Origin of the sequence: Zunongwangia mangrovi (assembly GCF_900112105.1) — a bacterium.
In the GTDB taxonomy this organism is placed as follows: Bacteria; Bacteroidota; Bacteroidia; order Flavobacteriales; family Flavobacteriaceae; genus Zunongwangia; species Zunongwangia mangrovi.
Genome location: NZ_FOKV01000001.1, coordinates 1 through 230,686, shown reverse-complemented (window position 1 = coordinate 230,686; position 230,686 = coordinate 1). Strand labels below are relative to the sequence as shown.

Genomic DNA, 230,686 nt, shown 5'->3' with positions numbered 1-230,686 from the left:
TTCCCATAATCCCAACGATCTAATGCGATTATATAATGCTTGTAAACGAGAAGGGGCAGATGTTGCTATAGGCTCTAGATATGTAACAGGTGTGAATGTAATCAACTGGCCAATGAATCGTGTTCTAATGTCGTGGTTGGCCTCAAAGTATGTGCAATTTATAACAGGAATGGATATCCACGATACCACGGCTGGTTATGTGTGTTATAAAAAGGAAGTGTTAGAACGTATAAAACTGGATAAAATTCAGTTTGTAGGTTATGCGTTTCAAATAGAGATGAAGTTTAAAGCGCATCTTTTAGGGTTTAAGATAACCGAAGTGCCGGTTATTTTTACAGATAGAACCAGAGGAACTTCAAAAATGAGCGGATCAATAATTTATGAAGCTGTTTTTGGAGTAATTAAGATGAAAGTAAAAAGTCTGTTTAACAGAATAAAATAGTGATGAAGAAAGTCCTGATTAAAAACGCCAAGATCGTAAATGAAGGTAAAATTACTGAAGGTGATGTTTTTATTGAAGATGGAATTATAAAAGAGATAGCCGAGACTATTAGTGCGAAATCTCCAGATGTTCAGATTTTTGATGCTGAAGGTAGCCATTTATTACCGGGAGTAATAGATGATCAGGTACATTTTAGAGAGCCGGGCTTAACGCATAAAGAGGATATCGAGAGAGGAAGTAAAGCGGCAGTTGCCGGCGGTATAACTTCGTTTATCGAGATGCCTAACACGATCCCTCAAACTACAACAATAGAAGAGTTAGATAAGAAATTCGCCACTGCGGCAGAAAAATCTTATGCTAACTACTCTTTTATGTTTGGTGGAACCAACGATAACCTGGAAGAAGTATTAAAAGTAGATCCTAAAAAAACGGCTGCATTAAAGTTATTTTTAGGCTCTTCAACCGGGAACATGCTGGTAGACGATCAAAAAGTATTAGAAGAGATCTTTTCTAAATCACCTTTGTTGATCGCGGTGCATTGTGAGGACGAAACTACTATTCAAAATAATCTTAAAGAATGTGTAGAGCGTTATGGTGATGATATTCCAATAGAGCTTCATCCAAAAATAAGAAGTGAAGAAGCTTGTTATAAATCCTCTTCAAATGCTGTGAAATTAGCGAAGAAAACTGGTGCAAGATTGCATGTTTTTCATGTATCTACGGCAAAAGAATTAGAACTTTTCAGTAATAAAAAGTCATTAAAAGATAAAAAGATTACTGCCGAAGTTTGTATTCACCATCTTTGGTTTAATGATACCGATTATCAGAAAAAAGGAACGTTTATAAAGTGGAATCCTGCGGTTAAAACTGAAAAAGATCAGGAAGCTCTTATGAAAGCTTTAAATGATGATCGTTTAGATGTTGTAGCAACAGATCATGCACCACATACCAAGCAGGAGAAACAAAATCCATATACAAAAGCGCCAAGTGGAGGCCCATTAGTGCAACATGCATTACCGGCCATGTTACAGTTCTACCATCAGGAAAAAATCTCTTTAGAGAAGATCGTAGAAAAGATGTGTCATAATCCTGCAATATTGTTCGATATTAAAGATCGAGGATATATTCGTGAGGGCTATAAAGCAGATCTAGTACTTGTAGATCTAAACGCACCATGGCAGGTAAAATCTGATAACATCCTATATAAATGTGGATGGTCTCCTTTCGAAGGTGTGACCTTTAAATCCAGGATTACACATACGTTTGTAAATGGTCATTTGGTGTATAAAAACTTTAAACACCAGCCATTTACCAATGTGGCACAGCAATTAGAGTTCGACAGATAATGAAATTGTTTAAATACAGCATTATTTTTATAGTTTTTATTGGGCTTGCCTGCCAGGATGTAGATCATATGAGCAAGCCTAAAAATCTTATTCCAGAAGATAAGATGGTAAATGTACTTACCGAAATGGCTTTGGTCAACGCGGCCAGAAACTATAACAAAGTGATGTTGGAGCAAACCGGTATTAAGCCAGACCAATATATCTATGATAAGTTTGGCATCGATAGCACACAATTTGAAAAAAGTAATGCTTATTATACCGAAAATTATGATGATTACGAGCGAGTTTTTGATAAGGTTAAAGACTCGCTCCAATCGTTAAAAACTTACATAGACGAAGTGGTAGCGGAAGAAAAGCGCGTCGAAGATTCTATTAAAAAGGCAAAAAGAGAGAAAAATCGCCCGGAATTTAAAAAGCAAGTCGATTCTACTGAAGTTGATAGTACAGTTATAGATTCTATTTCTATTGAAGGTGAAAAAATCCTGGATAGTTTAAAGCAAAATGAAGCGAGCAATGGAATCTCTTCAAAGCGAGAATTAGATCCTAGTGGTTTCTTTTTTTTCTAGATCTTGCACAAAATAATTCCCTGTTTCCTTAATTACTTCTTTTATAGGAGTAAACTTGAAATGCAATTTATCTTTAACCTTTGAGTTGTCGTAAGTCGATTTCTGGAAAATTCCGTTAATGTCACTCTTTGTAATGCTACGATCATAGCCAAAAAATGAGGCGAATTTTTGTACAAACCAACCAATAGAGATCATCCATTTCTTTAAAGGTTTTTGAGGTTTTGGTTTGTTTATACTTTCCGCAGTAAAATCTAATACTTGCTTAAAGCTTAGATTTTCAGCAACCAGAATAAATCCTTCATTATAAATTTCAGAAGACATAAGCTGTAGCATCGCTTTTACAACATCTTTTACGCCAACAAAGCCAGTTCCTTTTGGAAAATGATAGTTTAATCCTTTGTGGATACGAGTAAATAGCTGTCCACTTCCTTTATTCCAAAAACCAGGGCCGATTATCACTCCGGGATTTACAATAATTACTTTTATACCTTCCTGTGAGGCGCGCCAAACTTCAATTTCAGCACCATATTTAGAGATGGCATAATCGCTATTATTTCCTTCGGGATTCCAATTGGTCGTTTCAGTAGTTGGTTCAGGTTTTATGATTGGTTTACCTAAACTTGCAATGCTGCTTACATAGCAAAGTTTCTCGATCTTATTGTCGATACATAGATTTACAATATTAGCGGTTCCTTCAATATTAATTTTTCGAAGCGCTTTTTCGTCTTTTGGATTAAAAGAAACCAAAGCGGCACAGTGGTAAACTTGGGTAATATCTTTAAAAGCTTCGGTGAGTTGAGGAACATCGGTAATTTCAGCAATTACCCATTCGATTCGTTTAAAAAGACGTTCGGCTTCATCCTTAGAGTGATAATACGAGAAAACCTCTAGTGATTTATGTAGATCACTTTCTGGTCGATAGATCGCTTTAATCTTATTTCTTTGTTCTACCAGTTTTAAAAGCAAATGAGCGCCTACTAAACCGGTACCGCCTGTAACTAAAATCATGTGGTAAATATAGCTAAAGCACTTAGGAAAAATAAGAGTAAATGGTATCTTTACAGCTGTTTTAAGAACAAATTGTTAATTATGAACAAAAATTTTGTTGAAGAGCTTACCTGGCGTGGGATGATTCACGATGTGATGCCAGGAACAGAGGAACATCTAAACGAAGAAATGCGAGCTGCGTATGTTGGGATCGATCCAACGGCAGATTCTTTACATATTGGTCACCTGGTGGGAGTAATGATGCTTCGCCATTTCCAGTTAGCAGGACACAAGCCTTATGCATTGGTAGGTGGTGCAACAGGTATGATTGGTGATCCTTCTGGGAAATCTGCAGAACGTAATCTGTTAGATGAAGCTACTTTAAGACATAACGAAAACTCTTTAAAAGAACAGCTTTCAAGATTTTTAAATTTTGAAGGAGCTGAAGAAAATACTGCTGTTCTTGTAAATAACTACGACTGGATGAAAGATTTTTCTTTCCTTGGTTTTATTCGTGATGTAGGGAAACATATTAGTGTGAACTATATGATGGCTAAAGATTCAGTTAAAAAGCGTTTGTCTTCAGATGCTTCAGAAGGAATGTCTTTTACTGAATTTACTTACCAGTTAGTACAAGGTTATGATTTTCTTCATTTATTTAGAGAGCATAAATGTACGCTGCAAATGGGAGGTAGTGACCAGTGGGGAAATATTACTACCGGAACCGAGATGATTCGTAGAATTGGTGATGGTAAAGGTTACGCACTTACCTGCCCACTAATAACGAAAGCAGACGGAACAAAATTTGGTAAGACCGAAGGTGGAAATATTTGGTTAGATGCTAATAGAACTTCACCTTATAAATTCTACCAGTACTGGTTAAATACCAGTGATGCAGATGCTGAAAAGTATATCAAGATCTTTACATTTTTAGGTAAAGAAGAAATAACAGAATTGGTTGCGAAACATCAGGAAGCTCCACATTTAAGAGAGCTTCAGAAGGTATTAGCTAAAGAAGTTACCGTAATGGTGCATTCTGAAGAAGATTACAACAACGCTGTAAAAGCCTCTGAAGTTTTATTCGGAAAAAGTACTGCTGATGATTTAAAATCTTTAAATGAAGCTACATTTTTAGATGTTTTTGAAGGTGTGCCGCAAGCTGAGGTTTCTAGAGCAGATGTTGAAGCCGGTTTAGATATGATCGGTGCTTTAGCAGCTAAAACCGACTTTTTAAAATCTAATGGTGAGGCCAGAAGAGCCTTAAAGGAAAATTCGGTTTCTGTAAATAAAGAAAAAGTAAAAGAAGATTACACAATTACGGTTAATGATCTTATTAACGATAAGTATGTGATCTTAAACAAGGGAAAAAAGAATACTTATATTTTAGTAGTTGCTTAAGTCCATTATTCAAATTTAGATTGCCACAGTTATATATTAAAAATCCCCTCCTGATCGCTCAAGAGGGGATTCAACTAACTAACCAATCTAATATGAAAAAATTTCACTTAGCCACAGAATAAACTTTTGACTTCTTATATTCTGCGGAAAATTAGTCGGTTAATTTACAGATTACTTACAGCTTTTGGTTAAAAATAACACTCGTTTAAAGAATGACTGAAATTATAGCACCATAAGGTTACAACCGCGAATATCGCTGTTGTCGAATCTTCCTAGAATTTCTATAGAATCGTCTTTATTAATCTTGCCAAGATCCTGAGTGGCAATAAATGAACAGGAGTTAATATTGGCCAGGTCGATCACATTGATTCCGCCAGTTTTTCCTTTTTTTACTGAAGAAAAAGCGTCTTCAGGATCTCTAATTAGGATCTTCATCCAGGGCGGGCAATCAAATACACCATTTCCTTTAGAGTAAGCCTGAGAGAGCAGTTCGGTCATTCCATATTCACTATGAATTTCTGAAACTCCGAAGCCCTTAGAAAGAATGCTATGTAGCTCTTCTCTTATCATTTCTTTACGGCGACCTTTCATCCCGCCGGTTTCCATGATTATGGTATTTTTTAGCTGAAATTGGTGGTTTTCGATAAGGTCTAAAAGCGCGAAGGAGACACCGATCAAGAGTACCTTTTTTCCGCTTTTATCGAGTTTTAATAAGGTTTCTTTCAGTTCATCAAGATTGTTTAAATAGAAACCACTTTCTTTTTGATTACTTTTTTGAATAAGATGCTCTACCATATAAATTAAAGAAGAACCTTCGCGTTCTAAATAGGATGGAAGTAGTGCTAAAATGCATAGGTCTTTAGCTGGGCCATAAAATTGCTCAAAAGCTTTGTTGAAACTATCCTCGTAAATGCCCAAATTGGTTACAAAATGCTTGCTTGTAGTGCTTCCGGTGGTTCCACTACTGGTAAAAGTGATTTCGGCAGGCTTATCCTCTTTATCTTCAGCAATAATCTGATGAGTCTTAAAAAATTCGATTGGTAGAAATGGAATATCGCCGAACTGAGATACATTTTCTGGAGTTTTCTTCAGTAGTTGGCAAAAGCGATGATAAACTTTATTATGCTGAAATTGATATTGAAAGATTTCGAGACTAATTTTTAGAAAATCAGCTTCAGATCGAATATCAAAAATTTTGCTTTGCTGCATTGTCTGCAATGTTTACTCTATAATCGAGATTGTACGCTTCTAGGTTTAGCTCGAAGCAAAATAATTTTCTAAAAAACACCTTATGGTTTTGCAAAAGGTATTTTGCGCAAAGTTAAAAAGAATAAAATCTTCAGAAATAATTAATGAGAATAATACCGAATATCGTCTTTATAATGATCGACGTGGGCCGAAGCCTCTCCTCTTCATTTAACGACAAGCTTACGAGTAGCGATTTCGTTTTGCTCTTTGATTTTTACGATGTAAATACCGGCAACAAGTGAAGAAATATCGAGTTCTTTGCCACGAAGTTTTGTTTTCTTGATGGCTTTACCAAGAACATTGTAAATTTCTATCTCTTTTTCGAGATTTTTGGTACTAGTAATGTAGATTTTATCTCCAGAAACTGGATTTGGATAAAGACTAAGACCTTCTATAGTTTCAGTAGTTGTTTTCTTTGCAACACGCGAATCAGCATCCTGAGCAGTTGCAGGCGCAGCTACCAGTAAAAATAATCCCAAAAAAAGACTGTAGAGATAATTTTGTTTCATGCTTTCTTAGTCGGTTATTGCAAACTTACAATAAAAATTCAAAAATCATACCCAATATTTGCTTAATTCGATAAAATGTATTTGGGTTATTTTTAACAAGTTAGCAAAAAAAAGGCTGCACGTGGCAGCCTTTTAAAGTCTTGTGAATTATGGGATTAATTTACCCAACTAAAGTCTTCTACGTTAACTGTAGCTTCAGCTTCGTAAGTGTTAGTTGGATCAGATACTACTCCGTCGATCTCGATATTCGCGAAATCACCTTCTTCTGGATCTGCTAATTCGATACTAGTGTCGTAACCAGTTAATGATAAACCTGTAATGATTGCACCAGAAACAGATTTAAATTGAAGTGCAGTACCTCCGTTTTCAGAAATAGCAGTAAAGTTTACGATCGATGGTTGAGTTGCATTTCCATCAGCTTCAAGCGCTGTAGAGAAATCACTTCTTGTGTGAAGCACGTAAGTATTGGTTAAAGTACCACTCCATCCTTCTGTCCAATCGATAGCATCATCCTGTAAATCCTGAACATATACATTAGTTACGCTTACAGCACCACCAAAGAATTCGATTCCGTCATCTTCTCCGTTAAGAAGCGCTACGTTTTCGATCGTTGTTCCAGATCCAACAGCGTAAAGTGTTAATCCGTTGTATTGAGAATCTGCATTGATCTGTGCACCAGAGTTTTCAATAATTAAATATTGAATAGAACCCGAGTTATCCTCGTTGTTAGTACCACCATAGATAAGGCCACCAACTTCTGCAGTTGCATCAGATCCTGCTGTAGTTTCAGCGTCACCTAAAAGTAATAATCCTCCCCATGTACCAGGCTCAGATGGAGCCATTCTTACAGGAGCTTCAGCAGTTCCCTGAATATCGATCATAGCACCTTTTTGAATCACGATATAAACATCTGTTCCTGTTGCAGTGTTGATTGTAGTTCCTGCAGGAATAGTTAAAGTTGCTCCAGATTCCACGCTAAATACACCATCTAAATAGTAAGTTGTTTCAGCATCTAAAGTCATATCCTCATCGATAGAACCAGAAAGAGATTGTGGCTCAGAAAGTGCATCGTTAATCCAAGAGAAAATAGAAAGGTCTATTTGATTTGGATTAGAATAAGTGTTGTTAGGATTAGAATCCTGTCCTTCGATCTGGATATTAGCGAAATCGCCTTCTTCTGGATCTGCTAATTCTACACTTGTGTCGTATCCACTAAGAGATAAACCAGTAATGTTAGCACCAGAAACAGATTTGAACTGTAATGCAGTACCACCAGTTTCAGAAACAGCAGTGAAATTAGTAATGTTTGGCTGAGTTTCGTTTCCATCAGCTTCAAGAGCTGTAGAAAAATCGCCTCTTGTGTGAAGAACGTAAGTGTTGGTTAAAGTACCACTCCATCCTTCAGTCCAGTCGATAGCGTCATCCTGTAGATCTTCAACATAAATGTTAGTAGCATTTACAGCACCACCAAAGAATTCGATTCCGTCGTCTTCACCGTTAAGGATCGCAACATTTTCGATCGTTGTTCCAGAACCTACAGCATACAGTGTTAATCCATTATACTGAGAATCTGCATTGATCTGTGCACCAGAATTTTCGATGATTAGATATTCGATAGATCCAGAACTGTCGTTGTTGTTAGTACCACCATAGATAAGACCACCAACTTCTGCAGTTGCATCAGATCCTGCAGTTGTTTCAGCTTCCCCTAAAAGTAAAAGTCCGCCCCATGTTCCTGCGGTCGATGGCGCCATTCTTACTGGAGAAGATGCAGTTCCCTGAATGTCGATCATAGCACCTTGCTGAACTACGATATAAACATCTGTCCCAATAGCTGTGTTAATTGTTGTTCCTGCAGGAATGGTTAAGGTCGCTCCAGGTTCTACGCTTAATACGCCAGTAAGGTTGTAATCTATCGAAGCATCTAAAGTCATATCGTTGTCAATAGATCCAACTAATTCTGAATCTACGGGATCTGGATCTACACCAGTTCCGCCGCCAAGATCATCGTCACTACAGCTGGTAAAAGCCAGAAGCAGTACGCCTAATAAAAATGATAAGTTTTGAGTTGATTTTCTCATAGTGTTTAAATTCAAATTTAAGTTTATAGTTTGTTATTGGTTTAGAAAGTAAAACTAACCCCAAGATTTAGTGTTACCCCAAGGTTATAAGAGTTTACGGTTTCAGTTCTTTCTTCGTTATTTACAGGTCTTATATTTTGAGTTCTCTCGATATCTGGATTTAATAGGTTTTTACCTGTAAATCTTAAGACCCAGTTGTCGCTTAGCTGCTGAGTTAAAACAGCGTTCATTGAAACGAATCCTTTCTCTATAATTTCGTCACTGTAAAAGTTTTGGTAGTCTCTTGCATTCGTTGAAGATCCAAGGGAGAAAATCTTATCTGAAGCATAGTTAGCAGAAAGGTTTGCAGATAGTTTCTTTTCCCAATCTGTAGTATAGTTTAATGCTGCATTAAAGATCCAATCTGATGCTCCCTGAAGTTCACTGGTAGTTTTATCACTATACTTAAAAGTTCGTACCAAATCTCCATCTTCATTATATACATCTCTTAGATCTTGCTCGTGCCACATTCTAGTAACATTTACATTGAAATCTAGCTCACCACTCTTTTCCAGATCAAAAACATTGATATCGGCATCGAATTCTACTCCATAAACTTCAGCTTTATCAGAAGTGTTGAAGTAAGAAAATACTCCAGATGATCCTGTTGTAAGTGCTTTTTGAATAGGGTCTTCAATTTGTTTGTAAAAACCAGTTACCGATAAAAGCTCTGAAGATGATGGGAAAAATTCGTATTTAAGGTCGAAGTTGTAAGCAGTACTTGCTTCAAGATCTACGTTACCTCTGGTAGCCTGTCCTCTTGGGTTTACATATTCAAAAGGAGAGATTTCCTTGAATTCTGGTAAAGTAATGGTTTTACTTGCCGCAATTCTAATATTACTATTGTCATTAACCGCATAACGAACATTCAAAGAAGGGTAGATATTATCGTAGGCCTTTGATGAAGTTCCTCTGTTAGGATTAATGTTTTTAACATCATAATCAACCTCTAATTCATCACGCTGGTATCTTGCTCCAACATTAATGTTGAATTTATCGATCGAATAGTTTGCAGTAACATATCCAGCAGCAGAAGTTAGATCTGCTTTGTAGCGGTCATATTCGAATGCGTCAACATCATCCCCGGTAACTCTTAGTCGCGAGTTACGAATGTTATCTGCATTTAAAACTTCACCAAGATTATCTATAGATTGAGCAGTTAGTGGATTGTTAGGATTATTTTCATCTAAACCAATAAATACTGAAGCAAAATCACGTTGCTTGTTTCTAAAATTACCTCCAACATTAATGGTTAACGATGTGGTGTCTTCTTTTTCAAAGATCTTTAGTTCGTCGTTTAATCTTGCATTGATCTCTTGATCTTCTAATTGCTGGTTTGTTTTACGTTGCTGTAATCCACCAGTTCTACCAAGTATAACGCCGTCTTCTCTAAAGTTAACTTCGTTTCTAATTCTGTTTGGTTCATCTGCATTTACCAGGTTAGCACCAACACCCCAGGTGAATTCGTTCTTTTCAGAAAGTTTGTGCTCACCAAAGATCTGGTTTACCCATAATTGCGTGTTCTTGATGTTTTGATCTCTTATAAATTGTGAGTAACCTTCGTTAGGGTTAGTTTCATCCTGTGTAAAACCTTCTCCATTTCTACCTGCTTCATAAACGATATCACTAGTTTTATCTATAAAAAGACTAAGTGCTCTAACATTATTGTTATCGTTAAACTCGTAACCCAGGTCTACTAATGCAGTCGTGTTATAGGTTTGCTGGTACGTAGTAGCATCTGTAAACTCGTTTTCTCTATTGTTTTGTAAGAATTCTTTGAAAACACCGGTTTGGTATTGAAACTCTCTAGATTGTGATCCAGAGAATAAAACTTTAAATTTTTCGCCAAATTTTTTCCCAGCGTTTAATTGATATCTATAATTAATAGGAAGATCTGTGGTTTGAGTGTTCCAGCTTTGATTCGCTACAGCCTCCTGAGTAGACATGCTTCTGGTGTAGAAACCAAAATCAACATCGTTCATATTAGGAGAGCTTTTGAAGTTATCAAATACTCCGTCTTTCAATACATTGGTGTTTACTCCTGCACGTATTCCTGCGCTAAATTCTTCAGTTCCGGTAAGTGCTCTGGAGCTAATGTCTACATTACCCGAAGCCTGATCTGCTGAGTATCGTGGAGAGTAGGTTTTGCTAATCCCAATGCTCTGAACAATTCTGGTAGGGAAAAGTTCAAGATCGATATTTTTTCTTTCAATATCATCTGATGGAATAGGGAGACCATTCATTGTAGTGTATAAGTATCTATCTCCTAGTCCACGAACGTAAATGTCTCCTGAAGCCTGACTGCTGGTTACCCCAGATATTTTTGTGGTGGCCGTAGCAGCATCAGATACACCTAGTTTAGCTAATTCCTGCGATCCAATGCTTTCTTTGATATCTATGGCACCTTTTTGTTCTAATAATAAAGCAACTTCACTATCTCTTCTTGAAACAGTAGTAATTACAACTTCTTCTAATGCAGCTGCACTAGAACCAAGATCGGTATTGATTTCGGTAACTTTACCAGCAACTACCTGTACATTTGGTATTTCTAAAGTTTCATATCCAATAAAACTAAATACCACGGTATATGTTCCCGGTTCAAGTTTGTCTAGAACATAGAGACCATCGTAATCTGATGTTGTTCCTTTTGAAGTTCCTTTAATTGTTACGTTGGCAAATGGTAATGCTTCACCATTCATTTCGCGATCCGTAAGTTTCCCCGCGATAGAGCCTGTTGTTTCTTGTGCATTTACTATAGTAGTAAGTAAAAATGCAATTAGTACTAAAAATTTGTTCATCCCTTTGTTTGATTCTTGAGTGCAAATTAAAGGGCGATATGTAAAGCTTGTGTTAACGACAAATTAACGCTTTGTCATTTTAGTGTTATGTAAAGGTTACTAAATAAATGCTTAAATTGTAGGTTGAAATTAATAATTACATTTACCGCGTATTTGTTAAAATCTATACTGAAATGAAGAAAAAAGACATCCGCATCCTTCTAGTAGATGACGAGCCAGATATCTTAGAGATCGTTGGGTACAACCTGTCTGCAGAAGGTTATCAGGTAATCACAGCCGATAATGGCGCAGATGCGGTAAAAGTAGCTAAAAAGAAAAATCCGCATTTAATAATTCTTGATGTAATGATGCCTGGAATGGATGGGATAGAGGCTTGTGAACAAATGCGTAAAATACCAGACTTAGACGAAACCATTATCACCTTTCTAACTGCTCGTGGCGAAGACTATTCTCAAATGGCAGGTTTTGATGCCGGTGCAGACGATTATATTACAAAACCTATAAAACCAAAAGTTTTAATTAGTAAAGTAAAAGCTTTATTAAGAAGGTTTAGAGATGAAGAAACAGCCTCTAATATTGTAAAAGTAGGAGAGATTGTTATTAATAGAGACGAATACAAAGTAGTAAAGAATAAAGAGGAGATGATTTTGCCTCGTAAAGAATTTGAACTACTTTCACTATTAGCTTCAAAACCAGGTAAAGTCTTTAAAAGAGAAGATATTCTGGATAAAGTTTGGGGTAACGAAGTTGTTGTTGGAGGACGTACCATAGATGTACATATACGTAAATTAAGAGAAAAAATTGGTGACGACAGCTTTAAAACCGTAAAAGGAGTTGGTTATAAGTTTGTAGTTTAATGGCGAAAAAATTTAAGAAGTCCTACACATTTGCAATAAAGACCTCTTTATATCTTACCTTATTTTTAAGCGGTCTATGGACTGCTTTTTCTTATTTTTCAGGGAACTTTCATTGGTGGGCGCTACTGGGGTTTGCCGTGGTTTGCTATACTTTTTCCTTTTTTACAACGCAGTATCGGGTAGAGAATTTTATCTACAAAAGGATTAAGAAGATATACGACGATGTATCTTTATTAGATTCTTCTACGCTTAGTCCTAACCAGGTAACTACAGATATGGCGACACTTACTAAAGAGGTAGAAAAGTTTGCTGAGAATAAAAAGCTGGAGATCGAAACCCTTAAAGTTAGAGAGAATTACCGTAAAGAATTTATGGGAAATGTCTCTCACGAGTTAAAAACACCACTTTTTACAGTTCAGGGGTATATTCTTACTTTACTTGATGGTGCTATGAAGGATAAGACCGTTCGTAAAAAGTATTTGCAGCGCGCCAGTAAAGGGGTAGAAAGACTTATTTATATCGTAAAAGATCTTGATATGATCACCAAATTAGAAACAGGTGATCTGCATCTTTATATTGAAGATTTTGATATCGTGGAACTGATCCAAAATTCTTTTGATCTGCTAGAAATGAAGGCAGCGAAAAAGAATATAACGCTGACCTTCGATATGGAATACCAGGAAGCAATCTGGGTAAGAGCCGATCAGGAAAGGATTCAGCAGGTAATTACCAATTTGGTGGTGAACTCCATTAAATACGGTAAAGAAGGTGGAACAACCGAAATAAGTATCGAAAATCTTATCAAAAATAAAGTCATTGTTAGGGTGACCGATAATGGTGAAGGAATCGCTAAAGATAATATTCCACGTTTATTCGAACGTTTTTATCGCGTAGATAAAAGTGGATCGCGTAAAGAAGGCGGCTCTGGTTTAGGTTTGTCTATCGTTAAACATATAATTGAAGCACATACCGAAAAGATCTATGTAGAAAGTGTTTTTGGAGTAGGAAGTGAATTTTCATTCACGCTCGAAAAGAGCAAAGAGATCCCGGAAAGAGTGCTCGAACCTGAAATTGCTGAAGCCTGAGAATTCATCTAAATTCTTCAATTTTTCTAAAGAAAATTCTTCCTGTGTACAAAATGGAGCAATGCCGAGTTTCTCACAGCGCTCGGCAAGATATTCTTGTTCAAATTGCCCGGGAGTGGGTAAAAAAAATGCTTTCGCTTCAATTTTGCTAAGATCCATAATCGTAGTGTAACCCGAGCGGGCAATTACATAGTTGCAACTATTTAAGGCTTGCTGTAAAACCGCACCATAAAGATGGTTTCTAATGTTGATATTGGGGTTTTTCAGGCTAATTTCTTCCGAAGAAAAAACACCTCTAATAAATAGAATCTTAGATTCAGTATGCTTAAAAACCTGAAGTAATTTAAGCTCTAAAAATGTGCGTTGAGGTTCTGGACCAGATAAAATGATTAGATAATCATAGACTTTTGGCCAGGAACGCTTCTCAATTCGGCTTAAAGGTCCAATATATTTTATTGCTGAAGTCGTTTCTTTTAAATGACCAAGTATGCCGCTTAGGTTTTTGCTTCCCGGTAGATCAGGAATCCAACATTCATTAAATTTCTGAATAAATTTTTGCTGAATTTTACTGCTGAAGTAGGTTGTATTTCCTGAAAGTACATTTAATTGATGCGTGATAAAGACGCTTTTTATCTTCTTATTTCTCACGCCCCAACGATTATCTGAAATGATACCCGAAATTTGATAATCCTGGATAATTTTTTTGGTAATTTTCTTTTCGGTTTTAATGACGCCTAATATTCTGGGGCTGTCAAAAAGTAATTTCCATTTTAGATTCGAAGGATCTTCAGTGTATTTAATATTATAGGAAGGAAGCTCAATACAAATAATATGTGGGAATTCTTTTTTCAGCAATCGCAAAGCATCACCATCTGATGCTAAAATAGGCTCATAATCGGTTTTTAGAAGAGCTTTAATGATAGGGATACATCGAGTCGCATGACCCAAACCCCAATTTAAAACCGCAACCAAAATTCGCTTTTTTTGCATTTTACAAATATAGATTTGTTGAAAATTGAAAAGCTTTTTAGGTATTAAAAAAACATCACGAAAGTTTTAAATATCAATTTCAGGATTCTAAAAGCTTGTCTTTGAAGCCTGAAATTATACATTTGTAGTCCCAACTTTGCTAAAAACCGAAATAATATTATATAAATTTGCTGAAAATCAAATTTCGTCTGTGGGAAGTAAGAATAAATTAAAACGTTTTAAAGAAAACGAGACATTTTCAAATGTCATTCAGCCAACTAGAGAAGAGCTTACGGGAGCTCAATTTCAGTATAAAGGAAAATGGAATACCAAATTTTTTAAGAACGATCAACCAATAGTTTTAGAATTGGGTTGTGGTAAAGGCGAGTATAGCGTTGGTCTTGCGCAGGCATTTCCAGAAAAGAATTTTATAGGAATCGACATAAAAGGAGCGCGGTTTTGGCGAGGAGCGAAAACAGCGGTTGAAGAAGAAATGGATAATGTTGGTTTTCTAAGAACACAGATCGAACTTATCGATTATGCTTTCGCTGAAAATGAAGTAAGTGAAATTTGGATCACTTTCCCAGATCCTCAGATAAAATATAAAAGAACCAAACATCGTTTAACGAATACCGAATTTTTACAGAAGTATAAAAAGATATTGAAGCAAGATGGTGTTGTAAATCTAAAAACCGATAGTGAATTTATGCATGGTTATACTTTAGGTTTATTGCATGGCGAGGGTCACGAAGTGCTTTATGCTAATCACCACGTGTATAAAAACGAAGGTGCGCCGAAAGAAGTAACTGGGATACAAACTTTCTACGAAAAGCAGTATCTTGAAAAAGGAAAACCAATTACGTATATTAAATTCAGAATAAAATAACAGGTTTTTGGAAGAAGCAAAAATTTTTCTAATCGTTTATTTTGCGGCACTTTTTGGAGTTTTGCCGCCAGGCTTAGTGAACATGACCGTTGCTAAAACCTGTATTGAACGTGGTAAGAAAAATGGAATGTTGGTGGCGATAGGGGCTTCTGTCGTGATCTTGCTTCAGGCTTTTATTGCGGTTTTACTGGCCAAATACATTTTTGATCATCCATTTGTGCAGCGCGTAATGTTAAGAGCGGCTTTGGTGATATTCAGTATTTTAGGAGTGTATTTTTTTATTCAGGCGAAAAAGAAAAAAGGGATTCCTTCTCATTCCAAGAAAAAACATAATAGCAGTTTGTACAAAGGGATGCTAATCGCAGCATTAAATATTTTTCCTATTCCCTATTTTTGTGCGATTGCCGGTGGATTTAATGTAGGTGTTGGCGTTAGTTATAATTGGTTTAAAATTATTGCTTTTGCCAGTGCTGCCGCTTTAGGTAGTTTTACCAGCCTTTATCTTTACGTGCTTTCCTTTATTAAAATTGAAAAGAAAGCAGAGAAATTCGCTAAATATTCCAATTATTTTATGGCTGGCTTAATGGCCATTCTCGTCGTGATCACCATAATTAGGATTTATAATTCATGAGTGCAGTAGATAAATCTGGTTTTTTTGAAAGAGTTTATGATGTCGCTGCGCAAATTCCTGAAGGTCGTGTAACTTCCTATGGAGCTATTGCAAAATATCTTGGAGCGGCTAAAAGTGCGCGCATGGTCGGTTGGGCGATGAGTGCTTCTAAACACAGAGATGATGTTCCTGCGCACCGAGTAGTAAATCGAAACGGAATTCTTACCGGTAAAAGTCATTTTGGAGGTTCTAATGCCATGCAGCAATTATTGGAAGCTGAAGGTGTAGCGGTAAAAGAGCTAAAAATCCTTAATTTTGAGTCGATATTTTGGGATCCCATGATCGAGTTGGATGCTTAGTTTTAAGAAAAATCTTTCTGTAAGGTTTTAGAATTTTGGTATACTAAATTCATAGCATTTTCAATTCAGAAAAACTGAATTACTTGTGTTTATGATATAATAGATCAATTCTTTATAAATGCTTCGTGTTCTTAGCATTTCAAAGTATATTTGCGTTTAGAATCGATCTAATTAGAAGATATTCTGATTAAAAATTTTTATGAAATTAGATAGGAAAGAAATAATCAAAGCATTAGAAACTATTAGTGTTGCCGGTGAAGGCAAAAACATGATAGAAGGTGGTGCTTTGCAAAACGTTATGACCTTTGGTGACGAGGTTGTTGTAGATTTAGTATTAAGCTCGCCAGCACTTCACATAAAAAAGAGAGCTGAAGTAGATGTGATGAAAGCAATTCATGAGCACGTTTATGAAAAAGCTAAAATAAAAGTAAATATAAAGGTGGAAGCACCGGCAGCCGAGAAAAAAGCTCCGGAAATTAAGGGAAAACCAATTCCTGGGATTAAAAATGTAATAGCGGTTGCATCAGGAAAAGGTGGTGTAGGAAAGTCTACCGTTACTGCGAATTTAGCAGTTACCTTATCCAAAATGGGCTTTAAAGTAGGTGTTTTAGATGCAGATATTTACGGGCCTTCTGTCCCAATTATGTTTGATGTGGCTGCAGAACGACCATTATCTGTAAATGTCGATGGGAAATCTAAAATGAAACCTGTAGAAAATTACGGAGTAAAAATTCTTTCTATCGGATTTTTTACCAAACCAAACCAGGCGGTGATCTGGAGAGGACCAATGGCTGCGAAAGCATTAAACCAAATGATCTTTGATGCAGCCTGGGGAGAACTAGATTTTCTTTTAGTAGATCTACCACCTGGAACAGGAGATATTCATCTTTCTATCATGCAGTCTTTGCCAATTACAGGATCAGTTGTGGTAAGTACACCGCAAAACGTTGCCTTGGCAGATGCTAAAAAAGGTGTAGCAATGTTCCAGCAGGAAAGCATAAACGTACCAGTACTGGGTATTGTTGAAAATATGGCGTACTTTACCCCACAAGAGTTGCCGAATAATAAATATTATATTTTTGGAGAGCAGGGAGCTAAGAACCTGTCTGAAGATTTACAAGTGCCATTTTTAGGAGAAATTCCTTTGGTGCAAAGTCTTAGAGAATCTGGTGATATTGGTCGTCCTGCAGCGCTTCAGGAAGAAACTCCTTTAGAGGAATCTTTCAAAGAGATCACTAGAAATATGGTACAGGAAACGGTAAACAGAAACAAAAGCTTACCTCCAACCGAGGCGATTAAGATCACCACGATGGCTGGATGTAGTGCGGTTAAAACTAAGTAAATGACAAGCGAAGAAGTAAAACTTAATGTAGAAAAGGCATTAGCCGAAATTCGTCCTTTTTTAGAAAGTGATGGGGGCGATATCTCTTTGGTTGCGATTGAAGACGACCGTTTGGTAAAAGTACAATTAGAAGGTGCTTGTGTGGGTTGCTCTGTAAATCAAATGACGTTAAAGTCTGGGGTAGAGATGACGATAAAAAAGTATGTTCCGCAGATAGAAGAAGTAATTAATATTCAGAAGTAAATAATCTCAATCGATTAGAAAAATCTTCAAATTATTACAAATAGCATGATTAAAACAGATATGATAATTGTTGGTGCAGGACCAACAGGACTTTTTACTGTTTTTGAGGCAGGATTACTAAAATTGAAATGTCACCTTATCGATGCTTTGCCGCAACCTGGTGGGCAATGTTCAGAAATATATCCTAAAAAACCGATTTATGATATTCCTGGATTTCCAGAGGTTCTTGCAGGAGATCTTGTGACTAATCTTATGGAACAAATCAAATCCTTTGAACCAGGATTTACCTTAGGAGAGCGCGCTGAGACTATCGATAAGCAAGAGGATGGAAGTTTTATAGTAACCACTAATAAAGGTACTAAGCATCATGCACCGGTTGTTGTAATTGCTGGAGGTTTGGGAAGTTTTGAGCCAAGAAAACCGCCAATTCCAACAATTACAGATTTTGAAGATAAGGGTGTTGCTTACATAATAAAGGAGCCAGAAGTTTACCGCGATAAGAAAGTGGTTATTGCTGGCGGTGGAGATTCTGCATTAGATTGGGCGATCTATCTGGCCGATGTTGCTTCAGAAGTTTCTTTGGTGCACCGTAGAAAAGAGTTTAGAGGCGCTTTAGATTCCGTAGAAAAAGTAGAAGAACTATCTAAAATCGGAAAAATAAAACTTATTACTAATGCAGAGGTTGTTGATCTTAAGGGAGAAGACAATCTTGATGCTGTAGTAATTAGACATAAGGATACCGCTTTGGGCGAAGAGATTAAAGAAACCGATTATTTTATTCCACTGTTTGGTTTGTCGCCAAAACTTGGGCCAATAGGTGATTGGGGACTAGAAATAGAAAAGAATGCAATAAAGGTGGATAATACGTACGATTATCAAACCAATATTCCCGGAGTTTATGCTATTGGAGATGTAAATACATATCCTGGTAAATTAAAGCTTATTCTTTGTGGTTTTCATGAAGCAGCAATTATGTGCCAAAGTGCTTATCAGCGTATTTTTCCAGATAAGAAATATGTGATGAAATATACCACTGTTAGTGGCGTAAATGGTTTCGACGGAAGTAGAAAAGAAGCCAAAAAAGAAGTAGTTAAGAGTATAAATTAAAAGTAGAAGCTTAAGGCTTCAAAATATTGAAACATGTCTGATATAAAAATTACCATCATCGACAGAGAAGGTGAAGCACATACTGTAGATGCTCCTACAGATATGAATATGAATTTAATGGAAGTAGTTCGTTCTTACGAATTGGCGCCAGAAGGTACCATTGGTATTTGTGGCGGTATGGCCATGTGTGCCTCTTGCCAGTGTTATGTGCTTAATTTAGAGCATATGTTACCAGAGCAAAGTTTTGAGGAGGAAGATATGTTAGATCAGGCGTTTTTTGTTGAAGATAATAGTCGTTTAAGTTGCCAGATCCCTATAACTGAAGATCTGGATGGGTTGGAGGTAAAATTAGCTCCAGAGTCAACTTAAGATTTCGACTTATATTAAAACAGAAAATACCCGATTTCGGGTATTTTTTTTGTTTAAAAGTAATTCTATTTTTAAACAAACTTAGAATATGAAAGCTCTCTCTAAAATTTCAAAATTAGTTTGTTTTATTTCTGTCCTTTTTTTTGGTCTTAATGTCTCTGCTCAATCGATAGGAGATTTTGATGAAAAAGTAAGACCACTAAGAATCGGTGTGAAAATAGGATTTCCAAATATAGCAGGGGGGAATGTTGAATATGTTACTCCTCTTTTTAATAATCGCTTAGCAGCCAATGTTGAATACTCTAATATTAATTTTGGCTTTTTATCTGAATTTTTAAGTGATGATGTCGAAGAGGATAACGATAGCCAGGATCCAGATGTGAAATTCAGCTATTTTGAAGGTGGATTGAATTACTATCTTTTTAAGCCAGGTAAAGGACTTTATATTGGTGCGAGCTATAGTAGTTTTAATTTCGATGCTACCATTTATGATTATCAGCCAGAAATGTATGGCGATGTTCAATCATACGAAGGGACGGCGAATATAGATTTTAAACACGATTCCTTTAATCTTAAGCTAGGGGCTAAATTCGGAGGTCTATTTTATTTTAGACCTGAAATTGGTTACGCTTTTAGTTCTTATCCAGAATATTTAGAATACGAGTTTACTTATGAAGGCGAAACCAGAACAGAGTCAGAAAGTTTTGATGAGCTTTTTGCCGCAGACGAATCTCCGCAAAAGTTATTATTCGATGGACTGATCTTTAATATTGGATTCGGATTTTCATTTTAGGACTTTTTCCTGCTGAATTTCTTTTTCAATACCATCCCATAGTTCGATTCGGGCATCGAGTGCTTGTTTTGCAATTTCCTCTACCTCATCCCATTTGGTTCTGTCATTTCCGCAAAGATGTTCGATCATTTCAAAAGCCATTGGGCCGTGCTCATCGTCATCGAGTTCTATGTGGCGATCAAAATAATATTTGAATAGTTTTAAATCTTCTTCAGGAAAGTTCTTCTGAATTTTACTAATGATAGAAGTGAACATTCCCGGAATTAAGCCTTCTCTTCCAAAAGTGAAAGCTGAAGCAATTTTATGTGGTTTCCCTTCAGAAATAGTTTCAAAAGTAAATTTTACGAACTGCTTAATGCTCCATGGAAGATCACTAGCCGCAATGATTAGGTAAATATCGGTACCGTGAATCACCTGGTCTAGAAATTTATTGATTTTGGTCGTATTTGCACCTGCTTTTTCCATCGCATCAATATACATTTCATAATGACTTTGGTGTTTTCCGTAGAAATTAACATCGGTTTCTTCAGCAAGAACGATCTCGTTGATCAAATATCTAGTCTCAGGATTTCCAACAGGAAACCAGGGATTAGTAGTTTTGGTAAGATTTTGTTGCAAAGCTTTAAGTAAAGACATAAAGTCCCATACCGCAAAAACATGATGTTCCATAAAGATCTGTAATTCTTTAGGTGAAGTGATCTTTGAGTATAGCGAGTGGTTTAGTAAAGTTTCTACCTGAGGTTTTAAAACTTTATTGATGTCTTTAATCATAGCTTCAATTAAATTTGCAGCAAAAATAGTAGCTAGCCTAGGGATTTTAAAATAATAACAGTCTTTTTAAATAATGTTGGGAACAAAATTCGGGATTTCTGGCTAAATTGAAAGGTATTATGATTAGATTTACTCATTTTCATATCATTATTTTTTATTCTGAAAAGTCTAAAGATTTTCTCAGGGTAGAGGGTGTGGTTCCTAAAAAAGATGTGAAGCTTAAAAAGAAATGCTGCGAAAAATATAAAAAAGGTAAACGTTGTAAACGCTGCCCTTGTTTCGATCTACTATGACGATTTAATATCTTAAAAATACATGCCGATTTTATACAATTTCGACACTAATTTTTAGAATGCCGAATGGCCTGTAATATCTAATCCGGTAATAAGAAGATGAATGTCATGGGTGCCTTCGTAGGTAACTACGCTTTCTAAATTCATCATATGGCGCATAATGCTATATTCTCCTGTAATTCCCATAGCACCTAATATTTGTCGTGACTCACGAGCTATTTTTAAGGCCATATCTACATTATTTCGTTTAGCCATGGATATTTGTGCTGAAGTTGCTTTTCCTTCGTTTTTGAGTGTTCCCAGGCGCCAGGCTAATAATTGCGCTTTTGTGATTTCGGTAATCATTTCAGATAATTTTTTCTGCTGAAGTTGTTTTACGGCAATTGGTTTACCAAACTGTATTCTTTCTTTGGCATATCGTAAGGCTGTATCATAACAATCCATTGCTGCGCCAATGACTCCCCAGGCTATCCCGTATCGAGCTGAGTCAAGACAGCCTAACGGAGCACCTAATCCGTTTTTGTTTGGTAAAAGGTTCTTTTTGGGAATCTTTACATCGTTAAAGATCAATTCACCGGTCGCGCTAGCTCTAAGAGACCATTTATTATGCGTTTCTGGCGTAGAGAAACCTTCCATCCCGCGCTCGACTATCAATCCGTGTATGCGGCCTTCTTCGTTTTTGGCCCACACGATAGCAATATCTGCAAAAGGAGCGTTAGAGATCCATAGTTTAGCACCATTAAGTAAATAGTGATCTCCTTTATCTTTAAAATTGGTTAGCATTCCGCCAGGGTTCGAACCAAAATCAGGTTCGGTTAGTCCAAAGCATCCAATCATTTCGCCGGAAGCTAATTTTGGGAGGAGTTTTTTCTTCTGCTCTTCAGATCCATAGGCGAAAATGGGGTACATTACCAACGAAGACTGAACAGACGCGGTAGATCGTATACCACTATCGCCTCTTTCTATTTCCTGCATCATTAAGCCGTAGGAAATTTGGTCGAGACCTGCACCGCCATAATCAGCAGGAATGTAAGGACCAAAAGCCCCAATTTCAGCTAAGCCATTTAGGAGGTCTTTTGGAAATTCTGCTTTTTGTGCAGCATCTTCGATAATTGGGCTTAATTCCTTTTTTACCCAGGATCTCGTGGCTTCACGAACCATTTTATGCTCTTCATTTAATAAGTCGTCAATATTGTAATAATCTGGTGCGGTAAAAAGATCTGGTTTCATTTGTAACGTTTAGTTTTAATGATACCGCCAGAAGGTATAATGTCCCGAGGCTTGCCTCCAAATTAAAAATTTGTTTCCAGCGAATGCCTCTTGGATTTGCCCTCTTGGTAGTTTACTAAATGTAACCAAGTTTTTACTAGGAACCAATAGAAATTACATTTTCAGATAAAAAGGCGATACTAGTTTTATGTATGCTTCAGTATATTGATGTCTTTTATGTTCAATCACTAACTCATCGGTAATAGTTTCGGTTGATTTTGATATTAGGGAAATAAGACATCTTTTTATTTCTGAATCTGGAGTGCCTTTTACGTAAGTGATCTTTTCAGGAAATAGACTAAAATCTTTTGCGATGTGAAGAAATCTTTCTTCCTGGTTCTTCGGAATAATGACGGCTAACTTTCCATTTTCAGAAAGAAGGTAAGTAGAACCTTCTAGTAAAAGTTCGAAAGGTAAGGCATCCTGAAATCTTGCAATATCTCGTTCTTCTGAAGTAGTTTTATAATCTGAGCTATAGAATGGAGGATTGGATATAATTAGATCATACTTTTCTTCGTCCTGCATTTCTTCTACAAACTCACCAAATTCTGCATGATAACAAAATAGGCGATCGCCCCAGTCACTACGCTCAAAATTTTCAACAGCTTGCTCGTAAGCATTTTCATCGATTTCGAGAGCATCGATCAACTCTGCTGAATATCGTTGTGCCATCATTAAAGCGATTACACCTGTGCCGGTTCCTACATCTAAAATGCTTTGGGTGGAATTAGGTGCGGTTGCCCAGGCGCCAAGTAGTACACCATCGGTACCGATTTTCATAGCGCATCGATCCTGATAAACTTGAAATTGTTTAAATTTAAATGGTTTTGTAGACATGATCTGAAAATAAAAAAACCGCTTCAATCGAAGCGGTTTTTATCAATATATTTTTCCGAAGAAATTATTCTCCTAAAGCAACTCTTTCAAAAGCAACTACAGTAAGATCTGAATCTACAGATTTTACGTATTGTGCAACAGATTGCTTGCTATCTTTAATAAAAGCCTGGTTTACTAAAGTGTTATCTTTAAAGTAACGCTTAATTTTACCTTTAGCGATGTTGTCTAACATTTCTTCTGGCTTACCTTCAGCTCTTAATTGATCTTTAGCGATCTCGATCTCTTTTTCTATAGTTGATTGATCGATACCTTCTTCGTTTAGTGCAACTGGATTCATTGCGGCAGCTTGCATAGAAACATCTTTAGCAGCTTCTTCAGCGCCTTCTACATTTTTAGAAAGACCAGTTAAAACAGCGATTTTGTTACCAGCGTGAATGTAAGATCCTACGAAAGGAGCTTCTAAGGTTTTGAAAGATCCAATCTCGATCTTTTCTCCAATAACTCCAGTTTGCTCAGTTAATTTATCCTGTACAGAGATACCATTGTAATCTGCAGCTAAAAGTTCTTCTTTTGAGGAAGAGTTAAGAGCTAGTTCTGCAAAATCGTTCGCTAATTTTACGAAATCATCGTTCTTAGCTACGAAATCTGTTTCACAGTTTAATGAAATAACAGCACCTTTAGTATTATCTGCATTTACTTTAGCGATAGCAGCACCTTCAGAAGATTCTCTATCAGCTCTTTTAGCAGCTACTTTTTGTCCTTTCTTACGAAGAACTTCGATTGCTTTGTCAAAATCACCATCAACTTCAACAAGAGCTTTCTTACAGTCCATCATTCCTGCTCCTGTCGCTTTTCTCAATTTATTTACTTCAGCGGCGGTTATCTTTGCCATAGTTGTTTTAGTTTTTAATGAATAAGTCGCTTAGTTAATTTGTAAAGAAAAAAACTAAACGACTCATGTAATTTACCAAAATGTTATTTTTTATTCCTCTTCGTTAGAAGAGGTAGCTTTCTTTAAAGTTTCCTGCTTAGATTCTAACTTAACATCTTTTTTAGCCTCTTTCATGGCTTTTTGATCTGATGGATCTTGAGATGGAACTTCTCCTTCAGCTTTTGGCATTTTTGGAGCTGGTTTTTCACCTTTAGATTCTTTCTCAGCTTTTTTGGAATCTTTGTTAGATTTTCTGTCAGATAAACCATCTACGATAGCATCTGAAACATAAGATACTACTTTATCAATAGATTTAGAAGCATCATCATTAGCAGGAATTACATAATCCACTTCACGAGGATCTGAATTCGTGTCTACCATAGCAAAAATTGGAATGTTTAATTTTTGAGCTTCTTTAATTGCGATGTGTTCACGAGTGATGTCTACAACAAATAATGCAGCTGGAAGTCTGGTCATATCTGCAATAGAACCTAAGTTTTTGTCTAACTTAGCTCTTAAACGATCTACTTGAAGACGTTCTTTTTTAGAAAGCGTGTTAAAAGTACCGTCTTTTTTCATTCTATCGATAGAAGCCATTTTCTTAATAGCTTTACGAATAGTAACGAAGTTTGTAAGCATACCACCTGGCCATCTTTCAGTGATGTAAGGCATATTCGCTTTTTCAGCTTGCTCAGCTACGATTTCTTTTGCTTGTTTTTTGGTAGCAACGAAAAGTATTTTTCTGCCGCTAGCTGCTATTTTCTTAAGGGCTTCACCAGCCTCTTCCATTTTAGCAGCACTTTTATATAGGTTGATGATGTGAATACCATTACGCTCCATATAAATGTAAGGAGCCATGTTTGGATTCCATCTTCTTGTAAGGTGTCCAAAGTGTACACCTGCATCAAGTAATTCTTTAACTTCTACTTTGTTTGCCATTTTTGTAATAGTTTACTTTCTGTTGAGATAGCAACAACCAGGTGGCTACTTATGAAGTATGGCCCTAATCGTTTAGATGCTAAACTAACTCTCGACATTTGTGATCGAGATAACAACAAAATTTTTAATTTAAATGAACTTAATTGGGAAAATGCCCAATACATATTAACGTTTAGAGAACTGGAATTTCTTACGAGCTTTCTTCTGACCGAATTTCTTACGCTCAACCATTCTTGGATCTCTTGTAAGTAATCCTTCTGGCTTAAGCGTAGATTTGTTCTCTTCGTTAAGCTCTACCATTGCTCTAGATAAAGCAAGACGGATAGCTTCTGCCTGTCCTGTGATTCCTCCACCATATACGTTGATTTTTACATCAAAAGTTCCAGCGTTTTCAGTAAGATTGAATGGCTGGTTTACTTTGTACTGTAAAGTACTTGTAGTAAAGTAATCTTTAAGATCTTTTTTGTTTACAGTGATGTTTCCTTTTCCTTCTGAAACATAAACACGTGCAACAGCCGTTTTTCTACGACCAATTTTGTGAATAACTTCCATTACTTAAGATCGTTTAAGTTAATAGTTTTAGGTTTTTGAGCTTCCTGATCATGTTCTGATCCTGCATAAACCTTTAAATTGCGGAAAAGTGCTGATCCTAGTTTGTTTTTAGGAAGCATTCCTTTTACTGCTTTTTCAACAAGACGCTCTGGCGCTTTTGTAAATAATTCTGAAGCAGTTAGACTTCTTTGTCCACCTGGATAGCCTGTATGACGAATGTATTCTTTCGCATCCCATTTCTTTCCAGTTAAGTTGATTTTTTCTGCATTGATAACAATTACGTTGTCTCCACAATCAACGTGTGGGGTGAAATCTGGCTTGTACTTACCTCTAAGGATTTTTGCAACCTTAGAAGATAGGCGGCCTAAAGTCTGTCCTTCAGCATCTACAAGTACCCATTCTTTGGTTACTGTCGCCTTGTTGGCTGATACTGTTTTGTAGCTTAATGTGTCCACACTAAATAAATTTACTTAATAATTAAACATTCCATTCCTGATCCCAAAGTCGTAGCAGGGGAAATTCAGGGGTGCAAATGTACAATTATAAATTTATATAGCAAATAGCATTTTCATTTAAAATTATAAGGAAATATTTTGATTGTCAAAGATATATGAGTTATTCAGAAATCGCTAATCGCAAAACAATTTATTAGAACATCGATTAAGCTATCGATCTTGTGCTGAAGTCAATTTTTGAAAGTTTATTATCGATAAAATGTCGGTTTTTTATGTTTAAGAGTGTTAAAAAAGTTAAAAAAACCTTAATTTTAATTTGAGTGTTTAAATTTGCACGAGAAAAATACATTTGATTAGCTAATCAAATAATATAATTTTTAGTGTTAGTCTGGAAACCTCGTTTGCAATGTAGGGTAAAGCAAACGGGGTTTTCTTTTTTCAAATTATCTTAATGTGCCTCTAACCAATCCTGGCCAATACCTAAATCAACATCTAGTGGAACTTCTAGTTGGTATGCATTTTCCATTTCAGATTTGATAAGTTCTTTTACCTTTTCTAATTCTGGTTTGTAAACATCAAAAACCAATTCATCATGAACCTGAAGAAGCATTTTGGTTTGTAGTTTTTCTCCTTCCAGTTTTTTGTGAATATTGATCATTGCGATCTTAATGATGTCTGCAGCACTTCCCTGTATTGGTGCATTTACGGCATTACGTTCAGCGGCACCTCTAACTACGGCATTCTGAGAATTGATGTCTTTCAAATATCTTCTTCTGCCTAAAATAGTCGATACATATCCATTTTCTCTGGCATAAGCCACTTGATCTGCGATGTAATTGCTAAGTTTTGGGTAGGTTTTATAATAAGTATCGATTAGTTCTTTAGATTCAGCTCTACTTAAACTAGTTTGATTACTAAGTCCAAAAGCCGAAACCCCATAAATGATCCCGAAATTCACTGTTTTCGCATTACTACGTTGTTCTCTTGTTACTTCTTCAATAGGAACATTAAAAACCTGTGATGCTGTTGAGGCGTGAATATCTTCACCATCTTTAAAGGCTTTGATCATTGTTTCTTCCTCACTAAGAGCAGCAATAATTCGTAATTCTATCTGAGAATAATCGGCAGCTAACAAAACATAATCTTCGTTTCTTGGTACAAAAGCCTTTCGTACCTGTCTTCCGCGTTCTGTTCTTATTGGTATATTTTGCAGGTTAGGATTGTTGGAGCTTAATCGCCCTGTCGCAGCAATAGTTTGCACATAATCTGTATGAACTCTCCCGGTTTTTTCAACCTGTCCAGGTAAAGCATCAACGTAAGTATTCTGTAATTTTACTAGTCCGCGATAATCTAAAACATGCTGAACGATATCATGTTCTGGCGCTAAATAAGAGAGAACATCCTCACTGGTAGAATACTGTCCTGTTTTGGTCTTTTTTGGTTTCTTTACTAAAGCTAATTTTTCAAAAAGAATAATTCCCAGTTGTTTTGGGGAGCTAATTTTAAATTCCTCACCGGCAGTTTCATAAATCTTAGCTTCTAATTCTTTAATATCGCGATCTAAAGCTTCAGAAAGTGATTTAAGAAAATCCAGATCAAGGTTAATTCCTTCGATCTCCATATCGGCTAAAACTTCAACCAGCGGCATTTCAATTTCGTTAAAAAGCTTACGTGTTTTTGCTTCGTCAAGCTCTTTCTCGAAAAATTCTTTAAGCTGAAAAGTAATATCGGCATCTTCCGCAGCATATTCGGTTTGTTCGGCCAAAGGAACATCGCGCATGCTTTTTTGATTTTTGCCTTTTTTACCTATTAATTCTGAAATAGGTTGCGGAGTATAGTTAAGGTAAGTTTCAGCTAAAACATCCATATTATGGCGCATATCTGGATTGATCAAATAATGTGCGATCATTGTATCGAAAGTTGGTCCTTCGACCTGGATGCCGTATTTATCTAAAACCTTAATGTCATATTTTAGGTTCTGCCCAATTTTTTCAATTTCTTGAGATTCAAAAAATGGTCTTAGTAACTCGATAAGTTGTTGTGCCTTTTCTTTGTCCTCTTCAAACGGAAGATAATAGCCTTTGCCGGATTCCCACGAAAATGCAATACCTACAAGTTCTGCTTCAAGCGGATTCAAACTGGTTGTTTCAGTATCAAAACAAACCGACTTTTGTTTCATTATTTTCTGAAGAAACAAACGTAAGCCTAAACCAGTATCGACTTTTTGATAGACATGCGGTGTGTCATTTAAGGTTTTTCGGCTATTAGTGCTTTCAATTTTTTCTGAAGTGTCACCGCCGCCAAATAACGAAAATTGACCTGCACCAGCAGTTTGCGCATTTTTCTTTGCCGAAGGTGAATTGGTTACCTGTGTTTGATTACTTTCTTCTTCGCCGCTAAATAATTTTATAAATTGCTCCTTTAAACGTCTAAATTCGAGTTCGTCGAAAAGTTCCTGTACTTTTTCTGAATCGGGCATCGAAAGCTCGTAATCTTCAGCATGGAATTTCACATCACAATCGATAATAATTCGGGCTAATTTTTTTGAAAGAATTCCCTGTTCGGCATTCGCTTCTACCTTTTCTTTCATTTTTCCTTTTAGCTGATCTGTGTTTGCTAAAAGTTCTTCCATAGAGCCAAATTGCTTCAGGAATTTTTTTGCTGTTTTTTCTCCAACTCCGGGTAAACCAGGAATATTATCTACAGCATCTCCCATCATTCCTAAAAAGTCGATCACCTGCTCTGGGCGCTCTACTTCAAATTTTTTCTGAACTTCAGGAATTCCCCAAATTTCAATTCCGTTACCCATTCTCGCAGGGCGATACATAAAAATATTTTCAGAAACTAGTTGCGCAAAATCCTTATCTGGCGTAACCATATATACCTGGTAATTTTCTTTTTCAGCCTGTTTTGCGAGAGTTCCAATAATATCGTCGGCTTCACAACCCGGCAGTTCCACAACCGGAATATGCATAGCTTTTAAAATGCTTTGAATATATGGGATTCCCTGCATTATCGGCTCTGGAGTAGCATCTCTATTCGCTTTGTAATCTGAAAACATTTCAGTTCTTACCTGGCTACCTTCTTTATCAAAACAAACCGCCAAATGATCTGGCTTTTCTCTACGGATAACATCAAATAGGGAATTCATAAAACCCATGATCGCTGAAGTATCAAAACCTTTAGAATTAATTCTTGGGTTTTTTATAAAAGCGTAATATCCACGGAAGATCAATGCATAAGCATCTACTAAAAACAGTCTTTTTTGAGCGGCCATATTTATTGGATGATTTGTCTGTATCTTTCCAAAACTACGAAGATAATGTTATACAAAAAGAAAAACCGCCCATAAAAATGAACGGTTTTTATATAGAATATTGATCTTAATTGATTTAAATTTCCACCTGTCTTTTTCGGTTTATAAAGCCATAAAAGAAAATGTAAGCGTAAGCAAGCATTACTAAAACAAAGGCTACGCTAAACCCAAATCTATCGGTTAAAAATCCAAAAGAAGGAGGTAGAACAGCTCCACCAACGATCATTGTACATAAAATACCAGATCCTTGTGGTTTATCGTCTCCCAGGCCATCTAAAGCTAAACTGAAGATTGTTGGGAACATGATAGAGTTAAATAATCCAACCGCAATGATCGTCCACATTGCGATCACACCAACAGAAAGATTGGAAATATTAACCATAATAATGGCGAATGCAGCAAAAGCACATAAAACAACTGCCGGGTTGAAGATTTTGGTTAAATAAGAACCTATAAATCTACCAATCATAGCACCTGTCCAGTAAAATGTTACAAATACACCAACTATGGCCATGCTACTTGCATTCTCTAAGCCAGTATCTAAGATCCATTGGGCGATATTGCGTAAATATGGTGTTGTTTTTATTATTTCTGAAAGTTCTAAAGTTAGGAAGTAGTTTACCATGTAACTTCCTAATGCAACTTCAGCACCAACGTAAAAGAACAATCCAATCGCTCCTAACATCAGGTTCTTGTTTTTAAGAACCCTTCCGTAGTCATTCGAAGCTGCTGTGTCGCCAACCTTTGGAAGATTTACAAATGCGAAAACCAAAGCTATTACTGCGATAAAAATTGCAATACCTACGAAAGGTTTTTGTACCGCACCGGCTTCAGCAATATAATAAGCTTTTTGTTGCGCTTCGCTTAATGCATCGATTTCTGCAGTGGTCATTACCTTATCTTTCAGAATAAATAAAGCACCTATTGCAGGAGCGATAGCAGTTCCTAATGAATTAAATGCTTGTGAAAGATTAAGTCTACTCGAAGCAGATCGCTCTGGTCCTAATATAGTAACATATGGATTTGCTGCAACCTGAAGAATAGTGATCCCGCCTGCTAATACAAAATAGCCTAACATAAAGATCCAAAACACTCTATATGATGCCGCTGGCCAGAATAATAAACAGCCAGCTGCCATGGTACTAAGTCCTAAGATTATACCTTTTTTGTATCCAATTTTGGATAGAATATATCCTGCCGGGATCGATAGTAAAAAGAATGCCCCAAAAAAGGCAAACTGAACCATTCCTGCCTGAAAATAACTAAGTGTAAATACTTCCTTTAATCGTGGAATAAGTGAATCTACAAGTACCGTAATAAATCCCCATAAAAAAAACAGAATTGTTAAAAATAGAAATGCGGTGCGGTAAGATTTATTCGTATTGTTTTCTGTGTTCATAAATATTAGACCTGTTTACTACAGGTAACTTTTACATTTTACATTTTCGTTTTCGCTGTCTTGGTATTTTGCATACGAGAATCCGTCGTGAATACTGTATCCGCCAACTTCTCCATCTTTATTGATGGCGATAAAACAAGCTTGAAAGTCATTGTGATTATCGTTCTTCTTTACGATCCTTTCGATAGCTTCTTTACAGGCTTCCTGCGGAGATCTACCGTTTCGCATAAGTTCTACCACTAAAAAGCTGCCAACACTTTTCATGATGGCTTCTCCCATTCCGGTTGCTGCTGCACCTCCAACTTCGTTATCCACATATAATCCAGATCCTATAATTGGCGAATCACCAACACGGCCATTCATTTTATAGGCAAGGCCAGATGTTGTGCAAGCTCCTGCGATATCCCCATCCTTATCGATACAAAGCATACCTATGGTATCGTGATTTTCGATATTGATAATTGGTTTGTATTCTTTTTCTTTAAGCCATTCTTTCCAGGCTTTTTCAGAATCTTCAGTTAGTAGATTTTGTTTTTTGAAGCCATTCTGAATAGCAAATTGTAAAGCACCTTCACCGGCAAGCATTACGTGTGGTGTGTCCTCCATTACTTTCCTTGCTACAGAAACAGGGTGCTCGATGTTTTTAAGGTAAACTACAGAACCTGCGTTTCCGTTAGGAGACATAATACAGGCGTCTAAAGTTACATTTCCATCACGATCTGGTGCGCCACCATTTCCAACGGTGGTATTTTTTAAGTTTGCTTCTTCGACCATTACCCCTTGTTCAACCGCATCTAGGGCAGAAGTTCCTTTGTCTAAAAGACTTCCTGCTTTTTTTGTGGCTTCATGAAAATTCCAGGTAGCAATGGCTATGGGAAGAGTAGATTTTTTCGTGTTTGAATTTGGCGAAAAATCCTGAGCAAAAATAGAAGGTGTGGTTCCTAGTACAGCCCCTGTTATTCCTGCTTTTTTTATAAAGTTTCTACGTTTCATACTGCGTAGCTATAAGGTTTTAGCTGAGAAATTTGTCGGAAAGGTAGACTTTACAGCGTAAACTCGCAATTTTATGCTTGTTAATTTTAGGATCTTTTAATGTTGAAGCTAGTGTTTATAGGCATTATTACGTTAAATTACTTTTAAAAATATCGATTAAAGATTTGATTAAAAGTACCTTCGCTAAATAAAATACTTTTCTATGCGTTGGCTGCTGTTTATCGCCTTCTATTTACTTATCGATATTTACGCTTATCAAGCTCTAAGAAGTCTTAATAGATCCTGGTGGGTTGGTGCGTTATATTTTCTGGTAACGCTATTGGTAATTGGGAATTTTGTTTACCAGTGGCAGAGTGCAGGTGGCGGATTTTTTAGTGCGATTGGCTTTGCTTTCGGTATTGTTTTGGCCTTTTTATTGGCTAAGCTTGTTCTTGTCATTTTTATGTTTGGGGAAGATATCGTTCGCTTTTTTGTAGGAATTTCTAAAGCAATTGGGGGTTCTGGGTATAAAGCGCCGGGAAGGCGAAAGTTTGTGAGTCAGATTGCGCTTGGTTTAGCGGCAATTCCTTTTATTTCGGTTTTATATGGGATGTTTAAAGGAAAATATGATTTTAGAGTTTTAAATTACACGCTGTATTTTGATGATCTGCCTGATGCATTTGATGGTTATCGAATCGCGCAAATTAGCGATGTGCATAGCGGAAGTTTCGATAATCACGAAAAAGTAGCTTATGGGGTAAATCTTCTAAAAGATCAGGATACCGATGTGATCTTTTTTACCGGGGATCTTGTAAATAATAAGGCTACGGAAATGCAGGAATGGAAATCCCTTTTTAGTACGGTAAAAGCTAAAGATGGAGTCTTTTCTATATTAGGAAATCACGATTATGGTGATTATGTAAATTGGGAAAGTTCTGAAGATAAAAAGCAAAACCTTGACGATCTAAAAGCTACACATGCTGAAATGGGTTGGGATCTCTTACTTAATGAACATCGCTATCTTGAAAAAAATGGTGAAAAAATCGCCATTGTCGGTGTTGAAAACTGGGGAGGTGGTCACTTTAAAAAAGCAGGTGATCTTGATCTTGCCGGTAAAAATGTAGATGATAAAGACTTTAAGATCCTTCTAAGTCATGATCCTTCACATTGGCAGGAAAAAGTAAAGCAGAACAATAAATTTTATCATTTAACGCTTAGTGGACATACACACGGTATGCAATTTGGAATAGAAATTCCGGGTTTCCTAAAGTGGAGTCCGGCGAAATACCGTTATAAAAACTGGGCAGGGATTTATAAAGAAAATAACAGATATATAAACGTAAATAGAGGTTTTGGATATTTGGCTTTTCCTGGAAGAGTAGGGATTTGGCCAGAAATTAGTGTAATAGAATTGCGAAAGGGGACTGCGCCAGCTTAGTGACAATTTATTGCTATATTTGATTGTAAGCCTTTTGGTTTGCAATAACATGCATTTTTAATCACGAATTTTAATAGATCTGATTTTAATTTTTTAAAAGAGCAATTGAAATCAAAAAACCTCGAATATCGAGTAAAGTTCAATTTTATGTCAAAATTTGGAGAATTAGTAGGTTTAAATGTACCGGTGCTTATCGATTTTTATACCGAATGGAATGAAGCTTCAGTAAAAATGCATCCGGTATTAAGGGATGTAGCTTCGGCTATTGGTGATAAAGCAAAAGTGATAAAGATCGATGTCGATAAGAACACGCAATTAGCAGAAGCCTTACGTGTAAAAGGTTTACCAACACTTATGATCTATAAAAAGGGAGAAATGTTGTGGCGTAAAAGCGGAGAGCAAAATGCTGAATCGATCATTGCGATTTTAGAACAATATTCTTAGAATAACGACTCAAATTTCCATCCTTTTTCGGTGTATTCTTCTAATAATTTAGGGAGAACGTACTTTAAGTTCTTTTCAGCTTTAAGGCTATCATGAAAAACAATAATGCTACCCGATCTTATTAGGTTTCGGGTGTTTTTTAAGCATTCTTCAGCATCATAGTTTTTGTCGTAATCCCCCGTAATTACATCCCACATTACAATTTTATACCCAAGATTAGCGATTTTAGCCGCTTGTTTATTTTTGATCTTTCCGTAGGGAGGTCTAAATAATTTTTCTTCGGAAGTTAATTTTTGCTGAAGCTGAGATTCGATGATTTCTTCCGCTTTTTTGAAATTTTCAATATAATCTGAAGTTTTAGTTTTCCAACCATCCAAATGATTGAAGGTATGGTTTCCAAAAGCATGACCTTTAGCTTTTATTTGCTCAAAAACTTCAGGATGTTTTCTCACATTATCGCCAATACAAAAGAAAGTGGCTTTGGCCGAGTGTTTTTCAAGTAGACCTAAAACCCAGGGTGTTATTTCAGGGATTGGTCCATCGTCAAAAGTTAAAAAAAGGGTTTTTTCCGCAGTAATTCTTGAAAGTCTTTTTGGATAAAGCTTTTTTAGAATCCAAGGATATTTAAGGATAAGTCGATTCATAAAAATAAGGTCTTAAAATATCGAATTTCGATATTTTAAGACCAGATTATTTATTGTGCAGCATCGAGTGTAAGAGAATCCTGTGCAGCTTGTCCCTGGTTAAGTTCCTGCTCTAATTGCTGTTGTCGCAATTGTTCTTCAGGAGAAACTTCAGGTTCAATTCCTTCTTCTTCAGAATAGAAATGCTGGAATTTTTTCAGGTAATTATTAAACTCGTCTGCTTTTTCTTTAACGATCTCTTCGTCCTGGTTTCTAACCAGGATATCTACAATACCGCGGTAACGTTCAACATCAGTAAAGATCTCTTCAGCATAACGGCGTTGTCTCTGGAAATCCCAACCGCTATACCAATCCAGGTTCTGCTGGTATTTTTCGGCTACTTTATTCCATAGTTCTCGTGCTTTTTCATCTTCGCCAACTTTATAGTAACCATCAATAAATGGTTCTAGAAGTGTGTAATATCCATAATGATCTGTTGGCATGTTTTCCATTCCAAGATCGAGGATCTCCTTGGCGCGTTCAGTATCATTTTCATTTAAAAGATTTTCTACCAATCGAGCAAGATTACTTCTATAAGTTATCGAATTTTTACGAGTTTCTGGATCGTGATAGATCTCTGGGTCACCCATATTGCCCCAATCCCAATTCTTTACGATATTGTACATTTTATCGGTATTCACCCTTCCCATATCGAATGGGTTTCTTGGGTTAACCGGTGTTTTTATGGGGACTAGTTTATATGCTACACCTTCTAATTGCAGGTAATCTTTCATCCATAAATAATCATCATCGCCGTAGCTACCGCCGGTAAAATAAATTGGGCGCTCCCAGTTATTGTTAGCGATAATGTCCAGCATTAATAATCGGTTTTTATAGATAAGATTAGAGCCAATTTCTATATCGATATGATCTACAATTTGATCTGCTTCGCTAGGATCTACAATTCCGTTATCTAAAATGGTTTGTTTGTCTACCGGAATTCTAACGTGTTTCGAAGGATAGGTATTGAAAGTTTCATCTTCAGAATATTCTAATTTTGTTCTTGGATCGTCACTTTCAATATAATTCATCCATTGTTTGATATTTAAGGTATCCTGTGTAATTGCTCGGCCTACGACAATATCATTTTTACCGGTGTAAAAATCATGATCTAATTGCGAAGGTATAGGATCACTGTCAAATGCCTTCCGTTTCATCTGGTCGATATACCAATCTGTTGCAAATAAACTGGTGTTTACAATACGAACATCCATACGGTAGCGCTCGATTTGTTGCGCATACCATAACGCAAAGGTATCGTTGTCACCAATGGTGAATATGATTCCGTTTTCGTCGACAGAGTCCAGATACATCTTCGCCATCGCTAAAGCTGAATATTTATCTGAACGGTCATGATCGTCCCAGTTTTCTGCCGCCATAATTCCCGGAACAATTAGGGATGCTACAATAACGATTGGTGCTGCTAGTTTTGGAGATATATAGCCTTTTAGTTTGTCATAAATGGCATACACTCCAAATCCTATCCACATCGCGAATACATAAAAAGAACCTACTAGAGCGTAGTCTCTTTCACGTGGTTCAAAAGGTCTTTCGTTTAGGTAAATTTTTAGGGCTATTCCTGTAAAAAGGAAGAACACTAAAAGTACCCAAAAGTTCTTTTTGTCTCGGTTTAGATGAAAAAAGAAGCCAATAAATCCTAAGATGAATGGTAAGAAATAATACGTGTTTCTAGCGGGATTGTTCTTTACATCGTCTGGTAAATTATCTTGTGGACCAAGATGCCATTCGTCTATTGGTTTGATACCGCTTAACCAGTTACCATGAAGATCTGTATATTTTCCCTGAATATCATCCTGGCGACCAACAAAATTCCACATAAAATAACGCCAGTACATATAACCGATCTGATATTCTAATAGATAGGAGAAGTTGGCTGAAGAAGATGGTTTTTCAACATCAATATATTCGCTAAACTGCTGAAGGAATTTATGGTAATCTGCATTATCGAGCTCGCCGGCAGAGTAGCGTTGTTTAAATTGAGAGATGGCTTGCATCAGGCGTTCTTCGCCTTGATATTCTTGCTTAACAGTAAATTGAAGCGGTCCCGTAAGATCCATATAATTAGAAGCATGCTCTGTGCTCCACATTCTTGGTAAGAAAGTTTTGTGAGCATCATCTAAATTTTGCTTTGTATTTTTCCAGTCGTTTACAATTACATATTTACCAAGTTCTTCGTCTTTCTCGTACTTTGGTTTTTTATCGTTATAAGGATTTTCTTCATCTAGCCCAGAATACATTTCAGACCACTGTGGCCCAAAGAATAGATGTGTTTCACCATATTGTTCCCGGTTATAATACGCTAATAATTCTCTTGCGTTATCAGGACTATTCTCATTAATTACCGTAGGTGCATTAGATCGAATAGGGAGCATGATCCAACACGAGAAACCAATTAGTATGAAAAGTATGCAGTGTAATAAGGTGTTAACTTCAGTTTTCTTGTTTTTGATACTCCAATTAATTCCGAGGTAAAAAATAGCGATAACTGCCAAAAATGCAACGATGGTTCCCGTATTAAAAGGCATCCCTAACGAGTTAGTGAAGAAAACCTCTGAAGCCGAGAAGAATGTAAGTGTATAAGGTAGTAGTAGTTTGAAGATAAATAATAATACGGCTACCACTACAATATTAGCAACGATAAAATTTTTAATAGTAACTTTTGGATAGTTTTTGAAGAAATAAAGGAAACCAATCGCCGGAATGGTAAGTAATCCCATAAAGTGAATCCCGAAGGTAAGTCCTGTAACAAGTGAGATTAATATAAGCCATTTGTTTCCACGGGCTTCGAACATATCGCGCTCCCAAAGCAATCCAAGATAGAACATAATGGACATTAGACAGGCCGCTGCAGCGTAAACTTCGGCTTCTACAGCACTAAACCAAAAACTATCTGTAAAGGTAAAGGCTAAAGATCCAACAGCTGCACTTCCTAAAACAGCAAGTTTGCCTGAAAAACTTAGACTTTCAGCCGGGCCAGAAACCCTTCTTATTAAAAGTGATATCGACCAAAACATAAATAAAATAGCAAATGCACTGGCAAGACCAGACATAAAGTTTACCATTAAAGCGATGTTGGAATTATCTGGGGCAAAAGTTGAAAAGAATGCACCCAGCATTTGATAAAGAGGAGCTCCCGGTGGATGTCCTACTTCTAAATTAGAGGATGTTGCAATATATTCTCCTGCATCCCAAAAACTAGCAGTAGGTTCTAAGGTCGAACTATAAGTAAAAAGCGCAACGGCAAAAATCACCCAACCGATGATGATGTTCCACTTTTTAAAGTTGAATTCTGTCATTTGTTATATTCTTGAATCTTGTGTGGCGAATTTAATAATAAAAATATTGAACGCCTTAATAACGCTAATGTAAACTATTTTATTTTTTAGGATTGAAGGTGTTGGTGGTTGGGTTTTTCTTGTTTATATAATTGGATAAGATTATATAAAATTTACTGGAGTTTTGTAAATTGTTGGTATATTGAAGTTTATTGAAAATCGATAATTGTTTCAAGGAATTTATTTGATTCGGAATTAAATTTTTTCAAAAAAATATTTGCGGGAATGAAACTTTGTTTTAAATTTGCATCCGCATTACAGCAATGGCCTATGGTGTAACTGGCAACACGTCTGGTTTTGGTCCAGAAGAGTCTAGGTTCGAGCCCTAGTAGGCCAACAAAAAAAGCCCTCAAATTTTTTGAGGGCTTTTTTGTTTTAATCAGGGATTGGTTTCTTTATCTTTGATTTTTTGAAATACTCACTGTAACCTGAAATTTCATGTCTGTAGAGGCAATTATCACATTATGTGTTATAGTTTGTGCAATTATACTTTTTGCAACAGAACTTTTATCTATTGACCTAGTAGCCTTATCGGTTATGTTGGTTTTAGTTTTAACTGGAGTCATAACACCTCAGGAGGGCGTGAGTGGTTTTAGTAATAAAGCGACAATGACTGTTGCCTTTATGTTCGTTTTAAGTGCGGCTTTGTTAAAAACCGGCGCTTTGCAGGTGGTGGCCCATCGCTTGTCTTCTATATTTAGGAATAGATTTAGTATGGGTATTGTCTTAATGATGATTCTTATTGCAGGTATTTCTGCTTTTGTAAACAATACACCAGTTGTTGCAGTTTTTATTCCGGTGGTTATCCAGATCGCTCATTCTTCGGGTCAAAGTCCGTCAAAAATGCTTATTCCTTTATCATTTGCATCAATATTTGGTGGCACCTGTACATTAATAGGAACTTCAACTAATATTCTGGTAAGTAGTATTGCTGAAGATGAAGCTGGTTTCTCGATTTCAATGTTCGATATGACGCCGCTTGGTTTGATCTTTATGGTTGTAGGAACTCTATACATGATCTTATTTGGTGTGAAGATCTTGCCGGATAGAAAAAGTAGTAAAGATTTGAAAGCTAAGTTTCAAATGAGTGGGTACTTAACTGAAATTGAGTTATTGGAAGATTCAGGCTCTATAGGTAAAAAAATCATGGATTCTGGTTTGGTTAAGGAATTGGAGATGGACGTTATCGAGATAAGAAGGGGAGATCAAAAATTTACATTACCTCCAGGTGATTTTATTCTGAAAAGATCTGATATTCTTAAGGTGAGATGTGATGTAGAAAAGATAAAGTCATTAAAAGATAGAGCGAAAATTGTTGTTGGAACTTCTATAAAGATAGGGGATGATGATCTTAAAGGAATAAATTCAACCATCGTCGAATTAGTGTTAACTGCAAATTCAGAAATTGAGGGGAAGACATTGAAATCAATGGATTTTCGAAGAAGATATAGAGCGGTACCTTTAGCGATTCGACATAGGGAAGAAGTAAGACACGATCATCTTTATGACGTGAAATTGAAGGCTGGAGATGTTGTTCTGGCTGAAGTAAAAAGTCATTACGTGAAAGAATTAAGAAAGAAAGGAAGTTCTCAAAATGCACCTTTTATCGTTTTGTCTGAAGATATGATTACAGATTTTGATAAGAGGAAATTTTATACTGTAATAAGTGTAATCCTTGGGGTAGTTTTGTTGGCGACCTTTAATATTTTGGATGTTATGGTAGGTGCAATTACCGGAGTTACTTTACTAGTACTTTTCAAAACAATATCAATGAAAGAAATGTACCAGGCCATTAACTGGAAAATTATATTTCTATTAGCTGGAGCTTTGAGTATGGGTACTGCAATGAGCAATACAGGTTTGGATCTTACTATTGCCAACGCCCTGGTGAATACATTAGGTTCTTGGGGTCCAATAGCTATCGTATCTGGACTGTATTTGGTAACTTCAATGTTAACTGAAATTATGTCGAATAATGCAGCGGCAGCCTTGCTGACTCCTATTGCGATTGCTACAGCAGTCAATTTAGGTCTTAGTCCTATGCCTTTTTTAATGGCAATTATGTTTGCAGCTTCAGCTAGTTTCATGACCCCGGTTGGTTATCAAACTAATACTATGGTTTATAGCGCTGGACAGTACAAATTTTTTGATTTTATAAAAGTAGGAACCCTTTTAAATATTCTTTTCTGGATTATTGCTACTTTAATGATTCCTTTGCTGTACGGGTTTTAAATCTGAATCAGGTTATTCATAAAGCTAATCAAAGAAAAGATTGAATTCAATTTCTATTTCATCTTTTACTTTAATTAAACCAAATATCTTTTTAGGTGGTTCCAGCTTAAAGTCCTCAATGTTTAAGTGAATAACACCCTTGTAGTTAGATTCGGCTGTGTCTACTTCCACCGGAACTACGTATTCTTTTTCAATCCCAGCAATTTCAATATTTAATGTTATTAAAGCCGATTTTTGATTCAGGAACTTTAATTTTTCAAGATTCAGGTTAATATATGGGAATTCTTCAGCTTTGATCAATGCTTCAAAATCCCTGTTTATAGGTCGGCTTCCACAGTCAAAAGCTTTCGAGTTTAGTTTTAAACTTGTGCTATTAAAAACCAAAACCTTATTATTTGTTTTTTGAAAACTTACATTTAGGCTTTTTGGAAGTTCTTCAGGATCAAAAATACAGTTGAAGCTATTTATGTTGGTATCTCCGCTTATTCTTAGTTCAGATTCAGAAGAAATCTTTAGAGTTTTATGCTCTAAGCTCTGAGAAAAGCAATTACTGCTAATTAATACGAATAAAACTGCTATTAAGGTTTTCATTGAGAAAGGGGATTAATGAAACAATAATAAATAAGAAGGAGAGCGAAAATTCGCTCTCCTAATGTAAAAGGAATTTATCTAAAAGCTAATTACGGCTTCAAACATTACACCATCAAACTGTCCTTCGTTATAGATGCTTGTAGTAGCAAAATCGTCATATTGTTGATTTACATATTCTAATTTTGCTAAAATGTTTTTAGTTAAAAACCATCCAGCACCAAGGTTAAGTCTGCTAATGCTAGCGTCATATCCATCTTGAGTTTCGCCTTCGGCTACATTGTATCTACCACCTACGTAGAAGTTTTCATTATTTCCGAAGCGATATAGGAGCTCACCTGCATATTGATTCCAGGTTCTTTCTTCTGCCTCACCTGTAGCTCTACCACTGGAGTTTTCGAATACCCCGAAGAACTCTAATCCTTTATATTTGATAAATGGGTTGATCATAAACGCTGTAAGTTCATTTCTAAATCCTGGATCCCATCTACCAGATCTAAAATTGCTGCTAGAAGATGCATCTGGGTTTTCCATTACTAAGTAGTATCTAGCTCCTGCACGGTCACCAGCATATAAATATGTTCTGGCAGATTTGTTGGTAGTGTATAAAGATCCAGTTAATCTAAACCTTAAATCTTCAGATAAATAATTATCATATCCTACTTTAGCAACAAATGAAGGGTCTGTAGTTTCTGGATTGTCAACAGATTGATTTAATTTACCATTTGTTACACCAACCATTGCTAACCAGCCATTGTTTCTATAATATACTTCACCACCAACTTCTGTAGTAAAGGCATCCATAATGTAGTTTCCAACAAATGGGTTGTAAAGTGCCTGGGCGTTATCACTTCTTCTAAAGTGAGTGTCACCATAGTTATTTTCGAAGTGACCAATTTTTATAGTAAGATGTTTCATTAGGTCTTCCATAAAACCCTCTTGAATAAATTCTAATTTATCAATTAAAAAGTATCCACCTTTTACGTAAGGTTCTGGGTGGTGTCTGGAAGATAAATAGGTTCTTAAGTGCATTCTAACACCATCGTAAAGAGCTACGTCTAAGTCTAAGTTTGCTGTAGCCAAGTTAAAATTGTCACCTATTTCAAGCAATTCCAGATTTCCAGAGTTTTCGTGATCTATCGCCTGAAATTGTAAGGCAAACGATCCACCAACTCTAACTTTTAGTCCGTCGAATGTAGAAACTGTATCTTTTGGAGATTCGAAAACATTTATTCCATTTTTATCTGGCTCGCGATAGTTATCTAGACTACGATTTTTTTGAGCTTCCATAGTTATTCCTAAGAATAGGAAAGAAGCAATAGCGGAGATTTTAAATATAGTTCTCATATTAGTAAAATTATGTTGTTGATTATTGGTTTACTTGAAATTTAAAGTTTACGGTAACTTCTTCACCGGTTTTAATAGTTCCCATTAGCGCTGTTGGAGGTTCAACACCAAAATTGGTCATGTTTATGGTATGTTTTCCTGAAATTTCTACACCCTGACTTACTTTTTTTGTGCTTACAGGAATTGATACTGTTTTTGTTTTGCCGTTAATGGTAAGTTTTCCTGTTATTTTACTAGCGCTTACTTCAGAAGAAGTAAATTTTACAGTTGGATAATCATCTTCATTAAGGGCTTTGTAAGCATTTTTGTCCATCCCGCCTTTACCACTTTCTAGTGATTTTACAGGAATTTCAACTGAAATCTTTGAAACATTTCCGCTGTTGGTTTCTACGTTTGCAACAGCTTTTTCAGAGGTCATTTCCCAATCATGAATGTTTGAGGTTCCTTCAACAAGAATTTCAGTTTTAATTGGTTTTAAATTTTGACTGTTTACTGATGCTCCTACAAAAAGGAAAATTAAAAGAGCGAATACTGAATAATAGTTAAGGGATTTTGTTTTCATGGCTTTATTGATTTTGTTTGAGACAAATTTCCTTCAATAAGCCAGCTTAAATTATGACTATTATCATATTTCGTAAAAAAGCATTTGAAATTTTGTGAACTTATCAACTATAGCGTTATAGTTGAATTGCGAATCGATTATATCGATAAAAATTTACTTTTAATCCACTTGTTTAAGTAAAATCGTGTTAAAACATTTATATTTATACCTTCAAAATTCACATAAGCTAATATTGTTTAAGAAAACTCCCCCTAATACGTTTTTTTAAATTACTTGCCCCAAATTAGTTTTGAGCTTTTAAACTAAATTTATTGGTATGTCTTGGTATGTAATTTATACAAAACCAAAATCAGAAATTAAAACAGCACGGAGGCTGGAAAAAATAGGGGTTAATGTTTTTTGTCCTGTTCAAAATGAAATAAGGCAATGGAGTGATCGTAAGAAGAAGTTTACTGTTCCATTGTTTACATCTTACCTGTTTGTACAATTAGAAGAAAAAGATCGAGCTAAAGTTTTTGATGTTCCTGGGGTAAATAATTATTTATTCTGGCTTGGGAAACCTGCGATTGTTCGTGATACTGAAATAAAGCTGATAAGAAATTGGCTAGAGGACGATTTAATAGATGAGGTGAAGGTATCTAATTTAAAACCAGGGGATCGTCTTAAAATTAAAAATGGAGCTTTCAAAGATAGAGAAGCAACTATTCAGGAAATAGGAAAAAGAAAATGCAAGCTAATTTTGTCTAATTTGGGAATTTTGCTTGAGGCAAAAATTAGCGAAGTATGCATGTCTTAAGTTTTTGTTAATTGTTAAAAATAACCTATTGCTTATTAGATTATCAATAATAAAGTTAATAGCTTTTTGAAATTAAGATAATAGTAACAAAAGCTTAAATTTTATCTTGGCTAAATTAACATTTATTTATAGGTTAGTGGTCTATAATTGAATAGATTTGGCGTTCGATTTTATGAAAATAAGTGAAAAATGAGATGAAGATCTAGGTTGTTTTATATAAAATAACATGATCTTTTTTCTTTTTTATAAAGCTGAAAATTAGCACTTGGGAGATTTTATGTGTGACTCCTGCGGCGGAGCCGTGAAAAATTTTATCTTTAAGCAAACTAACTAATCAAAATATGAGTGCAACTTATCATGTAATTCTTACGGGAGGTGTTGGTAGCCGTTTATGGCCACTTTCCAGAAAATCACGACCTAAGCAATATTTAGAGATTTTTAAGAATGATTCACTATTTGAATTAGCAGTAAAACGAAATCAAAAGTTTTCAGATGGTTTAATAGTGGTTGGTAATAAGGATAATAGAAGTTTGTCTATAAATAGTTTAGAAAAACTTCAAATAGAGAAATATTACGAGATTGTAGAAGCTACACCTAGAAATACAGCACCTGCAATAGCGTTTTCAGCATTTCAGGTTAATCCAGATGATATTTTGGTTGTTACGCCGGCAGATCATATTATTAAAGCAGATGAAAATTATGATAAAGCGGTTTCAAAAGCTGTTAAACTAGCTGAAGAGGGTAATATTGTAACTTTTGGAGTTAAACCAACAAGACCAGAGACTGGTTATGGTTATATTGAAAGCGAAGGTCAATCTGTGTTATCCTTCCGTGAAAAGCCAAATTTAGAAACTGCAAAGGAGTTTTTACATCGAGGTAATTTTCTATGGAATAGTGGTATGTTTTGCTTTAAGGCTGGTGTTTTTCTTTCTGAATTAGAAAAATATGAGCCAAAAGTATATAAAAGCTCTAAAGAAGCTTTTGAAAAATCACAGGAAGGCAAGCTTGATGAGGCTTTATCTATGGAGATTCCGTCGATTAGTGTCGATTATGCGGTAATGGAGCGAAGTGAGCTCATTAAAGTAGTTAATGCTGAATTTGAGTGGAGTGATATGGGAAGCTTTGAAGCCGTTTATGACTATTTTGTAGAGTCTGGATATCCAACGGATGCCGATGGAAATATGGTGATAGGTAGTGATAAGTTTACTGCTTTTGTTGGTATGAAGAATAGCATATTGGTAAATACCAAAGATGCTATCTTAATTTTAGCTAAAGAGGCTTCTCAGGATGTTAAGGGGGTTTATCAACAATTGGTCGATGAGAAATCGGAACTTATTCAATAATGAAAAATAACCTATGAATGGGTAATGTTATTCCTCATAAATATGAAATAACCTCAGCTAAAAGAGCTTTGTTGAAAAAGCAAAAACCGCTTGTTGTTTGGTTTAGTGGCCTTTCAGGTTCCGGGAAGTCTACATTAGCAAATTGGCTGGAAAAGAAACTGTTTGCTGAAGGATTTCATACTTATATACTTGATGGGGATAATATTCGTTTAGGTCTTAATAAGGATCTTGGTTTTGATCAGGATTCGAGAAATGAAAATATTAGAAGAATAGCCGAAGTTTGTAAACTTTTTCTAGATAGCGGATTGATAGTAATCGCCGCCTTTATAACTCCTAAGGAGAAAGATAGAAGAATTATTGAGTCTATTTTAGGAAATCACTATTTAGAAGTTTTTGTAGATACTCCGTTAGAAGTTTGTGAGAAGAGGGACGTGAAAGGATTGTATAAAAAAGCAAGAAATGGTGAAATTTCAAATTTCACCGGAATATCATGCGATTTTGAAATTCCTTTGAATCCCGATTTGCATATTAAAACCGAATCCGAAGAAGCTGAAGAAAGCATTGGTAGAATATTTCAGTATATTCACGGCCGAATAAATGAAAATTGAAAAATGAAAAAGTATTATCTGAATTATTTAGATGAACTTGAATCAGAAGCAATATATGTATTGCGAGAAGTTTGGGCACAGTTTGAAAATCCTGTGATCCTTTTTTCCGGAGGAAAAGATTCTATATTAGTTACTCACTTGGCTAAAAAAGCTTTTTATCCAAGTAAAATCCCATTCTCTTTATTACACGTAGATACGGGGCATAATTTCCCCGAAACAATTGCTTTTAGAGATGATTTGGTTGAAAAACTTGGAGTTAAACTTTTAGTGGGTTCTGTGCAAGAATCTATTGATGAAGGTCGCGTTCAGGAAGAAAAAGGAAAGAATGCAACAAGAAATGCTCTGCAAATCACTACGCTTTTAGATGCGATTGAGGATAACAAAATTGATTGCGCCATTGGTGGAGGTCGTAGAGATGAAGAAAAAGCTCGTGCAAAAGAACGTTTTTTCTCACATCGAGATGACTTTGGGCAGTGGGATCCTAAGAATCAACGCCCTGAATTGTGGAATCTTTTAAATGGAAAGTATTTTGAAGGGGAACATTTTAGAGCATTCCCTATCAGTAACTGGACTGAAATGGATGTTTGGAATTATATAAAAAGGGAGAATATTCAAATTCCATCCCTTTATTTCGCTCATCAAAGAGAAGTGGTGTGGAGAAATAATTCCTGGATTCCGGTTTCAGATTTTCTGAAATTAGAAGAAAACGAAGAGGTTTTTTCAAAGAAAATCAGATTTAGAACCTTGGGTGATATTACAATCACTGGAGGAATAGAGTCTGATGCTGATACTTTAGAAAAAATCGCAGAGGAAGTTTCAACTATGCGCAAAACAGAGCGCGGAGATCGATCAGACGATAAGCGATCTGAAACGGCAATGGAAGATAGAAAAAAACAAGGTTATTTTTAATAAAATAGGTCGAAGACCTTAAGATATAAGTTACAATGGAAATTAGTAATAATCAGTTATTACGATTTACAACTGCGGGTAGTGTAGATGATGGCAAGAGTACTTTAATAGGTAGATTGTTATATGATTCTAAGTCGATTTTTGAAGATCAGTTGGAGTCAGTTACTGCAACAAGTTCTAAAAAGGGGCATGAGGGTGTTGATTTAGCACTTTTTACAGATGGCCTAAAGGATGAAAGAGAACAGGGGATTACGATTGATGTTGCGTATAGATATTTTACCACTCCAAAAAGAAAATTTATTATTGCAGATACTCCTGGTCATATTCAGTATACCAGAAATATGGTAACAGGAGCTTCAACAGCTAATGCAGCAGTAATTCTTATAGATGCCAGAAATGGCGTAATCGAGCAAACTAAAAGACATTCTTTTATTGCCTCCCTCTTAAATATTCCGCATTTAGTAGTCTGTGTGAATAAAATGGACTTAGTTGATTATTCAGAAGAAGTTTTTAATAAAATTACGAGTCAGTTTGAAGAATTCAGCAGTAAATTATTGATGAAGGATGTGCGATTTATTCCAATTAGCGCTTTAGAAGGTGATAATGTGGTAAATAAATCAGAGAACATGAGTTGGTATGCTGGCGGAACATTGCTTAATGTTTTAGAAACATTACATATTAGTAGTGATATCAATAAAATTGATGCCAGATTCCCAGTTCAAACAGTATTAAGACCGCAGTCTGAAGAATTTAGAGATTATAGAGGTTATGCCGGTAGAATTGCTAGTGGAATTTACAGAAAAGGAGATGAGGTAGCTGTTTTGCCTTCAGGTTTTACTTCAAAAATTAAGTCAATTAATACCGGTGAGATCGAAGTTGAAGAAGCTTTCGCTCCAATGTCTGTTGCTCTTACATTAGAAGATGATATAGATATTAGTCGAGGAGATATGATTGTTAAAAAGAACAATCAGCCAGAACCTTCACAAGAGTTTGATGTGATGTTGTGTTGGTTAAATAATGATGCTGCCAAGCCACGTGCTAAATATGTGATTCAGCATACCTCTAATGAGGAGCGAGCAATGATTAAATCTGTGGTTTATAAGGTGGATATCAATTCCTATGAACGTGAGGAAGGTGATGATAGCTTAAAAATGAATGATATCGCTCGGGTTAAAATTCGTACTACAAGAAGATTAATGATCGATTCTTATCGCGATAATAGAAATACCGGAAGCATTATTCTAATTGATGAAGGTACTAATGAGACTGTAGCAGCAGGAATGATTGTTTAATTTGGAAAATCAGTATTTAGAGATAGCTATAAAGGCAACTTTTAAGGCAGCAAAGGAAGTAATGTCTATTTATCGTGATGGGAGTTTTGACGTAGAGATGAAATCAGATAATTCACCGCTGACGAGAGCTGATAAAGCTGCACATCTAATTATAAAAAAGGAGCTTGAAAAAACAGGAATTCCAATCCTTTCTGAAGAAGGGAAACATCTGCCTTATGAAGAAAGAAAGCATTGGAATAAACTTTGGATTGTAGATCCAATTGATGGTACTAAAGAGTTTATCAAGAAGACGGGGGAGTTTACCATTAATATTGCCATTGTAGAGAATCAAAAACCTGTGATGGGAATTGTTTATGCGCCGGCTTTAAAGCTTATTTATTGGGGATCACGGGCCGGATCGTATAAGCTGAGTGAGATTTCGAATTTTGCAGATTTTGAAAGTAATTTAGAAGAAAAACAAAGATTGCCTTTACAGGATCAGAAAGAAGCCTTTGTAATTGCCGCAAGTAAATCACATTTAACCGAAGCTACAAAGAGATTTATTGATCGAAAGCGTGACAATTTCTCGAAGGTAGAAGTTATTTCAAAGGGTAGCTCGTTAAAGATTTGTATGGTAGCAGAAGGAACAGTTGATTGTTACCCGAGGTTTGGAACCACTATGGAATGGGATACTGCGGCAGGGCATGCAATCTGTCGTAACGCAGACGCTCAGATTGTGGACCAAAACCAAAATCCATTAATATATAATAAAATAGATCTTAGGAATACGGAGTTCCTTTGCAAAAATTAATATAGTAACTAACTAAAAGTAATAAAAATGAAAGTTAAGAATATCTGCTGTATTGGAGCTGGTTATGTTGGAGGACCAACTATGTCAGTTATCGCTCAAAAATGCCCGGAAATAAATGTTACCGTAGTAGATCTTAATGAAAAAAGAATTGCTGCCTGGAATGATGAAGATGTCGATAATATTCCTATTTACGAACCAGGTTTATCTGCGGTTGTTGCCGACGCAAGAGGGCGTAATCTTTTCTTTTCTACCGATGTGGATGAGGCGATAGATAAGGCGGATATGATTTTTATTTCTGTTAATACCCCGACTAAAACCTATGGTATAGGTAAAGGTATGGCGGCTGATTTAAAGTGGATTGAATTATGTGCCCGTCAGATAGCCAGAGTGGCTACTTCAGATAAGATAGTTGTGGAAAAATCCACCTTACCCGTAAGAACGGCTCAGGCTTTAAAGAATATCCTTGATAATACAGGTAACGGAGTTAACTTTCAAATCCTTTCAAATCCGGAGTTTTTAGCTGAAGGTACTGCAGTAGATGATTTGTTAAAACCGGATAGAGTATTAATTGGTGGTGATCTGGATACCGAAAAAGGTAAAGATGCGATGCAAGCTTTGGTCGATATTTATGCACATTGGGTGCCTCAGGCAAATATACTTACAACAAATGTTTGGTCATCTGAGTTGTCAAAGTTAACAGCGAATGCCTTTTTAGCTCAACGTGTTTCGAGTATTAATGCAATGTCAGAACTTTGTGAGGTAACGGGTGCAGATGTTAACGAAGTAGCTAAAGCCGTGGGTATGGACTCTAGAATTGGTCCTAAGTTTTTAAAGGCTTCCGTGGGTTTTGGAGGATCATGCTTTCAAAAAGATATTTTGAACTTGGTGTATATCGCTAAAAGTTTTGGTTTAAATGAAGTGGCTGATTATTGGGAGCAGGTGATATTAATGAATGATCACCAAAAAAGAAGATTTGCGGCTAATATCGTAAAAACACTTTATAACACCGTTTCAGGAAAAAAAATATCGATGCTGGGTTGGGCATTCAAAAAGGATACTAATGATACCCGGGAAGCGGCTTCTATTTATGTTGCTGACTATTTATTAAATGAACAGGCAGAAATTGTTGTATACGATCCAAAGGTTACTGAAGAACAAATTTATGCAGATTTAGATTATTTAGGATCGAGACCTGATGAAGAAAACAGAAAATTGGTTAAAGTTGTAAATACGTCTAAAGAAGCATGTAACGAGGCGCATGCAATTGCTGTGATGACTGAATGGGATGAGTTTGTAGAGATTGATTGGCAAACTGTATACGAAAATATGTTGAAACCTGCATTTTTGTTTGATGGGCGTAAACTCTTAGATAAACATAAAATGAAAGATTTAGGTTTTAAATTTTATGCAATAGGAAACTAATCGAATTTAAATTCGAGTAGAATAATTACAATTAATAATTAAGATATGGATAATAATTCTAAAATATATTTAGCCGGACACCGAGGTATGGTTGGTAGTGCTATATGGAGGGCTTTAGAAAATAAAGGTTATACGAATTTAGTTGGTAAAACGAGTGCTGAATTGGATCTTAGAAACCAAGCCGAAGTAAATGCTTTTGTTTCTAAAGAAAAACCAGATGTAATTATCGATGCTGCTGCTCGAGTAGGAGGGATTTTAGCTAATAATGATCACCCCTATACTTTTTTAATGGAGAATTTGCGAATCCAAAATAATTTGATAGAGGCAGCTCATCAATTAGAAGTGAAAAAATTTATCTTTCTAGGGAGTTCTTGCATCTATCCAAAATTTGCCCCGCAACCATTAAAAGAGTCATATTTGCTTACTGGGCCATTAGAGCCTACTAATGAATGGTATGCTATCGCCAAAATAACTGGAGTTAAGACATGTCAGGCAATAAGGAAGCAATTTGGAAAAGATTTTGTGAGTTTAATGCCAACTAATTTATATGGTACTCATGATAACTTCGATCTTAAAACCTCTCATGTTTTACCAGCGATGATTCGTAAATTTCATGAGGCTAAAGAAAATAATAATAGCACTGTGGAATTGTGGGGTAGTGGTTCGCCAATGCGTGAGTTTTTATTTGTAGACGATATGGCGGCAAGTGTTGTATTTGGTTTAGAAAATGTACTTCCAGATCATTTGTATAACGTAGGTACAGGTGTAGATATTACAATAAAGGAGTTAGCTGAGATAATTCAGCAAAAGATTGGGCATACAGGTGATATTGCCTGGGATAGCTCTAAGCCTGATGGTACACCTCGTAAATTAATGGATGTTTCTAAAATGCATGATCTTGGATGGAAACATAAAGTCGATTTGGAAGAAGGAATTGAAAAAACATACAACTGGTTTCTTGAAAATATCGAAAACTTTAAGGAGGTAAAATTATAACGATTTAACAATCTAAACTAATACTTAAAATTTTAATTATGAAAGTCGCACTAATCACTGGTATTACAGGTCAAGATGGATCATATTTAGCTGAATTATTATTAGAAAAGGGCTATATGGTTCATGGGATAAAAAGAAGAGCTTCCTTATTTAATACTGATCGAATAGATCATCTATATCAGGATCCACACGATCCCAATCAACGCTTAAAGTTACATTATGGGGATTTAACGGATTCCATGAACCTAACTCGGATTATTCAAGAAACTCAACCTGATGAGATCTATAATTTAGGAGCGATGTCTCATGTTAAGGTATCTTTCGATTCCCCGGAATATGTAGGAAATGTTGATGGATTAGGAACACTAAGAATTTTGGAAGCGGTACGTTTATTAGGGCTAGAGAAGAAAACCAGGATTTATCAGGCTTCTACTTCTGAACTTTACGGCGGTTTACCGGAAAATAAGAATGCAAATGGATTCTACGACGAAACCTGCCCTTTTTATCCGAGATCTCCTTATGGTGTAGCTAAGATCTATGGCTTCTGGATCACAAAGAATTATCGCGAAGCCTACAATATGTATGCTTGTAATGGTATTCTATTTAATCATGAATCGCCTCGACGAGGGGAAACTTTTGTAACTAGAAAGATCACACGCGCTGTAGCTAAAATCGCTCTTGGATTACAAGATAAAATATATTTAGGAAATCTGGAGGCGCAACGAGATTGGGGACACGCAAAAGACTATGTTCGTATGATGTGGATGATTCTACAAGCTGAAAAGGCTGAAGATTGGGTAATAGCTACAGGAGTAACTACAACGGTAAGAGAATTTGTGCGTATGGCTTTTGAGGAGGTAGGTATAGAATTAGAATTTAAAGGTGAAGGGGTAGATGAAAAAGCTTATGTAGTGGCTTGTAAAGGTGATTATAAGGTAGAAACTGGTAAAGAAGTATTATCAGTAGATCCATCATATTTCCGTCCGACTGAAGTTGATTTGTTATTAGGAGATCCGTCAAAGGCTAAGGAAAAGTTAGGTTGGGTGCCTGAATTTGATCTAAAAGGATTAGTAAAAGATATGATGAAAGGTGATGTGAAGTTGATGAAAAGAGATGTAGATTTGTTAAAGGCTGGGCATAAGATTTTAAAGCAGGTTGAGTAATTAACTTTGTTCCTATTTGTCTTTGTTAAACTTAAGGGTATCTAATTAAAATGATTATTATTATAAAATGTATTTTGTACCCATTGATCAATTTTTTCTAGATCGAATAACTTATATACCAGATAGTTCTAAATGAATATGAAAATAACTAAAAATTTACTGATCAAAATAGAACATGTCTACAGCGAATAGGGTTATTAAAAACACGGGTTTTTTATATGCTAAGATGGGGATAACAATGTTTATCTCTTTGTATACAACAAGGTTAGTTTTAAATGCTTTAGGAACATCTGATTATGGAATATATAGTGTTGTGGGTGGAGCTGTTGCAATGTTAGGTTTCTTAAACGCTGCGATGGCCAGTGCTACTCAGCGATTTATGTCTTTTTATGAAGGTAAAGGTGATAGGATTCTTCAAAAAAAAATTTTTAATGTAAGTATTGTATTACATTTTGGAATTGGAATATTTTTAGCTTTAATATTGTTATTAGCTGGTTATTTCTTTTTTAACGGTATATTGAATATCCCAGATAATAGAATATATGCAGCTAAATTTGTTTACGGGAGTCTCATAGTTAGTACTGTATTTACAGTTATGAGTGTACCTTATCAGGCTTTGTTAAATGCACATGAGAATATGTTTTATTTTTCCATAGTTGGTGTTCTGGAATCTATTTTAAAGTTACTCGTAGCCTTATTTGTGGTTTATACAGCAATGGATAAGTTAAAGATGTATGGTGTTCTAATGGCTCTAATTCCATTAGTAATTCTTACAATTATGAGAGTTTACTGTCACAAACATTATTCAGAGTGCGTTGTATCACCCAAACGTTTTTGGGATAAATCCCTTCTAAAAGAAATGACTGGGTTTGCCGGATGGAATTTTTTAGGCTCCACGATTTCAATCGTTGCCCAATATGGTCAGGGTATAGTTCTTAATATGTTTTTTGGTACTAGAATTAATGCAGCACAGGGTGTAGCAAATCAAGTTAATGGCCAAGTTAGCGTTTTTGCTGCAACTATGCTAAAAGCATTAAATCCTGTTATTGTTAAGAATGAGGGAGCTGGGAAGAGAAGAAGTATGTTGAGAACAGCTATGGTTGGTTCTAAATTTTCATTTTTTCTTTTAGCCCTTTTTGCAATTCCTATCTGTATAGAAATGCCATATATATTGAAGTTATGGATTAAAAACGTACCGGAGTACACTGTTATTTTTTGTCGTCTTTTATTAATTATAAGTTTGATAGATCAGTTATTTATAACATTACCATCAGCAATCTCTGCCACAGGTAAAATTAGAAATTATCAACTATCTGTATCAGTTTTACTAACGTTACCAATAGTTTTGGGGTGTATTCTTTTTACTATGGGTTACCCTCCTTATACCTTATATGTATTGTTCATTACTCAAAGGTTAATAAGAGGTTTTGGTGTTGTTCTGCATTTTGCAAAGAAAATTGTTGGTCTATCTAAAAGTTTATTCCTGAAGCAGGTTGTAGTTCGATGTCTGTTGTCCACGATGGTGTCATTAAGTATCGGTATTTTAATTATAGAGCTGTTAGAAGAAGGTTTGTTTAGATTAATTATAACCTTAGTTGTTACCTTTATTGTAGGTATATTGAGTTCATATTATATTGGTCTAGCAAGTGATGAAAGGGGTCAAGTTATGCTATTGTATGGGCAGGCAAAAGTGAAAATAGGAGAAATGTTAAAAAGGAGTTAGAGAGGTATGATAAATATAAAAGATGCTCTAATTTATAGGATTAGACCTATATTATTTAAAAAGATTAATAAAAAAGTAAAGAATAATTTTCAGAGTGATAACAAATCGGTAGAATATTTTGATGTAAAAGAAACAACTAATATAAAAAGTGTAGAGGATTTTTTTGAGTTCAAGGATAATTCTTGGAGTCAAATTAAATACATTGAAAATCATATGCTTAACGATTTAACACCTTTCAAAGTGAAGGATGTGAGTTATGAGAATGATAATGTATGTGATAATTCGAAAGTGGAATTTTTATCTGATGGAATTATTAAATGTTTCCATGAAGGTGTTAGGAATGAATGGGTATTACTAAAATACCGAAATAAATTACAAAAGCCCTATATTTTTGAGTTTGATGCTAAGATTAATACTGTAAATTCTGAATTTCAGATAGCTTTTAATTTCGATAATTTAGGCAAGAGGTATAGGTTTAATTTTAGGCATAACGAAAAATTATCTTTTGAGGTAGTTTATAAGGGTTTTTTTCATAATCATATATGCTCTCAATTTTTAAAGGTAGATTTGGGTGTTTATAATAATTTCAAAATAATTGTTTGTAATAACTATTACCAGTATATCGTCAATGACAATGTTATATTATCTGTCAAGGAGAAGGAAAAACTTTTTAACGCTTCTGGGTTAGCATTAATTCTGTGGGATAATGATGGTAATTTATTAGATGTTAGTTATAAAAACATGAAAATTTTAGAAATCTAACAGGGAATAAGCTATTTTGATAAATAGATAGAAATAACGGACTAATTTGAAAGTATATTTGATACATGACTTTGATTTTAGTAAAATTCTCAATTTTTGCTGCAATGTACTGCTATGTCTTCTTTTATTTATTTCCGGCCGAAAAGGAAAAAATAGGATTGTATTAGGAGACTCTTGTTAAATTTCAAAAGAAATTCATTGATGTGTTTTTATGGAGTTGAATGCTGTATTTGATCAATGACAAAGTTTTTTTGAAATGTTTTTTATATAAGCAGTGTTTAGCAAACGTATCTGATAAAATTGTTAACCAAAACCAATCCAACTTTTATCTTTATCATATAAATTAAAAATACTATAAAATACAAATATTGATCTGTCTTACCATTGATCGTAATATATAGAAGGAATAGGAACTGTTATTTGGGTTCATAACTTTGAGAGCTGGTGCTATTGTATTTGGTTTGGTCAAGTTGGAATATTTTGAATCAAGATTGACTTTAATAAGTTACTTCAGATCATGATATAAGTGATTTTTGCAATATTTATAAAAATAAAACGGGAATGAGAATAGGTATAATGACAACCCAAGACGCTTTAAATAATGGAGCGATGTTGCAAGCATTTGCTTTACAAACATTTTTAGAAAATTTAGGGCATCAGGTTGAGTTTATTAATTTTGAAAGAGAGCGAACTAGAACTTGGCGTTCTTTTGTTTCAAAAAGCCCAAAATTAATGAAACAAAAATTAATTAATGCACTAAACGAAAGCCGCTATAGAAAGCAAGGGAACTTTGGAGCTTTTTTAAAGAGGGGTGAGAAGGTTTATAAGAGCCTTAAAGCACTACAACAAGATCCGCCAGATTACGATATTTATATTGCTGGGAGTGACCAAATTTGGAACGTAAGTTCTAGAAATACGATTAATCGGCCATTTTATCTTGATTTCGGAGGGGACCATGTCAAAAAAATTGGCTACGCGGCAAGCATGGGGCAATGTAATGTGCCTGAGTTTATGAATGATGAAATTCATTCTTTGTTAAAGAATTTTTATGCAATCAGTTTAAGAGAAACAATTGCCGTGAATTTTATTCAATCTTTATTTAAAGAGACAAAACAAATATATCATACACCAGATCCTACGTTTCTACTTTCCGTAAATGATTATAAAAGATTTATACCAGATAGTAACATCCAAAAGGAATATATTGCTTCCTATATATTGGTGCCTAATGAATTTCCTAAGGAATTGAGGGAAGCCTGTAGATTTATTGGAAACCAAAAACGAATGGAGATATTAAATTTAAGAAATCCGGATACTTGCATTTGGTTAAAAGGAGCAACAGATATAATTGTTGCTCCTGAAAAGTGGTTGGAATATTTTTATTATGCTAATTTTACTATTTGTTGTTCTTTCCACGCTGTCGTATTTTCATTAATATTTAATAAACATTTCGTCGTTTTAACACCTTATAAAAATGAGAGGATAGTGTCTTTACTAGACAGGGTAGGACTTGGAGATAGAATAGTTTATAAATTTGATAAAGAACAAATTTATAAATTATTGAACCAAAATATTAATTGGAAAGAGACAAATAAACAATTAAGCGAATTTCAAAGTGTAGGAGTTAATTTTCTTAAAGAACATATATGAGTATGATATCAGTTGTTATTCCGTTATATAATAAAGCACATACAATATTAAAAACTATTCAAACGGTTTTAGATCAAACTTTAACAGAATTCGAATTGATAGTTGTTAATGATGGATCAACTGATGAAGGGGTCGAAGTGATTGAAAAAAATATTAATGACCCCCGAATTAAAATAATAAATCAGGATAATAAAGGGGTTAGTGTTGCCCGCAATACAGGTGTTAGGAGTGCAAAAAATAAATATATTGCTTTTTTAGATGGTGACGATGAGTGGCTGCCAACTTATCTGGAAACGATGGCAGATGCGATCAAGAAATTTCCAAATGCTGGTATGTTTTGTTGTGCAGGTTTAATTAGGAATTCGACAGGTATACATGATAGAATAGCCACAGACTATAGAGATAAAATAGTTCAAATTAGTTTTTTTCAAAACCCTCATGTATTTCTTCATACGAGTGCTACAATTGTAAGTAAAATTGAGTTTGATAAATTGGGAGGATTTCCTGTAGGAATGAAAAGAAATCAAGATTATGCTCTTTTTTTTCAATTAGCACTTACTTCAAAGGTAATCTATTGTGGAACTCCACTAAGTATATATGTAGGTGACGTTGCAGGTCAAGCCACCCAAACTAAAATTAAAGAGGTGATAAAGCATGTAGTTGGTAGATATAATTTAGTACACGCTAGATGGCTAAAAACAGGAGGGCTAAATGTTGATTATCCAACTTTTCTGAGGTATGAAGTTAGGCATTTTTATCTTTCTTTTTTAAAAAAGAAAGATTATTCATCCATAAAGTACTTTAATAATAATCTAAATATAGAAATAAAGAAATGCTTTACTCCATTTGAATTTAATTTATATAGAAATACGAGAATATTGTCATATATTTTCATCTATCTTACTAAAGTTAGATGGCGTTTGAGAGGATACCCGAGATTAGGGAAATAAAAATTTTGATATGAATACAACAAAAAAAATTCTGCTTAAATCATTACGTCGTTTGTATATTAAAATCACTCGTAATTCTGAACGAATTTCAGAAAAGAAAATTTATATTAAAAGTTCTGAAAATCTTATTTATGATAGATTGCTTGCTGATGAACCTTGTATGATAGCTAGGTTTGGTTCTACAGAATTAACATGCTTAATAAATTATGTAGGGGTGAAGTCGGGAAGTAAAAATTATATAAAATTTATTAGAGGGGAAGAAAATAAATGGTGGTGGGATTATAATATTATTGATCAGATGTACGAATGGAGTGGCTTTTTTCCTCCAACTTTAAATAATATTGAAAGATTTTGTGAGATGATGATCGATGATATGCAGGAGGTAGATATTTTAGGTTCGTGGTTAGATGGAGAGAATTATTTTGATGGGTATTTAAATTGTTACAAAACACATTTACGTAATTTAGAGCCTTTTTGGTTAGATTTACCATGGACAAAGGCTTTAGAAAATAAAAGAGTTTTAGTAATTCATCCCTTTTCAGAAACAATACTTGCGCAATACGAGAAAAGAAAAAATATATTTGAAAATTCAAATATATTGCCCGAATTTAAATCTCTCGATGTTATAAAAGCTGTCCAAACTTTAGGTCAAACTAGTTCGGAATATGATGATTGGTTTGATGCTTTAAATGGGATGAAGAAGCAAATTGATAAAACTGATTTTGATATTTGTTTAATAGGAGCCGGGGCTTATGGTTTTCCATTAGCAGCACATGTGAAGAGAATTGGTAAAAAAGCTATTCATTTGGGAGGAGCTTTGCAATTGATTTTTGGGATTAGAGGGAAAAGATGGGAAGATGCAAATTATGGAGTGAAAGAATGGGGAATATCTAACGGTGAATATTCAGAATTAATGAATAAATACTGGGTACGACCACTTGATAAAGAAAAACCTAAGACTGCAGGTAACGTTGAGGATTCATGTTATTGGTAAATTATGAAATATTTAAAAAGACTATTGTATTTTCCTTTAGGAGCATTGAAAGCGTTTTTATTTTCTAGTAATTTGTTTGCACGGGATATTGTAAATCGTAAAAAATTTAAAACGGCAATTTTAGAAAAAAACATTTCATTAACACCAGATTGCGAGATTGATATGCATTCGCATATATACTCCAACACAATAATTAATCATAGCAAAATTGGAAAATATACCTATATTGGAAGAAATTCACTTATCCAAAATGCAGAAATAGGTAACTTTTGCTCAATTTCACATGAGGTGAATATAGGTTTGGGATGTCATCCTACTAATTTATTTTCTACATCTCCAGTTTTTTATAAACGTAAAAATACTTTAAATATTGAAGTGGTAGAGAAAAATATGGATTTTATGGAGTATAAGAAAATTAAAATCGGACATGATGTCTGGCTTGGAACAAGGGTTATTTTGATGGATGGAGTTACAATAGGTACTGGAGCTGTAGTTGCTGCTGGAGCTGTAGTTACTAAAGATGTGCCGCCCTATGCTATAGTAGGTGGTGTTCCTGCCAAAATATTAAAATTCAGATTTGATGAAAATAAAAGAAATAATCTATTAAAGAGTGAGTGGTGGAATGAGTCTCCGTGGGATATTGTTAATATGAAGAATTGGAAATGAGAACTAAAGCTTATTACTACACAACTAGAATTTTACCTTTTTTTATTTTATTAATAACATTATCCTCAGTAAATCAATGGTCTAGACTACCAATAGGGAATACCTCGTTTTGGTGGATTATCTACGGCGTGATCTTGGTTCTCTTTTTTAAAACAAAATCTTATCTATTAAATTCTATCACTTCTAGTTTGTGGCCTATATCTTTTTTCTTGATTATTGTATTATTTTCATTTATTCATGGTCTTATAAAATCGGAATATTATTGGGATTGGAAACTGTTAATAAGTAATTTGATGGTATTTTTAATGCCAATATCAGTGTATGCATTTGGTTCACCATTGATACTGAATAGAACGATAAAATATTGGAAAAATTACGCATTACCTTTATTTCCAATTTTTCTAATATTCATTTTACCTGAGGCTTACGGGAGATATTTAATGCCTATTAGTTTTTTATTATTATTTTTCCCAATTTTACCTAAAAAGTGGAAAGTTATTGGTGTTCTGTCAATAGTATTAATAACATTTCTAAGCAGTGGTGCTCGAAGCAACGTAATTAAATTTATAATTCCATTTGGATTAAGTTTTTTATATTATTTCAGAAAAAATTTCACTAAAAAAATATTTTATTATATTACCATAATATTTTTTCTATTGCCTTTTGCTTTTTTGTATCTCGCTGTTAACAATACCTTTAATGTATTTAAATTTAACGAGTATTTAGATACTAAGAATGATAATGAGAAACTTTTGGTAGATACTAGAACTTTTCTGTACGAAGAGGTCATTAGTTCTGCGATAAATAATGATTATTGGCTTTTTGGAAGATCTATGGCTCGAGGTTTTGATAGTAATTTCTTCGATTGGTTGGAAGCTTATAAGCAATATCGGTTAGAAACTGATAGGGATGAACGCCAAAGCTCCGAAGTTTCTATATTAAACATTTTTAATTATTTTGGAGTAATAGGAGTTATATCATATTTTATTATTTTTTTTAAAGCAGCCTACACTTCAATATATTCATCAAATAATATTTTTTCTAAAATTCTTGGAGTGTATGTCGCATTTAGGTGGTTTTATAGTTGGATAGAGGACTTTAGCCGCTTTGATTTAAACTTTCTAGTGTTATGGATTGCTGTTGGTGTATGCTTTTCTGAAACTTTTCGAAAAATGAGTGATAAAGACTTTACTAGTTGGATTCGAAGCCTTTTTAGTAAAAATGCTTTTATTAATTTAACTTAATAACCTTAAATGGAAATAAAATTACTTTTTAAATTAATTTTTAAAAGCCTTAGAAAAGTCTCTCAGATTCTTGTTAGAGGTTATGATAAGTTGATGTGTTATATTATTTTTACAGGAAATGGTGCCTCTTTTGGTAAATTTAAATCAACTGGGTTTCCTTATATGATGATTGCCCGTACAGGAAATTTTACAGTAGATGAGAATTTTTCTATGCATAATAGGATTGATGGGAATCCTATAGGGGTTTATGAAAAATGTACCTTTTTTGTTGGTAATAAGGCTAAGATAAATATTGGTAAATCTGTGGGCATATCGCAAGCTGCTATCATTTGTCACGAACTTATACATATAGGTGACAATGTGAAAATTGGTGGAGGAGTCAAAATTTATGATTCAGACTTTCATAGTGTAGATCCAATTGTGAGAAATTCTGAATTAGACTTAGTACGTAAGAAAAATGCTCCGGTTTATATTGATGATAATGTATTTATTGGTGCGCAGAGTATTATTTTAAAGGGAGTGAAAATAGGTAAGAATAGTATTATTGGTGCAGGTTCCGTTGTAACTAAGTCTATTCCCTCTAATCAAATTTGGGCTGGTAATCCAGCACGGTTTATAAAAAATATTTCATGATAATAGCAGTACTTCTTACTGTCTTTAACCGAAAGGAGCAAACATTAAGCTGTTTAAAGCGGCTTTTTGATCAGGATATTTCTCAATCTTTTGAAATTAGTGTATTTATGGTTGATGATGGTAGTGCTGATGGAACCTCTGATGCTGTTAAAGATAGGTTTCCTAAGGTCAATGTTATTAAGGGGAGTGGAGATTTATTTTGGAATAGAGGGATGCATTTGGCTTGGACTACAGCTTTAAAAAAGCAGGAGTTTGATTATTATCTCTGGTTGAATGATGATACTTATTTGAAAAGAGATGCTCTGAAAAAATTATTAAATACTTCTTATGATTTTAAGAATGAATCAATTATTGTAGGTACTACTAGCGCTCTTAACAATCATAATCTGGTTACATATGGCGGTCGTTCTAGGAAAAAGGGTTTGTTGATTCCAAAGGAATCTCCAGAAGAATGTGATTATTTTAATGGGAATATCGTTTTGATACCGTCTTATGTTTATAAAATTGTCGGTCTTAATGATCCAATCTTTAGGCATGCTTTGGGAGATTTTGATTATGGTTTACGGGCGAAAGCTAAAGGTGTGAAAATTTATATTGCCTCAGAAATATTAGGTAGATGTGATCTACATACTGAATTAGCTACTTGGTGTAATCCTAAAAAGTCCTTCCTGAAGCGCTGGAAAGCTTTTCGTTCACCGTTAGGAAATAATCCTGAGGAATTTTATAAATTTGAAAAAAGACATAAAGGTCTAGGAATAGCGCTATTCCATTATTTAACGAATCATATAAGACTTGTAGCTCCTAAATTATGGAACTAAAATTTAATTTCTGTGATTAAAAAAACAAAGGCGTTAATTTTTTTTCAATATCTACCACCTTGGCGTATAGATGTTTTTAATGAGATGAGTGTATATTATGATCTAACTATTGCTTTTACTGATTCTGAAAGGGAGGGTTTTAAGTATAATAGAGATGAACTTTTAAATCTATTAGAACCTGAAATAAATACTGTTTTTTTGACCAAAGGTTTTAGAATTGGTAAAAGACCTATAAGATTTGGTATTCTGGGTTTAATTAATTCAGTAAAGCCAAAAATTATTTTTTCTCATGAATACGCTCCTACTAGTATAATTCTTGCATTTTATAAAAGGTTTTTTAAATATAAGTATGTCATTACGACTTCCGATAATATTGCTATAGCTCAATCAGTAAAAGGTTTAAAGGCTCAATCTAGAAAATATGTGCTGAAGAATGCTGATGCCTTGGTTGTTTATAGTAATAGGGTAATGAACTGGTATAGAAACGTATTTCCTAATTTGAGGGTGGAAGTATGTCCAAATATTCAAAATCCTGAAAGTCTTTTAGGATACAGAAGCTTGTTTCCTGAAATTATAAATAAGTATGAGGAAGATTTTCATCTTAATAGTAAAAAAATTATTCTTTATTCCGGGCGTTTGGAACATGTTAAAGGATTGGATTTGTTGATTTCTGCATTTGCAGAATCTAACAATAGGGATCATATATTAGTTTTGGTAGGAGAAGGAAGTAAAAAGAATGAGTTGTTGGAGCAATCTAAATCTTTAGGCATTTATGATAGAGTGGTGTTTGCAGGTTTTTGTTCAGGAGCTAAATTGTATGCATGGTATGATATAGCAAACTTTTATATCTTGCCAAGTAGATTTGAACCATTTGGTGCAGTGGTTAATGAGGCTTTAATTTTTGGTTGCCCAGTTTTGGCAAGTAAGCATATTGGAGCAATTGATTTTATATCAGACAAAAATGGTAAAATTTTTGAGCCTCTAGATAAAGAAAAGTTTGTTAATGAGCTTAACAATTTTTATTCCATAGATCATATTAGGCAAAATCACAGGCCTAATTTAATGCCGGTATCTTTTAAGCAATATGTAGAAGTTTTTAACGATTTTTTATAGTATATAGGTTTTTATGAATTTTCAGTATAGTAATATGCCGGTAGGATCAAGTAAGTTAAAATTTGTATTGAATCATTTTCTTAACGTTTTTCGTTCCTGGTATGTATTTAGCTTTAAATTTCCTTTTGTTAAATATAATGGATTTGTAAGGGTAATGAAAGATGTTAGATTTGCCAAGGGACGTAAAATAATTTTGGGGGATAAGGTGCAAATTGGCAAAGGATCTAGAGTAGCAACAGATTTAACTATTGGAAATCATGTGCTTATAGCGGGTGATGTTTCTTTTGTTGGTAGAAATGATCATACATTCGCAAAACCAGGCATAAGTATGTGGGATTCGCCAAGGGGTAAAGATGAAATAACTTATGTTGGCGATGATGTGTGGGTTGGGAATGGAGCAATAATTTTAGCAGGGGTTACTATTTCTTCTGGATCTATAATCGCAGCAGGTAGTTTAGTAAATAAAAGTGTACCGCCTTGTGAAATTTGGGGTGGAGTTCCTGCAAGGAAAATTAGGGATAGGTTTGATTCTCCCAAACAAAAAATTGAACATTTGGAATATCTTCATAGACTGAAGACTAATTAATTCAAGAATGAAAAAAATAGGTATTATTACCATATCGAGAACTAATAATTATGGTGCTGAATTGCAAGCCTATGCGCTTCAGAGAAAATTAAGGGACCTAGGTTATGATGCAGAGCTTATTGATTATTTATATTATAAACATAAAGATCATAAACCAACGGGTTTATCCCAGCCACTTATTAAACAAGATACAAAAAGTAAATTTAAAAACTTTTTAATGTACCGGGTGATTTCTCCTTTAATCGAAGGGAGTTCTGTGTTTTCTGCTGCTATCGAAAATAGAAAAAAAAATTTTTATAGATTTCATGCAAATGGTAAAACTAGATATTCTAAAGATCAGTATAGGAGTTATGAGGAACTTTATAAAATGAGCTTTGAATATGATATTTATATGGTAGGTAGTGACCAGGTTTGGAATCCTGGAACCGGGACGTCATTATCACCGTATTTTCTCGATTTCGCTCCGAAGAATAAGCTAAAGGTAACTTATGCTTCCAGTTTTGGCGTTTCACAAATCCCTGAGAGTTTACATGCTAAATATCGCGATTTTTTTAATAATCTTGATTTTATAGGTGTGCGGGAAAAGCAAGGAGTTGCTCTAGTCGAGCAGCTATCTGGGAAACAAGCAAAGCAGGTTTTAGACCCTACTTTATTGCTCTCTAAAGATGATTGGAGTCGGGTTATTAATGAGGATAACAAGAATAGCTTGCCAAAAGGAGATTATATTCTTGTTTATAAGTTACATGAATCTGATGAATTAGTGCAAAAAGCTTATGAGTTAAAGCGAAAGTTTAATTGCGAAATATATAATCTTTGTAAGAGAGCTTATGCAAATAAAAAAATAGAAGGCATATACAATATTGAGGATGGAGGACCGTCTGAATTTATAGCCTTATTTCAAAACGCTAAATTTGTTTTAACAACTTCTTTTCACGGCACTGCTTTTTCTGTCAATTTCAATATTCCATTTTTTGCAGTTTTGAGACCGAATAAAGCAAATAATTCGAGAATTACGAACTTTTTAGAAATGCTGCATTTATCAGATCGTATTGTTTGGGAAGGTGGAGAAAATGATAATTGGGAGTTATCTGAAAATATAAATTTCAGTGAACCTAATCGACTCTTAAATGAATTCAGAAATGATTCAATGGAATATTTACAGCGTATTTTGAATGCTGAATAAAAATAAATTATGAAAGAATTACTCTTTAAAATTTTTCCAGACAGTTTTATTAGATTTATTTTCAATAAAACTTTGAGAGCATATACTATTTATCAGTCTTATAATTACGATAGAAAGCGTTACAAAAAATATTCTGATTCATTTTTAATGAAAAAGCAGAATGAATTGATAGGTAATATTATTAAACATTACCATGTATTTGAAAAAGGATTAACAATGCCAAATACCCGCTTAGGTTTTGGTCAACCTAAGTTAATTGTCTTAATTAATGAATGTTTAAGGTATATTGATTTGTTTGGGGCTAATGAACCTCAGTTAAAACATGCTGTTGCTGTAATAAAAGAGTATGAAAATTTTCATGCTGAGAATAACTTTGCATTAGAAGATAATACTCTTGAAAATTTAAAGAAAATTAATACTTTGAATATCGAGGGACCAGTTTCTAAGCAGCTTGTACAAAGTAGTGAGGGATATTTTAAAAATGTAATGGCTCCGTTTGATGAATTTTCTTTTTCAAGGCATAGTTTGCGTAATTTTAAGGATTTGGAAATTCCTATGAGTAGTATTACAGAGGCATTGGAGATAGCAAAAAAAACACCATCTGCGTGTAATAGACAAGCTTGGAGGACGTATATATTTACTGATAAGGCGCTGATACAGGAAATTTTAAAAATACAAGGAGGGAACAGGGGGTTTGGTCATCTTGCTGATAAATTAATTATTGTGACATCTGAGTTGGGGGTTTTTGGTCATTCTTTTGAAAGAAATCAGGCTTTCATTGATGGAGGAATGTATCTAATGAATCTTTTATATGCGCTACATTTTAAAAAAATAGGAACATGTCCTTTAAACTGTAGTAATACTCCTGAAAAAGATAAAATACTTCAAAAGTTATGTAGTGTTCCTCAATCAGAGGTGTTTATCTGTATGATTGCGTGTGGTTTTCCTCCAGATGAATTTAAACTGGCTACATCACCAAGATATGATATTAATTTTACCAATAAAATTATTGGTTAGAGTTTTTGAATTCTATAAAAATGCTTAAAATTCTTATTAATGCTTATGCTTGTTCCCCACATACAGGAAGCGAGCCGGGAATGGGATGGAATTGGTGTGCCAATTTAGCTAGATACTGTGAGGTTCATATAATTACCGAAGGAGAATTTAGAGGGTATATAGAAGAAGCTCTAAAAACTTTGCCGCAGGCATCTAATATGTATTTTTATTATAATCCGGTTTCTGATGAAATCCGAAATATGTGCTGGAATCAAGGAGATTGGCGCTTTTACGGGCATTATAAAAAGTGGCAATATCAAACTTATAAATTAGCGGTTGAAATTGTAAAAGAACATAATATTGATATTCTCCATCAACTTAATATGATTGGTTTTCGGGAACCCGGGTATTTATGGAAAATAAAATATATTCCTTTAATTTGGGGTCCCATAGGTGGTTTAAAGCAATTTCCGGTAAACTATTTAAAAGAGGCGGGTCTTAAATTTCAGCTTTTTAATAGGCTTAAAAACTTTCTTAATATTTGTCAACTTAGATTTGATAGCAGGGTTAATAAAGCTTTAAGGGGAGCAGATGTCCTTATAAGCTCTATTCCCGATTCTTATAAAGCTCTAAAAACTTATAAAGGCAAGGACTCGTTAATTATTCCCGAAACCGGAAGTTATCCTTCAGACATTAAAATTTCTACAGGCAGATTCTTTTCAAAAAAATTAAATATTTTATGGGTAGGTAAATTTGATTTCCGTAAACAATTACCTTTAGCATTAAAAAGTATAGCTCAAATAAATAACCCTAATATTATTTTACATGTTGTTGGAAGTGGTACGAAACAGCAGGAAGCTAGTGCAAAACTTATTGTAGATACTTTGGGTATAAAAAATCAGGTTGTTTTTTATGGAAATTGTCCCAATGCAATTGTTTTGAAAAAAATGAAACAAATGCAACTTTTTTTCTTTACCAGTGTGAGTGAAGATACTTCTACGGTTGTGATGGAAGCAATTTCAAATCAATTACCAGTTCTTTGTTTTGATACATGTGGTTTTGGAGCTGTAATTAATGATAGAATCGGGGTTAAAATTAAACTTACCTCACCAGAAAAATCTGTGTTGGATTTTTCTTCACATATAGATTATTTATCGGAAAATAGACATGTATTAAAAAAAATGTCTATCAATTGTATTGAGCTTCAGAAAGAATTATCTTGGGATAATAAAGCAAGAAAAGTAATTGAGCTATATAGGAGAACTTTAAATAAAAGGTTGGATTAGTTTGAATTGGAGTAAATTCAAAAATTTAGAAGATAATTTTTAATGAAGAAGAGACTTATAAGTATTGATATATCTATTAAGGCATATCAGGATTTTATTAAAGATTTAACAACCCTTGCACTGAACAAAAAATCAACCTATACTTGTGTAGCCAATGTTCATATGTTGGTTGAAGCGTATAAAAGCAAGGATTTTGCTGAAGTGGTAAATAACGCAGATATGGTTACCCCAGATGGAATGCCATTGGCTAAGGGATTAAAACAAATTTATGGCATAGAACAGGATCGTGTTGCAGGTATGGATTTATTGCCAGATTTGCTAAAAGAAGCTGAAAGTAATGGAATAAAGGTTGTGTTTTATGGAGGCACCCAGTTAACTCTCGATAAAACTAAAGAGTTTTGTGACCAATATTATCCTAATTTAGATATTGTAGGCTTAATAAGCCCACCTTTTAGAGAATTAAGTGAGGAAGAAGAAAAGGATTACACGGACTTGATAAACAAAAGTGGGGCAGGTTTTGTGTTTGTTGCTTTAGGTTGTCCTAAGCAGGAAAAGTGGATGGCTAATATGAAGGGGAGAATTAACGCCTGTATGATTGGTATTGGAGGGGCGCTTCCGGTAATGGTAGGCCTGCAGAATCGGGCTCCGGTCTGGATGCAAAAAACTTCTACAGAATGGTTATATAGACTATCTCAGGAACCAAAACGTTTATTTAAACGTTATGCCTATACTAATACTTTGTTTGTCTATTTGATGCTAAAGGAAAAATTAAAGAGATAGTATTAATTATATTAACATTAAACTCATATTTATTAAGTAGTTTAGCACTTTAGTTATAGAAAAATATGAAGAGGTCTTCTTTAGTCATACCTGTTTCAATTGTTATTCATCTTATTATTATCAACTTCACGTTGTTTACGTTAAGCTTTGAAACATATAACAATATTTCGGCTATTGTGTACTATAATCTTAGTTGGTTACTCATTACTTTTGCTATAGATTATTACCCAACGAAAAGAAATGAACGTTTTTTTACTAATTTTGATAAGGTGCTTAGCTTGTTTCTTATATTCTCTCTGGCTTATTTTACTAATTTTAGTTTTCGAAATCTTGTTATTTCCCCTATATATCAGTTAAAAGTATTAATTGTCATTTTCTCAACGATTATTATTTATCGTTATATTTTTTATTATTTAAGAGATATTTATAGGGTTGAAGGAGGTAATTTCGTTAGCGTGGTAGTTATTGGAAGAGACAGGAAGTTGAAAAAGATTCGTCAGATTTTCGATCAGCCGGAGTTAGGGTATCGGTACAGGGGATATTTTGATGATCATCCTTCAAAAAGTATTACTTATTTAGGTAAAATAGATAATGCTTTTAATTTTATTCGTAGTCATACAGTAGATGAAGTGTATTGTATGGTATCTCGTTTATCTTCAGATCAGATGAACGAGCTTATTGCTTTTTGTGATAATAATCTGATTAAAATTAAAATGGTTCCTGATAATAAAGAAATCTATACCAGGGCAATGGATGTAGAGCTCTTTGGAAATGTTCCAATTCTTAATCTCAGGAAATTACCACTGGATACCGATGTGGCACGTTACACTAAGCGTAGTTTTGATGTGGTTTTTTCATCTTTGGTGATAATTTTTGTACTATCTTGGCTCGTGCCAATTATAGGAATTATAATAAAATTAGAGTCACGTGGTCCTGTGTTTTTTAAGCAAAGGCGTCATGGAGTAAATAAAAAGTCATTTTTCTGTTATAAGTTTCGATCTATGGCAGTAAATAGAGAGGCTGATACAAAAATGATGACTAAGAATGATGTTCGCCTTACTAAAATCGGAAAATTTATTCGGAAAACGAGTATAGATGAATTACCACAATTTATTAATGTTTTATTGGGAGATATGAGTGTGGTGGGTCCTAGACCTCATATGGAAGCACATACTCGTGAGTATGAGAATTCAGTTGATAAATATTTGGTGAGGCATTTTGCCAAACCTGGTATCACTGGCTTGGCACAAATTAAAGGTTACCGGGGAGAAGTGGTAGTTAAATCGGATATTATTAATCGTACAAGATTGGATATATTTTATGTTGAAAAATGGTCTTTACTTTTAGATATTAAAATTATTGTTAGAACCGTTTTAAATGCTATAGGAGGAGAAGAAAAAGCTTATTGATAATATTTAAAATTTAAAAATAATTTTTTAAGTTTTTATAAAAAATTATTTTTAGTCTAAAATCTAATTGATGTTGAAATCCAAATTTTTCGTTTGTATATTTTGTTTAACGTTATTGTCATCCTGCGTGTCTCGAGAAGAGATGGTGTATTTTCAGAATTTAGATCAGATCGGAAGAGGTACTGATCATTTAACTTATAATAATTTGGAGATTAAGCCAAATGATCAATTGGCTATTACCGTTTCCGCCGATGAAATCGAAGCTGCAATGCCTTTTAATTTACCATATGTAGGTAATAGTTTAGGAGGGCAACCAGGAGAAGTTAGAATTGGAGGTACACCTTCTCTACAAAAGTATCTCGTAAATTCCCAAGGTGAAATACAATTTCCTATTCTTGGATCTGTCAAAGTTGTGGGTTTGAACCGAAAGGAGTTGTCATCTTTACTGGAAACTAAAATTTCAGACTACATTAAAAATCCTATTGTTAATATTCAAATTTCAAATTTCCAAATTACTGTTTTAGGAGAAGTTGGTCGTCCTGGAACCTTTACAATTAATGATGAATATATAAGTTTGCCTAAGGCTTTAGGACTTGCGGGAGATTTAACCATTTATGGTAAACGTAAAAATGTTCTCGTAGTTAGAGAATCTATTGATGGTACCAAAGAGCATGCGTATTTAGACTTAACTGATGCAGGTATTGTAAATTCACCGTTTTATTACTTGCAACAGAATGACGTTATATATGTAGAGCCTAATGGTCCACAAATTCAGTCTGCAAGTTATAATCGAAATGCTTCGGTTTATATTTCAATAGCTTCTGTATTAATATCTTTAGCTGTAGTGTTAACTCGATAATCTAAATATGAATAGTGAATATCAAATTTCTGAGGAAGAATTTAATTTAAGGGAAGAAATATATAAGTATTTAAAGTATTGGCCATGGTTTATTGTTTCCGTGTTTATTACGTTGCTTACTGCATTTGTATTTTTAAAATTTTCAAATTCCGTATATAGAAGTAGTGCTACTATTATTATTAAAGATGAAGATACTAAATCTCCAGGGTCTGGAATATCTTCTTTTGCCGATTTGGGATTTATTGATGGTTTGCAAACAAGTAGTATTGAAAATGAAATAGGTTTATTGGAATCTAAAAGGATGTTGACCAAAACCATAGAGTCTTTAGATCTAAATATTGAATATTACGCAAAAAATCTTTTCGTAGCTAGAGAAATATACGATAATGTTCCTTTTAGGGTAAGTATTTTACAATTAAACAAAGTCAAATTATATGACTTTGTAAGAAATGAACGTAATAATTTTATTATTGACTTCAAGAACGAGAACGGCGTAAATATAACTAATGCAAAATCTGGTGAAAAGTTCAAGCTTAAATATGGTGAGCCAGGTAATATAGGTTTTGCCGATATTGTCTTGAGGGAAAATAAAGATTTCTTAATAAACGGGAATAATGAAATTGAATATAGTTTTGTAATTAACCCAATTTCATCTATAGTTTCCCGTTATAGTAGCCGTTTGGAAGTCATGCTAGTAGACGATAATTCTACTTTAATTGAAATTAGTCTAAAAGATGAAGTTCCAAACAAAGCAGAAGATATAATAGATCAATTAATAATAGAATACAATAAAGAAGCTATTATTGATAAGAATTTGGTTGCATCCAATACAGCAGAATTTATTGATGAGAGGTTAAAAATTATCAATTTCGAATTGGATTCCGTAGAGAGCGATAAGGAGGCTTTTAAAGAGAATCGTAAGCTTACAGATATCCAAGCAGAGTCAGAGTTGTTTCTAGAAAATGCAAGCGAATATAAAAAGAAGCGCCAAGAAGTTCTGACTCAAGTGCAATTGGTAAATGCAATGTTAAATTATCTTGAGGACGGATCTAATTCAGATCTTTTACCTGCAAATCTTGGACTAGAAGGTGATGGTGTGAACAAACAAGTAACAAATTATAATCAATTGGTTTTAGAGCGTAATCGTATTTTAGAAGCCTCCACTTTAAAAAATCCAACTATTCTAAAATTGGATCAGCAAATTGATCAAATGCGGTCTGTTATTGTTAAAAGTTTGAATCGTTTAAGTGCAAACTTGGATATTTCAATGAAAGAATTAGATAATGAAGCAAAAATTATACAGTCCCGAATTTCCTCTGTTCCTTCAATAGAACGTCAATATCGAGGTATAGATAGACAGCAGCAAATAAAGGAGGCTTTATATCTATTTTTATTACAGAAAAGGGAGGAAAATTCTCTTTCCCTAGCAGTAACTGCTCCAAAGGCTAAAATTGTAGACCATGCTTATACATCAGGTCAAATAGCACCTAGATCTAAAGTAATATTATTTGGAGGTTTATTAGTAGGTTTAATAATTCCTTTTGGAATCATCTATGGTAAGAATATTCTTAACAACAAAATTAAGAATCGTGATGAGTTAGAAAAGAAAGCAAAACAGATTTCAATTGTAGGTGAAATTCCTAAAATAGATAAAAAGCAAAGCCATTTAATTACAGAGGCTGATCGTTCTGTTTTGGCAGAATCCTTTAGAATTGCAATTACCAATATGCAATATTTGTTGATAAATAAAACTGATAAGCAGAAAGGAATTAAGATGTTGGTGACTTCGACCGTAAAAGGTGAAGGAAAAACTTTTACATCCATAAATTTAGCTTTAACCTTGGCAAATATGGGGAAAAAGGTAATTGTGGTTGGGGCAGATTTACGTAATCCGCAGTTGCAGAGATATGATGTAGGTTCTAGAAAACAATTGGGAGTTAGTGATTATCTAATTAATGAAGATTTAAAGTTAAATGAGCTTATAGAGCAAACAAAATATAATAAGAATTTAGATTTTTTAACGTCAGGTAGTATACCACCAAACCCTTCTGAATTATTGAGGCATCGTCGCCTTGGTGAAATGCTTAACATGTTGGAAGAGCAGTACGATTATATAATCCTTGATACCGCCCCATGTATGTTAGTAGCTGATACTTTTTTAATAAGCCAATATGCAGATCTAACGCTTTACGTTGTAAGAGCTTCTTATACTGAAAAAGCTTTGCTGCAATTCCCTATTGACTCCAAAAAAGCTGGGAAACTACATGATGTTAGCTTCGTATTGAACGACGTCGATTTTGCTAATTTTGGATATGGTAATAAATATGGTTATGCCTATGGGGCTGATAAGAAAAGCTTTTGGGAAAAGTTTAGAGAACGTTTTTAAAGCTTAGCGGGTATAGTTAAAGAGGTGTTTTTGAGCTTATTTAAAATATTATGTCAATTGGAGGAAATTTTAAAGCGTTATAGTAAATTATTCTTATTTGGATGTTTTTATTTAATAGCTATAGCTTCTTATGCACAGTTCCAACTAGATATTGAATCTGAGGCATTTTTTAACGGAGATGATGCCTTGCCATTTTGGTTGCATTCCAATAATTATGGAAGAGTTGGTAGGCAAACTAATGCTAACGCTGTAATTGCGCCATCTTACGATTTGTATCTTAATGAAAAATCAAAATTCACTTTTAAATCAGCATTTTCTTATCGAGATAAATTTAATGAAGTTGGTGAAGCCAGCGATATTTTTATAGATGAATTTTATGCTAAATTTGCCTCACAATATATTGATGTAACAATAGGAGTAAAACATGGTGAAAAAGAATATTACGGACTTGCATCTTCAAATCAAAATGTGCTTTGGTCGGGTAACGCTCGTTCTTTACCCGGATTAGAAATTAAAACAGCTAAGCCTTTATATCTTTTTTTTAATAAACGTTTGGGTTTTGAAGCTTTGTTTAGTGAATATATCTTAAATGATGATAGAGCTACTTTGGATACACATGTACATCATAAGTATTTAGCTTTATCTTATAAAATAAATACAACTTCAACTGTAAAATTGGGAGTTAGACACGTGGCTCAATATGGCGGTAATCCGTCTGATCCCAGGTTTCAGAATCAATCGATCGGATTCTCAGAATATATAAGAATGTTTTTTGGAAGAGCTGGTAGTGAAAATTCGCTAGCTACAGATCAGGCAAATGCAATAGGTAATCATATAGGTAGTTACGAACTTGTTTACAATAAGCAGATTGGAGAAGGAGAAATAGAACTATTTTATAATAGTATTTTCGAGGACGGTTCGGGTAGCGCTATGAGAAATTTTCCGGATGGTCGATATGGAGTTTTTTACGATTCTGGAGAGTCAGATAAGGTTATAAATTCTTTTGTATATGAATTCGTTTACACAAAAAATCAAAGTCAAACAGCTCCGCATCTTTGGGATAATTATTTTAATAGCGGTGTCTATAGTAGCGGCTGGACTTATCAACAAAATGTAATTGGTATTCCTTTTATTACCAGTACATATTTAACTGATTATGGGGGAGATTTTATAAGCGTTGGGAATAATAGATTAATAGCTCATCATTTTGGGATGCAGGGAAAATTATATTTACCATTTGAATTGAAGTTGAGTTATAGAAGAAATTATGGTTTTAATCAAAATATAGCCTATTTGAGATATCGTCACTACGATTCTGATGATGAACGATCCCTATTTAAAGTTTCTCCAGAGGTTGTTTCAACTTATCTTAAAGTTGGAGTTTTAAAAAGTTTTATTGATCTCGATTTATCATGTGCAGTAGATTTTTCGAAAGATAACAGTAATTTCGCAGCAGGTCTTTCAGTCTCCAAATCTTTCTTCTAAACATCTACAACACTAACCCCGTTTATTAGCCTGTTTTTACTATCCATTACGGCGTTATTTACAAATAACGTAGGTCCAATACTTTTCTTACCAAAATCATCATGAACGTGCCCAAAAAAATGAAGTTTGGGTTTGATATCAACTATTTTCTTTAGCAACTCCTCGCAGCCAATATTTTTATAAGTTTTACTTTCATCTAATATTCCGTAAGGAGGAGTATGAGTAATAAGGATATCTGTATTTTGCGGAATAAGATTCCATTTCTTTCTAATCGATCTTCCTCTTTCGAGATTAAATGCCCAATTCCCATTTCCTGGTGTGAATGGACTACCCCAAATTCTAAAATTTTCTAATGTAATTCCGCTGTCAGACAAATAATGAATATTGTCTGGAATAATATCGTCTAAGTTGGTGGAATATTTTTCTAGATGGAAATCATGATTTCCTGCAATTAAGATTTTATGTTTATGAGGTAGTTTAGAAAACCATTGTAAAAAATCTACAATTTCGGGTTTTGTTCCGCCTTCCGAAATATCTCCGCAGTGGATTAGAATATTGCCATCTGGAATTTCCAGATCCTGGTGCTTATTGTGAGTGTCTGAAATTGAAATTATACGCATATAATTATTCGCCGTCAACCGTTCCGTCTTCCTGTTCCTGTGAGATGTAGTCTTTATCTACCGGTAAAAATTTATTGGTGATTTTAGTAAGCGCAAACGCGATGATAACAGCGGTAAATGCAAAGAAAATGAACTTAACCAATAAACTGTCACTCATAGCAAAACTGTAAAATGCCAAAAATATTTCAGCAATTATAAACAGAATCTTTATGGATAATTTAAGGATCATTGGTTATTTAGTTGATTGTTGCAAATATAGTTTGTAATCTCTTAATTTTTGTCACAATTTATCAGGTTTGACGAAAATTTAACGTAGCTTACTTTTTCATCATAAAACTTTTAGTTAAATATTCTTAATCCTGTAATGGGCTTTAGTTAAAGGTTGTACATTTCAACTAAACCCCTGTATTTTGAAAAGAAAAACTAAAGTTGTTATTTCCATTTTTGCTGTTCTAATCCTGTTCTTTGTAATAGGATTGTTTCTGAACTCTTTTGTCGAGAAAAAAGCAGTCAACTTACTTGAAAAGCAGTTACCCGAATTGCAATTTGAAGATCTCCAAGTTCAGGTTTTTAAAAATGCTGCTGAATTAACCAAAATCGACCTAACTAGAGGCGAAGTTAACATTCAATCTGAGCGATTAAAGGTTTCTGGGCTCGATTATTGGAAATTTCTTACTAAAAAGAATATTGATCTTAATCAAATTGAAATTAATGATCCTGAAGTTGTCTACCAAACAAAGTCTTCTGGTAAGAAATCTTCATTAAATACAAGTAGTGACAACAAAAGTTCTTCAGGTTCAGGTAAGCTTAATAAAAAGATTTCTGTTAAAGAAATAGTTCTTAATCACGCTAAATTTACTTTATTAGATAGTACTTCAGAAGAAAAAATAAAAGTCAAAACCTTCGATTTTCAGCTTCATGATCTAAAGATCGATAGTACCTCGGTTTCAGAAAAAATCCCATTTAATTTTAGCGATTTTGCGCTTAAGGCAGATTCGGTTTTTCTTAAAGTAGACGAAAGACATGTGATGAAGGTAGTTTCAATCGAAATTCATGAGAAAAATAGTGCACTAAAAGGACTAAAATTAGAATCTATTTATTCTAAACAGGAATTTCAGAAGCATACACGCGTCGAAAAGGATCGTTATGATCTAAGGATAGATAGTATTGCAATAGCTAGTCAGGATTTTGGTTTTCAGAATGACAGTGTGAAATTTCAGTCATCTAAATTTTTAATCGATAATGTAGATTTTCAGATTTACAGGGATAAGATGCAGCCTAAGGATAATTCTGTTAAGCCTATGTACAGTGAAATGCTTAGAAAACTGCCATTTTTGTTGAAAATAGATACTTTGGAGGTTGAAAATACCCGAATCGTTTACGAGGAACGGATGAAAGCAGACCGGCAACCGGGTAAAGTTGTTTTTGCTAATGTAAACGGAGAAATATTCAACTTAACTAATTATAGCAATAAGGCTCAATTTCCCTCTACACGAGTTGTTGCTGCTGCAGATTTTATGAATGAAGCTTCGTTGCAATTAAATTGGTCTTTCAAGGTAAATAATCTTAGTGATTGGTTCAATATTTCGGGGAACATGAGTTCGCTTTCAGCAAAAAATATGAATGGGTTTCTAAAACCCGCCATGAACGTTAAAGCTGAGGGGGAAATTACTAATATGGATTTTGATTTTTCGGGCAATCGGAATAAAGCTACCGGTGGAGTAAACATTGCCTATAAAGATTTTAAAATTGAAGTACTAAAAAATGATGGCACAGAAAAAAGCGGATTTCTAACAACTGTCGCCAATATTTTCGTAAAGCATAATGGCGAAAGTGGTAGAAATGTAAATGAAGGTCTTGAGATAACCCGGGATAAAACCAAATCTTTTTGGAATTATCTTTGGTCTTGTATTAAAAAAGGAGCGCTTAAAACCTTTGTTTAGATCTTAAAAGTGATTACAGGTCGCTTTGCGTGATTTACAAGATCTTCACTAATGCTTCCGTTAAAGAAGTGAGCCAGCCCTTTACGGCCATGTGTGCTAATGCCAATAAGATCAGCTTTAAATTTTTCAGCAAAATTTAAAATTCCTTTTTCCACACTTACATCATTATAAATATGCTTTTGCACGTTATTGTAGTTCATTTCTTTTAAAAATTCATCTAAATCTGCATAGGCTTGTTTGCTTGTCGTGAAATTATTTGGTGTATTTACGAAAAGCAAATTCAGTTCTGCATCAAAAAGTTTAGCAAATTCTATGGCTTTTAGTAGTGTTTTTTTATTGTCAATTTCAGTATCTGTAGCAAAAATGAATTTCTCAATATTAAAATCTGGCGTTGCTTCTTTGATAACTAAAACCGGAATTTCAGATTGTCTAACAACTTTTTCTGTGTTAGAGCCAATAAACATTTCCTGAAATCCGCTACTGCCGTGTGAGCCCATTACGATAAGATCGCAATTATTGTTTTTAGCGAATTCTGTTATACCTTTAAAAGCGTAATTAAACTGAACAGCTTCACCAACTGCAATATCATTTAAGTATTCCTTTTCTTTAATATTGCTGAATTGCATATGTGCTAGCTTCATAAAATAAAGGGCTTCGGGCACATTTTGGCTATTTCCCTGCACTGGGTCGATAAGACTTAAAGGGAGATCTAACATATGAAGTAAATAGATTTCAGCTTCAAATTTCTTAGCGATTTTTGCAGCAATTTTTAGAGCATTTTCCGCTTCAGCAGAGAAATCTGTAGGTACAAGAATCTTTTTCATGGCTGGAAAGATTATAAATGTTTAATATCTATCTTAAATTTACGAAGATTTTTGCCTAAATGCCTGGTTTTCTTTCTCGGGAATTATTATTATATTTGCACCGTTGAAACTAAAAAAAGTACAGCGAGGGGACATAAAGTCCCCTCTTTTTATAACCAGTATGGAGTTGAAGGAGAACGTAGAAAAGTTACTACAAGAAGCATTCGAAGAGAATAATTCATTATTTTTGATTGATCTTATTGTAACACCAGATAATCAAATTAGAGTGGTTATCGATGGCGATAAAGGTGTCTCTGTAGAAGATTGTATAAATGTGAGCCGTAAGGTAGAGCACAATTTAGACAGGGAAGAAGAGGATTTTTCTTTAGAAGTGACATCGGCCGGAGTATCCGAGCCGCTACAAATTCCCAGACAGTATAAAAAAAATATTGGCAGAAAGTTGCAGGTTAAAACTGAAAATGAAAAATTTGAAGGAAATTTAATCGAAGCTACAGAAGACAATATTAAACTTCAATGGAAAGCACGTGAACCTAAACCTGTAGGAAAAGGAAAGGTGACGGTAGAGAAAGAAGCTGTATTAGAATATTCAGCGATTGTTGAAGCAAAAGTTATGATAACATTTTAATTGTTTTAGTATGGAAAATCTCGCCTTAATAGATTCATTTTCAGAGTTTAAGGATGATAAGTTGATAGATCGTGTAACCTTAATGGCGATCTTGGAAGATGTTTTTAGAAATGCTTTAAAAAAGAAGTATGGTGAGGATGATAACTTTGATATCATTGTAAACCCTGATAAGGGGGATTTGGAGATTTGGAGAAACCGTGTGGTGGTAGCCGATGGTGAAGTTGAAGATCCAAATCAGGAAATATCTCTTACAGAAGCTCGTAAAATTGAGCCAGATTTTGAAGTTGGCGAAGATGTTTCTGAAGAAGTTAAATTAAAAGATCTTGGACGTAGAGCGATTTTGGCATTAAGACAAAATCTTATTTCTAAGATCCATGAGCATGATAACACAAATATCTATAAGCAGTTTAAAGATCTTGAAGGTGAGATCTACACTGCAGAAGTTCATCATATTAGACACCGTGCAATTATTCTTTTAGATGATGAAGGTAACGAAATCGTATTGCCTAAAGACAGGCAGATTCCTTCAGATTTCTTTAGAAAAGGAGAGAATGTTCGTGGTGTAATAGAAAGTGTAGAATTAAAAGGGAATAAGCCTAGCATTATTTTATCCAGAACTGCACCTGCATTTTTGGAAAAATTATTTGAGCAGGAAATTCCTGAGGTTTTTGATGGTTTAATTACGATCAAAAAAGTTGTTCGTGTACCTGGCGAAAAAGCGAAAGTAGCAGTAGATTCTTATGATGATAGAATCGATCCTGTAGGAGCTTGCGTGGGTATGAAGGGTTCTAGAATCCATAGTATCGTACGCGAACTTGGTAACGAAAATATCGATGTGATCAATTATACAAATAACGATCAGTTATTTATTACAAGGGCGCTGAGTCCTGCTAAGATCACATCTATAAAAATAGATGAAGAAAATAAAAGGGCTGAGGTTATGCTTAAGCCTGAAGAGGTTTCTAAAGCTATTGGTCGTGGAGGCCATAATATTAGGCTTGCAGGGCAATTAACAGGTTACGAAATTGATGTGTTTAGAGAAGGAGTAGAAGAAGATGTTGAATTATCTGAATTTTCTGACGAAATCGAAGATTGGGTGATCAAGGAATTTGCAAAAATTGGTTTAGATACGGCAAAAAGTATCTTAGAGCAGGATGTGAATGACCTTGTTAGACGTACCGACCTGGAAGAAGAAACCATTCGTGAAGTAATGAACGTGCTTCGCGAAGAATTCGAAGAATAATTTATTGTAGTTAATAAACAAAAGAGGTTAATTTAGAGGGCAATTTATGGCTGAAGCAAAAACAATGCGATTAAACAAAGTATTACGTGAATTCAATATTTCGCTAGATCGGGCTGTAGAGTTTTTAAACTCTAAGGGGCATGATATTGAAGCACGTCCTACTGCTAAAATCTCTCAGGAGACTTATAAGGTTCTTTTTGATGAGTTCCAGACAGATAAAAGCAAAAAAGTAGCTTCTAAAGAAGTTGGTGAAGAGAGAAAGAAGGAGAAGGAAGAGCTACGCTTAGCCCGGGAGCGTGAGCAGGAAGAGAAAAAGAAGGAGCAGGAGAAAAAAGAGCAGGAAAGACTTAAAGAAGAGCAAGAGCGTAAGAAGGAAGAGCAGGAAGCTCTTGGTGCTCGTACTAAACTTTCTGGTCCTAAAACTGTAGGGAAGATCGATTTGGATAAACCCCAGGTTGAAAAGAAAAAGGAGGAGCCTAAAAAGGAAGAAAAGGTAGAGAAAGCTCAGCAGGAAAAGCCAGCCCAAAAACCAGCTGAAGAAAAGCCTAAGCCTAAAACTGATACAATTAAAGATCAGAATACAGCCCCTAAAAAAGAACAGCCTAAGCAGCAGGAACCTAAGAAAGAAACTCAGGAGAACACTGAAGCTGCAAGCCAGGATGAGGTATCAAACCGTATAAAAACAAATTATACGAAATTAGATGGTCCTAATTTTACTGGGGAGAAAATAGATCTTTCTAAGTTTAAAAAGCCTGCTAAGAAGAAAGACGATAAAAAGACTGCTTCAAACAACGACGATAAAAAGGGTAACCGTAAAAAACGTCGTCGTAGAATAAGTAAAGATGTAAAAGGAGGTCCTAATCAGGGTGGTGGAAATAATAACAACCGTAAAGGACGTAACAATAAGCAGCGTAGTAGGCCGATCGCTAAAGAAGAGCCTAGCCAAGAAGAAGTACAAAAACAAGTTAGAGAAACTCTTGAAAAACTTCAGGGGAAATCTAGCAAAGGTAAAGGTGCTAAATACCGTAGAGATAAAAGAGATCAACACCGTCAACGTTCAGAAGAAGATCTTGCAAAACAAGAATCAGATTCTAAAGTACTTAAAGTAACCGAGTTTGTTACGGTAAGTGAAGTAGCGACGATGATGGATGTGCCGGTAACTAAGGTTATTTCAGCTTGTATGTCTCTTGGTATGATGGTAACCATGAACCAAAGATTAGATGCAGAGACTTTATCTATTGTTGCTGAAGAGTTTGGTTACGAAGTTGAATTTGTAACCGCAGATGTTGAGGAGCCAACAGATGAAGATCAGGATGCACCAGAGGATTTACAGGATAGAGCGCCAATCGTTACCGTAATGGGTCACGTAGATCACGGTAAAACATCTTTACTGGATTATATTCGTAAAGAAAATGTGATTGCCGGTGAAAGTGGGGGTATTACACAGCATATTGGAGCTTACGGAGTAAAACTTGATGGAGGGCAAAAGATTACTTTCCTTGATACTCCTGGTCACGAAGCCTTTACGGCGATGCGTGCTCGTGGAGCCCAGGTAACTGATATTGCAATTATTGTTATCGCTGCAGATGATGATGTGATGCCACAAACTAAAGAGGCGATTTCACATGCGCAGGCTGCTGGTGTTCCGATTGTATTTGCGATTAACAAATCAGATCTTCCAACAGCTAATCCAGAAAAGATTAAGGAAAAGCTTGCTGCAATGAATCTTCTTGTTGAAGATTGGGGTGGTAAAATTCAATCTCATGATATTTCAGCAAAAACCGGTCTTGGTGTTAAAGAGTTATTAGAAAAAGTACTTCTTGAAGCAGAAATTTTAGAACTTCAGGCTAACCCAGAAAAGGTTGCTAACGGTACTATCGTTGAAGCTTACCTTGATAGAGGACGTGGTTACGTAGCTACAGTTCTTGTTCAGGCAGGTACGCTAAAGATTGGAGATTATGTATTGGCTGGTCGCCATAGTGGTAAGATCAAAGCGATGCATGATGAAAGAGGTCACGAGATCAAAGAAGCTGGTCCATCAACTCCGGTTTCTATTTTAGGTCTGGATGGTGCGCCACAAGCAGGAGATAAGTTTAAGGTGATGATCGATGAGCGTGAAGCTAAAGATATTGCTTCTAAACGTACACAGTTACAACGTGAGCAAAATGTTAGAACGCAACGTCATATTACTTTAGATGAGATTGGTCGTCGAATTGCATTAGGCGACTTTAAAGAGCTTAATATTATTCTTAAAGGTGATGTGGATGGATCTGTTGAAGCATTAACCGATAGTTTCCAGAAGCTGTCTACTGAAGAGATTCAGGTGAATATTATTCATAAAGGTGTTGGTGCGATCACAGAGAGTGACGTATTGCTGGCTTCAGCTTCAGATGCGATCATTATTGGATTTAATGTGCGTCCTGCTGGAAATGCAAGACAGGTTGCAGATAAAGAAGAAATCGATATTAGAACCTATTCTATTATCTATGATGCGATCAATGATCTTAAGGATGCGATGGAAGGTATGCTTTCTCCAGAACTTAAAGAAGAGATTACTGGTACTGCTGAAATTAGAGAGACATTTAAAATCTCTAAAATTGGTACTATCGCAGGTTGTATGGTAACCTCTGGTAAGATCTACAGAAATGCTGGTGTTCGTTTAATTAGAGACGGCGTAGTGATCTATACAGGAGAGCTGTCTTCACTTAAGCGTTTCAAAGACGATGTTAAAGAAGTAGCTAAAGGATACGATTGTGGTATGCAGGTTAAAAACTACAATGATATCAAAGAAGGAGACGTTATTGAAGCTTTTAGAGAAGTAGAGGTGAAGAAAACCCTTAAATAGTTATTAGACTTACGTAAATAGAAAGGCCGCATTTGCGGCCTTTTTTATTTATAGTCTTCTTGCTATTCTTATTTGATAGCGAAAAAAACCAAGGCTTAAAATGATTAATATCATTTTAATTTATCCTAGATTTGACAGGTGTATTATTGACTATATTATTTTCTTTTTGGTTTAGGAATAAAAGCAGAAGGATAGGTTTCTTTTATGACTAAAAGTGCTCTGTCTGCTTCTAATCGATTTCTAAAATTTCCAACCCAAACTTTATAATTTGGCGCTTCATATTTTATCCTCGCAGGGTAGTCATATAGCGATTCATAATCCTTTATTTCTTCGCTAGCTTCGCCATTGCTTCCACTAAATAGCTGAATTACAAATCGATCGCCAATATTGTGTGATTTTTGAAGCTTTACTTTCGTTTGTATTAATTCTGCGATCATTTCATCTTCAGAAATGTTAATTTTTGCGGAATCCTCTTGGCAGCTGGCTACGCCAGTAAAACTTAAAAAGGTGCCGAGCATTAGGTTTCGGAAGCTTAAAATATTCATAGTTATGATTTTATAGACAAATGTAAAACTAAATAACTGAGATTCTATCTATTTTATTATTTAGAACTAATATAAATTACCTATTAACGCTTCTCTAACATAAACAAAATCCAACTTAAGTATTACTTTTGTGCCTGAATTTAATGGTGCGATTCTAAGTTTTTACGTACAGATTTTAGTCTTAAAAACCGTACCAAAGTTTAGACGTTAATTCAACTTATAATATGAAAAAGGTGAAATACCGCCACTCAACTTCGCGATTGCTCTTAATTGTAGCGCTTTTTCTATCGTTCACAGTAACGAGTTTTGCTCAGGATTCCACAGATGTCGAGGCTGGCGAGCCAGCGACAGCTGCTGATGCAGCAGATGCTTCAGCTTCTGCAGAACTAGGAGATCCCGAAGCAGGAAAAGGCTTGTTTAATTCTTTATGTGCAGCTTGTCATAAACCGTATTCAGCAAGTATTGGTCCTGCTTTGAATGGTGTGACTTTAAGACATGATAAAGAATGGCTTTACGCATGGATTAAAAACAATGCTGAGCTAAGAGCTTCTGGTGATGCAGATGCTGAAGCAGTTTATCAGGAATACAATGGTACTGCGATGCCAGCTTTTCCTCAATTGTCTAATGAAGATATCGATAATATTCTTGCTTACGTAGAGCAACCAGAACCAGAACCAGCTGCTGCTGCAACTGGAGGTGCAGGTGCTGAAGGCGGAGAAGGATCTGGTGGAGGTGTTTCTGTAAATATAATCCTTGGGGTTTTAATATTTGTACTGGTAATGTTACTTGTTGTTTTATTCTTGGTGAATAAAACATTAAAGAATTTTGCTGCTGCAAGCGGAGTAACACTTCCAGAGAGACCATCAAGAAAACCAATTTGGCAGGCATTTGTAGAAAACCAGTTTTTAGTATTGGTGTTTTCTATCGTTGTTCTATTAGGTGTTGGTTATTTTGCTTACGGATTTTTAATGCAGGTTGGCGTAGATCAAGGTTATCAGCCAATTCAACCAATTCATTATTCACATAGAATTCACGCTGGGGACAATGGTATTGAATGTAAATATTGTCACTCTTCAGCGCGTGTATCAAAAACTTCAGGAATTCCATCTTTAAATGTATGTATGAACTGTCATAAAGCAATTTCAGAAGTTGCTCCAGAAACAGCTACTGCAGAACACTCTAAAGAATTCTATGACGGTGAAATCGCTAAGCTTTATGATGCCGTAGGATGGGATCCTGCTACTAGAACATATTCAGGAGATCAAAAACCTGTGAAATGGGTGAGAATTCATAATCTTCCAGATTTTGTTTACTTTAACCACTCTCAGCACGTTTCGGTTGCTGGTGTTCAGTGTCAACACTGTCACGGTCCAATTCAGGAAATGGAAGTTGTACATCAGGAAGCACCACTTACTATGGGATGGTGTATTAACTGTCACAGAGAGACTGGAGTTCAGATGGAAGGAAATGAGTACTATGAAAAGATTCATGAAGAGCTTTCTAAAAAGTATGGGGTAGAAAAGCTTACCATTGCTGAAATGGGAGGTCTTGAATGTGCAAAATGCCACTATTAATAACTGCGTAAGCAGATATAAATTAAGAAGTTAATATCTAGATATATATGTCATCAAACAAAAAATACTGGAAAAGTGTTGAAGAACTAAAAGGTAGTTCTGTTGTTGAGACGCTAAAACAAAAAGAATTTGCAGAAGAGATTCCTGTTGATGAATTTCTTGGAGATGAAGAATCTTTAAGTAATTCAAAAACGTCTAGAAGGGATTTCCTAAAGTATGTTGGGTTTAGTACAGCTGCGGCTTCATTAGCTGCTTGTGAGGGTCCGGTTGTAAAATCGATTCCCTACGTAGTTCAGCCAGAGAATATTGTTCCTGGTGTAGCAAATTACTACGCTTCTACTATTGCAAATGGTTTCGATTTTCAAAGCGTATTGGTTAAGACTCGTGAGGGCCGTCCAATAAAAATTGAGAATAACGACCTTGCTAAAGTAAAAGCTGGTGGCGGTGCTCGTGTTAATGCTTCAGTTCTTTCTTTATATGATAAGAAAAGAGTGAAGCGTCCTATGATAGACGGTAAGAATGTTTCTTGGGAAGAATTCGATCGTCAGGTTGGAGCTGCTCTAAACGGAGTTTCAGGAGATATCGTTTTGTTAACTCAAACTTTCGCAAGTCCAAGTACTACAAAATTAATTCAGGAATTCAGTGCAAAATATTCAAATGTAAAACATGTTGTTTATGATGCCGTTTCTGAGGATGCTGCTCTTTCAGCTTTTGAATCTAGATATGGAAGAAGAGCATTACCAAATTACGACTTTAGTGAAGCAGAAGCGATTGTTTCTGTTGGTGCTGATTTTCTAGGTGATTGGCAAGGTGGAGGATACGATGTTAGTTATGCTAAAAGTCGTGTTCCAGAAAATGGAAAAATGTCCAGACACGTGCAATTTGAATCTAATCTGTCTTTAGCAGGTGCGAAGGCAGATAAGCGTGTTCCGGTTAAACCATCGCAGCAAAAAGCAATTCTAGCTGCATTGTATGGTTATGTAGTTGGTGGTGGTTCTACAAGTGAATTACCTTCTAATATTGATGATGCTGTTGTGAAAGCTGCTAGCCAGTTAAGAGAATCTGGAAGTAAGGCGGTGGTTGTTTCTGGAATTCCAGATGCAGACGCACAATCATTAGTGTTAGCAATTAATGAGGCTTTGGGTAGTACAATTATGGATACTGATAATGCGCGTATGACCCGTCAGGGAAATGCTGCTCAGGTTTCAGAACTTGTACAGGATATGAATTCCGGTAGTGTTGGTGCTGTAATGGTAGTTGGCGTAAATCCGGCTTACAGTTTGCCAAATGCTCCAGAGTTTGTTGAAGGATTAAAAAATGTAGAAGTTTCCGTTTCATTTACCATGAAAGAAGATGAAACAGCTAAACTTTGTAAATATGTAGCGGCTACTCCACATTATTTGGAGAGCTGGGGTGATATCCAGTTTACAGATCAGCAATTCAGTTTAATGCAGCCTACAATTAGGCCGTTATTTGACACGCGTCAATTTCAGGATTGTTTATTAAAATGGTCAGGAAATAGCCAATCGTATAGTGATTATATCAAAGAAACCTGGTCTGGTAACTTATCAGGAGGCTGGAATCAAGCACTGCATGACGGTGTTTTTGAAGGAACAAGTCCTGTTGCTGTAGGAGCTTCAGAAGACTTTACTTCTTCAAATAATGATGCTTCTTCTTTAAGAAAAGTAGTTTCTTCTTCTCAGGAAGGAGGTGAGTATGAACTTACTCTTTACACTAAAGTTTCAATGGGAGATGGAGAGCAGGCAAATAACCCTTGGTTACAAGAGCTTCCAGATCCTATTACTAGAACTACCTGGGATAATTATTTAATGATCTCTAAAGCCGATGCAGATAAACTTGGTTTAGAGAATGAGATAGTTTCTAATGGAGCTTTAAACGGTAGTTATGTAAACATTAGTGTTGGAGATACTACTGTGAAAAATGTTCCAGTTATCGTACAACCTGGTCAGGCTAAAGGTTCTGTCGCTCTGGCGCTAGGTTACGGTAAGAAAGAAGGAATGCAAAAGGAAATGCAGGTTGGGGTTAATGCTTACCCACTGTATAAAAACTTTAGTTCTTTCCAGAATGTAACTATAGCGAAAGCTGAAGGAACGCATGAGTTTGCCAGCGTACAAATGCAAAGTACACTTGCAGGACGTGATGATATTGTTAAGGAAACAACACTTTCTGTTTTAACTAACAAAAGTAAACACGAATGGAATAGTGTTCCTGAGGTAGATTATAATCACCAGGAAATTCCTGTTAGTGATGAGAAAGCTGATATTTGGAGTGCTTTTGATCGTACTATAGGTCATCACTTTAATCTATCTATAGATCTTAATGCTTGTACTGGTTGTGGTGCTTGTGTGATTTCTTGTCATTCTGAAAATAACGTACCAGTTGTAGGTAAGGATGAAGTAAGAAAGTTTAGAGATATGCACTGGTTAAGGATCGATAGATATTATTCGGCTGGTGATACTTTCGTTGAGGAGCAGGAAAAGCTAGAAAACCTTCCGGCTTTCGAAACTTACGATACTATAGAGGATCCATCTTATGATAATCCACAAGTGGCTTTTCAGCCTGTTATGTGTCAGCATTGTAACCATGCGCCATGTGAAACTGTATGTCCAGTAGCGGCAACATCTCACGGACGTCAGGGGCAAAACCAAATGATTTACAACAGATGTGTAGGTACAAGATATTGTGCAAACAACTGTCCTTATAAAGTAAGAAGATTTAACTGGTTTAATTACGCTCAAAACGAAGAGTTTGATTATCACATGAACAACGATCTAGGTCGTATGGTATTAAACCCAGATGTGGTAGTACGTTCTCGAGGAGTTATGGAGAAATGTTCTATGTGTATCCAAATGACACAAAAAACTATTCTTGATGCTAAGCGTGAAGGAAGAGCTATCAAAGATGGCGAATTCCGTACTGCATGTTCAGCGGCTTGTGATACCGGTGCAATTGTTTTTGGAGATGTTAATGATAAAGAATCTAAAGTTTCCAAATTACAGGAAGATGATAGAACTTATCATTTACTTGAAAGTATAGGTACTAAGCCAAACGTAATGTATCAGGCTAAAATCACCAATACTGCTGAAGCATAATAATTAAGTAATAAGAATCAATTTTTAAGAAATATGTCGTCACATTACGAAGCACCTATAAGAGAACCTCTTGTTACCGGGGAGAAAACTTATCACGATATAAGTGTTGAAGTAGGAGCGCCTGTACTTGGTAGAGCAAATAAAACCTGGTACATTGTATTTACACTTGCCTTAATTGCATTTTTGTGGGGATTAGGTTGTATTATTTACACCGTTTCAACAGGAATCGGAGTTTGGGGATTAAACAAAACCATAGGTTGGGCCTGGGATATTACTAACTTCGTTTGGTGGGTAGGTATCGGGCACGCTGGTACTTTAATTTCTGCAGTGTTATTGTTATTCCGTCAAAAATGGAGAATGGCTGTAAACCGTTCAGCTGAGGCAATGACAATTTTTGCGGTTGTTCAGGCAGGTTTGTTTCCAATTATTCACATGGGGCGTCCATGGTTAGCATATTGGGTACTGCCAATTCCTAACCAGTTTGGTTCTTTATGGGTAAACTTTAACTCACCACTTCTGTGGGACGTGTTTGCGATTTCTACATATCTATCGGTTTCACTGGTTTTCTGGTGGACTGGTTTACTTCCAGATTTTGCAATGCTTCGTGATAGAACAACAAATGAATTTCAAAAGAAAATATACGGTATACTAAGTTTTGGATGGAGTGGTCGCGTAAAAGACTGGCAACGTTTTGAAGAAGTATCTTTAGTTCTTGCTGGTTTAGCAACACCTTTAGTACTTTCTGTACACACGATTGTATCTTTTGACTTTGCTACTTCAGTGGTTCCTGGATGGCACAGTACTATTTTTCCTCCTTATTTCGTTGCAGGAGCTATTTTTTCTGGATTTGCAATGGTACAAACCTTGCTTATCATTATGAGAAAAGTAGTGAATCTTCAGGACTATATTACGCTACTTCATATCGAGTATATGAACAAGGTAATTTTGTTAACTGGTGGTATCGTTTCTGTAGCTTATATTACTGAATTCTTTATAGGATGGTATTCTGGTACAAGCTATGAGAATTATACTTATTTATCTTTTGGTGCTGCCACCGGTCCATACGCATGGGCATTTTGGGCGCTAATTATATGTAACTTTGTTGTGCCATTGACTCTTTGGGTTAAGAAACTTAGAAGAAACATCCTTTGGACGTTTATTGTAGCTCTGGTAATCAATATTGGAATGTGGTTTGAACGTTTCGATATTATCGTTATCGATTTAAGTAAAGGTAGAACTCCATCTTCATGGGCGATGTTCTCTCCTACTTTTGTTGATATTGGTGTTTTTATCGGTACTATTGGTTTCTTCTTTGTATTATTTCTTTTATATGCAAGAACTTTCCCAGTAATTGCCCAGGCTGAAGTGAAAACGATCTTGAAGTCTTCTGGAGAATATTATAAAAATCTACGTGCTAAACATGGTGATGACGTGCCTCATCATGCTGAAAGTGATCCTACAGCAAAGGAGCCAGAAGCTAATGTAAAGGATAGTGATGCTTTTATGGGTAGTACTTCGAGTGAAGGAACTTCTCATGAGGCCACAGTGAATGCTGATGCACTAAATCTGACTGACACGCAGAAAGATCAATTAGATGCTATGTTAGCAAGAATTGGAACTTACAATCCACAAACTGAGAAATCTGATGATTTACAGAAGTTGGATGGTGTTGGCCCTGTATTAGAACAACATTTACATCAGGTTGGTATCTATAAATACGATCAGATAAGTAAATTAACCAAAGAAGATTACGAATTGCTGGATGAAGTTATAGAGAACTTCCCTATTGCTACTAACCGTGGTGACTGGAATGTACAGGCAACTGAATTAAAAAATAAATAATCAAGATGGCATCAAAGACAATACACGCTATTTATAACGATGATGATTTGCTTTTACATGCGGTAAAGCAGGTTCGTGAAGCGCGCTATCATATTGGTGAAATATATACTCCTTTTCCAGTTCATGGGCTAGATAAGGCTATAGGTGAAGCACCAACTAGATTAGCTATAACTTCATTTTTATACGGTATAACGGGTTTATCTGTTGCTGTTTTGATGATGAACTTTATGATGGTGCAGGATTGGCCACAGGATATTGGTGGTAAACCTAGTTTTTCTTTTATTACGAATATGCCATCATTCGTTCCGATTATGTTTGAGTTAACGGTATTCTTTGCAGCTCACTTAATGGTAATCACTTTTTATATGAGAAGTAGACTAGCACCGTTCAAGAAGGCAGAAAATCCAGATCCAAGAACAACAGACGATATGTTCTTAATGGAAATAGACGCAACTAATCATAATGTAGATGACCTTTCTAAGTTTTTATACGATACGGGAGCTGCAGAAATTAAATTAATTGACAATAAATAGACCAGATGAGAAGTTTATTTCATAAATCTTTAATCTTTGTTATAATCGCAGGCTTTTTAAGTTCTTGTGCCGGAGATAAGGATCGTAACTATCAATATTTCCCAGATATGTACCGTCCGGTACCTTACGAACCTTATGGGGCTTATAATATTTTTGCCAATGAGCAAGAAGCCAAATTGCCTGTAGAAGGTACTATTCCAAGAGGGTGGATGCCTTACGATTACGAAGATACTCCAGAGGGAAGAGCAGATGCTAAAGCAAATCTCAAGAATCCGTTGCCATATACAGAAGAGAACTTAACTAAAGGTAAAGCATTATATACTGTTTACTGTGCTGTTTGTCACGGTGATAAAGGAGATGGTCAAGGTACTTTGGTTGAAAGAGAGAAAATACTTGGTGTGCCTTCTTATGACGACCCAGGTCGTAGCATTACTGAAGGGAGTGTATATCACGCAATGTATTATGGTCTTAACAATATGGGATCTTATGCAGTTCAGACAAGCATTAAAGAACGTTGGCAGATCGACCATTATGTTATGAATTTGAAAGATAAACTTGAAGGTAATCCTGAAAGATCTTTTCAAACTAACACGGTGACTCAGGAAAACTCAGATAATCTTAATCCTGCAGAGCCTGCAGAAGATCTTAGCGAAGATCAAGATGAAACGCAATCTGAAGAATAATAAAATAGGAATATAGCTTTTAGATCTAGTAATATGTATACGCTTTCTAGTAAATTAAAATTAACTGCAATTATTCTAATAGTAGTTGGTGCCATAGGCTTGGTTTATGGATTTATTTCTACACCATCTAACGAAGAAGAATTGAAGGAATTATTGGCTGCAGATGCCCATGGAGAACATGATTCAAATCAGGTTGACGCTACTGTTGAAGTAGAAGGTCATGGTTCGGCTTCAGATGCTCATCACGATGAATCTTCAGAAGCTCATGGTGAAACGGCTCATGGAGAAGGAGAGCATGGCGATTCTCATATGGAACACGTTTTGCATCAATTTCAAACAAAACCATGGTCTGCACTATTTGTTTCTGCTTTCTTTTTCTTTATGATCGCTTTAGGTGCTCTTGTTTTTTACGCGATTCAATATGTAGCGCAGGCGGGATGGTCTCCAGTTTTATTTAGAGTTATTGAAGGAATTACAAATTATCTTTTACCTGGATCTATTATTGTTGTATTGATTGTGATCTTTGCTGGTACTCATTTTTACCCATGGCAAAATCATGAGCTTGTAGAAGAAGATGTAATTCTTCAGGGAAAATCTGGATATCTTAACTTTCCATTTTTTGTAATAAGAGCTATCATTTATTTAATAGGATGGAATTTATATAGATTTATAGCTACAAGAAATTCTGTTGCTCAGGCTACAGGTTCAAGTTTAACTCCCTATAAAAAGAACTTTAAAGCTTCTGTCTTTTTCTTGTTATTCTTTGTGGTAACTGAAACTACAATGGCTTGGGACTGGTTTATGAGTATGACTCCGCATTGGTACAGTACATTATTTGCATGGTATGTTTTTGCAAGTGTATTTGTATCTGCGATCACTGTTATTGCCTTAGTAACGATGTTCCTTAAGAAAGCTGGGCATTTAGAATTTGTAAATGATAGTCATTTACATGATTTAGCTAAGTTTATGTTCGCTTTTAGTGTTTTCTGGACGTATCTTTGGTTCGGTCAGTTCTTATTGATCTGGTACGCGAACATCCCAGAAGAAGTAACTTATTTTATTATTAGAATTGAAGAGTATAACTTGTTATTCTTCGGAATGATAGCATTAAACTTTATATTCCCTATTCTAATGTTAATCAATAGTGATTATAAGCGTATTCCTTGGTTTGTGATTATGGCAGGTGTTGTAATACTTGTAGGTCATTATATCGATATTTTCTTATTGGTTATGCCTTCTACTGTAGGTCCTTACTGGTCTTTCGGTATTACAGAAATCGCAGGGATATTATTCTTCCTTGGTCTGTTTATTTTCTTTGTAGGAACCGGGCTAGGAAAAGAATCCTTATATCCAAAAGGTAATCCTTTCCTTAAGGAGAGTGAAAATTACCATTACTAATTAAAAGATTGATTGTTTAAAGAAGACTTTATAAAATGACACCATTTTTAATAATCATAGTAATAGCACTTCTTGCTGTAACAGGATGGCAAATTTCAAAAATATTTGAATTGTCAAAAACTCCTGATGCAGATACTTCTCAGGTGGCTAATAACAAGGATAACGAGAACCAGGGTAAATTAATGATGGGGTTTGCCGTTTTCCTATATCTTTTAATGTTTTACTGTTTTTGGACTTTTACAAATGTAACTCTACCAGATGCTGCTTCAGAGCATGGAGGGAAATATGACAATCTAATGTTGATTTCAATGTTATTGATCATGTTTGTTCAGATAGTTACTCAGGCCTTATTACATTATTTCGCTTATAAGTATAGAGGAGCAGCTGGCAAGAAAGCTTTGTTTTACGCCGATAACGATAAACTTGAATTCATCTGGACTATTATACCAGTAATTACTTTAGCTGGATTAATTATCTATGGTCTTTTTACTTGGACAGATATTATGAGCGTTAACGAAGATGAAGATCCAATCGTTATCGAGTTATATGCTCAGCAATTTAGTTGGACAGCACGTTATGCAGGTGATGATAATACCCTGGGAGAAGCCAATGTAAGATTTATCGAAGGTATGAATACTCTTGGGGTAGATCAGGAAGATTCTTATGCTAATGACGATAAAGTAGTGAGAGAACTTCATTTACCGGTTAATAAACCAGTTTTATTTAAGTTAAGATCTCAGGATGTATTGCACTCAGCTTATTTCCCTCATTTTAGAGCTCAAATGAACGTTGTTCCAGGTATGATCACCCAGTTTGGATTTACTCCAACGGTAACTACCGAAGAAATGAGAAATAATGACGATATTGTTGATAAAGTAGAACGTATCAACGATATTAGAAGAGAGAATGGAGACGATTCTTATGAATTTGATTATTTCCTATTATGTAACAAAATTTGTGGACAGGCGCATTACAATATGCAGATGAAGGTTGTAGTAGAGTCTGAAGCAGATTATGAAGCATGGTTAGCCGAACAGGCTACCTTTGAGGAATCAATGTCTGAGGAATAAAATAACATTTAAGAATTAAAAGTATTATTTAAAAGATATGTCAGCAGTAGTAAACGCACCAGCTCACGATCACCACGAAGATCACGGACATCATCATAAGCAAACCTTTATATCGAAGTATATTTTTAGCTTCGATCATAAAATGGTAGCTAAACAGTTCCTTATTACAGGTTTATTAATGGGGATTGTTGGTATTGGTATGTCTATCTTGTTTAGAATTCAATTAGCATGGCCAGAGCAGTCTTTCGCTATTTTCGAAGCTTTATTAGGTAAGTGGGCACCAGAAGGTGTTATGACACCAAATATTTATCTTGCTTTAGTAACCATTCACGGTACCATTATGGTATTCTTTGTGCTTACGGCTGGTTTAAGTGGTACGTTTAGTAACCTTCTTATTCCGTTGCAAATTGGTGCGCGTGATATGGCTTCAGGTTTTATGAACATGCTATCATACTGGTTATTCTTTTTAGCTTGTGTGATCATGCTTTGTTCTTTATTCGTAGAAGCTGGGCCTGCATCTTCAGGTTGGACAATCTATCCTCCTTTAAGTGCACTTCCACAGGCTATTGGTGGTTCAGGAATGGGAATGACATTATGGTTAGTTTCTATGGCATTATTTATTGCTTCTCAGCTACTAGGTGGTATAAACTATATTGTTACTGTTATTAACTTAAGAACTAAAGGAATGTCTATGACAAGACTTCCGCTAACCATTTGGGCGTTCTTTGTAACAGCTATTCTTGGTTTAGTTTCTTTCCCAGTATTATTATCTGCGGCTTTATTACTTATTATGGATAGAAGTTTTGGTACTTCTTTCTTCTTAAGTGATATTTTCCTAGACGGGGAAGTATTAAGTCATCATGGTGGTTCACCAGTACTATTCGAACATTTATTCTGGTTCTTAGGTCACCCAGAGGTGTATATTGTAATTCTTCCAGCGCTTGGTATTACTTCAGAGGTTGTAGCTACAAACTCTCGTAAGCCTATCTTTGGATACCGTGCAATGATCGCCTCTATCCTGGCTATTGGTTTCCTTTCAACAATTGTATGGGGTCACCACATGTTCGTATCGGGAATGAACCCATTCTTAGGATCTGTATTTACATTTACAACTTTATTGATTGCGATACCTTCAGCGGTAAAAGCCTTCAACTATATAACAACTTTGTGGAAAGGTAACCTTCAAATGAACCCAGGGATGCTTTTCTCTATAGGATTAGTATCTACATTTATTACTGGTGGTTTAACCGGTATTATTCTTGGGGATTCTACATTAGATATTAACGTTCATGATACATATTTCGTCGTGGCTCACTTCCACTTGGTAATGGGTATTTCAGCTTTATATGGTCTTTTTGCTGGTGTTTACCATTGGTTCCCTAAGATGTTTGGACGAATGATGAATAAAAATCTTGGTTATATCCATTTCTGGGTAACGGCTGTTGGGGCATATGGTGTTTTCTTCCCAATGCATTTCTTAGGTATGGCTGGTCTTCCAAGACGTTATTATACAAATACTGCATTCCCTTACTTTGATGATCTTGCAGATATTAATGTTATTGTAACTGTTTGTGCTATTATTACGGCACTTGTGCAATTAGTATTTATCTACAACTTCTTTAGCTCAATGTTCTATGGTAAGAAAGCCACGATGAACCCTTGGAAATCGAATACGCTAGAGTGGACAACTCCTGTAGAGCACATTCATGGTAACTGGCCAGGTGAGCTTCCTGTAGTATACCGTTGGGCTTACGATTACAGTAAAACCAATAGTGATGGTGAATATGTGATAACAGGGCAGGATTATGTTCCTCAGAATATTCCAATGCAGGAAAATGAAGAAGATTTGCATCACTAGAAAAAATCTATCTTAAAAATACACAAAAGCCTTTTCTTTATTGAAGAGGCTTTTTTATTTTATCTTTGTTTTGCCTATACTTAGGTTGAAATTAATTTATCTGCTATGAATGAAAACCTGGATGCCACTGGCGAAAATTTTTCTTCGGAAGAATTTGATATTGAAAGAGCTTTAAGACCGCTAAGTTTTGATGATTTTGCCGGGCAGGAGCAGGTTTTAGATAATCTTAAAGTGTTTGTTGCGGCTGCAAACCTAAGAAGCGATGCTCTAGATCATACGCTTTTACATGGCCCTCCTGGATTGGGGAAAACTACCTTGGCGCATATTTTGGCAAATGAACTAGGGGTTGGCTTAAAAGTGACTTCAGGGCCTGTTTTGGATAAACCTGGTGATCTCGCTGGGCTTTTAACCAATCTGGACGAACGTGATATTCTTTTTATTGATGAGATTCATCGATTAAGCCCAATCGTAGAGGAATATTTATATTCTGCAATGGAAGATTATCGTATCGATATTATGATCGAATCTGGACCTAATGCTCGTACGGTTCAATTAAATTTGAGTCCGTTTACACTTATTGGTGCTACAACACGTTCTGGTTTGCTTACCGCGCCTATGAGAGCACGATTTGGTATTTCAAGCAGACTGCAATATTATTCAACCGAGTTACTTTCTGATATTGTACAACGTAGTGCACAAATTTTAAATGTGCCTATTAGTATGGAAGCTGCGATAGAAATTGCCGGCCGTAGCCGTGGGACGCCTCGTATCGCCAATGCGCTTTTACGAAGAGTGCGTGATTTTGCTCAGATTAAGGGTGACGGGAAAATTGATATCAATATTGCCAAATATGGACTTAAGGCTTTAAATGTTGATGCACATGGTTTAGATGAAATGGATAATAGGATCCTGGAAACTATCATCGAAAAATTTAAAGGTGGCCCGGTAGGAATTACCACTTTGGCGACAGCGGTAAGTGAAAGTGCAGAAACAATTGAAGAAGTTTACGAGCCCTTTTTAATTCAACAGGGATTTATTTATCGTACGCCAAGAGGAAGAGAAGTGACTGAAGCAGCTTATAAACACCTTGGGAAATCCCGTGGTGCGACGCAGGGAGGCTTGTTCTAAATTCAGAATAACTAGAAATAGCTTCGAAGAAATTCTGTATAATTTTTGATGATTTTGATTTATGAAGAAAGAAATTCCACAGGTTTCAACCTTAATTTTTTTTAAAAATGCTGCTCAGATTGTAAAAAATCCGCTGCCATTTCATCGTGAGAATTTTTCGAAACATGGCGATATTTTCAGGTTAAATATTGGTCCAAAAAAATCAGTGATCTTTTGTAGAGATGCCGAATTTGCCAAATATGTACTTCAGAAAAATCAGAAGAATTATATAAAATCTGAAATTCAGACCAAAGATCTGGTAAAATATGTAGGTAATGGTCTGCTAACTTCCAATGGTGAACATTGGCAGAAACAACGAAAGCTTATCCAACCCGCGTTTCATAAAAAGCATATCGCCAATCTACTCAATACGGTTTTAGAAGCTATTCGAGTTGAATATTTAAAGATTCGCCCAGATAAAACCATTGATGTCTATCCTGTTTTTAACGATCTGGCTTTTCAAACGGTCGTAAAATCTTTGTTTAGCAGTGCGGCAAGCCAGGAAGAGATAAATCGGCTTCAATTTGTAACCGAAGCTAATCAAAAAATGCTGGTTAAAGAATTGCGACAACCATATAAACACTTGTGGTTTAATATTAGTGGGAAACTAAAACATCATCTTAAGCTTAGCGAAGAATCAAGGCAAATTTTAAGGAATATCGTTAATAAACGAAAGCAAAATCCAAAGCGCTATGATGATTTACTCGATATGTTACTGGATGCACGTTACGAAGATGGGCAACCAATGAGTGAAGAGCAGTTAATCGACGAAATTCTAATTCTTTTTGTCGCCGGGCACGAGACCACTTCTAATTCTTTAAGTTTTACCACGCAATTATTAGCTCAAAATCCACAAATTCAGGATAAAATTTTTGCTGAAGTAAAACCTGCTTCAGACAATACAAATTCGTTAATGGATTTTCTTCAACAATGTACATATACCCAAAATGTGATTTTGGAAAGTATGCGCTTATACCCGCCGGCGTATTTTATGGATCGGGTAAATTTGGAAGAAGATGAGTTTAATGGTTTGAAATTCGATAAAAACTCGAACCTTTTATTTTCATTTTATGAGATTCATCGAAGCGAAAAACATTGGGAGAACCCCTTAGAGTTTAATCCAGATCGATTTACTTCAAATAAAAATCCTGAAGCTTATTTCCCATTTGGTGCAGGTCCAAGAAAATGTATTGGAAGTAATTTTGCGATGTACGAGATGATTTTGGCGGTTTCAGAACTTGTTTTAAATTATAAGATCTTACCGGTAAAAGAGGAGATAGAAATATTGCCGCTTATTACCCTGAAACCTAAAAATGCTTTTGTAGAATTTCAGAAAAGAGCTTAATGGCGATAGAAAACAAGGCAAAAAATACCAATCTTATCAAAGAGGAGGCAAAACGCCTTGGTTTTATGTCCTGCGGAATGAGTAAAGCAGAGTTTTTAGAAGAGGAAGCACCAAGATTGGAAGAATGGCTTAATAAAAATCGAAATGGACAAATGTATTACATGGAAAATCATTTCGATAAGCGCTTAGATCCTACAAAACTGGTAGAGGGCTCTAAAAGTGTGATCTCTTTATTGCTGAATTATTATCCCAATGAATTTCAAAACCCAGAATCTTACAAAATCAGTAAATATGCCTACGGAAAAGATTATCACTTTGTGATTAAAGACAAGCTGAAATCTTTGCTTCAATTTATACAAAATGAGATCGGGGAAGTAGAAGGACGAGCTTTTGTAGATTCGGCTCCGGTTTTAGATAAAGCCTGGGCTGCGAAAAGTGGCTTGGGATGGATAGGTAAGAATTCTAATCTTTTATCTAAAAAAGCAGGCTCTTTTTTCTTTATAGCCGAGTTGATCGTCGATCTTGAATTAGAATATGATACTCCGGTTACAGATCATTGCGGTACGTGTACTGCCTGTATTGATGCTTGCCCAACGAATGCCATTGTAGAACCTTATAAGGTAGATGGAAGTAAGTGTATTTCGTATTTTACCATAGAACTTAAGGATGAGCTGCCTAATAGTTTTAAAAATACCTTTGACGATTGGATGTTTGGCTGCGATGTTTGCCAGGATGTGTGTCCCTGGAATCGATTTTCTAAATCCCATAGTGAACCACTATTCGATCCTCATCCAGATTTGTTGAAATTCGATAAAAAAGATTGGCAAGAAATCACCAAAGAGACCTTTAACGAAATCTTTCGAAAATCGGCCGTAAAAAGAACCAAGTTTGAAGGTTTGAAACGGAATATCAATTTTCTCGATTCCTAGAGCGATTTATAGATCTTAAGTCCACATTCTTAAAATGCTGTTTAGATGGAACTTCCGAGTTTTCATTAGTTTGGGTGTTAAAACCTAAATTTGATTAAAAACAGGCTAAAATCTTATCATTATTTTAAAATATTTAGGTAGTAATTGTAATCTACCTTACTAACTTTGTATTAGCTAAAACCAAAAGTTATGAGCAACAATTCTAGAAAAAGGCGCGAGGCGTTGGTATATCATGCCAAGCCAAAGCCTGGAAAAATTCAAATCGTACCAACTAAAAAGTATTCGTCGCAAAGAGATCTTTCTTTGGCGTACTCACCTGGTGTGGCAGAGCCATGTCTTGAGATAGAAAAAGATAAAGAAAATGCTTATAAATACACTACTAAAGGGAATTTAGTAGCTGTAATTAGTAATGGTACGGCGGTTTTAGGACTTGGCGATATTGGGCCAGAAGCTTCTAAACCTGTGATGGAAGGTAAAGGTTTGCTTTTTAAAATCTTTGCAGATATCGATGTTTTTGATATTGAAGTAGATACGAAAAATGTAGATGCTTTTATCGAAACTGTTAAAAATATAGCTCCAACTTTTGGTGGGATCAACCTTGAAGATATCAAAGCTCCTGAAGCTTTTGAGATCGAAAGAAGATTAAAAGAAGAGTTGGATATTCCTGTAATGCACGACGACCAGCACGGTACCGCAATTATTTCTGCCGCTGCCTTACTAAACGCAACAGAACTTGCTAAAAAGAAAATGAGTAAGGTGAAGATTGTGGTGAGTGGAGCCGGTGCTGCAGCCGTTTCCTGTACAAAACTTTACAAGGCTTTTGGCGCAAAGGCTGAAAATATTGTAATGCTAGATAGTAAAGGTGTGATTAGAAAAGATCGTCCAAATCTATCTGAAGAAAAATTAGAGTTTGCTACAGATCGTGATCTAAATACTTTGGAAGATGCAATGAAAGATGCCGATGTGTTTATTGGTCTTTCTATCGCAGATATCGTTTCTCCAAAAATGCTTAAAAGCATGGCGAAACGTCCTATCGTTTTTGCGATGGCAAATCCTAATCCAGAAATCGATTATCAACTAGCTATGGATACTCGTAAAGATGTAATCATGGCAACAGGACGTAGTGATCATCCTAACCAGGTAAATAATGTGCTTGGTTTCCCATTTATCTTCCGTGGGGCTTTAGATGTTAGAGCAACAAAGATTAACGAGGAAATGAAAATGGCTGCTGTTAAAGCTTTAGCTGAACTTGCTAAAGAACCAGTGCCAGAACAAGTGAATATTGCTTATGGGGAAACTCGGCTTAATTTTGGTTCAGAATATATCATACCGAAGCCATTTGATCCAAGACTTATTGCTAAAGTGCCGCCTGCGGTAGCAAAAGCAGCAATGGAAAGCGGTGTTGCCAGAACTGAAATTGCAGATTGGCAGAAATATGAAGACGAGTTGTTAGAACGAATGGGAAGTGACAATAAGATCACTCGTTTGTTAATGCAACGTGCTAAAAATAATCCGAAGCGTGTAATTTTTGCTGAAGCAGATCATTTAGATGTGCTGAAAGCTGCGCAAATCGTTTTTGATGAAGGTATCGGGATTCCTATTTTACTAGGTCGAAGAGAAGTAATCAAAGAATTAATGAATGAGATCGATTTTGATGCAGATGTAGAAATTATCGATCCAAAATCTGATGAAGAACGGGAAAAACTTCAAAAGTATGCTGAAGCTTATTTTGATTCTAGAAATAGAAAAGGAGTTACGCTTTATGATGCGCAACGATTAATGCGTGAGCGTAATTATTTTGCGGCGATGATGGTAAACGAAGGTGATGCAGATGCCTTACTTTCGGGATATTCCAGAGCTTATCCAACGGTGGTGAAACCAATGCTTCAGTTAATTGGAATGGCCAAAGGAATTTCAAGAGTTGCCGCTACCAATGTAATGAACACCAGTAGAGGGCCAATATTTATAAGTGATACTTCGATAAATATCGATCCTTCAGCAAAAGATCTTGCTAAGATTGCGCAATTAACTGCGGGTGTTGTGAAGTTATTTGGTTTAGAGCCGGTAATGGCAATGCTTTCTTACGCGAACTTTGGATCTTCTAATCATCCTGAAGCCAGAAAAGTTAAAGATGCCGTTTCTTATTTACATCGTTATCATCCAGATTTATTGGTAGACGGTGAACTTCAGTCAGACTTCGCATTAAATAAAGAAATGCTTCAGAATAAATTTCCGTTTTCTAAATTGGCTGGTAAAAAGGTAAACACTTTGATCTATCCAAATTTAGATTCAGCAAATAGTGCTTATAAACTTATAAAAGAGCTTAACGAAGCCGATTCTATTGGGCCCATCATGATGGGGATGAATAAACCGGTGCATATTCTTCAGCTTGGTGCAAGTGTAGAAGAAATGGTAAACATGGCTGCAGTTGCTGTTGTAGATGCTCAGGAAAAAGAAAAAGCCGCAAAGGCCAAAAAGTAAGCGGAGTTTTTTTGATAGAATGAAGGCATTTCTATCAAAAATAAATTTAACATACACATTGATTAAGGGGGAGGACATACGTTTTCCCCCTTATTTTATTTTAGTACATTTGGGCTTTAACTTTCGGTTAACGTATGATTCATCACTTAAAGGGCAAACTGGTAGAGAAGAATCCTACCAATGTTGTAGTAGATTGTAATGGAGTTGGTTATTTTGTCCACATTTCGCTTAATACTTTTTCAAACTTAAAAGACGAAGAGAATATCTTTTTATTTACCCATTTACAGGTGAAAGAAGATTCTCATACGCTTTTTGGATTTAAAGAAAAATCAGAAAGAGAAATCTTTAGGCTGCTTATTTCCGTAAGTGGTATAGGGGCAAGTACGGCAAGAACCATGCTTTCTTCTTTAGAACCTGCGCAAATTAGAGATGCGATTGCATCTGGAGACGTTGCAACTATACAAAGTATAAAGGGAATAGGAGCAAAAACAGCGCAAAGGGTTATTTTAGACCTAAAAGATAAGATTGTTAAAATCTTTGGTATAGACGAGGTTTTTGTAGAACAAAACAATACTAATAAAGAAGAAGCGTTATCTGCTTTAGAGACTCTGGGGTATGCTCGTAAGCAATCAGAAAAGGTGCTTAATAAGCTTATCAAAGAAAATGAAGATCCTACGGTGGAGACTCTAATTAAATTGGCGCTAAAAAACTTGTAGTTACATTGAGAAACAATTACCTGAGGTTGTTAACATCGGTGCGTTTTCCTTCATCAATAGTGCTGTTGCTTTTAATTTCTTTTAATTTATCTGCACAGGAAGAAGAGGAAGAAGAAACGCAGCAGGATACAACACAAACTTCTACGTTTGGTAGTATTGTTATGCCCGATCCCGGGTCGATACAATCTAAGTACGAATATGATCCTGCATTAGATCTCTACTTTTATAAAAAAAGCCTGGGAGAAACTAATATTGGTCTTCCCTTGGTGCTTTCTCCTGAAGAATATGAAGAACTGGTGATCAAAGAAGAAATGCAGCGCTATTTTAGGCTGAAGAATCAGGCGCTTTCAGGTAGATCTGATGATGCAGATGCTTTACAGCAAGATCTATTGCCAGATTTTTATGTGAACTCAGACTTCTTTCAAAGTATTTTTGGAGGAACAAATATCGATATTTCTCCGCAAGGTTCGGTCGCTATGGATCTTGGGATTTTATATACCAAACAGGATAATCCTGCTTATTCGCCCAGAAACAGGTCTAATTTCACCTTCGATTTCGACCAGCGAATTCAGTTATCGCTACTGGGTCAGGTAGGAACACGATTAGGGATTACGGCCAATTATGATACCGAATCGACTTTTGATTTTCAGAATCAATTAAAACTTGAATATACACCAAGCGAAGATGATATTATCCAGAAAATCGAAGTAGGTAATGTAAATATGCCGCTGAATAATACTTTGATCCAGGGAGCGCAAAGTCTTTTTGGATTTAAGACTCAGCTTCAGTTTGGGAAAACAAGAATTACCGGAGTTTTTTCAGAACAAAATTCAGAACGTAGAACGGTTAATGTTGAAGGTGGTGCGGCCGTTGAAGAATATGAGAAATTTGCCCTGGATTACGACCAGGATCGTCACTTCTTTTTAGCGCATTATTTTAGAGATAACTATAACGAATTTATTGCCGATTATCCATTTGTAAGAAGTGGTATACAGATCAAACGAATCCAGGTTTGGATCACGAATCGAACAAACAACGTACAGAATCTTACCGATACCAGAAATATCGTTGCAGTGCAGGATATTGGGGAAAGTCCGGTTGACGGAAATATTGGATTGGAAAATGTGCCTCCAGGTTTCTTTAATCAGGCTTCAGGTGCATTTCCAGATAACGAAAACAACGATTTTAACCCTTTTGGAATTAACGGCAATGGCGAGTCGATCTTAACTCCTGCAATTCGGGATATTTCTACAGTAGAAAGTGGTTTCGGAAACGTACCGGTTACAGAAGGAATAGATTACGCAAAACTTGAAAATGCACGCCAGCTTAGTCCAAATGAATATAGATTAAATCAGGATCTTGGTTATATCACGCTTAATCAACGCTTGAGTAATGATGAGGTTTTGGCCGTTGCTTTTCAATATACGGTAAATGGGCAGGTTTACCAGGTAGGGGAATTTGCAAATGATGGGGTTAATGCCACAGGAGATGAATCCCAGCAGCAGGAAGGACAAACAGATGCTAGGGTGAGTCAGAATCTAGTGGTGAAAATGCTTAAAAGTACCATCACTAATGTAAACGAGCCTGTTTGGGATCTAATGATGAAAAATATCTATAGTCTTGGAGCATACGATCTAGATCCTAATGATTTTAGATTGAATCTTTTGTATACAGATCCGCAGCCTTTAAATTATATTCAGCAGGCAGAAAATTCGGCTGTTCCTTTACCAGAAGATGTTCAGGAAACTCCGCTTTTGCGTGTTTTTAACCTTGATAATTTGAACACCAATAACGATCCTATAAATGGTGGGGATGGTTTCTTTGATTTTGTTCCAGGATTTACGATCGATGTTCAAAACGGTTTGGTGATTTTTACTTCTGTAGAACCTTTTGGAGAATACCTATTCGATAAACTAGATAATACACCAAATAATAATCAGGAGATCTATTCTGAGCCTTCAACTTGGAATGGCAATCAGGAAAAATATGTATTTAGATCGTTGTATCGAACTACAAAAACTCAGGCTGAGCAGGAAGATGCCGATAAAAATAAATTTCAGTTAAAAGGGCGCTATAAATCGTCGAATTTCGAAGGAATTCCAATTGGTTATAATGTTCCGCAGGGATCGGTAACGGTTACCGCTGGCGGAAGAACGCTTCAGGAAGGTGTAGATTATGTAGTGAATTACGATCTGGGCAGAGTACAGATTCTGGATGAAGCACTTTTAGCTTCCGATACTCCAATTCAGGTAAATACAGAGAGTAATGCTTTGTTTGGTCAGCAATCTAAAAGATTTACAGGAATAAATGTAGAACATCAGTTCAATGAAGACTTTATTCTTGCCGGTACGTTCTTAAACCTTAGAGAGCGTCCACTTACTCAAAAAGCAAATTATAGTTACGAGCCTATAAACAATACTATTTTGGGGCTAAATTTTAATTACACAAAAGAGGTTCCTTTTTTAACAAGATTAGTCAATAAATTACCCAATATCGATACTGATGTGAAATCGAATGTTTCGGTACGTGGGGAGTTTGCGTACTTAATCCCGGGTGCTCCTGCAGTAAATGATTTTGACGGAAAAGCAACTTCTTATATCGACGATTTTGAATCGGCACAAACCTCTATAGATATTAGTACTCCGCTTAGCTGGGAACTTTCCAGTGTGCCTATTGGTTTTGGAGGAGAGCGAGCAAATGGTGACTTAAGTGTAGGCGATCGAAGAGCAAAACTGGCCTGGTATACTATCGATCCTGTGTTTTATAGTAATAGCCGTCCAGATGGTATTACAGATTCAGATCTTAGTAGTTACGCAACACGACGAGTTACAGTAGACGAAATTTTCCCAAATACAGATGTGATCCAGGGACAGGCGCAGGTGATCTACACTATGGATGTTGCTTATTATCCTGAAGAACGAGGGCCTTATAATTACAATTCTGCCGCAGCAGGAAGTAATACGTTACCAAATCCTACCGATAATTTTGGAGGAATGATGCGCGGAATAAATACTACCAATTTTGAACAGTCTAATGTTGAGTATATTCAGTTTTGGGTAATGGATCCATTTATTTATCAGGATGATCCAGATAATATAAATAACGACGGAAAAATTGTCTTCAACTTAGGGAATATTAGTGAAGATGTACTAAAAGATGGTAGAAAGCAATATGAAAATGGATTGCCTGAAGATGGCTCAGATCTAAATACAACCGAGACCGCATTTGGGAAAGTACCTTCAGATCAATCTTTAGTTTATGCTTTTAGTTCAGAAGGTGAAGCGAGATTAAATCAGGATGTGGGTTATGATGGTTTAGGAGATGCTGAAGAAGCGCAAAAATTTCCTCAGTTTGGTAATCTTCCAGATCCATCTGCAGATAATTATGAATACTTTCTAAGCGCGGATGGCGGAATAAGAGAACGCTATAGAAATTACAATGGTGTAGACGGGAATTCACCAGACAATTCTGGTGATAATAATCGTGGTAATACCACGCTGCCTACTACAGAAGATGTGAATCGTGACAACACCATGAACACGATAAATAGTTATTTTCAATATGAAGTTCCATTTTTTGATGGGATGAATAGTGAGAATAACGAGTATGTTTCAGATACTAAGGAATTGAATGTTACACTTAGAAATGGGCAAACACAGCGTGTACGTTGGGTGCAGTTTAAAGTGCCGATCTTTGAACCTACTGAAGCTATTGGCGGAATTGCAGATTATCGCTCTATCCGTTTTATGAGAATGTTTCTTACTGAATTTCAAAATCCAACACTGTTGAGGTTTGGAACTATGGAATTGGTACGTGGTGATTATCGTCGTTATAATGGCAATTTGGATGAAGAGAGTAACTTACCTGAAAGTTCTGATGCGCTTTTTGAAGTTACAGCGGTAAATATCGAAGAAAATGAAAATCGAGAGCCCATTCCTTACGTGTTGCCTCCGGGAGTGATACGAGAAGAATTATATCAAAATAACACCAATATTAGACAAAACGAGCAATCACTTGCTATGCGTGTTTGCGGTTTAGAGCCACAGGACGCTCGTGCGGTTTATAAGAACTTTCAAGTCGATATGCGCCAGTATAAAAATCTTGAAATGTTCTTGCATGCTGAAGGTTTCCAGGGGCAGGCCGATCCTGATGATGGTGAAATGGTTGCTTTTGTAAGAATAGGAACAGATTTTACAGAGAACTTTTATCAAATAGAAATTCCGCTTTCGATTACTGCGGCAGGTAGCGTAAGTCCTACAGATATCTGGCCAGAACTTAACCGTTTAAATTTACCTTTAGAATTACTTCAGCAGGTAAAAACAACAGTTTTAGGAGATCCTTCATACAATACGACACGTTTAAATTTCTTTGATGAAAATTTAGAACCACGAAACCCTGAAGATGATTATGAACCGGGAAGATTAAGACTAGGGGTTAAGGGAAATCCTAGTTTTGGGAATATACGCCTTATTATGCTTGGGGTAAAAAATGGAACTCCTCGCGCTGGTTTGCAAGATGTTTGTGGTGAAGTTTGGTTTAATGAACTTCGACTTTCAGATCTTGATAACGAAGGTGGTTGGGCCGGAGTTTTAAATATTGATACGAATTTGGCCGATTTTGCTACCTTTTCTGCAACCGGTAGAAAAAGTACAGTTGGTTTTGGAACATTAGATCAAGGGCCAAATCAGCGTAGTAGGGAAGATGCAGAACAGTATGATTTTGTGACCAATATTAATATGGGACAATTACTTCCAGAAAAATGGGGAATTAAAGTTCCGGTGAATTATAGTCGTGGTGAAGAGGTGATTACTCCAAAGTATGATCAGGAATTCTTAGATATTGAACTGGATACACGTTTGGCTTCGATTACCGATCCACAGGAGAGAGATCGTGTTAAAAAACAATCGCAAACTTACACAAAACGAGAAAGTATAAATCTTATAGGTCTTAGGAAAGAACGAACAGGCGAATCGAAACCACAACCTTATGATGTAGAGAATTTTGCGTTTTCAGGTTCTTACAACCAGGTAGATTATCGTGATTTTGAGATCGAGGAATCTTTAGACCAAAATGTGAGAACGGGTGCTACTTACGAATTCAATTTTGCACCTAAAAAAGTAGAGCCTTTTAAAAATATTACCGCTTTAGATAGTAGTCAGTATTTTTCTTTGATCAAAGACTTCAATCTTAATTTATTGCCTTCTAATATAAATGCAAGTGCCAACTATTTTAGACAGTATACCGAGCAGCAATTTAGATCTTTAGAGTTAAGTGATAATGATATAGGTATTCCTACGCTATACCAAAGAAACTTCTTGTTCGATTGGGAGTATGGTATCAATTACAATCTAACTAATGCTTTAAATTTTAGTTTTAATGCATCGAATAATCGCATAATTCGAAACTATATCGACGAGGATGGTAATGCTAATGACGAAATTGGTGTTTTTGACGACTATTTTAATGTTGGGGAACCAAACTATCATTATCAAAGCCTGCAGGTGAATTATGAATTACCGCTGAATAAATTACCAGTTTTTGAATTTTTAAAGGCTTCTTATTCTTACACAGGAGACTTCCAGTGGCAACGCGGTTCTAGAATTTATCAAAACCTTGAAGGTGTTCCTAATATTGGTAATTCTGTACAGAATTCTAATTCGCATCAATTAACAGCGAATATGGATCTTCAAAAGCTGTACAATTATGTGGGGCTTAGAAAGAAAGAAAATAAGCGAGGTACTTCTATTGCAGAAAGAAGCATGGGAGTTCCAACTTTACAGCCTTCAGGAGAAGAAACTCAGGAAAAGCCGGTGCGTAAAAGAAGTTCGGCTTCAGGAAATAAAGCTTTAAATACGGTTGTAGATATAGTGACTGCGGTAAAAAGGCTTCAGGTAAATTATCGAAATACGCAAGGAACATTTTTGCCGGGTTATACTAGAAGTATCGGTTTTATGGGAACATTGAAACCTTCCGCAGGATTTACTTTTGGGATGCAGGACGAAATTAGATACGAAGCAGCAAGACGAGGTTGGTTAACTTTGTATCAAAATTTTAATCAGCAATTTACTACTAACGAGAATGAAGAGTTAAGTTTACAAGGTTCTATAGATCTATTGCCAGATCTAACGATAGATATTACCGGGAGAAAACTATATTCTGAAACTTATTCTGAAAACTTTCAGGTAGATCCTCAAAGTTTGCAATATCAATCTCTAACGCCTTATACGTTTGGGAATTTCAATATCTCAACGATTTTAATTAAAACAGCATTTAACCAGAGTAACGAGCAGTCTTCAGAAACTTTCGATCAATTTAGAGCTAATCGAATCGAAGTAGCCAGGAAGTTAGCGGCAGAACGTGGTCTAGATCCTAATAATGTAGACGAAACGGGTTATCCTGTAGGTCTGGGAAGAACAAATCAAGCTGTGTTGTTACCAGCTTTCCTTGCAGCCTACTCTGGTACTTCTGTAGATAATGTGAAACTTGGAGCATTTAGAGATGTTCCACTGCCAAACTGGAATATAAAATATACTGGTTTGATGAGATTGGAGTTTTTTAAGCGTAATTTTAGAAGAATCTCACTTTCTCATGGTTATCAGTCTAATTATACGATCAATCAGTTTCAAACTAATTTAGATTATAATGCTGAGAATCCTTTTGAAACTAATCAGGCTGGGGATTATAAAAATCCGACTTTATTCTCGAATATCGTGTTGTCTGAATTATTTACGCCATTGCTTCAGGTAGATCTGGAAACTACTAATAATATTCAGTTTTTAGGAAGATTAGAAAAAGATAGGCAGTTGTCACTTAGTTTCGATAATAACATTCTTACTGAAATTAGCGGTAATCAATACACTTTAGGGATGGGATATCGTCTAAAGGACATGAAAATAGTTACCGCTTTGGGCGGGCGTCGTAGAGTGCTAAGCAGTGATCTTAACTTTAAGGCCGATGTTTCTTACAGAAGAAATAAAACTATCGTTAGATATCTTGATCTATCCAATAATCAGGTAATCGCCGGGCAGGATATCTGGTCGATCAATTTTGTGACAGATTACGCGATCACGAGAAACCTAACGGCATTATTCTACTATGAGCATACGTTCTCTGAATATGCAGTCTCTACGGCATTTCCTCAAACAACAATTAGATCTGGGATCACTTTAAGATATAATTTTGGAAATTAATGCCGGCCTATTTGAACAATTAACCGAAAAAATTAACTTTGTCGCTATATAAAACATAACTATGAATATTCCAGAGGATTTAAAGTACACCAGAGACCACGAGTGGGTTAAGATCGATGGCGACATTGCAACTGTAGGGATTACAGATTTTGCACAAGGTGAATTAGGAGATATTGTTTACGTAGAGGTAGAATCTGTAGACGAATCTTTAGAGCGTGAAGATGTTTTTGGAACCGTAGAGGCGGTAAAAACAGTTTCAGATCTTTATTTACCATTAACAGGAGAGATCGTTGAATTTAACGATAGTCTTGAAGATGAGCCTGAAAAGGTAAATAACGCGCCATATACAGATGGGTGGATGATCAAGATTAAATTTGCTGAGATCGCCGAGCTGGAAGACCTTCTTACTGCGCAGGAATATAAAGAGATCATTGGTGGTTAAGCTTGCCTTTTCTCTGGCAGGTCTATATACGGCTACGCTTACGTTTTTTTCTTTATATAAGATCACGCCTAAAGTAGAAATGGGTGATTTGACTATAGGGGACAAAATTTTGCATGTTTCGGCTTATTTTGTTTTATTTTCTATTTGGAAACTATCTTTTTTTCTAAAAGCAGAAAATAATGTATCTTATAAGTCGATTATAATTAAAATAGCTGTTGCTTGTATTGCTTTTGGTATGTTAATTGAGGTATTACAAGGAACACTTACCAGTTACAGACAACCAGATTGGTTAGATGTAATTGCAAATTCAACTGGTGTTTTAATAGCATCAATCCTTTTTTTAACTTTTGAGAGGCCACTTAAAAAGGTTAAAAACTGATATTTATTTAATTTTTTGGAAAAAATATTTATTTTAGCAAACCTTATTAATCATTAACCATTATGGAACCTAAGAAAAATCCGAAAGCAGATTTATCCAGAAGAAGCGTATTGTTTCTTCAATTAGGTCTTATATTGGTTCTTTTTGTTACCTGGCAGGCTATTGAATGGAAGACTTATGAAAAGTCTGATATTGATACCGGAATGGTGCAGATGGATCAATTAGAAGACGAAGAAATTCCAATTACCGAAATGCAAAACACTCCGCCACCACCTCCACCGCCACCACCGGCACCAGAGGTTATCGAAGTTGTGGAGGATGAGGAAGAAGTAGAAGAAGATGAGATCGAATCTACAGAAACCAGCCTTGACGATATCGTGGAAGTAGAGGAGGTTGTTGAAGCGCCTGAAGAAGAAGAGGTAGCAGACGTTCCTTTCGCGGTTATCGAAGATGTACCAATCTTCCCAGGATGTGAAAATCTTAAAGACAACGACGAGCGTAAAGCTTGTATGAGTGAAAAAGTAATGAAATTTGTACAAAAAGAATTTGATACAGATTTAGGAGCTGAGCTTGGTTTATCAGGTATTACTCGTGTAATTGTTCAGTTTAAGATTAACAAACAAGGTAAAATTGCTGAAGTTAGAGCTCGTGCACCGCACCCTAGATTAGAGCAGGAAGCAGCGAGGGTAGTTAACAAGCTACCTAAAATGCAACCAGGTAAGCAAAGAGGTAAGCCAGTAGGAGTTGTATACTCTTTACCAATTACTTTCCAAATTCAAGACTAAGGAAATAACATATACTTTTTTTAGAAATCCCGGTTTTTACCGGGATTTCTTTATTTCAGTATAGATGTAAAAAGTGTATCTTTCGGCCCGAATATCTATTACTCTAGTATGAAGTATCTTCTACTTCCATTTTTTTTATTATCAGTTTTTTTAGGACAAGCGCAAAATGCAGAAGTTTATCCTGTATTTCCAGAATGTGAGTCTGTAAGCTACAATGCTTCGGAAGATTGTTTCAAAAATAGCCTTATAAGCTATATTGTTGATCATTTTCAGGTTCCTTCAAATGTCTTAGCTAGTAATTATAGTGGCGAGATCGCTGTAGTTTTTGAAGTAACTAAAGCGGGTACTTTCAAATTAATGTATGTAAATGCTGCCTACGATGAGTTGAAAGATGAGGTAGCCAGAGTGTTTGAGCTACTTCCGGTAATTCAGCCTGCGAGATATAATGCGACGCCAACCTATATGCAATTTAGGTTACCTATAAAAATACCTTTAGAAAGAAACGAAATTCAGGATTTGGAAGATTTTTCTTCAGAAGAAATAAATAGGTCTGAAGTAACGAGATCAAAAGATTTAGAAGACAATCAGTTGATCCTAGCGGCTAACGAGTACGACTCTATTCAAACTAAATTGTTTACTAATCCGCGTTATGAAAGCAGTATAAATATTCCATTATCACATGAATATTATTCCAGATTCGATGCTGCTTTAAATCAGGTAGGGACAAATAATCATACGGCATCTAAACCTTTGTTATTTAAAGATGTTTCAAAATATTATGATCTGAAAGCTGATGCTCAGCGTCTTCATCATAACCGAAGAACGCTCGTAGGTCGTAAAATATGGAATGAGCATACGGTAAGATTTCAAAACGAAGATTACTGGTTTACCTTCGATTTTGCATTAGATCTTCAGCTAGGAAAAGATTTTGGAGATACTAATGCAGATTATACCTATAATAATACAAGAGCTGCTATTTTCCAGGGAGGATTAGGTGAAAACTTTAATTTCTACACTGTGGTTTATGAAAACCAGGGTAGATTTGCAGGTTATTTTAATAATTGGGCAGAATCTATAAGGCCAGATGGTGGTGATCCAGCAATCATTCCTTCAAGAGGAATTGCAAAGCCATTTGGCGAGGATGCTTATGATTATCCGGTAGCCGAAGGTTATTTGTCTTATAGTCCTTCAAAATATTTTAATATTCAGTTTGGTCATGGTAAAAACTTTATAGGCGATGGGTATCGATCTTTACTGGTAAGTGATGTTACTTCTCCTTATCCTTACTTCAAACTAAACACCACATTTTGGAAATTGAAGTATACCAATACTTGGATGTCCATGAGAGATGTGAGACCAGAAGTGACCGGCGACGGAAGTTTCAGAACAAAATATATGGCTAATCATTATTTAAGTCTCAATGTAACTAAACGACTTAATATTGGTCTTTTTGAATCGGTAATTTGGGAGAATGACAATAACCGAGGTTTTGATGTTAACTATCTAAATCCTGTTATTTTTTACAGGGCAATAGAATTTTCTACAGGAGCCAGAGGTGGTAATGCATTAATTGGATTGAGTGGAAAGTATAAAATTAGTGATCATTTAAATGCTTATACTCAGGTTATCATCGATGAATTTTCCAGCAGTGATATCTTCGGAGGAGAAAAAAGCTGGAAGAACAAATTAGGTTATCAGGTAGGGCTTAAATACTTCAACGCATTTAAAGTACCCAATTTATTTCTTCAGCTAGAATATAATCAAGTACGTCCTTATACTTATTCGCACAATACCGAGGTTTTAAATTACGGCCATAATAATCAATCTTTAGCTCATTTGTGGGGGGCAAACTTTAGAGAAATAATAGCGATAGCCAGATATAAAAAAGATCGTTGGTATGGAACTGCTAAATTTATTTATGGAAAGCGTGGTTTTGATTATGATAACGATCCTTTTTCTTACGGAGGAGATATTTATCGAAATTATGAAGATCGTCCTTTTGATAATGGCGTGGAGATTGGCCAGGGAAATACAGGGATTTCATTTTTTGGTCAGGTAGAAGCAGGATATATTATTAATCCAGAGACCAATCTAAAATTATACGGAAGCTTTATTTATCGTAATATGAATACCGATGTGAATACAATAAGTAGTTACGATATATCTACTTCCTGGTTAAATTTTGGTATTCGTACAGATATTTTTAATTGGTACTATGATTATTAGCAAAAGCAGCAATTTAAAATTAACAATTGTACGGCCTTGCCAAAACCTAATTAAGGAGTATCTTTGCGCCAATTGTAAAAAATAATTTTTGAGTAGCGCACGCGTACATAATTCTTCCCCTTCGTTATTATCAGATTTTAAGGAAATAACAAAAATGCGCTTAGCAATTAGCGTAGTTTTTTCTTCTGTTGCGGGTTATTTTTTAGGTGCTGAAACGGTAGATTTTGTTGTTGTGCTCTTATTAGCTATAGGCGGATATTTTATGGTTGGTGCATCAAATGCCTACAACCAGATCATCGAGAAAGATCTTGATGCCTTAATGGATAGGACTAAAAATCGTCCTGTGCCTTCTGGGAGAATGTCGGTAACTACTGCATTTATCATCGCAAGTGTTTTTACAGTCTTAGGTTTGGTAGTGCTTTATATTATCAATCCTAAAACAGCAATGTTTGGTGCGATAAGTATCTTTTTATATGTAAGTATTTACACGCCATTAAAAACAAAAACACCACTTTCTGTATTTGTGGGAGCTTTTCCGGGAGCAATACCTTTTATGCTAGGTTGGGTTGCCGCCTCTGGAGATTTTAGTATAGAGCCAGGAACTTTATTTATGATCCAGTTTTTTTGGCAATTTCCTCATTTCTGGGCTATCGGATGGTGGTTGTATGATGATTACAAAAAAGGAGGCTTTTTTATGCTTCCCACCGGTAAGAGGGATAAAGGAACTGCGATTCAGGTGATTTTGTATACGATATGGACCATTTTGGTCTCTTTGATCCCTGTCTTTGGAGTTACAGGAAGATTATATCTTACTCCGGTTTCAGGAATAATCATCTTACTTTTAGGGCTTGGAATGCTCTATTATGCCATTAGGCTTTTTAAATTGAAAACAGCAAATGCCGCCAAGAAATTGATGTTGGCTAGTGTTTCATATATTACTTTATTACAAATAGTTTACGTGTTGGATAAATTTATTAGAGAATGGATTTAACAAAAGGAAGCGAACAGGAGAGAAGAGATCGCGCAAAGAAAATGATGCTGTGGTTTGCGATCATAAGCATGGGGATGATGTTTGCCGGGCTTACAAGTGCTTATGTGGTAAGTAAAACAAGACCAGATTGGCTTACAGAATTCGAATTACCGCAGTCTTTTATGTGGAGTACTGTCGTAATTATAATTAGTAGTGTTACTATGTTTTTTGCGAAAAAGAATATTATATTAGGAAACAGAAAAAATGGTACTGCTTTTCTGCTGGGAACTCTTATACTTGCTTCGTTGTTTGTAGTGTTTCAGTTTCAGGGTTTTGCAGATATTGTTGATGCTGGTTATTATTTTACAGGTAGTGAGAGTACGATCACAACAAGTTTCATTTACGTTCTTGTTTTGGCTCACTTAGCCCACTTAGCGGCGGGTTTAATTGTGCTTTTGGTCTTAATTTATAATCATTTTAAACAACGATACCATAAGGGGCAAACACTTGGATTAGAGCTTGGTGCAACATTTTGGCACTTCCTTGATGTACTGTGGGTTTACCTGTTTTTCTTTTTATATTTCTTTAGATAATAAAAATGCGTATTTTTGCGCAGCACTTAAATTAAATGACTTCTTCTATGGACGCTACTGTTGTTAGAACAGGCACCGAAGGTAAAACTTGGGGCGGTGGTAATCAGCCACTTGGAGCCAGCTATGGTAAGTTGATGATGTGGTTCTTCATCCTTTCCGATGCACTTACTTTTACAGGATTTTTATCGGCTTATGGTTTTTCAAGATTCAAGTTCGCAGATTCTTGGCCAATACCCGATGAGGTTTTTAATCACTTTCCATTTTTACACGGGGTAGATGCACCAATGTATTACGTTGCATTGATGACCTTTATTCTTATTTTCTCTTCTGTAACGATGGTGTTAGCGGTAGACGCTGGTCATCAAATGAAACAGGGGAAAGTAACCACCTATATGTTCTTAACAATTATTGGTGGTCTTATTTTCTTAGGTTCTCAGGCCTGGGAGTGGAGCAACTTTATTTCAGGAGAATATGGTGCGCTAAAAACAAAAGGAGGAAAGATCCTTCAGTTTGTAGATGGTGAAGGACATCGAGTAGCCTTAGAAGATATTGCTGTGATTCAGGAGTCTGAAAGAACTACTCATAGAGAAAATACCGGTGTTTGGTTTGAAGGAGGTTCTACAGTTTCAGAATTTACTTTAGAAGGAATTAAAGAAGGATTTGCTGCTAGTGACGATCTTTATATTAGAACATTAGATTTTAATGAAGAGGGAGAAAAAACGATCCTATCTAGAGAGGAATCTCAAAATTGGTTAGACAATAATGTTACTGGTATCGTAGAAGGAGCTAATCTTACCGAGAATGAATACGGGCCTCCGTTATTTGCAGATTTCTTTTTCTTTATTACAGGATTTCACGGTTTCCACGTTGCATCTGGAGTTATAATTAATATCATTATTTTCTTTAATGTTATTTTAGGTACTTACGAGAGAAGAGGAAGCTACGAAATGGTAGAGAAAGTTGGTTTATACTGGCACTTTGTAGATTTAGTATGGGTATTTGTATTCACGTTCTTTTACCTTGTTTAATTTTTTGAATCGAAGAAATTATGGCACACGATAGCACAGCACATCAGCACGAATCAAGTACAAAAAGAATCTGGCAGGTTTTTGGGATTCTTTCTATAGTTACTATTGTAGAAGTTGTTTTGGGGATTTTTAGACCTCCATTCTTAACAGAGACTTCTATCGTAGGAATGCACTTGCTAAACTGGATTTTTATTATTCTTACATTATACAAAGCATATTATATAGCCTGGGCTTTTATGCACATGGAGCATGAAACTAAGGGTCTTCGTAGAGCTGTTGTGTGGTCTGGAGTATTCTTAGCGATCTATTTGATCTTCATCTTACTTACAGAAGGAGATTATATATACGAGGTTTATAAAAACGGGTATATTGCCTGGGATTTTTAAACTATACAAAAGTTAAAAGATTAAGAAAAGGCGGTTTTGTAAAACCGTCTTTTTATTTTTGTACTCCTTTTCTGAAACGGTGTTATGAAGAAATTTTTTGTACTCACAGTACTTTTTGCATTGCCGATTGTTGCTTATCTTTTTTTTGCATCGGGTAAAAATAACTTTGCCAGATTACCAATCTTAACCGAGAATATTACTGATGTTTCAGAGCTTTCCAGTTATGACGATGAACCAGTTTATCTTCAGGATCATATAAGCGTTGTTGCTTTCTTCGGAGAAGACTTAGAAAATTTAAAAGGTAATACCTTTAATCTTGATAAGAAGATTCTTGAAAAATATTACGGATTTGACGATTTTCAATTTGTAATCATATTGCCTGAAAGTGCTCGAGCCAATGCTGCAGATTTTGCAAAAGAGTTTGAAGGTATCACTAATGCACAAGAATGGAAATTCGTTTTTGGTACACCGGGCGAGATCCAGAATGTATTTGAGAGTTTTGATAGTCCCTATCAGCTTTCCGACAAAAACTACACTCCTTATGTTTTTATTGTAGATAAATCCAGAAATTTGAGAGGTAGAGATGACGATGAAGATGATGAAATTCTATACGGATACGACTCCAGAGATATTGCAGAGCTTACCAATAAAATGAATGATGATGTAAAAGTGATCCTGGCAGAGTACAGACTGGCTTTGAAGAAAAATAATGCAGGTAGAAAAAACAATTAAGCGAATTTTAGAAATTCAATAGTAATGAAAAAGAAATATTCATATGCTGGTCTAGGTGTTATCATTATAATCTTTGGGATTATTGTAATGCCTAAGATCTTTGATAGAATGAATAATGGAGAAGTTGTAGAAGGTGATCGTCTTAATAAAGAAGGTGCTAAAAGGCCTGAAAAAGAATCTCCAGAGGTTGGATACTTAGAGCTTAATGGCAAAAAAAGAAAAGCTCCAGAATTTGAGTTTATAGATCAGCATGGCGATACCATTAGTAATGAAGATTATTTAGGTAAGGTGTATGTGGTGGAGTTCTTTTTTACAACATGCCCAACAATTTGTCCTGTTATGAGCGAAAATCTTGTTGAAGTTCAGGATGAATTAGAAGAATTTAAAGATGATTTTGGGGTAGCTTCATTTACGATCGATCCAGAACATGATACGCCTGAAGTACTTGCAGAATACGCAAATCACTACGGAATAACCAATCCTAACTGGCACCTGCTTACCGGAGAAAAGGATAAAATTTACGAACTTGCTAATGCTGGTTTCCAAACTTATGCTGGTGAAGATCCAGATGTTCAGGGAGGATTTGTGCATTCTGGTATGTTTGCTTTAATTGATCAAGATGGATATATTCGATCCAGAAAAGATAGATTCGGAAACCCATTAATTTATTATAGAGGTTTTGTTAAGAGAAATAAGTCGGTTTTAGAAGGAGAAGAAGAACCGCAGATCGATATGTTAATTGAGGATATTAAGACGTTGTTGTGAAAAAAACATTAACAAAAACAGATAAGATCGCCATTCCGGTGATCATTGCGCTATCGGTATTAGTGCCTATCGTGGTATTAATTTTAATGAATTTACCCGAGCGTTATAATTTACTAGGTACCCAATCGGGAACCTTCCCATTATTCCATGCAGTACTTAATGGATCTACTGCAGTATTACTTTTAATGGGATATTTTTTTATGAAGATAAGAGAATACAAATTACATAGAAATGTAATGATCACAGCATTCGCTTTATCTGCTGTTTTTCTGGTGAGTTACGTGATCTCGAAGATAAGCAATGCACCTGTGCATTATGAAGGTGAAGGATTGCTGAAGTACATGTACTTTTTTATACTTATTTCTCATATAGCACTTTCAGCGATCATTATTCCGCTTGTGTTATTTACCATGTATCGCGGTTTAACAGCTGAATATGAAAAACATGCCAAAATCGCCAGGTGGACATTTCCAATCTGGTTATATGTGGCGATAACCGGTGTTTTGGTGTACATTTTTATGTATCCGTATTATTAAAATTGATTGAAAATGAAGAAGATTTTTAATGTAAAATCGGTTTTAGTCCTTTTAGTTTTACTTTTCATGCCATTGTTTGCAGATGCACAATGTGCGATGTGTAGAGCAGTGCTGGAAAGTGAATCTTCTCAAAATGCTGCGGAAGGGATTAATGACGGAATTCTTTATTTGATGGTATTTCCTTATCTATTAGTCGGCGGTTTAGGTTATTACATTTATCGCTCTTATCGAAAGAAGAAATACGAAGCTTAAACAGCTCTTTTTTAATAAACTTATATTTTTCCTGTAACATTTTTAGCTTTTTGAAGTCTTATGGATATAAGCAAGCATTTTGCTTTTAACCATCAGTCAAAAAGTTATGATCACAATTAAAGATTTGCATAAATCTTACAAAACGGGAAATAACTCACTTCACGTCTTAAAAGGAATAAACTTCAATGTTTCTGAGGGAGAACTTGTTTCCATAATGGGATCTTCAGGTTCTGGTAAATCTACGCTTCTAAATATACTGGGAATGTTAGATGAAGCCGATACCGGCTCGTATACTTTAGATGGTGTTGCCATTAAAAACCTGAATGAAAAGATTGCAGCTCGGTACCGCAATAAATTTCTGGGTTTTATCTTCCAATCATTTAATCTTATCAATTATAAAAGTGCGCTCGATAATGTTGCTTTGCCTCTTTATTATCAGGGTATGAAGCGTGGAGAACGCATGGATAGAGCCAAAGCTTATTTAGAAAAGGTAGGGCTGGCACAGTGGATGGATCATTTGCCAAATCAACTTTCGGGAGGGCAAAAACAACGTGTAGCCATCGCTCGCGCTTTAGCATCAGATCCAAAAGTCTTACTTGCCGATGAGCCAACGGGAGCCTTAGATACTAAAACTTCGTATGAGGTGATGGATCTAATTCAGCAAATAAATGATGAAGGCAGAACGATTCTTATCGTTACGCACGAGCCTGATATTGCTCAAATGACCAAGCGAATCGTTAACCTGAAAGATGGTTTAATTATCGATGATACTAAAGTTAACCAGGTAAGAGCTTTGCAAAATGTTTGATCTTGAACGTTGGCAGGAAGTTTTTGAAACCATTAGCAAAAATAAACTGCGTACATTTTTAACCGGACTTTCAGTGGCTTCAGGGATTTTTATTCTGGTGATTTTACTTGGGATTGGTGAAGGAATGAAGAACGGAATAGAAAGAGAGTTTCAGGGTGATGCCGCAAACGCCATTTATGTATATCCCGGTGTAACTACCAAAGAATATAAAGGCTTAAATCCTGGCCGTAGAATTCAGTTGAAAAACGACGATTTTGAATATACTTCCGCAGAAAATAAATCAGCATTAGAGTTTAAATCTTCGGTGTATAGGATTTATGGAGGATTATTAACCTACGAAAATGAATCTGGTTCTTATAGTGTAGAAGGAGTTTATCCAGATTATCAATTTCTGGAAAATGCTAGTATGGTTACTGGTCGATTTCTTAATTACAAAGACATTGAAGAATCTACGAAAATTGTGGTGCTAGGAAATCGAGTAAAGATGGATCTATTTAAAGATTCGAAAGATGTGCTTGGTGAGTATGTAGAAATTTCAGGAATAAAATTTCAGGTGGTAGGTGTTTATACAGATCCAGGAGGGGAACGAGAAGAAAGTCGAGTATTTGTGCCTATTACCACGGCACAAAAAGTTTTTAGCGGCGGTAATAATATTAATTCTTTAAGTTTTACACTAGAGCCAAAGGATACTTATGAAGAAGCACTGTTGGCATCTAACAATTTTACGAACAAAGTAGAAACCTATTTAAAAGGAAAGCATACAATAGCCCCAGGTGATAATAGCGCGGTGAGAGTAAATAGTAGGTTAGAAAATACTAAGCGATTCTACGATCTTATAGGGATGATAAAAATGTTCTTTTGGGGAGTGGGGATCTGTACGATCATCGCTGGTGTTGTAGGGGTAAGTAATATTATGCTGATTATTGTAAAAGAGCGTACCCGTGAAATTGGCGTTAGAAAAGCATTAGGAGCACAACCGCTTTCTATCATTGGGATGGTGCTACACGAGTCTATATTCGTGACTTCCTTTGCTGGGTTAACTGGCTTAATAATGGGCTTAGTACTTTTGGATTTTGTGGGGCCAATGATTCAAACCGACTTTATTTATAATCCTACGGTGAATTTTAAAGTAGCCTTATCTACTGTAGTTATTTTAATTGTGGCAGGAGCTATTGCTGGTTTCTTTCCCTCTTATCGCGCAGCGAGAATCAAACCTATTATAGCATTAAGAGACGAGTAAATTTTAAAGATCATGTTTAGTAGAGATCGCTGGGACGAAATTATAGAAGCTTTAACCGCAAACTGGTTTAGAACATTGCTTACCGCTTTTGGAGTATTATGGGGAATTTTTATTCTCGTTATTTTGCTGGCTGCAGGAAAAGGGCTTGAAAACGGAGTTAAGCAGGGCTTTAGCGGAATGGCTACAAATTCTATGTTTATGTGGTCACAAACCATCTCTAAATCATATAAAGGTTTACCTAAAGGAAGAAACTACAACTTTAAATTAGCGGATGTAGAAGCTATAAAAGAAACTGTTCCCGGTTTAGAGATCGTTTCTCCAAGAAATCAACTTGGTGGTTTTGGTGGCGCTAATAATGTGGTTAGAGGTTTAAACAGTGGTGCTTATAATGTCTACGGAGATTATCCTGAAATTATACGGCAACAACCTATGGATATTACTTCTGGTAGGTTTATAAACTATTCAGATATCGAGCAAAAACGAAAAGTAGCTATTATCGGTGAAGGTGTAAAAGCTGGATTGTATGATATTAATGAAGAGGTTTTGGGTACGTACATCAAAATTAACGGTGTTAATTTTATGGTAGTAGGAACCTACAAGAAAAAAGGAAGTGGCGGTAATGTAGAAGAACAGCAAAAGGAAATATTTGTGCCTTTTACTGCATACTCACAGGCCTTTAATATGGGAGACGTAGTTGGTTGGATGGCAATTACTGCAGATGACGATCATTCTATAACCGAGCTTAAAAGCAGCGTTTTTGATGTTATTAAAACACGACATAGCATTCATCCAGAAGATGATCGTGCGGTAGGGAATTTTGATCTTTACGAAGAATATAGCCGAATTAACGGTTTATTTATCGCACTTCGCCTAGTCGCCTATTTTGTGGGTACGCTGGTATTGCTTTCAGGAATTATTGGTATTAGTAATATTATGCTAATTGTAGTGAAAGAAAGAACTAATGAAATTGGTGTTCGTCGTGCTTTAGGAGCAAGCCCCTGGAGTATACGTGGGCAAATTTTGCTAGAATCGATCTTTTTAACCATTGTTTCCGGGATGGCAGGAATTATCCTTTCGACACTCGTTATTTACGTGGTTAACTCATTGTTAGATGGAATGGATACTTCAGAAATGATGTTTTTAAATCCAACGGTAAATATTGGGGTGGTACTAATTGCCTTAGCTATCCTTGTAATTTCAGGTTTATTGGCAGGCTTAATTCCTGCGCAAAATGCGATTAAAATTAAACCTGTAGACGCTTTACGAACAGAATAACAACTTTAGAACATAGAATAAACACAATCAAAAATGAAAAGAACAGTTACCATCGTTATTTTAGCCGTAATCTTTATTGGCTTTTTGGGTTCGCTGTATTATTACTTTCAAAAAGGTCAGGAAGACCCTGTGGTTTATCAAACCGAACAGCCTTCTGTACAAACCATCACTAAAAATACAGTAGCAACCGGGAATATCGTTCCGCTAGAAGAGATCTTAATAAAACCTAATATTAGCGGAATTATAGATGAAATTTATGTTGAAGCCGGTGAATCTGTAGAAGCAGGTGACCTAATCGCCAGGATTCGAGTGATCCCTAACGTAACTTCTTTGCAAAGCGCAAAAGATGCTGTGGCTACTGCAAAGATCAATTTAGATAATCAAAAGAAAATATTCGATCGCCAAAAATCATTATTCGATAAAGGCGTGATTTCAGCTAACGATTTTGATAATGCTGAAGTTGCCTACCAAAGAGCCGAGCAGAACTATAAATCTGCACAGCAAAATTTTGAGATCGTTAAAACCGGTACAACAAGCGGTATTGGTAGTGCGGCGAACACATTAATACGAAGTACGGTAACCGGGATGGTTTTAGACGTTCCTGTAAAAACCGGAAACCAGGTTATCGAATCTAATAACTTTAACGACGGAACCACGCTGGCCACACTTGCCGATGTGGATAAGATGATCTTTGAAGGAAAAGTAGACGAAAGTGAGGTTGGTAAAATAAAAGAAGGTTTACCACTTGAAGTAACCGTTGGTGCTATCGAGAACAAAACTTTTGATGCGGTTTTAGATTATATCGCTCCCAAAGGTGTTGAAGAAAACGGGGCTATTCAATTTGAAATTAAAGGAACTTTAGATAAAGCAGAAGCTACTTTTATAAGAGCAGGGCTTAGTGCTAATGCTTCGATCATTTTGGCGAAAGCAGAGGATGTATTATCAATAAAAGAAGCTTTGGTGCAGTTTGATAATGATACTCAGCAGCCATTTGTAGAAATAGAGACTGCAGATCAACAATTTGAGCGTAGAGATGTAGAATTAGGCGTTAGTGACGGGATTCACGTAGAAATTAAAGACGGGATAGCTAAAGACGATAAAATAAAGGTGTGGAATCAGCTAAAACCAGCTCAAAATTATGCTGCTAATTAATTTTTTGCAGTTTTTGTAACAACTCAACTTTTTGTTAGACATATCCATTACAATATACATTATGAAGAAATTTAGCTTTTTTACCATTTTACTTTTAGTTGGGTTCATCGCCAACGCGCAGGAGAAAAAATGGACCTTGCAGGAATGTGTAGAGTATGCTTTACAGCATAACATCTCTGTTAAACAATCTGAACTTGATGTAGAGGCAGCCGATATCGATAAGAACGATGCTATTGGTAATCTTTTGCCGGGAATAAATGGTAACGCCAGCAATTCCTGGAATACAGGTTTAACTCAAAACGTAACAACTGGTGTACTGCAAAATCAAACTACCAGAAACTTCTCTGCCGGAGTAACCGCCAGTGTGACTTTATTTGATGGTTTAAGAAATTTTAAGCAGTTACAAAGAGCAAAATTATCTAAGCTTGCTGCCCAGTATTCTTTAGATAAGATGCAGGATGATATTACACTTTCTATAGCAAATTCTTATTTACAGGTGCTTTTTGCAAAACAGGAATTAGAAGTACTTAAATCTCAAAACGAAGTTACCTTTGAGCAATTAGATCGTACCCAGCAATTGGTAGATGCAGGTTCGTTACCACGAGGAGATCTTTTAGAGATCCAGGCGACCAATGCAGATGAGAGACAACGAATGATCATTGCGCAAAATAATATCAAGATCTCACTTATTAGTTTAGCACAAACTTTATTGATCAAGGATTACGAAAACTTTGATATTGTAGAAGACGATTATGATATCTTCGGAACAGAGATCTTGGATAATTCAGTATACGATATTATTGAAAGAGCTAAAGAAGAGCGTTCAGAAATTAGAATTGCTGAAGCTAATAAAGAAATCGCAGAGCAGAATGTTGAAATAGCTCGTGGTGCTTATATGCCCACTTTAGGTGCATTTGTAAACTATAACACAAGGGAAACTGGTGCCAATAGGATAGATTATATTAATCCTCCCGGTACAACCATCAATGAAATTGGATACGTTCAATCCACGGGAGAAACGGTTGTAACCGAATCACCAAATGCGGCAGTGCCAATTTCTTTGCCGCCAAGACCATTTATCGATCAATTATGGTTAAACGATGGTATTTCTTATGGATTTCAGTTAAGCGTTCCTGTCTTTAATGGATTTGCTACTAGAAACCAGGTGAAAAGAAGCAAGGTAAACGCGCGTAGAGCCGAATATCAATTAGAGCAGGCAGAATTAGATCTTGAAGCTAATGTTTATCAGGCTTATGTAGATGCTACCGGTGCTCTTGAAGCTTATGAAGCAGCTTTGGTTGCAGCAGAATCACAGGAGAAAGCTTACGAATATGCAACAGAGCGTTTTGATGTAGGATTAACCAATGCATTCGATTTTAGTCAGTCTAAATTACGATTCGAAAACTCTCAAAGAGAGGTGTTGCGTACTAAATACGATTATATATTTAAATTAAAAGTGCTGGAGTTATACTTTGGGGTACCAGTTGCTAATTTGAGATTCTAAAGCTAATATTTAGCTGTTTTAAATAAATGAAGCCGAAGCAATAATCGGTATATAGAAATGATTGCGTTTTAAAAATTTTATAAATGAAAAAGAAAACTCTTTTTATCATTCTTGGAGTAGTGCTGGTTTTAATAGTACTATTAGTTGTAGGTAAAAAATCTGGAATGTTTGGTAAAAGCGGTAATTTCAAGCAGGTTGAAGTTGCTGAAATTAAACCTTTAGATATTGTAGAGACAGTTTCTGCAACCGGGAAAATTCAGCCAGAAGTAGAAGTGAAATTATCATCTGAAGTTTCAGGAGAGATCATAGAGCTTCCTATTGCTGAAGGTCAAACAGTAGAAAAAGGTGATCTTTTAGTGAGAATCAATCCAGATATCTATCAATCTAATTTGCAGCGTTCACAAGCGAGCATGGAAAATGCACGTGCAAATTATGCGCAATCTCAGGCAAGTCTAAAACAAGCAAAAGCAGATTACGAACGTAATAAAACGCTTTTTGAAAAAGGAGTGATCTCTAAAGCAGAGTGGGATGGTATCGTTTCCAGCTACGAAGTTGCAGAGGCCAACAAAGAATCTGCTTACTACAGCATGCAGAGTGCAGCGGCAACGGTAACCGAATCTAAGGACAACTTAGGCCGAACCAATATCTATGCGCCAATGAGCGGAACAATCTCTAAACTTGATGCTGAATTAGGGGAGCGAGTTGTAGGTACGCAGCAAATGGCCGGTACAGAGATCTTACGTGTAGCCAACCTTTCTAATATGGAAGTTGAGGTAGACGTAAACGAAAATGATATTGTAAAGGTTGAAGTTGGTGATTCTACGATCGTTGAGGTAGATGCTTACTTAAGAAAAGAATTTAAAGGAGTAGTAACCGAGATTTCAAACTCTGCCGATAGCGAATTAACTACAGATCAGGTAACCAATTTTAAGGTAAAAGTTAGAATCTTAGAAGATTCTTATAAAGATCTTTTAGAAGGAAAACCAGAGAATTATTCTCCGTTTCGACCAGGAATGACAGCTACCGTAGATATTATCACAAACAAAAAAAACGAAGTTATTGGTGTGCCAATTAGTGCTATCGTGGTAAAAGCAGATACATCTTCTGCAGCGATGGGAGCGACAGCTCCTACCAATGTAGAAACAGATCCTTCTAAACTTTTTGAATGTGTCTTTGTAAAGAACGGGGAAGAAGCTAAATTGCGCGTTGTAAAAACCGGAATTCAGGATGATGCTAACATCCAGATCACAGAAGGTCTTGAAGAAGGCGAAACTGTAATTACCGGTCCTTATAATGTAGTAACAAAAACTCTAAAATCTGGAGATAAGGTTGAGGTTACAGGAAGCGTCAACAGTGAAGGATAGAGTTTAAAATTAGATAATTTTGGCTATAATTCTTTGTTTGGAGACCGCAACCACCAACTGTTCGGTTGCATTATGTGAAGATGCTAATGTAATTGCGTTAAAAGAGGATAATAGCAAAGGCTATTCTCATGCAGAGAAGCTTCATGTTTTCATCGACGAGATCTTAAAAGAAAATGATCTTAAGATCGATAACCTTGATGCAGTTGCGATAAGCAAAGGCCCTGGATCATATACAGGATTAAGAATTGGAGTTTCGGCAGCAAAAGGATTGTGTTTTGCGCAGGATATTCCGCTTATTTCTGTACCAACACTAACCGCTTTGGCAAAACAGGCAACTCCAAAAGAAGGAGAACAGGTTATTTCAATGTTAGACGCCAGAAGGATGGAAGTGTATTCTGCTATATTCGACTCAGCCTTCAATCAAATTCGCGATACGAAAGCTCAGGTGCTTTCAGAAGATAGTTTTCAGCAAGAATTAGCGAACGGAAAAGTTCATTTTATAGGAAATGGCGTTGCTAAATTCAGGGAGATCTGTGAGCATCCAAATGCCGAGTTTGTCGAAGATCGTTTACCTTCAGCAAAAGAAATGTGTAGCATAGCTTATGATAAATATAAAATAAGCGACATCGAGGATGTCGCTTATTTTGAACCTTATTATTTAAAGGATTTTGTAGCGGGCTAAACGCCTGCTTTTTTATTGGCACCGCCAAAGGGTATGATAATCCGAGGCTTGCCTCGATATAGTTTATTCAGTTTTATCTGAGCTGCTTTTTTCAGATTCTTTTAAAACCGTACCGCTCATTTTTGTTTGATCGTAAAGATAAACATCACGTTGTGGATAAGGAATCGTCATACCAGCTTCTTCTAATCTAATTTTTCCTTCTTCTAGCATATACCAGTGGATATCCCAGAATACAGAGTTTTTAGCAAAATATCTTACGTAAAAGTTAACTGAATTATCACCAAGTTCACCAACAAGTACTTGTGGCGCTGGATCTGCCTCGATACCTTCTTGCTCTTTTACAAGATTCATAAGAACTTCTTTCGCCTTCTTGATATCATCATCATAAGAAATTCCAAAGGTCATATTCTCACGACGAACACCGTTTACAGTATAGTTTACAATATTGTCGTTCGCTAAGCTTCCGTTAGGAATTACAGCTTCCTGGTTTCCAAATGTATCTAATTTTGTGTAAAATAAGCTTACATCCTTTACACTACCAGAAACGCCTTGAGCTTCGATCCAATCACCAATTTTAAAAGGTTTTAAGATAATAATCAAAACACCACCAGCAAAATTGGCTAATGATCCCTGTAAAGCTAAACCTATGGCTAAACCTGCAGCACCTAAAATTGCAACTAGAGAGGTGGTTTCGATACCAACCTGAGATATTGCAACGATAATTACCAGTATTTTTAAAGCCCAACTTACCAGTGTGGTTAAAAAACCTTTTAAAGCAACGTCATAGTCCTTTTTATCAAGAGTTTTTTGCATAAATTTCACCACACGTTTTGCAATCCAAAATCCTATAATTAGAATTAAAATTGCGGCAATTAAGTCTGGTAAAAAGTCGATTAGTTTTTTAGCGTATTCCTGTGCTAACGCAGAAAAGTCATTTAATTTATCCATAGTTACAAGTAGTTTTACACAAATAGAGTAATTTTTTGAATTTTATGCGAGTAATTCTCGTTTAAGTTTTGTTAAACAAAGCTGATATTGTTTAAAACAGGCGTTAATTTTTCTTCTGGAAGCTGGCATTTTCCCTGCTCACATAGATAAAGTAAGGTTTTTCCCTCAACAAAACGATCTTCTAAAATAGATAATTCACTACTTGTTTTGCTACCCGAAATTATAAGATTTGGCAGGTATTTTTTATGAATTTTATTTTGCTCGTTTGTTGCATTTTCTCCTAAAATCGCTAATTCGTAAAATGGGTTACTGAAGTTTAGATATAAATGAAGCCAATTGGAATAGCCCATTGGATACGACCCAATTTTTCCTGAAATTGCCTGCAGCATTTTTTCTGAAATCTCTAAATATTCGGCATTTCCTATTAAACTTCCCAATCTGAAGAGATTATTTGCCATTGCTGAATTTGATGCAGGGATCACATTATCGGTAAATTCTACTGGATTGCTAATTAAAGCATCATCTTTTTTGGAGGTGAAATTGAAGAGATGGTTGTCCTGATTGTAGAAATATTCAAAGCAATATTGGCTAAGATTGTTAGAAAAATCGATCCATTTTTCATCGAAAGTGACCTCGTAGAGTCTTAAAAATGCTTCGATGGTAAACGCATAATCTTCAAGATAGCCATTAATTTTGCTTTTTTTACTTTTGTAAGAATGGAAAAGACTATGATCTGATTTTAGCTGATTTTCGATAATAAATTCAGCATTTTTCAGTGCGCTAACAAGGTAATCTGCATTTCCAGTCGCTGCGTAGGCTTCAGTAAAACCTGTTATTGTAAGTGCATTCCAAGAAGTAAGTGTTTTATCGTCTAAACCTGGTTTTTTCCGTGGTTTTTTTGCTTCAGAAAGAATTTTAGTCCATTTTCCTTTTTTCTGCTGAAGTTCTTCTATCGAGATTTGATGTTTTTCAGCAAAAATATTGTCCTTTTCAGTTTTATAGAGAATGTAATTTCCGTTCTCCCAATAGCCTTTTTCATTGATATTAAAATAAGCCGAAAAAGTATCGAATTCTGTCTCCAACAATTCCTGAAGTTCCTGTTTTTTCCAAGTATAAAAGGCACCTTCTTCTTGGATTCCTTTTTCATTTTCAGAATCGGCGTCCAAAGCTGAATAAAATGCTCCGCTTGAATCAGTAAGCTCAGATTCGATAAAATCAGCCGTCTTTTTAATGATCTCTTTATACCAAGGATCCTGAGTTAGTTTGTAGGCTTTGCTGTATAAACTCAGTAATTGAGCATTATCGTAAAGCATTTTTTCGAAATGTGGCACATGCCAGCGATCATCTACAGAGTATCGCGAAAATCCGCCATCGATATGATCAAAAGTGCCTCCAAATGATATTTTATCTAAGCTATGAAGTACGTACTGCTGCAATTCTTCGTCTTTAAATTGATATGAATAGCGTAACAGCAAATCTAAATTAGTTGGCATCATAAACTTTGGAGCATTTTTGGTGCCGCCCAGTTTTGTGTCTAAATAAGGTTTCCAGAGCTCTACAAATTCGGTTAGCCTTTGCTGTGAAAATTCATACTGATGATCTCCAAGATCGATTAGGTTTAGCTGTTGCAATCCTTCTTCAAGTTTATTAGCATAATTGGTAAGTTGCGAAGGCTCTTTTTTATAAATCTGCTGAATTTGCAGTAGGGCGCTTTTCCATTGCTCTTTTCTAAAATAAGTACCGCCCCAAACCGGCCTTCCGTCAGGTAATGCGACGATGTTCATTGGCCAGCCGCCACTGCCGGTCATAATTTGCACAGCCTGCATATATACCTGGTCGATGTCTGGACGTTCTTCACGATCTACTTTTATAGAAATGTAATGAGCGTTCATGATATCTGCGACTTCAGCATCTTCAAAGCTTTCGTGCTCCATCACGTGACACCAGTGACAGGCAGAATATCCAACACTTATAATGATAAGTTTGTTACTTTTTTTTGCTTCATCCAAAACATCTTTATGCCATGCTTTCCAATCTACCGGGTTATGCGCATGTTGCAAGAGATAAGGGCTGCTTTCGTGAATAAGATCGTTAGTGTATTTGGGAGTTTTCATAACCTAATTTTAATAGAAGGTAGGGAAATTTAAAAGTTCTGGTGCAATGATATTTAGATAAGTTTATCTTGCTGGTGACCATCCAAGCTTAAGATTAGTATATTTGTCGCTCAAAATCAGCATAAAGCTTAATTCTAAAGAGTAAAATAAATTAAAGTTTTGGTAACCTTGGAGTGCTTTTAATTTCGAAAAAAAGAAAGACTTTTGCTGGTTGAAAATATTGGATTTATGGAAGATGTTTACATTGTAATGCTTGTGGCCCTTTTGGCGCTTGCGATTACAGATTTGGTGGTGGGAGTTAGCAATGATGCCATCAACTTTTTGAATTCTGCTATTGGGTCTAAGGCGGTATCAATGCGAACCATCTTAATTGTAGCGAGTATTGGTGTAGCCATTGGAGCGATCTTTTCCAGTGGTTTGATGGAGGTAGCTCGTAAAGGGATATTTCTTCCGCAGCAATTTTATTTTGAAGAGATCATGATCATATTTATGGCGGTAATGATCACAGATGTGTTATTGCTCGATTTCTTCAACTCCATAGGTCTGCCCACCTCAACAACCGTTTCTATCGTTTTTGAACTTCTTGGTGCAGCGGTTAGTATAGCCGTAATTAAGATTTACAAAGGGGATGGAGATCTAGGCTTATTAACAAATTACATAAATACCAGTAAAGCAACCGAGATCATTATAGGTATTTTGATGGCAGTGGTCATCGCTTTTATTATAGGTTTGCTGGTGCAATATATTTCCAGACTAATTTTTTCCTTTCAGTTCGAAAAGAAGATGAAGTATGTAGGAGCTGTATTTGGAGGTGCTTCTCTAACAGCTATTCTTTATTTTATTCTAATAAAAGGGCTTAAAAGTGTTCCTTATCTTTCTGAAGATACTCTTACTTATATCAACGAAAATACGCTCATCATTATGCTGATTGGTTTCGTATTCTTCTCGATCGTGAGTCAATTGCTTATGAGTATTTTTAAATTGAATATTCTTAGAGTGATCATCGTTATAGGGACATTTGCTTTGGCATTAGCTTTTGCCGGTAACGACCTTGTTAACTTTATTGGAGTACCTATTGCAGCATGGCAATCATATAATTTATGGGAAGCAGCCTACCAATCTTCAGGAACTTTACCGTCTGAACTATTAATGAGTGGTTTAAGCGGAAGCGTCCCTACTCCAGAGTTTCTTTTAATTATTGCCGGTGGTGTAATGGTTGTGACTCTTTGGTTTAGTAGTAAAGCAAAATCTGTCGTAGAAACAGGGGTGAACCTGGCAAGACAGGGTGATGGGGTAGAGCGTTTTGAACCAAACTGGTTGTCTAGAAGTATCGTAAGATACTCTGTAATGTTTAGTGGTGCTGTTTCTACTGTTGTACCTAAAGCTGTAAAAAATAAGATCGATAAGAAATTCGAGAAGCCAGAGAATAATTCACGTACTAAAAGAATAGATGCTCCGGCTTTTGATATGGTAAGAGCTTCTGTAAACCTTGTGGTAGCAAGTATTTTGATTTCTATTGGTACTAACTTAAAATTACCTTTATCGACTACCTATGTAACTTTTATGGTGGCAATGGGTTCTTCTTTGGCAGATAGGGCATGGGATCGTGAAAGTGCGGTTTATCGTGTAGCGGGAGTTTTAAACGTTATTGGTGGTTGGTTTGTAACTGCTTTGGTAGCCTTTACAGCAGCGGCTCTATTTGCTTCAATAATATATTACGGCGGAACAATCGCGCTTGTAATCTTGATCATTTTAGCTGTTGTTTTAGTGGTAAGAAGCGGAATCATACATTCAAGAAAATCTAAAGAAGAGAAGAAAAATAAGCGTTATAATCGAACTGATATCATTACGATAAACGAAATTACTACGGAAACTTCAGAAAATATTTCTAGTGTAATCCACGGTATAAACCGAATGTACACTAAAACGGTAGACAATCTTGGTTATCATGATCTAGGTAAGCTGAAGAAAAATAATAAGGCAATTGGTAAGCTTGAAGAAGAAGTAGATGAATTAAAAGGTAATATCTTCTATTTTATCAAATCTTTAGATGATGACTCTGTTGAAGCGAGTAAGTTCTATATTTTAATCCTGGATTACCTACAAGATATGACGCAGTCTATCGCCTTTATTACTCGTAATAGTTACAATCACGTACATAATAATCATAAGAACCTAAAGTTTAACCAGATTCGTGATCTTAAGAAAGTTGATGAAAGAATGCAGGTGCTTTTCGATGATATCGAACATGCATTTAATAATCACGAATTTGCGAAGATCGATCAGATCTTAAAGGATAAGCAGGAGTTGCTTGATTATGTTTCAGATCTTATTCAGAAACAAATTAATCGTATTAGAACTTCAGAAACTAGTCCGCGTAACACGAAACTTTACTTTGGTCTATTATTAGAAACGAGGGACCTTATAACCTCTACAATGAGTTTGCTTCAGTTGTTTCAAGAATTTTACCGTGAAGCAAAAAGTACGTTCTAAGGAAATAAATATTGGGTATAAAAAAACCGCTTCGATCGAAGCGGTTTTTTTGTTTTTATATTCATTAACAGTTATCCGTTTACTGCTTCAACGTAATCTACTTTTCCTTTCAGCATATCGCGAAGCATGGTTTCGATACCACTTTTCAAGGTCATTGTAGAAGATGGGCAACCGCTACAGGCACCTTGTAGAATCACTTTTACTGTTCTGCTTTCTTCGTTGTAAGAATCAAATAAAATGTTTCCACCATCACTGGCCACAGCCGGTTTAATATATTCCTCTAGAATAGCTACAACCTGCTGCGAAGTATCGTCAAGCTCATCAAGGTTAATTTGTGGTTTAGGGGCGCTTTTTGGAGCTTCACTTCCGTTTTCCTGCCCGGCAGTTCCCGTTACAGCATCGTTATTTAAAACTGAATTTCCTTCCTGTAAGAAATTACGAATAAATTCGCGCAGTTCCATCGTGATCTCTTCCCATTGTGCCACATCATATTTATTTACACTAACGTAGTTTTCATCAATAAAAACCTCTTTTACAAAAGGGAAGTGAAATAATTTTTCAGCTAAAGGAGATTCTTTAGCATCATCGATATTTTTAAACTCTGCCGCATGAAGTACAAGTTTTCTGTTAGAAACAAACTTCATCACCTTTGGGTTAGGTGTGCTTTCCGCATAAACAGTTACAGGAATGTTTTTCTGTTGGTCATCGGTTTTAATGACAACTCCGCCTTTATTCAAATAATTTTCAATTTGCTCGGCAACTTCATTCTCTACTTCTGGCCATTCTACGATATCGTATTTTTCAATAGCAATAAAATTCTGAGAAATGTAAACGGTTTTTACGAACGGAAGGTAAAAAAGTTGTTGGGCAATTGGAGATTTAGCCGCCTCGTCGATGTTTTTAAACTCAAAATTCTCATGTTTGGTCAAGAATTTATTAGCTTCAAATTTAACAATTCCGGCTTGTGTAGTATGTTGTATATTAATGGTGTAATTTTCCATTTCCTAAAATTTTCGGCAAAAATACTAAAGAAAAGTTAGCTTATGTATATATTTACCCGACTTATATTAAATAGTATTTGATAGTTTGATAAAATTTTACTCTGATCTTACGTGCCTCGATCGTTTTAGACGAATCCTGATCTTGTTGATTTTTGGCTCTCTTTTTTTATTTCCTGCTAAAAAGCTGGAAGCACAGGAGGTGATACCAACATATTCAGATTACCTGATGGATAATTTATATCTTCTTTACCCATCAATGGCTGGTGCCTCAAACTATAATCAAATTCGACTTACGGCCAGGCAGCAGTGGTTTGACGTAGATAATGCACCCAACTTACAAACTTTAAGTGTAAATGGTAGATTAGGCGATAAAATTGGTTTGGGATCTATCTTTTTTAGGGATGAAAATGGATATTTTTCCAAATTAGGAGCTTACGGAACTTTTGCGTACCACCTAATGTTTTCCAGAGATAATGTGAATCTTAATCAGCTATCTTTTGGGATTAGTGGAGGGATTATTCAGCATCGCTTAGATCAATCTCAATTTACTGTATTTGATCCGCTTTTAGGGAATAATGATACAGCAACAGATATTTTCGCAAATATGGATGTGGGGATGTCCTATTATTATATGGATTTTTATGCGCATGTTGCTGTGAAGAATATTATTTCTGTAGAAAGAGATCTTTTCTATTCAGATGCGGTACCTAGTAATCAAAGAAAATACCTTGCTTCTGCGGGTTATGTCTTTGATTTTTATCGTAATGATTGGGGGCTAGAACCTTCTTTTCTTTTTCAGCTTCGAGAACTGAACTCACAGGCAACGATCGATGCTAATATAAAAGCTTACAAAGATTTTGATATTGGCCAGGGATGGATTGGTTTATCTTACCGGCAAGCTTTTGACGGAATGGAATACACGCGAACCGGGGAAGAAATTCAGCGTCAAAATTTAAGGTATATAACGCCGTTTCTGGGATTAGAATATAAGCGGTTTATCTTTGGATATACATTTAGTTACCAGATGAACACGATGGTACTTAGTAATAACGGTTTTCACCAGCTTACCTTAGGCTATAACTTTGGCGAAAGTAGGCAGCGTTATGATTGTCATTGTCCCGCAATCAATTAAAAATCCAATTGCTTAACCTGAAATTTTTTGTTTTCAGGATTAATTATTTTTTTGAGTACTGAAGGATTGTAATTGGTGTAGAAAATACATGTCCCATTTTGGCTAAAATTGGTATTTAGAAGATGCTTTTTTTCTAAAATTGCTTTGGTTTGCCTTGCTACCGCTTCGCCAGAGTCAATAATGCTTAGATCTGGACTAAATTTTTCTTTTAACTTCGGAATCAAATAGGGGTAATGGCTGCAACCTAAAACCAGATAATCGATAGGATTTTCTTTAAACGGAAGAAGAAGCGTATTTAATAAGCTATCCATTTCTTCAGAATTGATCTTGCCATCTTCTATAAGTTCTACAAGACCGTTTCCTTCAACTTCAACAACATTTAATCCCTGAGTGTATAATTCAGAAGTTTTAGTGAATAAACTGCTGCTAAGTGTTCCTTTAGTAGCGAGTATTCCTATGGTTTTAGTTTTAGAATTTAATGCAGCGGGTTTTATGGCAGGCTCTATACCAATAAATGGTACATCGAATTCATTTCTTAATTCATCGATCGCGTTCGTGGTAGCTGTATTGCAGGCAACAACAATGATCTTTGCACCAAGCTCTAATAATTTAATCGTGTTTTTTCGGCTAAGTTCTATGATCTCTTGTTTGCTTCGAACGCCATAAGGAGCATTAATACTATCGGCAAGATAAATAGTGTCTTCAAAAGGTAGAAGCTCATGGATCTCTCGCCATATTGAAGTGCCTCCAATACCAGAATCAAATATGCCTATTTTCTGTTTTGCCATAGGTATCAAAAATAAAAACTGCGCAGATATCTACGCAGTTTTTATGATAATTTGTTGATCTAATTTTTAGATTAGATTCCTAATTTAGTTTTTACGTCTGGCATAAGATCGTAACCATCTGCCATGATCACACCAGCACCAGTAGTAGAATCTAATACATAATCGTATCCTTTAGCTCTTGCTACATCTTGGATGGCATTACGAGCTTTCTCTAAAATTGGTCTAACAAGATCTTGTTGTTTCTTTTGAAGATCCTGAGAAGCCTTTTGGCTACGCTCCTGGATTCTTCTTTGAGCACTTTGTAGCTCCATAGAACGCTTTTGGTTTTCTTCTTCAGTTACAGTTTCTGCTTCTGCTTCGTAACGTTGTAGGGTCTTTTGAGCTTCATTCATCATATCCTTGATCTCAGCATCGTAAGTGTTTCTCAACTTATCAAGCTGAGTCATTGCATCTTTATAAGCAGGCATAGATTCTATAAGCTCCTGTGTTGCAATATGTGCAACTTTAGAGTCCTGAGCGTTTACAAAAGTTGTAGCTCCTAGGGTTAATGCTAAGGCTATAAAAAATGTTTTTAATTGTTTCATTTTAATTATTATTAAGTGTTAAAGTAATTATTTGTTAATTAATTGTATCCTTCTCCTGTTGCGCGGCTTCGCGGGCAGCTTTAATACTGTCTGTTCTCGCCTGGCGTTCTTTTAATATTTCTTCTCTTCTCGCTTCGAAAGCTGCTTTTTTTGCAGCTCTAACAGAGTCTCGCTCTCTTCTTCGCTGGTCGATATAAAGCTCTCTTTCTGTTTTTGCATTTTCAGATGCTTGTGCTCTTGCCTGAACAACCGAATCTTGAGCTACTGTTCTATTTTCAGCCTGTTCTAATTCGATACGATCTTTACGTGTTTCTATTTGTTCACGATTTGCCGCTCTGGTAATGATCCTTAGTACCTGATCGCTCATATCATAATTGGACTTGGCATAAATCATACCAATTTCTGAAGTGCGATCAAAAATAAAGTCAAAATTTCTTCTGTCAGCTATTTCCTGAACAGCGGTAAACACTTGATCCTGTATAGGTTTTATAAGCTGTTTCTTCTGAAGAATAAAATCTCCTCCAGGCCCAAATCTTTTTTGTTGATACTCGGTCAATTGCTCTTGTAAATATTGAATATCCTCTTCTCTTTCTTCTAAAAGTTCTTTAGTTAATAAAGCTCTTTCATTTTCAAGTTGCGTTTGGATTTCTGAAATTTCTCGTCTTTTTGCATCGATTTCATTTTTCCAATCCTGTACGCGATTATCTAGTTGTGATGAAGCTTCTTGGTATTCTGGTATGTTTTCTAAAATATAGTCCATATCAATATAGCCAATATTAAGACCACGCTGGGCAAAAGTTGCCAGGGGTAAAAGTATTGCTATTATGATAAGACTTGTTTTTTTCATACGCTCGAATATAGAAAATATCATGCCATTTTAAAATTGTTGGCCAATGATAAAGTGAGTTTCCCAACCGTTTGCTTCAGACTGTCCTGGGATAGGGTCAAATCCGTAACCAAAGTCGATACCTAATAATCCAAATGCAGGCATAAAGATTCTAAGACCAGCACCAGCAGAGCGGTTTAATTGGAAAGGGTTAAAATCTCTAAAGTTGTCGTAAGACGCACCACCTTCTAAGAATGTTAATGCATATATCGAAGCAGAAGGTTTTAAGGTAATTGGGAAACGAAGTTCTAAAGAGTATTTGTTATAAATAGTAGCACCATCTTCATCTGAAGCCTGACTTAAAGACGTTCTGTCTAACGGAATTAAAGACTGGTTAGGATAACCTCTTAATCGAATAGTTTCACGACCATCAAGACTGTAAGATCCTAGACCATCACCTCCAAGATAGAAACGCTCGAAAGGAGGAACACCACGATCCTGGTTATATGCTCCTAAGAAACCATACTCAACATTTGTTCTTAGAACAAGGTTTTTGTTTTCTCCAAAGTTGGCAAGAGTGGTATACCAATCTCCTTTAAATTTCACTTTGTAAAATTCTAGCCACTTATATTTTTCTTGGTCAATTTTAGATTGATCTCCCACAGCATTAGCAGGAGTTACTCTGTTTCCACTATTGTCGATAAGATTTCCGTTATCATCTTCTAACTGAAATTCTCTTTGATTTTGAAGATCGTTATAATCTACACCATTCCAAAGAGAGTAAGGAGGAGTGAATTTAGCCGTGATGCTAAAAATGGATCCTCCAACAGGGAAAATCGGGTTATATCTGGTGTTATCTCTAGTAATACCTAAGGTGTAAGTAAGATTGTTAGAGAAACCATCACCATAGGTAAATAGTCCTGTATTATAATTATTAAGATCGTAACGTTGGAATCCTACTGAGTGAGATATTTGCAAATATGGATCTGGTTCTGTAAGACGTTTACCAAAACCAACGCTTACTCCAAGGATGTCAAAACTACGGTCTCTGTCTGCTTCTCTCGATCTGTAATCGTATAAGAATTGTCTCGTATAAGAGAACGATGTTGAAAGCTGTACCGGTTTTCTGCCGCCTAACCATGGTTCTACGAAAGAAAGGCTATAGGTCTGGTAGAATGTACTGGCTTGTGCTCTTAGAGATAGACTTTGTCCGTCTCCCATTGGTACTGGTTTGTAAGCTTCTTTATCAAAGATTCCTGCTATAGAGAAGTTGTTGAAAGAAAGCCCTAGTGTACCAATAAAGCCACCACCACCGTAACCACCTTGTAGTTCGATCTGGCTGGCGCCAGCTTCAACCACATTATATTCTAATGATAATGTTCCTGTTTGAGGATCTGGATCGATAAATTCTGGACTCAACTGCTCTGCATCAAAAAATCCTAGCGAACCTAATTCTCGTACCGTAGAAACCACATCCTGCTGATTGTATTTTTGTCCTGGTTTAGTTAACAGGTTTCTATAAATTACGTGGTCTTTTGTTTTGTTGTTACCTACAACTCTAATTTCATCAAAATAAGCTTCTTTACCTTCTGTAATACGAAGTTCGAAATCGATCGTGTCGTTGTAAACATTAGTTTCAACTAAATTGAAGCTAGAGAATAGATATCCGTTATTTCTGTAAATAGTTGAAATGTTAGTAGCATTAGGATCCTCTGCATCTTCAATTCTTTCGTTCATCAGAACACCGTTATACGTGTCTCCTTTCTTAATTCCTAAAGCTCGGTGGAGAAATTCGTCAGTATATACAGTGTTTCCTACAAAATCGATATTTCCGATATAGTATTTATCTCCTTCTTCAACATTGATATTTAAGGCGATGTTGTTTTCATCTACTTTGATAAGGCTGTCTGAGATGATACGCGCATCTCTAAATCCATTTTCTTTAAGCTTATTTACCAGGTTTTCCTTGTCTTTTTGATAGTCTTCCTGGTTAAATTTAGAACGTTTCCAAAAACGATAGAATCGCTTTTCTTTGGTGTTTTTCATCGCTCTTTGAAGCTTAGCATCAGAGATCTGTTCGTTGCCAATAATATCGATATCCTTGATCTTTACTTTGTCTCCAGTATCGATATTTACAACCATATTTACTTGGTTGTTATTTGTAGTGTCTTGAACTTCAATAGTATTAATAGCTACTTTTGCATTAAAGTATCCGTCTTTTTTATACTTGTTCTCTATGTAGTTTTTGGTGTTTGTGATAAGGTTTTCAGTAACATTAATACCAGTTCTAAGTTTGTTTTCTTCGATAAGTTCTTCCTGCTCTCTCTTTTTCTTTATCCCTTGAATACGAACTTCAGCAAGTTTTGGAATGTCGGTAATTACAAGTTCAAGGTCTGCAACGCCATCTTCAACATTAGTGATGTAGAATTCAATATCACTAAACATATCCAGATCCCAAAGTTTTTTGATCACATTACTTAGACGCTGTCCCGGGATATAAAGTTCGTCTCCAGATTTAAGTCGGGTAAATGAAACCACGGTGCTTTCGTTATATCTTGTAGAACCGGTAACTTTAATTTCACCTAAAGTGTATTTTTTACCATTTCCTATAGGGAGATCCTGCGCATTGGCAGCGATACTAAGCGTAAAACAAATTATTACGAATGCTAATATCCTTTTCGTCATAAATGCACTAACTAAGTTGCTCACTTGTTTTTCCAAATCTTCGTTCTCTGTTTTGATAATTGTAAATGGCTTCATAAAGATTTTCTTTTCTAAAGTCTGGCCATAAAATATTTGTAAAATACAACTCGGCGTAAGCCATTTGCCAAAGCAAAAAGTTGCTAATTCTTTGTTCGCCACTTGTTCTTATCATCAAGTCGACATCTGGAATATCTTTAGTATATAAACTTTTAGATATCAAAGAATCATTTATTTCATTTGGTTGTAACGTTCCATCTTTTACTTTATTGGCTAAAACTTTAAAAGCAGAGGTCATTTCTTCTCTGGATCCATAGCTTAATGCCAAAATCAAAGTCATTTTAGCGTTATCTTTTGTTTTATCGATAACATCTAAAAGTTCTCTTTTTGCTTTTTTAGGTAGGTTTTCAATATTACCTATGGCGGTTAGTTTGATATTGTTGTTTTGAAGTGTTTTAATTTCTTTTTTAAGAGAAGAAACTAAGATCTTCATTAACGCATCAACTTCTAGTTTGGGGCGATTCCAATTTTCAGTGGAAAAAGCATATAGTGTTAAAAATTTTATTCCAATCTCAGCGCTGCCTTCAACAACATCTCTTACAGATTTAACACCTTCATTATGGCCAACGGCTCTTAAAAAGCCTTGCTTTTTTGCCCAACGACCATTACCGTCCATTATAACGGCAATATGCGAAGGTAATTTTGTTAAGTTGAGATTTTCTTTAAAATTCATTTTCTAAAAGCTCGAATAACATGGTTTTCTACCAAATGTTACGGTGAATGTTATTCCGGTAAATACATACCAGTCGTTAGTGTTTTGATTACCAAAGGTGATTATAGGATCTTGTGAATCCAGTAATTCTTCAGGATTACTTCCATCCAGATTATCGGTAAAGGTATATCTGGCGCCAATTTCCAACGCACCAACTAAATGCTGGCTAAGCGTTGTTTTGTAACCCACTACCATAGGAATTGCAAATTCCCAGTTGGTACCTTCGTTTACTAAAGGTCCACCTCGCGAACCATCTAAAATTACATGATCTGCACTAAAATATGTGACACCAGTGTAAAGATATGGAGCGCTTTGCGGAGTTCCTTTGTGAAGGTTGAAATCCCAGAAGTTAAATTCTAAACCCAAAGAAGCTTCAGTAATCGTATTGCTAAAGGAATAACCTCTTTGCTGTCTACGCGTATCTTTGCTTTCTGCATCATCAGCTTCAATATTTCCCATAATTAAGGAGAACCTAAAGGAATGACGCGGACTGCGATTCCATTTTAGGATTCCGCCTGCTGCAAGACCACTTGGATTCACGTAGAAAGAATTTCCTACGTCACCAATATAATTTGCGCCACCTAAAAAGGCACCGACCTCATACGTCTGAGATTGCAAATTAATTGAAGTGATCGACATTAAAACAAAAGCTATTAGATACCGCATAGGTTCTTAAAAGTTTGCAAATATAACAATTATGTTTGCTCTGCAATAATTTGAGCTCATTAGTATTACATTAACAGTATTTGCAAAAAAATATTGTCTAGTTACGTTTATCTTCTCCCCATAGCAGTTTTTTTCGTAGGGTTTGAAGAAAGCTGTTGTCATTTAGCTCTACCAGGTTGATGGTGTAGGGCGCCTTTTGAATAATAATTTCGGTGTCGTTCTTTAAACTGGCAAGTCTGGAATCCATAGATAAAAGATGGGAGTCTTCTCTACCGCTAACTTTTAAAGTTATTTTAGTGTCATCTTTAATGATTAATGGTCTGGCATTTAAATTATGCGGAGCAATTGGTGTGATTACGATCGAATCTGCATCTGGAGTAATAACAGGGCCGCCACAACTTAGTGAGTAACCGGTAGATCCTGTTGGTGTGGCAATAATTAATCCGTCGGCCCAATAAGAAGTAAGATACTGGTCATTTAGCCAGGTGTCTACCGTGATCATCGAGGTGGTGTTTTTTCGGCTTACTGCAATTTCGTTAAGTGCTACATTATCGAAAATTTCATCATCAAACCTTGGTTTAGTTTCGATCTTTAGAACTGCTCTTCTGGAAACATGAAAGTCTTTTCTTAGGATCGTATGTATGGTGTCTCCTATTTGTTCTTTTTGGATCGTAGATAAAAAGCCTAACCTTCCGGTATTTATCCCAACAATAGGGATATCTAGATTTTTAATGTAATTTATGGATTTTAATATAGTACCATCGCCACCAATAGTGAAAAATAGATCATACGAAGCATCTAAAACATCAAAAGTTTTGTAATCGCTATATTCGCCAGTAACACTTTTATTCTTAATTATAAGATCTAAAAAATTACGTTCGATAATAACATCAACCTTTTCTTCCTGTAAAAGTTCTAGAAGTTGATTAATATAAGTGCCGGCGTTTTCATGATAAAACTGACCGTAAATGCCTATTTTCATCTATACTTAAATTTACTCGATATTTGAGATATAATTCTTCAGTCAGTCTACATTCGTATTGAATTCCGAATTAATAATAATATCTATCAAGTGTCCTTAAACAGGACGTTTTTATTGGCACTGCCAAAGGGTATGATAACCCGATGCTTGCCTCGAAATTAAAATTTTATTTCCAACGAATGCATTATGAGCTTGCCCCGAGGTACTTTACTAAATATTAAGGTATTTATCTAAATACTTAGATCGATCACGAAGGTTTTTATTAAAAGCATCTTCCTGATGTTGTGAAATGATATTGTAACCGTATCTTCTTAAAGATTGTATTACTTCATTAAGACCAGTAGGGTTTATTTTTATAGTGATCTGTGCAAGATCATTTTCGATCTTAGAAACAAATAGTCCCAAAACATGAACATTGCTGGATTCTACGATCTGGCTAATTTCACTTAGCGAATAATCTTTAAACCCTTTTTCAACAACAATAATATTTCCGGCTTCATTTAAAAATGGAGTTTCATTAAAGATTCCCATAATCTCATTTAATTCTACATAGCCTAAATACTCATTTTCGCCATCCAGAACAGGTAAAATATTGGAATTGTTTTGTGCGAAAGATTCTAAAATATCAAGCCAGTAATCTGCATTCCTAACAAAGAAACCTTCTAGGGCATACTGATAATCTTCGATCGATTTTTCAGCATCAAAACATCGAATATCATTTTCAGAAATGCATCCCATATAAATACCATTATTCTCTACCGGTAAGTGAGAGTAGGTAAGTTGATTAAAATCATTCTGTAAATCACCGATCTTGTCTGAAAAATGACGTATGGCAACATCATTTAAAACGTATTCTTCCATATTCATAATCCTCGCGTCGTTTAACGCAAATTAATTAAAATAATATTCATTAAGCCATCCTCAACTTTGTATTTTTGTTAAAACAGAAAGTTTAAGGATAAGCTTTAGAAGTTATAGTGAAGATCTCATTTATTATTGTAGAAGATCCTAAGTATTTATATCAAATTTGAAACCAAAGCCTTACGGCAAAGCTAATATTATGACGAAGTTAAGCGTAAATATCAATAAGATCGCAACGCTAAGAAATGCAAGAGGTGGCAACATTCCTAATGTTGTAAATTGTGCTTTAGATATCGAAAAATTCGGTGCAGAAGGTATTACTGTACATCCTCGCCCAGATGAAAGACATATAAGATATCAGGATGCAAGAGATTTAAAACCAGTTTTGAAAACCGAATTTAATATTGAAGGAAATCCGGTCGTAAAATTCATTAATCTCGTATTAGAAGTGAAACCGGCGCAGGTAACCCTGGTGCCAGATGCAGTAGATGCCATTACCAGTAATGCAGGTTGGAATACCATTAAAAATAAAGAGTTTTTAGTTGAAGTAATTTCAGAATTTAAAAAACACGGTATCAGAACATCGATTTTCGTAGATCCAGATGAGAAAATGATCGAAGGCGCTGCTGAAACCGGTACAGATCGTATCGAATTATATACTGAAAGTTTTGCTGAACAATTTGCCGCCGGGGATAAAGAAAATGCAGTTAAACCTTATGCTGAATGCGCTAAGCTTGCCCATAAATTAGGTTTAGGGATCAACGCCGGGCACGATCTGTCTTTAGATAATATCGAATTCTTTAAAAATCAGGTGCCATTTGTAGACGAAGTCTCTATAGGGCATGCTTTAATCGCTGAAGCACTTTATCTAGGCCTTGAAGAAACGATCGCCAGATATTTACAGAAATTACAATAAGTCGGAATTGGTCATTTTTAGACTAATATTTTAAAAAATTGCAATGAAGTTACATACCAATATTATAGGAGAAGGGAAACCTTTTATCATTTTACATGGATTTTTAGGAATGGGTGACAATTGGAAAACATTAGGAAAGATGTTTTCTGAAAAAGGATACGAAGTTCATCTCGTAGATCAGCGAAACCATGGTAAAAGTCCGCATAGTGACGATTTTACTTACCAAGTATTGGCAGAAGACTTAAAAGAATATGTCGAGGAGCATAATTTGGATAAAGTTGTGCTTATGGGACATTCCATGGGTGGTAAAACGGCTATGCTTTTTGCAACAACTTATCCAGATCTTTTAGAAAAGCTGATAATCGTAGATATTGCACCTAAATATTACAGACCACATCATCAGGATATTCTGGCAGGACTAAGTTTACTAGAAGAGTCTGATGTTTCTTCAAGACAGGAGGCAGCTAAAATTATTTCTGAATATGTTCCCGATAAACCAACTCAGCTTTTTCTTCTTAAAAATCTAGATCGTGAAGGAAAAGATAAGTACGTCTTAAAAGTTAACCTAAAGATATTTAAGGAGAAAATCGATAATATCGGTAAGGCTTTGGGTGATAGTAAAGTATATGAGGGAGAAACACTTTTTATAAAAGGAGAAAACTCTAACTACATCAAATTGCCTGAAGATGAGGAGTTACTACAGACTCATTTTCCATCTACTAAAATCGAAGTGATTAGCAATGCAGGCCATTGGGTGCATGCCGAGAATCAAAAAGATTTCTATGATGCTGTAATTCGGTTTCTTTAAAAATCACCCCTAAATATTATGCATACATAATATTTTTACCTATTTTGTTGCAATATTTGTATTTTGCGTTATTTTTGAGGCGTTTTGTACAAATAATGAAACAAACTTAATTCTACTTAAATTATGAAGAAACTTTTATTCCTAACCCTTTTTGGGTTGGCGGCTGCAATGACTTATGCCGGGGGATACAGAGTAGGGCTTCAGGGACAGCGTAGGCTGGCCATGGGGCATACTGGTGTGGCTGTAGTTGATAATGCAGAGTTAGCATTTTTTAACCCTGCTGGGTTAGTGTATTTAGAAGATCGTATAAATGTATCTTTTGGAGCAAGTGCGGTATTCTCAGACGTGGTGTGGCAAAATGACGAATTTGGGCAAATGGCAAGAACAGACAGCCCGGTAGGAACGCCTTTTTATGCCTATGTTTCTTATAAAGCTTCAGATTGGCTAACTTTAGGTCTTGCGGCGTATACGCCTTACGGTAGTTCTGTAGAGTGGCCAACAGATTGGTCTGGTTCTCATCTTGTGAATAATATAGATCTTCAGGCGATCTATATTCAGGCATTGGCTTCTGTAAAAATTTCAGATAAACTTAGTGTAGGTGGTGGTCCTATTTATGTAAATGGAGCCGTAAACTTCAATAGAAATTTAAACAGAACTCTTAGCGATATCGATGGAAATAGAGCAAACGTAACTGTAGACGCTTCAGGAGTGCATGCCTGGGGATGGTCTTTAGGAGCCATGTTCAATCCTACAGATAAACTTAGAATAGGAGCAAACTATCGTTCAGAAATTATTGTTGAAGCAGAAGAAGGAGATGCCGATTTTAGTAATATTCCGGCTTCACCATTAACTCCATTTAATGATACTCGTTTTGACGCTTCTTTGCCTTTACCAGCAGAACTTTCTGTAGGGGCTTCTTATGAGATTTCAGATAAATGGTTAGTAGCTTTTGATTATAACCGTGCCTTTTGGGATGTATATCAATCTTTAGATATCGATTTTCAAGATCCGGCAGTTCCAGATTCAGAAAATCCAAGAAATTATAAAGACGCTAATACGTATAGATTTGGTGCGCAGTATATCGCAAACGAAATGTTTACCTTAAGAGCAGGTTATTATTTCGACGAATCTCCTGTACAATCTGGTTATTTTGCTCCAGAAACACCACGAAATGATGCGCATGGCTTTACTGCGGGTCTTTCAGTAAATATAACAGAGAAACTAGCGATCGATGCTTCATTCTTATATAATAGATTCGAAGAAATTAACGAATCTTACGAGTATTATATGGAGAATGGGCAGAATGTACCATTTGAAGGGGATTATAAAACAGTAGCTTTTGTGCCAGGTCTTGGTGTGACATTTAAAATTTAAACTTACAAGAAATGATGAAAAACTATAGATTTTTAGCAATAGGCTTGTTGGCTTTGGGAATAGTTTCTTGTGAGCCAGATTTAGATAATCCAATAGATGAAGCAGGAGGTGTGTATAGTAATGGTGGAGCCGATTTTACCAATTACGTAGCTTTAGGAAATTCGTTAACAGCAGGATATGCAGATAATGCACTTTATATTACGGGGCAAACAAATTCGTATCCTAATATTTTAGCAGGACAGTTTGCTTTAACGCAGGAAACAAACGAATTTACCATTCCTTATATGAATGATAACGCCGGTGGACTTTTAGCTGGCGGGCAGCAAATCACGAGTAATAGATTGGTGTTGGCTACAGATAGCCAGGGAAATAATAGTCCGTCGGTTTATGCAGGGATGGCACCAACCACAGATATTACAAATGTTTTAGAAGGGCCTTTTAACAATATGGGAGTTCCTGGAGCTAAATCTTATCACTTAGGAGTAGAAGGTTATGGTAATTTAGCAGGAGTGCAGTCGGGCATGGCGAATCCATATTTTGTAAGATTTGCCTCTTCTCCTCAAACTAGTGTAATGGCCGATGCTTTAGCGCAAGATCCTACATTTTTCTCTTTATGGATTGGGAATAACGATGTTTTAGGTTATGCAACTTCTGGAGGTGTTGGCGTAAACCAGGCAGGAAATCTAAATCCTGCTTCTTATGGTTCTAACGATATTACAGATCCGCAGGTTTTTGCTCAGGTATATTCACAAATGGTGCAGGCATTAACCGCTAACGGAGCAGGCGGAGTTTTAATTAATATTCCAGATGTAACTTCAATAGCATTTTTTAATACAGTACCTAACAACGCATTAGTTTTGGATGCACAAACCGCTGGAAATCTAACTGCTTATTTCAGTGCAGTTTCTCAGGTTTTTGCCGGTGGACTAATTGCGCAGGGAGTTCCGCAGGAACAAGCTGTAGCTTTAGCTTCTCAATACGCTATAACATTTAATGAAGGTCCAAATAGATTTATAATCGATGTTCCGGTGAGTCAAACCAATCCGCTTGGATTTAGACAGATGACAGAAGATGAATTAATTCAACTTCAGGTAGATCAATCAGCTTTGGCTAGTGGTTATGGTTCAGTTAATTTAACTACTGAAGTGCAGCAAGTTTTAGGATTGCTTATGGCAGGTGGGACGCCAACTCAGGAACAGGCTAACATCTTATTTGGAGGTGTGAATGGTTTAGATGATGCAGATGTCTTAGATAGCACAGAAATTTCAGAAATTCAAACAGCGACCACTTCTTTTAATCAGACTATTTCTGCAGTGGCTAGCGCAAATGGTCTTGCAATGGTAGATGCAAATGCGTTATTAAATAGCGTTGCAGATGGGGGGTTATCTTTTGATGGCGGTACTGTTACTGCAACCTATGCCACAGGTGGTGCTTTTTCTTTAGACGGAGTGCATTTAACGCCAAGAGGTTATGCAATTGTTGCTAACGAGATTATCGATCAGATTAATGCAACTTATAGTGCAACTGTTCCTAAAGTGAATGTGGGGCAATACGGTACAATTACGCTGAGTAATGAGGTGCAGTAATGATAAACTTATATTAAAATAAGGAAAGTCGGCAATTAGCCGACTTTTTTTTTCGCAATTTTGAACTATCAATCAAACCTTTGAAGAAATGAGACTTTTATTAAAACTTCTATTATCTGCCCTTGTAGTGGTGGTTTTAGCCAAATTGTTGCCAGGTGTAGCAGTAGCTAGTTATTTTACGGCATTTATTGTGGCGATAGTTTTAGCGATACTTAACCTTATCGTTAAACCGATATTAGTGATCTTAACCTTGCCGGTAACTATTGTAACCCTGGGCTTATTTTTACTTATCATAAATGCTATAATTATCTTTTTAGCAGATGGTTTTGTAGGAGGCTTTAGTGTAGATGGCTGGTTTATGGCGATAATATTTAGTTTACTTTTTTCATTATTTCAGTCGATATTATATTCTCTTCTTGATAAGGATTAGAAGCTTGCTGAAATTCAATAATTTGAAACTTTGCAGGCTAGTGAAAAAAGCTTAATTTTGCACACCAATTTTTTATAATAAGTCAAGATGAATATTACCAGAGAGAATATTGATGAATTGAATGCGGTAGTTAAAGTAGATATCGCAAAAGACGACTATGCTCCTAAAGTAGAGAAGATCCTTAAGGATTACCGTAAAAATGCCAATGTTCCTGGCTTTAGAAAAGGTCACGTTCCTATGGGGATGGTGAAAAAACAATACGGGCAGGCTGTATTGGTAGATGAAGTAAATAAACTACTACAGGAAAACCTTAATAAATATCTTACTGAAGAAAAATTAGACGTTCTTGGAAACCCAATTCCTAAAGAGCAGGAAAATTTTGACTGGAATAAAGATGACTACACTTTTGAGTTTGAAGTTGGTCTTGCTCCAGAATTTGAGGTAAGTCTTGATTTAGAAAAGCCTGTAACAAAATATAATATCGTTGCTGATGATACAATGATCGACAGACAGATCGAGAATATCCAAAAGCAGTACGGTAAATTAATTTCTAAAGACGAGGTTGAAGAAGGAGATATCGTTGCCGGAACTTTCAAAAATGAAGAAGAAGGTATCGAAAATGAAACTTCGATCGAATTAGAAAAGATCAAGGGAAAAAGAAACCTTAATAAATTTGTAGGATCTAAAGTAGGAGATACGATCAAATTAAAGACTAAGAGTCTTTTTGAAGACGATCACGATTTGATCCAGCACTTAAAGATCGAACATGATAAAGCTCACGATCTTGATATCGAAGTAGAATTTACTATTTCCGAAATCAATAAAAGAGAGCTTGCAGATCTAGACCAGGAATTATTTGATAAGCTTTTTGGTGAAGGAAAAGTAAAAACTGTAACCGAGCTTAAAGAAAAGATCAAGGAAGATGCTGAAAAGCAATTTGTTCAGCAAAGCGATCAACAGTTAATGAATGATGTTACTGAAGCATTGATCGAGAAAACTGATTTTGATCTTCCAAAAGAGTTTCTTCAAAAATGGATTAGAACTGTTGGTGAAAAACCATTAACAGAAGAAGAAGCTGTTGAGGAATACGAGAATAGCGAAAAGGGACTTCGTTACCAGTTAATCGAAGGGAAGATCGTAAAAGACAACGATATTCAGGTAGATTTCGAAGCGCTTAAAGCATTCGCTAAAGATAAAATTAAAGAGCAAATGGCTCAATTTGGACAAATGGATCCTTCAGATAAAGAATTAGACGACATCGCTGCGCGAATCATGTCTAATCAAGATGAGGTGAAGCGTCTTTCTGAGCAATTAGTTAACGAAAAATTGTTAAACTTCTATAAAGACAATATGAAATTTGACGAAAAGGAAGTTACTTACGATGAGTTTGTAAAAGAAATTTATGAGTAAAAAAACTGCTGGTAGTTCAGTAGAATAATTTGCTTTTGGCTAAGGCCTTCAAATAAACAAATCTCGATTATCGAGTAAGCCTTTTTTATAATTTATACCTATCTTTAAGGCGTTAACCATAACGGTATAACGCCTTTTTTGGCTTTATAGATTACTTTGTAATTAAAAAGAAAAATTGATGGACTACGGAAAAGAATTCGAAAAGTACGCAACCAAACACCACGGAATAAATAGTAATTATTACGATAAAATAGTAAGCAGCATGACGCCTGTTGGGATGACTCCTAACATTATTGAAGAGCGCCAGATGAATGCTGTGGCAATGGATGTATTTTCTAGATTAATGATGGATAGAATTATCTTTATGGGTACTGGCATCAACGATCAGGTAGCAAATATTATCCAGGCGCAATTATTATTTTTAGAGAGTACAGATTCTTCAAAAGATATTCAAATTTATATAAACTCTCCTGGTGGTAGTGTTTATGCTGGTTTAGGTATATACGATACTATGCAATTTATTAAGCCAGATGTTGCAACGATCTGTACAGGTATGGCAGCTTCTATGGGAGCCGTATTACTTTGCGCAGGGGAAAAAGGAAAAAGAAGTGGTTTGCCACATTCTCGAGTGATGATTCACCAGCCACTTGGTGGAGCTCAGGGACAGGCAAGTGATATCGAGATCACTGCCAGAGAGATCATTACTTTAAAAGAAGAATTGTACAATATCATTTCTAAACATTCTGGTCAGTCTTACGATAAAGTTTACGAAGACAGTGATCGTGATTACTGGATGAAAGCTGATAGAGCTAAGGAATACGGAATGATAGACGAGATTCTTACCAGAGAGAAGTAAGATCGAGATTAGACAGAATTAGAAGAGATTTTCAGGATGCTATATTCTGAATTTGAACAGGAAATATAACAAGATGGCGAAAGAGGAATTAGAATGCTCCTTCTGCGGAAGAAAAAAACCTGAAACCAATTTATTGATAGCAGGTTTAGATGCTCACATTTGTGATCGATGTATCGAGCAGGCGCATGGTATTGTGCTTGAAGAATCGAAGCAGGGAGAAGCAAACGAATTATCTTCAGAATTAATGCTAAGTAAGCCTAAATCTATTAAGGCATTCTTAGATGAATATATTATCGGGCAGGAAGCAACTAAAAAAGTAATGTCTGTTGCTGTTTATAACCACTACAAACGTTTATTACAACCAGAGAGCGATGATGATATCGAGATCCAGAAAAGTAATATCGTGATGGTTGGTGAAACAGGTACCGGTAAAACCTTAATGGCAAAAACTATCGCGAAAATGCTTAATGTGCCTTTAGCGATCGTTGATGCAACGGTGTTAACTGAAGCTGGTTATGTTGGTGAAGATGTAGAAGGAATTCTTACACGTTTACTTCAGGCAGCAGATTATAATGTAGATAAAGCTCAACGCGGAATTGTGTTTATCGACGAGATCGATAAGATCGCTCGTAAAAGTGATAATCCTTCGATCACCAGAGATGTATCTGGAGAAGGTGTTCAGCAGGCATTATTAAAACTTCTTGAAGGAACCACGGTAAATGTTCCGCCAAAAGGAGGAAGAAAGCATCCAGATCAAAAATTTATCGAGGTAGATACTGAAAATATTCTGTTTATCGCCGGTGGAGCTTTTGATGGAATCGAAAAAAATATCAGCAAGCGTTTAAATATGCAGGCGGTAGGATTCAGTGCTTCGAAGAGTGATGATAATATCGAAAGAACCAATCTTTTAAAGTATATCATCCCTAAAGATTTGAAGGATTTTGGACTTATTCCTGAAATTATTGGTCGTTTACCGGCATTAACTTATATGAATCCGCTAGATCAGCAAACGCTTCGTTCTATTTTAACCGAGCCTAAAAATGCGATTATCAAGCAGTATACAAAACTGTTTGAAATGGATGAGATCGAATTTAGCGTTACAGATGAGGCTTTAGATTATATCGTAGAAAAAGCGGTAGAATATAAGCTTGGTGCACGTGGTTTACGTTCACTTTGTGAAGCGATCTTAACCGATGCAATGTTCGATCTTCCTGAAAGTGATGTGAGAGAATTTACACTTACTCGCGAGTATGCTGAAGAAAAACTAAATAAATCCACTATGAATGCGCTAAAAGCAGCTTCATAGAAAAGATAATAATTGTTTTAAAGTTAAAAGGCCTCGCAGATATTGCGAGGCTTTTTTATTGCTAAGATTCGATAATTTCTAATACGTTTTCTTTCTTAAAATTTAGGGTACTTTATTTTTCAATTTTTTGAAAGCTTTAGCATAGCGCTATAATCTTCTGTTAATCATTTGAAGTCGGTTTTATTAATTGGTAATTTCAAAGAGATAGACCACTCTATTACCAACTAATAAATCTCAAAGCATGGCAGAGGATAAAGCAGCAACAGCCGAAATTGAAAATCAGGAATGGCTGGATTCCCTTAAATGGGTTTTGCAAAATGAGTCGAAAGAACGAGTAGAAGAAATACTAAAATTACTACGAGCAGAAGCTCAAAGACACGGTGTAAAATCAAACTTACCTTTAACTACACCATATATTAATACCATAAGTCCCGGGGATGAAGAAAAATATCCAGGGGATATCGAAATCGAAGAAAAAATATTAGCCTACATCCGTTGGAATGCAATGGCAATGGTTGTGCGGGCAAACAATAACAGCAAAGGAATTGGCGGGCATATTTCAACCTATTCTTCTATTGCTCATTTATGGGAAGTTGGTTTTAATCACTTCTTTAAAATGGATCGAAGTGCCGGTTCAGATATGGTTTACTTTCAGGGACACGCTTCTCCAGGAGTATACTCCAGGGCGTTTTTAGAAGGTAGATTAACCGAAGAGCATTTAGAAAACTTCCGTAGAGAAATAAAATCAGATAAAGGTCTTACTTCTTATCCGCACCCCCATTTAATGCCGGAATTTTGGAATTTCCCAACTGTTTCTATGGGCTTGGGGCCAATAAGTGCAATCTACCAGGCGCGTTTTAATAAATACCTCGAAAAACGGGGAATCATAGAAAAAGATGATCAACAAATTTGGGCGTATTTAGGAGACGGAGAAATGGACGAGCCAGAAGCCCGTGGCGCTATTAGTGTGGCAGCGCGAGATCAATTAGATAATTTGACTTTTGTAGTCGATTGTAATTTGCAACGCTTAGATGGTCCTGTTCGCGGTAGCGGAAAAATCATTCAGGAATTAGAAGGATTATTTCAGGGAGCAGGTTGGAATGTGATCAAGCTGATCTGGGGAAAAGACTGGGACCCGATTTTCGAAAAAGATACTGAAGGAAAACTGGTGAGCTTGCTTAACGAATTACCCGATGGGCAACTTCAAAAATATGCTTTTTCTGAAGGAGATTTTATTCGTGAAGATCTCTTCGGAAAAGATAAAAACCTGGCTAAAATCGTCAAAAACCTATCTGACGACGAGTTAAAACGCCTGAAGCGAGGAGGGCATGATCATCAAAAGATTTACAACGCTTACAAACAGGCAACCGAGCATAAAGGCCAGCCTACAATTATCCTGGCACAAACCATAAAAGGTTATGGTCAGGGTAAAGCCGGCGAAGCCAGTAATGTTTCCCATAAAACGAAAAGTTTCAAAGAAGAAGAATTGAAAGCTTTTAGAGACTTTTTCAGTTTGCCGGTTTCAGATAAGGAGTTAAAAGATATTCCGTTTTTAAAGCCTAAAAAAGATAGCGAAGAACTTAAATATCTGCACGAAAAAAGAGAAAAATTAGGTGGTTTTCTTCCGCAGCGAAAAGATAAAAGTGAGGTGATTAAGGAACCTGATAAGAAAGTATTCAAAAGCTTTTTAGAAGGTTCGGGCGATGACGAAGCCGCTACCACAATGGTGATGATCCAGACTTTAAGCCGCTTATTCAAAGATGAAGAATTAGGGAAATATATCGTTCCTATTATTCCCGATGAAAGTAGAACTTTTGGAATGGAATCTTTATTTAGGCAAGTTGGAATTTATGCGCCGGGCGGTCAATTATACGAGCCGGTAGATAAAGAAAGTCTTCTTTTTTATAAAGAATCTGAAGACGGTGCGATCATGGAAGAAGGAATAACCGAATCTGGTTGTATGGCCGAGTTTATTGCAGCGGGTACTGCCTATTTGAACCAGGCAAAACCAATGATTCCGTTTTACTTTTTCTATTCGATGTTTGGTTTCCAACGAACAGGAGATCTAATGTGGGCAGCGGCCGATGCTGGTGCTAAAGGGTTTCTCGTAGGAGGAATTTCTGGGAGAACCAGTTTACCGGGAGAAGGTTTGCAACACCAGGATGGGAATAGTCATTTATATGCTTTAGCATTTCCAACACTAAAGGCTTACGATCCTGCATTTGCTTACGAGCTCGCGACCATTGTAAAAGCTGGGATCAAAGAAATGTATATCGATAAAGAGCATTATTTCTATTATATCACATTAGGAAATGCCACTTACAAAATGCCTAAAATGCCAAAAGATAGCGAAGAAGGTATTTTAAAAGGAATGTATAAATTCCAAAAAACCAGAAAACGCAAAACCGATAAAAAAGCGCATCTTTTTGGTAGTGGTTCTATTATGGCTGAGGTGTTAGAAGCAGCTGAAATCTTAGAAAAAGAATACGATGTTGCGGTAGATATTTGGAGTATTACCAGTTATAAATCGCTTTATGATGATGCGATCGATACCGAGCGTAACAATCGCTTAAAAACTCAGCTAAATAAAGATAAAAATTATATCCAGGAATGTTTAGATGATGAAAAAGGAGTTTTTGTAGCTGCTTCAGATTATGTAAAAGCATTGCCAGAATCGATCGCAAAATGGTTTCCCGCAAATCTTGCTGCGTTGGGAACCGATGGTTTTGGCCGTAGTGATGCGAGACCAGAATTACGCGAATTTTTTGAAGTAAACGCAGCTCATATTGTTTTTGCTACGCTGTACGAATTGGCAAACGATGGAAAAATTAAAGCGAAGCAGCTTAAAGAAGCGGCAAAAAAAATTGATATCGATGCCAAAAAACCAAATCCAAGAACATCCTAACCAATAAAAGAAAAAGAAAATGGCTAAAGAAATTAAAGTTCCACAAATAGGAGACGGAGTAGAATCTGCAACAGTTTCTGAAATATTAGTTGCTGAAGGTGATAAGATCGAAAAAGATCAGGGTGTTATTGCTGTAGAAAGTGATAAAGCTTCAGTAGAAGTGCCAAGTTCGGCTGCCGGAACCATCAAAGAAATAAAGATTAGTGAAGGCGACGAGGTTGAAGTTGGGCAGGTGATCATCATGTTAGAAGCTGCTGATGAAGACGAAGAGGAAGTTGATGATAACGAGGAATCTTCAGAAGAGCAGGAACAAGAAAAAACTTCCGAAGAAAATGAAGAAACAGAAGATGATGAAGCTGAAGAAAAAAGTTCAGATAAGAAAAAGAAAAAAGTAAAAGAAAAAAAAGCTAACGATAGTGAAGAGGAGTCTGAAGAAGACGAAGAGGATGAAAAAAAATCATCTAAAAAAGACAAATCTGAAGAATCTGAAGAAAAATCTTCTGAAGAAAGCGAAGATAAAACGTCTAAAAATTCTTCAGGTAAATCTACCGGAGCCGGAATTCAGGCTTCGCCGGGTACACGTCGTTTAGCTCGTGAACTAGGTGTAGATCTTGGTGAACTGGCAGAAGAGATTTCTGGAAGAATTTCAGAAAAAGACGTCAAAGAATTTTCTAAAAAAGGAAGTCAAAAATCTACAAAATCAGCTTCAGTTGCTTTACCAGATTTTGAGAAATGGGGAAGTGTAGAACGCAAGCCACTAAATAATATTCGAAAAGCAACAGCGAAAAATGTGACGGCTTCCTGGCAATCTGTGCCGCATGTTTTTCAGTTCGATGAAGCCGATATTACAGATATTCAGCAGTATTTAGAAGCGAATCAGGATAAAGCTGAAAAGGCCGGCGGTAAATTAACAATTACAGCATTACTGACGAAAATCGTAGCAAGCGCACTTGTTAGATTTCCAAAATTTAACGCCAGTGTAGATATGGAAAACGAAGAAATGATCCTGAAAAATTATGTAAATATCGGGATTGCAGTAGCTACAGAGAAAGGTCTTTTAGTACCGGTAATTAAAGATGCCGACAAGAAAAGCATTATAGAAATTGCTGTAGAATTAAGCAATATTGCTGAAAAAGCCAGAGATGGAAAATTAACTAAAGAGGATATGGAAGGTGCTAACTTTTCTATTTCTAATCTTGGTGGAATTGGCGGAACTAATTTTACGCCAATTGTTCCCGCGCCACAATCCGGAATTTTAGGAATTTCACGTTCGGCTAAAAAGCCTGTGTACATCGACGACGAATTTAAACCAAGAGAAATTTTACCGCTTAGCTTATCCTACGATCATCGTTTAATCGATGGTGCCGATGGCGCAGCATTTATAAATTGGATCACGCAGGCACTACAAGATCCTTATAAAGCCTTGCTTGGGGCATAAAACTAGAGATTATGGCAAATAGCAAGAAAGAGAAAAAAGAATTGGTGGTGATCGGTGCAGGCCCGGGCGGTTATGCAGCAGCTTTTAGAGCAGCAGATCTGGGAATCAAAACCACTTTAATTGATCCAGAAGCCAACCCCGGTGGCGTATGTTTATATCGCGGCTGCATTCCTTCAAAAGCCTTGTTGCATGTAGCGAAGGTGAAAAAAGAGGCTACAGAATTATCGAATTTCGGGTTAAGTTTTGATGAACCTGAAATCGATGTGAAGAAAATTGCAAAGTGGAAAGATGGTGTCGTAAAAAAACTTACCGGCGGTTTAGGCCAGCTTAGTAAAGCCAGGAAAGTTGAGTTTATCCAGGGGAAAGCTTTTTTTAAAGATGAAAAAACGCTAGAGGTTGAAGAAAACTCAGGTGAGTCGTACGAGCTTGAATTCGAAAATGCAATTATCGCTACAGGATCTACACCAACCGAATTGCCAAATATCGAAGTAGATCATAAACTTATCTGGAATTCTAAGGACGCGCTCGATCTTAAAGAAATTCCGAAGAAATTATTAGTGATCGGTGGCGGTTATATCGGCTTAGAATTGGGTAGTGTTTATGCTAATTTAGGAAGTGAAGTTTCTATTGCTGAAATGACTTCTGGTTTTTTGCCGGGTGCCGATCGCGATCTGGTGAAAGTGTTTGGAAAAGAACAGCCCTTCAAAAATTTGTATTTTGATACCAAAGTCGAAAAAGTAGATCCTAAAAAGAAGAAGGTTGAAGTGGTATTGAAGTCGGGCGATAAAGAGGAAAAAAAGAAATTTGATAAAGTGCTGGTAGCGATTGGGCGACAGCCTAATGCAAAGGCCAGTAAGCCGCAAAATGCAGGGGTAGAAATTGGAGAAGACGGTTTTATAAAAGTCTTTAATAATCGTAAAACTTCAGCAAATAATATTTATGCGATCGGTGATATCACCGGGCAGCCTATGTTAGCGCACAAAGCCTCACACGAAGGTCGTGTTGCTGCGGAAGTTATAAAAGGAGAGAAAGGTTCAACCTATGATGCAAAGGTGATTCCTGCAATTGTTTTTACAGATCCTGAAATTGCCTGGTGTGGGCTAACAGAAGAGCAGCTTAAATCATCGAATATCGATGCTAAAGTGGTTAAATTTCCATGGTCGGCGTCGGGGAGAGCAAAGGCTTTAGGAACCGATAACGGACTTACAAAACTGATCGTCGATAAAGAATCTGAAGTTATTCTTGGTGGTGGCGTTGCCGGTAAAAATGCCGGGAGTTTAATTCCTGAAATTGCATTGGCCATAGAAATGGGAACGACCGCAAGAGATTTGTCGCTTACCGTGCATCCACACCCAACGCTTTCTGAAACAATTATGGAAAGTGCTGAATTGTTCTACGGAAGCCCTACACATATTGTTGATAACTAATTTTAGCTGAAAGTCCCTATGTTCATAGAGACTTTGAAAATGTAAGTGATGTAAAGCGAGATTTTAACTTTCTCGCTTTATTTATTTTTATAATTTTGGAATAAATCCATTAAATAGGATTAAATCCAATAATATATGATTTCGAAGTCTATTTTACATCTCGACCTGGATTCATTTTTTGTTTCTGTAGAACGAAAACATCATTCAGAATTAAATAACAAACCGGTGATCGTTGGTGGGATGGGCGATCGTGGCGTGGTGGCTTCGTGTAGTTATGAAACCAGAAAGTTTGGTGTACGATCTGGAATGCCAATGAAAATTGCTAGAAGACTTTGCCCACAGGCAACTTATATAAAAGGGAACGCCAGTATTTATACTAAAGAGTCGCATTTAGTAACTGAGATTATTAAAAATCAGGTGCCTTTATTTGAAAAAGCGAGTGTAGATGAGTTTTACGCAGATCTTACCGGGATGGATCGTTTTTTTGGGATCGAGCGATTTGCCAAAGAACTTCGCGAAGGTATTATTAAAGAAAGTGGTTTGCCAATTTCGGTAGGATTGTCGCAAAATAAAGTGGTCTCTAAAATTGCAACCAGTGAGATAAAGCCCGATGCAATGAGTGTTATTAAATTGGGTGAAGAAAAGGAGTTTTTAGCGCCGCTGGATGTGAATAAGATTCCCATGATCGGTAATAAAACGTTTCAATTATTAATGGGACTTGGGGTCTATAAAGTGAGAACGCTTCAGGAAATGCCGGTAGAAGTTTTAGAAGGAGTTTTAGGTAAGAATGGACGCACGATCTGGAAACGGGCTAACGGAATAGATGATTCTCCTATTATTCCGTTTCACGATCGAAAATCGATTTCTAACGAGCGAACTTTTCATAAGGATACTACAGATATTACACGTTTGCACGCTACGTTGGTGGCGATGACCGAGAGTTTGGCCTTTCAGTTACGTCGAGGCAATAAATTAGCTTCGAATATTAGCGTGAAACTTCGGTATTCAGATTTTCAAACCAGCACACTTCAGGCTAAAATTCCGTATACCAGTGCCGATCATATTTTAATTCCGAAGGCAGAAGAACTTTTTAAAAAACTATATAATCGTCGGGTTTTGATTCGGCTGGTTGGCGTAAAACTAAGCGGACTCGTAGGCGGGCATTACCAGATCAATCTTTTTGACGACAGCGAGAAGATGCTGAGTTTGTATAATTCTTTAGACCGAATTAAAAACAAATACGGTGAACGCAGTGTGGTAAGAGCGGTAAGCATGGGCGCAAGAACTATAGGAAGGATGAGAAATCCTTTTGATGGTGAACCGCCGATCGTGCTTGCGCATCGAAATCAATAATTACATCTTAAAATATCAAATTTCAATATAGAGGAAAGGAAATTATGTATTTAAACTGTCATTCTTATTTTTCGTTGAGGTATGGCACTTTTTCTGAAAATGATCTGCTAAAATTAGCAGCGTCGAATAAATCAAAGTTTGTAGCGCTTACCGATATTAATAATACATCAGCTTGTCTAAATTTTTTAAAACAGGCTAAAAATTTTCCTGTAAAACCTCTTGTAGGGATCGATTTTCGTAATGGTGTAGATCAGCAATATGTGGTGATCGCTAAAGATCGTGATGGATTTAGACAAATGAACGAGCATCTTTCTAAACACCTCCATGCTAAAAAGAATTTTGATGAAAAAGCACCGATATTAGCAAATTGCTATGTGATCTATCCTTTTAAAAAAGTACTGAAAATGAACAAAACTGAATTCAGAGAAAATGAATTTATCGGGGTTTCGGTACGTGATCTCAATAAGCTGAAATTTTCAGCATACAGAAAGCTTACTGCAAAATTGGTGGTTTTACAGTCGGTTTCTTTCCGAAGTAAAAAAGATTTTAACGCCCATCGATTATTGCGTGCTATCGATAATAATACATTGCTGAGTAAACTTCAGGTGGAAGAGCAGGCAGATCCTGAAGATAAAATGCTTTCCGAAGAAAAATTAATCAAAGCTTTTAATGAATTTCCTAAAATTTTATCGAATACTGAAGCACTAGCTGAAAGTTGTAATGTTGAATTTACCTTCAGTAAAAAACAGAACAATAATTTATCGAAAATCGAAGGAGAAAAAGCTGATGAATTTAAGCTTAGAAAATTATGTTTTGAAAATATCGAAAAGCGATATCCAGAGGCTACAGAAAAGGTTTATGCGCGGTTGGATAAAGAGCTTACGGCAATCATAAAATTAGGTTTTGTTTCTTATTTTTTGATTAATTACGAGATCGTAAAATATGCACGCAAAAAAAAATATCCGGTAATTGGGCGAGGAAGTGGTGCCAACTCGATCGTGGCTTATATTATTGGAATTACCAATGTAGATCCCATAGAACTAGACCTATATTTTGAGCGTTTTATTAACGAAAATCGAAGCTCGCCACCAGATTTTGATATTGATTTTTCCTGGAAAGACCGTGAAGATGTTACCCGTTTTATTTTTGATAGTTTCGATCATGTAGCTTTGATGGGAACTTATGTAACTTTTAAAAGGCGAGCGGTGATTAGGGAATTGGGAAAGGTTTTTGGACTTCCCAAAGCCGAGATCGATAAGCTTTCTTCAGGAAGGTTTCATGTTTCCAGTTTAGATAAAATGGAACTTTTAGTGCTTAATTATGGAAATTTGATAGCTGGTTTTCCCAATTATTTAAGTGTGCATTCTGGCGGGATTTTAATTCTGGATAATTCAGTTTTTAATTATGGTGCGACTTTTTTGCCACCTAAGAATTTCCAGACGATCCAGATCGATATGAATATTGCTGAAGAAGTTGGGATTCATAAATTCGATATCCTGGCGCAGCGCGGTTTGTCTAAAATCACAGATACTTTAGAACTAATTCGGCAAAATCAGCCTGAAGCTTTTGTTGAAGATATCGATGATATTCCAAAATTTAAAAGTGATCCAAAAATTAACGATCTGCTTAAGATTGGTGATTGTATGGGTGTTTTTTATGTGGAGTCGCCCGCCATGCGAGGTTTGTTAACCAAGTTGCAAACAGATAACTATATGAATCTTGTGGCAGCAAGTTCGATCATACGACCGGGAATTTCTAGCGGCGGGATGAAGGAGGAATACATTAAAAGACATCGCGATCCTAAACGGCGAAAATTAGGGCATCCTGTAATGTTAGATATTATGGATGATACCTACGGAATTATGGTCTACCAGGAAGACGTGATGAAAGTAGCGCATCATTTTGCCGGGCTTAGTTTTGATGATGCCGATGTGTTACGTCGTGGGATGAGTGGAAAGAAAACTTCAAAAGGACAAATGGAGAAAATTGAAGCGCAATTCCGCAGTAATTGTAAAGAAAAGGGCTATACGCAGCAGATCACCGATGAGGTTTGGGAACAAATCTCATCATTTGCAGGTTATGCTTTTCCGAAAGGTCATTCGGCTTCTTACGCTGTAGAAAGTTACCAGAGTTTATATCTAAAAAAATACTTTCCGTTAGAATTTATGGTGGCGGTGCTCAATAACGGTGGTGGATTTTATTCGGTTGAAACCTATGTTCAGGAAATAAAAAATTGCGGCGGGAATGTGCATGCTCCCTGCATTAATAATAGTGATCACCCCAATACGATCTTTGGTAAAAATATTTACCTGGGGTTTGGGTATATCAAAGAGCTGGAGACAAAAACGGTGCAACAAATTCTTGAAAATCGACAGTTTTTTGGCGTTTATAAGAGTCTAGACGATTTTATCGATCGAGTAGAAATTTCTATAGAACAACTTAGAATTCTATTAAAAGTCGGGGCGTTTCGGTTTACGGGAAAGGATAAACATCAATTGCTTTGGGAAGCTTATTTTAGGAAGATAAAATCAAAAAAGAAAAACGATCAGCCGGGACTTTTTAAGATCGAGCATAAAGAGTACACTTTGCCTGAATTTCAATATTCAGTATTAGTAGATGCTTACGATCAAATCGAGCTTTTGGGCTTTCCGTTGTGTAGTTATTTTAAATTATTGCAGCAGCCGATAAGACAATCTGTAAGTGTAAAACAGCTTACTGATTTTGTAGGAAAACAAGTAAGAATTTATGGAAAGTTGGTTTGTAAGAAAAAAACAACCACTTCTAATGGCAAAGAAATGTGTTTTGCTACGTTTTATGACGTAAACCATGATATTTTTGATACTGTGCAGTTTCCAAATCAAGTAACTAAGTATCCGTTGTATAATAATGGGATTTACCTATGTGTAGGAAAAGTGAATAACGAGTTTGATTATATTTCTATAGAGGCTGATATAATCGAATTTCAGAAGATTCAGGTAGATCCTCGTTTAGTATCTTCTCAATTTAGTGCTTAATTTTTGATAAATCGGCAACCATAAAGTGCTAAATCGTTTGTAAACATCTGAAAATGTTAAAATTATGCTGTTTGTCGATTTTTCTTGTTTGTAGACTATATTTTATGTTTTATTTGCCATAACCAAAATATTTAAGATAACCTTAACCTTTTACGAATCTAATCTTAATAATAAACTATTCCCTAACTAATAGTTATTATGAAGTTGATAAAATATGTATTCCTGCTAATTTTTGCAGGAGGGTATGGGCAGGCTATTACTGTTGACGATAAAGGTGTTACGAAAGAAGAATTAGTCGCCGGACTTTTAGATAATTCTTGCGTCCAGATTACTAATATCGCGCAATCTGATAAAGAGGCTGTGGCTTATTTTAGTAATAATTCTGGCGATTTCCCCATTTCTGAGGGTGTGATAATTCGTTCGGGTAAAGCTAAACTTACCGAGGGGGCTTATTCTGGCCAAAATTTAAGTACACAAATAAATACAACTGGAGATCCAGATCTACAGGCAATTAACAATGCTTCGGGGCAAAGTACAGCGATATCTGATGTGGCGTATCTGGAATTTGAATTTGTACCTCTTTCTGAAAATTTTAGTTTCGATTTCATTTTTGCAAGTAATGAATACGGGCAATGGCAATGTGCCAGTAGTGATGTTTTTGCTTTTTTATTAACTGAAATAGAAACCGGGGAAACAAGAAATATAGCGGTGGTGCCAGGAACTAACGCACCGGTTTCTGTTAGGACGATAAAAGATCGCAGTTTTAATGAGAATTGTCAAAGTGATAATCCAGAATATTTTGCAAGTTATCAGGTAGATGCCGCAAACTCGGTTGTGAATATGCGTGGGTATACAAAATTACTTACTGCGGCAGCCACGATAAAACCTGGCAAAAAATATAGAATTAAACTGGTGATAGGTGATAGTCATGATTCTAATTACGATAGCGCCATATTTATAGCCGGTGGTAGTTTTAGAACAGATTTGGATCTGGGAGCAGAGAGAATGCTGTGTGAAGGCACTTTTACTCGTTTAAATACTGGTTTGGAAGAACCAATTTATAAGCATCAATGGTTTAAAGATGATGTTGAAATCCTAAATGAAACGAGTCATTTCTTAGATGTGAATGCCCCAGGGAATTATATGGTAAAAGTAACTAAGAACGATTCTAGTTGCGATATAAGTGATCGTATAAAAGTTGAAAGTCTTACCTATAATGATCTCCCAGATATTGTGGTTTGCGATGATGGATCTGCAGAACAGTTCTTTGATCTAACCAATAACGGTCATGAAAGATTAGGATTGAGCTCAGAGCAGTATGATCTAGTTTACTATAGTGGTGATGTTAGTGCTTCTAATCAAATAAAGTCTGAAGATCTAACTTCTTTTAAAAGCAGACCCGGAGAAACAATTTTCGTGAAATTGAAAAGTAAGGAAACTGAAGAGTTTTGTAACGCAACCGCGTCTTTTAATTTAGAGGTAAACGAATCTATTCGACTTGAGGTTCCAGATGAGATCGTTGCCTGTAAGCCACAAGGTAGTAATCTTGTCAATCTTTCTGAAATTAGCGATTTGGTGAACGATCAATTGTTTGAAGATTCGTATGTTTTTGAACTTTATCGAACTGCTGGAAACGCAGATCAGGGTGTCGATCCTGTTGCTGATATTTCTAATTTCCAGCTTTCGGGAAACGCTTCAGAGTTCCAGGTTTTTGGTAAAGTTCAGGACACTTTGGTTAGCGGTTGTTTTAATATTTTTACGCTTAATATAAGTTTAAATGATTTACCTCCGGTTTCTGTTTTACAGGATGTGGTAGAGTGCGATACATATGTACTTCCTGCCATTACTGATGGAAATTATTATACGCGGGCCGAAGGAGAAGGGAGAATGCTTCAGGCAGGAGATGTGATCGAAAATTCAGGGACTTACTATATCTATAATCTTAATGAAGCAGGTTGTTCTAATCAATCAAGTTTTAAGGTTGAGTTAATTCAGGATTATAAACTCAATGAATATTACTGCGAGCAATTTGTGGTTCCTTCTCCTCCTGCAGGTGCTTTTTATGATGCTCCTGATGGTCCAGATGGAGGTGGGCAGGAAGTGGCTTCGGGAACAGTATTCACTTCAGATTTTAGTATCTATTATTACGGGGAGATGGAAGATGGTTCGCTATGTAAAGAAGAAAAATTCGATGTAGCTATTTATCCCCTGCCTGAGGTTGATAAATTTGATGATGTAGTAGTCTGTAATGGATTTATTTTGCCAGAACTTACTCATGGGGAATATTATACAAACCCCAATGGAGGTGGGCAACGATTAAAGTCAGGCGTTCGCATAACCACTTCAATGACTCTATATGTTTATAATGACGATGGGAGATGTAATAACGAAGATGAATTCAAAGTAAGGATCATTCCAAATTTTGAAGATGTGATTGCCTGCGGAAGTTATACTTTGCCAGAGCTTGAGATCGGTGAATATTTTGCTGCAGATGAGAGTAGTCTACAGCAAGGAGCAGTGTTAACTGAAAGTACCGAGGTTTTTTATACCGCTGAAACTACAGATGGCTCAGATTGTGCAAAAGAGATAAGATTTTTTATAAATATCACACCTATTCCAGATGTAGATAGGTTGCAGGACGTGACTGTTTGCGTAGAGGATGGTTTTGTACTTCCAGAAATTGAAAACGGTGAATATTTTACGGAGCCTGATAGACAGGGAGAGCAGCTCTCACCCGGGGATAAGATCTTTGAAAGTAAAAAAATCTTCATTAATAATATCGAAAATTCCTGTGCAAACGAAAGCAGTTTCAATGTAGAAGTGAGAGAGCTTGCTCCTGTAGAGAATTTTGTAGATGTATACTCATGTTTCGGTTACGAATTACCAGAGCTTCAATTCGGAAGATATTATACTAAAGCCAACGCGCAGGGCGAAGAGCTTGCAGCAGGAACTTATATCGAAGAAACAAGTCGAATTTATATTTATAATGAGTGGGAAGATCTTGAAGGATGTGCAAATGATAAGTTCTTTACAATTTATATAGAAGGTGTAAAAGTAGATCGTCCGGAAGAGGTAAATGTCTGTGATTTGTATGTATTGCCAAAGTTGAATGAAGGCGAATATTTTACAGAATCTGGAGGAAAAGGAAAGAAGATCGAGGCGGGAACCGAGATTACAGCGAATACGAGACTTTATATCTATAAGAAGGCAGGAGTTCGATTTGTTTGTGAAGATGAGTATGTGTTTGATATTAATGTTTCACGAACACCAAATGTTGCTACGATACCAGATATAGAAGTTTGTGGTAGCTATAAGGTGCCAAATATTTATTCTCCAATGGGTATCATGCCGGTAGATTATGAGATGTTTTACACTACAGACCTAGAAGATGATCGTGCTATTTTGGGTCCAGAAAATGTGATTACAGAACCAGGAACTTATACGATGTATTTAAAAGCACAGTCTTTATCTAATGATGCATGTTATAATTACAGTTCGTTTAATGTAACTGTGTATCCATTGCAAGATTTGGAAATCGAAGAAGAGGCTTTATGTGTAAATACTGAAAGTGGGGAGGTTGAAACCGGAGCGTATTTTTATACCGGATTGGATCCCAGAGTTTTTGAAGTGAACTGGTATTACCAGGATAAGTTGATGCATACAGGGCCAGAATTCGAAGCCATGCAGCCAGGAGAATACATTGTAAAAACGACCAAGATCGATGGAAAAATAGAAACAGGTTGTGGTTTTAATGAAACATCTGTATTCGTAAAAGAGTCTGCGAAACCAGAAATTTCTGTAATAGTTACTGAGCCTTTTGAGGATATTGCAGTGGTGAATGTAGAAGTAGTAAAAGGTAGAGGTGATTATTTATATAGTTTAGATGGAGGTGAATTTCAGCCTGAAAATGAATTTTATGATGTCGCCTCAGGAACACATACGGTAGAAGTGAAAGGTGTGATGGGATATTGCGGAGTTACTGCTGAAGTTGTTGAGGTGCTTAAACATCCAAAGTTTTTTACACCTAATAGCGATGGTTTCAATGATACCTGGAATATTACAGAGTTGGAAACTCATCCAGAAGCCGAGATTCATATCTACGACCGCTATGGAGCTTATATTACAAAGATAAAGCCAGCAGAAGGAGGTTGGGATGGTTCTAAAGATGGATCATCGATGCCTTCTAACGATTATTGGTTTGAGGTAGGCTTCCAACAGGATGGAATCGCTAAGACTTATCGCTCTCATTTCTCCTTGAAACGATAAAAATTAACTGTACCTATGATCTAAAGTTGATTTTGTTTAAAAGAAAAAGCCCGCTAAAATTAGCGGGCTTTTTTAAAGGTGGTGCCTCCAGGAATCGAACCAGGGACACAAGGATTTTCAGTCCTTTGCTCTACCAACTGAGCTAAGGCACCAGTTGCTTTTTGAAAGCGGTTGCAAATATAAATTCAATTTTAGGAACTCACAAGGCTTTTTTGAAAAAAATGCTTTCGTACCTTAGCATTTTTTAAAATCGAGTTATGAATCTTGTTGTTGATTTGGGTAATACATTTGCGAAAATTGCTGTTTTTCAAAATTATAGAGTTTTAGAAACCTTTAAAGTTCCGAAGAAAGAAAAAAGTAAAAAAATTGAAAAAATTTTTCAGCAGTACTCTAAAATTGAATTTTCGATACTTTCAAGTGTATTAAAAGATGATAATTCGATAAAAAAAATACTTCAAAAACATTCAATCTTATATTATCTGGATAGTAATTTAAAATTGCCTTTCAATAATAGATATGCTTCTCCTCAAACTTTGGGTAAAGATCGTATAGCTTTAGCTGCTGCTGCTGTAAATGACTATTCTGGGAAAAATTGTTTAGTGATAGATGCAGGAACCTGTGTGACGTATGATGTTATAAACGATAAATCTGAGTATTTAGGCGGGGGAATTTCTCCTGGTTTACAAATGAGATTTAATGCCGTACATAAGTTTACAGAAAAATTACCGTTAATAAAGTCAGATAGTAACCATCTAAAATTGGTAGGTGACTCTACAGAAGAAGGTTTAAAAAGCGGTATTTATTTTGGATTTGCTGCAGAAATCGATGGGATGATTAGCCAATACAAATCAGAATTTAAAGATTTAACAGTTATTTTGACGGGCGGTGATCTTCTATTTTTGTCAAAGCGACTAAAAAATAGCATATTTGCGAACTCAAATTTTCTTTTAGAGGGTTTAAACCATATTTTAGAATATAACAAAATTCAATGATTAAACGATTTATAGTAATCGTAGCCTTATTTTCTGCATTTTGGGCCAAGGCTCAGGAGAACACTTCTTCCCCGTATTCTTATTACGGTATTGGGCTTACCAATTTTAAAGGAACTGTAGAGAATAGAGCGATGGGAGGTCTTAGTACATTTTCGGATAGTATTCATATGAACCTTACCAATCCTGCCGGATATGGTAAATTGGCAAGGACAACTTATACTGCAGCGGCAAGTGTCGAATCTACACAGCAAGAAACTTCAGAGGCCGATGATCAGGTTAGTAATGTTTCTTTAGATTATTTAGGTTTAGGAGTTCCGGTGGGCCGTTTTGGTTTTGGTGCAGGTCTTATCCCATATTCTTCAGTAGGATATCGTATTCTTGATATTGAAGGTGATGCCGCCAGCAGATTGCAGGGTCGTGGAGGGATGAACAAAGTTTTTCTATCTGCAGCTTATGCTATTAGTAGAGATCTTAGTATTGGTGTTAATGCCGATTATAACTTTGGAAATATCCAACGCAGAAGAACGGTGTTAAGAGATGGTATTCAATACGGGACCAGAGATATAGATCGTTCCGATATTTCTGGATTCAATTTTAATTTTGGATTAGATTATCAAACAAAACTGAATAATGGTTTAAAACTACATGCTTCTGCAGTTTATACACCTGAAGCCGATATAACGACAGAAAGTTATCGTGAGATCGCTAATGTGATATTTAATGCAAATGGAGAGAATGTATTAAATGTTCGAAATTTTGATGTGGAATCTCAGGATATCACATTGCCTTCTAAAACTACATTTGGTTTAGGTCTAGGTAGACCTAATAAATGGTTTGTTGGGGGTGAATATTCTGCATTTGGAAGTATCCCAGAAATTTCGGTTTTTAGTACTCCTGTAAATGATGCCGAATATAATGATGGAAGCGCATATCGATTAGGAGGTTATATTGTGCCCGAGTATAATTCGCTTACGAGTTATTTTAAACGTGTTGTTTATCGCTTTGGTGGACGTTTCGAAGAAACAGGCTTACAACTTAATGGAGAGTCGATTGATGAGTTTGGCATATCTTTTGGATTAGGATTACCAATTGGAGGTGATTTCTCTAATTTAAATCTGGGTCTGGAGTATGGACAGCGCGGTACAACAAGCTCAGGATTAATACAGGAGAATTTTTTTAAATTATCAATTGGTTTATCTTTGAATGACCAATGGTTTGTAAAGAGAAAGTTTAATTAACCATAATAAACAACAAGATGAAAGCGAGATTTATAGTTTTATTATCGGCGGTAATGCTAGGTTCTGGGGCATTTGCTCAGGATTGTACTACTACTGCAGCTTTGGCTTACGATGATGCTAAGGCGAAGAATTATGATGCGGCTTATGAGCCATTAATGCAGGTGAAAGAAGACTGTCCAGATTATAGTTTGGCAACTTTTCAATACCTTGAAAGAGTGCTTAAGCATAAGATTGACGGTGCTTCTGGTGACGAAAAAAATAAGTATATCAATGAATTAATTGATACATACAAAGGAAGATTAGAATATTACCCAGAGAAAACTAAGAAAGGTGATGTTTACGGGGATATCGCTTTATTAAAGTTTACTCATAAAATGGGAACTACTGAAGAGCGTTGGGAAGCTTTTGATAAAGCTTATACAGAGGATAAAGATAACTTTACCAGCCCAAAAGGTCTTTATGCGTATTTTGATCTTATGGTAAATATGCAGGATGCAGGTGAGCGTGAGCTACAAGATGTTTTCGATATTTATGATAGAGTAATGTCTAAGATTGAAGAAGAAGAGATCTATGAGGCAGATCGTTTACAGCCGCTAATCGAGAAGCAAGATTCTGGTGAAGAGTTAACAGCTAAAGAAGAAAAAACAGCTGGTATAGCAGAGCGTAGACTAACTAACTTTAATGCAGTTAAAAATGCTTTAAATGCTAAATTAGGAGCACGTGCAGATTGTGATAATCTTGTGCCGCTTTATGAAAAAGATTTTGAAGCTAAAAAAGAAGATGTAGCATGGTTAAAAAATGCAAATGCTCGTCTTTCAGCTAAAGACTGTGAAGATCCATTATTCTTTAAAGTTTCTGAGGCGCTTCATCAATTAGAGCCTTCTGCAGCATCTGCTTATTCTTTAGGACAGTTAGCAGAAGCAGATGGTGATAGAGCTAAGGCTTTAGAATATTATAATGAAGCTGCAGAGCTTGAAGAAGAACCAGGAGATAAAGCGAAAATTTACTATAGAATCGCTCAGAACTATAAGTCTTCAGGAAGTTTTTCACAAGCTAGAAACTTTTATAGAAAGGCGGTTCAGGCTAAGCCATCTTACGGTAGAGCTTACTTGAATATTGCAGATATGTATGCAGATAGTGCAAACAACTGTGGTGATACTGCTTTTAACAAAAGAGCTGTTTACTGGTTAGCTGCAGAGTATGTGGCAAAAGCTGGTAGAGTAGATCCATCTCTTTCTAAACATGCGAATGCAACAGTAGCGGCTTACAATGGTCGTGCCCCACAAAAATCTGATGTATTCCAAGAAGGGAAAAAAGCAGGAGATGCTATCCAGATTGGTTGTTGGATAGGTGAAACTGTGCGTATCCCTCAGTTATAATATGAGAATCACATATCGTGAAATAATACAAGGCATTGTCACGCTTATCGGCGTGACAATGCTTTTTTCATGTGAGGGTAATTTAAATGAGGTTAGAGCACTTCAAAACCCTGCAGATGCCCCGGCAGGAGTTGCTAAAGGTATTCTATTAAAATATACCGATTCTGGGCGAGTGGTTGCTACGCTTCAAAGTTCCAAAATGTTCGATTACGAGAATAAAGATTTTCCTTATCGGGAATTTCCAGAAGGTGTGTATATCGAATTTTTTGGTGAAGATGATGAGAAAAGTACGGTGGTAGCAGATTATGGTATTGTGTATAGCGGCACAGGTCTGGTAGATCTTCGAGGGAATGTAGTTATTCTTACATCAGATAGTACACAGTTAAAAGGCGATCAACTTTACTGGGATCAAAATCAAAGTTGGGTGTTCACAGATCGTGAAAATCAGATTAAATTTCCAGATGGTTCTTTTAATGAAGGAATGGGTTTTGATTCCAATCAAAATTTCGATAAATTCAACTTTAGAACCAATAGCGGAATTCAAAACATAGACGAGTCAGAAAAATGACAAAATATTTCAGGTATTTCGAGTATGCGTATTTAATAATTGGAGGTTTCTTTATTTTCGAAACTTTTGCAATTTGGGATACCGAACGCAGTAGAGCGTACATTTTTATATTTCTTGCCTCAATGGCCATTTTCATGTTTTTCTTCAAAAGAAATTTTCGTCGGAAGCTTGAAAAAAGACAAAAAGAAAAGAAATAATGAGTGCAGAGGTCATCGTCATTATTTTTTCATTATTACTTTCCGCATTCTTTTCGGGTATGGAGATCGCCTATGTATCTTCAAACAAGATCTATATTGAAATAGAGAAACTTCAAAACGATTTTTTAGCTAAAGTTTTAAAACGTCTTACTAAAAAACCTTCAAAGTTTATTGCTGCCATGTTGGTAGGCAATAATATCGCTCTTGTTGTATATGGTTTTTATATGGGTGATTTGATCATGGCATGGTTAACCGAAATTCAGCCTGTAAATAATGCAATATTGAATTATTTGGTGACCGATCTTAGTCTGGTAACTCAAACAGTGCTTTCTACACTGCTTATTTTGGTGACGGCCGAATTTCTTCCGAAGGTATTCTTTCAGATCTATGCGAATACCATGCTGAAATTTTTTGCGGTGCCGGCCTATCTTTTTTATTTGTTATTCAGTTTTATTTCTTCTTTCGTGATATGGATTTCAGATATGATCCTGAAACGTTTCTTTAAAACTGATGGAGATGAAGTTCAGCTTGCTTTCAGTAAAATTGAATTAGGGAATTTTATTAGTGAGCAAATGGAAACCGTAGAGGAAGAAGATGAAGTAGACTCCGAAATTCAGATTTTTCAAAATGCGCTTCAGTTTGCCGATATTAAGGCTAGAGAAGTAATGATCCCTAGAACTGAAATCATCGCCGTAAACCAGGATGAAGAGCCAGGAGACCTGGTAAAAACTTTTACTGAAACGGGTCTTTCTAAAATATTGATTTATAACGATACGATCGATGATATTATAGGTTATGTGCATTCATTTGAACTTTTCAAAAAGCCAGAATCTATAAAATCTATCTTATTACCCGTGATTTTTGTCCCGGAGACAATGTGGGTAAAAGATGTGCTTAATGTATTGATCAAAAAGCGTAAAAGTATTGCCGTAGTTATTGACGAATATGGTGGTACGAGCGGAATGATGACGATAGAAGATATTGTTGAAGAATTATTTGGAGAGATCGAAGATGAGCATGATTCACCTATTTTGGTGGATGAAAAAATTAGTGACGAGCATTTTAAATTTTCAGCAAGAGTAGAAGTCGATTATATCAATGAAGCCTATCGTTTAAATATTCCTACCGGTGAAAATTATGAAACCCTGGGCGGTTTTATAGTGAATCACACTGAAGAAATTCCGCAGCAAAACGAGGTGGTTCGAATCGATGAATTCGAGTTTACGATCCTCGATGTTTCCAATACAAAAATCGATCTTGTAGAGCTTAAAATCAAGCCAGAAGATTAAAGCGTTAAAAAGTTAAGATTTTGCTAATTATAAGTTTTATAATTAGCCTAAAAACACTATTTTCGCCCACTATATTTTGATAAATTATATCTAAAAATGGCAGTATTAAATAAAATCAGACAACGTTCTGTTTTCTTAATTTTAATTATTGCATTGGCATTGTTTGCATTTGTTCTGGCCGATGTGATTAGAAGTGGTGGCTTTAGCGGTAAAGATAACTCTATTGCTACTGTAAATGGAGAGGAGATCAGCCGGGAAGAATTTGCCCGTCAGGTAGAAGCTTATCAGCAAAATATGCGTGGTAATATTTCTACTACTCAGGCCGTAAATCGTGTTTGGGATCAACAACTAAATCAAATTATTGTTGAAGAGCAGGTAGAAGAACTTGGGATTAGAGCAGAGCAGGCGCAGGTAAGACAAATGATGAGAGCTCAAATGTCTCAAAACCCTCAGTTTACTAACGAAGCTGGAATGTTCGATGAAAATCGAGTAAAAGAATATGTGGCTAGTTTAAAGCAAACTTCTCCACAAATGTATCAGCAATGGTTAAGCTATGAAGAAGGTCTTTCAGAATCTGCTGCTCAAAATATCTATGCGAATATGATTCGTACTGGTGTAGGAGCAACCTTAACTGAAGGAAAACAAGCTTATCACTTGCAAAATAATACGATGGATCTTCGTTATGTTCAGGTTCCTTTTTCTTCAATTTCAGATGATGAAGTTGAAGTTTCAAAATCTGAAATTAAAGAATACGTAGATAACCATAAAGCGAAATTCGAAACTGAAGCAGCTCGTAATATCCAGTATGTTATTTTTAGTGAAGAGCCTTCTCCAGAAGATAAAGAAGAGGCTAAGGCTTCTTTAAGCGAATTATTAGAAGATAGAGTTGAGTATAACTCGGTTTCTAAATCTAACGATACTATTGCCGGGTTCAATTCAACTTCAGACGATCAGGAATTTGTAAATTCTAATTCAGATCTAACTCAGCCTGTAACCTTCAGATTTAAAAATCAACTTCCAAAAGAATTTGCTGATGAATTATTCAATCTTGAAGAAGGAGAAGTTCACGGTCCTTACGAAGAAAATGGATACTGGAAGTTAAGCAAATTAGTAGAGACTAAGCAAATCCCAGATTCTATAAAAGCAAGCCATATTTTATTAGGATATCAGGGAGCTCAGGCTGGCGGTACTCGTACAGAGGAAGCAGCAAAGCAGTTAGCAGATAGTTTAGCTGGTGTAGTTAGAAGTAATAAATCTAAGATTGGTGAGCTTGCAACAGAATTTTCTGATGATCCTTCTGCTGCACAAAATTCTGGTGATCTTGGTTACTTTAGACCGGGTATGATGGTGCCAACTTTCGATGATTTCGTTTTAAATAATAACGAAGGAACAGTAGGTGTTGTAAAAACAGATTTTGGTTACCATGTAATCTATATCGAAGAACAAACAGAAAGAGAAAAAGCAGTTAAAATTGCTACCGTATCTAGAGAGATCGAAGCTACAGAAGGTACAAGAAACAAACTTTTTAACGAGGTTACTAAATTCGAAATCGCAGCCGGTGAAGGAGACTTTACAGAAGAAGCGAAGTCTGCAGATTATAGAATTCGTACCGTACGTGATGTAAAAGCTTTAGACGAAAATATTCCAGGAGTTGGGCAACAACGAAGAGTTGTACAGTGGGCTTTTGAAGAAGATGCAAAAGTAGGTGATGTTAAGCGTTTTGATACTCCGGCTGGCTATATCGTAGCGCAAATCACTGCTAAGAAGAAAAAAGGATTAATGAGCCCAGAAGATGCCTCTTCTGAAGTTATTCCAATTCTTACTAAGCAGAAGAAAGCTGAAATGATCAAAGAAAAGATCTCTGGAACAACTGTAGATCAGGTTGCAGAAAAACAAGATAAGATCGTTCAAACTGCAAATGCTGTAAACTTAAGTTCTCCAACACTTGCAGGTGCAGGTAGCGAGCCAGAAGTTGTAGGAGCTGTTTATGCTTTAGAGGTTGGTGAAACTAGTAAACCAATCGTAGGAGATAAAGGTGTTTATGTTGTAGAATTAGTAAGTAAGAGCGAAGCTCCCGAGTTAGATTCTTACAAACCATTTGCACAACAGGAAACCAGTAGCCGTCGTCAAATGGCGAACAGCAGGGCGTTTGAAGCTTTAAAATCTAAAGCCGAGATCGAAGATAAAAGAGCTAAGTTTTACTAGGATTTAGATATAAATAATAAAAAAAGCCACTCGATCGAGTGGCTTTTTTTATTTCTGCAAATCTCCAGTTTTTGATTTTGTATAATTTCTGATACTATTTTTAGAAGTAAAATTTATAAGACCATTTCTGAATATGGGATCACAATTTCAAATCCTTTTTCTTTAAAGTAAGCGGTAGGATCTTCTTTACTTGTAACCATCACAAAATCGCCTCCCCAGGCACCAAGACTTTTAATGCTTCCTGTGAAATCGGCGAAATGCTTATGCTTTACTTTAGGGAGATTTATTGTTTTTGCGATTAAACTTTCATGAATATCAACGAGTAATTCAAATTCAGCCAGACTTTCGCATTTAATGATCTGCTGCGTGATATTGGATACTTTTTCGATTAAAATTTCCCGATGTGTATCTTCTTGATTTCTGTAATGCGCTATACCTTCTCTACTGTTCTGTTTCTGATTTAGATAAACAAAGTAGATGTGATCTGAAAATTCTGGATCAAAAGGCGATTTTAGTGAAATCTGAGTCTCTTTTGTTCGCTCGTAAGTAATAGGGCCGTCGGCTTTAGCGCAGGCAATATCATAGCCGCTTCCTCCAAAAGTTTTATTCAGTAAAACATAAGGATCAATAGCCAGCCATTGTGAAATATTATTTATCAAGGTTGAAGATGTGCCTAGTCCCCATTCCCGTTTAAACTCTAATTCGGTTTCGATTGTATAACCTTTCTCAAAAAGATTTAAACCAGATAATTCTTCCGCAGCGGTTAAAATTTGGATACAACGTTGCGATATTTCAGCATTTTTCCCTGAAATGTTTTCTTCTGAAGTTGATCGTATTCCAAAGGAATCTTTCTTAAACTCATCCTGAAACCAAATCTCGCCGTTTTCGTCTTTACTGATCCATTTTATTGATCCTGAAGAATTTTCTTCAACATTTAAAAACTGACCTTTTTTCGTAGGAAGACATAAGGCCTGTGCGCCATCTAAAACTGCATATTCTGCAGTAATTAAAAGTTTTCCGTGGCTATAAAATCTCATCGTCTAAGTTTTTCAAGTTGCACAGCAACATCGCTATGAGAAACCACATTGGTTTTGTAATATTCGATTAGTTTTTCTTTTTCTTCCAAAGTCGCATTATGCTGATTAAGAATATTCATTAAATGCATCTTCATATGGCCTTTCTGGATGCCGGTAGTGATCAAAGATTTTACAGCGGCAAAATTCTGAGCCAAACCTGCTACGGCGACGATTTCCATCAATTTTCTGGCGTTTGGTTGGCCTAGCATTTCCATAGCAAGTTTTACCAGGGGATGTAGACTTGTCAAACCGCCAACGGTTCCTAAAGCTAAAGGAACTTCAATCCAAAATTTAAAGATACCGTCTTCAACTTTTGCATGCGTTAAACTGGAATACTGCCCATCTTTTGCAGCATAGGCATGAACACCGGCTTCAATGGCTCTAAAGTCGTTCCCTGTAGCCAATACAACCGCATCGATACCGTTCATTATTCCTTTATTATGGGTAACGGCCCTAAAAGGTTCGGTTTCGGCGATCTTTATTGCTCTTAAAAACTTTTCAGCAAAATGCTCTCCGCTGAAATTGGCGTCATCAGATAGGTCTTCGAGCGAGCAGGAAACTTCAGCACGAACGATACATTCTGGAACGTAGTTCGAAAGAATACTCATTACGATCTCGATATTGCGCTCTTCATCATTAAAATCTTCCCAGATCGCAGCTTCGTTTTCAAGAACTTCAGCAAATTTTTCAAGGCAGCTATTTATAAAATTAGCGCCCATACTGTCTACAGTTTCAAAATGGCAGTGCAACTGGTAGTAATTTTCAACTTCAGTAGTGCGCTCTCTTAGCTCTATGCTTTTAATTCCGCCACCGCGTTGCTCCATATTTTTAGTGATAGGCGCAGCAGCTTTTCTAAGTTTAGGCTCTAATTCGTTAAAAAACAGCTCTAATTTTTCTTCACTTCCCTTATAAATAAAATGTACCTGCCCGACTTTTACTGTATCGATCACTTCAGTTTTAAAGCCGCCTCGACTGCCCCAAAATTTAGCTGCTTTACTCGCCGCAGCGATAACAGAACTTTCTTCGATCGCCATTGGGATGGCAAATAGCTCGTTGTTAATTAAAAAATTAGGAGCGATCCCAAAGGGTAAATAGTAATTAGAGATCGTATTTTCAGTAAACTCGTCGTGTAATTGTTGTAATTTTTCGTCTTTATTCCAGTACTGCTTCAAAACTTCTACAGCCTTAGGATCGTCATTCAGATAGGTCTTAGTTAACCAGTGAATCTTTTCTTCTTTCGTTAGCTTCGAAAAGCCAGAAATTGGTTCCTTCATGAAATTTCGTAATAGTTTCTTTACAAAGATACAATTGTTATTTGGTTGCAGATAAGACATTAATTTTAATGCCAGGTTTAAAGATGTTGAAAATACCTTTAACAAATTGTTAGTATTTAACAGGTCTTCGGCCGGCTTTCTCATCAAAATTTAGTAAACTTGGCCTGCAATAAAATTTTTATAGAATTTAATGAGGTTCTCAAAAATCTTAGTTCTGCTTATGACGATAGCAGCTTCTGTTGCGACTTCCCAGGAAAAGAATATTACGCTTGAAGAAATATGGAGCGGAAAATTTAGTCAGCAACATTTACAATCCCTACAATCTCTTAAAAATGGTGTCGAATATGTGGTACTTAATCACGATCCAGATACCGGCAATTCTAGCATCGATGTTTATAGTTACAAAACCGGGGAGCAAACCCGCACGCTGGTAGATACGAAAGATCTTAAGGATCTGGATAAATTTCAAAGTTTCAGCTTAAGCGACGACGAATCTAAGATCTTACTAGCTACAGATCCTCAGCCAATTTATCGTAGGTCTTCTAAGGCGATATTCTATATTTTCGATGTAAATTCTAAAAAACTTAACAAGCTTAGCGATAAGAAATTTCAGGAACCAACATTTTCTCCAGACAATTCGAAACTGGCTTATGTTTTCGAGAACAATATTTACATCTACAATGTTGCTGAAAAAACCGAGAAACAGATCACCAAAGATGGTAAGATCAATAGTATAATCAACGGAATTACTGATTGGGTTTACGAAGAAGAGCTTGGTTTTGTAAGAGCATTCGAATGGAATGCTAAAGGCGATAAGATCGCTTTTTTAAGATTAGACGAAACTGAAGTGCCAGAGTTTTCTATGGATATTTTTGGTAGTGATCTTTATCCTAGCGAGCAGGTTTTTAAATATCCAAAAGCGGGTGAAGCAAATTCTAAGGTATCACTTCATATGTATGATGTAGCAACCGAAGAAACTCAGAAAATCGATCTTGGTGATTATTCAGATTTTTATATTCCAAGAATTAAATGGACCAATAAAGATTATATCTTAAGCGCTCAAGTGTTAAACAGGCATCAAAATCAATTAGATCTTCTTTTTGTGAATGCTGAAGATAATACTGCAGAAGTTATTCTTACTGAAAAGGACGAAGCTTACGTTGATGTGACAGATAATCTAACCTTTTTAGAAGATAATAGCTTTATCTGGACCAGTGAACGTGATGGTTTTAATCATATTTATTTATATGCTGAAGATGGAAAGCTGAAGCGACAAGTAACCACAGGAAATTGGGAAGTGACCAATTACTATGGTTACGACAAGAAAAGTGATCGCTTGTTTTATCAAAGCACCGAAAACGGCAGTGTAAACCGCGATGTTTATTCAATAAAAACCAACGGGAAAAGTAAAAAAAGACTCACCGAAAAAACCGGGATGAATAATGCCGATTTTAGTGCTGATTTTACATATTTTATCAATGCTTTTACCAGTACTGAAACTCCTATGGAGTACACGCTTCATTTAGCGAAAAATGGAAAATTAGTTCGTGAGATAAAAGATAATAGCGATTTACTGGATATTGAAAAACCTTATCATTTCTCTCCAAAAGAGTTATCTACACTTCAGGTGAATGGGAACGAACTAAATATGTGGACGATCAAGCCTTCAGATTTTGATGAATCTAAGGAATATCCGTTATTAATGTTCCAATATTCGGGGCCTGGCTCCCAGTCGGTTTCTAATTCTTACTTCAATACTAACGAATATTGGTATCAGTTGTTAGCCGATCAGGGATATATTATTGCTTGTGTAGATGGTAGAGGAACTGGTTTTAAAGGAGCAGATTTCAAGAAGGTAACTCAAAATGAGTTAGGGAAATACGAATTGGAAGATCAGATCGCTGCAGCTCAAAAACTAGGAAAGCTGGATTATATCGATGCTGATAGAATAGGGATTTGGGGATGGAGCTTTGGTGGGTTTATGGCGTCTAACGCAATTTTAAAAGGTAGTGATACTTTTGCTATGGCAATTGCTGTAGCGCCGGTAACCAGCTGGAGATTTTATGATACGATCTATACTGAGCGTTTTATGACCACACCGCAGGAAAATGCTTCTGGTTACGATGAAAATTCACCAATTAATCATGTAGATAAATTAAAAGGAGACTTTTTAATTGTACATGGTGGTGGTGATGATAACGTGCATCTTCAAAATACCATGCGAATGGTTGAAGCACTTATCCAGGCGAACAAGCAATTTGATTGGGCAATTTACCCCGATAAGAATCACGGTATCTATGGCGGAAATACCAGATTACATCTCTATACAAAAATGACAAACTTTATAAAAGAACATCTATAAAACTCAATCAACAAACTTAAAATTATGGCAAATACAGCACCTCCAGCTAATCAAAAAGAACTATTTGGGCATCCGGTAGGATTATACATTCTATTTTTTACTGAATTATGGGAGCGTTTTTCATACTACGGGATGCGTGCACTTTTTGTACTTTATCTAGTCGCTGAGACAAACTCTGATAATCCTGGTTTTGGATGGACTAATGCTGAAGCATTAAGTTTATACAGTTGGTATACCATGCTTGTTTACGTGGTTTCTATTCCCGGGGGATGGATTGCAGATAAGTTTTTAGGGCAAAAGAAAACTGTATTGATCGGTGGTATTTTGCTTTGTATTGGTCATGGTATTCTAGCATTCGAATCTGAAACTTCTTTCTATATCGGTTGTTTGTTTATCATTCTTGGTGTTGGTGGATTAAAGCCAAACATCTCTTCTATGGTAGGTGGTTTGTATAAGCAAGGTGACGAGCGTAGGGATCTTGGATTCTATATTTTCTATATGGGGATTAATATTGGTGGATTTTTAGCACCAATTGCCTGTGGATTTTTAGCTGAATATTACGGATGGCACTGGGGCTTTGGTCTTGCAGCTATAGGAATGTTATTAGGACAAATCGTTTACATGATGGGACAAAAACATCTTACTCATGTTGGGAATTTAATTTCCAGAAAGAACGAAGCAGATCGTGCAATTTTAGATAAGCCATTAACGTCTATAGAAAAAGACAGGGTAAAAGTCTTATTACTTTCTTTCTTGTTAATTATCCTTTTCTGGGCGGCTTTCGAACAAGCAGGTGGATTAATGAACCTTTATGCAGCAGAGAAAGTAGATAGAACACTTTTAGGTTTTGAGATTCCGGCTTCAGTATTCCAATCGGTGAACTCATTCTTCATTATTACGCTGGCAACTTTGGTAGGTAGTTTCTGGTTTAAATGGAAGCAAAAAGGAAAAGAATCTTCTTCGATCTTTAAAATGGCTATTGGTTTGATCATTATGGCTTTAGGATTTGGATTTATGAGTGCTGCTTCTGTACAGTATCAGGAAACCGGATCTTCAGGAATGTATTGGCTAATCGCAGCTTATTTATTCCATACCATTGGTGAACTTTGTGCTTCCCCGGTATCACTTTCATTCATTACGAAATTGGCACCGTTAAAATACGCTTCAGTAATTATGGGGATGTATTGGGCTGCAACTGGTTTAGGAAATAAAGTAGCAGGTCTTATTGGTCAGTTTGCTCAGGATCTTGGGGAGTTTGAAGTTTTTACAGGTATCGCTGTGATCTGGACTTTAATAGGGATTATAGTAATTATGTTACTTAAACCTCTTAAACGTCTTACTCACGGAGCTGAAGATGCTAAAATGGAAGAGGGTATTCCTATGGAAACCACAGTAGAATAAATTACATAAAATATATTATAAAAGAAAATTTATAGAAGATGAAAAGATTGTTTTTTATAGCATTGGTGCTTATTGGTGTTGCAATGCAGGCGCAGGAGTCTGAAAGTAAGATCAAATGGATGACGATGAATGAAGCTTTGGCAGCACAAAAAGAAACACCTAAGAATATTATTATGGATGCGTATACAGATTGGTGCGGACCTTGTAAAATGTTAGATAAAAATACGTTTGGACATCCTAAAGTAGCTGAATTTATAAATGAGAACTATTACCCGGTAAAGTTTAATGCTGAAGGTGAAGAAGAGATCAATTACAAAAATGAAGTTTTTGCCAACCCACAATATAATCCAGATTTAAAAGGAAGAAGAAACAGTCCGCATGAATTTGCTCGTGCGCTACAAATTTCTGCTTATCCAAGTATCGTGTTTTTTGATGAAAAAGGAGATTTAATAGCGCCATTAAAGGGATACAGAACTCCGGCGCAGATTGAAATTTTCCTTAAAATCTTCGCAAAAGACGAATATAAAAATTTAACTACTGAAAAAGCATGGAACGAATACAATGAAAACTTCGAACCTACGTTTACTAAGTAAGTGTTAGTTGTATCATAAACAATAGTTTGTGGTTAGTAGTTAAAAGCTCCCTTTTTACCTGTCTGGTAGAAAGGGACTTTTTTATTTAGGCAGGTTTGTTCCCAAAGTTCGATAAAGCTTGGGTAGTTGCTAGCATCAGCGATAATAATGCCTGGCTTTAAAACTTCTATAACCCGGTTTAAATTCACTTTTGGAGAGTTAGAAAGTAGTAAGATATCGGGATTAAATTCAGGGAAATTGAAAAGCGCTGTGCTATCGATCACCATAATTCGTTTTTGCTTTAGCTCGTAAAAATTTTGTAGTTCCTTAAACTCAATATTCGATATTTTTTCAGCTATTTTAAAATCATCGATATAACTCCAGCTGCTATCTTTTTGTGCGTTTCCGTAGAGATTTAATAGGTCAGCTTTCTTTTCAGCAATGATACTAGAACCAGATTTATTCAGAATAAATATTTCTTCGGAAGAATGCTGATATTGGTCAAAAAACAGACTAATTTGAAACAAAATAATATTTACTAAAGTCAGCAAAACCTGCTTTTTCTTTTTCTGCTGAAGTAAAAAGAAGCTGCTAATGATGATTCCGAATAAAAGTAAGACTGAAAAATGACTAAGATGAATGTCGTTAATAATAAAACGTTCATGGCTGGCCACCCAGGCGATAAAATGATTTAGATTTTCAACCAAAATCGAATAAAAGTGAACTAGAACTTCAGGAAGAAGGTCGAAAATGCCTAGAACAAGAATCAATATTCCTGAAATTAATAAAATCCCAAGTCCCGGCAGAATCACAATATTGGTAAGTAAAAATAATCCCGGGAATTGATGAAAATAGAATAAACTTAAGGGCAAAACACCAATTTGAGCACAAATACTTACCGTGATAATACTATAAAAAAATCGTACAATCTTATATTTTGGATGCCATAGTTTGCTGAATTTAGGCTGAAATAAGGCAATGCTGAAAACCGCCGCAAAACTTAATTGAAATCCCACCTGAAACACATAAAACGGATTGATAAGAATGAGCACGTAAAACGCCGAAAATAGGGTATTGAGAAGATTGACCTTCCGATTAATTTGAAGTCCTAAAGCTACAAAACTGAACATAAACGAGGCACGAACTACAGATGCCGATAAACCGGTAAGCAAAGCAAAACTCCAAATTCCGATTAGCGTTAGAGTGAATTTTAAGATTTTCGATTGCTGAAGTGGTTTTAGGATAAAGTTGATAAGGAGTAAAACAATCCCAACGTGCAAACCTGAAACGGCCAAAATATGAATTGCGCCGGCAGCTGCATAATTTTGATATAATTCGTTAGAAATAGCGGTTCGTTCCCCTAAAATTAATGCCTGAATCACTGCAAGTTCATCTCTTTTGAATCCTGAATTTTGTAAAGTTTCAAGTAAGGAATAGCGAATCTTACTGAGTAGTGATGGTTTGGCTTTTTGATCGATCAAAATTTGATCTTTTGAAAGCTGAATTTGATGAAAAATACCCTGAAATTTCATGTATTCCTGATAGTTGAATTGATGCGGATTTAGTGGAGGATTAATTTCGCTTACGTTTGCGGGAACGATGATTTCCTGCCCAACTTTCAAACGAGATGTTAGCGGTAAACCAATCAGAATTTTCCCAAAAACTGGTTGAGATTTCATCGAATCTTGGCCTTGGATAACTTGTACTGCTTCAGCAATAAAACGTTTCTGGAAGTTTGGCTTTAATTCTTCAGTCAATTTCAGTTTTAAAAGATCTTCTTCAGAATTAATGAATTTCGAGAAATAAAATGGTTTATTTTCAGGGAATTTAAGCTGGTAGGAAATACTTCCGAAGAAAAATAAAACCAGAAAACAGCAAATTCCAAAATAGGGGAGTTGGTAGAGTTGAGATTTGGCCTTAAAAAAGAAAAACAGAAAGAAAGCGATACTAATTCCGGCAGGAATTATCAGGATTTTTAAAGGAATTTCAAAAAAATGCGCAGCTAGGATTCCGCATAAAAATGCAATCGAAAATTGTAGAATCTTAATATTGATGTATCCCATCTTTCTGATTATAAGAAAGTAGGGTCAGTTTAAAAGTAGTGAAAATCTGCTTTTTAGCAGGTGATTTTAAAGTTTAAATCACGCGCCTTGCCATCACGAAGCTATTGTTCCAATAATTTTCTGAAAGTTTACTAATCACTACACCTCGTGAAGTAGTGGAGTGTATAAATAGAATATCGCCTTGTGAAATATCGACGACAAGCCCAACGTGATTAATTACTTTACGGTTTTTGTTGGTTTCAAAGAATAAAAGATCGCCCACCGTGACATCTTTTAAGTAAAGGCGTTCGCCTTGCAAAGACATCGCCCTGGAAGTTCTGGGAAGTTGAATATTGTTTTCCTGAAATGAAACAAATAAAAGCCCAGAACAGTCCATCCCACGTTTTGTGGTGCCACCATATTTGTACTTGGTGCCTTCAAAACTTATCGCATAATTTACAATATCGTAAACGCGATCGTCTTTGGGTTTTATTGTTTTGCTGTTGCGAGTGACTTCTGGATCGTAGTGCTTTGTTTTTGTACGCTTGCTTTCGGTTTTTGTGGTGACTACCTTGGGCTTAGAAGATCCGCATGAACTTAAAAATATAGCGATCAATACCATTATGCCTATTCTAAGGCCCTGCTTCATCATCATGCTTCTTTCTATATTTTTCATTTTAATTCAGTCGATATTGTAAATTTAAAAGATCTTATTTTATCGAATTGTAGATAAGCGTGGCGGTTTCTAGACTGGCGCCAGTTCCACCAAGTTTTTGTTCTAGTTCGTAATAGTCTTTAAAAATGCGCTCTCTGTTCTTCTCTTCCAGGATCTTTTGTAATTCTGTTTTAAGGGATTCTGAATTAAATTCATTCTGAATCAATTCTTTCACCACTTCGCGATCCATAATTAAGTTTACCAGTGAGATATAGTCTAAATTAATAATTCTTTTTGCAATATGGTAAGAAATATAATTGCCTTTATAGCAAACTACCTCTGGAACTTTAAAAAGCGCAGTCTCTAAAGTTGCCGTTCCTGAAGTTACCAATGCTGCATGAGCACAAGTTAAGATGTCGTAAGTTTTATTTGTTACCAGGTTAATATTGGTCTTTTTTAGATAAGGTTTATAAAACTCGGTTTCCTGGCTTGGCGCTCCGGCAATAACGAATTGATAATCTTTAAAATCCTGAGTGATACTAAGCATCACTTCCAGCATTTTAGAGATTTCCTGTTTTCGGCTTCCGGGAAGTAAAGCGATTATTGGACGATCATCGAGATTATTTTCTGCTTTAAATCTGGCTACATCGGTATTTTTTCTATTTGAAATCGCATCGATAAGAGGATGTCCAACAAAATTTACCGGGTAATTATGTTTCTTTTCGTAAAAGTCTTTCTCGAATGGTAAGATCACATACATGTGATCTACATCACGTTTTATGGCTTTAATTCGGTTTTCTTTCCAAGCCCAGATCTGTGGCGAAATATAAAAATGAGTATCATATCCTTCTTCTTTTGCCCATTTAGCGATACGCAGATTAAAGCCTGGATAATCGATAAAGATCAAAGCGTCTGGCTGAAAAGCAGAAATATCTTTTTTACAGAATGAAATATTGCCTAGTATGGTTCGTAAATTCATAACAACTTCAGCAAAACCCATAAAGGCAAGATCGCGATAATGTTTTACCAGAGTGCCGCCCTGTGCCTGCATAAGATCACCGCCCCAAAATCGAAATTCGGCATTTGGATCTACTTTTTTTAGAGACTTCATAAGATTAGAAGCATGTAGATCTCCCGAGGCTTCTCCTGCAATGATATAATATTTCAAGACGTATTTGTTTTTGCTGAATAATTAGAAATTCCGAATTTTTACAACTGCGATCGTGATAGCTACAACAAGACAGGCGAGTAAAATTCCACGGGCGTGATAGATCTGTTTCTTCCGCATAAAAACGAAAAAAGGTAAAAAATTAAGCACTGCACCAATAGCTACTAATTTTCCGAAGTAATCGTTAGTGATCGAATCTCTTAAGCTCGCTTCAAAACTATAATCAGAAAAAAAAGTAGTGAACAAAAAAACGCCGCCAATCGTTGTAGAAAGACCTATTAAAAAACCTATTACAATATTGCCTTTATTCATCCAGTTTCCAGTCGTTTAATTCTTTCATAAAATGATGGGCGGTTAAGTCGAACTGTACTGGCACTAGAGACACAAAACCATTTTCTAAAGCCCACTCATCTGTGTCCTGACCTTCGTCGTTATTTACAAATCTTCCGCTTAACCAATAGTAATCTCTACCTTGTGGATTGGTTCGTTTATCAAATTCTTCTTCCCAGTGTGCATTAGCCTGCCGACAAACTTTAATGCCTTTAATTTCTTCCGCAGGTAATTTTGGAAAGTTTACGTTTAAAACCACCCCATTTGGGAGTCCGTTTTTAAGTACATTTTTAGTGATCGCTTTCACGTATTTTTTGCAGGGCTCAAAATCGGCATTTAGCGAGTAGTCTAAAAGTGAAAAACCAATAGCGGGAATTCCTTCTACACCAGCTTCTACAGCTGCACTCATAGTTCCCGAGTAAATTACGTTTATCGAAGAGTTAGAGCCGTGGTTAATTCCGCTTACGCAAAGATCGGGTTTGCGATGTAAAATCTCCTGTGTGGCGATCTTTACGCAATCTGCCGGGGTTCCAGAGCAACTGTACTCTTTATGATTATAATTTTCTTTTAAAGTAACCGAATCACAAAATAAAGTATCACTAATCGTGATGGCATGTCCCATTCCACTTTGAGGGCTATCTGGGGCCACTACAACTACATCTCCAATTTCTTTCATTACCTGTAATAAGGCTCTAATTCCCGGTGCGGTGATACCATCATCGTTGGTGACCAGAATAAGCGGTTTTTCTTTGCTCATAGCTTAAATTTTCTAGATGCTAAATTAGTAATTTCCTGCGGAAACCGTATTTTAGTAGTTTAACAAATTATTAGTCGCTGTTCCTATGAATGGCACAGTTTTTAATGTATTTTGTACAGAATTTAATGACGAAATCTATGCGATATATGAAAAGGAATTTAAAAATCCTGGTGTTGGCTGTTTTGATGGCAGCAACTTCATGCAGCTTCACCACAAAAAAGTTTGACGACCCTAACAAAGACAAGCTTTTAATTGATCTTATTACCTATGTTCTTAGTCAGGGACACTACGATGCAAAAGAAATAAATGATGATTTTTCTGTAAAAGTATACGATCATTACATCGAAAGTCTGGATCCTTCAAAACGTTTCTTTTATAAAAAAGATATCGAGGAGTTTGAAGAATACAAGATTTTAATTGATGACGAGATCAACAACAAAGAACTTAATTTCTTCGATCTAACTTATTCTAAATTAGAAAAACGTAACGAAGAAGCTAAGCAATTATATACTCAAATTCTGGCTGAACCTTTTGATTTTTCAAAAGAAGAAGATTTTCAAACAGATGGTGATGACTTAGAATATGTTACCTCTAAAGCCGAATTAAAAGAGCGTTGGAGAAAGCAGCTTAAGTTTTCTACTCTTATTAGTTTTTACGATTTAAAGCAGGACGAAAAAAATAAGAAAGAAAATGATTCAGATTACACCATGAAATCTGATGAGGAATTAGAGAAAAAAGCACGTGAAACTACACAAAATAGCTTAGATGAATATTTTGATCTAACCGATGATCTTGAAAGAAAGGATTACTTTTCTGTATTTATCAATTCTGTTGTAGAAGAATTTGATCCTCATACTTATTATTTCGCGCCTAGAGATAAAGATCGTTTCGATATCCAGATGTCTGGTAAGATCGAAGGTATTGGAGCAAGATTACAGAAGAAGAATGATGATATTACCATTATGGACGTTATCTCGGGAGGTCCAGCATGGAAGAGTGAAGAGTTAGACGCTGGGGATGTTATTTTAAAAGTGAAGCAGGAAGACGAAAATGAGCCTGTAAATATTTCTGGGATGCGTTTAGATGATGCTGTCGATCTAATTAAAGGGCCAAAAGGATCTAAAGTTACACTTACCGTTCGTAAGAAACTACTAGGAAATATAGAACAGATCAAACTTACCAGAGATCTTGTAGAATTAGAAGAAACTTACGCAAAGACCGCGATGGTTGACAAAGATGGTAAACAATACGGAGTAATTAATCTGCCTAAGTTCTATTTTGATATGGAAGATTATGATAGCCGTAATGCAGCCTCAGATATGAGAAAAGATATCCTAGAGCTTAAAGAGCAGGGCATGGATGGTCTTGTTGTCGATCTTAGAAATAATGGTGGTGGTTCTTTAAAGACCGTAGTTGATATTGCTGGTTTGTTTATCGAAAAAGGACCTATCGTACAGGTGAAATCTAACGGCGAGCGTAAAGAAGTTCTTAATGATGAAGATTCTGAAATCGTATGGGACGGCCCGCTTGTGATTTTAGTGAACGAGCTTTCGGCTTCTGCTTCAGAGATCTTAGCTGCAGCGATGCAGGATTACAAAAGAGCTGTTATAATTGGTAGTAAACAAACTTATGGTAAAGGAACTGTTCAAAATGTGATCGATCTTAATCGTTGGCTAAGAAATAATGATTATGGCGATATGGGAGCTTTAAAGATCACTACCCAGAAGTTTTATAGAGTAAACGGAGGTTCTACGCAGTTAGAAGGAGTAAAGAGTGATGTTGTGGTTCCAGATCGTTATAGCTATGTTGATATTGGTGAAAAAGATCAGGAAAACCCTTTACCTTGGGATAAGATCGATCCTGCAGATTACGATATTTGGGATGGATACCTTGGTTACGAAGAAGCCATCGAAAATAGTAAAAAGCGTATGGAGCAAAGTGAGCAAATTAAGCTTATCGAGCAAAATGCAAAATGGATAAAAGAGCAGAGTGAAGATGATTCTTATTCTTTAAATTTTGAGCAATATGCTGCAAATGCCGAAAAGAATATGGAAGTAGCTAAGCAATATGATGCTCTAAAAGATTATAAAACAAATCTATCATTCTCTTCACTACCTTACGAAAAAGAATTGTTTAAAGCCGATTCTACCTTACAGGAAAAAAGAGAAAGATGGCATAAAGATTTAAGTCGCGATGTTTATGTTGAAGAGGCTATTAATGTACTTTCTGATATTAAAAGAAGTAACATGAAAAATAAAGTAGCAGATTCAGATAAATTTAAGGACTAACAGATCTAAAACGAATTTGTATTTAAACGCCTGAAGTTTTTTAACTTTGGGCGTTTTTAATTTGTATTATAATGAAACGAAAGATCGTTTATCCTTTTTTGATTTTGGTTGTTGCAGCCGCTCTTTTGATAGCGGAGCGCTGCACCATGTAAGTTTTAATATTCCTGAAGAAATGCTGAACCCTCTCCATTTTCGGCATAAGCTTTTATGATCTTGTTTCTTTCAGCAAGAAAGTCTTTAAGATATTTCTTCAGAAATAAGAAGTCAGCTAGTTTTCCTAAAATTTTTAGTGGAGCTTCATAAGCTAGAATATCTTTAACCAAAGTTTTTTCTTCGGAAATTACCTTGAAGTGATGCTCGTGTCTAAAGGATTTAAATATTCCTTTTTGCATTTGATCAACAAATAAAAACGGAGGCTCAAATTCGATAATTTTAGATGTGAATTTTTGTGCCACTCCGAAATGTCTTGCCTGCCAGGTGACCTGTTCACCTAATTCAATTAAACCTTCCGTTTTGCCAGCAATTGCCTTTTCTTTGGTCTTTTCAGTAGAAATAATGTAAAGATCTATACTTCTGGAAAGATCGAATACAAGCTGAATTTCAGCATTAATTTCTGTAACGATTTCAATTTTCGGCATTAGAAGGAGAGTCGGTCAGAATCCAATCTTATAAATATAAATAATAAGATCGTAAATCCCCACAATCCCGAACCTCCATAGCTAAAAAATGGCAAAGGAATTCCAACAGTAGGGAAAATGCCAATCACCATTCCTATATTCACCATAAAGTGTAGAAATATAATTCCAACGACACTATAACCATAGATACGATTAAACTGTGATTTTTGGCGTTCTGCGAGAAATATTAGCCGGAGTAATAAACAAACAAATAAAAGCACTACAATGCCACTCCCAACAAAACCCCATTCTTCACCAACGGTGCTAAAAATATAATCGGTATGTTGTTCTGGTACAAAGTGGCCTTTGGTTTGTGTGCCTTCTGTCCACCCTTTACCGGTCCAACCGCCACTACCAATAGCGATTTCACTTTGGTTGGTATTATACCCAATTCCGCGGCTATCTACTTCTTTCCCAAGTACGATATTAAAGCGGTCACGGTGACGTTGCTCAAAAACATTATTAAAAATGTAGTTTACCGAGAATGATAATCCAATACAAGCGACTACAATAAATAGCAATAATGGAATGCCCGGTCGCTTTTTCTTTTTCAGTAAGAAACTTAATGCGGCAAGTACAACAACAGCTATGGTGACCCAAATGGGCCCAATTAACAAAGTTCCTACGAAAATAAGAACACCGGTAAGTGCGAGTACCAAGTACAAGGCTGAAATTCCTTCCCTGTATAGCGGGAAGAAGAATGCGGCATAAACCATTGCACTCCCAGGATCTGGTTGAGGAACAATAAGTAATGCCGGTAAGGCAATAATGATGAATGCTTTAAATTGATGCGAAAAAAGCTTAATATTGGTTTGTATATCGCTAACGTATTTTGCAAGCGCAAGCGCAGTAGCGATCTTAGCAAATTCTGAAGGTTGTAATCGAAAGGAGCCAATCGCATACCATGAAGTAGCTCCAGAAATGGTTTTACCAAAAACAAAGAGACCCGCAAGCAGGACCAGGGCCGTGATATAGATAACGCTGGAAAATCGCTGATAAAACTTAACTTCTATCGCCAATATTATGACGATAATAAAGATGCTTAGACCAATCCATAAAGCTTGTTTTCCGTAAACCTCGTTAAGGTCGAAATAGTTCCCTGCGGGACCTGAGCCAAGTGAGGCCGAATAAATATTAGCCCAACCAAAACATACCAGTAAAAAATAAATTAAAATCGTTAGCCAATCAAAGCCAGCCGTTTTTCTTGCCATCATTGATTAAGAAAGGTTCTCCGCTATAGGGTTTTTCATATTCATCTTCTAAACTATTCTTTGGATCCATTACGTAGTCTTCAAGATCCTGTCTGGTAATTTTACCTTTAATGTATTTTTCTATCATTAAACTGGCGATCTTTCCTCCGTATCGACCTCCCCAATATCCATTTTCAACAAAAACTGCAATAGCGATTTTTGGATCATCAACAGGGGCAAAAGCTACAAAGATAGAATGATCGGTAAGCTGCATCCTCTTTCCGTTTACTCTAACAAAGTTTTCTGCAGTTCCTGTTTTTCCGGCAATTTCAATTCCGTCGATCTGCAAAGACCTAGCCGTACCATTATTATAAACGTCGTGCATTCCCTGGATTACAGGCTCAAAATTTTCAGGATCAATAGTAGTTTGATGTTTTTTAGTAAACCTTTCATCTTTTATAGGTTTGCCATCAATTTTTTTGATCATGTGCGGTGTGTAATACCATCCTTTGTTAGCAATGGTAGCCGTCATATTAGCTAGCTGAATTGGTGTAAGCAAAACTTCACCCTGCCCAATCGCATTAGATAAGGTCGCCGTAGCGTACCATTTATAGGTTGGGTAATCGTAAATTTGATTATAATATTCTGAAGTTGGTATCTTTCCCGGTCTTCCTGTACTTAGGTCATTTCCTAGATAATCACCAAGGCCAAAACTTCTCACGTGCTTATTCCAGGCGTCCATTCCTTCTTGCGGAGTAGGATATTTTTCGATGATCTTTCTATATACCTGCGCAAAATATGAATTACAGGATTGTGCAATTCCCTGGTTCATATTCACGGGGCTGGAATGCGCGTGACAACCCATTTTACGACCACGACCATAACTATAACCATGGTGGCAGGAGAAAGTATCATCTGTATCTACAACTCCTTCTTGCAGCGCGATCAATGCATTCATTGTTTTGAATGGAGATCCCGGTGGATATTGCGCTAAAATACTACGATCATAAAGCGGTCTTGCAGTAGAATCTAGCCACATTTTGCTGAAATTAGGTGATCTTTTTCTACCTACCAAATCGGCAGGATCGTAGGTTGGTGCGGTAATCATGGATAAAATTTCTCCTGAAGAAGGCTCGATAGCGATAATTCCACCACGTTTATTGGTCATTAAATATTCTCCATAAGCTTGTAGATCTGAGTCTACAGAAATGGTGATGTCTTTACCACGCTCTGGTAAAGTGTCATAAATTCCGTCTTTATAAGGGCCAATATCCCGATTCAGTTTATCTTTCTGAATGTACTTTACCCCTTTTACTCCGCGCAAGGTGTCTTCATAAACGCTTTCTACACCTTTTCTTCCAATTAGATCTCCACTGCTGTAATAAGGATTCTTTTTAATGGTAGCAGGAGCAACTTCAGCAATAAAACCTAAAACATTAGCGCTATGGTCTACATGATAATCTCTTAAAGATCTCTTCTGAATATAAAAACCTTCATAATTACGCATTTTCTCCTGTAAGAATGCATATTCACTTTTAGTAAGCTGAGGTACAATTACTGAAGGTAAGAAAGGAGAATAGATCTTTGCTTTATCTAATCTTCGCTCTAATTCTTTACGTTCTAAACTTACAATTGCGCAAAGTTCTGTAGTATCGAAAGGCTTAAGATTACGAGGTATTACCATCACATCGTAAGATGGTTGGTTAGAAACCATAAGTTCGCCATCACGATCGTAAATATAGCCTCGTTGCGGGTAATCGTAAACCACTTTTACCGCATTATCATTAGATCGAACAGCAAAGCTGTCGTCTACTACCTGCAAATAGAAAAGCCTACCAAGAAATATAAATCCGGTAGTAAGAATTATAACATATAACAGAATTCTTCTCATCGATATTTTTTGCTGAAAAGTGCGATACTAAGTAAAATTACAAGTACAGTAAATATACCTGAAAATAACGTCTTTTTAAGTATTAGTATTATATGACTAAAGCTAAACATTTCCAAAGAAAATAATACTAAATGATGTATAGCTACCATAAGCACCACATAACTTATCCTGGCTCCAAGCGGAGTGGCAGATAAGCGTAGTGTTTGATGATCATAACTTATACCAAAAGAGAAACGAAGTAAATTTGGTCGCACAAAAGCAGCCACTAGGCAGGCAGCAGCATGTATACCGCCGCTATCCTCAAAAATATCTACAGATAATCCCAGTAAAAAAGCCAGAAATAAAAATAGACTATGATTGGTGTTAAAAGGATATAACAACAAAAATAAGATGTAGAGGAATGGATTTACATACCCCATAAAATTAATATTGTTAAGAACCAGAACCTGAATTAAAATTAGGCCTATAAAACGTAGAATATTAGAAATTAAGTTGCTATTCATTTTCCTCTCCTTCTTCTAAAAAAAGAATTTCTTCCTTGTTCTTATTCTCAATTACATAAACATAACCAATATTGGTCATATCATTGAATAGCTTTACGTTGATCGTAAAATAACTTTCGGTATTATCTAATTTGAAATCCTGGATAGTACCAATTAATAAGCCTTTTGGGAAAATTAAACTTTTCCCTCCGGTGATAATAGTATCGCCTTTTGCAACAGGAGCCTGTTTGGGAACATCGGTAAGTTGCATTAGGTTAGGGTTTTTACCATCCCAGATCAAACTACCAAAATGATTTGATTTTTTAAGCTGTGCATTAATTTTAGACTGCGAGTTTAAAATAGAAATTGCACGAGAGTAATTGCTATTAGTTCTATCAATAATCCCAATAATACCTTTACTTGTTATAACACCATTTTCTGCAGCTATACTATCATTCTCTCCTTTATCCAAAGTGATATAGTTATCCCTTTTAGAGAAATTGTTATTAATCACATCTGCACTTCTAAATATGTAATCTGAAGCAAATGTGGTATCGGTATAATTCGGGATGGTGTCCTTTCCGCTTAATTGCCTTATAACGTTTCGAAGGTTTCTGTTCTCCTCTACCAAACGCTGATTGTATTCATCTAAATAAAAGTAATCCTGCACATTATTGTTCCAGGAATAAATACCGCCGGTTACCCAATTGGCAGAACTTATAAATTTACTTTTATGAAATGAATGGGTTTGTATCGTAAGGAAAATAGAAAACGCAAGCAATGCCAAGAACAAAATATTATTCTTGTTCCGAATCAGAAAATTGAATATTTGCTGCATAAGCTACTGCTTCTCCTACTTGATCAATATTCCTTTATATCTATTTAGCGTTTTTAAAGTAATACCAGTTCCTCTTACCACCGCTCTTAAAGGATCTTCAGCAATGTAAACCGGTAGATCTGTTTTGGTAGATAAACGCTTATCTAGACCTCTTAACATCGATCCACCACCGGCAAGATAGATACCGGTATTGTAAATATCTGCTGCTAATTCTGGCGGAGTTTGAGATAAGGTTTCCATAACTGCGTCTTCAATTCTAAGAATAGATTTGTCCAGTGCTTTGGCAATTTCTCGATAAGAAATATTTACCTGTTTTGGTTTTCCTGTTAAAAGATCACGTCCCTGTACGCTCATTTCTTCTGGCGGAACCTCTAAATCTTCAGTAGCAGCACCAATCTGAATTTTAATTTTTTCCGCAGTACGTTCACCCACATAAAGATTATGCTGTGTACGCATATAATATACGATATCGTTGGTGAAAACATCCCCGGCAATTTTGATGGATTTGTCACAAACAATTCCGCCAAGAGCGATCACCGCGATCTCTGTAGTACCACCACCTATATCTACGATCATGTTCCCTTTAGGCTGCATGATGTCTACACCAATACCAATAGCAGCAGCCATAGGTTCATGAATAAGGTAAACTTCTTTACCATTAACACGCTCGGCACTTTCTTTTACCGCACGCATTTCAACTTCTGTAATTCCAGATGGGATACAAATAACCATTCTAAGAGCCGGAGTAAACATTTTACGTTTAAGCGCCGGAATCTCTTTAATGAACATGGTAAGCATCTTCTCACTCGCATCAAAATCTGCAATTACACCGTCTTTTAACGGCCTAATAGTTTTGATATTCTCATGTGTTTTTCCCTGCATCATTGCCGCTTCTTTTCCAACAGCCGTAATTTTTCCAGAGGAACGATCACGGGCTACTATCGAAGGGCTATCCACCACTACCTTATCATTATGAATGATAAGAGTATTGGCAGTTCCTAAATCTATCGCTATTTCTTCAATGAGAAAATCAAAAAATCCCATAGGTTATTTTATGTATTGGTAAAAAGTATTCTATTAATGTTTAAAATGGCGGGTTCCTGTCATTACCATTGCAATATCATTTTCATTACAATAATCGATACTTAATTGATCTTTGATAGAACCACCTGGTTGGATCACTGCTGTAATTCCAGCATTTCCGGCAATTTCTACGCAATCTGGGAATGGGAAAAAGGCATCACTTGCCATTACCGCTCCTTTAAGATCGAAATTAAAAGAACCTGCTTTTTCAATACTTTGTCTTAGAGCGTCTACACGTGAGGTTTGTCCCGTTCCGCTAGAGCAAAGTTGTTTGTTTTTTGCCAGAACAATGGTGTTAGATTTTGTATGCTTACAAATTTTTGAAGCAAACAAAAGATCTTCGATTTCCTGTTCTGTAGGTTTATTATTTGTTGCGTAGGATAGATCGTCTAAAACATCTGTTTTATTGTCTTTATCCTGAACTAAAACTCCGTTTAAGCAGGTGCGAACCTGATTTTCTGGAAGTTCTGTTTCTTTTTGAATTAAAATAATTCGGTTTTTCTTTCCTTTTAAAATTTCTAAAGCCTTTTTAGAAAAAGAAGGAGCAATTACTACTTCACAAAATAAAGAATGAATTTCTTCAGCAGTAGCTTTATCAATTTCAGTATTAGCAATTAAAATTCCGCCGAAAGCAGAAACTGGATCGCCGGCCAAAGCATCTACATAAGCTTGCTTAATTGTATCACGTTGTGCAAGACCACAAGCATTATTATGTTTTAGAATGGCAAATGTTGGCGCTTCTCCTTTAAACTCGTTCATAAGAACTACCGCAGCATCAACATCTAAAAGGTTGTTGTAAGATAGTTCTTTTCCGTGGAGCTTATCAAACATTGCATCAAAATCTCCAAAAAATGTTCCTTTTTGATGTGGATTTTCACCATATCGCAAAGATTTTCCTTCCTGCATACTTTGTTTAAAAGCAGGAATTTCTTCTGAAGTATTAAAGTAGTTAAAAATAGCAGTGTCGTAATGCGAAGAGATATTAAATGATTTTGCCGCGAAATTTTTACGTTGTGCTAAGCTGGTTTCACCATTTCCTTCATTCAAAATGTCCAAAAATTCAGCATAATCGTTAACAGAAGAAACACAAAGTACATCTTTAAAGTTCTTTGCAGCAGCGCGAATAAGAGAAATCCCACCTATATCAATTTTCTCGATAATATCCTGCTCAGAAGCTCCAGAAGCTACTGTTTTTTCGAAAGGATAAAGATCTACAATTACGATGTCTATTTGTGGAATCTCGTATTGAGCAATTTCTTTAACGTCATTTTCGTTATCCTGGCGGTTTAATATGCCTCCAAAAACTTTTGGGTGTAAGGTTTTTACACGACCACCTAAAATAGAAGGGTAAGAAGTAACGTCTTCTACAGGAACAACATCGATCCCTAGATCTTTAATAAATTTCTCTGTTCCTCCGGTAGAATAAATTGTGATTCCCAGATCGTTAAGCTTTTCAACGATGGGAGCCAAACCATCTTTACTAAAAACTGAAATTAATGCAGATTTGGCTTGTTTTAAATTGCTCATTATGTTGTGTTTGTTAAAGAGGCAAAAGTAAGTATTTAAGGCAAAAACTTAAAAGTGTTTTTGCTTATTTATAAATAAATTTTGTAACGAATATTCAAGCTATGCGTCATATAAATAATTCTGTTTAAAAAAGCAGCCATTTTATTATGCTTATATTTCTAAGAGTACTTGGTGAGAGCTTTAATTTTGCGATTAATGCTTTAAAAAATAACCTGTTGCGTACATTTCTCTCGTTGCTTGGAGTAACGATAGGAATTTTCTCTATTATCGGTGTACTTGCTGCTGTAGATTCATTAAAGAACGAAATTTCTGGATCTTTAAGTAGTCTGGATAATAGTACGACCATCGTGATGCGTTTTAATTTTGGACCTACAGATATCCCACGGTGGAAATGGCAACAATTTCCAGATGTTACTTACGACGAATATCAGTTTTTAAAACGAAACCTGCCAGATGCCAAAGCAGTTACTTTTACTCAAAACGTTCCTGCTGAAACTATAAAATATCAGGATGCCAGTAGCCTTGGTGTGTCAGTGCAGTCGGTAGGAAGTGAGTATTACGATATTGAAGCGATAAATATTGAAGAAGGTCGATTTTTTAACGAATCTGAGGCTGCCAGTGGTTCGCCTGTAATCGTAATGGGAAGTGAAATTGCTGAAAATCTCTTTGGAAACATAGATCCTATTGGTAAACAGGTTCGTTTATACGGAAGAAAATTTACGGTAATTGGCTTGCTGAAGAAAGAAGGTTCCTCGATGTTTGGGCCTAGTAAAGACAGTCAGGTTTTTGTGCCGGTAAATGTTACCAGAAGGATTTATGGGGAAAATAATAGAAGCATTTTTCCTCAAATAATGATAAAACCTGAAGCCGATGTCGATAATGCCGAATTCCTTGCGGTTTTAGAGCAACGTCTTAGAACTTTCCGCGGAATAAAACCCGGTGAGGTAAGTACCTTTTTTGTTAATCAATTACAAGGATTTACAGAAATGATCGATAATATTACAGGAACGCTAAATATGATCGGACTCGTAATAAGCGGATTTTCATTATTAGTTGGTGGTTTTGGGATTGCCAATATCATGTTTGTAAGTGTAAAAGAACGTACTAACCTAATCGGAATTCAGAAATCACTTGGGGCAAAAAATAAGTTCATTCTTTTCCAATTTTTATTTGAAGCAATCATTCTGGCCATCATTGGCGGTGCAGCAGGATTGTTCTTTGTTTGGATCACCACGATCATAGTTTCTAATTTCACGGGAGATTTTGAATTTATTCTTTCCTTCGGAAATATTCTTTTGGGAACAACAGTTTCAGCATTAATCGGCTTGATCTCGGGGATAATCCCGGCGATTTCAGCATCAAGACTAGATCCTGTTGAAGCTATTAGAACCGGAATGTAAAATTTAGACCGCTACTTTAGAGAATAGATTCTAGAGTTTAGACAAGATCATTTTTTACTTTGAAAAATAAAAACCTCACAATTTCGATAAAATCAGGATTGTGAGGTTTTATCTTTGTGGGAACTATTTTCACTGTCTGCCGTCAACGGCGACTTAAACTTTTTACTGCAAACTGCCTACTGAATTACTGCTCCAGGATCTCGGCAACTTTTTCGTTCACAAATTCTAAGAACAATTCGTCTTCTTTAGAAAATGGATCTGGCGTATGAGAATCGATATCGATCTGGCCAATGTTTTCACCATTTACAAATAATGGCACTACAATTTCAGCTTTAACATGAATGCTACATGCGATATAATTGTTCTGTGCTTTTACATCTGGCACCACAAAATTCTCGTTAGAAACAGCAACCTGCCCGCAAATTCCTTTTCCGAAGGGAATAATTTCGTGATCGGTTGGTTCACCGGCAAAAGAGCGAAGTTTTAATTCCTCTTTATCACCATTTTTAAAATAAAACCCAACCCAGTTATAATAAGGAATGTTTTCCATCAATAACTCACAAACCTGTGTTAATCGATGATCTACAGATAATTCTTTGGTGTTTAGAATGTCTTCAACCTGTGGTCTTAATTTGTCAAATGGCATAATTTCTAATTTTTAAGCAAAAGTATTTAAAATCTAAGTGCTGTTACAGCCATTTGTCTAAATTTGTTGAAACTCATTACAATTGCTTCAGCTTTTTAAAAAATATAGCGTTGTTATTCGGTTTATTGCCGTTTTCCTCGGAAGTTATTTTCTGCTTTCTGTGTTGTATAATTCCTATTTAATTTATTCTGAAGCTCAAACTGAATTTTACCCCGATTTTTTCACCAATATCGTTAGCAGGCAAAGTGCAGTGGTCATGGAATTTCTGGGATACTCGACAAAACTTGAAGCTCACGAAACTGAAAGAGCCATAAAGGTTTTTATTGAAGATGCTTTTCTAGTCCGCGTGGTAGAAGGCTGTAACAGTATAAGTGTGATTATTCTTTTTGTCTCTTTTATCCTGTCTTTCTTTGCGAAAAAAAGAACCACGATTTTTTACATTTTGGGTGGGAGTGTACTTATTTATGCCATGAATTTAATTAGAATCGCTTTGCTTACCATTGGGATTTACGAATATCCGCAATATGCGAGTTTGATGCACGAAATTATTTTTCCGCTAATTATCTACGGCACCGTTATTATTTTATGGATTTCCTGGGTGCGGGTCTATGCAAATTTAGAAAAGAATGAAGGCGAGGTATAGAATCATTTTTATCGGGATCTTAGTGATCGTGCTGGCGGCCATTCGGTTTTACGAAAGCAGTCTTTTCTACGATCCGTTAATTCGTTTTTTTAAATCTTCAGATTACCTGCGTGATAAGATTCCAGAGTTTAAGCCGGGATTATTGATTCTGAATACATTTTTTAGATATACTCTAAACAGTCTCATTTCCGTAGGGATCATCGCGATAGCATTTGTAGATCGCAATATTGTAAAGTTTTCAGCCGTTTTATTTCTATTGCTTTTTGGGATTGCCGGGAGCGTTTTTACCTATTTAGTTTTTACTATTGAAAACGAACATTTTCTCGCCCTGTTTTATGTTCGTCGTTTTTTAATTCATCCAGTGTTCATTTTGGTGCTTTTACCCGCTTTTTATTATTACCGAATGCACAACCGAAGAAGAAAGAACTTAAATTGAAAGAATTTCCCTAAATTTTGAAATTCTAAGCTCCTTTATTCTATTATTTTTGCTGAGTGAATAGCTATTTAGCTTGTTCTAAGCTAGTTTACAGATTATTTTGTTGTAAATTATCGATTATCGACTACTTTTGTAATAAATGAAAAAGGTTTTTGCTAAAATATTCGCTTCCACTTTAGCCGTTTTAGTGCTTTTTTCTACCTTATCTTTTACGGTAGATCAGCATTTCTGCGGAAATTTCCTTGTGGATAGCGCCATTTTTACAAAAGCAAAGACCTGCGGAATGGAAATGAATTCAGCAACTTCAGCTGAAGCTTCCATTACAAAAGAACCCTGCTGTACCAATAAGAAAGTAGAAGTTAAAGGTCAGGACGAACTGAAGCAGAACTTCAATAATCTCGATTTTCAGCAGCAATTATTTATCACTGGTTTTGTCTATTTTTACCTTCAGGTTTTCGAGGTTTCAGAGCCAGATTTTATTCCTTTTAAAGATTATTCCCCGCCAAAACTGGTCTGCGATATACAGTTGCAGGATCAGGTGTTCCTTATTTGATCTAAACATATTTCAATGTCGAAGCTTAATCAAGTTTCGATGATTTTGCTATGCCTTTTTTTAGGTTAGGCTCAAAGCTGAAATTATGTGTTTTTAAGATCAAATATTTCTTTTTATGCTGAATAAAAGCATTAAATTTTTAATAGAAAACAAACTGGTTGCCGTAATCCTACTTGTGGTTTTGGTAGGATGGGGAGTGGTAAATGCGCCTTTTAATTGGGATACAGGATGGTTGCCACGCGATCCGGTGGCGGTAGATGCGATTCCCGATATTGGTGAAAATCAGCAGATAGTTTTTACAAAGTGGGAAGGTCGTTCGCCGCAAGATATCGAAGATCAAATCACCTATCCACTTACCACTTCGTTACTGGGAATTCCCGGGGTGAAAACTATCCGGAGTTCTTCGATGTTTGGTTTCTCCAGTATCTATATCATTTTTGAAGAGGATATTGAATTCTATTGGAGTCGAAGCCGAATCCTGGAAAAATTAAACTCATTACCAGGCGGATTGCTGCCCGATGGCGTAAATCCATCTTTAGGGCCAGATGCTACGGCTTTAGGTCAAATTTACTGGTATACTTTAGAAGGTCGCGATAAAGATGGGAATGTAACCGGTGGCTGGGATCTTCAGGAATTACGAAGTATCCAGGATTTTTACGTGAAATACGCTCTTTCTGGTGCCGGTGGCGTTTCAGAAGTTGCTTCGATTGGCGGTTATGTTCAGGAATATCAAATCGATGTAAACCCTGAAAAGATGCGCCAGTATAATGTTAGTTTGCAAGATGTCGTTAAAGCGGTAAAAGAAAGTAATCGTGAGATTGGAGCGCAAACTTTAGAGATCAATCAGGCAGAATATTTAGTGCGTGGTCTTGGCTACGTAAAATCTATTGAAGACATCGAAAAAGCCGTTGTTTCTTCCAAAGATTTTGCGGCACTAAAAGTTAGCGATGTAGCAAAAGTTTCGTTAGGCCCTGCAGCCAGACGCGGCATCTTAGATAAAGAAGGCGCTGAGGTTGTAGGCGGAGTGGTGGTTGCTCGTGATGGCGCTAACCCAATGGAGGTGATCAATAATGTGAAAGATAAAATTGCTTCTATAAGTGGTGGTTTGCCTTCTAAAGAACTATCCGATGGCACCACTTCACAACTTACGATCGTACCTTTTTATGATCGATCTGAACTGATTCATGAGACTTTAGGAACTTTAAACGAAGCACTGAGTTTAGAGATTTTGATCACCGTTTTTGTGATAGTGATCATGGTGTTTAATCTTCGAGCCTCTATTCTTATTTCAGGATTGCTTCCTGTCGCGGTGTTAATGGTATTTATCGGGATGAAATTCTTTAATGTCGATGCTAATATTGTGGCACTTTCAGGAATTGCGATTGCTATTGGGACGATGGTCGATGTTGGGGTGATCCTTTCAGAAAATATTATTCGGCATTTAGATGAAAACGAAGCAGATTTACCAACAAACACGGTGGTTTATAATGCAACGGCTGAGGTTTCTGGTGCAATTATCACAGCAGTATTAACAACGATAATTAGTTTTATTCCGGTGTTTACGATGGTAGGTGCTGAAGGGAAATTATTCCGCCCGCTGGCTTTCACAAAAACCATGGCGCTTACCGCTTCGATCATTGTTGCACTATTTTTAATTCCGCCATTTGCGGCAAGTATTTTCAGAAAAAGAACACTTCGGAAAAATTTCAATTTAGCTATTCAGGGAATATTGATATTGGCCGGAATTGCAATGATTTTTTACGGATTCTGGATAGGCTTAGTGTTGATAGGTTTAGGAGTAGCCGGAATTTTAAAGGCGCAAGAAATCACTTCAGAAAATCAACATAACTGGCTTGTGGTTGGCATTATTGCGACCGCTATTGTATTTATGCTGGCTGTTTTTTGGAGACCACTTGGTTTAGATACTTCGATCATTTGGAATGTGATCATGGTGGCGATCATTTGTTTTGGTTTATTGTTCGTTTTCAATCTTTTCAAAAGCAATTATACCCGAATCTTACATTGGGCATTAGCAAATAAGATTTTATTCCTTGTTTTTCCACTGGCCATCATCATTGCAGGATTCTCGATTATGCGAAACACGGGCGAAGAATTTATGCCTTCGCTTAATGAAGGTTCATTTTTGCTGATGCCAACCTCGATGCCTCATGCAGGAGTTGCTGAAAATAAGAGAATCTTACAGCAATTGGATATGGCGGTGGCCAGTATTCCTGAAGTTGAAACGGTGGTGGGAAAAGCAGGTAGAACCGAGTCGGCTTTAGATCCTGCACCGCTCAGTATGTACGAAAATATCATTCAGTATAAATCTGAATATATGCTGAACGAGAACGGGAAACGTCAACGTTACAAGGTTGATAACGATGGTTTTTTTATACTGAAAAATAAAAAGCTCGCTATCGATGGAAGTGCACGTTTTACTGAAAATGAGATCCCATATTCGATAAATTCAAGCTATAAAATTAGTAGAGAACAATTAATTCCAGATGATGATGGCGAGTACTTTAGAAATTGGCGACCTGCGATAAGCTCACCAGATGATATTTGGAATGAAATTTCAGCAGCTACAAAATTACCTGGAATCACCTCTGCGCCAAAACTGCAACCTATCGAAACACGGTTGGTGATGTTACAAACCGGGATGCGTGCGCCTATGGGGATAAAAGTAAGCGGACAGGATTTAAAACAAATTGAAGCTTTTGGGATGAAGCTCGAAGAAATCCTAAAACAAGCTGAAGGCGTAAAAGATGAAGCCGTTTTTGCTGATCGAATCGTAGGGAAACCCTATTTGCTAATGGATATTAAACGCGATCGATTAGCCAGATATGGAATTTCAGTAAGTGATGTTCAGGAAGTTTTGGAAGTTGCCGTTGGCGGAAAAATGTTAAGTCAGACGGTTGAAGGTCGAGAGCGATATTCGGTTAGAGTAAGATATCCAAGAGAGCTTCGCGATTCACCAGAGGATCTTAAAGATATTTATGTTCCGGTAGAAAACGGTACGCCTGTTCCTTTAAATGAGCTGGTGGAAATTCGTTATGAACAAGGGCCGCAGGTAATAAAAAGTGAAGACACTTTTTTAATTGGTTATGTGCTTTTTGATAAAATGGATGGTTTTGCTGAAGTTGATGTGGTTGAAAATGCACAGCGAACTATTCAGCATAAAATAGATTCAGGTGAATTAGAAGTTCCGCAGGGCATTAATTATGAATTTACTGGGAATTACGAAAATCAGGTTCGTGCTGCGAAGACTTTATCGATCGTGGTTCCACTGGCGCTGCTCATCATTTTTATGATTCTGTATTTTCAGTTTAAATCGGTTACCACATCCTTTATTGTGTTCACCGGGATTGCGGTAGCTTTTGGAGGAGGATTTATAATGATCTGGCTTTACGGGCAGGATTGGTTTTTAAATTTCAGCCTGTTTGGTGAAAATCTTCGAGATCTATTCCAAATGCATACCATCAATTTAAGTGTTGCGGTTTGGGTTGGATTTATTGCACTTTTCGGGATTGCGACAGATGATGGTGTGGTGATGGCGACATATCTAACACAAACTTTCGGTAAAAATGAACCCGATACGATAAAAGCCATTCGAGCTTCTGTGGTTGAAGCTGGTGAAAAAAGAATCAGACCCTGTTTAATGACCACGGCAACGACCATTTTGGCATTGTTGCCGGTGCTAACAAGTACGGGACGTGGAAGCGATATTATGATCCCAATGGCGATACCAAGTTTCGGTGGAATGTTAATCGCTTTGATCACACTTTTTGTGGTGCCGGTATTGTTTTGTTGGAAGAAGGAGTTGAAGTTGAGAAAAGTAATGAGAAGTTAGAATTGAGACCGCTTCGCTGTTAGAAAATAGAAGATAGACAGGGAAATGACGACAGGTTTGAGATACGTTTTTATGATTGGAATAGGAAACAAAACTTTAAATGAAAAATTAAAACAAGCTAATCGCTGAAAGCTGTCAGCTAAGAGCAAAATAAATTGTAAACCGTGAACTGTAAACTAATAATAAAGAAAACATATAAAATATTACCAATTTGGGTGATGTTATTTTCTTTTGCTACGAATGCTCAGCAACTGGAAAACTACATTTTAGAAGCGCAGGATAATAGTCCGGCGATCGATGCTTTGCTAGCGAAATATGATATTTCTAAAGAGCAGATCAATGCGGTAAACACGTTGCCGAATACCGAATTTGCTGCAGGTTATTTTGTGAGTGAACCCGAAACCAGAACCGGGCCGCAGCAAGCCAAATTCTCCGTGAAGCAAATGTTTCCTTGGTTTGGGACGATTTCAGCGAGGCAAAATTATGCCAGCGCATTAGCTGAAGAAGATAATATTGAGGTCGATATCGCTTTGCGCAAGTTAAGATTATCGGTTTCTAAGAGCTATTTTCAGTTGTATGAAATTCAGGAAAAAATTAAAGTAATTCAGGGAAATATTGAGTTATTGAAAATTTATGAAGAACTGGCGCTAAACGGAGTAGAAGTAGGGAAAGCCAGCGCTGTGGATGTGCTTCAGCTGCAAATGCGTCAAAATAAGTTGAGAGATCAGCAGGTAAATCTGGAAAGTCAATTAAATGCCGGAAAAGTGGCTTTTAATCGATTGCTGAATAGAGAAAATAATGCTTTAGTTGAGCTTGTGGATACGCTGGAGTTGCCTTCAGAAGAAATAAATATTTCAGAAATAAAAGTTCATCCAGAATTATCCAAATTTGATGAAAGTCTGGAGAGTGTTGATTTTGCCGAAGCCATAAATCAAAAAGAATCGGCTCCGAAATTTGGTTTAGGTGTAGATTATATTAATGTTGGGACGCGTACCGATATGGCAATTCCCGATAATGGGAAAGATATTGTGATGCCAAAGGTATCGCTTTCGATTCCGATTTTTAATAATAAATACTCTTCGGTTTCTGCACAGAATGAATTGCGGAAAAAGCAAATTTCAGCAAATAAAAGTCAGCGTTTAAATGAACTGGAAAGTAGTTTGTTTAATGCAATTGAAATGCGGAATTCAGCTCGCAATTCTGTAGAAATTCAACTTCGTAATATTGGGTTGACAAAAGATGCGGAAGATATTTTGATGCGCAGTTACGAAAGTGAAAGTTTAGATTTTAGAGATGTGCTGGATATTCAGGCAATGCAATTAGATTATCAAATGAGATTGGCCGAAGCGCTAAGTAATTATTTTCAGCAAACGGCGATGATTCAGTATTTGGTGGAATAGTAGGGAGTAGTTAGAATTGAGTATTTAGCAGATAGAAAAGAGAATATAGAGAATAGAAAATAGATTTGATTTTTTTAAGCTAATGGCTGAAAGCTGATAGCTAAAAGCTACAAAAACGATTATGAAAAAAACAATTATATACACAGGTTTGGCTTTGATCATTGGCCTTTTTGTTGGCTATTTGGTTTTTAGCGGAAGTGACAATCAAACCGAAGAGACGCATGCTGAACACGATGCTGCAGAAGATACGATGTGGACATGTTCTATGCATCCACAGATCATGCAGACTGAACCTGGCGATTGCCCTATTTGCGGCATGGAGTTGATCCCGGCAGATCAAAGTGATGCAACTATTGCAGGTTTTACGATGACAGAGAATGCGATGAAACTCGCGAATATTCAAACAAGCATTGTTGGAACTTCTAATACCGATAAATCAATTAATCTTTCTGGAACTTTAGAAGCGAATGAAGAATTAAATGCGGTGCAATCCTCTTATTTCGCAGGGAGAATTGAACAGCTTTTTATCAATACCACAGGTGAGCAGGTTAAGATTGGTCAAATTCTGGCAACAATTTATTCACCTGAACTGGTTGCTGCGCAGCAGGAACTGTTAACGGCTTTGAAACTAAAAGAATCTCAGCCTAAATTGTACCAGGCGGTGAGAAACAAGCTTAAAAATTGGAAATTGAGTGATTCGCAGATCAATGCCATCGAAGAAAGCGGAAAAGTAAATGAGAATTTTCCTGTTTTTGCTTCAAATTCGGGTACGGTGACTGAAAAAATGGTAAACGAAGGTGATTATGTAAATCGTGGAGAAGCTTTGTATAAAGTCGCAAATCTTACCAAAGTATGGGCGGTTTTCGATGCTTACGAGCAGCAATTGTCTAATTTAAAAGAAGGTCAAAAACTTCAAATCTCGGTCAATGCTTTTGCAGATGAAAGTTTTAGCGGAACTATTGATTTTATAGATCCTATTTTAGATAATTCTGCCAGAACTACAGAGGTTCGCGTGGTTTTAGATAATCGAGACGGAAAATTAAAACCGGGAATGTTTGTGCAGGCTGAGGTTGAGTTAGAAGCTACGGAAGCTTCGCAAATAAGTATCCCAAAATCTGCGGTGATGTGGACGGGAGAACGATCTGTGGTGTATTTAAAAACAGATCCCAATACACCGCAATTTGAAATGAAAGAAGTGAAATTAGGCAGTGAAATTGGCGATTCTTACCAAATTTTAGAAGGTTTGGCAGAAGGTGATGAGGTTGTTACAAACGGGACTTTTACGGTAGATGCTGCGGCACAACTTCAGGGGAAAAAATCGATGATGAGTCGGAATGCGGTTGATAATAACAATGAATCTATGACGATGGAAATGAGTTTGCCAAAAACTTTCCAGTCGGCACTTCAACCGGTAATTCAGGATTATTTACAGTTGAAAGATGATCTTGTGGATAGCGATGCCACTTCAGCAATGCAGGCGGCGAAAAAAGCTTCAGCAAAAATCAAAAATATTAAGACTGCGGAATTGAATAAAATGCTGATAGCTCATTTTAAAGTGATTCAGGATAAATTTAAAGCGATAAGTGCTGCAGAAGATATAGAGACACAACGAGAGAATTTTATTGCGCTTTCACAAAATATGATCGCGTTGGTATCGAATTTCGATGAAATTGAGGAGATTTATATTCAGCGTTGCCCAATGGCGAACAACAACAAAGGTGCAACCTGGCTAAGTAGAAATAAAGAAATTAGAAATCCATATTTTGGAGAGCAGATGATGACTTGTGGTGAAACTTTAGAAACGCTAAATTAAACCTGGAAGAAAACAGCATGATAAAACGTAAAACAGCTTTAAAAATTAGGAAAACGCACCGATATTTGGGTCTTTTTATAGGAATTCAGTTTATCATGTGGACGCTGGGTGGTTTATATTTTAGCTGGACAGATCTGGATGAAATTCATGGGGATCATTTTAAAAAAGAATATCAGGAAACCGCATTTTCTGAGCTTTTAAATCCGATTGATCTGGTGCCTTCGGTTTCTTCAGTAGAAATAAAAGAGATTGCAGGCGCGCCTTATTATTGGGTGAATAGCGAGCAATTATTTCATGCAAGATCGGGTGAAAAGATTCAGCATATTTCAGAAGAAATGGCTGTAGCGATTGCAAATAGCAGAATAAAAGATGAGCTTAAGATCAAGAAGGTGAAGTTGATAACGAAGACCGGGAAACATCACGAATATCGAGGAGGAGAGTTACCGGCTTATGTAGTTTCTTACAAAAATCCAGAGAATCTAAAAGCTTATATTTCTGCAACAAATGGAAGTTTTAAAACAGTAAGACATCGCGATTGGCGTTGGTTCGATTTTTTATGGATGGCGCACACAATGGATTACGAAGGCAGGGATGATTTTAACAACTGGGTTTTGCGAATATTTTCAGTATTAGGCCTGGTCACCGTTTTGAGCGGTTTTGTACTTTGGTATGTAAGTTCACCAACAATTAGAAAAATAAACAAGTAAACAATTAAATAACAAGCAATTATGAAACGTATACACAGAAATCTATTTTTTATCGCTCTTTCAGCAGGGATCGTTAGTTTTACCAGCTGTAAGGAAAACAAGGAAACTTCTACTGAAACCTCTGCTGAAACTTCGCATGAAGAAATGGAGATGTCTCACGACGAAGAGATGGGCGAAGAGTCTGCTATGGAAATGAGTGAGGCCGAATTTGATGATGAAAAAGTTGCAGCGAATTACGAAGCGTATTTAGATTTGAAAGACGCTCTAGTAGCTACAGATGCTGAAGCAGCCCAAACAGCAGCTAAAAAACTATCTGAAAATACAGAAGCTGAGATTATGGAAGTAGCGAATAAAATTGCAGAAGCTTCAGATATCGAAGCGCAGCGTAAGGCATTTTCAGAATTAACAGCTATGATGGAGCCTGTTTTAGAAAATGCGATTGCCTCTGGAGCGATCTACAAGCAATTTTGCCCAATGGCTTTCGAAGGTAAGGGCGATTACTGGTTTGCAAGTTCAGAAGAAATTAATAATCCTTATTTTGGGGATAAAATGTTGCATTGCGGTAGAGTAGAAAAAACTATTCAGTAAAAGAATTTAGTCTCTCGCTATGTTTTTGTAGCGAGAGATCTTTTAAAAATTATTGTTTTGGCAGAGAATATTGTTCATATAAAAAATGTGGTTTGTGGCCGTTGTATCGCAACGGTAGAGGATATTCTGTCTAAACTTGAGATTCCGTATAAAAATGTGAGTCTGGGAGAAGCAAGTTTGCTAAAAGATCTTTCTGCGGAAGAAAACGATCTCTTGAAATTAGAATTAGAGAAAGTAGGTTTCGAACTTATTGAAACTAAAAATAAACGCATCGTAAATCATATAAAATCGGTTTTAATAGACGAGGTTTCTAATAGTACCGATCATAAAAAACTTTCTGAGATCTTAAGTACTCAGCTCCATTACGATTACAGCCACATTACCAATTTATTTACTGCAGAAGAAGGGCAAAGCATTCAGTCATATTTCAATAAACTAAAGATCGAAAAAGCCAAGGAACTTTTGGAGTATGATGAACTTAGTATTGCTGAAATTGCGTATCAACTAGGGTTTTCAACGGCAGCCTATTTATCCACTTCCTTTAAAAAACAAACCGGAATCACACCTTCAGAATATAAAAAAATGCAAATAAAAGGGCGAAAAGGCCTTGATTCTGTTTAAGCTTTCCTAAAACCGAAATTTCTTACCATAATTTTAAAAGTACTTCTGCTACTTCTCGTTTAATTTTGATAGAGAACCAAAAAATCAAAATGATGAGAAGTGAGAAATTAGTAAATGCTTTAGTAGATTGTGTAAATCATTGTAACTACTGTGCCGATGCCTGTTTGGATACAGATGATATCGGAATGATGAAAGATTGTATTCGTACAGATAAAGTTTGTGCAGAAGTTTGTAGTGCACTTGCTAAAGTTGCGTTGATCGATGGCGCAAATATTACCGATCTTGTAAAATATTGTGCAGCGATTTGCCAACAGTGTGCAGATGAATGTAAAAAACACGATCACAAGCATTGCCAGGATTGCGCAACCGCATGTGAAACCTGTGTAGAAGCCTGTAGTTCTTATTTGGCTTGAAATTGAATTAAATACCATACCGAAAACCTGAAACTGCAGGTTTTCGGTTTCTTTTCTTATGATGAAGCATAAATACCATGTAAGCGGAATGAGTTGCGAGGGCTGCAAATCTCATGTGACTAAAGCGCTCGAGAATATACCTGAAGTAGAACAAGTTGAAGTTGATCTTGAAAAAGAAACTGCTGAAATTTCTATGAAAAAGCATATCAAAATTGAAGAATTTCAACAGGCTTTAAAAAATGCCGGTGGAAATTATCAGATCTCGATGCCTTCCGAAACAAATTCTTCTGAAGATCATTTGATGACTCATAAATACCATGTAATCGGAATGTCCTGCAATGGTTGTCGCTCTCACGTAGAAAAAATTTTAAATGAAGTTGATGGTGTTGAGAAGGCTGAAGTGAATCTTGAAAAAGCCGAAGCAAAAATCAGCATGCATCATCATATTGAAATAGAAAAGTTTCAGAATGCCTTGAAAAATGCCGGTGGAAATTATCAAATTTCGATGCCTTCGGATACAAATACTTCCGAAGAAAAACTAATGACACATAATTATCATGTAAGCGGAATGTCTTGCAATGGTTGTCGCGCTCACGTCGAAAAAACCTTAAATGAAGTTGATGGTGTCGAGAACGCTGAAGTAGATCTTGAAAAAGCCGAAGCGAAAATCAGCATGCTTCATCATATTGAAATTGAAAAGTTTCAGCAGGCTTTAAAAAATGACGGTGGTGGATATGAAATTCATCCGGTAGATCATAAACATCATCATTCAGAAAAAAGTAACAAGAAAAAGAAACCTAAGGCTAAAGGAAAGGGTAAATGGTATTGCCCAATGCACTGCGAAGGAGATAAAATGTATGATGAACCGGGAGATTGCCCGGTATGCGGAATGGATTTGGTGCAGGAGCAAAGTTTAAGTGCCTCAAGTAGTACATATACATGCCCAATGCATCCGGAGATTGAAGAAGATGAGCCTGGGGATTGTCCAATTTGCGGGATGGATCTCGTAGCTAAGGATCCCGAGCCGGATGCGCAAAATTCAACGTATTTAAAATTGCGTAAAAAGTTCTGGCTTTCTGTAGCTTTTACATTGCCGGTTTTCTTAATCGCGATGTCTGATATGCTGAATAACAATCCGCTTTACCAGATTATGGACTTGCAATATTGGAACTGGGTACAGTTTGGATTGTCGATTCCGGTGGTTTTTTATACAGCATGGATGTTCTTTGAACGTGCATGGAAATCTATAATAAACTGGAATTTAAATATGTTCACGCTAATTGGTATTGGTGCCGGTGTAGCATGGATTTTCAGTATTTTAGGGCTGCTTTTTCCAGATCTATTTCCAGATCAATTTAAAACCGAAGCAGGAACGGTACATGTTTATTTTGAAGCGGCCACGGTAATTTTAACTTTGGTTTTGCTTGGGCAAATGCTAGAAGCCAGGGCGCACGATCGTACTAATTCGGCTATAAAAGAATTACTGAAACTGGCGCCTAATAAAGCTACTCGAATTAAAGATGGAAAAGAAGAAGTAGTTAAAGTCGATGAGATTGAAGAGGGTGATATTTTAAAGGTAAAACCAGGCGAAAAAATCCCGGTAGACGGAATTATAAAAGATGGAAAATCGTCGATCGATGAAAGTATGATCACGGGAGAACCTGTTCCTGTAGAGAAATCGGCTGAAGATAAAGTAACTTCAGGAACCATAAATGGGAATTCTTCGTTTACTATGATTGCCGAGCAGGTTGGGGATGAAACGCTGCTTTCGCAAATTATCCAAATGGTAAACGATGCTAGTAGATCGCAAGCGCCAATTCAGCGTTTGGCTGATAAGATTTCAGGATATTTTGTTCCGATCGTTGTATTTATCTCGGTGATCACTTTTGTGATCTGGGCAATTGTTGGTCCGTCGCCATCTTATGTTTATGCTTTTGTAAATGCCATCGCGGTGCTAATCATTGCCTGTCCTTGTGCGCTTGGTTTAGCCACGCCAATGTCGGTGATGGTTGGAGTAGGGAAAGGCGCTCAAAATGGTGTGCTCATCAAAAATGCGCAGGCGTTAGAGCAGATGAATGAGATTGATACTTTGATTATCGATAAAACCGGAACGATCACTGAAGGAAAACCTTCCGTAGAAAAAATAGTGAGTTTTGGTAATTATACTGAAGCTGAAATTGCAGGATTTATCGCTGCTTTAAATACGCATAGTGAACATCCGCTGGCCACTGCAACGATAAAATACGCGAAAGAGAAAGAAGTTAAGATCGAGGAAGCTTCAAATTTTGATTCGGTTACCGGAAAAGGTGTGATTGGTGAACTTCAGCAGAAAAAATTAGCGCTGGGTAATAAGGCGCTTTTGGATGAAAAAGGAATCAATTCTTCAGAAAAAATCGATCGCGAAATTGAACAATTTCAGCAACAGGGAAAAACCGTTTCTTATTTAAGTGTAGATGCTAAGGTTGAAGGCTTTGTGGTAATCTCAGATCCCGTGAAGAAAACCAGTAAAGAAGCACTTACCAAATTAAAAGAAGATGGCGTTGAGGTAATCATGCTTACCGGTGATAACGAACGTACGGCAAAGGCGGTCGCCGATGAAATGGGAATTGCTTTTAAAGCCGGAATGTTACCACAGGATAAAATGAGTGAGGTTGAAAAACTTCAGCAACAAGAACGAAAAGTAGCTGCAGCCGGAGACGGAATTAACGATGCGCCGGCATTGGCTAAAGCCGATATTGGAATTGCTATGGGAACCGGGACCGACGTGGCTATCGAAAGTGCAGAGATCACGCTGGTAAAAGGTGATTTAAAAGCAGTGCTGAAAGCACGAAAACTGAGCGATAAAGTAATGGCAAATATCAAGCAAAACCTATTTTTTGCTTTGATCTATAATAGTATTGGTGTGCCAATTGCAGCCGGAATTCTTTATCCGTTCTTCGGAATTTTATTGTCGCCAATGATCGCTGCTTTGGCGATGAGTTTTAGTTCGGTTTCTGTGATCGCTAATGCGCTGAGGTTACGAGCTTCGAAACTATCGTAAGATTTTAAATAAACTAACTAACCAAAACAGGAATTTATGAATGATTTTTTAAGCAAATGGGGAGAAGCAGCAAATACCAGTCTGGGATTTTTCTGGATGGCATTATGGGCTTTTGCTTTGGGGTATGTGATTAGTAGTTGTATTCAGGTTTTTGTGACTGAAGAACGAATGCAAAAAACAATGGGCGAAAAGGAATCTAAAGGAGTTTTATTGGGAACCTTTTTTGGATTTATAAGTAGCTCCTGTAGTTTCGCTGCTTTGGCTTCTACCAAGAGTTTGTTTAAAAAAGGAGCAAGTTTTGTCTCAAGTATTGCATTTTTACTGGCGTCAACGAATTTGGTAATCGAGTTGGGAATTATCATTTCGATCTTTTTAGGTTGGCAATTTGTGGTAGGAGAATATGTAGGCGGAATTTTACTGATCTTGATCAGTTGGTTGCTTATTAGATTATTTCATCCAAAAGGTCTTATTAAAAAGGCACGAGAGCGACTTCAGGATGACGAGGATGATGATATGGACGGCCAGAAATCCTGGAAGAAAAGAATTAAAACCGAAAAAAGCTGGGCGAAAGTGTCTCAGCAATATGGGATGGAGTGGAAAATGGTCTGGAAGGACGTTACGCTTGGTTTTACTATTGCCGGGATCGTAGCAGCTTTTATTCCAGATTCGTTTTTTGAAACACTGTTTATCAATAGTGGGCAGGGAAATACAAATTTCTCATTTTTGACGATTTTAGAACATATTATTATTGGGCCGGTAGTTGCTTTTATCACCTTTATTGGTTCGATGGGGAATATTCCGCTGGCTGCCTTATTGTTTGGTAAGGGAGTGAGTTTTGCCGGAGTGATCGCTTTTATTTTTAGCGACCTGGTCGTATTCCCAGTACTTAGAATCAATGCAAAATATTATGGTTGGAAAATGTCGTTTTTCATCTTAATGTTGCTTTTTATATCCCTGGTTGGTACTTCGCTCTTGTTGCATTATGGCTTTTTAAGTTTCGATTTAATTCCAGATCCGTCGAGTGTGCAGGTACAGGATCAAACATTCTTTAAAATAGATTATACCTTTTTTCTGAATATTGCTTTCCTACTTATTTCAGGATATTTGATCTACTTAGGTTTCTTTAAGCGAACCGATGTAATGCAGATGAAAGAAATGGCACCAAAAAGTAAACTAATGGAACAAAGCCTAAAGTATATAGCTTTTGTTTGTTATGCCTGGTTAGCTGGTGGAATGATCGTAAAATATTTTATTCAGTAATTATAAAAAAATAAAAAGAGAAGCTGTTAGGCTTCTCTTTTTTGCAATTGAACAATTATAAAATTGAAATTTATTTGGGGGTTTTGTGTTTATCTCTAAAATCTCTGTGATGATCTTTAAAAGCCATCATTCGATTTCTTCGTTCTGCCCTTTTTGAGTCTTTCCAAAGTTTATATTGATCTGGACTTAGAATTTTCTGAATAGATTGCTGAAAGGCAATTTCTTTATCTAAACGAGCATTCATTCTTTCGAAAGCTTCTTCTTTTAGTTTGCCATCTTCCGCAGCATCTTTCCTTTCTTCACGCATTTTGGCTCTGTCTTTAGCTCGCTCTGTATATAATTTCTGAAAATTATTTTGTTGCTTTTCAGTAAGATCTAAAGTTAAGGTAAGCTGCTTAGATTTAAGAATAGCTTTTTCTTCAGCAGTCATATTCATAACTGCACGTTCCTTCATTGGCTTTCTACGATCTTCTTTTTGCTGAGCAAATGAAGATACTGCTACAAGCATCATCATAATAAAACATAATCTTTTCATATTGAAGAATTTTAAAGTGAATTCTATAATAGGACTGTTAAAAAGGATAAAGGTTTAATGCTATTTTGGATTTCAGTTTTTAATTTAAATAGAAAATACATTAAAAACGTATAAAATCGATATATAATTTGAAGATAGATAATTAAAGTTAGAACAATAAAAAACCTGCCTCGTGGGGGAGGCAGGTCTTAAAAAACTAATAAATCAAATATAGTCTATCGCTAGACTAGTCGTTAGGATTAAGGATCTGATCTATTCTTTCTGATGCATCCTGAAGGTGATATCTTGTTAACGTATCTCCTGAACGGTACATTGAGTTTCTTATTTGTCTTTGTAATGTTTGTAATTCACCTCTAACGATTGGGCGAATATCACTTTGGGCTACATTAACATTAGTTCTGCTAATCCATCGACGGTAAGCGCTAGGAATAGCATCCTGGTCTTCTGTCATTAAATAAGCCATACGATCGATATAGGCTCTTTGAAGGTTTCTACGGTATCTATCGATTTTTTGGCCAGAGCTTAATTCACTCCAGATTCCTTTGCGTAAATCGTCCATCATTTCTAGAAGTGTGTAAGCTTCTTTACCGTTTATTTCTTCGTTTTCTAATAAACGTTGCATTCTTCCGAAGTCTAAAACATTAGAAAGTGTGTTGCTTTGCATACCTCTAATTCTTTCGATGTTTCCGTCGAATTCAATTTTATTAAAAATGTCCTGATCGATTAACCAATTTGGAGTTTCGAACAATTGTTCCTGTAAGAAATCCATTGCTCTTTCCTGCTTTTCTTTAGCAACATGCGTATAAACTGCACCCTCTTGATCGTAGGTTTTAGTGTTTTCGTAAACACCACCAATATTAGCGGTAACATGGCCCATGTAGCGATTAAGCTGGCTAAGCACTTGTCCGTAAAGATCATCTAGATCCTGGTAGTCTTTACCGTCTTCAGCAGTCCACTCTATCAAGTTTGGTACAATACGCTTCAGGTTTTTAATACCATACTCACTGGCAAGCATTGCATCGTCACCAAGATCTTCGGTTTGAGAAGAAGGATCGATAACACCACCACTTTGTTGACTTCCGAAGCGATATAAAGGATCACCTGCATGTTCTAAGATCCACTCATCTAAAACAGGCTTTTCTTCTTTACCTTCTTTTTCTGGGATTGGTTTGTAACCCCACATAATTGCATACTTATCGTAAGTACCAATATTTGGCATTAAAGCTACATCACCATCACCAGGTTGTGCTACGTAGTTAAAACGAGCGTAATCCATGATAGATGGAGCTGTGCTGTATTTAGCAGTGAATTCTGGATCACGTAGATCTTCTACTGCGTAAGCCGGGCTACTACCCATGTTGTGAGGAAGACCTAAAGTGTGACCAACTTCGTGAGAAGAAACGAAACGAATTAAACGTCCCATGATCTCATCTTTAAATTCTACTCCGCGTGCTTCTTCGTTGATCGCCGCAGTTTGTACAAAATACCAGTTACGTAATAATGTCATTACATTGTGGTACCAGTTAATATCTGATTCTAAGATCTCTCCTGAACGCGGATCGCTTACGTGAGGACCATTTGCGTTTGGAATAGGAGATGCTAAGTAACGAACTACAGAATAACGAACATCCTCTGGACTCCAGTCTGGATCTTCTTCTGGAGTAGGAGCTTCTTTAGCGATAATAGCGTTTTTAAATCCAGCTTCTTCAAAAGCTACCTGCCAGTCTTCGATTCCCTGTTTAATGTAAGGTACCCATTTTTCTGGAGTTGCACGGTCGATATAATAAACGATCTGTTTCTTAGGTTCAACTAACTCGCCGTTCTTGAACTTCTCCATATCTTCTTCCTTCACCTCTAATCTCCAACGGTCAAGGTATTTTACGGTTTTACTCTTTTGAGCTTCTAAACCATAATCTGTCTGGCTGGTAGTAAACCATCCTACACGTTCGTCGAAATAACGACGCTCCATTGGTTCTTTTGGTAGAAGTATCATAGAGTTACTAAACTCTAGAGAGATAGAACCAGTAGTAGAATTTGATGGTGGATTACCAGCGTTATAGGTTTTTATGTGACGAATTTCGATGTTTTCAGGGTAACTTCTAATCGTATCGATAAGCGAACGACTGTCGTCTAACCTTGAAACTTTGTATTGTTTACGGTATCTGTCACCAAGTCCTAAAGCCTGTACATCTTTCTTGTAAAGATCTGTAACATCGATAACGTAAGATTTATTGATAGAATCTTTTCCTACAGTTTCAATTTCGAAAGAGCTAAGGATCGGCTCGAAGTTAGAATTGGTAACCGCCTCGTGAATAGGAAGGGAGTCTGCTGCGTAAATATTGTGAGAAACAACTCTTAGTAATACCTGGTCACCTTTCTTTTGCCAGCGGTGAACCTGAGTGTTCTGTTTACCTCCACCAAAACCAAGTCCAGAAGCCGTTTTTGCTATTCTTGTTACTGTTAGCATTTCTCTATTAAAGAGACTGTCTGGGATTTCGTAGTAATATTTGTCTTTTACTTTGTGAACGGTGAAAAGACCCTCGTCTGATTTTGCATCTTTGGTGATGACTTTAGAGTAAGGTTTTAATCCGTCTTTAGATTGTTCTTTTTGTGCGGTAGTAGCCTGACTTTTCTTGTTCTTTTGAAAAACAGCACAAGATGCCATTAAAAAAGATAGCCCCACAGCACAAATCCTGATCGGTAGTTTGTTTGTCATAAGGTTTAATTAATATTAGCCGAAATTGGATTGAATTTTTTGTAAAAACAATTCCTGTAGAATCCAAAATCGATTGTTTGACTTTGAAACTTTAAAAAGGTTTAAAGAGAAGTTAATAAAAATGTAAAATTATTGAAAAAAGATACAAAAAAAGGCCACATAACTATGTGACCTTCCTGATTTATTAGTGCTAAACCGTTGATTAAGCAATGCTTATTTTCATGTCGTCGCCTTCTTTAAAAACTTCGATCATTTTATGCTTTCTTAAAGATTTTAAAGCTTTATCCCACTTTTTATTGCTCAAGCCAGATTTCTCCTTAATAAGATTCATATCGTGGTTCTGGTCGTCTTTTAATAATTGATAAACCGCTTTTTCTTCCTCGGTAAGTTCTACCTGTTTCTTTTCAGGCTTCATTTGTGGGAAGAATAATACTTCTTGGATAGATTGATTGTTTGTTAAGAACATAATTAAACGATCCATCCCAATTCCTAATCCAGATGTTGGTGGCATACCATATTCTAGCGCACGTAAGAAATCCTGATCGATAAACTCGGTTGCTTCATCATCTCCTTTTTCTGCTAATCGTAATTGCTCTTCAAAACGCTCGCGTTGGTCGATAGGATCATTAAGTTCAGAATATGCATTGGCGATCTCTTTCCCACAAACCATAAGTTCGAAACGCTCGGTTAACTCTGGATTCTCTCTATGCTCCTTACAAAGCGGACTCATTTCTTTTGGATAATCGGTGATAAATGTTGGTTGAATGTAGTTTCCTTCACATTTCTCACCAAATATCTCATCGATAAGTTTTCCTTTACCCATGGTTTCATCAACCTCGATACCCATTCCTTTCGCTGCTTCAAATAATTCAGCTTCAGATTTACCGATAATATCAAATCCTGTGAATTCGATAATAGCATCAGTCATTGTTACACGCTTGTAGGGCGCTTTAAAATCTACTTTATGATCTCCGAAGGTAGCTTCCGTAGTTCCGTTAACCGCCATGGCACAATGTTCCAGAAGTTTTTCGGTAAAATCCATCATCCAATTATAGTCTTTATAAGACACATAGATTTCCATCGCAGTAAACTCTGGATTGTGAGTTCTATCCATTCCTTCATTTCTGAAGTTTTTAGAGAATTCATACACTCCGTCGAAACCACCTACAATAAGCCTTTTTAAGTAAAGCTCGTTGGCGATTCTTAAATATAAAGGAATATCTAAAGCATTATGATGTGTGATAAATGGGCGTGCGGCTGCTCCACCTGGGATTGATTGAAGGATAGGTGTTTCAACTTCAAAATAACCAGCCTCGTTAAAGAAATTACGCATCGCACTAAAAAGTTTAGTACGTTTTACGAATATCTCTTTCACTTTTGGATTTACAGCAAGATCTGCATATCGTTGGCGATAGCGGTGCTCTGGATCTGTAAAACCGTCGTAAGTATTTCCTTCTTTATCTGTTTTTGGTAATGGCAATGGGCGAATAGATTTGCTTAGCAGGCTAAAATCTTTTACCATCACGGTCATTTCGCCTACCTGAGTTTTAAATAATTCACCTTCAATACCTATAAAATCACCTATATCTAGCAGCTTCTTGTATATGTCGTTGTATTTGGACTTATCTTCTCCAGTACAAATTTCATCACGGTTAAAGTAAACCTGAATCTTTCCTTTAGAATCCTGAAGCTCTGCAAAAGATGCTTTACCCTGAATTCTACGAGACATTAGTCTACCCGCGATTACAACTTTTTTACCCTCTTCGAAATTTGCCTTGATATCGGCAGATGTGTGATCTAATGGAAATAAATCGGCCGGATAAGGATTAATTCCTTTTTCCCTTAATGTAGCCAGTTTTTCTCTTCTTACAATTTCCTGTTCAGATAGCTGCATGGTGTAATTTTAAAAATTTAATGGCTTCCCGTTTTAAGAAGCAGCTGCAAATATAATGACAATCAGAGTACCAACCAATGTTATACTTAAGATTAGATATGAATCTGGTTTAGAAATTCTATCTTTGTTTTTGGTTTTAGATAATATCGAAATTATGAGTATTTGGCGTGTTATTTTATCGATCATTTTTCCGCCTTTAGCAGTTTTTGACAAAGGTTGTGGTTCTATTTTGATCGTGCTTATTCTTACTTTGCTTGGTTGGATTCCAGGAGTTATTGCTGCGCTTATAATTTTGAATAACCCTAATAAATGATGCAAGAGGTGCAAAATAAGAAAATAGAAGTACAGGAATTAGGACTTAAAGATTATAAAGAAACCTGGGATTATCAGGAACAGCTTTTTGAAGAAATTCTGGACTTAAAAGTAAAGAACAGGAGAGAGGACACCAATCTAGAGACGCCCAACTACTTACTTTCTGTAGAGCATCCTCACGTGTACACTCTGGGGAAAAGCGGTGATATTTCTAATCTTCTAATCAACGAAAAGCAGCTGGAAGAAAAGGGCGCTAAATTTTATAAAATTAATCGTGGTGGTGATATTACGTATCATGGTCCTGGACAAATGGTAATTTATCCCATTTTAGATCTGGATAATTTTTTTACTGATATACATAAATATCTTAGACTTTTAGAGGAAGCAGTAATTTTGGTTTTAAAAGAATACGGTATTAACGCTGAACGTAGCGATGGGGAAACCGGAGTTTGGCTCGATGTAGGAACTCCATTTGCTAGAAAGATCTGTGCGATGGGTGTTCGTGCTAGTAGATGGGTAACTATGCATGGTTTAGCTTTAAACGTAAATGCGGATCTTGGTTATTTCGATAATATTGTTCCCTGCGGAATTAAAGAAAAGGCCGTCACTTCTTTAAATGTTGAGTTAGGTAAAAATCAAGTGGATATGGAAGAGGTGAAACAAAAGTTTCTGAACCATTTTAAGGATTTGTTTGATGCAGAGTTTTAATGTTAATTTCAAATTTATTCAACTATTTTTGCTTTTCATGTGACAACTCAGGATGGTTCCAACAACTTAATTACTCATTACGCCGATCAGGATAATGGAGGGCGTGGTAATGGTATAAGTGTTAATGATGAATATTTAGCCATGTTTGATTCTGAAGACGATGTACGTAGTGAGTTTTTCTATGCTAGTGCGCAAAGTGAAGATCTATTAACAGCTAAATATACCAACCAGTTTGGTAATGTTATGGTACTTAGACTGGCAGAGATGTATTTGATTAGAGCTGAAGCAAATTTACGTCTGGGTAGTTCTGTCGGAGCAACGCCTGTAGCAGATGTAAACGTAATTGGAGAACAATCTAATGCAAATGCGATGAGTACAGTAGACTTAGATGGTATTATGTTAGAGAGAGAATTAGAGACAGCTTTTGAAGGTTTATTAATTCACGATCTAAAGAGAACAGTGCAGAATGTAGGAAATATTCCTTACAATGATAGGTCATTGTTATTTCCAATACCACAAAGAGAAATGGATGTTAACTCATTGTTAACTCAAAATCCTGGTTATGGTTCTTAATTAACTTATAATTCGATTTTAGTTAAAAAGGAGGTGTATTTTACACCTCCTTTTTTTTATTGAAAAATCTTTGTTTTAAGATTTTGATTAAACGTTTTAACATTTGTGTTGATGGGATGTTGTTAAATTCTTTATAATGCTGTTTTTTTTAAAATAACTTGTGTTTGAGTTAAAAATATGATTTTTTGTTATTCAAATATGATTTTTGATAATTATTAATTCTTAAAAAGGTTAAAAAATATAAATAAAATCATTGTATTCTTAATTTTTGCTAACATTTTTCCATAAAAATGAGCGTTTCACTTTTGATTATTAAGTTTTTATTATGATTTTTGGCCAGAGCTAATTCAAATTAAAATTATAATGAAAAAAACATTACGTGGATTGCTAACACTATTTATGGTGTTAGCTGTGCAAATTCTTTTTGCACAGGAAAGAACAATTACTGGTACGGTGATAGACGAGGAAGGTTTGCCTTTGCCAGGAGTTAACGTAATTGAAAAAGGAACAAGTAACGGAGTACAAACAGATTTTGATGGTAATTATAGCATCGAAGTTGAGGAAGGTGATGTTATTGTTTTTAGTTACGTAGGGTTCTCTGCACAAGAGAGAGAAATTACGGCATCAACATCTACTTTGGATGTAACTTTGCAAGTAAGTGCCGATGCTTTAGATGAAGTTTTGGTAGTAGCCTATGGTGCGCAAAGAGAAAAAGCTATTGTAGGTTCGGTTGCGTCGTTAGATTCAGAAGTGATTCAAAAACAGCAATTAACAAGTGTAACACAGGCTATACAGGGTAATGTCCCCGGAGTTAATATACTTACTTCCGGAGGTCAACCGGGAGAAAATCCTACTATAAGAATTAGAGGGGTTTCTTCTATTAATGCAAGTGCAGATCCTCTTATCGTTGTTGATGGAGCGCCATACAATGGAAACATAAATTCAATTAGTCCAGATCAAATTGAATCTATGAACGTGCTTAAGGATGCATCTTCAACTGCATTATACGGATCTAGAGGAGCTAATGGTGTAATTGTGATTACTACTAAAAGAGGTGGTTATAATACAGCACCCTCTATTAATATAACTGCAACTGGAGGTCTATCTTCTCCTGCTGTAGATCTACATGAAACTATTGGTACTAACCAGTATATGAGATATTCTTGGGAAGCTGAAAGAAATGCCTTAGAATATATTGATGGTGTTGCCCCAGGCGAAGCAGGAGCTTTAGCTGCGCAATCAATTATTCCTAATTTAGCTTACAATCCTTATAATGTTGATCAACCGGTTGATGCTAATGGAAATATCGTAGATGGAGCAAGCTTATTATGGGAAACAGATTGGCAGAAAGAAATGCTAAGGGAAACTTCTTTGAGACAGGAGTACGGAATGAGTATTTCTGGTGGTGGTGAGAGTAGTAGATACTTCTTATCTGCAAATTATTTAGATCAAGAAGGTTCTGTTAAAGAATCTGATTTTGAAAGAATAACCACACGTTTAAATTTAGAAAGTCAATTAACTGATTGGTTACAGGTGGGGTTAAATTCATCCTTAACAGTTTCAGAGCAAAATTATCCTGAACAATCTGGAAATTCTTATCAAAGTTCAATCCAATGGATTTATAGCGTTTCGTCTGTTTACCCTCTTTATAGAAGGGATGCTAATGGAGATTTAGTTTTTGATAACGGAGCCCCAATTTATGATTACGGTAGTACTTCGGGTCAGGCCTTAAATGGAACGAGACCAATGTTAGCTAACGAGAATGCTGTTGGTTCACTTTACAACTATGATAATCTTAATAAAAGAACTAGCGCAACTGCAAATGCTTTTGCAACAATAGATTTTACAGATTATTTGTCTTTTAGAACAAATCTTTCTTATGAGAACTATCTGTACGATTCTAATGTATATGCAGCTTATAATGTAGGTTATGCAGCAAATGTAGGAGGAAGAGTAACACAGAACAGAGATATTACCACGACTTTGAACTTTATTAATTCTCTAAACTTCAACAAAGATTTTGGAAAGCATAATGTTCAGGCCGATGCGATATTCGAAAGTTATAAATACAAAGGAGACTATTTAAGTGCTCAAGGAACAGGGTTTTTGCCAGGAGTTAAAGTTTTAAACGGTAGTACGACTCCAGAGAGTGTAGGAGGCTATGTTAATGAAGAGCGTTTGGTAAGTTATTTAGGTAGAGCTTCATATAGCTATGATGATAAATACTTTATCGAAGGATCATTTAGACGAGATGGTTCTTCTAGATTTTCTACAGACACAAGATGGGGAAATTTCTTTTCTGTTGGTGGATCATGGGTAGTATCTGATGAGAACTTTTTAGCAGGAAATAGTACGCTTAATTTTTTAAAACTTAAAGCTTCTTATGGAGAGTTAGGTAATAACAGAGGGATAGGTTATTTTCCTTATTTGCAATTATTTGAAACTGGTTGGAATCAGCTAGATGCAACCGGAGTACTTTTAGGAGGAGTTACAGATCCTCTTCTTTCATGGGAGAAGACAGCTTCATTTAACGTTGGGGTTGATTTCGGACTTTTCAACGATCGCTTAACAGGTTTAGTTGAATATTACGAAAAGGAATCTGTAGATCTAATTTATGATCAGCCTCTTCCAATTTCTACAGGTAACTCAAGCATTACTACAAATATTGGTGCTGTTAAAAATTATGGATTAGAGGTTACTTTAAACGGGAAAATTATCAATAAAGATAATTTCTCTTGGTCAGCTGGATTAAACTTTTCGTTTGATAATAACGAAATTACTGAACTTACCCAGGAATCATTTATTAATGGTACAAAAAGATGGGAAGAAGGTAAATCTCTTTACGAATTCTATATGCAAGACTGGGCAGGCGTAGATCCTGCAGATGGTTATGGTATGTGGTATATGGATGTATTGGATGATAATGGTAACCCAACAGGAGAGCGAACTACAACTAAAGATTATTCTGCAGCAACAAGATACTATAACGGTTCTTCTTTGCCAGATGTGATTGGAGGGTTTAATACAGATTTGACATGGGGTAATTTTGATTTTAATATGTTATTCAATTTTTCTTTCGGGTCACAGGTTTATGACGGTTCTTATGCATCATTGATGCGTGGATTTTCAACACCAGGATACCAATCTCACGAAGATATTGCCGCTCGCTGGCAAGAGCCAGGAGATGTAACAAATGTGCCACTACTTCTTAATGCTCAAAACGATTTTAATTCTAGATCAACCAGATTTTTGTTCGATAATGATTACGTAAGATTAAGAGCAGTAACTTTAGGTTATACATTACCAGGTAGTGTAGTCGAAGATTTAAATATGAATAGCTTACGAGTATATTTACGTGGAGATAACTTATTCACTTACCACAGTCATTTTGGAATCGATCCAGAGCAAAGTGTTGCTGGTACTACTAATAATAGATCTTATATTCTTAAAACAGTTTCAGTGGGATTGAATCTTCAATTTTAATTTAGAAAGACATGAAAAGACAAAATATATTATATAAAAGCCTATATCTGATAGTAGCTATCATGATGATAGGATGTTCAGAAGATTATTTGGAAGAACCGGCTCCTACACAGTCAGTTTCAGAAGATGTTATTTTTAATTCAAGAGAAGGGGTAGAGGCCTTCTTTGCCGGAGTATATCGACTTTCAAGAAGACAGTTTACTAGTTATGATTCTGGTGGAATCTACTCCATGTACATGGCTAGAAGTGTTAAGGGTAATGATCTAATTAATACAACCAGTTGGTTTTCTTTTGATTATGATAATGATAATCGTGAGCCAACTTATCGTAGAACAGTATTTAGTTGGGAATATCCTTATTTTATGATCAATCAGCTAAATTCACTAATTAATGGAGTTAATGCGTCTGCAGAACTTTCAGAAGAGGATAAGACTGAACTAATTGCTGAAGCTAGAGTTCTAAGAGCTTTCAATTATTTTCAATTAGCGATGGAATTTCAGCATACATATTCTTATGATCCTTCATTGCCAGCTCCTCCTATTTATACTGAGTTATCTTTAGAAGGAAAGCCCATGATTACTTTACAGGAATTATATGATTTTATTCTTGAAGATCTTGAAAACTCTGTAGATGAATTAGGAGCAGATAGAATCAATAAATCTTATGTAAATAGATCTGTAGCTTATGGTATTCTTGCAAGAGTTTATCAGGTAATGGAAAATTGGAGCGGAGCAGAAATGGCTGCAGCAGAAGCTTATGGAGGTGACGCTTCGGCTGTCTTAGATGCTTCTTCTTACGCAAATGGCTTTGATGATATTAGCAACACAGAATGGTTGTGGGGACTACCGCAAACTAGTGATCAGTCAAATTATTATTATGGTGCTCCATCTGCCTTTACAGATCATTATGGTCAAGCATATTCTTCCGTTTATGTTAATCCAAATTTTGTAGATGAATTTAGTGCAACAGATGTTAGAAATACATTTGAAAACGCATATGGTATAGCGCCAGGCGACTATCGCGAATATGTTACTAACAAATTTACTTTTGCTTTTGATTCTGATATCGTGTTGATGAGAACAGCTGAAATGATTTTAATTGAAGCAGAAGCACTATATCAACAAGGTAGAGAAGATGAAGCGCATGATTTACTGTTTGCTTTACAGTCTAATCGTGATGCTGAAGCTGTTCGATCTGATAATACTGGCAGTGATCTATTCGAAGAAATCCTTTTAGAGAGAAGGAAAGAATTATACGCAGAAATAGGGGTAGAATGGTTTGATGCGAAGAGATTGCGAAGAGGTATAGATCGTGATCCAATTCACCGAACAGTTCTTACTCTTGAACCAGATGATAATAGATTTTTCTTGAAAATTCCTCAAACTGAAATTGATGCTAACGATGCAATTGATGATTCAGTGAATTCAGACAGATAATTCTGTTTAATATAAATTTTAAAAAGCCACTCAATACATTGAGTGGCTTTTTTATTGGTCTCGCCAAAGGGTACAATACTCCGAGGCTTGCTTCAAAAATAAAAAAATGTTTCTGGTGAATGCCTCTTGGGTTTGCCCCGGGGTAGTTTACTCGAAATCTCTAAATATCAATATTCGTTAAAATCGGGAGGCTTTTTTAAAAATCTATTTCAAGTTGTTCCGGTAGTAGTTTAAAGCTTTTACGGTGATATTTTGTGATTCCGTATTTTCTAATAGCCTCTCTATGCTCTTTTGTGGGATATCCTTTGTTCTTTTTCCAATTATACATAGGAAATTCTTCATGAATTTTGGCCATATATCCATCTCTATATGTTTTTGCTAATATGGAAGCTGCTGCAATACTCAAAAATTTATCATCTCCTTTAATTATACATTCAAAAGGTATGTTTTTGAAAGGCTTAAATCTATTGCCGTCAACAATTATATGCTCTGGAGCTGGATTTAGCTTTTCAATAGATTGATGCATAGCCAATATTGAGGAATTTAGGATATTAATTTCATCGATTGTTTCCATATAAATATGGGTAACTCCGTATGAAATACATTCAAGTATTAAAATTTCCCTTAATAGCTCTCTATTCTTAGCCGTGATTTTTTTTGAATCTCTTAAAACTTTGTTTTTAAAATTTTTAGGTAAGATTACTGCAGCTGCGGTAACAGGTCCGGCTATGCAACCCCTTCCAGCTTCATCTGTGCCACATTCGATGCAATCGTATAAATGATTTTTTAACATGATCTTCGATTAATATAGAATCATAGTCAAAGATAGTAGAAGCATCCATACGCGCAATTATATAGATACGATGTTTATTAACTCTTTGCTTAAAAAAATGACATTTATGATTTAGGTGTAAATTAATTGTTAAATGCATCCTTAAGATTTGTGCTTAAAATCTATTTAATTTTTGTTACAAATGTAAATATTATTTGCATAAAGACTTTTAAAATATAATCAATAATACTACACTAAAACGTTTTAATTATAAATAATGTAATTTTTTATTAAATTTTCGATCTCATTTATTTTGTTTATTAAGATTTTATTATGATTTTTGGCTCAGGCTAATTCAAATTAACGAAATAATGAAAAAAACATTACATGGATTGCTGACACTTTTTATGGTGTTGGTTGTGCAATTAGTTTTTGCACAAGAGAAAACAGTAACTGGTACTGTGGTAGATGAAGAAGGTTTGCCTTTACCAGGTGTGAACGTTATCCAAAAAGGATCTAACAATGGCGTTCAAACAAATTTTGATGGAGAATACAGTATTAATGTTCCTAGTGGTTCAATACTGGTATTTAGTTATGTGGGGTTTGCCCCTCAAGAGCGCTCAATTGGCTCTTCGGATACAATTAATGTAACTTTGGCAGTAGATGCTGCAGCCTTAGATGAGGTAGTTGTTATGGGGTATGTTGCGAAAAGAAGAGAAGATATGACTGGTTCAACTGTACAAATTGATTCAGATCAAATTAATCAAATTCCTCAAGCAACCGTGGATCAGGCCTTACAGGGAAGGGTTGCTGGTTTACAAATTAGTTCCTCCTCTGGTACTCCGGGGTCAACTCAAGACATCAGAATTAGAGGTATAAGTTCGTTGACAGCGGGTAACGAACCATTGTATGTTATTGATGGAGTTCCAGTTATTAATAGTAACGTCGGAGGGAATTCTTCGAGTTCTTCGCTTTCAGCTCTAGCAAGTTTAAGTAATAATGACATTGAGAGTATATCCGTTTTGAAAGATGCATCAGCGACAGCAGTATATGGTGCGAGAGGAGCAAATGGAGTTATTGTTATAACTACTAAAAGTGGAAAAGCTGGGAAAACTAGGATTAGTTTAAACTCGTATTATGGATTTAGTAATAATGCAATAGATGGCCCACAACCACTTTCTGGTGCTCAAAGGGAAATGCTATTGTATGAAAGTGTATTAAATACATACGGTGAAAACTATAACCTTTCTACCCCGGAAGAAGCTGCGGATTTTTATTTTGATCAACTTGGAGATGGCTATGGTTATCAAGATTGGATTGATGCAGGACGGCCAGAAGCTAATTGGGGTGAATTGGTTACTAATGACGATGCGCCTATTCAGGAACACGTTGTTTCTGCAACTGGAGGTACTGATGATTATAATTTTTACACTTCATTTGGATATTTTGAACAGGAAGCAACAGTAATAGGGTCAACCTTTGATCGGGTGTCTGGTTCTTTGAATTTTTCGAAAGATTTATCAGAATCTTTGGAGTTTTCAACATCTAATACTGCTTCGCATACTTTTCAAGATGGAATCTTGGAGGGTAGTGCGTATTTCTCATCTCCTCATTCAGCAAAGTATTTTACTCCGCCTTTAAATCAACCGTATAATGATGACGGTACCTTTAATTTAGGTACAGCGCTTCCCAACCCTTTATATATTTCTGAAAATGATATTGATGAATCTAAATTCACAAGGATATTATCGAATAATAGTTTAACTTGGCATACCCCGATTCAAAATTTGTCATTGAAATCTAGGGCTTCTATTGATTATCAGGTTTATGATTACAAGAGATATCGTAACAGGGTTACTGGAGATGGTTCTAGTACAGATGGTTATGGAGAGAGAACAAGTAGGAAAACTGCAACTTATGTCTTTCAAAATTCTTTGAATTACTTCAATGCATTCGGAAATCATAATGTAGATATTACTGTCCTTCAGGAGTATCAAGAGTATAGAAATAATTATTTATTTGCAGCAGGTGACAGTTTCGTTACAGATGGTCTTACTAACTTGGCTTCATCAGGTAATCCTACATCTGCATCTGCATCATTTTCAGACTGGTATATTTCTTCGTATTTAGCAACAGGGTCATATAATTTTGATAGCAAATACGTTTTAAATGCTACTTATAGAAGGGAAGGTAACTCCAGATTTTCTGATGATAATAGATGGGGTAATTTTTGGGCTTTTGGAGCTGCATGGAATTTACATAGAGAGAGCTTTTTGAGTGATAGTGAGTTTGTTAATAACCTTAAAATAAGAGGTTCTTATGGTAAAACTGGAAATGCTAATATAGGTATCAATAACTATCAGGTTTTATTTAATTATAATGCTGATTATGCTGGTACTGGTGCAAGCTATCCGGCTGGTTATGGTAACCCTGACTTAACTTGGGAGACGAGTTATACACTTGATGTAGGTTTGGATTTTGGACTTTTGCAAAATAGATTAACAGGTACATTAGGTTATTATGATAGAAGGTCTGAAGATTTATTGTTTGATGTTCCATTATCGTTTACCACAGGTTTTTCTAGTCAGTATAGAAATGTAGGTTCAATGAAGAATACTGGTTTTGAAGCTGAATTGAACATTGATGCTGTTAGGTCTAATGACTTCAATTTTAGCTTTGGAGGAAATGTGGCGACTGTTGATAATGAGGTTTTAGAGGTTGCTCAAGATGCAAATGGAGTTGATATTCCTGTTACTAATAATGTGGCGGCTGGACAAAGATCAACCGCTGGTACTATGGCTTACGAATGGTTTATGCCAACTTGGGCAGGTGTTGATCCTGAAACAGGTGTTGATACCTATTATACTGATGAAACTAGAAGTGAGACTACTACAGACTTTGGTCAGGCTGATCGTGTTTTTCAAGGGGCAAGTGCATTACCTACTTTAACTGCTGGTGTGAACATACATGTAGATTTTAAAGGTTTTTTCCTAGATGCACAGGGGTATTATGCAGGTGGGCATAAAATTTATGAGGCTTGGCATAGGTATTTAAACCAGCCTAATTTATATGTTACAGGAGTCTATAATGGTTACACTTCCTTGCTAGATAGATGGCAACAGCCTGGTGATCAAACAAGGGTTGCAAGAGCGGTTTATGGCGGGCAACCTTGGACGTACAATAGTAAATTCTTATTTGATGGAGATTATTTTAGATTAAGAAATGTAACTTTTGGTTATGATCTTGAGCCTGAGATTGTTGAGAATATTGGTATGAGTGGAGCTAGAATTTTCTTAAGAGGGACTAATTTATATACATGGGTTAAAGATGATAATTTAGTTTATGACCCAGAAGTTGATGCTTCAGGTATGACTAGTATTGTTACTCCTCCTGTACAGTCATTTATTTTAGGTGTTAATTTAAATTTTTAGAAAGCGATGAAAAAAAATAATATAATATATATAATATTCGCAGTAGTTTGCGGTGTTTTTCTGTCTTGTTCTACAGAAGACTTGGATCCTTCATTGGAGCAATCGAAACGGAGTGAAGAGGCATTGAATTCTGTTGGAGATATGGAAGGCCTCATTAAGGGGGCTTATAATAGGCTTACTAGTTCAGGTTATTATGGGCGTGATTATTTAGTAACTAATGAAGTTAGAACGCCAAATGTTTTTTCTAACGGGAATTCCGGTCGATTTATTACACAAGGAGAGTTCGGTTACTTGCCCAGTTCTACATATATATGGGATGATGCTTATGGTGTAATCGCTATTGCAAATATTTTGATATCAAGAGATATATCAACTTTGGAAGGATCTGAGGAGGATTTAGCTTACGCTAGACATATTCAGGGACAGGCCTATGCAATGCGAGCTTTAGCTCATTTTGATCTTCTTTTAACTTACGGTCAACAGTATACTAGTGGTGATCTTGGAGTGCCTTACATTACTGGTTTTGGTACAGGCGATGACTTTCCTTCAAGAGAATCCATTAACTCGAATGTAGATAATATATTAGCGGATTTGCAAAGTGCATTTGATTTAATGGATGAGGATTTCTATGATGCTTCGAAAGAATTTATGTCTAAGTACTCAGCAAAAGCCCTAGAATCTAGAGTTGCTCTTTATTTCGAAAGATGGCAGGATGCAAGTGATGCTGCTGAAGCAGTAATTGATTCAGGTATTTATTCAATTGTTTCTGCTGATAATTACGCTAGTTCTTTTATGGATGACGGAGGAGCTAATTCTATTTTTGAGCTTGCTTTTAGCGGTACTGATAATGCGGGGAGTAATTCACTTGAATTTATCTATAGAGGGGGAACGTATGGTGATATTCAGGTTTTGGAAAATGTTCTTTCGATTTATGACGCGGATGATGTTAGAAATGATATTTTAGGTTATGAAGGAGACTTGTTGCGGAATATGGGTAAGTACCCAGACCGTGCATCTAATGTTATTGTGATAAGGTATGAAGAGGTAATACTTAATTACGCAGAGGCGGAATTTAGGTTGGGTAACAATGCTGAAGCGTTGGAATTTCTAAATATGGTTCCAGAATACCGAAACGCTGAACAATATTCTACTGTTTCTGAGGATAATTTCTTGCTAGAAAGAAGAAAAGAGTTGATTTTTGAAGGTCAATATTATTGGGACTTGTTACGAAACGGCCGTGATATTGAGGTTTTAAATATAAATCAAAACATTACTGATCCTATTGAATATGGTGATTATAGGTTAGCATATCCAATTCCTTTAGCGGAAATAGATGCGAATTCAAATATTACACAAAATCCGGGATACGGAGGATAATTATCATGTTAATATTTTTAAACCACCCAAATTGGGTGGTTTTTTTGTTTTATACCAATTCTGTTCTGCTTACGTTATTTTTATACTTTTGTTTCATATTTTGCATAATGAAGAAAATAATTTTCCTATTATCACTTTTATCTTTTTCTCTAAGTTTTGGACAAGAACAAAATTTGTCTGGGAGACCGAATTCTGATAAGTCTAAAGATTCTGTAAAAGAGCCGACAATTGATCTTTTTAAAATAATTTCGATAGATAACGATACTACTCATGTCGACACTTCATTAACTATTCAAAAAGATTATAGGTTCAATTACCTCAGGAAAGATATCTTTGGCCTTTTGCCTTTTGCTAACACAGGACAAACTTATAATCAGCTTACCGAGTTTCGTGATTTCAATTCTGTTATTCCAAAATTTGGTGCTAGAGCGAGACATTATAATTTTATGGAGGCAAAGGATGTTAACTATTATTACGTTCCTACGCCGCTAACTGAATTATACTTTAAAACAGTTCCAGAACAAGGTCAGCAATTAGATGCTTTTTTTACTGTGAGCACTTCAGAAAGATTGAATTTTAGTGTGGCATATAAAGGTGTACGTGCTTTAGGTAGGTATAGACATATTCTTACAAGTTCAGGAAATTTTAGGACCACCCTTAACTATCAAACAAAGAATAGGAAGTATAGGGTGAAAGCACATTTTATAAGTCAGGATTTACTTAATGAAGAAAATGGAGGTTTAACCAATGATGCTTTAGTCTCTTATATAAGTAAGGAACCAGAATTTGATGATCGATCAGTTTTAGATGTTAATTTTGAAGATGCAGAAAGCACTTTATATGGTAAAGGTCTTTTCCTTGATCACGAATATTATTTGTTAGGTGCACAGGATGCGATTCAGAACAAGCTTTACTTTAGTCACAGGTTAGATTACTCTTATAAGAAATTTCAGTATCTCCAGTCATCTGCTGCTAATGCATTACTTGGAGAGTCCTTTCAAAGCACTAATCTTAATGATGAGATCAGATATAGGAATTTAAATAATTCAATTGCCGTTAATTTTGATAATCCTGTTTTGGGTAAACTTTCTGGAAGAGCAGGTTATTCTTCTTTCGACTACTGGTACGATTCGGTTTTTGTTGGTGAAGAAGGTGTCGCAGAAGACCGTCTGGAGGGTAGGTTGTTAAATGTAGGAGGGAGCTACGATAATTTTTTAGCCGGTTTTAATTTACATGGAGATATCTCATTTAATTTTGGAGATGATTTTTCTGGAAATCACATCCTTGCTTCTGCGGGTTATCAATTGGACGAAAATAATTTTTTAAACTTCGGTATTAAGCAGACGAGCAGAGCGCCAAATTTAAATTTCCTTTTATATCAAAGTGATTATGTGAATTATAATTGGCAAAATGATTTTGATAACGAAAATGCTCAAAGTCTATTTTTCGAATTATCTGCACGATTAGTTGCTGATATTAGCGGTGAGTTAACTCAAATTCAAAATTTCACCTATTTTTCATTAGATGATCAAAATGCTGTAAAACCATTTCAGTTTGATGGGGATGTGAGGTACTTCAAGCTTAAAGCGCAAAGAGAGTTTAACTTCGGGAAATTTGCTCTGGATAATACAATGCTTTATCAAAATGTGTCAGATGGTGATGCTGTTCTCAATTTGCCAGAACTGGTAACCAGGAATACATTTTATTATAAGGACTTTTGGTTTAATAAGGCCTTATATTTGCAAACCGGTCTTAGTTTTCGATATTTTTCTTCTTACCAAATGGATGCATACGATCCAGTTTTAGCTGAATTTTACGTTCAAAATGATGTGGAATATGGTAACTATCCCGTGGTCGATTTCTTTTTTAATGGTAAAGTAGACCAGGCTAGAATATTTTTTAAGCTCGAAAATTTAAATTTCCTTATCGACGGTAATAATAATTTCTCTGCGCCCCGGCATCCGCACAATGATTTTATGGTGAGATTTGGTCTCGTTTGGAACTTTTTTCTCTAATTTTTACTGAAGTTTTAATATGTAATTCTGAAAGATTTTTCATTTATGAAATGTTAATCTGAAGTTAAGCATTGTTAAAGCGGTCGAAAACTCTTCGGATTATCTTTTTTGATGCGAAATTCGTAAAAATCAAACTAAATTTTAAAAGGCTTGTGGTTCTAAAAAAGGGGTGTATATTTGCACCCGCTTAGCCGCTGTGGTGGTGTTAAAAAAGCGGAAGTTCATTGAGGTTCTAGGATATTTAGGAGCGAAAAAAAACTTAAAAAAAGATTTGGTTTGTAATTAAAAAAGCCGGTATCTTTGCGTCCCGCTAACGGAGTAATATTGTGAAGTTAGGGTAGGAGTTCATTGAGTTTTTACTGAAAATTAGCTTTAAAAAAAACTTTAAAAAAGTTTTGCTGGTTAAAGAAAAAGAGTTGTATATTTGCAGCCGCTTTAACGGCGAGGTTCTTTGGAGGTTTTGAGTAAGGAAAAAGTAAAAAAAATATTTTTAAATTTTTCTTGTGAGTTTTAAAAGTAGTTGTATATTTGCAGCCGCTTTGAGAGAAAGCTAAAATGCTCTTAAAATTTTGGAAGAACAGAAATACCGACTGGGGTTTATAATAAGGTTCGATTCCTTAGATTTCAACGAAAGGATCTTTAATTAGATCCGGACTTTTGAATAAGTTCATTGACATATTGAATTGACTAGACGATACTAATTT

Annotated in this window: 184 protein-coding genes and 2 tRNA genes (1 of these 186 cut by a window edge); 130 read left to right on the top strand and 56 right to left on the bottom strand. The window is 36.0% G+C overall.

The features are described 5' to 3' along the window. The 3 genes in view from BM201_RS00935 to BM201_RS00925 are tightly spaced (at most 2 nt apart) and all read left to right on the top strand, a layout consistent with a single transcriptional unit that may run on beyond the window. Window positions 1-442 carry the 3' portion of a polyprenol monophosphomannose synthase gene (locus BM201_RS00935; protein ID WP_092539522.1) on the top strand. It extends 287 nt beyond the left edge of the window, so the window shows 442 of its 729 coding nt (coding positions 288-729); its start codon lies beyond the left edge, outside the window; its stop codon occupies window positions 440-442. A 2-nt stretch (window positions 443-444) separates the two neighbouring features. Next, window positions 445-1,788 (top strand): dihydroorotase, encoded by a 1,344-nt coding sequence (locus tag BM201_RS00930; RefSeq protein ID WP_092539521.1) that lies wholly within the window; start codon window positions 445-447, stop codon window positions 1,786-1,788. Then, a complete protein-coding gene (locus tag BM201_RS00925) occupies window positions 1,788-2,354 on the top strand; it encodes a DUF4296 domain-containing protein (RefSeq protein WP_092539520.1) in 567 nt (188 codons plus the stop codon). The genes BM201_RS00930 and BM201_RS00925 overlap by 1 nt, the downstream gene beginning before the upstream one ends. On the opposite strand, the gene BM201_RS00920 is transcribed toward BM201_RS00925, so the two are convergent. Continuing rightward, window positions 2,325-3,362: an NAD-dependent epimerase/dehydratase family protein gene (locus BM201_RS00920; RefSeq protein WP_092539519.1), complete on the bottom strand. Its 1,038-nt coding sequence runs from the start codon at window positions 3,360-3,362 to the stop codon at window positions 2,325-2,327. The two genes, BM201_RS00925 and BM201_RS00920, sit on opposite strands and share 30 nt — an antisense overlap. A gap of 81 nt (window positions 3,363-3,443) precedes the next feature. On the opposite strand from BM201_RS00920, the gene tyrS reads away from it, so the two are divergent. Then, window positions 3,444-4,739 carry a tyrosine--tRNA ligase gene (gene tyrS / locus BM201_RS00915; protein WP_092539518.1) on the top strand — a complete coding sequence of 432 codons (1,296 nt, stop codon included), beginning with the start codon at window positions 3,444-3,446 and terminating at the stop codon, window positions 4,737-4,739. A gap of 222 nt (window positions 4,740-4,961) precedes the next feature. On the opposite strand, the gene BM201_RS00910 is transcribed toward tyrS, so the two are convergent. From BM201_RS00910 to BM201_RS00895, 4 genes are all read right to left on the bottom strand, one after another. Further along, a complete protein-coding gene (locus BM201_RS00910) occupies window positions 4,962-5,948 on the bottom strand; it encodes a LuxE/PaaK family acyltransferase (RefSeq protein ID WP_092539517.1) in 987 nt (328 codons plus the stop codon). A 203-nt stretch (window positions 5,949-6,151) separates the two neighbouring features. Beyond that, entirely contained in the window at window positions 6,152-6,496 is a 345-nt protein-coding gene (locus tag BM201_RS00905; RefSeq protein WP_092539516.1) for a T9SS type A sorting domain-containing protein, read from the bottom strand. Between the two features lie 155 nt (window positions 6,497-6,651). Continuing rightward, entirely contained in the window at window positions 6,652-8,577 is a 1,926-nt protein-coding gene (locus BM201_RS00900; RefSeq protein WP_092539515.1) for a hypothetical protein, read from the bottom strand. 41 nt (window positions 8,578-8,618) lie between these two features. Continuing rightward, entirely contained in the window at window positions 8,619-11,414 is a 2,796-nt protein-coding gene (locus BM201_RS00895; RefSeq protein ID WP_092539514.1) for a TonB-dependent receptor, read from the bottom strand. Window positions 11,415-11,587: 173 nt separating this feature from the next. On the opposite strand from BM201_RS00895, the gene BM201_RS00890 reads away from it, so the two are divergent. After that, complete coding sequence (locus BM201_RS00890; RefSeq protein ID WP_092539513.1) at window positions 11,588-12,271, top strand: response regulator transcription factor; 684 nt, start codon at window positions 11,588-11,590, stop codon at window positions 12,269-12,271. After that, window positions 12,271-13,356, top strand: a complete 1,086-nt coding sequence (locus BM201_RS00885; RefSeq protein ID WP_092539512.1) for a sensor histidine kinase — start codon at window positions 12,271-12,273, stop codon at window positions 13,354-13,356. The genes BM201_RS00890 and BM201_RS00885 overlap by 1 nt, the downstream gene beginning before the upstream one ends. Here BM201_RS00885 and BM201_RS00880 read toward each other — a convergent pair. Beyond that, entirely contained in the window at window positions 13,288-14,346 is a 1,059-nt protein-coding gene (locus BM201_RS00880) for a glycosyltransferase (RefSeq protein WP_092539511.1), read from the bottom strand. The two genes, BM201_RS00885 and BM201_RS00880, sit on opposite strands and share 69 nt — an antisense overlap. A 190-nt stretch (window positions 14,347-14,536) precedes the next feature. Between BM201_RS00880 and trmB the strand changes: the two genes are divergently transcribed. From trmB to BM201_RS00840, 8 genes are all read left to right on the top strand, one after another. Beyond that, complete coding sequence (trmB, locus tag BM201_RS00875) at window positions 14,537-15,211, top strand: tRNA (guanosine(46)-N7)-methyltransferase TrmB (RefSeq protein ID WP_092540564.1); 675 nt, start codon at window positions 14,537-14,539, stop codon at window positions 15,209-15,211. A gap of 7 nt (window positions 15,212-15,218) precedes the next feature. After that, window positions 15,219-15,842, top strand: a complete 624-nt coding sequence (locus BM201_RS00870; protein WP_092539510.1) for a LysE family translocator — start codon at window positions 15,219-15,221, stop codon at window positions 15,840-15,842. Beyond that, window positions 15,839-16,180: an MGMT family protein gene (locus tag BM201_RS00865; protein WP_092539509.1), complete on the top strand. Its 342-nt coding sequence runs from the start codon at window positions 15,839-15,841 to the stop codon at window positions 16,178-16,180. Before BM201_RS00870 ends, BM201_RS00865 begins: the two co-directional genes overlap by 4 nt. A gap of 199 nt (window positions 16,181-16,379) precedes the next feature. Continuing rightward, window positions 16,380-17,522 (top strand): Mrp/NBP35 family ATP-binding protein, encoded by a 1,143-nt coding sequence (locus BM201_RS00860; RefSeq protein ID WP_092539508.1) that lies wholly within the window; start codon window positions 16,380-16,382, stop codon window positions 17,520-17,522. Next, window positions 17,523-17,765: a NifU family protein gene (locus BM201_RS00855; RefSeq protein ID WP_084842358.1), complete on the top strand. Its 243-nt coding sequence runs from the start codon at window positions 17,523-17,525 to the stop codon at window positions 17,763-17,765. A 45-nt stretch (window positions 17,766-17,810) separates the two neighbouring features. After that, complete coding sequence (locus BM201_RS00850) at window positions 17,811-18,872, top strand: NAD(P)/FAD-dependent oxidoreductase (protein ID WP_092539507.1); 1,062 nt, start codon at window positions 17,811-17,813, stop codon at window positions 18,870-18,872. Between the two features lie 33 nt (window positions 18,873-18,905). Beyond that, window positions 18,906-19,241: a 2Fe-2S iron-sulfur cluster-binding protein gene (locus BM201_RS00845; protein WP_092539506.1), complete on the top strand. Its 336-nt coding sequence runs from the start codon at window positions 18,906-18,908 to the stop codon at window positions 19,239-19,241. Between the two features lie 88 nt (window positions 19,242-19,329). After that, window positions 19,330-20,034: a hypothetical protein gene (locus tag BM201_RS00840; RefSeq protein ID WP_092539505.1), complete on the top strand. Its 705-nt coding sequence runs from the start codon at window positions 19,330-19,332 to the stop codon at window positions 20,032-20,034. On the opposite strand, the gene BM201_RS00835 is transcribed toward BM201_RS00840, so the two are convergent. The 10 genes from BM201_RS00835 to BM201_RS00790 form a co-directional block, all read right to left on the bottom strand. Continuing rightward, window positions 20,026-20,805 (bottom strand): DUF3050 domain-containing protein, encoded by a 780-nt coding sequence (locus BM201_RS00835; protein WP_175486951.1) that lies wholly within the window; start codon window positions 20,803-20,805, stop codon window positions 20,026-20,028. The genes BM201_RS00840 and BM201_RS00835 overlap by 9 nt on opposite strands. A gap of 347 nt (window positions 20,806-21,152) precedes the next feature. Continuing rightward, window positions 21,153-22,328, bottom strand: coding sequence for an acyl-CoA dehydrogenase family protein (locus tag BM201_RS00830; RefSeq protein ID WP_092539504.1), 1,176 nt, complete (start codon window positions 22,326-22,328; stop codon window positions 21,153-21,155). Window positions 22,329-22,481: 153 nt separating this feature from the next. Beyond that, the gene (locus BM201_RS00825; protein WP_092539503.1) at window positions 22,482-23,204 is read right to left on the bottom strand and encodes a tRNA1(Val) (adenine(37)-N6)-methyltransferase; all 723 of its coding nucleotides are present in this window, start codon (window positions 23,202-23,204) and stop codon (window positions 22,482-22,484) included. Window positions 23,205-23,268: 64 nt separating this feature from the next. After that, window positions 23,269-24,096: a translation elongation factor Ts gene (gene tsf / locus BM201_RS00820; protein WP_092539502.1), complete on the bottom strand. Its 828-nt coding sequence runs from the start codon at window positions 24,094-24,096 to the stop codon at window positions 23,269-23,271. Between the two features lie 90 nt (window positions 24,097-24,186). Next, window positions 24,187-25,074 (bottom strand): 30S ribosomal protein S2, encoded by an 888-nt coding sequence (gene rpsB / locus BM201_RS00815; protein WP_092539501.1) that lies wholly within the window; start codon window positions 25,072-25,074, stop codon window positions 24,187-24,189. A gap of 165 nt (window positions 25,075-25,239) precedes the next feature. Then, window positions 25,240-25,626, bottom strand: a complete 387-nt coding sequence (gene rpsI / locus BM201_RS00810; protein WP_092539500.1) for a 30S ribosomal protein S9 — start codon at window positions 25,624-25,626, stop codon at window positions 25,240-25,242. After that, window positions 25,626-26,081, bottom strand: coding sequence for a 50S ribosomal protein L13 (gene rplM, locus BM201_RS00805; protein ID WP_092539499.1), 456 nt, complete (start codon window positions 26,079-26,081; stop codon window positions 25,626-25,628). Before rplM ends, rpsI begins: the two co-directional genes overlap by 1 nt. Before the next feature lie 448 nt (window positions 26,082-26,529). Next, window positions 26,530-29,358 carry a DNA polymerase I gene (gene polA / locus BM201_RS00800; protein ID WP_092539498.1) on the bottom strand — a complete coding sequence of 943 codons (2,829 nt, stop codon included), beginning with the start codon at window positions 29,356-29,358 and terminating at the stop codon, window positions 26,530-26,532. A 115-nt stretch (window positions 29,359-29,473) separates the two neighbouring features. Beyond that, window positions 29,474-30,796: a sugar MFS transporter gene (locus BM201_RS00795; protein WP_092539497.1), complete on the bottom strand. Its 1,323-nt coding sequence runs from the start codon at window positions 30,794-30,796 to the stop codon at window positions 29,474-29,476. 18 nt (window positions 30,797-30,814) lie between these two features. Then, window positions 30,815-31,789: an isoaspartyl peptidase/L-asparaginase family protein gene (locus BM201_RS00790; RefSeq protein WP_092539496.1), complete on the bottom strand. Its 975-nt coding sequence runs from the start codon at window positions 31,787-31,789 to the stop codon at window positions 30,815-30,817. Between the two features lie 202 nt (window positions 31,790-31,991). Here BM201_RS00790 and BM201_RS00785 point away from each other — a divergent pair, with 202 nt between their 5' ends. Continuing rightward, window positions 31,992-33,206 carry a metallophosphoesterase gene (locus BM201_RS00785; protein ID WP_092539495.1) on the top strand — a complete coding sequence of 405 codons (1,215 nt, stop codon included), beginning with the start codon at window positions 31,992-31,994 and terminating at the stop codon, window positions 33,204-33,206. Between the two features lie 60 nt (window positions 33,207-33,266). Continuing rightward, window positions 33,267-33,650, top strand: coding sequence for a thioredoxin family protein (locus BM201_RS00780; RefSeq protein WP_092539494.1), 384 nt, complete (start codon window positions 33,267-33,269; stop codon window positions 33,648-33,650). Here the strand turns inward: BM201_RS00780 and BM201_RS00775 are convergent. Together BM201_RS00775 and BM201_RS00770 are read right to left on the bottom strand one after the other, a co-directional pair. Beyond that, window positions 33,647-34,294 (bottom strand): polysaccharide deacetylase family protein, encoded by a 648-nt coding sequence (locus BM201_RS00775; RefSeq protein WP_092539493.1) that lies wholly within the window; start codon window positions 34,292-34,294, stop codon window positions 33,647-33,649. The genes BM201_RS00780 and BM201_RS00775 overlap by 4 nt on opposite strands. A 50-nt stretch (window positions 34,295-34,344) precedes the next feature. Then, window positions 34,345-37,650 (bottom strand): glycosyltransferase family 117 protein, encoded by a 3,306-nt coding sequence (locus BM201_RS00770; protein ID WP_092539492.1) that lies wholly within the window; start codon window positions 37,648-37,650, stop codon window positions 34,345-34,347. A 303-nt stretch (window positions 37,651-37,953) separates the two neighbouring features. On the opposite strand from BM201_RS00770, the gene BM201_RS00765 reads away from it, so the two are divergent. After that, a tRNA-Gln gene (locus tag BM201_RS00765) sits at window positions 37,954-38,026 on the top strand. A gap of 101 nt (window positions 38,027-38,127) precedes the next feature. Further along, window positions 38,128-39,921: an SLC13 family permease gene (locus tag BM201_RS00760; RefSeq protein WP_092539491.1), complete on the top strand. Its 1,794-nt coding sequence runs from the start codon at window positions 38,128-38,130 to the stop codon at window positions 39,919-39,921. Between the two features lie 24 nt (window positions 39,922-39,945). On the opposite strand, the gene BM201_RS00755 is transcribed toward BM201_RS00760, so the two are convergent. The 3 genes from BM201_RS00755 to BM201_RS00745 form a co-directional block, all read right to left on the bottom strand. Beyond that, complete coding sequence (locus BM201_RS00755) at window positions 39,946-40,512, bottom strand: YceI family protein (RefSeq protein WP_092539490.1); 567 nt, start codon at window positions 40,510-40,512, stop codon at window positions 39,946-39,948. Between the two features lie 78 nt (window positions 40,513-40,590). Next, window positions 40,591-41,856, bottom strand: a complete 1,266-nt coding sequence (locus BM201_RS00750) for a hypothetical protein (RefSeq protein ID WP_092539489.1) — start codon at window positions 41,854-41,856, stop codon at window positions 40,591-40,593. Between the two features lie 22 nt (window positions 41,857-41,878). Beyond that, window positions 41,879-42,418, bottom strand: coding sequence for a YceI family protein (locus BM201_RS00745; protein WP_092539488.1), 540 nt, complete (start codon window positions 42,416-42,418; stop codon window positions 41,879-41,881). Window positions 42,419-42,734: 316 nt separating this feature from the next. Between BM201_RS00745 and BM201_RS00740 the strand changes: the two genes are divergently transcribed. From BM201_RS00740 to BM201_RS00605, 28 genes are all read left to right on the top strand, one after another. Continuing rightward, complete coding sequence (locus BM201_RS00740; RefSeq protein WP_092539487.1) at window positions 42,735-43,214, top strand: UpxY family transcription antiterminator; 480 nt, start codon at window positions 42,735-42,737, stop codon at window positions 43,212-43,214. 341 nt (window positions 43,215-43,555) lie between these two features. Next, entirely contained in the window at window positions 43,556-44,557 is a 1,002-nt protein-coding gene (locus tag BM201_RS00735) for a mannose-1-phosphate guanylyltransferase (RefSeq protein ID WP_092539486.1), read from the top strand. Window positions 44,558-44,574: 17 nt separating this feature from the next. Next, window positions 44,575-45,165, top strand: a complete 591-nt coding sequence (cysC, locus tag BM201_RS00730) for an adenylyl-sulfate kinase (protein ID WP_092539485.1) — start codon at window positions 44,575-44,577, stop codon at window positions 45,163-45,165. Between the two features lie 3 nt (window positions 45,166-45,168). Next, entirely contained in the window at window positions 45,169-46,074 is a 906-nt protein-coding gene (gene cysD / locus BM201_RS00725; RefSeq protein ID WP_092539484.1) for a sulfate adenylyltransferase subunit CysD, read from the top strand. A 35-nt stretch (window positions 46,075-46,109) separates the two neighbouring features. Beyond that, the gene (gene cysN / locus BM201_RS00720) at window positions 46,110-47,366 is read left to right on the top strand and encodes a sulfate adenylyltransferase subunit CysN (protein WP_092539483.1); all 1,257 of its coding nucleotides are present in this window, start codon (window positions 46,110-46,112) and stop codon (window positions 47,364-47,366) included. Between the two features lies 1 nt (window position 47,367). Then, on the top strand, window positions 47,368-48,156 hold the full coding sequence (cysQ, locus tag BM201_RS00715) for a 3'(2'),5'-bisphosphate nucleotidase CysQ (protein WP_092540560.1): 789 nt from the start codon (window positions 47,368-47,370) through the stop codon (window positions 48,154-48,156). Window positions 48,157-48,183: 27 nt separating this feature from the next. After that, complete coding sequence (locus BM201_RS00710; RefSeq protein ID WP_092539482.1) at window positions 48,184-49,578, top strand: nucleotide sugar dehydrogenase; 1,395 nt, start codon at window positions 48,184-48,186, stop codon at window positions 49,576-49,578. 45 nt (window positions 49,579-49,623) lie between these two features. Beyond that, on the top strand, window positions 49,624-50,574 hold the full coding sequence (locus BM201_RS00705) for a GDP-L-fucose synthase family protein (RefSeq protein ID WP_092539481.1): 951 nt from the start codon (window positions 49,624-49,626) through the stop codon (window positions 50,572-50,574). Window positions 50,575-50,612: 38 nt separating this feature from the next. After that, window positions 50,613-51,737 (top strand): GDP-mannose 4,6-dehydratase, encoded by a 1,125-nt coding sequence (gene gmd / locus BM201_RS00700; RefSeq protein WP_092539480.1) that lies wholly within the window; start codon window positions 50,613-50,615, stop codon window positions 51,735-51,737. Between the two features lie 175 nt (window positions 51,738-51,912). Beyond that, window positions 51,913-53,460: an MATE family efflux transporter gene (locus BM201_RS00695; RefSeq protein ID WP_217643044.1), complete on the top strand. Its 1,548-nt coding sequence runs from the start codon at window positions 51,913-51,915 to the stop codon at window positions 53,458-53,460. A gap of 6 nt (window positions 53,461-53,466) precedes the next feature. Next, complete coding sequence (locus tag BM201_RS00690; protein ID WP_092539479.1) at window positions 53,467-54,222, top strand: hypothetical protein; 756 nt, start codon at window positions 53,467-53,469, stop codon at window positions 54,220-54,222. A 561-nt stretch (window positions 54,223-54,783) separates the two neighbouring features. Continuing rightward, window positions 54,784-55,872, top strand: coding sequence for a polysaccharide pyruvyl transferase family protein (locus tag BM201_RS00685; RefSeq protein WP_092539478.1), 1,089 nt, complete (start codon window positions 54,784-54,786; stop codon window positions 55,870-55,872). Beyond that, on the top strand, window positions 55,869-56,822 hold the full coding sequence (locus BM201_RS00680; RefSeq protein WP_092539477.1) for a glycosyltransferase family 2 protein: 954 nt from the start codon (window positions 55,869-55,871) through the stop codon (window positions 56,820-56,822). The genes BM201_RS00685 and BM201_RS00680 overlap by 4 nt, the downstream gene beginning before the upstream one ends. Window positions 56,823-56,832: 10 nt before the next feature. Continuing rightward, window positions 56,833-57,816 carry a hypothetical protein gene (locus BM201_RS00675; protein ID WP_092539476.1) on the top strand — a complete coding sequence of 328 codons (984 nt, stop codon included), beginning with the start codon at window positions 56,833-56,835 and terminating at the stop codon, window positions 57,814-57,816. A 3-nt stretch (window positions 57,817-57,819) separates the two neighbouring features. Beyond that, window positions 57,820-58,482 carry a xenobiotic acyltransferase family protein gene (locus BM201_RS00670; RefSeq protein WP_139219095.1) on the top strand — a complete coding sequence of 221 codons (663 nt, stop codon included), beginning with the start codon at window positions 57,820-57,822 and terminating at the stop codon, window positions 58,480-58,482. Continuing rightward, a complete protein-coding gene (locus tag BM201_RS00665; RefSeq protein WP_092539475.1) occupies window positions 58,479-59,726 on the top strand; it encodes an O-antigen polymerase in 1,248 nt (415 codons plus the stop codon). Before BM201_RS00670 ends, BM201_RS00665 begins: the two co-directional genes overlap by 4 nt. A 9-nt stretch (window positions 59,727-59,735) precedes the next feature. Then, window positions 59,736-60,359 (top strand): acyltransferase, encoded by a 624-nt coding sequence (locus tag BM201_RS00660; RefSeq protein WP_092539474.1) that lies wholly within the window; start codon window positions 59,736-59,738, stop codon window positions 60,357-60,359. After that, complete coding sequence (locus tag BM201_RS00655) at window positions 60,356-61,177, top strand: glycosyltransferase family 2 protein (protein ID WP_092539473.1); 822 nt, start codon at window positions 60,356-60,358, stop codon at window positions 61,175-61,177. The genes BM201_RS00660 and BM201_RS00655 overlap by 4 nt, the downstream gene beginning before the upstream one ends. Window positions 61,178-61,189: 12 nt before the next feature. Further along, entirely contained in the window at window positions 61,190-62,290 is a 1,101-nt protein-coding gene (locus BM201_RS00650) for a glycosyltransferase (RefSeq protein ID WP_245758543.1), read from the top strand. 13 nt (window positions 62,291-62,303) lie between these two features. After that, window positions 62,304-62,876 carry an acyltransferase gene (locus BM201_RS00645; protein WP_092539471.1) on the top strand — a complete coding sequence of 191 codons (573 nt, stop codon included), beginning with the start codon at window positions 62,304-62,306 and terminating at the stop codon, window positions 62,874-62,876. A gap of 7 nt (window positions 62,877-62,883) precedes the next feature. After that, window positions 62,884-64,059 carry a polysaccharide pyruvyl transferase family protein gene (locus BM201_RS00640; protein WP_092539470.1) on the top strand — a complete coding sequence of 392 codons (1,176 nt, stop codon included), beginning with the start codon at window positions 62,884-62,886 and terminating at the stop codon, window positions 64,057-64,059. Between the two features lie 9 nt (window positions 64,060-64,068). Continuing rightward, window positions 64,069-65,076 (top strand): nitroreductase family protein, encoded by a 1,008-nt coding sequence (locus BM201_RS00635; protein ID WP_092539469.1) that lies wholly within the window; start codon window positions 64,069-64,071, stop codon window positions 65,074-65,076. Window positions 65,077-65,096: 20 nt separating this feature from the next. Then, window positions 65,097-66,341 (top strand): glycosyltransferase family 4 protein, encoded by a 1,245-nt coding sequence (locus tag BM201_RS00630; protein ID WP_092539468.1) that lies wholly within the window; start codon window positions 65,097-65,099, stop codon window positions 66,339-66,341. A gap of 42 nt (window positions 66,342-66,383) precedes the next feature. Beyond that, a complete protein-coding gene (locus tag BM201_RS00625) occupies window positions 66,384-67,121 on the top strand; it encodes a WecB/TagA/CpsF family glycosyltransferase (protein ID WP_092539467.1) in 738 nt (245 codons plus the stop codon). A gap of 65 nt (window positions 67,122-67,186) precedes the next feature. Next, window positions 67,187-68,530 carry an undecaprenyl-phosphate glucose phosphotransferase gene (locus BM201_RS00620; protein ID WP_092539466.1) on the top strand — a complete coding sequence of 448 codons (1,344 nt, stop codon included), beginning with the start codon at window positions 67,187-67,189 and terminating at the stop codon, window positions 68,528-68,530. A 70-nt stretch (window positions 68,531-68,600) separates the two neighbouring features. Continuing rightward, window positions 68,601-69,389, top strand: coding sequence for a polysaccharide biosynthesis/export family protein (locus BM201_RS00615; RefSeq protein ID WP_245758542.1), 789 nt, complete (start codon window positions 68,601-68,603; stop codon window positions 69,387-69,389). 7 nt (window positions 69,390-69,396) lie between these two features. After that, a complete protein-coding gene (locus BM201_RS00610) occupies window positions 69,397-71,775 on the top strand; it encodes a GumC family protein (RefSeq protein ID WP_092539465.1) in 2,379 nt (792 codons plus the stop codon). A gap of 57 nt (window positions 71,776-71,832) precedes the next feature. Continuing rightward, entirely contained in the window at window positions 71,833-73,260 is a 1,428-nt protein-coding gene (locus BM201_RS00605; protein ID WP_175486950.1) for a capsule assembly Wzi family protein, read from the top strand. Here BM201_RS00605 and BM201_RS00600 read toward each other — a convergent pair. Both BM201_RS00600 and BM201_RS00595 read right to left on the bottom strand, forming a co-directional pair. Further along, window positions 73,257-73,880: a metallophosphatase domain-containing protein gene (locus tag BM201_RS00600; RefSeq protein WP_092539463.1), complete on the bottom strand. Its 624-nt coding sequence runs from the start codon at window positions 73,878-73,880 to the stop codon at window positions 73,257-73,259. The two genes, BM201_RS00605 and BM201_RS00600, sit on opposite strands and share 4 nt — an antisense overlap. 4 nt (window positions 73,881-73,884) lie before the next feature. Next, on the bottom strand, window positions 73,885-74,109 hold the full coding sequence (locus BM201_RS00595) for a hypothetical protein (RefSeq protein WP_092539462.1): 225 nt from the start codon (window positions 74,107-74,109) through the stop codon (window positions 73,885-73,887). Window positions 74,110-74,290: 181 nt separating this feature from the next. Here BM201_RS00595 and BM201_RS00590 point away from each other — a divergent pair, with 181 nt between their 5' ends. Further along, window positions 74,291-75,823 (top strand): AsmA family protein, encoded by a 1,533-nt coding sequence (locus BM201_RS00590; RefSeq protein WP_139219093.1) that lies wholly within the window; start codon window positions 74,291-74,293, stop codon window positions 75,821-75,823. Here BM201_RS00590 and BM201_RS00585 read toward each other — a convergent pair. Next, window positions 75,820-76,647, bottom strand: a complete 828-nt coding sequence (locus BM201_RS00585; protein ID WP_092539460.1) for a universal stress protein — start codon at window positions 76,645-76,647, stop codon at window positions 75,820-75,822. The genes BM201_RS00590 and BM201_RS00585 overlap by 4 nt on opposite strands. Window positions 76,648-76,807: 160 nt before the next feature. On the opposite strand from BM201_RS00585, the gene rimP reads away from it, so the two are divergent. Genes rimP through infB form a run of 3 tightly spaced genes read left to right on the top strand, consistent with a single transcriptional unit; the run spans window position 76,808 to window position 81,360 of the window. After that, window positions 76,808-77,272 (top strand): ribosome assembly cofactor RimP, encoded by a 465-nt coding sequence (gene rimP / locus BM201_RS00580; RefSeq protein WP_092539459.1) that lies wholly within the window; start codon window positions 76,808-76,810, stop codon window positions 77,270-77,272. A gap of 10 nt (window positions 77,273-77,282) precedes the next feature. Then, complete coding sequence (gene nusA, locus BM201_RS00575) at window positions 77,283-78,515, top strand: transcription termination factor NusA (RefSeq protein ID WP_092539458.1); 1,233 nt, start codon at window positions 77,283-77,285, stop codon at window positions 78,513-78,515. A 46-nt stretch (window positions 78,516-78,561) separates the two neighbouring features. Beyond that, on the top strand, window positions 78,562-81,360 hold the full coding sequence (gene infB / locus BM201_RS00570; protein ID WP_092539457.1) for a translation initiation factor IF-2: 2,799 nt from the start codon (window positions 78,562-78,564) through the stop codon (window positions 81,358-81,360). Window positions 81,361-81,515: 155 nt separating this feature from the next. Here infB and BM201_RS00565 read toward each other — a convergent pair whose 3' ends face one another. Beyond that, on the bottom strand, window positions 81,516-81,905 hold the full coding sequence (locus BM201_RS00565; protein ID WP_092539456.1) for an SPOR domain-containing protein: 390 nt from the start codon (window positions 81,903-81,905) through the stop codon (window positions 81,516-81,518). 224 nt (window positions 81,906-82,129) lie between these two features. Between BM201_RS00565 and BM201_RS00560 the strand changes: the two genes are divergently transcribed. The 33 genes from BM201_RS00560 to tsaB all read left to right on the top strand — a co-directional run bounded on the left by BM201_RS00560 (window position 82,130) and on the right by tsaB (window position 124,923). Continuing rightward, window positions 82,130-83,479 carry a c-type cytochrome gene (locus BM201_RS00560; RefSeq protein ID WP_092539455.1) on the top strand — a complete coding sequence of 450 codons (1,350 nt, stop codon included), beginning with the start codon at window positions 82,130-82,132 and terminating at the stop codon, window positions 83,477-83,479. Window positions 83,480-83,526: 47 nt separating this feature from the next. After that, complete coding sequence (locus BM201_RS00555; protein WP_092539454.1) at window positions 83,527-86,592, top strand: TAT-variant-translocated molybdopterin oxidoreductase; 3,066 nt, start codon at window positions 83,527-83,529, stop codon at window positions 86,590-86,592. Window positions 86,593-86,625: 33 nt separating this feature from the next. After that, a complete protein-coding gene (gene nrfD / locus BM201_RS00550) occupies window positions 86,626-88,434 on the top strand; it encodes an NrfD/PsrC family molybdoenzyme membrane anchor subunit (RefSeq protein WP_092539453.1) in 1,809 nt (602 codons plus the stop codon). A gap of 5 nt (window positions 88,435-88,439) precedes the next feature. Further along, the gene (locus BM201_RS00545) at window positions 88,440-88,967 is read left to right on the top strand and encodes a DUF3341 domain-containing protein (RefSeq protein WP_092539452.1); all 528 of its coding nucleotides are present in this window, start codon (window positions 88,440-88,442) and stop codon (window positions 88,965-88,967) included. Between the two features lie 5 nt (window positions 88,968-88,972). Next, on the top strand, window positions 88,973-89,650 hold the full coding sequence (locus BM201_RS00540) for a c-type cytochrome (RefSeq protein WP_092539451.1): 678 nt from the start codon (window positions 88,973-88,975) through the stop codon (window positions 89,648-89,650). A gap of 33 nt (window positions 89,651-89,683) precedes the next feature. Then, window positions 89,684-91,048 (top strand): quinol:cytochrome C oxidoreductase, encoded by a 1,365-nt coding sequence (locus tag BM201_RS00535; RefSeq protein ID WP_092539450.1) that lies wholly within the window; start codon window positions 89,684-89,686, stop codon window positions 91,046-91,048. A 35-nt stretch (window positions 91,049-91,083) separates the two neighbouring features. Further along, complete coding sequence (locus tag BM201_RS00530) at window positions 91,084-92,118, top strand: cytochrome c oxidase subunit II (protein ID WP_092539449.1); 1,035 nt, start codon at window positions 91,084-91,086, stop codon at window positions 92,116-92,118. A gap of 37 nt (window positions 92,119-92,155) precedes the next feature. Beyond that, complete coding sequence (locus BM201_RS00525; RefSeq protein ID WP_092539448.1) at window positions 92,156-93,976, top strand: cytochrome c oxidase subunit I; 1,821 nt, start codon at window positions 92,156-92,158, stop codon at window positions 93,974-93,976. 105 nt (window positions 93,977-94,081) lie between these two features. Further along, entirely contained in the window at window positions 94,082-95,104 is a 1,023-nt protein-coding gene (gene ruvB / locus BM201_RS00520) for a Holliday junction branch migration DNA helicase RuvB (RefSeq protein WP_084842497.1), read from the top strand. Window positions 95,105-95,165: 61 nt separating this feature from the next. Further along, the gene (locus BM201_RS00515; RefSeq protein WP_092539447.1) at window positions 95,166-96,488 is read left to right on the top strand and encodes a cytochrome P450; all 1,323 of its coding nucleotides are present in this window, start codon (window positions 95,166-95,168) and stop codon (window positions 96,486-96,488) included. Continuing rightward, complete coding sequence (gene queG / locus BM201_RS00510) at window positions 96,488-97,417, top strand: tRNA epoxyqueuosine(34) reductase QueG (RefSeq protein ID WP_092539446.1); 930 nt, start codon at window positions 96,488-96,490, stop codon at window positions 97,415-97,417. Before BM201_RS00515 ends, queG begins: the two co-directional genes overlap by 1 nt. A gap of 189 nt (window positions 97,418-97,606) precedes the next feature. Further along, entirely contained in the window at window positions 97,607-99,898 is a 2,292-nt protein-coding gene (locus BM201_RS00505; protein WP_092539445.1) for an NADP-dependent malic enzyme, read from the top strand. A 134-nt stretch (window positions 99,899-100,032) separates the two neighbouring features. Beyond that, complete coding sequence (gene ruvA / locus BM201_RS00500) at window positions 100,033-100,614, top strand: Holliday junction branch migration protein RuvA (RefSeq protein WP_084842501.1); 582 nt, start codon at window positions 100,033-100,035, stop codon at window positions 100,612-100,614. 5 nt (window positions 100,615-100,619) lie between these two features. Continuing rightward, complete coding sequence (sov, locus tag BM201_RS00495; protein WP_245758541.1) at window positions 100,620-107,804, top strand: T9SS outer membrane translocon Sov/SprA; 7,185 nt, start codon at window positions 100,620-100,622, stop codon at window positions 107,802-107,804. A 61-nt stretch (window positions 107,805-107,865) separates the two neighbouring features. Beyond that, complete coding sequence (gene gcvH, locus BM201_RS00490) at window positions 107,866-108,246, top strand: glycine cleavage system protein GcvH (protein ID WP_092539444.1); 381 nt, start codon at window positions 107,866-107,868, stop codon at window positions 108,244-108,246. Next, window positions 108,239-108,625 (top strand): VanZ family protein, encoded by a 387-nt coding sequence (locus tag BM201_RS00485; protein ID WP_245758540.1) that lies wholly within the window; start codon window positions 108,239-108,241, stop codon window positions 108,623-108,625. Before gcvH ends, BM201_RS00485 begins: the two co-directional genes overlap by 8 nt. 62 nt (window positions 108,626-108,687) lie before the next feature. Next, a complete protein-coding gene (locus BM201_RS00480) occupies window positions 108,688-109,410 on the top strand; it encodes an energy transducer TonB (protein ID WP_092539443.1) in 723 nt (240 codons plus the stop codon). 108 nt (window positions 109,411-109,518) lie between these two features. Continuing rightward, complete coding sequence (locus BM201_RS00475; protein WP_092539442.1) at window positions 109,519-111,636, top strand: gliding motility protein RemB; 2,118 nt, start codon at window positions 109,519-109,521, stop codon at window positions 111,634-111,636. A gap of 88 nt (window positions 111,637-111,724) precedes the next feature. Beyond that, window positions 111,725-112,627 carry a heme o synthase gene (gene cyoE / locus BM201_RS00470; protein WP_092539441.1) on the top strand — a complete coding sequence of 301 codons (903 nt, stop codon included), beginning with the start codon at window positions 111,725-111,727 and terminating at the stop codon, window positions 112,625-112,627. After that, window positions 112,618-113,199, top strand: a complete 582-nt coding sequence (locus BM201_RS00465; RefSeq protein WP_092539440.1) for a cytochrome c oxidase subunit 3 — start codon at window positions 112,618-112,620, stop codon at window positions 113,197-113,199. The genes cyoE and BM201_RS00465 overlap by 10 nt, the downstream gene beginning before the upstream one ends. 47 nt (window positions 113,200-113,246) lie before the next feature. Further along, window positions 113,247-114,227 carry a cytochrome c oxidase subunit 3 gene (locus BM201_RS00460; protein ID WP_092540549.1) on the top strand — a complete coding sequence of 327 codons (981 nt, stop codon included), beginning with the start codon at window positions 113,247-113,249 and terminating at the stop codon, window positions 114,225-114,227. 20 nt (window positions 114,228-114,247) lie between these two features. Then, window positions 114,248-114,613 carry a cytochrome C oxidase subunit IV family protein gene (locus BM201_RS00455; RefSeq protein WP_092539439.1) on the top strand — a complete coding sequence of 122 codons (366 nt, stop codon included), beginning with the start codon at window positions 114,248-114,250 and terminating at the stop codon, window positions 114,611-114,613. 84 nt (window positions 114,614-114,697) lie between these two features. Next, a complete protein-coding gene (locus BM201_RS00450; RefSeq protein WP_092539438.1) occupies window positions 114,698-115,345 on the top strand; it encodes a hypothetical protein in 648 nt (215 codons plus the stop codon). 24 nt (window positions 115,346-115,369) lie between these two features. Then, complete coding sequence (locus tag BM201_RS00445) at window positions 115,370-116,110, top strand: SCO family protein (protein ID WP_092539437.1); 741 nt, start codon at window positions 115,370-115,372, stop codon at window positions 116,108-116,110. Further along, the gene (locus BM201_RS00440; RefSeq protein WP_092539436.1) at window positions 116,107-116,646 is read left to right on the top strand and encodes a DUF420 domain-containing protein; all 540 of its coding nucleotides are present in this window, start codon (window positions 116,107-116,109) and stop codon (window positions 116,644-116,646) included. Before BM201_RS00445 ends, BM201_RS00440 begins: the two co-directional genes overlap by 4 nt. A gap of 12 nt (window positions 116,647-116,658) precedes the next feature. Further along, window positions 116,659-116,898, top strand: coding sequence for a hypothetical protein (locus BM201_RS00435; protein ID WP_245758539.1), 240 nt, complete (start codon window positions 116,659-116,661; stop codon window positions 116,896-116,898). 106 nt (window positions 116,899-117,004) lie between these two features. Next, window positions 117,005-117,706, top strand: coding sequence for an ABC transporter ATP-binding protein (locus BM201_RS00430; protein WP_092539435.1), 702 nt, complete (start codon window positions 117,005-117,007; stop codon window positions 117,704-117,706). Beyond that, complete coding sequence (locus BM201_RS00425; protein ID WP_092539434.1) at window positions 117,699-118,946, top strand: ABC transporter permease; 1,248 nt, start codon at window positions 117,699-117,701, stop codon at window positions 118,944-118,946. Before BM201_RS00430 ends, BM201_RS00425 begins: the two co-directional genes overlap by 8 nt. Before the next feature lie 12 nt (window positions 118,947-118,958). After that, on the top strand, window positions 118,959-120,221 hold the full coding sequence (locus BM201_RS00420; RefSeq protein ID WP_092539433.1) for an ABC transporter permease: 1,263 nt from the start codon (window positions 118,959-118,961) through the stop codon (window positions 120,219-120,221). Window positions 120,222-120,254: 33 nt separating this feature from the next. After that, a complete protein-coding gene (locus BM201_RS00415) occupies window positions 120,255-121,373 on the top strand; it encodes an efflux RND transporter periplasmic adaptor subunit (RefSeq protein WP_092539432.1) in 1,119 nt (372 codons plus the stop codon). Between the two features lie 61 nt (window positions 121,374-121,434). Beyond that, window positions 121,435-122,877: a TolC family protein gene (locus tag BM201_RS00410; protein WP_092539431.1), complete on the top strand. Its 1,443-nt coding sequence runs from the start codon at window positions 121,435-121,437 to the stop codon at window positions 122,875-122,877. Window positions 122,878-122,960: 83 nt separating this feature from the next. Continuing rightward, window positions 122,961-124,241 (top strand): efflux RND transporter periplasmic adaptor subunit, encoded by a 1,281-nt coding sequence (locus tag BM201_RS00405; RefSeq protein ID WP_092539430.1) that lies wholly within the window; start codon window positions 122,961-122,963, stop codon window positions 124,239-124,241. Between the two features lie 19 nt (window positions 124,242-124,260). Beyond that, the gene (gene tsaB, locus BM201_RS00400) at window positions 124,261-124,923 is read left to right on the top strand and encodes a tRNA (adenosine(37)-N6)-threonylcarbamoyltransferase complex dimerization subunit type 1 TsaB (protein WP_175486949.1); all 663 of its coding nucleotides are present in this window, start codon (window positions 124,261-124,263) and stop codon (window positions 124,921-124,923) included. 63 nt (window positions 124,924-124,986) lie between these two features. Here tsaB and BM201_RS00395 read toward each other — a convergent pair whose 3' ends face one another. Together BM201_RS00395 and BM201_RS00390 are read right to left on the bottom strand one after the other, a co-directional pair. Beyond that, window positions 124,987-125,871 (bottom strand): mechanosensitive ion channel family protein, encoded by an 885-nt coding sequence (locus BM201_RS00395; RefSeq protein ID WP_092539428.1) that lies wholly within the window; start codon window positions 125,869-125,871, stop codon window positions 124,987-124,989. Between the two features lie 71 nt (window positions 125,872-125,942). Further along, window positions 125,943-127,985, bottom strand: a complete 2,043-nt coding sequence (locus BM201_RS00390; protein WP_092539427.1) for a thioredoxin domain-containing protein — start codon at window positions 127,983-127,985, stop codon at window positions 125,943-125,945. Window positions 127,986-128,213: 228 nt separating this feature from the next. Between BM201_RS00390 and BM201_RS00385 the strand changes: the two genes are divergently transcribed. After that, window positions 128,214-130,478, top strand: coding sequence for an inorganic phosphate transporter (locus tag BM201_RS00385; protein WP_092540545.1), 2,265 nt, complete (start codon window positions 128,214-128,216; stop codon window positions 130,476-130,478). Between the two features lie 71 nt (window positions 130,479-130,549). Here BM201_RS00385 and BM201_RS00380 read toward each other — a convergent pair whose 3' ends face one another. Beyond that, on the bottom strand, window positions 130,550-131,479 hold the full coding sequence (locus BM201_RS00380) for a NifU family protein (RefSeq protein ID WP_092539426.1): 930 nt from the start codon (window positions 131,477-131,479) through the stop codon (window positions 130,550-130,552). Window positions 131,480-131,564: 85 nt separating this feature from the next. On the opposite strand from BM201_RS00380, the gene BM201_RS00375 reads away from it, so the two are divergent. After that, entirely contained in the window at window positions 131,565-132,611 is a 1,047-nt protein-coding gene (locus BM201_RS00375; RefSeq protein WP_245758538.1) for a PorP/SprF family type IX secretion system membrane protein, read from the top strand. On the opposite strand, the gene murI is transcribed toward BM201_RS00375, so the two are convergent. The 8 genes from murI to BM201_RS00335 form a co-directional block, all read right to left on the bottom strand. Next, on the bottom strand, window positions 132,608-133,399 hold the full coding sequence (murI, locus tag BM201_RS00370) for a glutamate racemase (protein WP_092539425.1): 792 nt from the start codon (window positions 133,397-133,399) through the stop codon (window positions 132,608-132,610). The two genes, BM201_RS00375 and murI, sit on opposite strands and share 4 nt — an antisense overlap. A 71-nt stretch (window positions 133,400-133,470) precedes the next feature. Then, a complete protein-coding gene (locus tag BM201_RS00365; RefSeq protein ID WP_092539424.1) occupies window positions 133,471-133,983 on the bottom strand; it encodes an OmpH/Skp family outer membrane protein in 513 nt (170 codons plus the stop codon). Between the two features lie 34 nt (window positions 133,984-134,017). After that, window positions 134,018-134,830, bottom strand: a complete 813-nt coding sequence (locus BM201_RS00360; RefSeq protein ID WP_175486948.1) for an OmpH/Skp family outer membrane protein — start codon at window positions 134,828-134,830, stop codon at window positions 134,018-134,020. A gap of 30 nt (window positions 134,831-134,860) precedes the next feature. After that, on the bottom strand, window positions 134,861-137,569 hold the full coding sequence (gene bamA / locus BM201_RS00355) for an outer membrane protein assembly factor BamA (protein WP_092539423.1): 2,709 nt from the start codon (window positions 137,567-137,569) through the stop codon (window positions 134,861-134,863). Further along, window positions 137,502-138,242, bottom strand: a complete 741-nt coding sequence (locus tag BM201_RS00350; RefSeq protein ID WP_092539422.1) for an isoprenyl transferase — start codon at window positions 138,240-138,242, stop codon at window positions 137,502-137,504. Before BM201_RS00350 ends, bamA begins: the two co-directional genes overlap by 68 nt. A 3-nt stretch (window positions 138,243-138,245) precedes the next feature. Then, complete coding sequence (porG, locus tag BM201_RS00345) at window positions 138,246-138,947, bottom strand: type IX secretion system protein PorG (RefSeq protein ID WP_175486947.1); 702 nt, start codon at window positions 138,945-138,947, stop codon at window positions 138,246-138,248. A 97-nt stretch (window positions 138,948-139,044) separates the two neighbouring features. Next, window positions 139,045-139,929, bottom strand: coding sequence for an NAD kinase (locus tag BM201_RS00340; RefSeq protein WP_092539420.1), 885 nt, complete (start codon window positions 139,927-139,929; stop codon window positions 139,045-139,047). A gap of 210 nt (window positions 139,930-140,139) precedes the next feature. Further along, window positions 140,140-140,796: a CBS domain-containing protein gene (locus BM201_RS00335; RefSeq protein ID WP_092539419.1), complete on the bottom strand. Its 657-nt coding sequence runs from the start codon at window positions 140,794-140,796 to the stop codon at window positions 140,140-140,142. A gap of 193 nt (window positions 140,797-140,989) precedes the next feature. Here BM201_RS00335 and BM201_RS00330 point away from each other — a divergent pair, with 193 nt between their 5' ends. The 14 genes from BM201_RS00330 to BM201_RS00265 all read left to right on the top strand — a co-directional run bounded on the left by BM201_RS00330 (window position 140,990) and on the right by BM201_RS00265 (window position 163,879). After that, window positions 140,990-141,706, top strand: a complete 717-nt coding sequence (locus BM201_RS00330; protein WP_092539418.1) for a pyridoxine 5'-phosphate synthase — start codon at window positions 140,990-140,992, stop codon at window positions 141,704-141,706. A 43-nt stretch (window positions 141,707-141,749) separates the two neighbouring features. Next, the gene (locus tag BM201_RS00325) at window positions 141,750-142,514 is read left to right on the top strand and encodes an alpha/beta fold hydrolase (protein WP_092539417.1); all 765 of its coding nucleotides are present in this window, start codon (window positions 141,750-141,752) and stop codon (window positions 142,512-142,514) included. A 123-nt stretch (window positions 142,515-142,637) separates the two neighbouring features. Beyond that, the gene (locus BM201_RS00320) at window positions 142,638-143,888 is read left to right on the top strand and encodes an OmpP1/FadL family transporter (RefSeq protein WP_092539416.1); all 1,251 of its coding nucleotides are present in this window, start codon (window positions 142,638-142,640) and stop codon (window positions 143,886-143,888) included. Window positions 143,889-143,902: 14 nt separating this feature from the next. Continuing rightward, on the top strand, window positions 143,903-145,474 hold the full coding sequence (locus BM201_RS00315; protein WP_092539415.1) for an SGNH/GDSL hydrolase family protein: 1,572 nt from the start codon (window positions 143,903-143,905) through the stop codon (window positions 145,472-145,474). Between the two features lie 88 nt (window positions 145,475-145,562). Next, on the top strand, window positions 145,563-145,904 hold the full coding sequence (locus tag BM201_RS00310; protein WP_092539414.1) for a phage holin family protein: 342 nt from the start codon (window positions 145,563-145,565) through the stop codon (window positions 145,902-145,904). A gap of 87 nt (window positions 145,905-145,991) precedes the next feature. Further along, window positions 145,992-147,314, top strand: coding sequence for a trigger factor (gene tig, locus BM201_RS00305; protein ID WP_092539413.1), 1,323 nt, complete (start codon window positions 145,992-145,994; stop codon window positions 147,312-147,314). 178 nt (window positions 147,315-147,492) lie between these two features. After that, on the top strand, window positions 147,493-148,170 hold the full coding sequence (gene clpP / locus BM201_RS00300) for an ATP-dependent Clp endopeptidase proteolytic subunit ClpP (RefSeq protein ID WP_092539412.1): 678 nt from the start codon (window positions 147,493-147,495) through the stop codon (window positions 148,168-148,170). 73 nt (window positions 148,171-148,243) lie between these two features. Continuing rightward, window positions 148,244-149,476 (top strand): ATP-dependent Clp protease ATP-binding subunit ClpX, encoded by a 1,233-nt coding sequence (gene clpX / locus BM201_RS00295; protein WP_092539411.1) that lies wholly within the window; start codon window positions 148,244-148,246, stop codon window positions 149,474-149,476. Window positions 149,477-149,717: 241 nt separating this feature from the next. Then, a complete protein-coding gene (gene aceE, locus BM201_RS00290) occupies window positions 149,718-152,381 on the top strand; it encodes a pyruvate dehydrogenase (acetyl-transferring), homodimeric type (RefSeq protein WP_092539410.1) in 2,664 nt (887 codons plus the stop codon). Between the two features lie 19 nt (window positions 152,382-152,400). Continuing rightward, window positions 152,401-153,819 carry a 2-oxo acid dehydrogenase subunit E2 gene (locus tag BM201_RS00285; RefSeq protein ID WP_092539409.1) on the top strand — a complete coding sequence of 473 codons (1,419 nt, stop codon included), beginning with the start codon at window positions 152,401-152,403 and terminating at the stop codon, window positions 153,817-153,819. Between the two features lie 11 nt (window positions 153,820-153,830). Further along, on the top strand, window positions 153,831-155,246 hold the full coding sequence (gene lpdA, locus BM201_RS00280) for a dihydrolipoyl dehydrogenase (RefSeq protein WP_092539408.1): 1,416 nt from the start codon (window positions 153,831-153,833) through the stop codon (window positions 155,244-155,246). Window positions 155,247-155,381: 135 nt separating this feature from the next. Continuing rightward, entirely contained in the window at window positions 155,382-156,599 is a 1,218-nt protein-coding gene (gene dinB, locus BM201_RS00275; protein WP_175486946.1) for a DNA polymerase IV, read from the top strand. A gap of 44 nt (window positions 156,600-156,643) precedes the next feature. Beyond that, window positions 156,644-159,613: a DNA polymerase III subunit alpha gene (locus tag BM201_RS00270; RefSeq protein WP_092539407.1), complete on the top strand. Its 2,970-nt coding sequence runs from the start codon at window positions 156,644-156,646 to the stop codon at window positions 159,611-159,613. Window positions 159,614-159,811: 198 nt separating this feature from the next. Beyond that, on the top strand, window positions 159,812-163,879 hold the full coding sequence (locus BM201_RS00265; RefSeq protein WP_092539406.1) for a T9SS type B sorting domain-containing protein: 4,068 nt from the start codon (window positions 159,812-159,814) through the stop codon (window positions 163,877-163,879). Between the two features lie 79 nt (window positions 163,880-163,958). Here BM201_RS00265 and BM201_RS00260 read toward each other — a convergent pair. Next, window positions 163,959-164,031, bottom strand: a tRNA-Phe gene (locus BM201_RS00260). Window positions 164,032-164,136: 105 nt separating this feature from the next. Between BM201_RS00260 and BM201_RS00255 the strand changes: the two genes are divergently transcribed. From BM201_RS00255 to BM201_RS00225, 6 genes are all read left to right on the top strand, one after another. Next, window positions 164,137-164,871, top strand: a complete 735-nt coding sequence (locus BM201_RS00255; protein ID WP_092539405.1) for a type III pantothenate kinase — start codon at window positions 164,137-164,139, stop codon at window positions 164,869-164,871. Further along, a complete protein-coding gene (locus BM201_RS00250; RefSeq protein ID WP_092539404.1) occupies window positions 164,868-166,109 on the top strand; it encodes a BamG family beta-barrel-assembly machinery protein in 1,242 nt (413 codons plus the stop codon). Before BM201_RS00255 ends, BM201_RS00250 begins: the two co-directional genes overlap by 4 nt. A gap of 17 nt (window positions 166,110-166,126) precedes the next feature. Beyond that, on the top strand, window positions 166,127-167,488 hold the full coding sequence (locus tag BM201_RS00245) for a tetratricopeptide repeat protein (protein WP_092539403.1): 1,362 nt from the start codon (window positions 166,127-166,129) through the stop codon (window positions 167,486-167,488). 1 nt (window position 167,489) lies between these two features. Next, a complete protein-coding gene (lptC, locus tag BM201_RS00240; protein ID WP_092539402.1) occupies window positions 167,490-168,056 on the top strand; it encodes an LPS export ABC transporter periplasmic protein LptC in 567 nt (188 codons plus the stop codon). 196 nt (window positions 168,057-168,252) lie between these two features. Beyond that, entirely contained in the window at window positions 168,253-169,542 is a 1,290-nt protein-coding gene (locus tag BM201_RS00230) for a hemolysin family protein (RefSeq protein WP_092539400.1), read from the top strand. A 96-nt stretch (window positions 169,543-169,638) separates the two neighbouring features. Then, a complete protein-coding gene (locus BM201_RS00225; RefSeq protein WP_092539399.1) occupies window positions 169,639-171,747 on the top strand; it encodes a peptidylprolyl isomerase in 2,109 nt (702 codons plus the stop codon). A gap of 113 nt (window positions 171,748-171,860) precedes the next feature. Here the strand turns inward: BM201_RS00225 and BM201_RS00220 are convergent, their stop codons facing one another. Together BM201_RS00220 and BM201_RS00215 are read right to left on the bottom strand one after the other, a co-directional pair. Further along, window positions 171,861-172,784, bottom strand: a complete 924-nt coding sequence (locus BM201_RS00220) for a GYDIA family GHMP kinase (RefSeq protein ID WP_092539398.1) — start codon at window positions 172,782-172,784, stop codon at window positions 171,861-171,863. Beyond that, the gene (locus BM201_RS00215; protein WP_394333723.1) at window positions 172,781-174,241 is read right to left on the bottom strand and encodes a hydroxymethylglutaryl-CoA reductase, degradative; all 1,461 of its coding nucleotides are present in this window, start codon (window positions 174,239-174,241) and stop codon (window positions 172,781-172,783) included. Before BM201_RS00215 ends, BM201_RS00220 begins: the two co-directional genes overlap by 4 nt. A gap of 46 nt (window positions 174,242-174,287) precedes the next feature. Between BM201_RS00215 and BM201_RS00210 the strand changes: the two genes are divergently transcribed. The 3 genes from BM201_RS00210 to BM201_RS00200 are packed head-to-tail and all read left to right on the top strand — an operon-like array spanning window position 174,288 to window position 178,453. Then, on the top strand, window positions 174,288-176,459 hold the full coding sequence (locus BM201_RS00210; RefSeq protein ID WP_092539397.1) for a S9 family peptidase: 2,172 nt from the start codon (window positions 174,288-174,290) through the stop codon (window positions 176,457-176,459). Between the two features lie 24 nt (window positions 176,460-176,483). Next, window positions 176,484-177,860, top strand: coding sequence for a peptide MFS transporter (locus tag BM201_RS00205; RefSeq protein ID WP_084842553.1), 1,377 nt, complete (start codon window positions 176,484-176,486; stop codon window positions 177,858-177,860). 38 nt (window positions 177,861-177,898) lie between these two features. Further along, window positions 177,899-178,453, top strand: a complete 555-nt coding sequence (locus tag BM201_RS00200) for a thioredoxin family protein (protein WP_175486945.1) — start codon at window positions 177,899-177,901, stop codon at window positions 178,451-178,453. Between the two features lie 32 nt (window positions 178,454-178,485). Here BM201_RS00200 and BM201_RS00195 read toward each other — a convergent pair whose 3' ends face one another. From BM201_RS00195 to surE, 5 genes are all read right to left on the bottom strand, one after another. After that, window positions 178,486-180,495: a ComEC/Rec2 family competence protein gene (locus BM201_RS00195; RefSeq protein ID WP_092539396.1), complete on the bottom strand. Its 2,010-nt coding sequence runs from the start codon at window positions 180,493-180,495 to the stop codon at window positions 178,486-178,488. 73 nt (window positions 180,496-180,568) lie between these two features. After that, complete coding sequence (locus BM201_RS00190; RefSeq protein WP_245758537.1) at window positions 180,569-181,150, bottom strand: C40 family peptidase; 582 nt, start codon at window positions 181,148-181,150, stop codon at window positions 180,569-180,571. 34 nt (window positions 181,151-181,184) lie between these two features. Beyond that, on the bottom strand, window positions 181,185-182,297 hold the full coding sequence (gene lpxB, locus BM201_RS00185) for a lipid-A-disaccharide synthase (RefSeq protein ID WP_092539395.1): 1,113 nt from the start codon (window positions 182,295-182,297) through the stop codon (window positions 181,185-181,187). Between the two features lie 24 nt (window positions 182,298-182,321). Beyond that, a complete protein-coding gene (locus BM201_RS00180) occupies window positions 182,322-182,609 on the bottom strand; it encodes a hypothetical protein (RefSeq protein WP_092539394.1) in 288 nt (95 codons plus the stop codon). Then, on the bottom strand, window positions 182,602-183,384 hold the full coding sequence (surE, locus tag BM201_RS00175; protein ID WP_092539393.1) for a 5'/3'-nucleotidase SurE: 783 nt from the start codon (window positions 183,382-183,384) through the stop codon (window positions 182,602-182,604). Before surE ends, BM201_RS00180 begins: the two co-directional genes overlap by 8 nt. Window positions 183,385-183,530: 146 nt before the next feature. On the opposite strand from surE, the gene BM201_RS00170 reads away from it, so the two are divergent. Then, window positions 183,531-185,672, top strand: a complete 2,142-nt coding sequence (locus tag BM201_RS00170; protein ID WP_175486944.1) for a carboxy terminal-processing peptidase — start codon at window positions 183,531-183,533, stop codon at window positions 185,670-185,672. Between the two features lie 155 nt (window positions 185,673-185,827). Here BM201_RS00170 and BM201_RS00165 read toward each other — a convergent pair whose 3' ends face one another. From BM201_RS00165 to purH, 7 genes are read right to left on the bottom strand one after another with little or no spacing between them, the layout of a single operon-like run. After that, window positions 185,828-186,310, bottom strand: a complete 483-nt coding sequence (locus tag BM201_RS00165; RefSeq protein WP_092539391.1) for an SRPBCC family protein — start codon at window positions 186,308-186,310, stop codon at window positions 185,828-185,830. After that, window positions 186,310-187,560, bottom strand: a complete 1,251-nt coding sequence (gene rodA, locus BM201_RS00160; protein ID WP_092540531.1) for a rod shape-determining protein RodA — start codon at window positions 187,558-187,560, stop codon at window positions 186,310-186,312. The genes BM201_RS00165 and rodA overlap by 1 nt, the downstream gene beginning before the upstream one ends. Then, window positions 187,535-189,430, bottom strand: coding sequence for a penicillin-binding protein 2 (gene mrdA / locus BM201_RS00155; protein ID WP_092539390.1), 1,896 nt, complete (start codon window positions 189,428-189,430; stop codon window positions 187,535-187,537). The genes rodA and mrdA overlap by 26 nt, the downstream gene beginning before the upstream one ends. Continuing rightward, window positions 189,427-189,933, bottom strand: a complete 507-nt coding sequence (mreD, locus tag BM201_RS00150) for a rod shape-determining protein MreD (protein WP_092539389.1) — start codon at window positions 189,931-189,933, stop codon at window positions 189,427-189,429. The genes mrdA and mreD overlap by 4 nt, the downstream gene beginning before the upstream one ends. Further along, window positions 189,926-190,750 carry a rod shape-determining protein MreC gene (gene mreC / locus BM201_RS00145; protein ID WP_092539388.1) on the bottom strand — a complete coding sequence of 275 codons (825 nt, stop codon included), beginning with the start codon at window positions 190,748-190,750 and terminating at the stop codon, window positions 189,926-189,928. Before mreC ends, mreD begins: the two co-directional genes overlap by 8 nt. Before the next feature lie 15 nt (window positions 190,751-190,765). Next, window positions 190,766-191,794 carry a rod shape-determining protein gene (locus tag BM201_RS00140; RefSeq protein WP_092539387.1) on the bottom strand — a complete coding sequence of 343 codons (1,029 nt, stop codon included), beginning with the start codon at window positions 191,792-191,794 and terminating at the stop codon, window positions 190,766-190,768. Window positions 191,795-191,827: 33 nt separating this feature from the next. After that, entirely contained in the window at window positions 191,828-193,360 is a 1,533-nt protein-coding gene (gene purH / locus BM201_RS00135) for a bifunctional phosphoribosylaminoimidazolecarboxamide formyltransferase/IMP cyclohydrolase (protein WP_092539386.1), read from the bottom strand. Between the two features lie 146 nt (window positions 193,361-193,506). Here purH and BM201_RS00130 point away from each other — a divergent pair, with 146 nt between their 5' ends. Further along, complete coding sequence (locus BM201_RS00130) at window positions 193,507-194,760, top strand: ABC transporter permease (RefSeq protein ID WP_092539385.1); 1,254 nt, start codon at window positions 193,507-193,509, stop codon at window positions 194,758-194,760. Between the two features lie 184 nt (window positions 194,761-194,944). Here BM201_RS00130 and BM201_RS00125 read toward each other — a convergent pair whose 3' ends face one another. Continuing rightward, window positions 194,945-195,406 (bottom strand): GAF domain-containing protein, encoded by a 462-nt coding sequence (locus BM201_RS00125; RefSeq protein ID WP_084842567.1) that lies wholly within the window; start codon window positions 195,404-195,406, stop codon window positions 194,945-194,947. Between the two features lie 82 nt (window positions 195,407-195,488). On the opposite strand from BM201_RS00125, the gene xrtF reads away from it, so the two are divergent. The 12 genes from xrtF (at window position 195,489) to BM201_RS00065 (ending at window position 210,730) form a co-directional block, all read left to right on the top strand. After that, the gene (gene xrtF, locus BM201_RS00120) at window positions 195,489-196,049 is read left to right on the top strand and encodes an exosortase family protein XrtF (protein ID WP_092539384.1); all 561 of its coding nucleotides are present in this window, start codon (window positions 195,489-195,491) and stop codon (window positions 196,047-196,049) included. Next, window positions 196,033-196,485, top strand: coding sequence for an exosortase F system-associated membrane protein (locus BM201_RS00115; RefSeq protein WP_092539383.1), 453 nt, complete (start codon window positions 196,033-196,035; stop codon window positions 196,483-196,485). Before xrtF ends, BM201_RS00115 begins: the two co-directional genes overlap by 17 nt. Window positions 196,486-196,624: 139 nt before the next feature. Next, on the top strand, window positions 196,625-197,038 hold the full coding sequence (locus BM201_RS00110) for an HYC_CC_PP family protein (RefSeq protein ID WP_092539382.1): 414 nt from the start codon (window positions 196,625-196,627) through the stop codon (window positions 197,036-197,038). A 115-nt stretch (window positions 197,039-197,153) separates the two neighbouring features. Continuing rightward, window positions 197,154-200,888: an efflux RND transporter permease subunit gene (locus BM201_RS00105; protein WP_092539381.1), complete on the top strand. Its 3,735-nt coding sequence runs from the start codon at window positions 197,154-197,156 to the stop codon at window positions 200,886-200,888. 164 nt (window positions 200,889-201,052) lie between these two features. Next, a complete protein-coding gene (locus tag BM201_RS00100; RefSeq protein WP_317039134.1) occupies window positions 201,053-202,288 on the top strand; it encodes a TolC family protein in 1,236 nt (411 codons plus the stop codon). A 121-nt stretch (window positions 202,289-202,409) separates the two neighbouring features. Beyond that, a complete protein-coding gene (locus BM201_RS00095) occupies window positions 202,410-204,101 on the top strand; it encodes an efflux RND transporter periplasmic adaptor subunit (RefSeq protein ID WP_092539379.1) in 1,692 nt (563 codons plus the stop codon). A gap of 17 nt (window positions 204,102-204,118) precedes the next feature. After that, window positions 204,119-204,808, top strand: coding sequence for a PepSY domain-containing protein (locus tag BM201_RS00090; RefSeq protein ID WP_092539378.1), 690 nt, complete (start codon window positions 204,119-204,121; stop codon window positions 204,806-204,808). A gap of 21 nt (window positions 204,809-204,829) precedes the next feature. After that, a complete protein-coding gene (locus BM201_RS00085; protein ID WP_092539377.1) occupies window positions 204,830-205,396 on the top strand; it encodes a DUF3347 domain-containing protein in 567 nt (188 codons plus the stop codon). Between the two features lie 57 nt (window positions 205,397-205,453). Continuing rightward, window positions 205,454-206,017 carry a helix-turn-helix domain-containing protein gene (locus BM201_RS00080; RefSeq protein ID WP_092539376.1) on the top strand — a complete coding sequence of 188 codons (564 nt, stop codon included), beginning with the start codon at window positions 205,454-205,456 and terminating at the stop codon, window positions 206,015-206,017. Between the two features lie 89 nt (window positions 206,018-206,106). After that, on the top strand, window positions 206,107-206,430 hold the full coding sequence (locus tag BM201_RS00075; protein WP_317039133.1) for a four-helix bundle copper-binding protein: 324 nt from the start codon (window positions 206,107-206,109) through the stop codon (window positions 206,428-206,430). Window positions 206,431-206,488: 58 nt separating this feature from the next. Further along, window positions 206,489-209,470, top strand: coding sequence for a heavy metal translocating P-type ATPase (locus BM201_RS00070; RefSeq protein WP_092539374.1), 2,982 nt, complete (start codon window positions 206,489-206,491; stop codon window positions 209,468-209,470). A 36-nt stretch (window positions 209,471-209,506) separates the two neighbouring features. Further along, entirely contained in the window at window positions 209,507-210,730 is a 1,224-nt protein-coding gene (locus tag BM201_RS00065; protein WP_092539373.1) for a permease, read from the top strand. Between the two features lie 70 nt (window positions 210,731-210,800). Here the strand turns inward: BM201_RS00065 and BM201_RS00060 are convergent, their stop codons facing one another. The 3 genes from BM201_RS00060 to lysS all read right to left on the bottom strand — a co-directional run bounded on the left by BM201_RS00060 (window position 210,801) and on the right by lysS (window position 215,875). After that, entirely contained in the window at window positions 210,801-211,265 is a 465-nt protein-coding gene (locus BM201_RS00060; protein ID WP_139219091.1) for a hypothetical protein, read from the bottom strand. A 226-nt stretch (window positions 211,266-211,491) separates the two neighbouring features. After that, a complete protein-coding gene (locus BM201_RS00055) occupies window positions 211,492-213,930 on the bottom strand; it encodes a zinc-dependent metalloprotease (protein ID WP_394333730.1) in 2,439 nt (812 codons plus the stop codon). Window positions 213,931-214,183: 253 nt separating this feature from the next. Then, a complete protein-coding gene (gene lysS, locus BM201_RS00050; protein WP_092539370.1) occupies window positions 214,184-215,875 on the bottom strand; it encodes a lysine--tRNA ligase in 1,692 nt (563 codons plus the stop codon). 154 nt (window positions 215,876-216,029) lie between these two features. Between lysS and BM201_RS00045 the strand changes: the two genes are divergently transcribed. The 5 genes from BM201_RS00045 to BM201_RS00025 all read left to right on the top strand — a co-directional run bounded on the left by BM201_RS00045 (window position 216,030) and on the right by BM201_RS00025 (window position 222,387). Then, window positions 216,030-216,188, top strand: coding sequence for a YqaE/Pmp3 family membrane protein (locus tag BM201_RS00045; protein ID WP_092540529.1), 159 nt, complete (start codon window positions 216,030-216,032; stop codon window positions 216,186-216,188). Further along, window positions 216,185-216,895, top strand: a complete 711-nt coding sequence (gene lipB / locus BM201_RS00040) for a lipoyl(octanoyl) transferase LipB (protein ID WP_092539369.1) — start codon at window positions 216,185-216,187, stop codon at window positions 216,893-216,895. Before BM201_RS00045 ends, lipB begins: the two co-directional genes overlap by 4 nt. Before the next feature lie 39 nt (window positions 216,896-216,934). Next, a complete protein-coding gene (locus BM201_RS00035; RefSeq protein ID WP_245758536.1) occupies window positions 216,935-217,468 on the top strand; it encodes a RagB/SusD family nutrient uptake outer membrane protein in 534 nt (177 codons plus the stop codon). 363 nt (window positions 217,469-217,831) lie between these two features. Then, window positions 217,832-220,951: a SusC/RagA family TonB-linked outer membrane protein gene (locus BM201_RS00030; RefSeq protein WP_092539368.1), complete on the top strand. Its 3,120-nt coding sequence runs from the start codon at window positions 217,832-217,834 to the stop codon at window positions 220,949-220,951. Window positions 220,952-221,013: 62 nt separating this feature from the next. Then, window positions 221,014-222,387: a RagB/SusD family nutrient uptake outer membrane protein gene (locus tag BM201_RS00025; protein WP_245758535.1), complete on the top strand. Its 1,374-nt coding sequence runs from the start codon at window positions 221,014-221,016 to the stop codon at window positions 222,385-222,387. Between the two features lie 196 nt (window positions 222,388-222,583). On the opposite strand, the gene BM201_RS00020 is transcribed toward BM201_RS00025, so the two are convergent. Beyond that, window positions 222,584-223,180, bottom strand: a complete 597-nt coding sequence (locus BM201_RS00020; RefSeq protein WP_092539366.1) for a ribonuclease HII — start codon at window positions 223,178-223,180, stop codon at window positions 222,584-222,586. A 350-nt stretch (window positions 223,181-223,530) separates the two neighbouring features. Between BM201_RS00020 and BM201_RS00015 the strand changes: the two genes are divergently transcribed. The 3 genes from BM201_RS00015 to BM201_RS00005 all read left to right on the top strand — a co-directional run bounded on the left by BM201_RS00015 (window position 223,531) and on the right by BM201_RS00005 (window position 229,982). Continuing rightward, window positions 223,531-226,590 (top strand): SusC/RagA family TonB-linked outer membrane protein, encoded by a 3,060-nt coding sequence (locus BM201_RS00015; protein ID WP_092539365.1) that lies wholly within the window; start codon window positions 223,531-223,533, stop codon window positions 226,588-226,590. Between the two features lie 6 nt (window positions 226,591-226,596). Next, window positions 226,597-227,967 carry a RagB/SusD family nutrient uptake outer membrane protein gene (locus BM201_RS00010; RefSeq protein ID WP_092539364.1) on the top strand — a complete coding sequence of 457 codons (1,371 nt, stop codon included), beginning with the start codon at window positions 226,597-226,599 and terminating at the stop codon, window positions 227,965-227,967. 107 nt (window positions 227,968-228,074) lie between these two features. Beyond that, entirely contained in the window at window positions 228,075-229,982 is a 1,908-nt protein-coding gene (locus BM201_RS00005) for a putative porin (protein ID WP_092539363.1), read from the top strand. Window positions 229,983-230,686 lie beyond the last annotated feature (704 nt).

What these genes read in the sequence shown, in the direction of transcription:
- BM201_RS00565 (WP_092539456.1), bottom strand. Translation starts at nt 81,905, where the DNA reads ATGAATATTTTAAGCTTCCGAAACCTAATGCTCGGCACCTTTTTAAGT.
- BM201_RS00885 (WP_092539512.1), top strand. Translation starts at nt 12,271, where the DNA reads ATGGCGAAAAAATTTAAGAAGTCCTACACATTTGCAATAAAGACCTCT.
- murI (WP_092539425.1), bottom strand. Translation starts at nt 133,399, where the DNA reads ATGGCAAAACAGAAAATAGGCATATTTGATTCTGGTATTGGAGGCACT.
- BM201_RS00410 (WP_092539431.1), top strand. Translation starts at nt 121,435, where the DNA reads ATGAAGAAATTTAGCTTTTTTACCATTTTACTTTTAGTTGGGTTCATC.
- tyrS (WP_092539518.1), top strand. Translation starts at nt 3,444, where the DNA reads ATGAACAAAAATTTTGTTGAAGAGCTTACCTGGCGTGGGATGATTCAC.
- tsf (WP_092539502.1), bottom strand. Translation starts at nt 24,096, where the DNA reads ATGGCAAAGATAACCGCCGCTGAAGTAAATAAATTGAGAAAAGCGACA.
- BM201_RS00610 (WP_092539465.1), top strand. Translation starts at nt 69,397, where the DNA reads ATGAATAGTGAATATCAAATTTCTGAGGAAGAATTTAATTTAAGGGAA.
- BM201_RS00460 (WP_092540549.1), top strand. Translation starts at nt 113,247, where the DNA reads ATGGACGCTACTGTTGTTAGAACAGGCACCGAAGGTAAAACTTGGGGC.
- BM201_RS00010 (WP_092539364.1), top strand. Translation starts at nt 226,597, where the DNA reads ATGAAAAAAAATAATATAATATATATAATATTCGCAGTAGTTTGCGGT.
- BM201_RS00585 (WP_092539460.1), bottom strand. Translation starts at nt 76,647, where the DNA reads ATGAAAAAGATTCTTGTACCTACAGATTTCTCTGCTGAAGCGGAAAAT.
- BM201_RS00025 (WP_245758535.1), top strand. Translation starts at nt 221,014, where the DNA reads ATGATGATAGGATGTTCAGAAGATTATTTGGAAGAACCGGCTCCTACA.
- BM201_RS00640 (WP_092539470.1), top strand. Translation starts at nt 62,884, where the DNA reads ATGAAAAAAATAGGTATTATTACCATATCGAGAACTAATAATTATGGT.
- BM201_RS00835 (WP_175486951.1), bottom strand. Translation starts at nt 20,805, where the DNA reads ATGATTAAAGACATCAATAAAGTTTTAAAACCTCAGGTAGAAACTTTA.
- BM201_RS00140 (WP_092539387.1), bottom strand. Translation starts at nt 191,794, where the DNA reads ATGGGATTTTTTGATTTTCTCATTGAAGAAATAGCGATAGATTTAGGA.
- porG (WP_175486947.1), bottom strand. Translation starts at nt 138,947, where the DNA reads ATGCGGTATCTAATAGCTTTTGTTTTAATGTCGATCACTTCAATTAAT.
- BM201_RS00215 (WP_394333723.1), bottom strand. Translation starts at nt 174,241, where the DNA reads ATGAGAAAGCCGGCCGAAGACCTGTTAAATACTAACAATTTGTTAAAG.
- BM201_RS00655 (WP_092539473.1), top strand. Translation starts at nt 60,356, where the DNA reads ATGATAATAGCAGTACTTCTTACTGTCTTTAACCGAAAGGAGCAAACA.
- BM201_RS00090 (WP_092539378.1), top strand. Translation starts at nt 204,119, where the DNA reads ATGATAAAACGTAAAACAGCTTTAAAAATTAGGAAAACGCACCGATAT.
- BM201_RS00925 (WP_092539520.1), top strand. Translation starts at nt 1,788, where the DNA reads ATGAAATTGTTTAAATACAGCATTATTTTTATAGTTTTTATTGGGCTT.
- BM201_RS00350 (WP_092539422.1), bottom strand. Translation starts at nt 138,242, where the DNA reads ATGAATTTTAAAGAAAATCTCAACTTAACAAAATTACCTTCGCATATT.
- BM201_RS00385 (WP_092540545.1), top strand. Translation starts at nt 128,214, where the DNA reads ATGGAAGATGTTTACATTGTAATGCTTGTGGCCCTTTTGGCGCTTGCG.
- BM201_RS00060 (WP_139219091.1), bottom strand. Translation starts at nt 211,265, where the DNA reads ATGAAAAGATTATGTTTTATTATGATGATGCTTGTAGCAGTATCTTCA.
- BM201_RS00070 (WP_092539374.1), top strand. Translation starts at nt 206,489, where the DNA reads ATGATGAAGCATAAATACCATGTAAGCGGAATGAGTTGCGAGGGCTGC.
- dinB (WP_175486946.1), top strand. Translation starts at nt 155,382, where the DNA reads ATGATTTCGAAGTCTATTTTACATCTCGACCTGGATTCATTTTTTGTT.
- BM201_RS00220 (WP_092539398.1), bottom strand. Translation starts at nt 172,784, where the DNA reads ATGAGATTTTATAGCCACGGAAAACTTTTAATTACTGCAGAATATGCA.
- BM201_RS00905 (WP_092539516.1), bottom strand. Translation starts at nt 6,496, where the DNA reads ATGAAACAAAATTATCTCTACAGTCTTTTTTTGGGATTATTTTTACTG.
- BM201_RS00055 (WP_394333730.1), bottom strand. Translation starts at nt 213,930, where the DNA reads ATGGCATCTTGTGCTGTTTTTCAAAAGAACAAGAAAAGTCAGGCTACT.
- BM201_RS00330 (WP_092539418.1), top strand. Translation starts at nt 140,990, where the DNA reads ATGACGAAGTTAAGCGTAAATATCAATAAGATCGCAACGCTAAGAAAT.
- aceE (WP_092539410.1), top strand. Translation starts at nt 149,718, where the DNA reads ATGGCAGAGGATAAAGCAGCAACAGCCGAAATTGAAAATCAGGAATGG.
- BM201_RS00110 (WP_092539382.1), top strand. Translation starts at nt 196,625, where the DNA reads ATGAAAAAGGTTTTTGCTAAAATATTCGCTTCCACTTTAGCCGTTTTA.
- BM201_RS00600 (WP_092539463.1), bottom strand. Translation starts at nt 73,880, where the DNA reads ATGCGTATAATTTCAATTTCAGACACTCACAATAAGCACCAGGATCTG.
- mreC (WP_092539388.1), bottom strand. Translation starts at nt 190,750, where the DNA reads ATGCAGCAAATATTCAATTTTCTGATTCGGAACAAGAATAATATTTTG.
- rodA (WP_092540531.1), bottom strand. Translation starts at nt 187,560, where the DNA reads ATGGCAAGAAAAACGGCTGGCTTTGATTGGCTAACGATTTTAATTTAT.
- BM201_RS00285 (WP_092539409.1), top strand. Translation starts at nt 152,401, where the DNA reads ATGGCTAAAGAAATTAAAGTTCCACAAATAGGAGACGGAGTAGAATCT.
- BM201_RS00745 (WP_092539488.1), bottom strand. Translation starts at nt 42,418, where the DNA reads ATGAAAACAAAATCCCTTAACTATTATTCAGTATTCGCTCTTTTAATT.
- lpdA (WP_092539408.1), top strand. Translation starts at nt 153,831, where the DNA reads ATGGCAAATAGCAAGAAAGAGAAAAAAGAATTGGTGGTGATCGGTGCA.
- BM201_RS00015 (WP_092539365.1), top strand. Translation starts at nt 223,531, where the DNA reads ATGAAAAAAACATTACATGGATTGCTGACACTTTTTATGGTGTTGGTT.
- BM201_RS00555 (WP_092539454.1), top strand. Translation starts at nt 83,527, where the DNA reads ATGTCATCAAACAAAAAATACTGGAAAAGTGTTGAAGAACTAAAAGGT.
- BM201_RS00760 (WP_092539491.1), top strand. Translation starts at nt 38,128, where the DNA reads ATGTCTGTAGAGGCAATTATCACATTATGTGTTATAGTTTGTGCAATT.
- BM201_RS00920 (WP_092539519.1), bottom strand. Translation starts at nt 3,362, where the DNA reads ATGATTTTAGTTACAGGCGGTACCGGTTTAGTAGGCGCTCATTTGCTT.
- gcvH (WP_092539444.1), top strand. Translation starts at nt 107,866, where the DNA reads ATGAATATTCCAGAGGATTTAAAGTACACCAGAGACCACGAGTGGGTT.
- BM201_RS00830 (WP_092539504.1), bottom strand. Translation starts at nt 22,328, where the DNA reads ATGAAACCAGATCTTTTTACCGCACCAGATTATTACAATATTGACGAC.
- BM201_RS00310 (WP_092539414.1), top strand. Translation starts at nt 145,563, where the DNA reads ATGAGACTTTTATTAAAACTTCTATTATCTGCCCTTGTAGTGGTGGTT.
- BM201_RS00195 (WP_092539396.1), bottom strand. Translation starts at nt 180,495, where the DNA reads ATGGGATACATCAATATTAAGATTCTACAATTTTCGATTGCATTTTTA.
- BM201_RS00615 (WP_245758542.1), top strand. Translation starts at nt 68,601, where the DNA reads ATGTTGAAATCCAAATTTTTCGTTTGTATATTTTGTTTAACGTTATTG.
- BM201_RS00665 (WP_092539475.1), top strand. Translation starts at nt 58,479, where the DNA reads ATGAGAACTAAAGCTTATTACTACACAACTAGAATTTTACCTTTTTTT.
- BM201_RS00705 (WP_092539481.1), top strand. Translation starts at nt 49,624, where the DNA reads ATGGATAATAATTCTAAAATATATTTAGCCGGACACCGAGGTATGGTT.
- BM201_RS00750 (WP_092539489.1), bottom strand. Translation starts at nt 41,856, where the DNA reads ATGAGAACTATATTTAAAATCTCCGCTATTGCTTCTTTCCTATTCTTA.
- BM201_RS00595 (WP_092539462.1), bottom strand. Translation starts at nt 74,109, where the DNA reads ATGATCCTTAAATTATCCATAAAGATTCTGTTTATAATTGCTGAAATA.
- cysC (WP_092539485.1), top strand. Translation starts at nt 44,575, where the DNA reads ATGGGTAATGTTATTCCTCATAAATATGAAATAACCTCAGCTAAAAGA.
- BM201_RS00670 (WP_139219095.1), top strand. Translation starts at nt 57,820, where the DNA reads ATGAAATATTTAAAAAGACTATTGTATTTTCCTTTAGGAGCATTGAAA.
- BM201_RS00795 (WP_092539497.1), bottom strand. Translation starts at nt 30,796, where the DNA reads ATGAACACAGAAAACAATACGAATAAATCTTACCGCACCGCATTTCTA.
- lptC (WP_092539402.1), top strand. Translation starts at nt 167,490, where the DNA reads ATGAGAATCACATATCGTGAAATAATACAAGGCATTGTCACGCTTATC.
- BM201_RS00840 (WP_092539505.1), top strand. Translation starts at nt 19,330, where the DNA reads ATGAAAGCTCTCTCTAAAATTTCAAAATTAGTTTGTTTTATTTCTGTC.
- BM201_RS00480 (WP_092539443.1), top strand. Translation starts at nt 108,688, where the DNA reads ATGGAACCTAAGAAAAATCCGAAAGCAGATTTATCCAGAAGAAGCGTA.
- BM201_RS00450 (WP_092539438.1), top strand. Translation starts at nt 114,698, where the DNA reads ATGAAGAAATTTTTTGTACTCACAGTACTTTTTGCATTGCCGATTGTT.
- BM201_RS00620 (WP_092539466.1), top strand. Translation starts at nt 67,187, where the DNA reads ATGAAGAGGTCTTCTTTAGTCATACCTGTTTCAATTGTTATTCATCTT.
- infB (WP_092539457.1), top strand. Translation starts at nt 78,562, where the DNA reads ATGGCTGAAGCAAAAACAATGCGATTAAACAAAGTATTACGTGAATTC.
- BM201_RS00755 (WP_092539490.1), bottom strand. Translation starts at nt 40,512, where the DNA reads ATGAAAACCTTAATAGCAGTTTTATTCGTATTAATTAGCAGTAATTGC.
- BM201_RS00115 (WP_092539383.1), top strand. Translation starts at nt 196,033, where the DNA reads ATGAAGGCGAGGTATAGAATCATTTTTATCGGGATCTTAGTGATCGTG.
- lipB (WP_092539369.1), top strand. Translation starts at nt 216,185, where the DNA reads ATGATGCAAGAGGTGCAAAATAAGAAAATAGAAGTACAGGAATTAGGA.
- BM201_RS00230 (WP_092539400.1), top strand. Translation starts at nt 168,253, where the DNA reads ATGAGTGCAGAGGTCATCGTCATTATTTTTTCATTATTACTTTCCGCA.
- BM201_RS00005 (WP_092539363.1), top strand. Translation starts at nt 228,075, where the DNA reads ATGAAGAAAATAATTTTCCTATTATCACTTTTATCTTTTTCTCTAAGT.
- BM201_RS00775 (WP_092539493.1), bottom strand. Translation starts at nt 34,294, where the DNA reads ATGAATCGACTTATCCTTAAATATCCTTGGATTCTAAAAAAGCTTTAT.
- cysN (WP_092539483.1), top strand. Translation starts at nt 46,110, where the DNA reads ATGGAAATTAGTAATAATCAGTTATTACGATTTACAACTGCGGGTAGT.
- mreD (WP_092539389.1), bottom strand. Translation starts at nt 189,933, where the DNA reads ATGAATAGCAACTTAATTTCTAATATTCTACGTTTTATAGGCCTAATT.
- BM201_RS00425 (WP_092539434.1), top strand. Translation starts at nt 117,699, where the DNA reads ATGTTTGATCTTGAACGTTGGCAGGAAGTTTTTGAAACCATTAGCAAA.
- BM201_RS00865 (WP_092539509.1), top strand. Translation starts at nt 15,839, where the DNA reads ATGAGTGCAGTAGATAAATCTGGTTTTTTTGAAAGAGTTTATGATGTC.
- BM201_RS00340 (WP_092539420.1), bottom strand. Translation starts at nt 139,929, where the DNA reads ATGAAAATAGGCATTTACGGTCAGTTTTATCATGAAAACGCCGGCACT.
- BM201_RS00405 (WP_092539430.1), top strand. Translation starts at nt 122,961, where the DNA reads ATGAAAAAGAAAACTCTTTTTATCATTCTTGGAGTAGTGCTGGTTTTA.
- BM201_RS00420 (WP_092539433.1), top strand. Translation starts at nt 118,959, where the DNA reads ATGTTTAGTAGAGATCGCTGGGACGAAATTATAGAAGCTTTAACCGCA.
- clpX (WP_092539411.1), top strand. Translation starts at nt 148,244, where the DNA reads ATGGCGAAAGAGGAATTAGAATGCTCCTTCTGCGGAAGAAAAAAACCT.
- BM201_RS00435 (WP_245758539.1), top strand. Translation starts at nt 116,659, where the DNA reads ATGAAGAAGATTTTTAATGTAAAATCGGTTTTAGTCCTTTTAGTTTTA.
- BM201_RS00075 (WP_317039133.1), top strand. Translation starts at nt 206,107, where the DNA reads ATGATGAGAAGTGAGAAATTAGTAAATGCTTTAGTAGATTGTGTAAAT.
- BM201_RS00065 (WP_092539373.1), top strand. Translation starts at nt 209,507, where the DNA reads ATGAATGATTTTTTAAGCAAATGGGGAGAAGCAGCAAATACCAGTCTG.
- BM201_RS00880 (WP_092539511.1), bottom strand. Translation starts at nt 14,346, where the DNA reads ATGCAAAAAAAGCGAATTTTGGTTGCGGTTTTAAATTGGGGTTTGGGT.
- BM201_RS00910 (WP_092539517.1), bottom strand. Translation starts at nt 5,948, where the DNA reads ATGCAGCAAAGCAAAATTTTTGATATTCGATCTGAAGCTGATTTTCTA.
- BM201_RS00790 (WP_092539496.1), bottom strand. Translation starts at nt 31,789, where the DNA reads ATGAAACGTAGAAACTTTATAAAAAAAGCAGGAATAACAGGGGCTGTA.
- BM201_RS00860 (WP_092539508.1), top strand. Translation starts at nt 16,380, where the DNA reads ATGAAATTAGATAGGAAAGAAATAATCAAAGCATTAGAAACTATTAGT.
- BM201_RS00245 (WP_092539403.1), top strand. Translation starts at nt 166,127, where the DNA reads ATGAAAGCGAGATTTATAGTTTTATTATCGGCGGTAATGCTAGGTTCT.
- queG (WP_092539446.1), top strand. Translation starts at nt 96,488, where the DNA reads ATGGCGATAGAAAACAAGGCAAAAAATACCAATCTTATCAAAGAGGAG.
- BM201_RS00890 (WP_092539513.1), top strand. Translation starts at nt 11,588, where the DNA reads ATGAAGAAAAAAGACATCCGCATCCTTCTAGTAGATGACGAGCCAGAT.
- BM201_RS00855 (WP_084842358.1), top strand. Translation starts at nt 17,523, where the DNA reads ATGACAAGCGAAGAAGTAAAACTTAATGTAGAAAAGGCATTAGCCGAA.
- BM201_RS00255 (WP_092539405.1), top strand. Translation starts at nt 164,137, where the DNA reads ATGAATCTTGTTGTTGATTTGGGTAATACATTTGCGAAAATTGCTGTT.
- rimP (WP_092539459.1), top strand. Translation starts at nt 76,808, where the DNA reads ATGGAGTTGAAGGAGAACGTAGAAAAGTTACTACAAGAAGCATTCGAA.
- BM201_RS00740 (WP_092539487.1), top strand. Translation starts at nt 42,735, where the DNA reads ATGTCTTGGTATGTAATTTATACAAAACCAAAATCAGAAATTAAAACA.
- BM201_RS00900 (WP_092539515.1), bottom strand. Translation starts at nt 8,577, where the DNA reads ATGAGAAAATCAACTCAAAACTTATCATTTTTATTAGGCGTACTGCTT.
- nusA (WP_092539458.1), top strand. Translation starts at nt 77,283, where the DNA reads ATGGAAAATCTCGCCTTAATAGATTCATTTTCAGAGTTTAAGGATGAT.
- BM201_RS00250 (WP_092539404.1), top strand. Translation starts at nt 164,868, where the DNA reads ATGATTAAACGATTTATAGTAATCGTAGCCTTATTTTCTGCATTTTGG.
- polA (WP_092539498.1), bottom strand. Translation starts at nt 29,358, where the DNA reads ATGGCCGCTCAAAAAAGACTGTTTTTAGTAGATGCTTATGCATTGATC.
- BM201_RS00130 (WP_092539385.1), top strand. Translation starts at nt 193,507, where the DNA reads ATGCTTATATTTCTAAGAGTACTTGGTGAGAGCTTTAATTTTGCGATT.
- ruvA (WP_084842501.1), top strand. Translation starts at nt 100,033, where the DNA reads ATGATTCATCACTTAAAGGGCAAACTGGTAGAGAAGAATCCTACCAAT.
- BM201_RS00530 (WP_092539449.1), top strand. Translation starts at nt 91,084, where the DNA reads ATGACACCATTTTTAATAATCATAGTAATAGCACTTCTTGCTGTAACA.
- BM201_RS00505 (WP_092539445.1), top strand. Translation starts at nt 97,607, where the DNA reads ATGAGCAACAATTCTAGAAAAAGGCGCGAGGCGTTGGTATATCATGCC.
- BM201_RS00660 (WP_092539474.1), top strand. Translation starts at nt 59,736, where the DNA reads ATGGAAATAAAATTACTTTTTAAATTAATTTTTAAAAGCCTTAGAAAA.
- BM201_RS00190 (WP_245758537.1), bottom strand. Translation starts at nt 181,150, where the DNA reads ATGAAAAATATAGAAAGAAGCATGATGATGAAGCAGGGCCTTAGAATA.
- BM201_RS00680 (WP_092539477.1), top strand. Translation starts at nt 55,869, where the DNA reads ATGAGTATGATATCAGTTGTTATTCCGTTATATAATAAAGCACATACA.
- ruvB (WP_084842497.1), top strand. Translation starts at nt 94,082, where the DNA reads ATGAATGAAAACCTGGATGCCACTGGCGAAAATTTTTCTTCGGAAGAA.
- BM201_RS00825 (WP_092539503.1), bottom strand. Translation starts at nt 23,204, where the DNA reads ATGTCTACAAAACCATTTAAATTTAAACAATTTCAAGTTTATCAGGAT.
- BM201_RS00315 (WP_092539415.1), top strand. Translation starts at nt 143,903, where the DNA reads ATGAAAAACTATAGATTTTTAGCAATAGGCTTGTTGGCTTTGGGAATA.
- BM201_RS00030 (WP_092539368.1), top strand. Translation starts at nt 217,832, where the DNA reads ATGAAAAAAACATTACGTGGATTGCTAACACTATTTATGGTGTTAGCT.
- BM201_RS00365 (WP_092539424.1), bottom strand. Translation starts at nt 133,983, where the DNA reads ATGAAACAATTAAAAACATTTTTTATAGCCTTAGCATTAACCCTAGGA.
- nrfD (WP_092539453.1), top strand. Translation starts at nt 86,626, where the DNA reads ATGTCGTCACATTACGAAGCACCTATAAGAGAACCTCTTGTTACCGGG.
- cysD (WP_092539484.1), top strand. Translation starts at nt 45,169, where the DNA reads ATGAAAAAGTATTATCTGAATTATTTAGATGAACTTGAATCAGAAGCA.
- BM201_RS00210 (WP_092539397.1), top strand. Translation starts at nt 174,288, where the DNA reads ATGAGGTTCTCAAAAATCTTAGTTCTGCTTATGACGATAGCAGCTTCT.
- BM201_RS00125 (WP_084842567.1), bottom strand. Translation starts at nt 195,406, where the DNA reads ATGCCATTTGACAAATTAAGACCACAGGTTGAAGACATTCTAAACACC.
- BM201_RS00515 (WP_092539447.1), top strand. Translation starts at nt 95,166, where the DNA reads ATGAAGAAAGAAATTCCACAGGTTTCAACCTTAATTTTTTTTAAAAAT.
- tig (WP_092539413.1), top strand. Translation starts at nt 145,992, where the DNA reads ATGAATATTACCAGAGAGAATATTGATGAATTGAATGCGGTAGTTAAA.
- BM201_RS00095 (WP_092539379.1), top strand. Translation starts at nt 202,410, where the DNA reads ATGAAAAAAACAATTATATACACAGGTTTGGCTTTGATCATTGGCCTT.
- BM201_RS00930 (WP_092539521.1), top strand. Translation starts at nt 445, where the DNA reads ATGAAGAAAGTCCTGATTAAAAACGCCAAGATCGTAAATGAAGGTAAA.
- BM201_RS00390 (WP_092539427.1), bottom strand. Translation starts at nt 127,985, where the DNA reads ATGAAAACTCCCAAATACACTAACGATCTTATTCACGAAAGCAGCCCT.
- BM201_RS00455 (WP_092539439.1), top strand. Translation starts at nt 114,248, where the DNA reads ATGGCACACGATAGCACAGCACATCAGCACGAATCAAGTACAAAAAGA.
- BM201_RS00525 (WP_092539448.1), top strand. Translation starts at nt 92,156, where the DNA reads ATGTCAGCAGTAGTAAACGCACCAGCTCACGATCACCACGAAGATCAC.
- BM201_RS00545 (WP_092539452.1), top strand. Translation starts at nt 88,440, where the DNA reads ATGGCATCAAAGACAATACACGCTATTTATAACGATGATGATTTGCTT.
- BM201_RS00675 (WP_092539476.1), top strand. Translation starts at nt 56,833, where the DNA reads ATGAATACAACAAAAAAAATTCTGCTTAAATCATTACGTCGTTTGTAT.
- BM201_RS00225 (WP_092539399.1), top strand. Translation starts at nt 169,639, where the DNA reads ATGGCAGTATTAAATAAAATCAGACAACGTTCTGTTTTCTTAATTTTA.
- BM201_RS00710 (WP_092539482.1), top strand. Translation starts at nt 48,184, where the DNA reads ATGAAAGTTAAGAATATCTGCTGTATTGGAGCTGGTTATGTTGGAGGA.
- BM201_RS00270 (WP_092539407.1), top strand. Translation starts at nt 156,644, where the DNA reads ATGTATTTAAACTGTCATTCTTATTTTTCGTTGAGGTATGGCACTTTT.
- BM201_RS00360 (WP_175486948.1), bottom strand. Translation starts at nt 134,830, where the DNA reads ATGAAAAAAACAAGTCTTATCATAATAGCAATACTTTTACCCCTGGCA.
- BM201_RS00045 (WP_092540529.1), top strand. Translation starts at nt 216,030, where the DNA reads ATGAGTATTTGGCGTGTTATTTTATCGATCATTTTTCCGCCTTTAGCA.
- BM201_RS00020 (WP_092539366.1), bottom strand. Translation starts at nt 223,180, where the DNA reads ATGTTAAAAAATCATTTATACGATTGCATCGAATGTGGCACAGATGAA.
- BM201_RS00645 (WP_092539471.1), top strand. Translation starts at nt 62,304, where the DNA reads ATGAATTTTCAGTATAGTAATATGCCGGTAGGATCAAGTAAGTTAAAA.
- rpsB (WP_092539501.1), bottom strand. Translation starts at nt 25,074, where the DNA reads ATGGCAAACAAAGTAGAAGTTAAAGAATTACTTGATGCAGGTGTACAC.
- BM201_RS00170 (WP_175486944.1), top strand. Translation starts at nt 183,531, where the DNA reads ATGAAAAGGAATTTAAAAATCCTGGTGTTGGCTGTTTTGATGGCAGCA.
- BM201_RS00445 (WP_092539437.1), top strand. Translation starts at nt 115,370, where the DNA reads ATGAAAAAGAAATATTCATATGCTGGTCTAGGTGTTATCATTATAATC.
- BM201_RS00320 (WP_092539416.1), top strand. Translation starts at nt 142,638, where the DNA reads ATGAAGAAACTTTTATTCCTAACCCTTTTTGGGTTGGCGGCTGCAATG.
- surE (WP_092539393.1), bottom strand. Translation starts at nt 183,384, where the DNA reads ATGAGCAAAGAAAAACCGCTTATTCTGGTCACCAACGATGATGGTATC.
- BM201_RS00165 (WP_092539391.1), bottom strand. Translation starts at nt 186,310, where the DNA reads ATGCCGAAAATTGAAATCGTTACAGAAATTAATGCTGAAATTCAGCTT.
- gmd (WP_092539480.1), top strand. Translation starts at nt 50,613, where the DNA reads ATGAAAGTCGCACTAATCACTGGTATTACAGGTCAAGATGGATCATAT.
- BM201_RS00630 (WP_092539468.1), top strand. Translation starts at nt 65,097, where the DNA reads ATGCTTAAAATTCTTATTAATGCTTATGCTTGTTCCCCACATACAGGA.
- BM201_RS00085 (WP_092539377.1), top strand. Translation starts at nt 204,830, where the DNA reads ATGAAACGTATACACAGAAATCTATTTTTTATCGCTCTTTCAGCAGGG.
- BM201_RS00465 (WP_092539440.1), top strand. Translation starts at nt 112,618, where the DNA reads ATGGATTTAACAAAAGGAAGCGAACAGGAGAGAAGAGATCGCGCAAAG.
- BM201_RS00625 (WP_092539467.1), top strand. Translation starts at nt 66,384, where the DNA reads ATGAAGAAGAGACTTATAAGTATTGATATATCTATTAAGGCATATCAG.
- BM201_RS00635 (WP_092539469.1), top strand. Translation starts at nt 64,069, where the DNA reads ATGAAAGAATTACTCTTTAAAATTTTTCCAGACAGTTTTATTAGATTT.
- lysS (WP_092539370.1), bottom strand. Translation starts at nt 215,875, where the DNA reads ATGCAGCTATCTGAACAGGAAATTGTAAGAAGAGAAAAACTGGCTACA.
- BM201_RS00560 (WP_092539455.1), top strand. Translation starts at nt 82,130, where the DNA reads ATGAAAAAGGTGAAATACCGCCACTCAACTTCGCGATTGCTCTTAATT.
- BM201_RS00895 (WP_092539514.1), bottom strand. Translation starts at nt 11,414, where the DNA reads ATGAACAAATTTTTAGTACTAATTGCATTTTTACTTACTACTATAGTA.
- BM201_RS00475 (WP_092539442.1), top strand. Translation starts at nt 109,519, where the DNA reads ATGAAGTATCTTCTACTTCCATTTTTTTTATTATCAGTTTTTTTAGGA.
- BM201_RS00735 (WP_092539486.1), top strand. Translation starts at nt 43,556, where the DNA reads ATGAGTGCAACTTATCATGTAATTCTTACGGGAGGTGTTGGTAGCCGT.
- BM201_RS00325 (WP_092539417.1), top strand. Translation starts at nt 141,750, where the DNA reads ATGAAGTTACATACCAATATTATAGGAGAAGGGAAACCTTTTATCATT.
- BM201_RS00690 (WP_092539479.1), top strand. Translation starts at nt 53,467, where the DNA reads ATGATAAATATAAAAGATGCTCTAATTTATAGGATTAGACCTATATTA.
- BM201_RS00685 (WP_092539478.1), top strand. Translation starts at nt 54,784, where the DNA reads ATGAGAATAGGTATAATGACAACCCAAGACGCTTTAAATAATGGAGCG.
- BM201_RS00770 (WP_092539492.1), bottom strand. Translation starts at nt 37,650, where the DNA reads ATGACAGAATTCAACTTTAAAAAGTGGAACATCATCATCGGTTGGGTG.
- BM201_RS00415 (WP_092539432.1), top strand. Translation starts at nt 120,255, where the DNA reads ATGAAAAGAACAGTTACCATCGTTATTTTAGCCGTAATCTTTATTGGC.
- BM201_RS00180 (WP_092539394.1), bottom strand. Translation starts at nt 182,609, where the DNA reads ATGAATAAAGGCAATATTGTAATAGGTTTTTTAATAGGTCTTTCTACA.
- mrdA (WP_092539390.1), bottom strand. Translation starts at nt 189,430, where the DNA reads ATGAGAAGAATTCTGTTATATGTTATAATTCTTACTACCGGATTTATA.
- BM201_RS00395 (WP_092539428.1), bottom strand. Translation starts at nt 125,871, where the DNA reads ATGGATAAATTAAATGACTTTTCTGCGTTAGCACAGGAATACGCTAAA.
- BM201_RS00850 (WP_092539507.1), top strand. Translation starts at nt 17,811, where the DNA reads ATGATTAAAACAGATATGATAATTGTTGGTGCAGGACCAACAGGACTT.
- BM201_RS00430 (WP_092539435.1), top strand. Translation starts at nt 117,005, where the DNA reads ATGATCACAATTAAAGATTTGCATAAATCTTACAAAACGGGAAATAAC.
- BM201_RS00205 (WP_084842553.1), top strand. Translation starts at nt 176,484, where the DNA reads ATGGCAAATACAGCACCTCCAGCTAATCAAAAAGAACTATTTGGGCAT.
- BM201_RS00200 (WP_175486945.1), top strand. Translation starts at nt 177,899, where the DNA reads ATGAAAAGATTGTTTTTTATAGCATTGGTGCTTATTGGTGTTGCAATG.
- BM201_RS00785 (WP_092539495.1), top strand. Translation starts at nt 31,992, where the DNA reads ATGCGTTGGCTGCTGTTTATCGCCTTCTATTTACTTATCGATATTTAC.
- BM201_RS00845 (WP_092539506.1), top strand. Translation starts at nt 18,906, where the DNA reads ATGTCTGATATAAAAATTACCATCATCGACAGAGAAGGTGAAGCACAT.
- BM201_RS00535 (WP_092539450.1), top strand. Translation starts at nt 89,684, where the DNA reads ATGTATACGCTTTCTAGTAAATTAAAATTAACTGCAATTATTCTAATA.
- BM201_RS00335 (WP_092539419.1), bottom strand. Translation starts at nt 140,796, where the DNA reads ATGAATATGGAAGAATACGTTTTAAATGATGTTGCCATACGTCATTTT.
- rpsI (WP_092539500.1), bottom strand. Translation starts at nt 25,626, where the DNA reads ATGGAAGTTATTCACAAAATTGGTCGTAGAAAAACGGCTGTTGCACGT.
- BM201_RS00380 (WP_092539426.1), bottom strand. Translation starts at nt 131,479, where the DNA reads ATGGAAAATTACACCATTAATATACAACATACTACACAAGCCGGAATT.
- BM201_RS00105 (WP_092539381.1), top strand. Translation starts at nt 197,154, where the DNA reads ATGCTGAATAAAAGCATTAAATTTTTAATAGAAAACAAACTGGTTGCC.
- purH (WP_092539386.1), bottom strand. Translation starts at nt 193,360, where the DNA reads ATGAGCAATTTAAAACAAGCCAAATCTGCATTAATTTCAGTTTTTAGT.
- BM201_RS00695 (WP_217643044.1), top strand. Translation starts at nt 51,913, where the DNA reads ATGTCTACAGCGAATAGGGTTATTAAAAACACGGGTTTTTTATATGCT.
- clpP (WP_092539412.1), top strand. Translation starts at nt 147,493, where the DNA reads ATGGACTACGGAAAAGAATTCGAAAAGTACGCAACCAAACACCACGGA.
- BM201_RS00265 (WP_092539406.1), top strand. Translation starts at nt 159,812, where the DNA reads ATGAAGTTGATAAAATATGTATTCCTGCTAATTTTTGCAGGAGGGTAT.
- bamA (WP_092539423.1), bottom strand. Translation starts at nt 137,569, where the DNA reads ATGAAGCCATTTACAATTATCAAAACAGAGAACGAAGATTTGGAAAAA.
- BM201_RS00540 (WP_092539451.1), top strand. Translation starts at nt 88,973, where the DNA reads ATGAGAAGTTTATTTCATAAATCTTTAATCTTTGTTATAATCGCAGGC.